At 69.3% G+C, this 174,623-nt stretch carries 168 protein-coding genes, 2 tRNA genes, 1 other RNA gene, 9 pseudogenes and 1 other annotated feature (1 of these 181 running past the window's edge); of the genes and pseudogenes, 118 read left to right on the top strand and 62 right to left on the bottom strand.

Features of this window, described 5'->3' with window-relative positions; genetic code table 11:
* The 3 genes and pseudogenes from LOK55_RS04440 to LOK55_RS04430 form a co-directional block, all read left to right on the top strand.
* Positions 1 to 416, top strand: a pseudogene (locus tag LOK55_RS04440) (hypothetical protein); the annotation flags it as partial.
* 99 nt (positions 417 to 515) lie between these two features.
* Complete coding sequence (locus tag LOK55_RS04435; protein ID WP_229934410.1) at positions 516 to 1,745, top strand: hypothetical protein; 1,230 nt, start codon at positions 516 to 518, stop codon at positions 1,743 to 1,745.
* 298 nt (positions 1,746 to 2,043) lie between these two features.
* Positions 2,044 to 2,847: a phosphoribosyltransferase family protein gene (locus tag LOK55_RS04430; protein ID WP_229934409.1), complete on the top strand. Its 804-nt coding sequence runs from the start codon at positions 2,044 to 2,046 to the stop codon at positions 2,845 to 2,847.
* Here LOK55_RS04430 and LOK55_RS04425 read toward each other — a convergent pair.
* The 5 genes from LOK55_RS04425 to recC all read right to left on the bottom strand — a co-directional run bounded on the left by LOK55_RS04425 (position 2,781) and on the right by recC (position 13,677).
* On the bottom strand, positions 2,781 to 4,163 hold the full coding sequence (locus LOK55_RS04425; protein ID WP_229934408.1) for an SIR2 family protein: 1,383 nt from the start codon (positions 4,161 to 4,163) through the stop codon (positions 2,781 to 2,783). The genes LOK55_RS04430 and LOK55_RS04425 overlap by 67 nt on opposite strands.
* Positions 4,164 to 4,183: 20 nt before the next feature.
* The gene (locus LOK55_RS04420) at positions 4,184 to 4,783 is read right to left on the bottom strand and encodes a hypothetical protein (RefSeq protein ID WP_229934407.1); all 600 of its coding nucleotides are present in this window, start codon (positions 4,781 to 4,783) and stop codon (positions 4,184 to 4,186) included.
* 331 nt (positions 4,784 to 5,114) lie between these two features.
* A complete protein-coding gene (gene recD, locus LOK55_RS04415) occupies positions 5,115 to 7,019 on the bottom strand; it encodes an exodeoxyribonuclease V subunit alpha (protein WP_229934406.1) in 1,905 nt (634 codons plus the stop codon).
* Positions 7,016 to 10,279 carry a UvrD-helicase domain-containing protein gene (locus LOK55_RS04410; RefSeq protein WP_229934405.1) on the bottom strand — a complete coding sequence of 1,088 codons (3,264 nt, stop codon included), beginning with the start codon at positions 10,277 to 10,279 and terminating at the stop codon, positions 7,016 to 7,018. Before LOK55_RS04410 ends, recD begins: the two co-directional genes overlap by 4 nt.
* Positions 10,276 to 13,677, bottom strand: coding sequence for an exodeoxyribonuclease V subunit gamma (gene recC, locus LOK55_RS04405; protein WP_229934404.1), 3,402 nt, complete (start codon positions 13,675 to 13,677; stop codon positions 10,276 to 10,278). Before recC ends, LOK55_RS04410 begins: the two co-directional genes overlap by 4 nt.
* A gap of 133 nt (positions 13,678 to 13,810) precedes the next feature.
* On the opposite strand from recC, the gene LOK55_RS04400 reads away from it, so the two are divergent.
* On the top strand, positions 13,811 to 14,932 hold the full coding sequence (locus LOK55_RS04400; protein ID WP_229934403.1) for a hypothetical protein: 1,122 nt from the start codon (positions 13,811 to 13,813) through the stop codon (positions 14,930 to 14,932).
* A gap of 39 nt (positions 14,933 to 14,971) precedes the next feature.
* On the opposite strand, the gene LOK55_RS04395 is transcribed toward LOK55_RS04400, so the two are convergent.
* A complete protein-coding gene (locus LOK55_RS04395; protein WP_229934402.1) occupies positions 14,972 to 15,418 on the bottom strand; it encodes a hypothetical protein in 447 nt (148 codons plus the stop codon).
* Between the two features lie 244 nt (positions 15,419 to 15,662).
* On the opposite strand from LOK55_RS04395, the gene LOK55_RS04390 reads away from it, so the two are divergent.
* The 3 genes from LOK55_RS04390 to dprA all read left to right on the top strand — a co-directional run bounded on the left by LOK55_RS04390 (position 15,663) and on the right by dprA (position 20,767).
* Positions 15,663 to 16,175: a hypothetical protein gene (locus tag LOK55_RS04390; protein ID WP_229934401.1), complete on the top strand. Its 513-nt coding sequence runs from the start codon at positions 15,663 to 15,665 to the stop codon at positions 16,173 to 16,175.
* Positions 16,176 to 16,944: 769 nt separating this feature from the next.
* Positions 16,945 to 19,299 carry a CHAT domain-containing protein gene (locus tag LOK55_RS04385; protein ID WP_229934400.1) on the top strand — a complete coding sequence of 785 codons (2,355 nt, stop codon included), beginning with the start codon at positions 16,945 to 16,947 and terminating at the stop codon, positions 19,297 to 19,299.
* Positions 19,300 to 19,771: 472 nt separating this feature from the next.
* Positions 19,772 to 20,767 carry a DNA-processing protein DprA gene (gene dprA, locus LOK55_RS04380; protein ID WP_229934399.1) on the top strand — a complete coding sequence of 332 codons (996 nt, stop codon included), beginning with the start codon at positions 19,772 to 19,774 and terminating at the stop codon, positions 20,765 to 20,767.
* Between the two features lie 23 nt (positions 20,768 to 20,790).
* On the opposite strand, the gene LOK55_RS04375 is transcribed toward dprA, so the two are convergent.
* Entirely contained in the window at positions 20,791 to 21,162 is a 372-nt protein-coding gene (locus tag LOK55_RS04375; protein ID WP_229934398.1) for a sulfate permease, read from the bottom strand.
* A gap of 264 nt (positions 21,163 to 21,426) precedes the next feature.
* Between LOK55_RS04375 and LOK55_RS04370 the strand changes: the two genes are divergently transcribed.
* From LOK55_RS04370 to LOK55_RS04355, 4 genes are all read left to right on the top strand, one after another.
* Complete coding sequence (locus tag LOK55_RS04370) at positions 21,427 to 22,668, top strand: integrase (RefSeq protein WP_229934397.1); 1,242 nt, start codon at positions 21,427 to 21,429, stop codon at positions 22,666 to 22,668.
* Positions 22,669 to 22,796: 128 nt separating this feature from the next.
* Positions 22,797 to 23,132: a hypothetical protein gene (locus tag LOK55_RS04365; RefSeq protein WP_229934396.1), complete on the top strand. Its 336-nt coding sequence runs from the start codon at positions 22,797 to 22,799 to the stop codon at positions 23,130 to 23,132.
* A gap of 105 nt (positions 23,133 to 23,237) precedes the next feature.
* Positions 23,238 to 23,585 carry a PASTA domain-containing protein gene (locus tag LOK55_RS04360; RefSeq protein WP_229934395.1) on the top strand — a complete coding sequence of 116 codons (348 nt, stop codon included), beginning with the start codon at positions 23,238 to 23,240 and terminating at the stop codon, positions 23,583 to 23,585.
* Positions 23,586 to 23,592: 7 nt separating this feature from the next.
* Positions 23,593 to 23,919, top strand: coding sequence for a hypothetical protein (locus tag LOK55_RS04355; protein ID WP_229934394.1), 327 nt, complete (start codon positions 23,593 to 23,595; stop codon positions 23,917 to 23,919).
* Between the two features lie 31 nt (positions 23,920 to 23,950).
* Here the strand turns inward: LOK55_RS04355 and mobF are convergent, their stop codons facing one another.
* Complete coding sequence (gene mobF, locus LOK55_RS04350; RefSeq protein ID WP_229934421.1) at positions 23,951 to 27,490, bottom strand: MobF family relaxase; 3,540 nt, start codon at positions 27,488 to 27,490, stop codon at positions 23,951 to 23,953.
* Between the two features lie 335 nt (positions 27,491 to 27,825).
* On the opposite strand from mobF, the pseudogene LOK55_RS04345 reads away from it, so the two are divergent.
* The 3 genes and pseudogenes from LOK55_RS04345 to LOK55_RS04335 form a co-directional block, all read left to right on the top strand.
* Positions 27,826 to 28,206 (top strand): annotated as a pseudogene (locus LOK55_RS04345) (DNA cytosine methyltransferase); the annotation flags it as partial.
* A gap of 46 nt (positions 28,207 to 28,252) precedes the next feature.
* Positions 28,253 to 28,744, top strand: a complete 492-nt coding sequence (locus tag LOK55_RS04340) for a hypothetical protein (RefSeq protein WP_229934423.1) — start codon at positions 28,253 to 28,255, stop codon at positions 28,742 to 28,744.
* 368 nt (positions 28,745 to 29,112) lie between these two features.
* Positions 29,113 to 30,186: a saccharopine dehydrogenase NADP-binding domain-containing protein gene (locus tag LOK55_RS04335; RefSeq protein WP_308066636.1), complete on the top strand. Its 1,074-nt coding sequence runs from the start codon at positions 29,113 to 29,115 to the stop codon at positions 30,184 to 30,186.
* Between the two features lie 12 nt (positions 30,187 to 30,198).
* Here LOK55_RS04335 and LOK55_RS04330 read toward each other — a convergent pair whose 3' ends face one another.
* The gene (locus tag LOK55_RS04330; RefSeq protein WP_229934392.1) at positions 30,199 to 30,816 is read right to left on the bottom strand and encodes a TetR/AcrR family transcriptional regulator; all 618 of its coding nucleotides are present in this window, start codon (positions 30,814 to 30,816) and stop codon (positions 30,199 to 30,201) included.
* A gap of 70 nt (positions 30,817 to 30,886) precedes the next feature.
* Positions 30,887 to 31,795, bottom strand: coding sequence for an AvrD family protein (locus LOK55_RS04325; protein WP_229934420.1), 909 nt, complete (start codon positions 31,793 to 31,795; stop codon positions 30,887 to 30,889).
* Positions 31,796 to 32,439: 644 nt separating this feature from the next.
* On the opposite strand from LOK55_RS04325, the gene LOK55_RS04320 reads away from it, so the two are divergent.
* From LOK55_RS04320 to LOK55_RS04305, 4 genes are read left to right on the top strand one after another with little or no spacing between them, the layout of a single operon-like run.
* Complete coding sequence (locus tag LOK55_RS04320; RefSeq protein ID WP_229934391.1) at positions 32,440 to 32,706, top strand: hypothetical protein; 267 nt, start codon at positions 32,440 to 32,442, stop codon at positions 32,704 to 32,706.
* A gap of 17 nt (positions 32,707 to 32,723) precedes the next feature.
* Positions 32,724 to 33,644 (top strand): serine hydrolase, encoded by a 921-nt coding sequence (locus tag LOK55_RS04315; protein WP_229934390.1) that lies wholly within the window; start codon positions 32,724 to 32,726, stop codon positions 33,642 to 33,644.
* Positions 33,617 to 34,480, top strand: coding sequence for a hypothetical protein (locus LOK55_RS04310; protein ID WP_229934389.1), 864 nt, complete (start codon positions 33,617 to 33,619; stop codon positions 34,478 to 34,480). The genes LOK55_RS04315 and LOK55_RS04310 overlap by 28 nt, the downstream gene beginning before the upstream one ends.
* A complete protein-coding gene (locus LOK55_RS04305) occupies positions 34,477 to 35,271 on the top strand; it encodes an alpha/beta fold hydrolase (RefSeq protein WP_229934388.1) in 795 nt (264 codons plus the stop codon). Before LOK55_RS04310 ends, LOK55_RS04305 begins: the two co-directional genes overlap by 4 nt.
* A gap of 167 nt (positions 35,272 to 35,438) precedes the next feature.
* On the opposite strand, the gene LOK55_RS04300 is transcribed toward LOK55_RS04305, so the two are convergent.
* A complete protein-coding gene (locus LOK55_RS04300; protein ID WP_229934387.1) occupies positions 35,439 to 35,735 on the bottom strand; it encodes a hypothetical protein in 297 nt (98 codons plus the stop codon).
* A gap of 74 nt (positions 35,736 to 35,809) precedes the next feature.
* Here LOK55_RS04300 and LOK55_RS04295 point away from each other — a divergent pair, with 74 nt between their 5' ends.
* Together LOK55_RS04295 and secA2 are read left to right on the top strand one after the other, a co-directional pair.
* Positions 35,810 to 36,532: a bifunctional 2-polyprenyl-6-hydroxyphenol methylase/3-demethylubiquinol 3-O-methyltransferase UbiG gene (locus LOK55_RS04295; protein ID WP_229934386.1), complete on the top strand. Its 723-nt coding sequence runs from the start codon at positions 35,810 to 35,812 to the stop codon at positions 36,530 to 36,532.
* Between the two features lie 61 nt (positions 36,533 to 36,593).
* Positions 36,594 to 38,885 (top strand): accessory Sec system translocase SecA2, encoded by a 2,292-nt coding sequence (secA2, locus tag LOK55_RS04290; RefSeq protein WP_229934385.1) that lies wholly within the window; start codon positions 36,594 to 36,596, stop codon positions 38,883 to 38,885.
* On the opposite strand, the gene LOK55_RS04285 is transcribed toward secA2, so the two are convergent.
* Positions 38,868 to 40,304 (bottom strand): phytoene desaturase family protein, encoded by a 1,437-nt coding sequence (locus LOK55_RS04285; protein WP_374107616.1) that lies wholly within the window; start codon positions 40,302 to 40,304, stop codon positions 38,868 to 38,870. The two genes, secA2 and LOK55_RS04285, sit on opposite strands and share 18 nt — an antisense overlap.
* 65 nt (positions 40,305 to 40,369) lie before the next feature.
* Complete coding sequence (locus tag LOK55_RS04275) at positions 40,370 to 41,161, bottom strand: class I SAM-dependent methyltransferase (RefSeq protein ID WP_229934384.1); 792 nt, start codon at positions 41,159 to 41,161, stop codon at positions 40,370 to 40,372.
* Positions 41,162 to 41,358: 197 nt separating this feature from the next.
* Here LOK55_RS04275 and LOK55_RS04270 point away from each other — a divergent pair, with 197 nt between their 5' ends.
* From LOK55_RS04270 to LOK55_RS04210, 13 genes and pseudogenes are all read left to right on the top strand, one after another.
* Complete coding sequence (locus tag LOK55_RS04270) at positions 41,359 to 42,255, top strand: ABC transporter ATP-binding protein (protein ID WP_229934383.1); 897 nt, start codon at positions 41,359 to 41,361, stop codon at positions 42,253 to 42,255.
* Positions 42,252 to 42,959 (top strand): ABC transporter permease, encoded by a 708-nt coding sequence (locus LOK55_RS04265; RefSeq protein ID WP_229934382.1) that lies wholly within the window; start codon positions 42,252 to 42,254, stop codon positions 42,957 to 42,959. The genes LOK55_RS04270 and LOK55_RS04265 overlap by 4 nt, the downstream gene beginning before the upstream one ends.
* A gap of 286 nt (positions 42,960 to 43,245) precedes the next feature.
* Positions 43,246 to 44,652, top strand: coding sequence for a S1 family peptidase (locus LOK55_RS04260; RefSeq protein ID WP_229934381.1), 1,407 nt, complete (start codon positions 43,246 to 43,248; stop codon positions 44,650 to 44,652).
* Positions 44,653 to 45,147: 495 nt separating this feature from the next.
* Positions 45,148 to 45,330 (top strand): hypothetical protein, encoded by a 183-nt coding sequence (locus tag LOK55_RS04255; RefSeq protein WP_229934380.1) that lies wholly within the window; start codon positions 45,148 to 45,150, stop codon positions 45,328 to 45,330.
* A gap of 7 nt (positions 45,331 to 45,337) precedes the next feature.
* On the top strand, positions 45,338 to 46,276 hold the full coding sequence (locus tag LOK55_RS04250) for a helix-turn-helix domain-containing protein (protein WP_229934379.1): 939 nt from the start codon (positions 45,338 to 45,340) through the stop codon (positions 46,274 to 46,276).
* Between the two features lie 209 nt (positions 46,277 to 46,485).
* Positions 46,486 to 47,607, top strand: a complete 1,122-nt coding sequence (locus LOK55_RS04245; RefSeq protein ID WP_229934378.1) for an ArdC family protein — start codon at positions 46,486 to 46,488, stop codon at positions 47,605 to 47,607.
* Positions 47,607 to 48,512: a bifunctional DNA primase/polymerase gene (locus LOK55_RS04240; RefSeq protein WP_229934377.1), complete on the top strand. Its 906-nt coding sequence runs from the start codon at positions 47,607 to 47,609 to the stop codon at positions 48,510 to 48,512. The genes LOK55_RS04245 and LOK55_RS04240 overlap by 1 nt, the downstream gene beginning before the upstream one ends.
* Before the next feature lie 59 nt (positions 48,513 to 48,571).
* Positions 48,572 to 49,276, top strand: a complete 705-nt coding sequence (locus LOK55_RS04235; RefSeq protein WP_229934376.1) for a DUF2637 domain-containing protein — start codon at positions 48,572 to 48,574, stop codon at positions 49,274 to 49,276.
* A gap of 580 nt (positions 49,277 to 49,856) precedes the next feature.
* Positions 49,857 to 50,756, top strand: coding sequence for a hypothetical protein (locus tag LOK55_RS04230; RefSeq protein WP_229934375.1), 900 nt, complete (start codon positions 49,857 to 49,859; stop codon positions 50,754 to 50,756).
* On the top strand, positions 50,753 to 51,844 hold the full coding sequence (locus tag LOK55_RS04225) for a ParB N-terminal domain-containing protein (protein WP_229934374.1): 1,092 nt from the start codon (positions 50,753 to 50,755) through the stop codon (positions 51,842 to 51,844). The genes LOK55_RS04230 and LOK55_RS04225 overlap by 4 nt, the downstream gene beginning before the upstream one ends.
* 88 nt (positions 51,845 to 51,932) lie before the next feature.
* On the top strand, positions 51,933 to 52,631 hold the full coding sequence (locus tag LOK55_RS04220; RefSeq protein ID WP_229934373.1) for a hypothetical protein: 699 nt from the start codon (positions 51,933 to 51,935) through the stop codon (positions 52,629 to 52,631).
* Positions 52,632 to 52,645: 14 nt separating this feature from the next.
* Positions 52,646 to 53,812, top strand: a pseudogene (locus LOK55_RS04215) (M23 family metallopeptidase); the annotation flags it as partial.
* Positions 53,813 to 53,817: 5 nt separating this feature from the next.
* Positions 53,818 to 54,084 (top strand): DUF6112 family protein, encoded by a 267-nt coding sequence (locus tag LOK55_RS04210; protein WP_229934419.1) that lies wholly within the window; start codon positions 53,818 to 53,820, stop codon positions 54,082 to 54,084.
* A 10-nt stretch (positions 54,085 to 54,094) separates the two neighbouring features.
* On the opposite strand, the gene LOK55_RS04205 is transcribed toward LOK55_RS04210, so the two are convergent.
* Positions 54,095 to 54,718, bottom strand: a complete 624-nt coding sequence (locus LOK55_RS04205) for a class I SAM-dependent methyltransferase (RefSeq protein ID WP_229934372.1) — start codon at positions 54,716 to 54,718, stop codon at positions 54,095 to 54,097.
* A gap of 98 nt (positions 54,719 to 54,816) precedes the next feature.
* Between LOK55_RS04205 and LOK55_RS04200 the strand changes: the two genes are divergently transcribed.
* The 9 genes from LOK55_RS04200 to LOK55_RS04160 all read left to right on the top strand — a co-directional run bounded on the left by LOK55_RS04200 (position 54,817) and on the right by LOK55_RS04160 (position 64,021).
* Positions 54,817 to 55,086, top strand: coding sequence for a DUF6112 family protein (locus LOK55_RS04200; RefSeq protein ID WP_229934371.1), 270 nt, complete (start codon positions 54,817 to 54,819; stop codon positions 55,084 to 55,086).
* 40 nt (positions 55,087 to 55,126) lie between these two features.
* Positions 55,127 to 56,602: a type IV secretion system protein gene (locus tag LOK55_RS04195; protein ID WP_229934370.1), complete on the top strand. Its 1,476-nt coding sequence runs from the start codon at positions 55,127 to 55,129 to the stop codon at positions 56,600 to 56,602.
* 4 nt (positions 56,603 to 56,606) lie between these two features.
* A complete protein-coding gene (locus LOK55_RS04190; RefSeq protein ID WP_229934369.1) occupies positions 56,607 to 58,067 on the top strand; it encodes an SCO6880 family protein in 1,461 nt (486 codons plus the stop codon).
* 71 nt (positions 58,068 to 58,138) lie between these two features.
* Entirely contained in the window at positions 58,139 to 58,954 is an 816-nt protein-coding gene (locus LOK55_RS04185; protein ID WP_229934368.1) for a hypothetical protein, read from the top strand.
* On the top strand, positions 58,951 to 60,507 hold the full coding sequence (locus LOK55_RS04180; protein WP_229934367.1) for an ATP-binding protein: 1,557 nt from the start codon (positions 58,951 to 58,953) through the stop codon (positions 60,505 to 60,507). Before LOK55_RS04185 ends, LOK55_RS04180 begins: the two co-directional genes overlap by 4 nt.
* A complete protein-coding gene (locus LOK55_RS04175; RefSeq protein WP_229934366.1) occupies positions 60,504 to 61,046 on the top strand; it encodes a hypothetical protein in 543 nt (180 codons plus the stop codon). Before LOK55_RS04180 ends, LOK55_RS04175 begins: the two co-directional genes overlap by 4 nt.
* Positions 61,043 to 62,824, top strand: coding sequence for a type IV secretory system conjugative DNA transfer family protein (locus LOK55_RS04170; RefSeq protein ID WP_229934365.1), 1,782 nt, complete (start codon positions 61,043 to 61,045; stop codon positions 62,822 to 62,824). The genes LOK55_RS04175 and LOK55_RS04170 overlap by 4 nt, the downstream gene beginning before the upstream one ends.
* 91 nt (positions 62,825 to 62,915) lie before the next feature.
* Entirely contained in the window at positions 62,916 to 63,377 is a 462-nt protein-coding gene (locus LOK55_RS04165) for a single-stranded DNA-binding protein (RefSeq protein WP_229934364.1), read from the top strand.
* A 14-nt stretch (positions 63,378 to 63,391) separates the two neighbouring features.
* Positions 63,392 to 64,021 carry a hypothetical protein gene (locus LOK55_RS04160; RefSeq protein WP_229934363.1) on the top strand — a complete coding sequence of 210 codons (630 nt, stop codon included), beginning with the start codon at positions 63,392 to 63,394 and terminating at the stop codon, positions 64,019 to 64,021.
* A gap of 274 nt (positions 64,022 to 64,295) precedes the next feature.
* Here LOK55_RS04160 and LOK55_RS04155 read toward each other — a convergent pair whose 3' ends face one another.
* Positions 64,296 to 65,807, bottom strand: coding sequence for a recombinase family protein (locus LOK55_RS04155; protein WP_229934362.1), 1,512 nt, complete (start codon positions 65,805 to 65,807; stop codon positions 64,296 to 64,298).
* 81 nt (positions 65,808 to 65,888) lie between these two features.
* Between LOK55_RS04155 and LOK55_RS04150 the strand changes: the two genes are divergently transcribed.
* From LOK55_RS04150 to LOK55_RS04120, 7 genes are read left to right on the top strand one after another with little or no spacing between them, the layout of a single operon-like run.
* Complete coding sequence (locus LOK55_RS04150) at positions 65,889 to 66,446, top strand: ATPase, T2SS/T4P/T4SS family (RefSeq protein ID WP_374107615.1); 558 nt, start codon at positions 65,889 to 65,891, stop codon at positions 66,444 to 66,446.
* Positions 66,443 to 67,300 (top strand): type II secretion system F family protein, encoded by an 858-nt coding sequence (locus LOK55_RS04145; RefSeq protein WP_229934361.1) that lies wholly within the window; start codon positions 66,443 to 66,445, stop codon positions 67,298 to 67,300. Before LOK55_RS04150 ends, LOK55_RS04145 begins: the two co-directional genes overlap by 4 nt.
* Complete coding sequence (locus LOK55_RS04140) at positions 67,297 to 68,223, top strand: type II secretion system F family protein (protein WP_229934360.1); 927 nt, start codon at positions 67,297 to 67,299, stop codon at positions 68,221 to 68,223. The genes LOK55_RS04145 and LOK55_RS04140 overlap by 4 nt, the downstream gene beginning before the upstream one ends.
* A 26-nt stretch (positions 68,224 to 68,249) precedes the next feature.
* Entirely contained in the window at positions 68,250 to 68,441 is a 192-nt protein-coding gene (locus tag LOK55_RS04135) for a hypothetical protein (RefSeq protein ID WP_196324372.1), read from the top strand.
* A gap of 6 nt (positions 68,442 to 68,447) precedes the next feature.
* Positions 68,448 to 68,864 carry a TadE/TadG family type IV pilus assembly protein gene (locus LOK55_RS04130; protein ID WP_141378982.1) on the top strand — a complete coding sequence of 139 codons (417 nt, stop codon included), beginning with the start codon at positions 68,448 to 68,450 and terminating at the stop codon, positions 68,862 to 68,864.
* On the top strand, positions 68,839 to 69,354 hold the full coding sequence (locus tag LOK55_RS04125; RefSeq protein WP_229661414.1) for a TadE family protein: 516 nt from the start codon (positions 68,839 to 68,841) through the stop codon (positions 69,352 to 69,354). Before LOK55_RS04130 ends, LOK55_RS04125 begins: the two co-directional genes overlap by 26 nt.
* The gene (locus tag LOK55_RS04120; RefSeq protein ID WP_229934359.1) at positions 69,351 to 69,794 is read left to right on the top strand and encodes a pilus assembly protein TadG-related protein; all 444 of its coding nucleotides are present in this window, start codon (positions 69,351 to 69,353) and stop codon (positions 69,792 to 69,794) included. The genes LOK55_RS04125 and LOK55_RS04120 overlap by 4 nt, the downstream gene beginning before the upstream one ends.
* A 28-nt stretch (positions 69,795 to 69,822) precedes the next feature.
* Here the strand turns inward: LOK55_RS04120 and LOK55_RS04115 are convergent, their stop codons facing one another.
* Positions 69,823 to 71,106, bottom strand: a complete 1,284-nt coding sequence (locus LOK55_RS04115; protein WP_229934418.1) for an MFS transporter — start codon at positions 71,104 to 71,106, stop codon at positions 69,823 to 69,825.
* Between the two features lie 61 nt (positions 71,107 to 71,167).
* Here LOK55_RS04115 and prfB point away from each other — a divergent pair, with 61 nt between their 5' ends.
* The 4 genes from prfB to smpB all read left to right on the top strand — a co-directional run bounded on the left by prfB (position 71,168) and on the right by smpB (position 74,955).
* Positions 71,168 to 72,280 carry a peptide chain release factor 2 gene (prfB, locus tag LOK55_RS04110; protein WP_229934358.1) on the top strand — a complete coding sequence of 371 codons (1,113 nt, stop codon included), beginning with the start codon at positions 71,168 to 71,170 and terminating at the stop codon, positions 72,278 to 72,280.
* A 73-nt stretch (positions 72,281 to 72,353) separates the two neighbouring features.
* A complete protein-coding gene (gene ftsE / locus LOK55_RS04105) occupies positions 72,354 to 73,505 on the top strand; it encodes a cell division ATP-binding protein FtsE (protein ID WP_229934357.1) in 1,152 nt (383 codons plus the stop codon).
* Entirely contained in the window at positions 73,502 to 74,416 is a 915-nt protein-coding gene (gene ftsX / locus LOK55_RS04100; protein ID WP_229934356.1) for a permease-like cell division protein FtsX, read from the top strand. The genes ftsE and ftsX overlap by 4 nt, the downstream gene beginning before the upstream one ends.
* A gap of 62 nt (positions 74,417 to 74,478) precedes the next feature.
* Entirely contained in the window at positions 74,479 to 74,955 is a 477-nt protein-coding gene (gene smpB / locus LOK55_RS04095) for an SsrA-binding protein SmpB (RefSeq protein WP_141378996.1), read from the top strand.
* Positions 74,956 to 75,000: 45 nt separating this feature from the next.
* On the opposite strand, the gene LOK55_RS04090 is transcribed toward smpB, so the two are convergent.
* On the bottom strand, positions 75,001 to 75,519 hold the full coding sequence (locus LOK55_RS04090; RefSeq protein ID WP_229934355.1) for an SIMPL domain-containing protein: 519 nt from the start codon (positions 75,517 to 75,519) through the stop codon (positions 75,001 to 75,003).
* Between the two features lie 102 nt (positions 75,520 to 75,621).
* Here LOK55_RS04090 and ssrA point away from each other — a divergent pair.
* Positions 75,622 to 75,991, top strand: a transfer-messenger RNA (tmRNA) gene (gene ssrA / locus LOK55_RS04085).
* Positions 75,992 to 76,094: 103 nt separating this feature from the next.
* Here ssrA and LOK55_RS04080 read toward each other — a convergent pair.
* Positions 76,095 to 76,691 (bottom strand): hypothetical protein, encoded by a 597-nt coding sequence (locus LOK55_RS04080; RefSeq protein WP_229934354.1) that lies wholly within the window; start codon positions 76,689 to 76,691, stop codon positions 76,095 to 76,097.
* Positions 76,688 to 77,563, bottom strand: a complete 876-nt coding sequence (locus LOK55_RS04075; protein WP_229934353.1) for an inositol monophosphatase family protein — start codon at positions 77,561 to 77,563, stop codon at positions 76,688 to 76,690. Before LOK55_RS04075 ends, LOK55_RS04080 begins: the two co-directional genes overlap by 4 nt.
* A gap of 114 nt (positions 77,564 to 77,677) precedes the next feature.
* On the opposite strand from LOK55_RS04075, the gene LOK55_RS04070 reads away from it, so the two are divergent.
* Positions 77,678 to 77,750: transfer RNA gene (locus tag LOK55_RS04070), tRNA-Lys, on the top strand.
* 228 nt (positions 77,751 to 77,978) lie between these two features.
* Here LOK55_RS04070 and LOK55_RS04065 read toward each other — a convergent pair.
* Both LOK55_RS04065 and LOK55_RS04060 read right to left on the bottom strand, forming a co-directional pair.
* Positions 77,979 to 78,635 carry a cation transporter gene (locus LOK55_RS04065; RefSeq protein WP_229934352.1) on the bottom strand — a complete coding sequence of 219 codons (657 nt, stop codon included), beginning with the start codon at positions 78,633 to 78,635 and terminating at the stop codon, positions 77,979 to 77,981.
* Positions 78,632 to 78,961, bottom strand: a complete 330-nt coding sequence (locus LOK55_RS04060) for a helix-turn-helix transcriptional regulator (protein WP_229934351.1) — start codon at positions 78,959 to 78,961, stop codon at positions 78,632 to 78,634. Before LOK55_RS04060 ends, LOK55_RS04065 begins: the two co-directional genes overlap by 4 nt.
* 53 nt (positions 78,962 to 79,014) lie before the next feature.
* Here LOK55_RS04060 and LOK55_RS04055 point away from each other — a divergent pair.
* A pseudogene (locus LOK55_RS04055) lies at positions 79,015 to 79,769 on the top strand (IS3 family transposase); the annotation flags it as partial.
* Positions 79,191 to 79,325 (top strand) — a sequence feature (AL1L pseudoknot). Its footprint overlaps the pseudogene before it by 135 nt.
* Positions 79,766 to 80,020 (top strand): annotated as a pseudogene (locus tag LOK55_RS04050) (transcriptional regulator); the annotation flags it as partial. The pseudogenes LOK55_RS04055 and LOK55_RS04050, both read left to right, overlap by 4 nt.
* A 33-nt stretch (positions 80,021 to 80,053) precedes the next feature.
* Here LOK55_RS04050 and LOK55_RS04045 read toward each other — a convergent pair.
* Together LOK55_RS04045 and LOK55_RS04040 are read right to left on the bottom strand one after the other, a co-directional pair.
* On the bottom strand, positions 80,054 to 81,289 hold the full coding sequence (locus LOK55_RS04045) for an MFS transporter (RefSeq protein ID WP_229934350.1): 1,236 nt from the start codon (positions 81,287 to 81,289) through the stop codon (positions 80,054 to 80,056).
* Positions 81,286 to 81,717: a MarR family winged helix-turn-helix transcriptional regulator gene (locus tag LOK55_RS04040; RefSeq protein WP_229934349.1), complete on the bottom strand. Its 432-nt coding sequence runs from the start codon at positions 81,715 to 81,717 to the stop codon at positions 81,286 to 81,288. Before LOK55_RS04040 ends, LOK55_RS04045 begins: the two co-directional genes overlap by 4 nt.
* 177 nt (positions 81,718 to 81,894) lie before the next feature.
* Between LOK55_RS04040 and LOK55_RS04035 the strand changes: the two genes are divergently transcribed.
* The 4 genes from LOK55_RS04035 to LOK55_RS04020 are packed head-to-tail and all read left to right on the top strand — an operon-like array spanning position 81,895 to position 84,742.
* The gene (locus LOK55_RS04035) at positions 81,895 to 82,281 is read left to right on the top strand and encodes a hypothetical protein (RefSeq protein WP_229934348.1); all 387 of its coding nucleotides are present in this window, start codon (positions 81,895 to 81,897) and stop codon (positions 82,279 to 82,281) included.
* On the top strand, positions 82,268 to 82,990 hold the full coding sequence (locus LOK55_RS04030; RefSeq protein ID WP_268252258.1) for a TetR/AcrR family transcriptional regulator: 723 nt from the start codon (positions 82,268 to 82,270) through the stop codon (positions 82,988 to 82,990). The genes LOK55_RS04035 and LOK55_RS04030 overlap by 14 nt, the downstream gene beginning before the upstream one ends.
* Positions 82,983 to 83,735: a 3-hydroxybutyrate dehydrogenase gene (locus tag LOK55_RS04025; protein WP_229934347.1), complete on the top strand. Its 753-nt coding sequence runs from the start codon at positions 82,983 to 82,985 to the stop codon at positions 83,733 to 83,735. Before LOK55_RS04030 ends, LOK55_RS04025 begins: the two co-directional genes overlap by 8 nt.
* Positions 83,720 to 84,742 (top strand): alpha/beta hydrolase, encoded by a 1,023-nt coding sequence (locus LOK55_RS04020; protein WP_229934346.1) that lies wholly within the window; start codon positions 83,720 to 83,722, stop codon positions 84,740 to 84,742. The genes LOK55_RS04025 and LOK55_RS04020 overlap by 16 nt, the downstream gene beginning before the upstream one ends.
* 7 nt (positions 84,743 to 84,749) lie before the next feature.
* On the opposite strand, the gene LOK55_RS04015 is transcribed toward LOK55_RS04020, so the two are convergent.
* Complete coding sequence (locus LOK55_RS04015) at positions 84,750 to 85,541, bottom strand: IclR family transcriptional regulator (protein WP_141379011.1); 792 nt, start codon at positions 85,539 to 85,541, stop codon at positions 84,750 to 84,752.
* Positions 85,542 to 85,645: 104 nt separating this feature from the next.
* On the opposite strand from LOK55_RS04015, the gene LOK55_RS04010 reads away from it, so the two are divergent.
* From LOK55_RS04010 to LOK55_RS03995, 4 genes are all read left to right on the top strand, one after another.
* Positions 85,646 to 86,464, top strand: a complete 819-nt coding sequence (locus LOK55_RS04010) for a CoA transferase subunit A (protein WP_229934345.1) — start codon at positions 85,646 to 85,648, stop codon at positions 86,462 to 86,464.
* 1 nt (position 86,465) lies between these two features.
* Positions 86,466 to 87,119, top strand: coding sequence for a CoA transferase subunit B (locus LOK55_RS04005; RefSeq protein WP_174799057.1), 654 nt, complete (start codon positions 86,466 to 86,468; stop codon positions 87,117 to 87,119).
* Entirely contained in the window at positions 87,116 to 88,312 is a 1,197-nt protein-coding gene (locus LOK55_RS04000; protein WP_229934344.1) for an acetyl-CoA C-acetyltransferase, read from the top strand. Before LOK55_RS04005 ends, LOK55_RS04000 begins: the two co-directional genes overlap by 4 nt.
* Before the next feature lie 96 nt (positions 88,313 to 88,408).
* Complete coding sequence (locus LOK55_RS03995) at positions 88,409 to 88,600, top strand: N-acetyltransferase (RefSeq protein WP_229934343.1); 192 nt, start codon at positions 88,409 to 88,411, stop codon at positions 88,598 to 88,600.
* Positions 88,601 to 88,768: 168 nt separating this feature from the next.
* Here the strand turns inward: LOK55_RS03995 and LOK55_RS03990 are convergent, their stop codons facing one another.
* A complete protein-coding gene (locus LOK55_RS03990) occupies positions 88,769 to 89,026 on the bottom strand; it encodes a hypothetical protein (RefSeq protein WP_196324528.1) in 258 nt (85 codons plus the stop codon).
* 43 nt (positions 89,027 to 89,069) lie between these two features.
* Here LOK55_RS03990 and LOK55_RS03985 point away from each other — a divergent pair, with 43 nt between their 5' ends.
* From LOK55_RS03985 to serA, 10 genes are all read left to right on the top strand, one after another.
* On the top strand, positions 89,070 to 90,545 hold the full coding sequence (locus LOK55_RS03985; protein WP_229934342.1) for a trehalose-6-phosphate synthase: 1,476 nt from the start codon (positions 89,070 to 89,072) through the stop codon (positions 90,543 to 90,545).
* A complete protein-coding gene (otsB, locus tag LOK55_RS03980) occupies positions 90,542 to 91,411 on the top strand; it encodes a trehalose-phosphatase (RefSeq protein ID WP_229934341.1) in 870 nt (289 codons plus the stop codon). The genes LOK55_RS03985 and otsB overlap by 4 nt, the downstream gene beginning before the upstream one ends.
* Positions 91,412 to 91,420: 9 nt before the next feature.
* Positions 91,421 to 93,127, top strand: a complete 1,707-nt coding sequence (gene ilvD / locus LOK55_RS03975) for a dihydroxy-acid dehydratase (protein WP_229934340.1) — start codon at positions 91,421 to 91,423, stop codon at positions 93,125 to 93,127.
* Between the two features lie 39 nt (positions 93,128 to 93,166).
* Positions 93,167 to 94,969 (top strand): acetolactate synthase large subunit, encoded by a 1,803-nt coding sequence (locus LOK55_RS03970; RefSeq protein WP_229934339.1) that lies wholly within the window; start codon positions 93,167 to 93,169, stop codon positions 94,967 to 94,969.
* A 3-nt stretch (positions 94,970 to 94,972) separates the two neighbouring features.
* Positions 94,973 to 95,482: an acetolactate synthase small subunit gene (gene ilvN / locus LOK55_RS03965; protein ID WP_141379028.1), complete on the top strand. Its 510-nt coding sequence runs from the start codon at positions 94,973 to 94,975 to the stop codon at positions 95,480 to 95,482.
* Positions 95,483 to 95,515: 33 nt separating this feature from the next.
* A complete protein-coding gene (ilvC, locus tag LOK55_RS03960; RefSeq protein WP_229934338.1) occupies positions 95,516 to 96,541 on the top strand; it encodes a ketol-acid reductoisomerase in 1,026 nt (341 codons plus the stop codon).
* A 226-nt stretch (positions 96,542 to 96,767) separates the two neighbouring features.
* Positions 96,768 to 97,208 (top strand): copper homeostasis protein CutC, encoded by a 441-nt coding sequence (locus tag LOK55_RS03955; protein WP_308066635.1) that lies wholly within the window; start codon positions 96,768 to 96,770, stop codon positions 97,206 to 97,208.
* Positions 97,209 to 97,229: 21 nt separating this feature from the next.
* The gene (locus LOK55_RS03950; RefSeq protein ID WP_229934336.1) at positions 97,230 to 97,805 is read left to right on the top strand and encodes a DNA polymerase III subunit gamma/tau; all 576 of its coding nucleotides are present in this window, start codon (positions 97,230 to 97,232) and stop codon (positions 97,803 to 97,805) included.
* A complete protein-coding gene (locus LOK55_RS03945; protein WP_229934335.1) occupies positions 97,802 to 98,188 on the top strand; it encodes a bacitracin resistance protein in 387 nt (128 codons plus the stop codon). Before LOK55_RS03950 ends, LOK55_RS03945 begins: the two co-directional genes overlap by 4 nt.
* A 125-nt stretch (positions 98,189 to 98,313) precedes the next feature.
* On the top strand, positions 98,314 to 99,918 hold the full coding sequence (gene serA / locus LOK55_RS03940; protein ID WP_229934334.1) for a phosphoglycerate dehydrogenase: 1,605 nt from the start codon (positions 98,314 to 98,316) through the stop codon (positions 99,916 to 99,918).
* Positions 99,919 to 100,057: 139 nt separating this feature from the next.
* Here the strand turns inward: serA and LOK55_RS03935 are convergent, their stop codons facing one another.
* Complete coding sequence (locus LOK55_RS03935) at positions 100,058 to 100,600, bottom strand: TetR/AcrR family transcriptional regulator (protein ID WP_229934333.1); 543 nt, start codon at positions 100,598 to 100,600, stop codon at positions 100,058 to 100,060.
* 93 nt (positions 100,601 to 100,693) lie between these two features.
* On the opposite strand from LOK55_RS03935, the gene LOK55_RS03930 reads away from it, so the two are divergent.
* The 5 genes from LOK55_RS03930 to LOK55_RS03910 are packed head-to-tail and all read left to right on the top strand — an operon-like array spanning position 100,694 to position 106,506.
* Positions 100,694 to 102,241: an MFS transporter gene (locus LOK55_RS03930; protein WP_229934332.1), complete on the top strand. Its 1,548-nt coding sequence runs from the start codon at positions 100,694 to 100,696 to the stop codon at positions 102,239 to 102,241.
* Between the two features lie 46 nt (positions 102,242 to 102,287).
* A complete protein-coding gene (locus LOK55_RS03925) occupies positions 102,288 to 103,340 on the top strand; it encodes a 3-isopropylmalate dehydrogenase (protein WP_229934331.1) in 1,053 nt (350 codons plus the stop codon).
* A gap of 52 nt (positions 103,341 to 103,392) precedes the next feature.
* Complete coding sequence (locus tag LOK55_RS03920) at positions 103,393 to 104,496, top strand: branched-chain amino acid aminotransferase (protein WP_229934330.1); 1,104 nt, start codon at positions 103,393 to 103,395, stop codon at positions 104,494 to 104,496.
* A gap of 1 nt (position 104,497) precedes the next feature.
* Positions 104,498 to 105,268 carry a fumarylacetoacetate hydrolase family protein gene (locus LOK55_RS03915; protein WP_229934329.1) on the top strand — a complete coding sequence of 257 codons (771 nt, stop codon included), beginning with the start codon at positions 104,498 to 104,500 and terminating at the stop codon, positions 105,266 to 105,268.
* Complete coding sequence (locus tag LOK55_RS03910; protein WP_374107614.1) at positions 105,265 to 106,506, top strand: MFS transporter; 1,242 nt, start codon at positions 105,265 to 105,267, stop codon at positions 106,504 to 106,506. The genes LOK55_RS03915 and LOK55_RS03910 overlap by 4 nt, the downstream gene beginning before the upstream one ends.
* Positions 106,507 to 106,547: 41 nt before the next feature.
* Here the strand turns inward: LOK55_RS03910 and LOK55_RS03905 are convergent, their stop codons facing one another.
* From LOK55_RS03905 to LOK55_RS03895, 3 genes are read right to left on the bottom strand one after another with little or no spacing between them, the layout of a single operon-like run.
* Positions 106,548 to 107,306, bottom strand: a complete 759-nt coding sequence (locus LOK55_RS03905; RefSeq protein ID WP_229934328.1) for a hypothetical protein — start codon at positions 107,304 to 107,306, stop codon at positions 106,548 to 106,550.
* 2 nt (positions 107,307 to 107,308) lie between these two features.
* The gene (locus LOK55_RS03900; RefSeq protein ID WP_229934327.1) at positions 107,309 to 107,512 is read right to left on the bottom strand and encodes an amidohydrolase family protein; all 204 of its coding nucleotides are present in this window, start codon (positions 107,510 to 107,512) and stop codon (positions 107,309 to 107,311) included.
* The gene (locus LOK55_RS03895; protein ID WP_211345043.1) at positions 107,485 to 107,649 is read right to left on the bottom strand and encodes a hypothetical protein; all 165 of its coding nucleotides are present in this window, start codon (positions 107,647 to 107,649) and stop codon (positions 107,485 to 107,487) included. The genes LOK55_RS03900 and LOK55_RS03895 overlap by 28 nt, the downstream gene beginning before the upstream one ends.
* Positions 107,650 to 107,797: 148 nt before the next feature.
* Here LOK55_RS03895 and LOK55_RS03890 point away from each other — a divergent pair, with 148 nt between their 5' ends.
* Positions 107,798 to 109,033, top strand: coding sequence for a MalY/PatB family protein (locus LOK55_RS03890; protein WP_229934326.1), 1,236 nt, complete (start codon positions 107,798 to 107,800; stop codon positions 109,031 to 109,033).
* A gap of 59 nt (positions 109,034 to 109,092) precedes the next feature.
* Positions 109,093 to 110,466 carry an MFS transporter gene (locus LOK55_RS03885; protein ID WP_308066634.1) on the top strand — a complete coding sequence of 458 codons (1,374 nt, stop codon included), beginning with the start codon at positions 109,093 to 109,095 and terminating at the stop codon, positions 110,464 to 110,466.
* Here the strand turns inward: LOK55_RS03885 and LOK55_RS03880 are convergent.
* The 6 genes and pseudogenes from LOK55_RS03880 to LOK55_RS03855 form a co-directional block, all read right to left on the bottom strand.
* Positions 110,463 to 111,320, bottom strand: a pseudogene (locus LOK55_RS03880) (siderophore-interacting protein); the annotation flags it as partial. The gene LOK55_RS03885 and the pseudogene LOK55_RS03880 overlap by 4 nt on opposite strands.
* 83 nt (positions 111,321 to 111,403) lie before the next feature.
* Positions 111,404 to 112,298 (bottom strand): annotated as a pseudogene (locus LOK55_RS03875) (ABC transporter ATP-binding protein).
* A complete protein-coding gene (locus LOK55_RS03870; protein WP_229934324.1) occupies positions 112,295 to 113,353 on the bottom strand; it encodes an iron chelate uptake ABC transporter family permease subunit in 1,059 nt (352 codons plus the stop codon). The pseudogene LOK55_RS03875 and the gene LOK55_RS03870 overlap by 4 nt, the downstream one beginning before the upstream one ends.
* On the bottom strand, positions 113,350 to 114,426 hold the full coding sequence (locus tag LOK55_RS03865; protein ID WP_229934323.1) for an iron ABC transporter permease: 1,077 nt from the start codon (positions 114,424 to 114,426) through the stop codon (positions 113,350 to 113,352). The genes LOK55_RS03870 and LOK55_RS03865 overlap by 4 nt, the downstream gene beginning before the upstream one ends.
* Positions 114,423 to 115,271: an iron-siderophore ABC transporter substrate-binding protein gene (locus LOK55_RS03860; protein WP_229934322.1), complete on the bottom strand. Its 849-nt coding sequence runs from the start codon at positions 115,269 to 115,271 to the stop codon at positions 114,423 to 114,425. Before LOK55_RS03860 ends, LOK55_RS03865 begins: the two co-directional genes overlap by 4 nt.
* 81 nt (positions 115,272 to 115,352) lie before the next feature.
* Positions 115,353 to 115,985: a biotin transporter BioY gene (locus LOK55_RS03855; protein WP_229934321.1), complete on the bottom strand. Its 633-nt coding sequence runs from the start codon at positions 115,983 to 115,985 to the stop codon at positions 115,353 to 115,355.
* A 247-nt stretch (positions 115,986 to 116,232) separates the two neighbouring features.
* On the opposite strand from LOK55_RS03855, the gene LOK55_RS03850 reads away from it, so the two are divergent.
* Together LOK55_RS03850 and LOK55_RS03845 are read left to right on the top strand one after the other, a co-directional pair.
* Entirely contained in the window at positions 116,233 to 116,490 is a 258-nt protein-coding gene (locus LOK55_RS03850; protein ID WP_229934320.1) for an N-acetyltransferase, read from the top strand.
* A 115-nt stretch (positions 116,491 to 116,605) separates the two neighbouring features.
* Complete coding sequence (locus tag LOK55_RS03845; protein WP_308066633.1) at positions 116,606 to 118,204, top strand: ABC-F family ATP-binding cassette domain-containing protein; 1,599 nt, start codon at positions 116,606 to 116,608, stop codon at positions 118,202 to 118,204.
* A 112-nt stretch (positions 118,205 to 118,316) separates the two neighbouring features.
* Here the strand turns inward: LOK55_RS03845 and LOK55_RS03840 are convergent, their stop codons facing one another.
* From LOK55_RS03840 to LOK55_RS14210, 4 genes are all read right to left on the bottom strand, one after another.
* Positions 118,317 to 119,228: an SURF1 family protein gene (locus LOK55_RS03840; protein ID WP_229934319.1), complete on the bottom strand. Its 912-nt coding sequence runs from the start codon at positions 119,226 to 119,228 to the stop codon at positions 118,317 to 118,319.
* Entirely contained in the window at positions 119,225 to 119,503 is a 279-nt protein-coding gene (locus LOK55_RS03835) for a hypothetical protein (RefSeq protein WP_229934318.1), read from the bottom strand. Before LOK55_RS03835 ends, LOK55_RS03840 begins: the two co-directional genes overlap by 4 nt.
* Complete coding sequence (locus LOK55_RS03830; protein ID WP_229934317.1) at positions 119,500 to 119,868, bottom strand: DUF3099 domain-containing protein; 369 nt, start codon at positions 119,866 to 119,868, stop codon at positions 119,500 to 119,502. The genes LOK55_RS03835 and LOK55_RS03830 overlap by 4 nt, the downstream gene beginning before the upstream one ends.
* 64 nt (positions 119,869 to 119,932) lie before the next feature.
* A complete protein-coding gene (locus LOK55_RS14210; RefSeq protein ID WP_229934316.1) occupies positions 119,933 to 120,619 on the bottom strand; it encodes a DUF4190 domain-containing protein in 687 nt (228 codons plus the stop codon).
* Positions 120,620 to 120,741: 122 nt separating this feature from the next.
* Between LOK55_RS14210 and LOK55_RS03820 the strand changes: the two genes are divergently transcribed.
* Positions 120,742 to 121,452 (top strand): beta-ketoacyl-ACP reductase, encoded by a 711-nt coding sequence (locus tag LOK55_RS03820; RefSeq protein WP_229934315.1) that lies wholly within the window; start codon positions 120,742 to 120,744, stop codon positions 121,450 to 121,452.
* 67 nt (positions 121,453 to 121,519) lie between these two features.
* Here the strand turns inward: LOK55_RS03820 and LOK55_RS03815 are convergent, their stop codons facing one another.
* From LOK55_RS03815 to glgC, 3 genes are all read right to left on the bottom strand, one after another.
* Positions 121,520 to 122,113 (bottom strand): alpha/beta fold hydrolase, encoded by a 594-nt coding sequence (locus LOK55_RS03815; RefSeq protein WP_229934314.1) that lies wholly within the window; start codon positions 122,111 to 122,113, stop codon positions 121,520 to 121,522.
* Between the two features lie 103 nt (positions 122,114 to 122,216).
* Positions 122,217 to 122,852, bottom strand: a complete 636-nt coding sequence (gene serB, locus LOK55_RS03810) for a phosphoserine phosphatase SerB (protein ID WP_229934313.1) — start codon at positions 122,850 to 122,852, stop codon at positions 122,217 to 122,219.
* Between the two features lie 44 nt (positions 122,853 to 122,896).
* On the bottom strand, positions 122,897 to 124,141 hold the full coding sequence (gene glgC / locus LOK55_RS03805) for a glucose-1-phosphate adenylyltransferase (protein WP_229934312.1): 1,245 nt from the start codon (positions 124,139 to 124,141) through the stop codon (positions 122,897 to 122,899).
* Between the two features lie 47 nt (positions 124,142 to 124,188).
* Between glgC and glgA the strand changes: the two genes are divergently transcribed.
* The 4 genes from glgA (at position 124,189) to LOK55_RS03785 (ending at position 127,284) form a co-directional block, all read left to right on the top strand.
* Positions 124,189 to 125,382: a glycogen synthase gene (gene glgA, locus LOK55_RS03800; protein WP_229934311.1), complete on the top strand. Its 1,194-nt coding sequence runs from the start codon at positions 124,189 to 124,191 to the stop codon at positions 125,380 to 125,382.
* A 9-nt stretch (positions 125,383 to 125,391) separates the two neighbouring features.
* Entirely contained in the window at positions 125,392 to 126,183 is a 792-nt protein-coding gene (locus LOK55_RS03795) for an ABC transporter ATP-binding protein (RefSeq protein ID WP_229934310.1), read from the top strand.
* Between the two features lie 118 nt (positions 126,184 to 126,301).
* Positions 126,302 to 126,553: a type B 50S ribosomal protein L31 gene (locus LOK55_RS03790; RefSeq protein WP_229934309.1), complete on the top strand. Its 252-nt coding sequence runs from the start codon at positions 126,302 to 126,304 to the stop codon at positions 126,551 to 126,553.
* Between the two features lie 179 nt (positions 126,554 to 126,732).
* Entirely contained in the window at positions 126,733 to 127,284 is a 552-nt protein-coding gene (locus LOK55_RS03785; protein WP_229934308.1) for a hypothetical protein, read from the top strand.
* Here LOK55_RS03785 and LOK55_RS03780 read toward each other — a convergent pair.
* Entirely contained in the window at positions 127,223 to 128,065 is an 843-nt protein-coding gene (locus tag LOK55_RS03780; protein WP_229934307.1) for an exonuclease domain-containing protein, read from the bottom strand. The two genes, LOK55_RS03785 and LOK55_RS03780, sit on opposite strands and share 62 nt — an antisense overlap.
* A gap of 66 nt (positions 128,066 to 128,131) precedes the next feature.
* Here LOK55_RS03780 and LOK55_RS03775 point away from each other — a divergent pair, with 66 nt between their 5' ends.
* Positions 128,132 to 129,031, top strand: coding sequence for an alpha/beta fold hydrolase (locus LOK55_RS03775; RefSeq protein ID WP_229934306.1), 900 nt, complete (start codon positions 128,132 to 128,134; stop codon positions 129,029 to 129,031).
* Here LOK55_RS03775 and LOK55_RS03770 read toward each other — a convergent pair.
* On the bottom strand, positions 128,991 to 129,551 hold the full coding sequence (locus LOK55_RS03770) for a CGNR zinc finger domain-containing protein (RefSeq protein ID WP_229934305.1): 561 nt from the start codon (positions 129,549 to 129,551) through the stop codon (positions 128,991 to 128,993). The two genes, LOK55_RS03775 and LOK55_RS03770, sit on opposite strands and share 41 nt — an antisense overlap.
* A 55-nt stretch (positions 129,552 to 129,606) precedes the next feature.
* On the opposite strand from LOK55_RS03770, the gene LOK55_RS03765 reads away from it, so the two are divergent.
* Positions 129,607 to 130,689, top strand: coding sequence for a DMT family transporter (locus LOK55_RS03765; protein ID WP_196323423.1), 1,083 nt, complete (start codon positions 129,607 to 129,609; stop codon positions 130,687 to 130,689).
* On the opposite strand, the gene LOK55_RS03760 is transcribed toward LOK55_RS03765, so the two are convergent.
* Positions 130,625 to 131,098 carry an Lrp/AsnC family transcriptional regulator gene (locus LOK55_RS03760; protein ID WP_141379090.1) on the bottom strand — a complete coding sequence of 158 codons (474 nt, stop codon included), beginning with the start codon at positions 131,096 to 131,098 and terminating at the stop codon, positions 130,625 to 130,627. The two genes, LOK55_RS03765 and LOK55_RS03760, sit on opposite strands and share 65 nt — an antisense overlap.
* A 176-nt stretch (positions 131,099 to 131,274) precedes the next feature.
* Between LOK55_RS03760 and pdhA the strand changes: the two genes are divergently transcribed.
* The 3 genes and pseudogenes from pdhA (at position 131,275) to LOK55_RS03745 (ending at position 134,897) form a co-directional block, all read left to right on the top strand.
* Positions 131,275 to 132,408 carry a pyruvate dehydrogenase (acetyl-transferring) E1 component subunit alpha gene (gene pdhA, locus LOK55_RS03755; protein WP_229934304.1) on the top strand — a complete coding sequence of 378 codons (1,134 nt, stop codon included), beginning with the start codon at positions 131,275 to 131,277 and terminating at the stop codon, positions 132,406 to 132,408.
* 1 nt (position 132,409) lies between these two features.
* Positions 132,410 to 133,447: an alpha-ketoacid dehydrogenase subunit beta gene (locus tag LOK55_RS03750; protein WP_141379094.1), complete on the top strand. Its 1,038-nt coding sequence runs from the start codon at positions 132,410 to 132,412 to the stop codon at positions 133,445 to 133,447.
* Positions 133,444 to 134,897, top strand: a pseudogene (locus tag LOK55_RS03745) (2-oxo acid dehydrogenase subunit E2). The gene LOK55_RS03750 and the pseudogene LOK55_RS03745 overlap by 4 nt, the downstream one beginning before the upstream one ends.
* Positions 134,898 to 135,001: 104 nt before the next feature.
* On the opposite strand, the gene LOK55_RS03740 reads toward LOK55_RS03745, so the two are convergent.
* Entirely contained in the window at positions 135,002 to 135,658 is a 657-nt protein-coding gene (locus tag LOK55_RS03740) for a TetR/AcrR family transcriptional regulator (RefSeq protein ID WP_229934303.1), read from the bottom strand.
* Positions 135,659 to 135,784: 126 nt separating this feature from the next.
* Between LOK55_RS03740 and LOK55_RS03735 the strand changes: the two genes are divergently transcribed.
* The 3 genes from LOK55_RS03735 to LOK55_RS03725 are packed head-to-tail and all read left to right on the top strand — an operon-like array spanning position 135,785 to position 138,394.
* Positions 135,785 to 136,960, top strand: coding sequence for an acyl-CoA dehydrogenase family protein (locus LOK55_RS03735; RefSeq protein WP_229934302.1), 1,176 nt, complete (start codon positions 135,785 to 135,787; stop codon positions 136,958 to 136,960).
* A 55-nt stretch (positions 136,961 to 137,015) separates the two neighbouring features.
* On the top strand, positions 137,016 to 137,594 hold the full coding sequence (locus LOK55_RS03730) for a MaoC family dehydratase (protein ID WP_229934413.1): 579 nt from the start codon (positions 137,016 to 137,018) through the stop codon (positions 137,592 to 137,594).
* A complete protein-coding gene (locus tag LOK55_RS03725; protein ID WP_229934301.1) occupies positions 137,591 to 138,394 on the top strand; it encodes a CoA ester lyase in 804 nt (267 codons plus the stop codon). Before LOK55_RS03730 ends, LOK55_RS03725 begins: the two co-directional genes overlap by 4 nt.
* Before the next feature lie 264 nt (positions 138,395 to 138,658).
* Here LOK55_RS03725 and LOK55_RS03720 read toward each other — a convergent pair whose 3' ends face one another.
* Entirely contained in the window at positions 138,659 to 139,264 is a 606-nt protein-coding gene (locus tag LOK55_RS03720) for a histidine phosphatase family protein (protein ID WP_196323430.1), read from the bottom strand.
* A 30-nt stretch (positions 139,265 to 139,294) separates the two neighbouring features.
* The gene (locus LOK55_RS03715; RefSeq protein WP_229934300.1) at positions 139,295 to 140,146 is read right to left on the bottom strand and encodes a Sir2 family NAD-dependent protein deacetylase; all 852 of its coding nucleotides are present in this window, start codon (positions 140,144 to 140,146) and stop codon (positions 139,295 to 139,297) included.
* 88 nt (positions 140,147 to 140,234) lie between these two features.
* Between LOK55_RS03715 and LOK55_RS03710 the strand changes: the two genes are divergently transcribed.
* From LOK55_RS03710 to LOK55_RS03700, 3 genes are all read left to right on the top strand, one after another.
* On the top strand, positions 140,235 to 141,107 hold the full coding sequence (locus tag LOK55_RS03710; RefSeq protein WP_229934299.1) for an RNA methyltransferase: 873 nt from the start codon (positions 140,235 to 140,237) through the stop codon (positions 141,105 to 141,107).
* 116 nt (positions 141,108 to 141,223) lie between these two features.
* Positions 141,224 to 141,802, top strand: coding sequence for a nucleotide-binding domain containing protein (locus LOK55_RS03705; RefSeq protein WP_229934298.1), 579 nt, complete (start codon positions 141,224 to 141,226; stop codon positions 141,800 to 141,802).
* Positions 141,799 to 142,680, top strand: coding sequence for an NAD(P)-dependent oxidoreductase (locus LOK55_RS03700; protein ID WP_229934297.1), 882 nt, complete (start codon positions 141,799 to 141,801; stop codon positions 142,678 to 142,680). The genes LOK55_RS03705 and LOK55_RS03700 overlap by 4 nt, the downstream gene beginning before the upstream one ends.
* A gap of 578 nt (positions 142,681 to 143,258) precedes the next feature.
* Here LOK55_RS03700 and LOK55_RS03695 read toward each other — a convergent pair.
* On the bottom strand, positions 143,259 to 144,203 hold the full coding sequence (locus tag LOK55_RS03695; RefSeq protein ID WP_229934296.1) for an alpha/beta fold hydrolase: 945 nt from the start codon (positions 144,201 to 144,203) through the stop codon (positions 143,259 to 143,261).
* Positions 144,204 to 144,825: 622 nt separating this feature from the next.
* On the opposite strand from LOK55_RS03695, the pseudogene LOK55_RS03690 reads away from it, so the two are divergent.
* Positions 144,826 to 145,284: pseudogene (locus LOK55_RS03690) on the top strand (TrmH family RNA methyltransferase); the annotation flags it as partial.
* Positions 145,285 to 145,385: 101 nt separating this feature from the next.
* On the opposite strand, the gene LOK55_RS03685 reads toward LOK55_RS03690, so the two are convergent.
* A complete protein-coding gene (locus LOK55_RS03685; RefSeq protein WP_229934295.1) occupies positions 145,386 to 146,258 on the bottom strand; it encodes an SGNH/GDSL hydrolase family protein in 873 nt (290 codons plus the stop codon).
* 93 nt (positions 146,259 to 146,351) lie between these two features.
* Here LOK55_RS03685 and LOK55_RS03680 point away from each other — a divergent pair, with 93 nt between their 5' ends.
* From LOK55_RS03680 to LOK55_RS03660, 5 genes are all read left to right on the top strand, one after another.
* Positions 146,352 to 148,235, top strand: a complete 1,884-nt coding sequence (locus tag LOK55_RS03680; protein WP_229934294.1) for a DEAD/DEAH box helicase — start codon at positions 146,352 to 146,354, stop codon at positions 148,233 to 148,235.
* A 155-nt stretch (positions 148,236 to 148,390) separates the two neighbouring features.
* Positions 148,391 to 149,482, top strand: coding sequence for a VIT1/CCC1 family protein (locus LOK55_RS03675; RefSeq protein ID WP_229934293.1), 1,092 nt, complete (start codon positions 148,391 to 148,393; stop codon positions 149,480 to 149,482).
* Positions 149,483 to 149,559: 77 nt separating this feature from the next.
* Positions 149,560 to 149,644 (top strand) — tRNA-Leu (locus LOK55_RS03670).
* A gap of 121 nt (positions 149,645 to 149,765) precedes the next feature.
* Positions 149,766 to 151,133: a M20/M25/M40 family metallo-hydrolase gene (locus tag LOK55_RS03665; protein ID WP_229934292.1), complete on the top strand. Its 1,368-nt coding sequence runs from the start codon at positions 149,766 to 149,768 to the stop codon at positions 151,131 to 151,133.
* A gap of 9 nt (positions 151,134 to 151,142) precedes the next feature.
* Positions 151,143 to 151,973 carry an undecaprenyl-diphosphate phosphatase gene (locus LOK55_RS03660; protein WP_229934291.1) on the top strand — a complete coding sequence of 277 codons (831 nt, stop codon included), beginning with the start codon at positions 151,143 to 151,145 and terminating at the stop codon, positions 151,971 to 151,973.
* Positions 151,974 to 152,013: 40 nt separating this feature from the next.
* On the opposite strand, the gene LOK55_RS03655 is transcribed toward LOK55_RS03660, so the two are convergent.
* The gene (locus tag LOK55_RS03655; RefSeq protein ID WP_141379765.1) at positions 152,014 to 152,889 is read right to left on the bottom strand and encodes a PAC2 family protein; all 876 of its coding nucleotides are present in this window, start codon (positions 152,887 to 152,889) and stop codon (positions 152,014 to 152,016) included.
* A gap of 175 nt (positions 152,890 to 153,064) precedes the next feature.
* On the opposite strand from LOK55_RS03655, the gene LOK55_RS03650 reads away from it, so the two are divergent.
* The 9 genes from LOK55_RS03650 (at position 153,065) to lnt (ending at position 163,151) form a co-directional block, all read left to right on the top strand.
* Positions 153,065 to 153,772 carry an HAD family hydrolase gene (locus tag LOK55_RS03650; protein ID WP_308066632.1) on the top strand — a complete coding sequence of 236 codons (708 nt, stop codon included), beginning with the start codon at positions 153,065 to 153,067 and terminating at the stop codon, positions 153,770 to 153,772.
* Positions 153,769 to 154,854, top strand: coding sequence for a tRNA (adenine-N1)-methyltransferase (locus LOK55_RS03645; protein WP_196323221.1), 1,086 nt, complete (start codon positions 153,769 to 153,771; stop codon positions 154,852 to 154,854). The genes LOK55_RS03650 and LOK55_RS03645 overlap by 4 nt, the downstream gene beginning before the upstream one ends.
* Positions 154,855 to 154,858: 4 nt before the next feature.
* Positions 154,859 to 155,779 carry an FKBP-type peptidyl-prolyl cis-trans isomerase gene (locus LOK55_RS03640; RefSeq protein WP_229934290.1) on the top strand — a complete coding sequence of 307 codons (921 nt, stop codon included), beginning with the start codon at positions 154,859 to 154,861 and terminating at the stop codon, positions 155,777 to 155,779.
* Between the two features lie 113 nt (positions 155,780 to 155,892).
* Complete coding sequence (locus LOK55_RS03635; protein WP_268252271.1) at positions 155,893 to 156,822, top strand: WYL domain-containing protein; 930 nt, start codon at positions 155,893 to 155,895, stop codon at positions 156,820 to 156,822.
* Positions 156,819 to 157,838 carry a YafY family protein gene (locus LOK55_RS03630; RefSeq protein WP_229934288.1) on the top strand — a complete coding sequence of 340 codons (1,020 nt, stop codon included), beginning with the start codon at positions 156,819 to 156,821 and terminating at the stop codon, positions 157,836 to 157,838. Before LOK55_RS03635 ends, LOK55_RS03630 begins: the two co-directional genes overlap by 4 nt.
* Positions 157,839 to 157,884: 46 nt before the next feature.
* Positions 157,885 to 158,166 carry a Sec-independent protein translocase subunit TatA gene (gene tatA / locus LOK55_RS03625; RefSeq protein WP_229934287.1) on the top strand — a complete coding sequence of 94 codons (282 nt, stop codon included), beginning with the start codon at positions 157,885 to 157,887 and terminating at the stop codon, positions 158,164 to 158,166.
* Between the two features lie 67 nt (positions 158,167 to 158,233).
* A complete protein-coding gene (tatC, locus tag LOK55_RS03620) occupies positions 158,234 to 158,989 on the top strand; it encodes a twin-arginine translocase subunit TatC (protein WP_229934412.1) in 756 nt (251 codons plus the stop codon).
* A complete protein-coding gene (locus LOK55_RS03615) occupies positions 158,986 to 161,478 on the top strand; it encodes an RNA helicase (protein WP_229934286.1) in 2,493 nt (830 codons plus the stop codon). Before tatC ends, LOK55_RS03615 begins: the two co-directional genes overlap by 4 nt.
* Positions 161,479 to 161,531: 53 nt before the next feature.
* On the top strand, positions 161,532 to 163,151 hold the full coding sequence (gene lnt, locus LOK55_RS03610) for an apolipoprotein N-acyltransferase (protein WP_268252269.1): 1,620 nt from the start codon (positions 161,532 to 161,534) through the stop codon (positions 163,149 to 163,151).
* Positions 163,152 to 163,325: 174 nt separating this feature from the next.
* On the opposite strand, the gene LOK55_RS03605 is transcribed toward lnt, so the two are convergent.
* The 4 genes from LOK55_RS03605 to LOK55_RS03590 all read right to left on the bottom strand — a co-directional run bounded on the left by LOK55_RS03605 (position 163,326) and on the right by LOK55_RS03590 (position 166,079).
* Entirely contained in the window at positions 163,326 to 163,703 is a 378-nt protein-coding gene (locus LOK55_RS03605; RefSeq protein WP_196323215.1) for an RNA polymerase-binding protein RbpA, read from the bottom strand.
* Between the two features lie 125 nt (positions 163,704 to 163,828).
* Positions 163,829 to 164,599 carry a glycerophosphodiester phosphodiesterase family protein gene (locus LOK55_RS03600; RefSeq protein WP_229934284.1) on the bottom strand — a complete coding sequence of 257 codons (771 nt, stop codon included), beginning with the start codon at positions 164,597 to 164,599 and terminating at the stop codon, positions 163,829 to 163,831.
* Positions 164,596 to 165,579 (bottom strand): SPFH domain-containing protein, encoded by a 984-nt coding sequence (locus tag LOK55_RS03595; RefSeq protein WP_141379757.1) that lies wholly within the window; start codon positions 165,577 to 165,579, stop codon positions 164,596 to 164,598. The genes LOK55_RS03600 and LOK55_RS03595 overlap by 4 nt, the downstream gene beginning before the upstream one ends.
* Entirely contained in the window at positions 165,579 to 166,079 is a 501-nt protein-coding gene (locus LOK55_RS03590; protein ID WP_141379756.1) for an NfeD family protein, read from the bottom strand. The genes LOK55_RS03595 and LOK55_RS03590 overlap by 1 nt, the downstream gene beginning before the upstream one ends.
* Before the next feature lie 123 nt (positions 166,080 to 166,202).
* Between LOK55_RS03590 and LOK55_RS03585 the strand changes: the two genes are divergently transcribed.
* Positions 166,203 to 166,961 carry an SDR family oxidoreductase gene (locus tag LOK55_RS03585; RefSeq protein ID WP_229934283.1) on the top strand — a complete coding sequence of 253 codons (759 nt, stop codon included), beginning with the start codon at positions 166,203 to 166,205 and terminating at the stop codon, positions 166,959 to 166,961.
* A gap of 68 nt (positions 166,962 to 167,029) precedes the next feature.
* On the opposite strand, the gene LOK55_RS03580 is transcribed toward LOK55_RS03585, so the two are convergent.
* On the bottom strand, positions 167,030 to 167,578 hold the full coding sequence (locus tag LOK55_RS03580) for an HdeD family acid-resistance protein (RefSeq protein WP_229934282.1): 549 nt from the start codon (positions 167,576 to 167,578) through the stop codon (positions 167,030 to 167,032).
* Positions 167,579 to 167,670: 92 nt separating this feature from the next.
* Positions 167,671 to 167,847, bottom strand: coding sequence for a hypothetical protein (locus LOK55_RS14385; protein WP_374107613.1), 177 nt, complete (start codon positions 167,845 to 167,847; stop codon positions 167,671 to 167,673).
* 375 nt (positions 167,848 to 168,222) lie between these two features.
* Between LOK55_RS14385 and LOK55_RS03570 the strand changes: the two genes are divergently transcribed.
* Positions 168,223 to 168,363: a hypothetical protein gene (locus LOK55_RS03570; RefSeq protein ID WP_229934281.1), complete on the top strand. Its 141-nt coding sequence runs from the start codon at positions 168,223 to 168,225 to the stop codon at positions 168,361 to 168,363.
* Between the two features lie 123 nt (positions 168,364 to 168,486).
* Positions 168,487 to 169,752, top strand: a complete 1,266-nt coding sequence (locus LOK55_RS03565) for a nitrate/nitrite transporter (RefSeq protein ID WP_196323227.1) — start codon at positions 168,487 to 168,489, stop codon at positions 169,750 to 169,752.
* Here the strand turns inward: LOK55_RS03565 and LOK55_RS03560 are convergent, their stop codons facing one another.
* The 5 genes from LOK55_RS03560 to LOK55_RS03540 form a co-directional block, all read right to left on the bottom strand.
* Positions 169,753 to 170,013, bottom strand: a complete 261-nt coding sequence (locus LOK55_RS03560) for a DUF6458 family protein (protein ID WP_196323205.1) — start codon at positions 170,011 to 170,013, stop codon at positions 169,753 to 169,755. It lies immediately after the preceding gene.
* Between the two features lie 100 nt (positions 170,014 to 170,113).
* Positions 170,114 to 170,884: an SGNH/GDSL hydrolase family protein gene (locus LOK55_RS03555; RefSeq protein WP_196323204.1), complete on the bottom strand. Its 771-nt coding sequence runs from the start codon at positions 170,882 to 170,884 to the stop codon at positions 170,114 to 170,116.
* A gap of 120 nt (positions 170,885 to 171,004) precedes the next feature.
* A complete protein-coding gene (locus tag LOK55_RS03550) occupies positions 171,005 to 172,387 on the bottom strand; it encodes an MFS transporter (RefSeq protein WP_229934280.1) in 1,383 nt (460 codons plus the stop codon).
* A 13-nt stretch (positions 172,388 to 172,400) separates the two neighbouring features.
* A complete protein-coding gene (locus LOK55_RS03545; RefSeq protein WP_229934279.1) occupies positions 172,401 to 173,435 on the bottom strand; it encodes an LLM class flavin-dependent oxidoreductase in 1,035 nt (344 codons plus the stop codon).
* A 382-nt stretch (positions 173,436 to 173,817) separates the two neighbouring features.
* Positions 173,818 to 174,623: the 3' end of a DUF885 domain-containing protein gene (locus LOK55_RS03540; protein WP_229934278.1), read on the bottom strand. Its footprint extends 877 nt past the window's final position; the window shows 806 of its 1,683 coding nt (coding positions 878–1,683); its start codon lies beyond the right edge, outside the window; the stop codon is at positions 173,818 to 173,820.

Below are 174,623 nucleotides of genomic sequence, written 5' to 3'. Positions count from 1 at the left end.
CTCGAACAGCTCGCCCTCGCCTACCCCGACCGCATCGAACCCCACCTGTAATCAAACCGACACCAAGCCGCTTACACAAAAGTCTTGACACGCCCGCAGCGAAGGCCGCCAACCAGGAGAAGCAGTTCGGCTTCTACGTGGACCTTGACTCCACCGGCGGAATCGTCACGCCGCAGGATCTGCCGACGGATCGGGTGGCAGAGGACCTCGAACGAGCCGCACGCGTCGTTGAGATGCTCCTCATTCGTGACCACACGAGAATGAAGCACGATGCCGTCACGGACTACGACAGCACCGGCGAGATGCAGTGGCGACTGATGCCGATCTCGCACCCCGAAGAGTTCGTGGGCTTCGTTCAGGCTGTACGGGATCGTGACGGCAACGACGAGGGTAAACCCTCGCCTCGCGACGACTGATCACGCGGCCCGCAGCAGGAAGCGCTGGATGGTTGTCGTCACCGTCAGGTCATGTTCGGCGCGGAGGATTGACGCATGGCGCGTATCCCTCTCAATGACTTGCAGCTGGAGATCCTCACCTGGATTCGTGACGGCACACCCGACGGTGTCTACGACGACTACCGGCCCCGCATCGTCGCCCGCGCCCTCCACAACCGCGGCCTCGTCGACGTGTCTGGCCACGGCAAGAACTGGCAGGCCACGCTCACGACAAACGGCGCTCACTACATTGAGCACGGCGACTATCCGCCCAGCGACGACAACGCGGGGGACACGTCACCGCCCCGTCCAAAACTGACAGTCAGGAAACCCGCTCCCGCATCGAAGGCAGACGCGGAGGCGAAGCCGCGAAAGCCGCCACGGGTCGGACCGACGGACGCGATGATGAACGCCCTCACCGCCGCGGAAGACCATCGGATCGAGATCGAGTACGACCAGGCGCAGCGCTACCGGCAGCTCGCGCTGACCGCGGATCGGTTCAAGAAGATCCCCGACGGCATGCAAGTCACCGTCAGCAGCGACTACCGCACCCGCACCGCCCACGTCACCCTCGGACCGCTCCCGGAATGGCGCACCCGCATCCTTGACCCCGTCCCGGTGCCGAGCGCTCTCCGCGATCCCTCCGACGTCATCAAGGCGCTCCGCACCCGCGACGACCTCGACATCCGAGCGGCGGAGAAGAACCGAGCTCTCCGTCTCATCGAAGCGCTCGTCGTGGAAACGCGACGTCGCGAGTACACCGTCGCGGCGATCCCGGCCCCGCGGAAGGACCACTGGGGGTACGTGCAGCGCACCGAGGAGAACACCGGGCACATCAAGATCATGCTCGGACCCGACGAGTACCGGCTTAGCATCTATCAGCTCACCGAGAAGGTCGAGCATGTGGCCACCAAGAGCGAACTTGCCCGCGCCGGTAGGGGATACGCGCTTCCGAAATGGGACTACGTCCCCACAGGCCGCCTCGGCATCCGCATCGACAGTAAGGGCGGCACCTTCTGGGGCGACTCTTGGACCGACCGCGACGACCGGACCCTCGATGACGCCGTCGCCCAGATCCTCCAGGAACTTGAACTCCGCCACGACGCTGCCGTAGATCGAAGGCTCGCAGAGGATCGCCAACGTCTCGAACGCAAACGCCAGTGGGAGGCCGCGCGTGAGAACGCCATCCAGCAACTCACGGACAACCACCGGGCAGACATCCTCAGAGACCAGGTCGCACGGGCGAGGGACGCTACCGCGATCCGCGATTACACCACGCAACTCCAACAACACGTCGAAAGCCATCTCTGAGGCGACACCCGCGCGGACGCCCTCGCCTGGGTGCGCTGGGCCCGGGAGTACGCCGACCGCATCGACCCCCTCCGCGATCAGGTGCGGATACCCGACCCACCCGAACCGACGCCATCGAACCTCGCTCCGTTCATGGGCCACTTGAGTCCATACGGTCCTGGCTAGTGATGCGAGAAGCTCGTGGGCACTGGACACTGCTTCCAGAAACGAAGTCGAGCGGTACGGACGAGGGCGCCTAACTGTCCGCTCGGCGATCGCGGCAACTGCCATCGTGCGTGGACCGCGATAGCCTCAGCTTGTGGAACCGAACAGCGTTGATCTGACCCTGGTTGAGGTCGAACGCGCTCTGGTTATGCCTTTCGTCCTCGACACGCCATTCGTATGCGTGATCTGCCGGGCCGTCATTCATGAGCCTGACGGATCGTCCGACATGTGTGAGAACTGTATGGAGAATGCACGCGCCCTCGACGGAGAAATTACTCCTGTTCTGCCTATCACTCTCTACACTCGTGAGTCAGTCATGCGAACTTGGCTCACGCACTACAAGCCCGATATCGATGGCGAGCATGGCGAGGTAACTTCCGCCGCGGATGTGTGTGTCGCCGCAATCACGCTTGTCCTGTCTAGTTTCTTCGACGCGAACGACTGGCTTCTGAAGGACGTGGACGATGTTCTGGTAGTTCCATCGACACGCCGACCTCCGCCCCATCCCCTTGAGGAGGTCGTCTTGCGAACGGCGGCCGGGAGATTTCTCGTCACGGGTCAGCTGACCCGTACGAGGAACCAGCTAGAGCACAGGTCTGCAAGCTCTATTGCCTACGAAGGATCAGAAGCACTTCGAGGACGACGAGTGCTGCTCGTTGACGACGTCTACGCCTCAGGTGCCCGGTTGCAGAGCGCAGCAGCCGCGACGAGAAGGGCAGGCGGGACTGTCACGAGAGCCGTTGTCGTCGCTCGTCGTATAAACCCGGGGTATCACCCCGCCATTGAGGAACGCTGGAACGCGGCCGTCGAACTCCCGTTCAGGTGGTCCCGTCAAGAGGACGGCAGCACCATCTCGAGAAGCTCCTTCGCTGCTCCCGCAGCAATCGACGGTTCCTGATGCGACAGCAAGCCCCACGGGTGTTCGGCCTCATCGGACGCGAACCCGCACACGACACGACCACGTTCCCAAATCGCCTGTGCAGCTCCATTTGAACCGCCAAACGGAATCACTGGTATGCCCTTGCTCAATGCCAACTCTGCTTCTTCTTGGGTCCGGCCGCTGCCTCCGAGCAACAGCATCACTCGCACCCTCGAGAGCACATCAGATCGCATCTCTTCGAGGCTCTTCTCCGTGAAGACCGCTGTCCCAAATCTCGGCACAGTGATTGTGTCTTCGCCGGTGGGCGATTTCCGGTAGAAAGCGCGGATCCGCTCAGGACTGTATGCCTCGGGGCGGAGGGAGGTCTTGTAGGCGCTAGAGACAGCTCGGGACGCGGAACCGTCGAAGGAGAAGATCGCCAGATCCTCCGATAGCCCCGCCAGCATGACGCCGGTAGCGGTACAGGTCCGTTTTGCATCTGAGTCGTCGTCGACAGTGCCGGATACGAAAACGTTGGGTGGGAGGGCGCTTCGAGCCAGGCTGCGCAACAGCCCGGGAAGATCTTCGTAGTTCTCGATCTCTACAACATGCACGCCGGCAGCCGTGAGATCCCGACAGAAGAGCGCGAACTCGCGGCGTTCGTCGGTCTCGGAGGGAGGCTTCATAATGGCAAAATGCGGCAGCCTGCGAATCTTTGCGGGAAGGCTGCGAACGATGCGTAGGAGGGCCCCGACGTTCGGGTCAGCGAAACTGAATCCCAGGAATAAGAACGATGACGTCAGGAACTGCGCGCGCAGCATTGCCCACTTGAGTGGATGCTCGCGTTCAAACGACTCGAAGCTGCTGCGGGTGATGACGGGATGAGAACGCCAATTCGTGGTGCCGTCCGGCGCTTCGCCGAGGCTCCCGTGCAACTTTGTGAGGCGACGCGCGCGTAGCGGCGATGTGTTCTCGTAGTCGTCATCCTCAAGAACCAGATCGAGGTTAGGGTCTGCCGTCTCGAGTAATGTATCGAAGTTTGTCGTCCAGATTTCGGCGAAGTCGATGGAGAGGAGCTCTTCCACGACATCGTTCGACGAACTTTGGAACCCGTCAAGTTTGCTGAGAAGCAGTCTTTCGACTTCGTCCATCTTGAGTTCCTGAACGGCGTATTCGGCTGCAACAGTCGCGTCTCGCACGGTCGTGGGCACGTTTGCCGCATCTCTGAGGGGGCCAACGAGGTCATCCCAACTGGGGAACCCGCTGCTCATGGAGACACCGGCGCCAACGAACACAGCCGCACGGCGTCGACGGATCGCGTTACCGAACGTGCGCAGGAACTCGACTTGCTCCATGTTTGTCTCCTTTCTGTGCGTTACACGTGGGTGATTGCTCGGGGAACATCTCCCTGGCTGTTAGGGGAGACTCTGAGCGTGGCGGTGCGGGCCAGAAGCTGATGAGCGATCCACCGTTCATCGACAAGCGGGACCAGCAGAAGAGCACGGTAGAGAAATCGTGAGTAGTCTTCCCACGTTGCTAGGTTGTCGCCGATGAAGTGAAATGAACGACCTGAGGAGAGTATCGTTCCCGGCGTACCGAGCGCTCGAATAGCACCGACCGCGGACTGGGTCGCGCCGATCCACCGTTCTTTGACTGAGAAGTCCAGCATCAGAAAATGACGCTCGCCACGGTCGTGTTTCACTCTCGAGGTTGCTACGACGTAGTTCCCGTCAGGGCTTTCTACAATCAGCTGTTCGGCGCGTGCAACGAAATCACTGCCAGCGGTCACTGTCGCGTAGTGCTCTGTTGCTTGCCCATACAGTGCGGCGTTTAGGACTTGCTGACGGACACCGCCGGGCGTTCCGGCGCCGAGGCGGAAGACGGAATGCCAGAAGGGAATTCCGTCTTCATGTGATAAAGCACGAGCGCGATCGAACTCGTCGGCCGTTGCCTCAGAGCCGAGACGCTCCTGCAAGTTTGGGGCCGGGGGCACACGTCGAAGCTCAAGAGCTGCGGTGGGAGCGGACTCTCGGAGTATGCCATCAAGCACCTCAAGTCCCGTTTCTCCAGTCATTGCGGGTGTCCACCTCCGTTCCTTCCTTCGTGTCTCAACCCTACGGGAGCCCTCCGACATCACCGCGAATGGTCCCGCTAATCTGGGTCGTCTGTGGCAAGAAGGGTGATTGAGTCACGCATCGCAGCCTTCGTCAACACTTCTCAAACGACGGAGTGTGGTTGAACTGTGGTCGAAGCAGAACTCTCGTGGGGACGCCTTCGCGGACGTTCCCGCTGCGCGCAGACGTGGCTTAGGCGAAGCGGTCAGCGGCTAACCGTGCCTGCAGGCCCGTCGCTCGGGTGACGGGCGTGGTGACAGCTGTTGTGATCGATTCGATGGATCCGATCACTCGGACGTGGCTGACGGCGCGGGTGACCGCGGTGTACAGCGTCTCACGGGTCGCGAGGTTCGATGTTGCCTTCGGGTGGATCATGGTGACACGTCCGAACTGAGAGCCCTGAGTGCGGTGCACGGTCATCGCGTACGCGGGCTGTACTGCGCCAAGACGTACAAGTGGAACGGTGACCGGCTGTCCACTGTGGTCGAACCACGCCTGTGTGGCGGTAGATCGGGGATCGGGTGGTGCGGTGACGATGCCGGTGTCGCCGTTGAAGAGGCCGATCTCGTAGTCATTGGCGGTCACGAGGAGCGGCTCACCGGGATGGTGGGCGTCCAGGCTCGGAGAACGTGAGTCGGACGCGTCGGATGTCGCCCATCGTTTGGCGAGCGCGCCCCAGTAATGCACTCCGCGCGGGCCGCGGCGATGCGCGCACAGCAGCCGGTGACCCTCCAACGCCTGCAGTGCTGCGTGGTGGTCGCCGCTCAACGTCGCTGCGCGAAGCGCAGCGGCCCACCCTTCTATCTCAGCTTGGACGATGCCCAGTATCTCGCCGCTGAGTGGGGCGGTGTCGTCGAGCTCCACAAATTCGACGCCAGCGTCGCCGGCGCGCAGGATGCTGAGGGTGTCGTCGGTGTGCCCGGCACGGATTGCCGATGCCAGTGCGCTGATCGCGGAGGATGCGTGGAATCGGTGATTGGTGGTCAATAGGGCGATGCCGTCTCGAAGGCGATGCGCCGGAGTGGGCTCCGTCGGAGTGGATCCGTGGCTAAGGCTGACCGCATCGAGCGCGGCAAGGAACGGGGCGGTGCGTGGTCCCGGCGTGGTGTCGCCGACGATGTCGGCAAGCACGGCACCGGCTTCCACTGATGCGAGTTGATCGGGATCCCCGACGAGGATGAGTCGCGCGGCGGGGCGTAGGGCGTCCAGGAGCCGGTCCATCAAGGACAGTGACACCATGGAGGCTTCATCGATCACGACGATGTCATACGGGAGCCGGTTGGTGTGGTCATGCCGGAACCCGGAGTGCGGTCCGGGCCGCCAGCCGAGTAGCCGATGCAAGGTGGTGCTTTCGAGTCCGGATAGCCGGGCTTGGTCCGCGTCAGGGAGTGTTTCCAGAGATCGGGTGACAGCTTCGCCGAGCCGAGCTGCCGCTTTCCCGGTGGGGGCTGCCAGCGCGATCCGCCACTGTGGGCGCTGTTCGCGAAGAAGCGCGAGCAGCCGGGATACGGCGGTGGTCTTTCCGGTGCCGGGGCCACCGGCGAGCACCGAGACCCGGGGGAGGGCACAGATCGCCGCGGCGATGCCTTGGTCAGCATCGGCAGGATCAGGGAACAGCCGGTCCAGGCCAGTCCGCAACCGAGCGAGGTCGAGGTCGTCGGGCAGCGTTCGAGTCCTCGTGAGGAGCTGGTCGGCGACACGTTGTTCTTGCGCGTCATACTTGGCCAGCCACAGCAGCGTGCCCCGCTGGCGTAGAGGGGCTTCCGTCCCGCTCGTGAGAACACTGGCCTCGCAAGAGGCTGCCCATGCACCCGGTTCAGGCCAAGGGACGCCGGAATTATCTGATATCTCCGCGTCCTCGCTCGCGGAGGTCGCCTGCGCGATCGAGGACAGGTCAATGACGACCGACCCGTGACGGGCGGCGCGAACAGCGAGCGCAAGGGCGAGCACGACGCTTTCGTCGGCTTCATGGAGGAGCGTGGCGAGGCGAGACGCCACATGCACATCGGCCGGGGTGAGGATCCCGTGCTGGTTGAACGCGGCGAGCGCGCCGGTTGCCCGTTGCGCGATGTCCGCGGCCGGCAGTGGGGATGTCACTGGTCACCTCCAGCGAGCAGGTCGGAGAGCTCAGTGATCAGGCCTACGGGCGGCTTCCACGTGAACACGCCGGGGGTGAAGCCGGTGTGGTCGAGCGGGTTCGTTGCGCTGATGCCGCGGAGGAACAAGTAGAGGACACCGCCGAGGTGCCGTTCCGGGTCGTAGCCGGGGCGCCGCCACCGCAGGTAGCGGTGCAGGGCGACAGAGTACAGCACGGCCTGCAGCGGGTAGTGGGCGTCGATCATCGCTGTCTCCATGGCGGCGTGTCGGTAGTGCCAGGCGGTGAGCGGTTCGTCTCGGGGGGTGAGCCGGTTGGTCTTGTAGTCGACGACGACATACTGCTCGTCCGTGGCTGTGTCCGCCCGGGTGCGCAGGAGCGCGTCGATCGATCCGGTCAAGTAGCCGCGCAGCTTGTGCACCGCGTTCTCGGTGGCGAGTTGGGCGAGCGTGTCGGCGTACCCGGCCAGGACGCCATCAGGGACATGTTGACGCCAAAGGTCGACCAGCCCGGCGAGGGTAACGGCCGTGGTGCGGGGGATGTCACCTCCGGCGAGGGGAAGCTCGAATGCCACTTCTCGCATCAGGTCGTTTGGGCTGATCGCGGACCAGGAACTCTCCAAGAGCGGATGCAGCGGCGTGTCCAAGGCGTGTTGCAGTGCGTCCGTGAGCGTCGCGGTGTGCCTAAAGCCGGGGGAAACGGACGTGATCAGTTCGGCGAGGTCGCACTCCGGGTCGTATTGCTCGAGTACTCGGTGCACGAGGGTTCCGAATCCGCTTCCACTGGAGAGTGTTTCCCACGGGGACGGGAACTGGTGCAGGGCGGCGTCGGGGTCCTCGGTCGGCGCGGGCAGGAGCGACGTGTCGGCGGTGTTTTGCTCGTCGTTCTTGAGCGCGGTATCCACATCGTCAGCGAAGGGTCTCTCGGTGGCGTGCGCTTGGGCTGGATGTTGGGTGAGTGCCGTGTAGGACGTGCGACGCCACCCCCGATCGATGGGCCGGTCGAAAGACGCAAGACGAAGCTCCACCGCATCTGGGGCGGGCGCAACCCACTGGGGAGGCGCGCTCAGGGTCTGCGTTGCGATCGTGCTGACGTCGAGGGCACCGCGACTGCGGGCAGCGCGGACCGCTGCCTGGGTAAGGACGTCGCGGTCACTAGGCATCGGGATCGAGAACGGTGCGACGCGTGTCGGGTCGGTGTGCAGCAGGATCCGGGTCAGAGGACCGGATGAGCTGTTTTGAGTCGGGGCCCACCACGCGATCGCGAGGGCGGCCGCCCTGGTGAGCGTGACATACGCGAGACGCATCTCCTCGTTCGCGTCCTCCTCTTTGTTCGCTTGTACGTGCGCGGCGTTGTCGGGACCAGAGGGCCCGCCGATGTCTCGCAACCGTTCGCCACCATCGTGGTACCGCGGGTATGTCTGGGGCCGCGGCCGGTGGTCCCAGAGTGAGGGAGCCAGCACAACGGGGAACTCCAGCCCCTTACTCATATGGGAGGTGAGCACTTGCACGGCGGCGGCGTCGCTTTCGAGGCGGCGGCTGCGTTCAATGGCGGCGTCATCGTTGTTGCGTCGTCGTCGGCGCAGCCAGGAGGCGAGCCCGGCCAGGCCGAGGGCGTTGCGGGTCTGTTCCTCGTGCAGAACTTCTGCGAGGTGTCGAAGGTCTGTCAGGAGCCGCTCCCCGTCGGGCTGGCGGAGCAGCCGCTCCTGGACTCGCATGTCGGACTGGACCCGTTCGAACAGAGCGCCGACACCGTTGTTGACGATGACGGGTACCCACTGCCGCAAGTGCAGAGCGAGCGTGTCTACGTGCTCGAGCAACGTGGTGGCCGTCCATCCGACCAGCGAGCTGACCGCCAGACGCCGCACGCGAGCGGTGCTGTGGGGCTGTTCGAGTGCGTCCAGCAGGTGTTGCCAGGTGGCGGCGGCATCGGTGGTGAAAACGCTGGAACGTCCGGACACCACAGCGGGGACACCCGCGCGACGGAGACGGTCCCGGATCTGTTCCGCTTCCGCGTTGCTGCGGACGATTACGGCGATATCCCCGGGGGTGACCTCTCGTACGAGGCCGTCGCGTTGCCGTAGCGGGGCGCCGAGCACCTCAACGATCTGCCGGGCCACATCATCACGGATCGTCGTCCTGGCCGCGTCGGTCTTGATGTCGCCGGAGCCCGTCAGCGGGTGGCCGTCTCGAGGAACGATCCGCAACCGGACCGGAGGTCCGGTGTCGATCATGCGGCCTTCGACGGCTGCGGACACTGTGGGGACGGTGATGGCAGGGTCCCCCAGCGCGGCGCCGGCGAACAAGGCGGCCAGACCATCGAGCACGCCGGGATCACTGCGGTAGTTTGCGGGCAGGGTGGCGATGGTGGTCGCGACGCGACGAGCGTCGAGATATGCCTGGACATCGGCACCCCGGAAACCGTAGATCGCCTGCTTCGGGTCACCCACGAGGACCAGGGTGCAGTGGCCATGGAAGGCGGTGCGCAGGATGCGCCATTGCACAGGGTCGGTGTCCTGGAACTCGTCGACCAGCACGATCGAATAGCGTGCCCGCAGGCGACCGACTGCGACATCCGCGGTGTGCGTGTCGTGCAGCGCAGAGTCGAGGCGGGTGACCATGTCGGTGTAGGTGAGGAGGCGTCCGGCGCGCAACCGTCGGGCGACCTCCCCGCGAACCGCAGTGCCGATCCGCGCCCGCAGCTGCACGTCGGCGGGCACGTCTTCATCGGGAAGGGGCACCAAGGTGGTGACGGGATCCCGGGTGACCTGCTGCGTCAGTTCGCGGAAGTCTCCGGGAGTGAGAGTTGCGTTCTCGGCACCGGAAAACCCCCACTTGCGCACGTAGAGGTCGTCGGCGACATCCGCGGCGATCGCAGAGGGATCCTCGACCAGCAATGCGTCGGTGTCGTGGTCAACCGCCGTCCCTAGCTCACGGAGCATCGCATAGCAGAACCCATGCGTGGTCGTCACGGTCGCCCCGTCGAAATCGGTCAGTGCCTGCTCGAGCCGATCGCGCGCGACACCGATCGCCGCATCACGGTCCTGGACGAGCCGGCTTCGCACCCGGTCGCGCAGTTCCCGAGAACTTGCCTCACTGAACGACACGACCAACAGCTCGTCCATCCGAGCGTGCCCTTCGCTGATGTAGCGAGAAACCAGGCGAGCGATGGTGTACGTCTTCCCTGTTCCAGCGCTCGCCTCCAACACCGACGTCCCCGCGGGCAGCGGTCCTTCAACATCGAAGTGTGAGGGCGCGCTCATACGGTGTCCCGGGTTTCGTATCCCAGTAGCGGACCCCACAGGCGCCTGCTCAGCACGCCGAAACGGTCGCCTTCCTCGTCCCTGGGCCAACCTTGAAAGTAGTCCTCGGCACTTGCGGCTTCTCGCAGCAGCACCTCGAACGGCGCAGCAGCGCCGAACAGCAGCATGTGAGCATCGTCAGACTGTTCTCCGGGCACATTCCACGCGTCGTTCCACTGTCGTGCAGCTTCGGAGCGGGCAAGCTGCGGTGGCGTCCCACTAGAACGCCGCACAGCGTACGCCTCGGAACTGCGCGGGGAAACCGGGATGGGCGCCCGCAAGCCGTCCCGGTACAGGGCCACGTATTGGCGGATGAGCCGGCCGGCAACTTCGGCGCTGACAGGTCGCAGTGTGCTGCGGGCGCATTGCGTCCGGTCTCGGTCGAGCCCGAGCGTTACGGCCTGCCAGGTCTCATTCGGGAAGGTCACGGTCAAAGCGAGAAGCCGCAGCCACGCACTCAACCGGTGCCGGGGACTGAGGGATCCATACCCGATCCCGGTGAGGCAGGTACCACGGAGGCTGTTGACTGTGCCGAGCAGGCGGGTCCCGTCTCCCAGGTCGACGTCGACGTCGTAGGACTCCGCCTCTTCGAGGAGCAGCGGGTCGGTAGCGCGGGCGATCGCCTCCGCACGGGGCCCTACGACATTCAGTTCCCGGGTGCCGAGCGGACCAGGGGGGAGGGTACCTCGGGCGAGCTCACGCTCCCGTATCCGGGCGGTGTCACTCCCCATGAGTAGCTCCCGCAATACCCGATCCCCCAACGCCCACTGCTCAAGCGCGGTCAGCTCGAGCGGGAGAGAGTCTTCCGGTGCCTCATCGACTTCGGTGGTGCTGATCTGCAGTCGTTGACGCAGAAACCCCCGGGCAGGGTGGCTCAGCAGCGCCACGAGGTCTTCCAACGCCACATCGGAGGGCGTCAGTGTCGGCAATGGTGTATCTGCCAACAGGGGAGGGGCAGAACGATCCTGCGCGGCTGAGATCGCACCGGCATACGCGCGTGGATCGAAACTGAACGGGCGAGCTGTTGACATGGCCCCAGTGACGAATGCACGCGGATCGAATGGTTGGAGCGGATGGTGGGTGGTGACCGTTTCCCGCGCGGACCGGCCGTCGGCGCCAACCGCGGTGCGATCGAGGGCATCGAAGAGTTCACCCAGGGGAACAGCTGGGGGTACCGGGGTGCCGGTGCGTTGGTCGTGCCCGGTGTAGATGACGATGAGCTGTTCGCTGGCTGCGCCGATTGCATCCAGGAAGAGTTGGCGATCCTCGCTGCGCGGGTCGCGGTCGCCGATCCACGGATCGCGGGCGAGCAGATCATCTCCGTCTCGGACGCTCTGACGAGGAAACGCCCCGTCATCCATTCCCAGCAGAATCACGACACGATGGGGAACGGACCGCATCGGTACGAGCTCGCACACAGTGAGAGCGCCGGTACGGAACCCGGCCCGGGTCGGACGTCCTGCCAACGCCTCCCGCAGCGCCGGGCGGATCTCCTGCAACGTCAACACCAAGTGTGAGGCAGCCCCGCCAACGTTGTCGATGAGCACCTCCTGCAGCAGCTCGCGAAGCTGGAGCGCCTGCCACGGGGCATCCGGGTCCGGCAACGTCAGGTCAGTGGTCACCTCGAGAAGGATGTCCGCCCATTCCGTCGCGGTGTGCGGTTGTGTGAGCAGCCTCTGTGCGGCATCCACCCGGTCGAGGAACTCGGCGAACCGTCCCAGCAGATCCAGGTCAGCGGAGTCGATATCCTCCGCAGGGAGTAGCTGCGCCACGGGGCGTGTGTTGTCGTTGGCTGCATCGAATGCGGCGCCGAGCAGCAGCCTGTCTGCCCCGTGTCGCCAGGTGCCATCGGTGACCCGATTCAGCTGCCACTGACTCCTATCCGCATCGTTCAATCCCCACCGGACATTTGCTGCTCGCGTCCACGCGCGCAGCTGCTCGCGGGTTTGGTCATCCCAGCGGAAACGGCGCGCGACCGCAGGGAGCTCTGCGAACCCGAGCACTTCGTTGGCGGTATGCCGTGCCGTGCCGAACTCCAGGAGCGCGTCCAGAACGGCCAGCACCGGATTGGACTGGTGCAGGGCGCGATCGGCGATGTGCACGCGAACCTGCTCCGCGGGATGTGTCTCATGACCAGGGGGACGAGGCGCGAACACGGCTGATAGCAGCGGCGCGAACGTCTCGATGTCGGGACACATGACTAGGACGTCTCGGGGTTCCAGCGTGGGATCGTCCGCCAACAACCCGACGACGACATCGCGGAGTACTTCCACCTGCCGGGTGCGACCGTGACAGGCATGCACCTGGACACTGCGATCTGCAGTGACCAGGGCGGCAGGTGTTTCGGGGACCGTGTCGGTGGCGAGGTCGCTACGAACCTCCCTCAGCAGGCCGGTGTCCTCGCTCAGCACGGGGGAAACGTGGTGGACCGTCGTGTGGTCCGGCGCGTAGGTGCGCAGTAGCATCTGCAATTCACGGACGTCACGCGACAGGCTGCGAAGAAGCGGATTGGTGATCGATGTAACGTCCTCGGATCGGCGCACAGCGGCGGGGGAACGCGAGACGGACTCCCATAGAGCAGGGGAGCCGTGGTGCAGCCACAGGTGCACGTCCCGATGTTCAGCGAGAGCGTGAAGCATCTCGAGGTTCCGCCGAGTCATCCTGCTCGGCCCGAAAACGCTTAGACGGCGCGGCAGCGCCAACCGCTCGGGGTGAGTCCTCACCTCCTCCACAAGCCGCGAGTGCAGATCAACGGGCGAAGCACCTCCCACCCCGCCAAGCACACTCCGCCAGAGCCTGGGCTGCCACTGCTCGGGGGCAGCGATGGGCGAACCATCGGACAGGACGTACTCGCCGTTGGCCCACCGTGCCAGCATTTCGGGCCGAGAATGCGCGTACGAGTCGAACAGTCGCGCAACGCGCGCCGCGAAACCTAACCGACGATCCGACGCCTCATCGTCACCTGCGTCCTTCGGAAAGAGGTACTGACGCGGCAATCGACACCAGTCCTCGTCGAGGTTCGCGTCCAGAGCGGCAAGTACTAACCAGGTCAGACGCGGTGGCGCCCACATCGCTAATCGCTCCCCCAGATCGGGAGAGGTCTCGGCGACGGTATCCTCAAGCAGTTGCCGCGGCGAAGGAAAGACAACGTTCGCGCACACCCCGTCGTCGGATGCGACGCCATCGAGACGAGACGTCCCCAGGCCCAGTGAGAGGCGTTGCGTCAGCCAACGCTCCACCCCCTTCGCGGGTACCGCGACGATCTCGGGCACAAAGGGGTCCTCCAAAGGGTCGGCGAGCAGCCGCGACAGCTCGTCCGCGAGTACCGCCCCACTCTCTGCCCGATGGACGACAAACATGCCTCACCCCCCTCACTGCGAGAGTATCGGCTGACACGGACGCGCCCCCGGCGGGCACCAACGCGAGTCGCCACTCGTCCACGCTCGGAGTCGTGGCCCGTGGCGTGTCGGTATCTCCCACTACGGTGACGCCATGGACACAGCGACGACCACGACTGACCGGGCAGACGAATTGCTGCCGTCTCGCCCGGCGAAAGAGGCGATGTCGGAAATCGCGGGGATGAGCGTGTTCACCACCTTCGCCGCCTTCGTCCTTCTTGCCTTCCCGAGCGAGACCGCATTGCCTCACCTGGTCGAGGTAGCCCCGGTAGCCGGAGCGGAGGTCCTCACACACATCGGGTGGGGGTTCGGCGTGTACATCCCGGTGATGCTGGGGTTCTACGCGATCGTGATCGGGGGACAGTTGGTCGCGTCGCCGACGGTCGCGGCGCGGACCCGGCGGCGGCTCGGATTCGCCGCCGAGGCGATGGCCGGCGCTCTGACTCCCGCGCTGCTTCTCATCCTGGCGATGTGCGTCAAGGATCCGACGAAGGCGGGGTCGTTGTTCGTTGTCCTCCCCGCCGCGGGGGTCACTTTCTTCCTTGCAGTTCAGCTGGGAGGGTTCGTTGTGTTTGAGCCCGCGCTGCGGCTGGCCGAAGCGATCCGTTCCCGGGCATGGGCCGCGAGTCGGCTGCCCGCGTTACGGTCACGGTCTCGTCGACCGGCGTGGTTGGTGGCGACGGTAACCGCGGTCGTCGGCGGGATCCTCGGACTCGCGGTGACGGTCGCCATTGCGCCGCCGCCGGGTTCCGAACTGGTGCTCACCGTTGTGTACGCGATGTTCGCCGCAGGGCTGACATTGTTCAACCTGCACGGGCTCCACACCTTCCTCACCGCCCGGGACCGACTCACCAAGATCGCGGCGTGGCTGTTCCCGGTAAGCATCGCCCTGGCAGTGTTTGCAATCGCTGGCGGATTGATCGGCGACGGCGCCATCGCCGGGGGAGTGGGCGTGATGGCAGTCTTGGCGTTCTGCACGCTGTCGGCACTCTGGCCCCGAAGTATCCCGTGGGCGTTCGGACAGGACTGGAGTGTGCAGGGTGCGGGAGCGGCACTCGCAGCAAGAGCCGTGGCGCGAACGTACGGGACGTCCGTTCGAACCGTCAACGAAGTGAGCGCGACCCAGATGCCACCGCCTACCGGGGGACTCCGGGAGCGACTGTTGGCCGTTGTGTCGGCCTTGCGTGGAGAGGTGCTCGCGCCCGTAGCGGGATAGCGCGATCATCACCGGGCGCCTCAGCCGTATCAGGCGAGGTTACGGGCGGCGAACGATGAAGTTTCGACCCCAACAACTATCGCACTGACACATTGGCCAGCCGAACCTCGTCCAGAACGACATCGACTCAGACGTCGGGCCAATGTAGATCTCCTCATCGTCGAACTCGTCTACGAACTGTTCGACTATCCGGGTGCCGATGTGGTCCCCGCTGCAGCGCAAGTCTTCGCGTACCTCGAAGCTCCAGATCATGAGGGCAGGAGTTGGTTTATCCGTTAGGTGGCTGGAGAATCTGCGGGCGAGGAGCATGCGTGCAACCTCTTCGCCCCGCCAGGCGTACGAGCGCCACTGGTGCTCGGGCGGCCCGAAGTTCGCATTGCGCCGCCACCATGTCGGGTTGAACCGGTCGTCATCGGTGAAGAGCGGACCCCTCCCGTCACGCAAAGCCAGCATCCGCGGCTCCGTCCACGAGATTTCGCTATCCACGGGTTCAGTCTCCCAGACAGTCCGCCGCGCTCTTGGCAGGTGACGTGATGTGAGGGCGACGAGAAGCACCGCCTATCGTTGCTCCATGGGCAACAGATTCCCCGGCCAGACGTGCGTGTTCTGCCCCAACCCGAGCGTCGGGGTGGGGGAACATGTCTGGCCGAGTTGGTTCATCAGCGAGTTCCACGGGCAGGGGCCGTTCACAACGTCTCGCGCGGGCGATCCGTACACAAAGCGTGACAACGTGACCCCGATCACCTCAGATGCCCTCCTCGGGGTCCACGTCCCGGCGTGCGAGACATGCAACGCCGCCTTGGATACGACGATCGAGAAGCCAGCGAAACCCGTTGTCCGGCGGCTGCTCGCACACCGGGACTCTCCTGACGAGCTCATCCTGTCCACCGATGAGTGCGCCGCCCTCGCCAGGTGGCTGCTCAAGGTTGGGCTGCTATCGGCGCATCCCGCCGCCGACCATGATCATCCCGGACTGCAGCGCGACCAGGACCTACCGCAGCTACCTGCCGTCCGCCCGGAGTGGCTCGACTGGATGCTTACCGGAAGCGCACCACCGGCAGGGTTCTCCGTCTTCGTCACAAGGAGGGATCTTCGCGGCGAGGACGCGGCGCCCCCGCAAAAGCAGCACATCGTGCTACCGCGGCTGGTCGTGGACGGGGAAGACCGCAACTTCATGAGCCGGTCCTTTGGATTCGCCGGCGTAAACGCCACCATCGTGTGGCACCCCAGGGTGGCCGATTGAGCACGCGCAGGTAGATACCGGGCGCGCGGCACGCCTATGGCCAAACCCCGAAGAGGTCGACTACGGCGCGCTCCCGCAGGTAGATCCGAAGGAACTGGCGTTTTGGGATGCATCCATCGGCGTCATAGCCGTATCCGCTGAGCAGCTCGAAGTGCTCGCGAAGCACCCGCTGAGTGTGGACTCTGACCCGGTGACAGCATTGTTCGGGAACATCGACGCGTCATTCGAGTAAGTGCACCGGGCGCGTACAGCAATTGAGGCGATAGAGAGCCGCCTCGACTACCTCCGAGCTGACGGGGTTGGATCATGACCACCCATACGGTCGCCCAGCACTCTCCGCCCCGTCCACGGGCCGGTCCTCCAGCAAACGGCCGTTGGCGAGGCCATGCGTGTGAAAAGTCACCATTTGATGTCCTGAGAATCCATGGACCAAGGGCTGGAACGTCAAGTCCCGCCACGCATGGGCCGCGAAGGGCAGCCCCCCAAGGCGCTGAGGCATGTCACTGTGAACCGGTGAGCGCGCGCCATTTACGTGCGATGCTCGCCAATCGAGGCGCGGCGCCGCGCATCCGGGCGCGGACGGCGCGGGCGTGCTGCGGCGGTGTCCATGGACCCGTTGCGCACCACCTGGACGCGAGTCTTGATCGGATGGATGAGTGCCCTCTGCCATCCTGATTCTGAGCGCGGGGTTGCAAACGTGAGGAGCATTGTGACCGGTTCAACGTCCGAGGCGTTCGCGTCTGGAAGAAGACTGTGGTTGGACCACGTGGTGACCCTGATCCTGAACTCGACCACCTCTCGTATTTTCACCGACGATCTCTTGGCGCCAGTCGAACAGGCCATGCTCGTCGTGCATGTTGGCGTCGGACACCTGTACGGAGTTGCCGATGCAGACTCGTGTGTGGAGCGCTGGCTGTCACCGGACCAAGTCGAAGCGTTGATATCTCGCTACTGGCGGGACGGGAGGCTTGATCCGCATCTCGCCCGCTTTGTTCCGTTCTTGTGGACCAGCCTGTACCGCTTGGGGCGGGACACCGAGGCTATCCGTGAAGAGCTGTTGACGGAGCTTTTCCACTCTCAACTCGGGCGCCGTCTTCAGCCTGAGACAGACCATGACCTGACGCCCGAGTCGATCGACAGGCGGGTCCTCGACCACATCGAGGAACGACAACTCCAGCCGGCCCCAGAAGAAGTCGGCGTTCTTCCCCTTGATTGCGAGGGCAGTCACCTTCGTTTAATCGACGCGCTGCTTGAAGAGGGAGTGTCAGTTGCGATGGGGCTCGTGACGCTCCTGGAGATCCACGCGTGTCTCCTCGAGGACGACCGAGTCCGCACGGAGCTCGTCGCTCTTGAGGATGCGGGAAATCAACACGAGATCTTTCGGTCGATGCCGGGCGGATGGCCAGGCCCGGATCCGGGGGATGTGCCCGACTGGGTACGCGACGTTGTCCTGAACGTCGGTGCACGCATGTTCTACGCATCGACCGGGCACGTGCCCGGGTGGCTCATCGTTGCGGAGTCAGATGATGAGTTGCAGGCAATCCATCGCTGGAGCTACGAGCCGCGCTTTGGATTCGGGCGGGATGGATCCGGTAACCCAGTTCTGAGTATCCCACTGACGTTCCCGAGCGATCAGCAGACAGCCGAGGCATGGTGGCATTATCCCCTCGACGATTTGCGCAGCGTCACTCGCTTGCGCACTTTGATCGCTATCGGGATCGTCCGACTCGATGTCTACAGGATCTCATCCGCCTCGAGGCTGGAGTTCGTCTTCGCCTACGGCTGTCCTCTTCCGTTGCAGCTTCGAGAGGCGTGTCGAGATTTTCTGGAAGCGAGTTCTTTGCCTGCAGCAGATGTCCACCTCTTTCATCCCTCGACTCCGCTTGATGACTTGACAGGGATGACCCTGGCGGAGAGAAACATGTTTGACGGCCTAAGCCGCGGGGTGCAGGAGCTTCGCACTCACTCAACCTCGTCTCTGGCGATGGCATACCGCCGTCATCTCGAGACATTGGACACCACGACTGCGGCCGTGTTTGGAGGGATTGCCGGGGACGACTTCTATCAAGCGTCGCGCGAGAACTGGCGAATCGCTCTCGCTCAACAAGGCCAGTCGCCCAGGGAGCTCATCGACCTAACACCGCTCGGGGCTGGGCGTGGATTCGCCCAGTTTCAGGTCAAGCTTGATGAACCTATGCAGCTGGTCGCTCACGTAGCGTTCTTGAACGAGACTGGCGAGCTCACAACTTCAATGGTCGAGTTCGACGGCAGACTCAGCACAGGCTGGGATATCGAGCAACAAGCGGCAGCTTTGGCGGCAGGCCTAGCGGAGTTTGACCAGCTCCTCACCAATGGCGTGACAAGGCTCGTTGTGTGCCCCGCGCCGGCGGCGTACAACCTCCCGCTTCACGAGGCACTACTACGGCTGGGCTTCCAGGAAGTCAGCTACACCCATCGGGTCGGGACGTTGGCGGCCAGGGTGCGCGAGAGCGCCGCGGGCGCTGCGGTTGTCGGTTTCGCTGGCGAGGGTTCCCGCCACATCAGCGCGGTCGACACCGAACTCGAAATCATCTCGCATCTTTACGCCACCAGCCGCTCCCAGCATCTCGCCGGTTCGCTTCCCCAGATTGTGCATCTCGCTGGACATGGTCACGCCGGGAATCGAACGTATGAGACAGCGATGGAGATCAGTGCTACCGAACCCCCGCTGTCGTCGGCGCGGGTGCTGCTGGACTTCGATGCGTCTGACAGCGATCTCGTGTTTCTGTCCGCCTGTTCGTCAGGCGCGGGGGCCTATCTCCCGGATCAACTGGCTGAGGCGATTCCAATGGACATTGCGTTCATCGAGGCGGGCGCGAGGACGGTGGTGTCGACGTCAACTCCCGTCAATGACTACATCGCCGGCTTCTTCGCTGTGGTCTTCCATTCCGAAAGGCTGAGTGGAAGCTCTGTGTGGGAGGCGTTTGTGAAGGCTCGTGAGGCGGCACGAACGGGCACGTGGTCGAGCTTTCCCGAAGACATCGAACGACTTTGGCCAACGTGGTCTGTTGATGTCTCGGCAGCGATCTCAAGACACCCGCACGACTGGCTGAGCTACCGGCTGTCGGGGAGGCACTGGGGCTGAATTGACGGGCTCCTGATGCACGTGTAGCCGGGACTGTTCCGGTGAGTCAGCGAATCGGATGTTGTCTCGGTAGTCGTCTGAGGGATCGCGCTGACAGATGGGGAGGCTTCGGGCTGTCGCCCTACTGAAGGTCGGCGACTATGTAGCTCATCTTGGCGTGGGTCCCCGGAACGGCTAGCGGGCAGACCTGGGCTGGGATGCCGACTCCGCGCACGACGAAGGTTGCCTGAAAGGGCAGATCAAGAGTGGGTTTATGGCGGGGAAATGTAGGGGGTATTGCAGCGAATACCACATGGGAAATCTGACGCACAAGCATTCGCGGTTTGATCAGCGATTCTGAGGGTAGCTGCGAGTCTCCGGCTTATGCGTCCTCCGGCGTGATGATTGAGCCGTGCCCCGTTCTGAGAGCGGAGGCGGTGGCGCGGTAAGCCTGGTCGCACCTGTCCTGTGAGACATGGGAGGAGTCAGGGCGATGGTCGCGATTGAGTCGTTGGCATCGGATGAGCGGGGCGCAAGGATCGTGCTTGCGTCGGTGACTGAGCCGGACGATGCGTTCACGGGCCGGTTGGTGGCTCGCCGTGGTGCGGTGGAGACGTTGCGGCTGCTGGGTGGGGATGGTCCGATCCGGGGTGCGGATATCGCGGAGGCAATGCTGTGGCGGGAGCGGCTGGTGCCTCGGCTTGACGCTGACGCGATCAGCCGGGTGCTGGGTGCGTCCGAGCGTCTCGGGTTGCGGGTGCTTGTTCCGGGGGAGGCGGACTGGCCGAGCGCGCTCGGGGTGCTGGGCGAGCGGGCGCCGCTCGCGCTGTGGATCAAGGGCGATCCTGGCATCCTGCGTCAGACGCGACCGCGCGACGCTGTGACTTTCACAGGTGCACGGGCCGCGACCTCCTACGGTGAGCACGTCGCGCAGAGCCTCGCGAATGACATCGCCGGCCAAGGAGGCGTGATCGTCTCGGGTGGTGCGTACGGGATCGACGGTGCCGCGCACCGGGCCGCGCTGGCCTCCGGTGGCAGGACTGTTGCGGTGCTCGCTGGGGGTCTGGATCGTCCGTACCCTACGGGGCACCGGGAGCTGCTGGATCAGGTCGGGCGCGAGGGCGCGCTCGTCAGTGAGCTGCCGCCGGGGTCTACGCCGACGAGGTGGCGGTTCTTGGCTCGCAATCGTCTGCTGGCGGCGGTCTCGGCGGCGACGGTGGTGGTGGAAGCCGGGTATCGTTCCGGCTCGCTGCACGTCGCCGCGCAGGCTGCAGGGCTGGGCAGGCCGGTGGGCGCGGTGCCGGGGCCTGTCACGTCCGCGGCCTCGGCCGGTTGCCACCGGCTGCTGCGCGAGGGCACCGCCCGCGTGGTCACCGACATCGCTGATCTGTGCGCGCTCACCTCACCGTCGCCCGCCGCGGCCGGCGTGCAGTTCTCGCGGGAGACGCCGACCCGCGCCAGGCCGGGGCGTTCCGGTCTATCCCGCTGAGCGTTGATAGGCGCGGATGACGGTCAGGCATGCTGGGGTGCAGCGGCCTCGTACTCGTCCCAGCCGTAGCGGGCGGCGTCGAGGCGTGCTCGCCACTCCCGTAGCCGTGCGCCGATGAGCACGATGACGCTGATGGGTCCGAGGCAGATCAGTTTCAGGGCGTTCCAGATGCCCCACAACGCGACCAGGTGCAGCCAGCCGGGTCCGTCATTCTGTGCGAGGTGGGAGCAGGTGGCGGCGATGAGGAGATACGGGATCGCGAGGAGCATCGCGGGGATGCCCCACTTGTGCCAGCGGCGGCGGTAGCGGATCGCGTCGATCAGGATGTTGGTGGGCATGTAGCGGCGCAGGTAGTACCGGACGCGGACGCTGAGAGCCCAGATGAGTCGGAACATGGCGACAGTCCTCTCCACAGCTTCGGCGATATCAAGCGTGAAGTGGACCGGCCGCATCGGGCGGAAGGTCATGCCATCGCAAGCGATGGTGAGAGGGCGTCGCCTAGTTCTACTGTACGACGCCGCCCCGACACTTGGAACCCCTCGACGAGACTCATCTAATGTGCTCGCGTAATGGGGTGCGTGCCTCATTTGGGATTTGCTCGCGAAACGCTGGCCACGCTTCGGGCATTGGGGTGTGCTGGTGGGATGGGCTCGTTGTCGATGTTGACCAAGCGTGAGATCACGAAGAAGTACGCCCGCGAGTACGCGGCCGCGTCGAAGAAGGCGCGGGGGCGGATGCTGGATGAGCTGGTCGCGACGACGGGTTGGTCGCGGGCGAACGCCCGCCGGCAGGTGACCGCGGCGGGGAAACGGCGCGGCCCGCAGCGGGCGGCCAAGCGTGCGCTGCGTGCGCGGACATACGGGTATGACACGCTCAAGCTGCTGATCAGGGTCTGGATGCTCGCGGGGCAGCCTTCGGGGAAGTATCTGGCCGCGACGATGGGGATCTGGCTGCCCAAGCTCATCGAGCACGGCGAGTTCGGTGACGACGCGCACCGGCTCACCGAGCACACTCGGGCTCAGCTGCTGGCTGTGTCCGGGGCCACGATCGACCGGTTACTCAAACCCACCCGGGACGGGATGCGGCTGACGGGCATCTCGGGCACCAAGGCCGGCCCGCTGCTGCGGACCTCGATCACGGTCCGCAAGGCCGGCGACGAGCACGAGCAGACGCCCGGGTTCTGCGAGATCGACCTGGTGCTGCACTGCGGGCCGACGCTGAAGGGCGAGTTCTGCCGCTCGCTGACCGTCACCGACGTGCACACCGGATGGACCGAGAACATCGCGCTCAAGAACGGCGCGCACCGGTGGGTGCTCGAGGCGATGCCGATCATCGAGGCGCGGTTACCGTTCCGCCTGACCGGGATCGACAGCGACAACGGTGGGGAGTTCATCAACGAGGCCCTCATCGGCTGGGCGCAGGAGCGTGACCTGTTCTTCACCCGGGCGCGCCCCTACCACTCCAATGACAACGCCCACGTCGAGCAGAAGAACGGTGACGTGGTGCGTCGGCACGCGTTCCACTACCGCTACGACACCGCGGCCGAGCTACGGCTGCTCAACGAGCTCTACGCGCTCGTGCGGGTCAGGCTGAACCTGTTCACCGGGACCACGAAAGCGATCGGCTACCGCACCAACCGCAACGGCAAAAGCGTCCGCGTCTACGACAAGCCCCGCACCCCGCACCAGCGGCTCATCGACTCCGGCGTCCTCACCGCAGAGAAGACCGCCGAGCTGGCCGCGCTATTTCAGAGCACGAACCCCGCCGAACTGACCCGGCAGATCACCGCGATCCAGACCCGCCTGATCCACCTCGCCGCAGCCAAGACCGCGGCGATCAGCGCCGGCGTTTCGCGAGCAAAACCAGGCGAGGCACGCACCCACCTTTCGCGAGCATCTTGACATGAGTCACCACGCCCCTCACCCGGTTCCGTGGGCTCACGCGACGTTGCGGGGGGCTGACAACCGGGGCCGGGGACGGCTGTGTGGTCCTGTCCACGCAAGGCGCGCGGACAGGAAGGAGATTCATCGTGTCGAACACACGCCCTGGATGGCTGACCGATCCGTGCCCCGCATGGTGTCAGGAGGACCACGCGGATCAGTGGCACCCGGAGGATCGCGCCCACGCGAGCGAGCACGTGGTGGTGCCGGTGATCACCATCGACCGCGGTTTCGCCGGCGGCGGGGAGCTGGTGCGGGAGGTGGCGGCTACGGAGCTTGCGGTCGTGGTCTACCGGCAGGTCGGGGCGCGGGAGGTGTGGGTGACGGTCGCGAATGACCGGCAGCGCATCGAGGTCACCCGCGAGAGCGCGGCCCGGCTGCGCGACGCCCTGGACGCCGCGCTCGCGCGCACCGCCCGGGAGTAGCGGCCTAAGCGAGCGGCCGACCGTCCGCCCCAATGCTTCGACCGCGCACCCGGCTGTAAGCGCAGGCGAGTGCCGCTTCGCCACGAGCGGCGTAGATTGGTGAGCATGAGCGGTCGGATCGCGCGGCTCGTGACAGTCCCGGACGTGGTGGGACTCCCGTTCCATGTCGCCCGGGACGCCGCGAGCGAGGCGGGCGTCGCGTTGGCTAATCCGGACCCGGACGGGCCGCCGATTGGCGTGCTGGCTTGGCCGGGCTTGTTCTACGTCGTCCGGCAGGCCCCCGAACCTGGGGCTGTGCTGCACGAGTGGGATTCGGTTGCTGTTGAGGTCGTAAGACACGGCGACATGCCCGACAACCAGGCGACCAGAATCCTTCCGCTCCCTCCTGCGGATTCCGCCCAGGCTATGCCGGAGCGAATGGCTCGCGTCGATCTGACCGACTACGAGAGGTGAGGTGCGTATGTCTGCCCCCGAACTGGGAGAGGACGAGGTTGCTCGCTCCTTGGCGGCGAAGGCGTTTGCCGCGCAGATCGTCGCTGCGGACTTGGGCGAGTTCGATGAGCAGATCGCACGGGAGGCATTACTGGATCGGTGGGAGCGCGCTGGCAGTCCTCCAGGGGCTTTCCTGCGTGCGGCATCGATGGTGGTCGACCTTCCGGCACGTGTCTCGCAGAGCGATGCCTCTGAGCTGGAAGAGTTCTCGATCTCACGCGAAGACGAGATAGCGGCCGCCAAGCGCGCGACCTCGTTCCTAGAACGTCTCGCGTTCGACTTCGAGCAGTTGTAGCAGCAAGAAGGACGAAGAGCGCGTTGCGTGCTCACAGCGAGCGCTCGATCGTTCGTCGGGGTGCCTGCCGTGTGGTCCTGCTCGGCTCGGCTCGGCTGAGTTCGCGTGCTCGATCGGCAGCGGCGCGGGCGCGAGCGGCATCGACCCGTTGTACGGTGCTGTCCGATGTCGGGCCGAGCAGCGTGGGTGCGGTGATCGGGTATCGGTCTCGGTAGGCGGCGACGGTGCGGGCGTGCCGCCGCCACGCCGCTTTGCCCTTGGTGTCCCTGGGAGGGCCACCGAGGCTGGTAACCCACTTCTTGTTGCCTTCGAGCGCTCGGTCAAGGACGGCGTCCGCGCGAGCCTCAATCAGCTCCCGTCGCTCCGTCAGGGCTTGGCGCATGTCGGGGGTCATGGTGCCGGTCGCTTCGGGGACGAGCCCGGCGATCAGCCTCGGTGCCTTCCTCGCCCGGCCGGACCCTGCGGGGCGAGTGGTGGCTCGGGCGAGCCGGTCGTGCAGGACCGCGGCCACGTCGTCGGCGTCCGCGAACCCGCGCGCGGCAACCAGCCGCGGCAGCAGCGTGTCGACCGCGTGGTGGTTGGCTTCCGCGCGGCGCAGCTCGGCGGTGAGGGCGCCGAAGGCGGGTGAGGCGATCGCGTCCTCCGCCTCCGACGCGGCGAGCCCAGAGGCGCGGATGAGGGCCGCCCACCGGTCGTGTTGCGCGGCCTGGGCGATGGTGTCGTACTCCGCGGCGAGCTGGCCGATCGACGCCCAGCGTTCCTGCTCGGCGGTGATGGCCTCGTGGGCGGAGGGCTCGGCGCCGACATGTTGAAGAACCCCGTACAGCACGCTCCGCGCAGTCGCCTCGGGATTGTCGCCCGGGTGCGCCTGGGCGTGGGTGTCGTCGGGCTTGTCGGTCGCGACGTACACGACGTTCTCCTCACGGCCGCGGGTGAGCGCAACATACAGGTTCTCCCGCGTCGTGGACGCATCCGCCAGGACGTGCGCGGTGTCCGTGGTGACACCCTGTGCCCTATGCGCCGTCACCGCATAAGCCAGGTCCAGATGATCGGCGACGTAGCCGGCGGGCAGCACCACCGCGCCCTGCTTGACGCCGGCGCGACGGAGGGTGATCGACCCGTCGCGGCGGATGTCGGTGACCTGCCACCTGTCACCGTTGCGCACCCAGGAGCGGCCGGTGCGCAGGCGCCGGTCGTTACGGCGCGTGATCACGGTATCCCCGACGCTCGCGGCGGTCCCGTCCCGTAGCGCGACCTCGCGGGTCGGGGTGATCGTGCCGTCCAGGATCAGATCGGCACGCGCACGGGCGTTGAGCGCGGTGACGGTCTCGTTGCTGTCGGCGATCAGCACGGTGGCTTTGCCTGCGAGGGTGTCGTGGCGCCAGGCGGTGTAGGCGGCGTCCATCATGGCTTCGGTGTCGCCGCCGTGGATGCGGTCGTGGTCTGCGTAGGTGTCGATGATCTCGACTCGTCCGTGGCGTAGGTCGAGGGAGGCGGTCTTCTCCCACTCGTTTACGAACCGGTGCACGTCGACCAGTTCGGGGGCGTCGTCGCGATCATGGACGAGGAGATCGAAGGCGCCGCCGGCGTCGACGGATTGGAGTTGGGCGTAGTCGCCGACCAGCAGCACCTTCGCCCCCGCGTGCTCGGCTAGAGCGGTGATGCGGTCCAGGGAGAGGGTGCCGGCCAGTGATGCCTCGTCGATGATGACGAGTTGGCCCTTGCGGAACGTCTCACCACGGGTGAGGTGGTTCTGCCACCACTTCGCCGTGTTCTCCGTGACGATGCCGAGGTCATCGGCGAGGACCTGCGCGGCCACCGCTGACGGTGCGAGGCCGACGACGGAGCCGGGGCCGTGCTCGGCCTCCCAGGCCCGCCGCAACCTGGACATCGCCGTTGTCTTCCCGGCCCCGGCCGGCCCGACGAGGATGTCCACGACCCGGCCGGACACGGCGACAGCAGCGAGGGCGGCAGCTTGGTCGGGGCCGAGGGTGCGGCCCTGCCGGTCGGGACGGTTGGTGATCTTCTCCGCCGTCACCAACGACACCACCGGCCCGGTCGTGGTCCGGGAGCGTTCGAGGAGGTGATCTTCGGCGGCAAGCAGCAGTTCGGAGGAGAACACCGTCGAGCCGCGTGGACGGAATCGGGACGTGCCGTCGGCCCGTTGGAACAGCACCGGACTCGACGCCAGCTCCGGCGGCGTCAGCCGGAGCGACGCGGCCTCAGCGGCGTCGGTGACCAGCCCCATAACCGCTTCCCGATCGTGCGTGGTGGCGAACCGCCAGCCCATGAGCTGCCGGGAGGCCTCGGCGTGCAGGTTCCACCGCCGCCACGTCGACCGCCGCTCACCCACCACGCCCACGACAGACCGGCCGAGGTCGGCGATCAGGTCGAGGGGCACGTCGTCGGCGCGCAACACCACCTGCCGCTCCGCCATCGTCGTCAGTCGCCGCGCCCACGAGGTTGCGTCCTCACCCAGCACCTGGCCGGCACGGTGCCGCCATGCGGCGGTCAGCTCCGCCAGGGACTTCACCTCCTTGTCCGGGCGGGTGGTGAGGGTGGCTTGGGCGCGCAGCCGGATCACCGACCGCGGCGAGGGCTGCCGACCGTGCTTCGCGACGTACTCCGCGATCAGACGCTCCTTCTCGGCCTCGATGTCGCGGGTCCGGGAAGAGAACTCACCGATCAACTCCTCACCGACCCCAGTGAGCTCCCATGCGGTGTTCCGGTCGCGTCCGCGCTCGCGGGCGTCCCATCCGATGCCGAGGGTGCGGGTGAGGTGATCGGCGAGGACAGCGTTGTAGTGCTCGGACACGGCGACGACGGCGGCGTGTATGGGGCGGCCAGCGAGGGAGCGCCAGATGCCGTCTTGGGCGGTGCGGACCTTGTTGCTGATCACGACGTGCGTGTGCAACTGCGGGTCACCCGCCCGGGAGTCGTAGTGATCGAACGCCGTGGCGATGAGCCCGGTGACATCGACGTGGGCGACGGTGCCCTCGGGACCGTTTGCGCCGATCCGGGTGGATGCAACCTCCCGCTCCATGAACGCAACCACCTCCGCAACCGCCGCATGGTGCGCATCCGCGATCAGTGCTTGCGTGCCCGCATCCGCAACACCCCACAGCACCGACACCGACTTCGGCACCGAGAAGGTGAAGTCATACCCCGCGACCGCGCGGCGCGTCCCACGCTGGCTCTCTTCGGCCTCGATCACCGCGACCGCCTCCGCACGCTCCATCACCGGCAGATCGGCGGGAAGGTTGGCGGTGCGCTTCGCGATCCGCTCCTCCACGGACGCGAATCGGTGATAGGCGTGGCCGAGTGGGTCGCCGGTCACCGGATCACGACCCATCCCCATCAACAGCTCGAGCTGCGCCTCGGACACCCGGTCACCGGCCTCGATGACGCCGCCGCTGAGGGTCGGGAGGCCAGCGCCGAGCCAGAACCCCGGCGGGCTGCCCGCCTCAACGTAGTAGCGAGTCAGCGGGGTCGAGAGCGACCTGTCGCCGTCACCGGCGGCGACCGTGCGCAGCAGGTACTTGTACCCATCGCCCGCCGACATCACCCGCATCGAGACCGTCACCGCCGTCACCTCCCGAACAGCAGGTGAGCGGCCAGCACCAAGCTCAGCGGTTCGTCGCCTACGGCGGAATCACACTGTCAACATACGTTGACAAACCTCACTAGAAAGACGTGTGGGACCTCAGAAGGGCATCGGGGAGGTGAGGCCGATGGAGACGAGCGGCGGAGCGGCCTGGGCAGGAGGTCAGCGAGGCGTCGCGTCGGTGGACGGGAGATGGCGACGGGAGGCGGCAGTGACCGAGGCGTGCACCTGCCAGGTGACCAGCCCGGTCAGGAGTCCAGGAGGGGACGACAGCCGGGGATCACCGACCGGCCGGAGTCCTCATGCCCGAAGCGAGTGCCGAGAGCACAGCACCTAGACTGCGGGTCGGCAGTCTCTTCTCTGGGTACGGCGGACTTGACCTCGCCGTGGAGGAGGTCTTCGACGCCGAGACCATCTGGTTCTCCGAACTTAACGAACCCGTCGCCCGCGTCTTCGCCCACCATTGGCCCGACGCACCGAATCTCGGTGACATCACGACTATCGACTGGAGCACGGTGCAGCCAGTGGACATCGTCTGTGGTGGGTTCCCGTGTCAGGACGTCTCCACGGTTGGGAAGATGGCCGGCCTAGTGCCCGGCACCCGCTCCGGTCTCTGGGTGCACATGGCCACCGCGATCCACGCGCTGCAGCCCGAGTGGGTCGTGATCGAGAACGTCCGCGGCCTGCTCTCCGCACCCGCTATCCGCCTGACCCCGGAAGGAGACCCCGATGAGCAACGCAACCCCGGACCCGCAACGAGTGCCGCTGCAACCCCTAGCGACGTGGAACCCGACCTGTGGGGTCTGGGAGACAGCGCAGCTCGACCTCTCACAGCGGCGGCAGCCGTGGTCGGGGACCTGGTGGACCTCGGGTGTGACGCGCAATGGCTCGGTCTACCCGCTTCCGCGATCGGCGCACCGCATCCCCGGTTCCGTGTCTTCATCCTCGCCCACCGCACTGTTCCGAACCCCGCTCGCCTCGGACGCGGCCCGGGGCGGGGAGAGCTTGCAGCAGGTCAAGGCCAGACGTGGCACGATCGCGCTATCCCACCAGATCATCGATCTTGCCCTCCACGGCCCGGAGGGCCACCCCAGAGCCGAGGAGCTGGAAAGCCTGTGGGGGCTGATCACGGAGGTGCTCGACGCTGGGGACGCTACACAGACGCCATCGCCCGATGGGAACACGTCACTGGACGGCCAGCCCCGCCGCCCGCTCTCCTGAACGACAATGCCAGCCCACGCCCCGCACCCAGCTTCGTGGAGTGGCTGATGGGATTACCTGAAGGATGGATCACCGATCCCAAGTGCGGCCTAACCGACGCGCAGCAGCTATTCGCTCTCGGCAACGGTGTTCTACCTGGGCAAGCAACAGCTGCATTGAGAGTGCTGATGTCAGCCGCTGACGATTGATGTGCCGCAGCGCGTGTTTCTGCTTCATAGAGGTCGACGTCAAGGCGATGCGTTCAATCTTCCGGAACGGCCGCAGGCGGTTTGAACCGCGGAGCCCCTCCACGGAGGTCTGTCCCATCGTTCGCGTCGACCCACCCGGTATTGTGATCGGACCTTCAGCTTCTCCACGAAGGGCTGCGGGTGTGTGGCAAAGAGGATGAGGCGCGAGTGACAGAGACGTTGCCCTGGCTGGTCTATGGCGCGGGCACAGTTGGAAGAGCAGTCGTCGAGTTGCTCGTTGGCCTGGGCAAACCGGTTCTTCTCGCGGGGCGAGGGGAGGGCCGGGTACGAGGGCTCGCGGGGGCTGCAGGAGTCCCCTACCAAGTCGGCGATGTGAGCTATCCGGACCGTTTGTTGAAGGGAGTATCCGGCGTGATCAACACGGCCGGTCCGTTCAAAGATGCGGGACCGCAGTTGATGAGCGCGTGCATCCGGACTGGGGTGCATTATGTCGACGTATCGAATGAGGCGGGGTCTCACATTGATGCGTGGTCGCGGGCTTCTGAGGCTCGCGTGCGAGGCATCGGGATGATCGTCGGAGCGGGGATGGGTACGTGGTTCAGTGAGCGGCTGGTGCACGCTCTCGCAGCCGAACTGGACGACCCCGTCTCAGCCCACTTGTTCATGGTGCCCTCTGGAGGGGTGGCGAAGTCCCCGGGCGTCACTGCTAGTCAGAACGTGGTGTTGTCCGATCCGGCGTTGGCAATCGTGGACGGACAGATGAAAGCGCTCCGACGCCGGGTGCGGGCCCTTCCTGCCGGGGCAGGTCAGGGCGCGGCCCTGGCAGTGGGGACGGGTGACGTGATCGCCCTCGAGAAGTCGACAGGATTTCGGACGGTGACGGTATCGGCTGGCGTTAGAGTCACTCCACGGGTTCTTGGACTCGTGTTGCCTCTCCTCACAGTGAAGGCGCGGTGGTCCGCTGCCCATCCCGCACGCCACTCGGCCCAGAGTCATGATTCGCACCTGGCGGTCTCGCTTGACGATCGTCGGCCTCGTCTATTCGCCGAGGTCACGGGTGCGGATGGTGTGCGAGTGCAGGGATGGCTGTCCTCGCGCTCTGGGTCTACGGTCGCCGCGCATACCGCGGTGGCTGCGATGCAACTACTCGCACTTGGCGGCCTCGCGGGTACGCACACGCCTTATCAGGTTCTCGGTCACCATGCTCTGGGCAGCGGGCTTGATCCGGTGATCGAGATTTATGATCGCGCGTGAGTCCCGGAGTTGTCAGGGGCGGCGGCGAGGGGTGAAATCATCGATGGCAAGGGAACGAAGCACGAACGACTCGACATCGTGGAGGGCGTTAGGCAGATCTGTCCAGGCGTCGTTGACGAAGGAACTGACTTGGGCGCCGGTGAAAAGGTAGACGATGGAGCGTGCTGCCTGGGGGATCTCCACGCCGTCACGAAGGTTTCCCTCACCACTCGCGCGGTGAAGGAATCCACTGATCGCTTCTAGCCAGGCAGGGTCTGGTAGCTGCGCAGTTCCGGGGAACGTCGTCGACGATTGTGTGACGAGCCTGATCCCAGCTTGCGCGACAGGGTCTGAGCGCAACGACTCGCCGAGCGCGTCGGAGAGTGCGAGGATACCGGAGAGCCCGTCGAGGTCAGAGCGCGCGAGCTTGTCTCGAAGCTGGATGAACTGCTCGTCTTGGCGCCGGATTAGGACTTCCGCGATCTGCCTCTTCCCTTCAGGGAAATGAAAGTAGAACGCGCCCTGCGTAACGGTGGACTCCTCAAGGATGTCGGCAACGCGAGCAGTCTCGTAGTGTAGGCGCGCAAACACCTTCCCTGCTGCGGTGATTAGGGCTTCGCGAGTTGCGATCGCCCTTTCCTGCTTCGCCAATCAGGCTCCTCGTGCGGTAGGCGTTCGTTCGTATCAGTACCGCCGTCCATGTTTGCACGACTTGCTGCGGCTAGCGGGGCGGCACGCGGAACCCGAACGATGCCTCTGCGCGTGCTCCGTAGCTTGCCTCGGCCATCAGGGTGAGATCGACGACTTCCTCGCCACCGATGAGTAGCACGCGATCTCGTGTGAGAGTAGTTCGCGATTCGAAGGTGCGCAGCCGCGGGTCGACTGAACGGTCCAGGGTGAGTCTGCGCAGCCAGAGATTCGGCACGGATCGCCGATCCAGTTGCTTCGCGGCGTACACGGCGATCTGGCTGAGTTGCCCGAATATCGCTAGCTCTTCCACGCATGTGAGAGCGGCCGGCGGTATGCCAAGTTCATGAACCGCATGTAGGTCACCCGTAGTTGCGTGCAGCACCTTGCCCGTAGACAGGGCCTCGCGTTGGCCTCTGTCGTGAAGTTGCAGGTCGATCGGGCGGCCCCCATGACGCGTCCTCTCAGCGACGATGTCAACTACGAATCCCTCCACGCGGGAGCTGACACGCACGGTGCCGGCGGCGAGCGGGTCGATGCATTGCACAGTGACGTTGATGTGTGCCGTATCCGAGATCGTCTGCGCCGGAGCCTTGACCTGAACTCGGCGAACACTCCCGACAAGCAATGCTCGTACCTTGTCATTGAACGCGGTAGCGGCACGCAGTACCGCAGAGGTCAGCGCGATGGCATCGAAGCTGCTGAGATGAACGGGTCGAGGCCGGCCTGAGGCATCAAAAGACCAATCCTCCGGATACCGTGCGCTTCCCACTCCCTGCATGGCGATCGCTTCGTGGGCATCGTTCACGCTCACTATCTCGATGGCATGTGAGACCCGACGGAATCCCTCTCCGAAGTACCGGGCACTAGCGGGTCCAAGTATGTTCTCGAACCGTTGACCAGCGAACGCGCCAAGCGCCGGCGAGTCCCCCTTGTGCTGCATCTCACGGCTCCTGTCTGGAGTAAAAACCGTTACCAACGAAGGATATGCGTTGCCGGTGCCGTAGGCCATCGCTACATCGCACGCCGGAACTGTCTGAACAAGGGTGGGTACGGTCCGACCTGATCCGAAACGAGACGGCTGTAACTGTCACGACCGAGTCGTTACATGGCGCGATGATCCCGCGACGAGAGCGGTCACCGGTCAGAACGCCATCACCGAACGGTTGCAGGCGTAGGGCAGAGCGTGACCCTGCGGTGGGCACTAGAGGGATCTGAACCAGCTCATGGAGAACGTCCTAGAGACCGCGCCGAACGCCGAGCTGACCGAGGGCCTCGGTCACGAGCACGTCGCAACTGAGGCTCATGAGCCGCTCGGTCTGGTTACGCTCGACGCCCCAGCCCTGGAAATGAAGAGCAAAGCGGCTTGGCGGGGCGCCATCCGTCAGGCCGCGCAGGCGGATGGGTAACGCGGGCTCAGCTGTTGCAGGGTATGGAGCCAGTGCCCGTATGATCCCGACCCACCTTCGGCCCGCAGGGTCTTGTAAACAAACCTTCGCGTGGCTATGTTTAGCTCCGTGGCCAGGTTCTCGCCACCGGGGCGAGTCTCAACTTTGCTGTGGCCACGCGGCAGAAAGGATGAGCAACATGAGCACTACGATTACGGAGCTGCTGGAAGAGAGGGCGAACTCCATGGATGTTTCGCCGAGCGGCTTCCAGAAGCTCGGACAGGACCGGACGCTCGTGATGGGCACGCCGGGCTTCACGGTGACGATCGCGACCTACGCGCTCATCTCGTCGATCTTCATCACGACGACCCAGACCGGCGGACCGGAGCGGAGCCTGCCCCAGGAGAAGCTCGACGGGGTGGACGGTGCCTCGATGTCCGACCTGCTGAAGCTCCACGAGAGCTGACAAGCCAGGCAACCCGATTGGCGAAGAAGCCGGGTGACATGGTGTCCGGGGCGTCTGCTCTTGACTGGTTCGATGAGCACCCGGGTCAGTTCTCCATCTTCGGATCGTCGAAAGGGCAATCCTGGCAGGTAGAAGCCGACACCCCTCGGGTGTTGGCTTCTGCTCAGAAAATTCATGTGTTTGCCGCCTTGCTAGAGCTCGCGCGGCTTGACCCAGAGCTCTTCCAGACGACGGTGAGGATTGAGGAGCTCCGCCGGCATCATCTTCCCGGAACAGATACAGGAGCATACGAGCGCGCACTGCTCGCAGGTGGGATAAGCCTGGAGGCGGACGGTACGCGCAGCGTGACGGTGAGCCAGCTCGCCACCCAGATGCTGTATTACAGCTCTAATGCTGCAGCGGACGCACTGGCCGATCTCATTCAACGGCGCGACCTTGAGCTGATGCTCACTAGCAGTCTGCCGCCACGAATGCGCCAGCAGTTTCTTGTCGCTTTCGATGCCCGGCCCGACGGCCCGCGCGCCCTGGCTTCTGCAGAGAGGAGAGGAATGCTGACGTACCAGAACACGACCCGGTATCTCTCCGAACTCATGACGAGAGTCCTGGTGATGCGGGAATACTCCCCAGGCAAGGACGCTGTCCGCTTCCTGCCGTATCTCGCAGGGCAGGGCGAACGCGGTATACGCGGGAAGCGCGGCCAGCTTCCCGGGTTCAGAGCGGGAGTTCTCGTGAGGAGAACGACGGACGGGGCGCCGGTAGTAGGCGCTTACGCGATCACAGACGAGTCATTCGGAGTGGTCGGGGATCGAACGTCACGTGCGGTTGAAGCCGCTGCGATGGGGCTCGCCGCTGGCCTAATCGACAGCCCGGTCCTTCAGCGTGGCGCAGTGCTGGAAGGTGAGGTGGGCGCGTGGCAAAGGGAGATCGACAAAGCATAACTGCGGCTCTTCGCACATCGGACCTGTTCACACAGATCACCACAATCACAGGAGCGCTTGAAGACCTCGCTCCAACAGGGATCAAGAGACGCTCGTCCTATCTGAGCTATCGAATAGCGCGCCTCCGCTACCCTCGCATATTGCGCGGGCCTGTGTCTGATGCGGTCTTCTCGCCCCGTGTCGAGAAAGCAGTGAGCGTTGGGAAACTTGCGGCATCGGTGGTCCTGCTCGTGGTCGATGCAAAGTCGCCGACCGCTCGGGCGATGAGGATCGTTCAGATGGTCGGGCACATATACGGTCACGTGCGAGTTGGAGGGTACGGGCAGGACGGATCCGACCACGCACTTTCGATCTTGCACGCCTCACAGATGGTGGCGTCCTTCTCCAAGCCAGGCAGTGCGGCCGAACGAGCAGCGTTCGAGTTCGTGGCCGCCCAAGGCATCCTGTCGTATTTCGCGTCCGGGATCGTCAAGCTAATCTCTCCTGTCTGGAGAGCGGGGGCAGCTATGCAGGGCATAACCCGATCAACATCGTACGGCGACGAGAGGCTGCACATCTTTATGCAGAGGTACCCGACGGTCGCAAAGCTTGTTGCATGGGGGACGATCATCGGAGAAACTGTTTCACCTCTCGTGCTCATCATGCCCTCTCCTTTGCGGGCTGCGTGGCAGGGTTCGATGGTATCCATGCATGCCGGAATCGCACGATTCATGGGATTAAATAGATTCTTCTGGGCCTTCACGGCATTCCATCCAGTGATCGCCCTAACGGCAGCTCGGTCCTTTGAGCGCCTTCGGCGCGGAAATCACCGCAAGCGATCGGATCGTGCCTCATGAGCGAAGAACCTGTCATGATCATCTTCGAGCACGGGATTCTCTCTGGGGGATTCGCGTGGGAGTGGGTGGTTTCGAGGCTCCCGGATCGCGCAGTTCCGATCGTGCACGATCGTCAAGGCACTAGCACCTTCGACATCGCGTTCCGACGAACCGATTACCATGCAGTGAAATCACGACTGGACCACCTCCTCCCTCTTGAACTCAAGCGCTCAGCCAGAGTGGTTCTAGTTGGACATTCGATCGGAGGTCTACTGGTACGCGCACACGCACATGCTCTGGGGGCGCGGTTAGCAGGCATAGTCTATGTCGACCCTTCGCCGCCTGAACAGTTCGAACCAGCAACCGACACCGATTATCAATTCTTGCGACTGCAGCAGCTTCTCTTGAAGCACGCTGCAAGATCCACAGTCAACAAGACGCCGAACGCCTCGGACGTGGAGGTGATCAACCTCCTCCCCAGCCGCGTACGGGAGGGCGCGATCCATCGGCTGACCGACCATCGATTCTGGCTCAACGCCTACAGGGAAGCACGATCGGCCGGTAACCGATGGCTGGATGCCGCGATCTTCCCCGAGTTCGACAACTGCCCGACAGTCGTCGTGTCATCTTCTGTATCGGCTCGTCCTGATTCGCTCCAGAACCAATTCGAGGAGCGCCTCCTGAGTGCAGCTAATCCGAGCATGAGGATCCTTGCCCGTGAAGCTAGCCATGAAACGGTCGTATACGACGAACGCGAATCTACCGCAGTCAATCGTGGCATCGACTGGGTTCTCAAGGAGGTCGAAGCATGATATCTCGGCTGCCCATAATCGCTCTATATACCGTCTTTGGTGGATGGTTCGCCCTGACAGTCGCCCACCAGTTCACACCGCTGCGCAGATTCACCCGGCAATTCGATTTCCAGGGGATGCTCCTTCCGATATGGACGTTCTTCGCCCCGTTCCCTGGGACCCAGGACTCAGAGATCCTGGTTCGCTACTTCGATGAACGCGGCGAAGCCGAGGAATGGAAGCACGTTAAGATCTACGAGCCCAGAAGAGCTTCGCATGCCTTGTTCCATTTCAACAGGAGGCTCGAGAAGACCGTGTTTGACGCGGTCGGTGAAATCCGGCAACTGCTTGGGCAGGACATTAGTAAAGAAGTTGTCATGTCGTCTGCACCGTACATCGCGCTGCTTGGCGTCGTACTTGCGGTCGCGCCGGTGCCTCCACATGCAAGGAAGCTCCAGTTCATGCTGGTGCAGAGTGCGGGGCACGATCGAGATCCTCGGGGCGTACAACCAATAATCGTGTCAGGTCGCCATTCCGTCGACCAAGGAGGTGCCTAGGGATGGAGCTCACGTACTACGGCGACGCAATCAGCAAATTCTATGATGAGATGTACCCGCCGAACGATGCGCCCGATTTCGTCGCGTACGTACAGAGAATTCTCCCTCCGTCCTCAACAGTCGTGGACTTTGGAGTCGGCACGGGACGGACGGCCATCCCACTCGCACACAGCGGATATCGTGTGCACGGCATAGACGTGTCTGAGGCGATGCTCGACGTCCTGGCTCAAAAGGATCCTGAGGAGTTGGTCTCGACTAGCCGGATGGACTTTATCGAGGCTGAGAGGGGTGACTACGACCTTTGCGTGATCCTGAACAGCACAATTTATATGGCAGACGGTTCCGATCGCCGGGGGGCGGTGTTCGCGGCGGCGGCGCGTCAACTCCGTCCGGGTGGCGTGCTCCTGGTCGAGTCATACTCGCCACTTCTATATCTCAGGGATGGAGACACGCAGCACTCGTTCGCACCGCTGGGCGCCGCGGGGGCGTACTTCGACAAGGTGCTCGTCGACGGCTACGCGCAGCGGCTGGTGATATTCCGGACATTCGTCACGCCGCAAGGAGTCTCGACCATGGTGGAAGAATCGAATTTCGCGTTGCTGGGCGAGCTTGATCTCCAAGCAACGACCGCCGGGTTTGAGTTGATATCTCGCACATCAGACTGGAGAGGCGCTCCGGCAAGCGCCCAGTCCCCCTCCTTCATCTCGCAGTACCGTAAGTCGTGAGTCGGGTCAGGCTGCTAGAAACCTGTTGCCGCGCCGCTTCCGTGACCGAAAGGGCTTCCTGATGACGGCGAGGATCAAAAGCGCTCTCAGGCGAGTGCTGGCGTTACCGGGCTCGATGTCGTTCCGGCGCTTCGATGCTCAAGTCGACCAGGCGATGGAGCTGAGTAAGCTGCTGGTCGCGCTTGGTGACGGTGAACTGAGGGCTGCTGCAGCACCAGAGCCTCGGCGGGAGAGGAGTATCAGCGCACCGGCTCTTGCCGCGATCGCCGAGGCAAGTCGAAGGGTCTTGGGGCTTTCTCCACACCGCGAGCAACTCGTGGGCGCTTGTGCTCTCATCTCCGGCCACGCTGTTGAGATGGACACGGGGGAGGGGAAGACACTTGTCGGCGCCATCGCGAGCGCCTATCTGGCGTTGACCGGGCGCAAGATCCACGTGATCTCCATCAATGACTATCTTGCGGAGCGCGACGCCGACTGGATGAGGCCGCTCTATGACGCCTTGGACGTTTCGGTCGGTCCGGTTACCTCGGCGATGCCCGCAGACGCCCGACGTCTGGCCTACCGAAGGCAGGTGGTCTATGCGTCCATTAGCGAGATCGGGTACGACGTCCTGAGGGATCGTTTCATCACGAGACCCGACGAACGTGTGGCTCCTGCATTCGACGTCGCGATTGTCGATGAAGCCGACGCCGTGATGATTGACGAAGCGATGTCGCCACTGGTGCTCGCCGGGGAAGACGACAGCTGGGACAGCGACATCCTCCGCGCAACCGATGTAGTGGCGGATTTGATTTCCGAGCGTGATTACACCATAGATGAGGACGGGGCGACTGTCTCGTTCACCGAGTCAGGGTTGGATGTCGTCGAGGATCGGCTCGGCGGGATCGATCTCTATTCGGGCATGAACACTCGATGGCTAACCCTCGTGAACCTTGCGTTGCACGCCCGTGTCTTGGTTCATCGAGATGTCGACTACATCCTGCGAGATGGCTCGATCAAATTGGTCAGCGCAAGCCGCGGCCGAGTCGCGGCGTTGCAGAGGTGGCCTGATGGGCTGCATGCGGCGGTCGAGGCGAAGGAAGGACTCACGGTGAGCGGCCAGGGCGTCATTCTCGACACCCTGACGATTCAGGATCTGCTCCTCAGGTATGAGGCCTTGGCCGGGATGAGCGGAACGGTACTGGACGTATCCGAGGAGCTGATGGAGTTCTACCGCCTAGCATCGGGAAGAGTCGAGCCTCACAAGCCCTCTATCCGATCCGATGCTGCCGATGTGGTCTTTCACACACGGAGCGAGATGCGCGCCGCTGTGCTCAGGGAGATTCAGAAGCTGCATCTGTCGGGACAGCCGATCCTTGTCGGCACGCAAAGCGTCGCCGAATCAGAAGAGCTTGGCCAAGCTCTCGACCAGGTCGGGCTGGAGGTGCGAGTACTGAATGCGAAGAACGACGCCAGGGAGGCATCGGTCATCGCGCGGGCCGGCGAGCTCGACGCGATCACGATCTCAACTCAGATGTCGGGGCGCGGCACCGACATCGTGCTAGGCGGCACCGATGGCGCTGACCGTGATCGCGTCGTCGCGATAGGGGGCCTGGCCGTACTTGCGGTCGGACACTACCCGTCTAGGCGTCTCGACGCGCAGCTGCGGGGAAGAAGCGGCAGGCAAGGCGATCCGGGGATGTCGGCGACATTCAGCAGCCTCGAAGATGAGTTGGTTGCGGTCAACGCCCCCGACATGCTGCGCACTGCAGACAGTCGGCAGCGCCAGCGGTTCACACTCCGGCAGAGACGAGCCCTGGTCGCGTCCGCGCAAAGAATCGCCGAGGGAGGGCGCCTTGATCGTCACCGCTCAACTTGGGCGCTCAACCGCGCGATTGCTCGTCAACGAGAATTCGTCCTGGACGTGAGGGAACGTGTCCTTCGCGCAGGAGCCCCGTTGGATGAACTGCGGGCTTTGGCGCCGGAGGCCGTCTTGAGCTTGGGAAAGAATCTCCCAAGAGATCGCGTGGCAGAGCTACTGAGAGAAGTCTTATTGCTCGTCATGGATGACCATTGGTCCTCGCACCTGGCGTTCCTGCAGGAGATCCGAGACGGTATCCACCTGCGTGTTCTCGCCGGTGAGGACCCGACCGACGCATTTCATATGATCGCTCTGGAAGAGTTTGACGGCTGGATGGCTCGTGTCTACCAAGCCGTGATCTCCGAGATCGAGAAGTTCGGGCTGAGCGACGGGCACTCCCAGTCGGAGCTTCGGAGGCCATCCGCGACGTGGACGTATATGCTCTCCGATAATCCGTTGGGCGATGCCATGCATAGAGCCTTGCGGCACCGACGTTCAGAACGTCGCAACTGAAGAGCTCGGATCAGTCGGTAGGGAGAAAATGTGGGTCAGCGCATGCTGCGCCGCCCCGTAACCGCCCATTCCGTGAACTCCCGGTCCTGGCGCCGCTGCGGTGGAGCACAGATAGAGGCCGTTGCCAGCCAGCCACGGGACGGGGCTGAGCCTCGGACGCTTCAGTAGTTGCCGGGTCGAAAGCGCGCCAGAAGCGAAGTCTCCGCCCACCATGGTCGGGTTGCGCTGCCCGATCTGCGAAGCGGTGGTCGCCCGAGTATCTACCACGGTGTCGCGAAACCCAGGGGCGAAACGTTCGATGGACCGGACGACGGCTTCTGTCTGTGGGGTATTGGAACCCGCCGGGACATGGGCATAGGCCCATATCATTTGAAGCCCGCCTGGTGCCCTCGATGGGTCGAAGAGTGAGGGCTGCGAGAGGATGATCATTGGCCGTTCGGAGTGCCTACCTCTCGCCACGTCATCCTCGGCCCGTCGAATGTCTTGCAGATCGCCGCAGAGATGGACAGTGCCGGCGAACGAGACATCCCTTGTTAGCCAGGGGATGGGCTCAGTGACGACAATATCGACCTTGCTGACGGCATTGCCGCGCACCATCCTATCGACGGCACGCCGGTATCTGCTGTGCACTCTGGAGCCGCAGATCTCGACTAGGTCGCGCGCAGAAGTGTCGAAGAAGTATGCGCGGGCGGCGGGCAGCTGGTCCATTGCGTTGATCTCATGTCCCAAGTGAAAGCTGGCGCCGAATCGAACGAGATCGGCATGGAGAAGATCGGTGATGGCCTGAGACCCGCCTGCTGGAATGGGCCAGCCGCAGCTATGTGCCAACATGGCGAGAACGGCTCCGGCAGCGGAGGTGCCGAGCTGAGGCTGTCTGCCGATGGAGTGGGCGACGACGCCGCCGAGGAGCGCCCTTCCGGCGGAGGTATGTAGCCCCGCGCCGAGCCGAGTGAGCAGGCCAGCTGCCGCAAGTCTTGCTCCGGCACGTGGTCGCTTGGCTAGTGATGGCACCGGTGAGAGTGCCGCCTTGATGATTTCGTCGGAGGCGACGATCAGCGGAGTCAAGAGCCGCTTCCATGCGGCGCCGTCGCGAATCCCGAGTTCCGAGGCTGTTCGCTCAAGAGATCTCCAAGCGAGTGCGACACCAGTCTCCAGCGGATGGGCGTATGAGATCTCCGGAGTAAGGAATCGAAGCCTGTTGGCTATATCCACCTTACGCAGGAACGGAGATGCGGCTGCCATCGGGTGCACAGCGGACCCCCAGTCGGAACGATAGCCACTGCCCCACTCATCGGTGCGGCATCCGCCTCCAAGGACACGGTCCCGCTCGAAGACAGCGACGTGTAGCCCCGCAGCAGCAAGGGTCCATGCCGCGGCGAGCCCATTTGGCCCGCCGCCGACAACGACTGCATCAAACATTGAGGTTGTCTTCCGCGCTCGGAGGGGAGGGCGTAACAGGCTGGCTAGGGATCATCTATGTGCGATCAGCCGCGCAAGTTCGACGCTTCGTTGTCAAGTCGATAGACGCCGGTAATCATCGCTGAATTCTCGTGGATCGGCGCGCCGGTCAAGCCGTCATAATGACCCATCACCGAAAATCCCGCCGCCGACGCATAGGTATCCAGCTCCGTTAGCGTTGTGAGGCGACTCGTCTCGCTCGCGAACGTCGCCGCATCTCTGGCCACCCAGCAGTGATCAACGCGCCACACGGGTGGCTCGAGCTCTGCGAACGTCACAAGAACGTGATCGCCACCGTGATACGGGACGGCAAGGGTGATCCGTCGCTGATTGCCGTGCATCCGTTGCACGAGATCTGGGTTGTGAATCTCCACCACCAGAGTTCCGCCCGGGCGCAGAACTTCCGCGGCGTTCCGTAGCGTCTGACGCTGAGCCTCCGCGTCCGCCACCATCGAGATCGTGCCGCAGATGCACAAAACCACGTCCGCGCCGGCAACCGGCGCACCCTCAACCATGTCCGCGGTCAGCGTGGTGATGCTGTTGTCGGGGTTCTTCTTCCGCAGGGCCTCCAACATCTCCTCCGAGACATCGACCCCGACGTAGTCGACGGGGCCGTGCTGCCTCAAAGCGTCATAGAGCGGAAGCGCGATCCGTCCTGTGCCGACTCCGAACTCGACAACATGAGGATGAGAGAGGCCTCCCGCCAGTGCTGCAAGCCAATCGATCTGGCCTGGGGTCACGTTCTCGCGCGGGAAGAGATCGTCGTAGATGCCGGCGAACTGCCGTCCGTAGTCGGAGTGGTCAGGCACGTTGGTCACACTCCCCTCGTTAAGATGAGGAGACGATAACATACCTACATTCACCTATGTTATTGGCGGCGGTGAGAGGCGTGTAGACAGGTGACTCCGGCCACAGGCACGCATCAACGCTCGCCCCAGCGGCGCCAACCCCTGCCGGGCGCTCCGCTCTTTGCGCCGGCTTGCACCGGCATCGTTCAACCGAGAGGCAGCTCAGGATGACCACTCCCGTAGTCGAAGTACAGAACCTCACCAGCCGGTACGGCGCCTTCACGGCCGTCGAAGACCTCAGCTTCCACGTCCGTCCCGGCGAGCTCTACGCGCTCCTCGGAACAAACGGCGCGGGCAAGACCACCACCTTGGAGACCATCGAAGGTCACCGGACCCCAAGCTCAGGAAGCGTGCGTGTGTTCGGGAACGAGCCGTTCGACAAGAAGACCGTGCGACCCCGTGTTGGCATGATGCTGCAGGAATCCGGGTTCGCCGGCGACCTTACTGTCCAAGAAACAGTGAATCTCATCGGGACACTCTCGGGGCGAGACGCCGACACCCCAGCGCTCCTCGAACGTGTCGATCTCGCACACAAGAGAACTGTTCGCGTGGGTCAACTCTCCGGCGGCGAGAAACGACGTCTCGACTTCGCCACCGCGATCTACGGCAACCCCGAACTGGTGTTCCTGGACGAGCCTACGAACGCGCTTGACCCTACCGCGCGCGACGCACTTTGGGCAGTGGTCAACGAGTTGCGAATGTCTGGCACCACAATCCTGCTCACCACCCATTACCTCGAAGAGGCTGAGACTCACGCCGACAGGATCGGCTTGATGCACCGCGGGCGACTCGCGCACGAAGGCAACCTGAAGGATCTCGTCGCACAGTTCCCCGCCCGCATCTCGTTCGACTCGGATCTCCTCAGCCCAGACATGCCCGTGCGTGTATCGAAGGTCGCCGGCGAGCACGTCGTCGTCGAGACCTCAGACCTCCAACGTGATCTCTACCTACTCCTTGGATGGGCCGATGAGAACGCCATCCAACTCCGAGGCTTGAAGGCGAGCTCCTCAAGCCTTGCCGATGTCTTCCGCACTCTTGCCGACGATCAGGAGGGAAACCAGTGATCGCCATCGCCCGCGCCGAAACGCGGATGCTGCTGCGCAACAGGCTCGTTGCGGCCACCGCTATTCTCGTCCCCGTTGTCTTCGCCGCGACCTTGATCCTCACCCAAGATAACTTCGGCGGGTCCAGCATCGTCGCAGCCCTTCTCACTATCGTCATTGCTGCTCTTGGCGTCTACATCACCGCCACGACGACTCTCGCCGCTCGCCGCCAGACGCTGTTCCTCAAGCGCCTGCGCAGCACGACAGTCACGGATGCCAGCATCCTCACCGGACTGCTCACGCCGATCGTGCTCATCAACCTCATCCAGCTCACCATCATCCTCACTGTGCTCGCCTTCACCGGTAGCGCGCCCCAGAACATCCCCATGCTGATCGCCGGCGTCCTAGCCGTTGAAGGGCTGTTCATCGGCCTCGCGCTTTGCACTGCAGGCGTCACCAACTCACCCGAACATGCACAGGTCACCACCCTGCCAGTGTTCTTCCTCGCCTTCGGTGTCGCGTTCTGGATCGCGCTCACCGGCACCGAAGAATTCGCACTCATCAAGCGACTCCTCCCTGGTGGCGCCGCCGCCGAACTCCTCATCGACGCATGGAATGGCACCGACACCGGTGCCGCGATCATTACGCTGCTCCCCACCCTTGCGTGGGTGCTTGTCACCTTCGTCGTATCCACCCAAATCTTCAGGTGGGAACCTCGGCGGTAGCGAGCCTTGAGGCGGCTCGGGATCAGTCAATCACCCTCGTTCGAGGCGTCCATGTAGCGAATGCCACGTCGTACGGCCGGGGTCAGAGCCGTGAAGGTCGACGACCACCTCGGTGCGCTTATCCATGCTCTGAGGTGCAGCTCGCAGACAGGCGCCTGGGGACCTCCGCTAACGCCCCCACGGTCACGAATGTGTATCGGTTCCCGTTACATACCGAGATGACTGTTTCAATATGACCAGGGCGTAGATCCACGGGCAACTGGACCGTTCAAAGGAGATGACACAGGTGAACAGGAAGCTCCGAGTCTTGGGCAGGGGGGCCTGCGTAGTCGCCGTCACCGTCGCGATGGTGATCCCTGTCTCCTCGGCACACGCGACAAAGCTCGGCGACGTGGCTCAGATTCCCCGTGCAGCGCAGGTGTCATCTGAGGAGGCTGACGCCATCATTGATGAGTTCAATCGCACCGGTCTCGTCGAGGGAAGCGAAGCGCCCACGGTGCGCAACAACTTTGAGAACGAAGCGCCCGACGAGGTGTTCGAACTGGCGGACGCGCTCTACGAGTCTTACGGCCAGACGGAGGGATATGGACCTGTCGAGTGGGACCGGGAAGCGCAGACAGTCCGCGTGTGGTGGCACGGCGACGTGCCGGCTGATGTCATCGAGGAGGCGGAGCGCCTCAGCAGTGTCACGCGGCTTGCGACGACGGTGGAGGTAATGACGTACTCGTCGCAGGATCTGGCGGTCGCGGCGAATCAGATCCTCGATGCGAACGCCGACACCGTGGAGTCGGTGACCGCCTTGTATGACGGTTCTGGTCTTGAAGTCGCAGTATCGTCCGCCACCAAGTCCCGGGTCGGTGACCCGACGAGGAGTGACGAGCTGGGAGCTGACGAGGCTTTCCCGGTCAGTATCGTGGAGAGCGGAGAGGTCGCCCCCGCCAATGACCGCCAGAGCGGGCAGGTGACGCCCTACGCCGGCGGGGCGAGAATCTACGCCGCGTACGTCAACGCTGGATGCACGAGCGCGTTCGGCGTCATGATCACCCAGCCGGCCCTCGATCGGGATAAGCCCCGCGGGATGATCACCGCCCATCATTGCGGTAACTACGGACCCGGCAACTGGGGCACCCCCGGAGGCTACTTCTACGGCTACAAGACCAGCGAGTACGCGAGCCCCCATCGGGACGCGGCTGTCATGGTCAACAGCCCCGGCCAGTCCGGCGTGAGCGACAGCTATCCGCTCTACTACCCGATGATGTACGTGGGAGCGTGGAACGCCGGCTCTCGATACATCGTCGTCAACGGACAGACTCCCGTCGTCGGAGCCGATTGGTGCGTCTCCGGCTCGTACAGCGGGACGTTCTGCTACAACGAGATCACTCAGACCAATGTCTATGTCAACTACGGTGGTCCGACCAACGTGGGGCCGCTCGTGGAGACGGTCAACTACAACAACCTCTATCCGGTGGGGCAGGGTGACAGCGGCGGCCCCGCATACCGCTACGTCAGCGCGACAGGGAACGGGGTGTTCGCGACGGGAATCATCTCCGGTATCCGGAACGCGGGAACGACGTGCAGCGGCTATCAGTACACCGGGCGGCTCTGCTCGAACACCGCCCTGATCTCCGCCATCTACCCCGCGATGACCGCGATGGGTGGGGGGCTGACACTGATGACGAACACGAACTACTGATCGCTCAGGGGCAGACCGGCGTCTCCCATGGACCCGTGTCTGGCTGCACGCACTGGAGCACGTCACCCCCGGGAACAACGAAAAGCACCCAATAGAGGACGGCGACGATCGCCACGCCAACGGCAACGGCTACTGCGATCGTCACCGTCCTCTTCATGACTACCAGACTATCCGGACGGCTCGATGCCGACCCTCGCGCAGTGTCAGCAGGGCTGTCTGTCCCCACGTTCGATATCCGCTGCTGGGCCCACTACTAGCTCTCCCATGCGGTCCAGAAGACCCAGACCGGGACCAGCCGCGACGCGACGCGACGTACTACGCCTGCGAACACGACTGGCTCTGACAACAGCGAGAAGGCGAGACGATGAACCTCTTCGAGCTGACACTCCAGATCGTTCAGCAGACCCACCCGACGGCGAGACAACGAAGCGCTCCGAAACGCGAATCGAGGCTGGCTTCGAACTCGTCGTCGCTGGCTCTGGTCTGATCGCGTTCATGGTCTCGCTCTACGTCGTCCGCTCCGAAGAGTCGATGACCCACGAGCCGTCGATGTGGGTGATCGTGATTGTCGCACTCTATTTCGCGATCATCTTCATCGGCGAGCCGTTGAATCGAACGTCGCCGCGCTATCGGACAGCAACGTCGTGCCAAGTGCCGGATCGTTCAGGGCCACCGTGAGTAACGTATGGCGCTTCCCGCAGGCCATCGGTTGCAGCATTTCGCCCCGCTGATCGCACGTACCCAAACAACTCACCAAGCTGTCGATCCCGTCGCTTACGACTGCGTGAAGGTGATCATCGTCCGGGCCGGCGGCGCGCTGTTGTTCAGCGAGTTCGGGGCTCGGCACGTCAATGTCGGCGATGCCGTCGTGCTCGCGGCGAACACGCTGTGCGGCGCTGAGCCCGAAGGTTGGGTGACGACGACGACGCTGTATCTGGACCGTGACTATGTGATCGATCAGGTCTTCTGGCAATTCGCCGAGCAGTTCACCGACCGTCTCGACGCCAAGCACTTCCTCGACACACATTATGCCGAGCCGGCGCAGGTGCTTCGGCTCGGAGAGGACCGCGCCGGCCTGCTGATGCGCTGGCTCGATGAACTTGCCGCGCTCAGCATCGACGGCCCTGCGCCTGAGAGGTTTTACCGTGCACAGGCGTTGTTGTTCTCCATCCTCGACGTGATCGTTCCGCACCTGTCGGTGACGGAGGTCCGGGTGACGGCTACACAGCGCGCGACGACGTGCCCTTCCTTGCCGCGTCATCGCCGGTTCTCGGCGCTGCGGGAGGAGGCCCGGCAGGCAGAACGGCTTCTTCGCGAGGACTACCGGCGGCGATGGACGCTTCGCGAACTGGCCGCTGCGGTGCATCTGTCTCCGTCCGGGTTGGGCAGGGTATTCGTGGAGGCCTTCGGAAAGCCACCGATCGCGTACTTGGCCATGCTGCGCGCGGAGCGGATGGCGTGTCTTCTGCGCACCACGGATGCCGCGATCTCGGTGATCGCCCGCGAGGTGGGGTGGAGCGACGCCGACTTCGCGGCCCGCCAGTTCCGCCGCGCCATCGGAGTCACTCCACGCCGCTACCGAGCGATGATCCGGCACGCGGCTGGCGGTCCCGTTTCCGGGTGATATCTGCGGCGATCCCGACGATATCAGCGGGATGAGGCGCCCCGTCCCCGTTCGCGTGCGGAGGCGGGTAGGCCGGTAGGGACTCGTCGGGTTCATCGGAGAATCTGATGGTCGCTCTGTTCGTTCCGTCGTCCGTCTCGTTGTCCTGATCCTCCCGGCGTACCTCATGGTCGCAGGACCTCACTGGGGTCTACGGGAGGAGGCCGAGCATGGCGACAGCCGAGGAAGCGCGGGCGGCGCGAGACGCGAAGCTCGACGCGCTGCACGAACAGCTCACTGACGCGGTGGATCGGCTCGTGTCCGGGGACGATTGGCGACGGGCGATCGAGTTCGCGGCGAAGTTCAGGACCAGGAGCTTCTCCAACAGCCTTCTGATCGCGCGGCAGCACTTCGCGGCGTTCGAGGCGGGCCGGGTGCCCGACCCCGAGCCGACCTATGTCGCCGGGTACAAGCAGTGGCAGACCCTCGGCCGGCAAGTGTTGAAGGGTCAGCCGGGGTACATGATCCTCGCCCCAGTCACCGGGCGCTTCGCCACCACCACGCCGTCGGATGCGGATTCGTGGCGCAGGTTGGAGAAGTTCGAGAAGCCGCGGGCGGGTGAGGTGGTCCGCTCTCGCATGGTCGGGGTCCGCCCTGCCTACGTTTGGGATGTCTCCAGCACCAACGGCGACGCCCCGGTACCCGAACTGTCGCGCCCGGTGCTGCTGGAGGGCCAGGCACCGGAAGGACTGTGGGCCGGGCTGGCGACAGTGATCGCTGAGCGCGGTTTCGCCGTCTGCACCGTGCCCGATGCTGCCGCGATCGGTGGGGCGAACGGGGTGACGAACTTCACCGACCGCACCGTGTCCGTGTGGGCCGACATGGACGACCTCCAAAAGGTCAAAACACTCAGCCACGAGCTGGCGCACATCGACCTCGGACATGAGGCCCGGATGGGCGGGGACGGGTGGCATCGCGGGATCGGGGAGGTTGAAGCCGAGTCCGTCGCGGCGATGATCGGCGCCGCCCACGGAGTCGATACCAGCATCTACACCCTGCCGTACGTGTCCGGGTGGGCGTCGAGCGTGAAGGACAAGACCGCCGTGGAAGTCGTGCAGGCCACCGGGGAGCGGGTGCGGAAGAGCGCCTCGGCAATCCTCGATGCTCTCCCCACCGTGCAGCTTGGTGGCGGTGACCCGCCGGGCCTGTCCCGCGAGCCCCGCGCGACCGAACGTGCCGCCAGGCGCGATGCCGAGCGGGCCACCACCCGGGCGACGGTCGCAGCCGACGCATTCGCTGCGGAGCCGGCGCGACGCTCGCCGGGACGCGAGTCCGTGGTGAGGAGTCTGTGATGGATATCGCGGCTCTGTTCGCTGAGGTCGCCGGGCTATCACCCGCACGAGCGGCTGCACGGTTCGCCGCTGTTGGTGTGCCGGTGTTCCCGTGTGTGTCCGGTCAGAAGCGGCCGCTGACCTCACGGGGGTTCCACGACGCGACGACCGACCCCCTACAGGTGGCGGCGTGGTGGCGGCGGTGGCCGGCCGCGAACCTCGGGATGCCCACGGGGGCGGTGTCGGGGGTGGAGGTCGTCGATGTGGACCGCAAGCCCGCGGGGTCGGGGTTCGCGGGGTTCGGTCGTGCGCGCGCCGCGGGGCTCGTGCCCGGTTGGCTGGCGCTGGTGCGCACCACCTCGGGCGGGATGCATGCCTACTTCCCGACCGACCCGGACCGCTCCCAGCCGTCGTGGCAGGCTGCCCGAGCGCACGTCGACTTCCGCGGGGAGGGCGGCTACGTCGTCATCCCGCCCTCCACCGCCCAGACCGGCAGCGGGGTGGACGGCTCGTACACGCTGCGAGCGGGGGGCGTGCTGCTGGCGGAGCCCGTGGATGCCGCCGCATTGCGGGATTTCCTCGACCCCCGCCCCCAACCGTGCGCCTGGCAGGGTGGGACGCCGAGGGCACTCGATGCGAGGCGGTTGGCGGGGTGGGTTGCCGCTCTCGGCGAAGGCGAACGCAATCGCGGCCTGTTCTGGGCCGCCTGCCGGCTCGCCGAGGCGGGCGTCGCCCCCGCCGACACGTGGGCGGTCCTTGCGCCGGCGGCGGAGCACGCCGGTCTCGGGGCGCGGGAGACCTCCGCGACGATCCGCTCCGCTTACCGCACCACCCAGCCGATGTCCTCTCCTGAACGTTCGCCGGGGTTCGGACAGCACGAGCCGCCGCGGCGGCCGCGGTCGGTCACCAGGCAGGTGCTCTCATGAACCCCCGCACACCTGTCGCCCATCTTCCTGCGGCGCGTCGTGGGGTCCGGCTGGCGGTGATGACCGCGGTAGCAGGGACAGTGCTGATCGCCCTGGGTGCATTCTGGCTCAGCTTCACCGCCCTGGCAGACCTTGCCCAGCGGTCGGGGATCGTGGCGGGGCAGGCGTGGGCGTGGCCGTTGATCGTGGACGGCATCATCGTCGTCGCCACCGTCGCCGTCGTCGCCCTCGCCGGTCACCGCTCCGCGTGGTATCCGTGGATGCTGCTGGTCGCCGGCGCTGTCGTGTCCGTGACGGGGAACGCGATCCACGCCGTCGTTGCCGCTGACGCCGATGTGCCCGCAGTCCTGGCCGGGGCGGTGGCGGCGGTGCCGCCGGTGGTGCTGCTGGCGATCACCCATCTCACCGTCATCCTCACCCGCCCCGCCCCCGCACCGACAGACCCGGTTGGCGTGGTGACGACGACGGCGGAGACAGCTGACGCGTCAGAGGCGGGCCTTGCCACCGAGCCCGAAGCGGATGCGCTTTCGGAGCTGGCCAGGCGGAGCGTGCCGGTGGTGTCGGCAGCCAAGAGCGCGGCGGGCGCGAATCGGCGGGTGGTCGCCGCTCAGCTGCGTCAGGCGGGTTGGTCGAACAAGGCGATCGCCCGCCGGCTCGGGGTGCACCCCTCCACGGTGGGCCGCTGGTTCCCGCACCTCCCTGTCGGCGGCGGGGCGGGTGCACCTGCCGAGCACACCACCACAGAGGAAGGAGACCCGTCATGAGCACTACCACGACCAGCGGTCAGGAGCGGCGGCGAGAGGAACACGATCGTGGGCGGGGACAGCGTCACCGGCGAGAGGAGAGCGTGCGAAGTGTCGCCGGACGGGACCGCGGTGTCGAGGAAGGCGAAGCGTCGGCGTTGGCGAGGCACCGCGACCCCTCCGCACGCCGGACCCGCCCAGGAGCGCGCGCCGCGGGCGCGAAGCGGCCGGGGCGGGGCGTGGAGTGGGTGCGGCCCTCGGATCTGATGACCCACGCGGGCGGTCGTCTCGCGGGTGCCGGTATCTCCTTCGAGGCAGAGCTTGCCCGCCGCCTCCGTCGGGCGCCGGTGACCGCGGTCACTGTCTCCCGCCGCACCATCCGGGCACGCCAGGCCGGGCGCGAACGCGCCGGGCGGGATACGGCGCGGGAGCGAGCGGATCGTCTTCCGCCGCTGTCGGCGTTCGGGCAGTCCCGGCACCGCCCGTACTCGTGGGTGACCCGCTCGGGGATCGGGCTGGGCTGACCCATGACCCCGAGCGTGATCGCGATGAGGTGCCTCCAGGTCGGGGCGTGTACCTGCTCATCAGGAGGTAGCTCGTCATGACCGATCACACGTACGACGACCGGCGTCGCTTAGGCCGCACGTATCCAAGGCCGGACCGGGAGAACGCGAGGCACGGGTTCGAGGATGCGGAAGGGCTGCGGGCTCTGCTGAACCGGCTCCACGACGCCGGGAGCGGGGCGTGGCAGGACGACCCGGAGGTCGCCGCGCTGATGCGGCACGCCGCGACCAAATACGCCGCCCTCGCGAGGAAGCACGGGTTGGACCCGTGGGAGGCGGCGACGGCGGCGTTCCACGCGATGCGGAAACCGAACGCCAGGGCGGCGGACGATCCGTGGGCGATCGTGACCACCGCGGTGCGGGTCACGTGCATCGCGGAGGAACGCGGGACCGGGCTGTTGTGCTCGGTCGACCGTGCACGCCGACCCGAGTACTCGGTCTTCCACGACGCCGAACGTTTCTCCGATCGGGAGAACCCACTGCCGGAGTACCACTCCGCATTCCACATCGACCCGTTCGGCGACGACGACCCCGCCGCCCCGAGCACCCCGCCGGATGGTCAGACCGGGGTGGGCTCGGCAGTGGAGGACGCGATCGCGTTGCTGTGCCTGCACGGGTGGGACCCGCAAACCGCCAGATCGGTGACCGAGTGCGTATGCGCAAGGCTGGCGGTCTCGTCGTCGCGGGCGGGAGCGTTCGAGTCGCTGCGGCGCGACAAGCACGCGCGCGCCCTCCTCGACCTTCCCCTCGCGTCCTGGACGGGTGTCCTGCGGGTGCTGCTGGGAAACCCCGACCCGCACCTTGCGCACACCCGCGCCGGCCGCGGGGTGCTGCTGCGCCTGCTGGTGGATGAGCCGCTGCACGCGCTGGATGGCGACGAGACCCTGACCGCCGCGGTGGCCCTTGCCGCACCCCGCAAAGGCACAGGCCCCCGATGAGCAACAACAGCGGCGAGGGGCACGTCGAGCTGGAGCGCGCGACGGACTCGATCTGGGCGGGCCGCCGCCACCGGCAGGACATGGGCGACATGAACGCACTGGTCGCGTCGATCGAACGTGACGGGATGTTGCAGCCGATCACAATCGCGCCGAACGGGATGCTGATCTGCGGTGCCCGCCGCCTCCTCGCCGTCCGCACCCTCGGGTGGAAGACCGTCAAAGTCTGGGTCCGCTCAGGGATTTCCACCCGTCTCGGCGAGCTCCTCGCGGAGCAGGACGACAACCTCCTGCACAAGCCCCTCACTTCGACCGAGGAGCTGGCGCTGTACCGGGAACTGAAGGAGCTCATGGGCGAGGACGCTGCCCGCCGGCAGGAAGCGAGCCGGTTCACCACGAAAAGCGAAAACCCCAGGTCACACGGTGGGGCCGAATCGGCACCACCGTCCGGCGAAACGGCTGGTCGCACCCGGGCACAGGCCGCGCAGATGGTCACCGGCCGCGCCTCCTACACACGGTTGGAGGAGTTCGGCCGCATCCACGACACTGCCGCCGACCCCACCCAGCCCGCGCAAGTGCGTGCCCGCGCGCAAGCAGAGGTCGACGCGATCACCGCCGGCGCACCGGTGCACCCGGCACTGGGACGGGTCAACGCCGCCGCACACCTGGCGACCCTCGACGCCCTCGCAGACGATGACACCCAGCCGGCCGGGGTGAGGGAAGCCGCCGCGGCCGGCGCCGCGCGGGTGCGGGAGCTGGAAGCCGCCGCCCGCGCCGACGAGCTGGAACGCATCGCCGCGCAAGCGGTCCAGCGCGCACGGGCGGCGACCAAGCGCCGCCGCCCCACCACACCACGCTCAGGTACCGGCACCGAGAGGGAGGCGGGTGGGATGGTGCTGTTGCCGGTGCGGTCCTTCGTCTACCTCTGGGACGACCTGGACTCCTGGTGGGACCGGTACGACCCCGCCATGATCGGCCCGGCCCTCGCCCCGGCGCAGTGGGCGCAATTCGAACGCATCCTCGCGGGCACCCTCACGTTCGCCGACGCCGCACGGGCTGCTCGCGACGCGCAGGAACGCAAGACCGCCTGAGGCGACCGCAGACCCCTCGCGCCGGGAGCGCCGAGGGCCGGAGTGTGCACCTTCCCTGCGACACCGCCCCGTGGGAAGGACACCGCTCATGGACTCCGCCGTACCGGAGGATCGCCGTCGCCGCCGCCTGCTCATCGCAGCCACTGCCACTGGCCTCGCCCTGCTGCTCCCGGCCGGCGTCGGCATCTACGGGCTGCTGCGTGGCCCCGCCACCACCACCGACCTCGCGCCGAGCGATCCCTCGCCCCGGACGCCGACCAACGGGCCAGACCCGGTACCGACCGCCGGCCCGGACCCGATCCCGCAGAACCTCGGCCCGGAAGTGTTCGCGCGCGCTATCGCCGAGGCGCTGTTCACCTGGGACACGACCTCCGGGCACGACCCTTCGGACTACGCCCAGGCGCTGGCAGAGGTCGCCGCTGAGGCCGAGGCGAACGCCTTGGCCTCCGACGTGCGCGCCTACCTGCCAGCGAACGACGCCTGGGCGCAGTTGCGTTCTTACGCGACCACGCAGTCCCTGACCATCGACGAGGTGTTCGTCCCCGCCGCCTGGGAGACCGCAACCGCCCAGGCCGCGCCGGGGCAGATCCCGGACGGGACGATCGCGTACACCGTCGAAGGCACCCGGCACCGCGAAGGCATCTGGGGCACCGAACCGATCAAGGCGTCCCGCCCGGTGACGTTCACCGTCTTCCTCGTCTGCACCCCCGAGGCATCCGCTCGCGGTACCGACGCCGGGTGGTGCGAGGTGCTGCGCCTCTCGCAGCTCGACAACCCGTTGCGCTGACCGGGGGTGTCTCGATGAAGAAGCTCGCCCTCCTCGCCCTCGTCCTGCTGTTCCTCGCCCCACAGGCCGTGCTGCTCGGCGTCGCCACCCTCGGAGGCACCTCCGCGACCGGGGCCTGCACGCCGGGGTCGTTGCACGTCGGCCCGATCCCGGACTCTCTGACAGCGACGACCCGGAACGGGGAGACGGTCACGCTGAACCGGAGCCAGCTCACCCACGCCGCGACGATCATCACCGTGGGAGGCCAGACCGCCGGCGTCGGCCGGCCCGGGGTGCTCATCCCGCTGATGGCCGCGCTGACCGAATCTTCGCTGCGGATGCTCGCTAACACCGGCGCCTACCCGGAGTCCGGCGATTACCCGAACGACGGCAATGGCTCCGATCACGACAGCCTCGGGCTGTTCCAGATGCGCCCCGCGAGCGGGTGGGGCACCGTCGCCGAACTGATGGACCCGGACTACCAGGCCAGGGCGTTCTACGGCGGGGAGGCCGGCCCGAACTACCCAAGCCCCCGCGGGCTGCTCGACATTCCCGGCTGGCAGCAGATGGACCCCGGCGAGGCCGCCCAAGCCGTCGAAGTCTCGGCGTATCCCGACAGATATCAGAACTACCAGCCCGTCGCCGAGGCGATCCTTACCGCCCTCACCCGCCCCGCACCCACAGGCGGTGGAGAACAGGAGCCGGTGGTGCCGGAAACGACCCGGATCGTGTTCCCGCTCCCCGAAGGCACCTGGGTGATGACCAGCCCGTTCGGGTGGCGGGTGCATCCGATCAGCGGGGAACGCGCATTTCACACCGGGACCGACTACGCCGCAGCCGACGGCACCCCTCTCTACGCCGTCGCCGACGGCGTTGTCACCGTCGCAGGGTCCTCCGGCGGATACGGTGGTCTCGTCGTCATCGAACACGCCGTGACAGGCGAGCGGGTCGCGTCCGCCTACGCGCACATGTGGGAGCACGGCATCCACGTTGCTGTGGGCGACACCGTGACCGCCGGACAGCACATCGGCGACGTCGGCTCCTCCGGCAGGTCGACAGGGCCGCACCTGCATTTCGAGATTCGCCCCGGCGGCACGGGCGGCACGGCGATCGACCCGGATGCCTGGCTGAGCGAACACGGCGCCGAAGACATCACCGGCGGAGAGACCACCCCGGCCACCTGCACCACGACAGGGGGTGGGCCGTGATGGACGTGTTCCCCGACTTCGGCAGCGTCGGCGGCGCCGACGACCTCCGCGCCATCGTCGGCGCACTGCTCATGTTCGTCCTCGTCACCGCCGCGCTCATGCTGATCATCTGCGCCATCATCTGGGCCATCGCGTCCGCCAACGGCAACTACCAGGCCGCGACCAAGGCACGAGTCGGCCTGTTCGTCTCCATCGGTGCCGCCGCCCTCGCCGGAGCCGGCGTCGCCTGGATCAACTTCCTCCTCGACATCGGCACACAGCTCTGACTGGTGCGATTCAGCGCGGCTGGATGCGCCCGGTCGGCTGCCTCCGGGCAACGATCGCTGCGTGGGGCCTTGCGCCCGGGTCGGTCCGCGAATGGCGGGCCGTCACGGTGAACCCGGCGTCCTCGATCCGTTGCGTGAGTGCCGCGATCGGCCAGAAGTACGCGGTGGTCACCTGGTGGTTGAACGGAGTGAGGTCGGGTCCGTCGAAGAACCCGACCGCGAGCGACCCGCCGGGGGCGAGCACGCGGGCGAACTCGCCGAGTACCGCCGGGATGTCGGCCGGAGGAGTGTGAATGAGCGAGTACCACGCCAGGATGCCGCCCACACTGTCGTCTGCGACATCCAGATGCTCCGCCCGTCCTACCCGGAACGACACGCGCGGGTAGGCGGCACGGGCGTGGTCGATGAACGCCGCGACGGGATCGATCCCTTCGGCATCTCTGCCCTGGTCTTGAAGCCAGGCCGTCCAGTGCCCTGGGCCGCAGCCGACGTCGAGGACCAGGCCGTCCACCCCACCGGCCCAGGCGCCGATCATCGCCCGGTCTTGCTCGGCGGTGCACTCGATCCGGCCGAGCGCATCGATGTAGTCCGCGGCGCGTCCTGCGTACGCAGCGCTCACCTGACCCACCGGCACCCCTCCACGATAGGGCGCCCCGCCCGCACGGGCGGGGGAGGTGGGTCGTGTGCACCTGACTCGCGAGAACCCTCCCGCGAACCGTCAAGGAGCACACCGTGATCGACATCGACCCGAACTCATCCGGCCTTCCCGGCATCGATCAGCTTCGCATCATCGTCGGCGCCGTCATGACCGTCGGCCTCATCCTCTCCGTCTTGGCCCTCATTATCAGCGCGATCGTGTGGGGCTTCGGCGCCAACAGCTCCAACCCCCACCTCGCCAGCCGCGGCAAGGTCGGTGTCCTCGTCTCTTGCGGCGCGGCGATCATCTGCGGCGCCGCGGTGACGCTCATCAACTTCTTCTGGGGCGTCGGGCAGGCCGTCTGATGACCGCTCGACACGATTCCCGGCCGCGGGGGTGGTTGCGGTGAGCGTCTGCGATGTCCCGGTCATCTCCTCCGTGTGCGACGCCGTGGGCGAGGGCACCGCCTCCCTGATCGCGGCTCCATTCGACTGGCTCGCCCAGGCGATGGCCGGCGCCGCGGCGTGGTTGTTCGAGGCGGTCTGGTGGGTGTTCGACACCACGACCCTCGTGGACGTCACCAGCCCGGACTACGTCGGCGTTTACAACGTCCTGTTCGGCGTCGCTGTGTTCATCATGCTGATCTTCTTCTGCCTCCAGCTCATCACCGGCCTTATCCACCGCGACCCCACCGCCCTGTCCCGAGCTGCGCTCGGCCTCGCCAAGTCCGTCCTCGGCAGCTTCCTCGTGATCACGCTCACGGCACTGCTGCTGGAAGTGACCGACCAGCTCGCGGTGGGGATCGTGCAGGCCACCGGGAACACGATGGAAGGGATGGGAACCCAGATCGGGCTCCTCGCCGCCGGGCTCGCGACCATCAACATCACCGCCCCCGGCGTCGGCGCGATCCTGACGATCTTCCTCGCCGGCCTCGCGATCACCGCGGCCGCGATCGTGTGGTTCTCCCTCCTGATCCGCAAGGCGCTGCTGCTGGTCGCGATCGTGTTCGGCCCGGTCGCACTCGCCGGGGCGACCTGGGATGCGACCAAGGGGTGGTTCGCGAAGTGGGCGACGTTCGTGATCGCGCTGATCTTCTCCAAGCTCGTCCTCGTCGTGATCTTCCTGGTGGCCATCGGGCAGGTGTCGGCACCGATCGAGGCCGACCTGGCATCCATCAGCGACCCCATCGCGGGCGTCGTCCTCATGTTCATCGCGGCGTTCGCCCCCTACATCACCTATAAATTCCTGTCCTTCGTGGGGTTCGACATGTACCACGCGATGAGCTCCGAGCAGGAGGCGAAGCAGGCGCTCAACCGCCCTGTCCCGATCCCTGCCGCACCCTCCGGCGACACCGCCAAGAAGGTGCTGGACGGCGGCAACGACAGCGGCGGCAAACCCTCCGGCAACGGTGGCGGCGATGTCCAGCCCACTGGTGACGGCGATGTCAAGCCAACGGGTGGCGATGGCGGTGGCCCGACACCGGCACCGCCTGCCGGCCCAGGAACTACAGGCCCCGCGGCAGAAGGTGCCGCCGCCCCTGCCGTGGGCGGGGCAGGAGCTGAAGCAGGTGCTGGTGCCGGTGCGGCTGCTGGTCCGGTCGGGCTCGCCGCTGTGGCTGGAGCCGCGGTCGTGGAAGGTGCGGCGACCGCCGGCCCGAAGCTCGGCGGCACAGTCGGCGGTGCCGCGGAGGGTCACGCAGGAGCCGCGTCCGAGCAGGCCGCCCAGCCGCCGTCGCAGACGCCGCCCCCGGCATCGCCGACGCCACCGCCCTCGAGTTCCACGCCGCCCGCGCCGGCATCGGACGCTCCGAGCACATCGGGATCGCGGCGGTCCGACCCGCCGCCTCCGCCGTCGTCCAAGCCGTCCTCGGGGAAGGAGTAACCCCATGTCCGCGAACGCGCACCGTGAGTATCCGCTGTCGCCGGTGCAGTTCTCCCGGCTGACCAAGCGCGGGATCATGCTCGGCCTGTCCCTTCCGCAGCTCATCGTTCTCGGCATCGCCGTGCTCACCCTCGTCGCATCCCTCTACACCGGCGGCGGCATGGGGCTGGCGTGGACCTCGCCGGTGTGGGGCGGGGCCGCGCTGCTCGCGGTGATCCCCGCGGGTGGGCGGAAGGTGATCGAGTGGGTGCCGATCCTCGCCCGCTGGGTGTCGCGCACGTATCTCGGGCAGCTCATCTACCGGCGCCGGATCATCAAGCCGCGCCCGGCCGGGACCCTCGCCCTGCCTGGTGATGCCGCGCCGTTGCGGGAGTGGGAGGACCCCGAGAGCGGGGCGGCGATGATCCACGACCCGCACGCGCAGACGCTGACGGCGATCCTGGGCGTCTCCCATCCGGCGTTCGTGCTCCTCGACCCGGGTGAGCAGCAGCGTCGCGTCTCCGGCTGGGGGCGGGTGCTGGCTGCGGCGTGCCGGTCGGGGCGGATCGCTCGCATCCAGGTCTCCGAGCGCACCCTGCCCGACTCCGGGACGGGCTTGGCGGAGTGGTGGGCGACGCATGGCAGCAACGACGGCTCCTGGGCCGCGACCACCTACGCGGAGCTGATCGACCGGGCAGGGCCTGCCGGGGAACGCCATGCGACCACCATCAGTCTCGCGCTGGATATGCGCGCCGCCGCGCGCCAGATTCGCACGTCCGGCGGTGGGATGCGTGGGGCCGCTGCGGTCCTGCGGCAGGAGATGACGACGCTGACGACGGCGCTGCGGGCCGCGGAGCTGTCCAGCAGCGGGTGGCTGACAGCCGGGGAGGTCGCGGTGATCCTCCGCGGCGCGTACGACCCGGCCGCCGCACCGGCGCTGGAACGCCACGGAACCCTGGGGCGTGACCTGGCCACGGCGGGGCCGGTCGCGGTGACCGAGACCTGGGACCGGCTGCGCTCGGACAGCGCGCATCACGCGGTGCTGTGGATCAGCGAATGGCCCCGCTCCCAGGTCTACCCCGGGTTCCTCGCCCCGGTAGTGCTGTCCTCGGGCATCCTGCGCACCCTCGCCCTGCACCACACCCCCGTGCGGGCGGACCAGGCCGCGCGGGACCTGCGGAAGAAGAAGACGGAACTCATCTCCGATGTTGCCCAGCGCCGCAAGATCGGTCAGATCGAAGACGCCGCATCTTCCGCCGAACTCGATGACGTGCTGCAACAGGAAGCCGACCTGACAGCAGGACACGGCGTGCTGCGGGTCTCCGGCCTCATCAGCATCTCCGCGCCGACCCTGGATCAGCTCGACGGCGCCGTCGCCGCGGTCGAGCAGGCCGCGATCCAGGCGAGTTGTGAGACCCGCCGACTGGTCGGCCAGCAGGCGCAGGCGTTCACGGCCGCCGCGCTGCCGTTGTGCCGTCCCGTCTGAGGAGCGAAGGACGAACCCGCGCACCTGTCCTGCGACCCGTGTCCTGCTGACCCTTTAAGGAGCCCCCGATCATGCCGACCTTCGATGACCCGACCACTGATGCCACCGAGGCGTCCGAGGCGCTGCGGGGCCTCGCCCACGCCTCCCGCACGTTCACCGATCCCGCCGACACCTACCGGGTACTCGGCGATGTTCTGTACGGGGTGCGGTCGCTGCGGCAGGTGCTCGACCAGCTCGCCACCACCCACCTGACCTACCGTGTCCGGGCGCACGACGACGCGGGCGATCAGGCCGCCGGTGCCACCTCCGCGCTGGCTGCCGCGGACGAGTTGCATCAGGCCGCGACCATCCTGGACGGCGTGCACGACCGCGTGGACGCCGCGATGTCGCATTCCGGGCGGATCGCCTGGTACGACGCCCCGGAGCAGGCCGCCCCGGAGCGTGCGCCGTCGCGGTGGATCAGTGTCGTGTTCCTCGAAGGCGAGGAGGCAGATCGGGTGCTCGACGTGATCGCCCGCCGCGGCACCGACGCGGCGATCGAGCATCTGGCCGGGCACGACTACGGCGAGGACACCACCCGGGACGCGCTGGAGAACGGGTACGTGTACGACACGGTGCCCGAAGGCGCCCTGGACCGCACCGCCACCAGAGACGTGTACACCCTCACCTACAGTCCTTTCCTCGGGCATGTGAATCTGCTGCGCGAGTACGACGCCGTGCCTGACCCGGCGCTCCTTGGCATCGACACCTCTGAGCCCGTGACCCGTCACGCTGAGCGGGCGCCGGTCACGCGCGCGTCCCGCCGTGAGGCGGCGCAGACGGAGCCAGACTGGTTCGCCGGTTCCCGCCGCACCACCCCAGGCGCGGGGCGGGGGTTGTCCCGATGACCCGCGAGGAGGAGAGCCGGCTGCACACGGCGGTGCTCGTCGGCCCCGAGGGGGAACTCCGCAAGCACCGCAAGGCCCGCCATCACGCCGCCGACCAGGTACGGGCAGACGCGCGCCAGCAGCGCCGTGCCGAGGCGAAGGCGAAGTATGAGGCGGAACAGGCGCAGAAGCGCGCGACGAGATACCTGCCCGCCGCGGGTGAGCCGGGGTCTGCGGCGCTCAGATCGCCGGGGCGGTTCCGGCTCCCGAAGCACCAGGACACCTCCGCGACCCTCGCCGGGCAGTACCCGTTCCTCGCCGAAGGCGGCCTCGGGTCCGCCGGGGTGTTCGTCGGCCAAGACCTCTACAGCGGGGGAAGCTTCGTCTACGACCCGTGGGTGCTGTATGCCCGTGGGGTCATCACCGCCCCCAACGTAGTCCTGGCCGGGATCGTGGGCTCGGGTAAGTCCAGTCTCGCGAAGTCCCTCTACACCCGCTCCCTTCCGTTCGGACGGCGCGTGTATGTGCCCGGCGACCCGAAGGGCGAGCACACCGCGGTCGCCGAAGCGGTCGGCGGGAAGGCGATCATCCTCGGCCACGGCCTGTCCAACCGGCTCAACCCGCTCGATGAAGGCCACCGGCCCACGGCCGTGTCGGACACAGAGTGGGCGGTCCAGGTCGCGTCCCGCCGCCGCGACCTCATCGGCGCCCTCGCGGAAACGGTGTTGGATCGGCCGCTGTCGCCGCTGGAGCACACCGCGATCGACCTCGCCCTGAGGGACGCCGTGAGGTCGGCTCCGGTGCCGATCCTGCCGATGGTCGTCGACCGCATCCTGTCCCCCAACCCCGCCGACGACCCCGACGGGCGCCTCGCCGAAGACGGCCGCCTCGCAGGTCACGCGCTGCGTCGCCTGGTCGCCGGAGACCTGCAAGGGCTCTTCGATGGGCCTTCGACGGTGCGGTTCGATCCGTCGCTGCCGATGGTGTCGCTGGACCTGTCGCGAGTCGCGGAGAACTCCACCCTCATCTCCGTGCTGATGACCTGCTCCAGCGCGTGGATGGAGTCGGCGCTGTCGGACCCGGATGGCGGGCAGAGGTGGGTGATCTACGACGAAGCCTGGCGACTCATGCAATACCCCGCGCTGCTTCGCCGGATGGATGCGCAGTGGCGGCTGGCGAGGCATTTCGGGATCGCGAACATGCTCATCTTCCACAAGCTCACCGATCTCGACAACGTCGGCGATCAGGGGTCCGCGATGCGCGCGCTGGCCTCATCGCTGCTCGCGAATGCGGAGACGAGGATCATCTACCGGCAAGAACCCGACCAGCTCGGCGCGACCGCCACCGCGCTCGGCCTGACCGGCACCGAACAGAAACTCCTCCCCGGCCTGGGCACCGGGCAGGGGCTATGGCGGATCAAGGAGCGCAGCTTCATTTGCCAACATCAACTACACCCCGCCGAATACTCCCTCTTCGACACGTCTCAGCGTGCCGCCGGTCTGGCCCGGAAGCTCACCCAGAGTGACGGTTCGTCACCCACGATGACCGCCGCCGAGAGCGGGGAGTCTCGATGAGCCGCCCTCGCTACAAACGCACTTCCCCCAATCCCGCGGATGCGGTCGCGGGGGTGCCGGTGGTGCTCCCGCACGTCGTGATGACGATCGCCGAGGACGGCACCATGACCGTCACCCTCGACGGCACCGCGCGCGAGCCGGAAGCGTTCGCGCCGCCGTGGCGGCGAGAGGACTTCGCCGCAGTGCTCGACCAGCTCACCGCCCAACACCATTCCCCGGTGCGCGTCGAGGTGCGCGAGGCGGACGGGAGCGTGTTCACCGACATCCTCACCCCCGGCAAGCGCCGCCCGCACCCCGCACCAGACCCGGAGCCGGTCACCGCGACTGCCGCGCCGCAGGAGCTGGTGGTGCTGCACGGTGAGAGGTTCGTCCCCGGTGAGGACGTGGCGATCGCCGTCGTGATCGGCCACTCCGACGCCGCCCCGGACGGCACCGCCCGCGCCCTCCTCACCGCAGGCCAGCTCGCCGCGAGTCCCACCCGGGAGATCATTCTGCTCGGGCGCGTCTCTGGCGCCCTCACCACCGGGCACCCGCAATGAGCACCCCACGCCAAGCAGGGTCTCTCGGGGACGAGCTGAGCAACCTCGGCATCAGCCTCCTCATCGGAGCCGCCCTCCTCGCCGGCATCCTCCGCGGAGCCGGGTCGGTCGCCGCGTGGATCACCGGCACCGATCAGCCCACCGGAGGCATCGACGCCGGGCTCGGCGTGCTCCTGAACCCTGGCGACCCCGCGATCGCGCTGGGCGCGCCGGGCCTGAACGCCGTGCCCTATTGGATCACCGCCGCAGCCCTGATCCTCGCCACGGGCGGGCTGGGCTGGTGGGTGTGGCGGGCGTTCCGCGAACACGGCCGGCAAGCCAAGGCCGACCCGTACCGGATCGCCGGGATCGCCACCCGCACCGACGTCACCAAAGCCGCGTCCGAGACCGCGTTGCTGCGCCGCGCCGGGGACTTGCGGCCGTCCCTCGACAAGCCCACCGCCGCTGAGGTCGGCTACCGAATCGGTGTCTCCCGCGGCAAGAGCGTTTGGGCGAGTGTGGAGGACTCGCTCCTTCTCATCGGACCGCCGAGAAGCGGGAAGGGCGCCCACATCGTCATCAACGCAATCCTCGACGCCCCCGGAGCGGTCATCACCACCAGCACGAGACCGGACAACCTCACCGCCACCCTCCAAGCGCGGGCGAGGGATGCCGGGCCGGTGGCGGTGTTCGACCCGCAGCACCTCGCCGAGGGCATCCCCGCCGGCCTCCGCTGGTCGCCGATCCGTGGGTGTGAGGAACCGTTGACGGCGATGATCCGCGCCACCGGTCTCGCGTCGGCCACCGGGATGTCCCGTGGCGGGGTCGAGGACGGCGGGTTCTGGGAAGGCAAAGCCCGCGTCGTCCTCCAAGGTCTCCTGCACGCCGCGGCCCTCGACCACCGCACGCCCGCCGAACTGTTCCGTTGGACCCTTGACCCCTCCGCTGCGGCCGAGGCCGTCGCGATCCTCACCAGTACGCCGAATGCCGCCCCTGGATGGGCAGAATCGCTCGGCGCGGTCATCGAGTCCGACCCAAAGACCCGCGACTCCATCTGGCAAGGCGTCTCCCTCGCCCTCGCCGCGCTCGCCGATCCCCGCGTCCTTGATGCCGTGTCGCCGGGACCGGACGAACGGTTCGACCCCGAGAGCTTCATCCGTGACCGCGGCACTCTTTATCTGCTCGCCACCGGCGCCGGCGCGAACAACTCCGCCGCGTTGGTGGCCGCGTTCATCGAAGACCTCGTAGAGACCGCACGCCGCATTGCCGCCATCTCGCCGGGAGCCCGCCTGGACCCGCCGGTGCTGCTTGCGCTCGATGAAGTCGGGAACCTCGCGCCCTTGCCGTCGCTTCCGACGCTCATGGCCGAGGGTGGGGGTACCGGGATCACGACCATGCCTGTGCTCCAGTCCTTGGCGCAGGCGCGGGAGAAGTGGTCGGAGAACGCCGCCGGCGCGATCTGGGACGCCTCGATCGTGAAGATCGTCCTCGGCGGGGCGTCGAACTCCAAAGACCTCCACGATCTCACCACGCTCATCGGCGAGCGGGACGAGGTGACCGATTCGACCACCATCGGCGATCACGGCTCCCGCTCCGCGCAACGCTCCATTCGCCGGGTGCCGATCCTCCCACCCGACGCGATCAGGACCCTCCCTTTCGGCACCGCCCTGGTCCTGTTGCGCTCCGCACCACCGATCGTGACGCGGATGCGGACGTGGACCCAGCGTCCCGACGCCGCACGGCTTCGCGCCGACCGCGGCGAGGTCGAGAAGCGGCTGCAGCATCCCCCCTCGTCATAAGGGCGCGGTGTCGTAAGGGTTGGCGGTGTACCTGCCTGGCAAGAGCGACCCCGCGGAAAGGGGGCGCGTGAGAGGTCAGGAGGAGCGTCTGATGGCGATCCAGACGAAAGAGTCGGTGTCGGGATTCATCGCCACCGACCCGCAGCATTCGGTGACGGAGACCGGTAAGACTAGGTTCTACGCCCGGCTCGGGCAGCAGCGCTTCCGGCGTGAGGACGACGGGTCGTTCACGGAGCTGGAACCGACGTACGACAACCTCGCCGCATATGGCCCAACTGCCGAACGCGCCCTGGCCAGATTGCGCAAGGGCGATAGCTTCGTCGCCGAAGGGTATGTCCGCAAGTACACGACGCAGCGTGACGGGCAGGACGTCGAACGCCAGGAGTTCGTCGCCACCAAGATCGGCCATGACCTTGCCCGCACCAGCTACGAGGTGGATCGCACCCGCCGTAGTGGCAGGACGCCCGAACGCGATGTTCCGGCATTCCCCGGTCCCGCTGATCCCGCTCGCCGCCGAGAGGCACCCAGCCGCACGTCCGTGCTGGGCCGCTGACCGGAGGTATGACGATGACTGACGACAGCCGCGAGCCCAGCATCAGTACTGGCGCCGACGACCACGACAGCCCCGACGAATACGAGGAGCCCGACGAGGGCTACCCCGATGACACTGAGCCGCACCCGGGCGAGTACGAGCAGGACGAGGTGGCCGAGCCGCCCCATCCGGTGAACTGGAACCTGCTGACCGCCGAGCAGGCCGAGACCGAATGGCTGGAGTTGAACAGATGGGTGCACTGGCTGCGTCGCACCTACGGCCTTGCCGCCTCGGTGGTGCCCCCGTTCTGGCACCACCATCCCGAACTCGTCTGGGAGCTGTCGGCGCTACACCTGCACTGGCTGTGCGCGTACGACCCTGAGCAGAACGGGTCCGCCCCGCACGGCTGGCACCGGGACTTCGCCGAGGCTCGCGAACGCCTGCGCGAATGGACCGCGACCTGCGGCACCCGCTTGGACCGCGACCGGCCCACCCGGCAGACCGTCTGGCCCGGCGAAGACGCCGCTCCACCGGTCGAGGACGTCGTGATCGAGAACCGCGAAGAAGAGTTCGTTCAGTTCGTCCTCGACGATGTCGCTGACCGCCAGGACGAAGAAGACGCCTTCTACGCCGGCTACGATCCCGACACCGGAGAAGTGCGATGAGCTCCCTGCCCCCCTCCGGCCGCCGGGACCGCCACAGCGCGGACTCGCTGACCGCAACAGAGGGTGAGGTCGATTCGCTCCTGCCGGATGGGTTCGATGTGACCGAGTGGACTCGCGCGGCGTGTGAGAACTCTGGGGTCCCGTTCGCCGTCGCCGATCCGGTCACACTCCGCAAACTCACCAAACTCATCCGACATCCCACCTGAGCACCCCCTGGTCTGAGCACGACAGGACGGGCCGCGAGGAAGCGCGGCCCGTCCTGTCGTGCGGTGGTTCAGGCTTTGAACGTCAACTGGACCCGGTCCGGACGGAACGTGTTGGAAGGCCTGGTAAGCGGGTTGACCACGAGGGTGTCGATCAGCGCGGTGAGGACCGCGCGTTTCTGCGCGATCGACCACTCCGCCCACGCCACCCGCAACGCTGCCTCATCGCCGACCGGAACACCGGCCAGAGCCGCACCCCGGTTGACTTTCCCAAGCAGCAGCTCGGCGTCGCGGACGGCGTTCTGCGCCGCGACCCGCCCGGCGTGGTACTCACTGCGGGTCAGCAGCCCTGCTCCGTAGTCGCGCGCCATGTCCTCCATCCGTGCCCGTGCCGCGGTGATCCTCCCCATCGCCTCACTCACGACACCGCCCGCACCGTCATCCGCACTGGGCAGGTCGGTCGCCGCCAGACGGGCGATCACCGCATCACGCACCAGCTCGTCCAATGCCGCACCCGACACGGTGAGACCTCCTCGCTCCGGGTAGGCGGGGACGGCCATGCACCGGTAATAGAACCGCTTGCCCGGCCCCAGGCCGCCCTTGCCCTCCTTGTGGCGCCCCGCGACCAGACCGGCACCGCACTTACCGCATGTCGCAATCGCTGACAGCAGGTTGATCGAGGTCGCCCCGACGCGCCGGTCCGGATTAGCGAACACGGCCCTGATCCGGGCCGTCTCCTCCGGGGTGATGATCGCCTCCCACGATCCCGCCCCCAGAATCTCCCGGCCCTCTGGCGGGTCCGCCTCACCAGGCCGCACGCCCGGATCGTAGGCACGCTGCCCGGAGATACGCGCCGAGCACAGTATCGACTTCACCGTCGTCGCATGCCACACACCCAAAGTGCCAGTCCCTGCCCTGGGGGATGGCATACCGGACTCCTCGTTCAACCACTTCGTGATCGCCCGCAACGACTGCCCGGCGAGGAACCGGTCGGCCATCTCCCGCACCACCGCTGCCTGCTCCGGGATGAGCACCCCGCCACGGCCGTACCCGAAGCGGGGCGGGCCGTGCCAGTCACCGCGCTCGGCCTTCGCGCGGTTCGCCCGTCGGATGCGGTCAGCCTTGTGCCCGGACTCATACGACGCGATCGCAACGAGCTGACGCGCCATCAACCTCCCCTCGTGCGTGTTCAGATCGAACCCACCGCCCATCACCGACTCAATGCGGATCGGATGCGACTCCACCAGATCGATCAAGTCCTCCAGCTCCCGCGGACGACGGTAGAGACGATCCACATGCCACACCACTACCCGCGACCGCCCCGCCTTGACCCGCTCCAGCAGCCGCTCGAAGCCGGGACGCTTCTTGTTTAGATACGCAGACACATCGTTGTCCATGAACACATCGCCCTTAGCTACTGGCAGCCCGAGCCGGTGACAAAGGGCAAGGCAGTCTTCCCGCTGGCGGTCCACGCCAGCTTCCTCGCCGGTGCGGTCCTCACTGATCCGGAGATACACCAGCACCTGCTCGACCGCCGCAACCGACGGTGCAACGTCTGGGCGATCCACCACCGTGCCGCTCACCGCGAGTCACCTCCCGACGCCCCGACCCGAATAACAAACCTGATCAACACAGCAATCACCTCCACACGACAGGTGCGTCACATGCACCAAGTGGAGAAGACGACGTTCCTCGCGGCGCTCATCGGCGCCTGCCCGCCCGAGCACCGCGTCGTCACCGTCGAGGAGACCTTCGAACTCGCCATCACCGCGCCCGACGCCGTGGCCCTGCAAGGGCGCCAGCCGAGCCTCGAGGGCACCGGCGCGGTGAGCCTGCGGCGCCTCGTGAAGGAGGCGCTCCGCATGCGCCCCGACCGCCTCGTGGTCGGCGAGGTGCGCGACGCCGAGGCGCTGGACCTGCTGCTGGCGCTCAACACGGGCGTGCCCGGCGCCGCGACGATCCACGCGAACTCCGCCGACGACGCGCTGCGCCGCCTCGCTGCACTACCGCTGCTGGCGGGCCGCAACATCGACGCGGGCTTCGTCGTGCCCGCGATCGCGACCGGCGTCGACCTCGTGGTGCACTGCCGGCGAGACGCCGACGGGCACCGCTACGTCGAAGAGATCGTGGAGACGACCGGCCGCACCGACGATCAGGTCGTCGAGACGCGCCCGGTCTACCGGGCGGGCCTCAGGGCAGGGCGGGAGCGGGTGGCGTCGTGACGATCGTCTGGGGTGCGGTGTTCGCCGCGGGGCTGCTGCTCACGATCTCGCCGTGGCTCTGGCCCGCGAGCGAGCAGCCGAAGGCCACTCCCGTCGACGGCCGTCTGTCGCGGCTGCTGCAGGAGGCGGGCTTCGCGCACACCCCCACCGCTCGACCGGGCGTGATCGCCGTCGTACTGGGCGCTGTGTGCGCCTCCGTCGCCTGGCTCGTCACCGGGCTTCCGGCCGTCGCATTCGTCGCCGGCGCCGCCGGGGCTGCGGCACCGTTCTCCTGGCTGAAGGCACGGGCGCGGCGCCTGCGCCGGTCTCGCCGCGCGCTGTGGTCGGATGTGTGCGACCTGCTCGTGTCGGCGGTGCGCGCGGGGTTGTCCCTGCCCGACGCCGTCGCGGCGCTCGCGGCGAGCGGACCGCCCGCGCTGCGCGGCGCGTTCGCCCGCTTCGCGGCCGACATGGCGGCATCCGGTCACTTCGACTCCAGCGCCCTGCGGCTGAAGGCGTGCCTCGCCGACCCCGTCGCCGACCGCATCATCGAGACCCTGCGCATGGCGCGTCACGTCGGCGGCACCGAGCTCACCGGAGTGCTGCGCGCCCTGTCGTCGTCGGTGCGGGCGGATGCCACGCTGCGCGCCGAGGTCGAGGCGCGCCAGTCGTGGGTGCGCGGCGCCGCGATCGTCGGTGTCGTCGCGCCGTGGATCGTGCTGGCGCTGCTCGCGATCCGCCCCGAAGGGGCGGCGGCCTACGCGACGCCGGCCGGAGTGGTCGTCGTGATCGCCGGTGCGGTGCTCTCCCTCGTCGCGTATCGGTTGACGATCCGCCTCGGCCGGCTCCCCGAGCCGCAGCGGTGGTTCGGATGAGTGCGGTCAGCGCTGCGGCGTGCGCGGTGATCCTCGGCGCGGCGTTCGCCGCGGGGGCGCTGCTGATCGCGCAGCGGATTCCGCGCTGGGCGGCGCCGAACCTCACGCGCCGGATCGCCCCGTATCTGCGCGACGTCGCCGACCCGGTGGGACTCACGCCGCTCCAGCCGGCGGTGGCGTGGCGCGGGTGGCGCAGCGCGCGCGACCGGCTCGCCGCCGGCTGGGGCGGCGGTGCGAGCGGCGACGCCCTCGCGCAGCGGCTCCGTCAGGCCGGACTCGCTCCCGACGTCGTGGCCTTCCGGGCCACCCAGCTGGGCTGGGCGGTCGCCGGTCTCGCGATCGGCGGCGTGCTCGCCGTCGTGCTGACCATGAGCGGGCGCGGGGGACTGATCGCCGTGCTCCTGCCGCCGCTGCTGGCGGTGATCGCGATCGTGCTCTGCGAGCAGCGCCTCACGGCGCGCGCCCGGCGCCGCGTCGCCCGACTCGAAGAGGAGCTGCCGACGGTGCTCGAGTTCCTCGCGCTGTGCCTCGCGGCCGGTGAGGGCTTGCGCGACGCGCTGCGGCGCGTCGGCGACGTGGGGTCGGGCGTGCTGACCGAAGAGCTCCGCGCCGCCGTGCTCGCCAGCGGCACGGGCTCGAACCTCTCCGACGCCCTGCTCGCCCTCGGCAAGAACGCGGACTCGCCCGCGCTTTCCCGGGCGATCGAACACCTCGTCGCCGCGATGGACCGCGGCGCCCCGCTCGCCCAGGTGCTGCAGGAGCAGGCCGTCGACGCCCGCGAAGACGCCAAACGTGCGCTCATCGAGTCGGCCGGACGCAAGGAGATCTTGATGCTCCTCCCGCTCGTCTTCCTGATCCTCCCGCTGTCGGTGCTGTTCGCCGTCTTCCCGGGGATCGTCATGCTCAAGCTCGGAATCTCATGACCGGCGACGGTCGGAAGGAGGCGGACATGATCCGCACGGTATGGGGACGGCTCCGCGCCTCCCTCACGAACACGATCGACGACGACCGCGGCGACGTGCCCGGCTGGGTTCTCGTGACGCTGATGACCGCAGGCTTGGTCGTCGCGATCTGGAGCCTCGCCGGGCCGGCTCTCGCCGACCTGTTCGAGCAGGCGCTCAGCCGCGTCTCGGGGCTCTGACCCGCGATGCGGGATGCCGAGCGGGCGCGCGGCGGCGGCTTCGGCGAGGGCGATGACACCGGCTCCGCGCCGGTGGAGTTCGTGCTCGTCGGGCTGCTGCTGACCGTGCTCACGCTCGGCGTGCTGCAACTCGCCTTCGCCGTCTACGTGCGGAACGTCGTGCACGACGCCGCGGTGGAGGGCGCCTACCACGGCGCCCTCGCCGACACCGAGCCCGCCGACGGCGCGGCGCGCACCGCGCGGCTCATCGACACCGCGGTGGGCGGAGCCCTGGATGCCGAGGTCAGCGCCGCGGCCGTCGAGGGCGGCGCCGGGCCGGAGGTGCAGGTCACCGTCGTCGCGACGCTCCCGCTCGTCGGCCTGCTCGGCGTGCCGGCCGGGATGGAGGTGACCGCCCATGCTCCGCGCGAGAGCTTCGACTGACCTGCGGAGCGCGGTGTGCCCGCACCGCGATCGGGACCGTTCCGACGCGGCCACGCCCGGAGACGAAGGGTCCGCCGCACTCGAGTTCATCCTCGTCGGGCTCGTGCTGCTCGTGCCGCTCGTCTACCTCATCGTCGCGCTCGGCTCGATCCAGGGGCAGTCGCTCGGGGTGGAGACCGGCGCCCGCCAGCTCGCCCGCACGATCGCCGAGTCGCCCGACGCGGTGACCGCCGACGCGCGCGGCGCCCGGGTGCTCGACGCGATCGTCGCCGAATACGGCCTCGACCCCGCCGCGGTGGACGTCTCGATCGACTGCGACCGGTCGGCGCCCGAATGCCCCGCGCCGGGCGCGCTGCTGTCGGTCACGGTCCGCACGTCGGTGCCGCTGCCGCTCGTCCCCGCCGTCCTCGGACTCGATCAGCTCGCCCGCGTGCCCGTCGAGGCCGCCTCGGTGCAGCGCGTGTCACGGTTCTGGGGAACGGCGCCGTGACCGCCCACACGCTGCGCCCGCGGGTGCGAGGCGACGGGCGGGACGACGACGAGGGCTCGGTGCTCCTGCTGACCCTCGGCTACGCCCTGCTCGCCATCGCGCTCGTGCTCGTGTGCGTCGACGCGACGAGCCTCTACCTGACCCAGAAGCGCGCGGATGCCGCGGCCGACGCCGCCGCGCTGGCAGGCGCCGACGGTTTCACCCTCACCGTGTCGGGCGCGGGCGCCACGGCACGCCTCACCGACGACGGGGTGTACGCCCAGGCATCCGACATCATCGACGCGCTCGGCACCGCGCAGCTCGTCGAAGCGGGCACACCCGACGGCGTCTCCGCCCGGGTACGGGTCGCGACCGTGTGGCATCCGCCGGTGCTGAGCGTGTTCGTGCCCGACGGCTGGACGATCGAGGCGACCGCGACGAGCCGCACCGCGCTGCGCTGACGCGCCCGCTCAGCGCTCGGCGCGCGCCTCACAGCCCGCGCCGCTCAGCCCGCGTCGCCGCCGGCGGCCCGGGCACGAACCGCGGCACCCATTTCACGAACGCCGCCGCACCGAGCAGGCCCACGACGCCGATCGCCCCGGTCGCAACAGACAGCGAGAAGGCGGCCGACAGGCCCGAGAACAGCAGAGGTGCGATCGCACCGCCGGCATCAGTGAGGGTGCGCCACGATCCGAGGAACGGCGCGGGGTCGTCCTGAGGTGCGACGTCGGCGCCGAGGGTGAGCAGGATGCCACTGGACAGGCCGTTCCCGACGCCGAGCACGGCGGCGAAGAGGGCGTACCACATCGCCGCCTGCGGCAGATCGTGCGTGAACGACAGCGCAAGGAAGCCGACCCCCATCAGGATCATCGCGGGAAGCGCCGCCCAGAGGCGCCCGAACCGGTCCATCACCTGGCCGCTGGCGTAGAAGAGCGCGAAATCGATGGCTCCCGACACGCCGACGACGAGCGCGATCGTCTGCGCGTCGAGCCCGATCGACACGCCCCACAGCGGCAGCACGACCTGGCGGGCCGAACGCACGGCCGACAGCGACGCCGCGGCGACGCCGAGCCGGGCGAGCACGCCGCGGTGGCGCCACATCGTTCGGAACACGCCCGCGCGCTCGGGCGTGGGGATCGCCCCGGTGACGGGCTCGCCGGAGTCTTCGGCGAGGTGCGCGTCGCTCCGCGGTGCGGGGGAGGTGCGCGGCACGGCTACCTGCAGCTCCGGGTCGGGCCCGAGCATCACGAGCAGCACCGCCGCGATCAGGCAGACCGCGAAGAACCACACCGTCGCATGCTCGTCGCCGAAGATCCCGATGAGCAGCGCCGCGACGAACGGACCGACGAACATGCCGAGTCGGAAGGTGCCGCCGAGAAGGGACAGCGCCCGTGCTCGGAAGACGAGCGGGACCCGCGTCGTCATGAACGAGTGCCGAGCCAGTCCGAACGCGGCGGCGCTGAGGCCGATCACGAAGACGGAGATCGCCAGCACGAGGAGGTTCGGCGCGAGCGCGAGCCCGGCGACGCCGAGGAGGGCGACGGCGCCGCCGATCGCCATCGTGATCCGCTCGCCGATGCGGGCGACGGCCCAGCCGGCGGGGATGTTGCCGCACAGCTGCCCGACGACGAGCGCCGAGGCCACGAGGGCCGCCGTCGGCACGTCGGCGCCGAGGTGCGCGGCGAAGATCGGCAGCAGGGGGATGACCGCCCCCTCGCCCAGCGCGAACAGCACCGTGGGGCCGTAGATCACCGGGGCGAGGCGGCGGATCATCCTCCGGATCGACTCGGGGGTGGAGGCATCCGTCACCCCATCCACGTTAGTCTGGACTGTCATGCTTGAATTCGATCCCTCCGCCGACATCCAGGCCCTGCGCGCCACGTTCTCCGACATCGCGGCGGTGGTCGATGTGACCGCGCTGCGCGCGGAGATCGAGCGCCTGTCCGAAGAGGCGGGTGCGCCCGATCTCTGGGACGACGTCGAGAAGGCCCAGAAGGTGACGAGCGCGCTCAGCCACCGCCAGGCCGACCTCAAGCGGGTCACCGACGTCGAGCAGCGCCTCGACGACCTCGACGTGCTTGTCGAGCTCGCGCAGGAGATGGACGACGACGACACCGCCGCCGAGGCGCTCCGCGAGATCGTCGACCTGCAGGAGGTGATCGGCCAGCTCGAGGTGCAGACGCTCCTCGACGGCGAGTACGACGATCGCCCCGCGGTCGTGACGATCCGCTCGGGCGCGGGCGGCGACGACGCGACCGACTTCGCCGAGATGCTCCTGCGCATGTACCTGCGCTGGGCCGAGCGGCACAAGTATTCCGTCAAGGTCATGGACACGTCCTACGCGGAGGGCGCGGGCATCAAGTCCGCGACGTTCGAGGTGGATGCCCCGTATGCCTACGGCACCCTGTCGGTTGAGGCCGGCACGCACCGGCTCGCGCGCATCAGCCCGTTCGGCGGCGCCGACAAGCGTCAGACCTCCTTCGCCGCGGTCGAGGTGATCCCCGCGCTCGAAGAGGCCGTCGAGGTCGACGTGCCCGAGAGCGACATCCGCGTCGACGTGTTCCGCTCGTCGGGCCCCGGCGGTCAGTCGGTCAACACGACCGACTCGGCGGTGCGCATCACGCACCTTCCGACCGGTCTCGTCGTCTCGATGCAGAACGAGAAGAGCCAGATCCAGAACCGCGCCGCCGCGATGCGTGTGCTGCAGACGCGACTGCTCCTCCTCAAGCGCGAGGAGGAGGCGGCGAAGAAGAAAGAACTCGCCGGCACGATCACGGCGAGCTGGGGCGACCAGATGCGCTCCTACTTCCTCTACGGCCAGCAGCTCGTGAAGGATCTCCGCACCGGCTACGAGGTCGGAAACCCCGCCGTCGTCTTCGACGGCGACCTCGACGGGCTCATCGCCGCGGGCATCCGCTGGCGCAAGCGCAAAGACGACGACGACTGACCCGTCGCGGGAACCGCGACGCGCGGGCGCGTCGCCCGGCATCCCGCGCCCGCCCGCTTAGGCTCGTCGGGTCATGATCCGGTTCGAGCACGTCACCAAGAAGTACCGCGGGACGAACAAGCCGGCGCTGAGCGACGTCGACTTCGAAGTGCAGCGCGGGGAGTTCGTCTTCCTCGTGGGCGCGTCGGGATCGGGCAAGTCGTCGTGCCTGCGCCTCATCCTCCGCGAGGACACCCCCAGCGAGGGACGCGTGGTCGTGCTCGGGCGCGACTTGCACACCCTGTCGACCCGCAAGGTGCCGTACTTCCGCCGGCACATCGGATCGGTGTTCCAGGACTTCCGGCTGCTGCCGAACAAGACCGTCTTCCAGAACGTGGCGTTCACGCTGCAGGTGATCGGATCGTCGCGGGCCTACATCCAGCAGGCGGTCACCGAGGCGCTCACCCTCGTCGGCCTCGACGGCAAGCAGAAGCGCCTGCCGCACGAGCTCTCCGGCGGTGAGCAACAGCGCGTCGCGATCGCCCGCGCCATCGTCAACCGTCCGCAGATCCTCCTCGCCGACGAGCCGACCGGAAACCTCGATCCCGCCACGTCGATCGACATCATGCAGCTGCTCGCGCGCATCAACGAGGGCGGCACCACGGTCGTGATGGCGACTCACGAGGCCGGCTTCGTCGACCAGATGAAGCGCCGCGTGATCGAACTGCAGTCGGGCGTCATGGTGCGCGACGACCGCCACGGCGGATACGGCGACCGCTCGTCGCTGCCGACCCTCGCGCCGCAGGAGGAGAAGGGCGCGGCCGCCACCGCCGCGCTCACCGCGGTGCTCGAGCTGCAGCGCGAGATCGCCGCGTCGACCGTCGAGGGCGTGGCCCCGGCGGCCGCCGCCGCCGTCTCCGAGGCCGCATCCGACGCGGTCGCCGCGTCGGCCGTCGCCGCGGCGGTCGCCGTGACCCCCGAACTCGTCACCTCTGAGCTCGCCGACCGCGAGACGGCGCCCGCCGTGACCCGCGAGCCCGCGGCACCCCCGGTGACCCGCGAACGGCCGGCGCCCGTCGAGGCCCAGCCCGCGGACGGGGCCACCGCCGAGCCCGCCCCGCACACGCGACCGATCCGTATCGACGCACCCGCCGTCGACCTCGACGGCCTCGACCTCGACGGTCCCGGCGTCGCCGACCGGCTCGGCCTGGCATCCGACGACGACGAAGTGGGGCCGACCTCGTGAGAGTGCGCCTGATCCTCGCCGAGGCGCTTTCGGGCCTGCGGCGCAACGCCTCCATGGTGATCTCGGTCATCCTCGTGACCTTCGTGTCGCTCACCTTCGTCGGTGCCGCGATGCTGATGCAGATGCAGGTCGGCAAGATGCGCGCCTATTGGGTGGAGCGCGCCCAGGTGTCGATCGTGATGTGCCGCGACGATTCCACGGCGACCACGTGCGTCGACGGTGCGGCCAACGACGAGCAGCTGAAGACCGTCGCGGATCGGCTTGCGAGCCCCGCCCTCGCCGACATCGTGCGCGACGTGCGCTTCGAATCGGCGGACGAGGCCTACCAGAACCTCATCGCGCTCTACGGCGACGAGTACGCCGACTACGTCACGCCCGCGCAGCTCGGCGACACCTACTGGGTGGGTCTCGTCGATCCCGGGAAGTCCGACGTCATCACCGAGGCGTTCACGGGGACGCAGGGCGTCGAGGCGGTGAAGAACCAGATGCAGTACCTCGAGCCGCTCTTCTCCGCCCTGACGATCGCGACCTACATCGCCGTCGGCATCGCGGTGCTCATGCTCATCGCCGCCGTGCTGCTGATCGCGACGACCATCCGACTCTCCGCCTACGCGCGAAGACGCGAGGTCGGCATCATGCGCCTCGTGGGAGCGTCGAACCGGTTCATCCAGACCCCGTTCATCCTGGAGGGTGTCTTCGCCGCGTTCATCGGTTCGGTGCTCGCCGGCGCCGCGATCGTCGCCGGGGTGCATTTCGGCGTCAACGGCTACCTGAAAGACCGGGTCACGTTCATCACCGACTGGGTGGACATGGCGGATGCCGCGATCGTCATCCCCATCATCATCGCGATCGGTCTCGTGCTCGCCGCGCTGTCGGCCGGCTTCGCGATCCGCCGCTGGCTGCGCGCCTGACGCTCCCGCTGGGGTAAGCTGACAGGCTGCCGTGTCCACGGCATCCGGAACGAGGAGTCACCATGCCCAGGGAACGCGGGGAGAAGGTCGTCGCGACCAACCGTCGCGCGCGCCACGAGTACGCCATCGAGAAGACCTACGAGGCGGGGCTCGTGCTCACCGGCACCGAGGTGAAGTCCCTCCGCGAAGGCCGTGCGAACCTCAGCGACGGCTACGCCTACATCGACGGGGGAGAGGCCTACCTCGACGCCGTGCACATTCCGGAGTACTCGCAGGGGCATTGGACGAACCACTCGTCCAAGCGCACCCGCAAGCTGCTGCTGCACAAGCAGGAGATCATCAAGCTCTCGCACGCGATCAGCGCCGGTGGGTACACGCTGATCCCGTTGAAGCTGTACTTCGCCGACGGGCGCGCGAAGGTCGAGATCGCGGTCGCGAAGGGCAAGCGCGAGTACGAGAAGCGCCAGACGATCCGCGAGCGCGAAGACAAGCGCGAGGCCGAGCGCGCCATGCGCTCGCGCAACCGCCTCGGCGACTGAGCGCAGGCGCCGCGGCCGCCCCCGGCTGTGCGCACCCTCGGACCGTCAGTCGAAGGCGCGGGCCGTCTGCAGCGGCTCGACCGCAGACCGGTCGATCGCGCCCGCGTACGCGCGTGCCCGGGCGACGGCGACGGCGACGGCATCGGTGGCGACCTCGCGTTCGACGTGTGCGCGGGTCTCCGGGGTCAGCTGCCACTCGACGGTGCCGAGCTGCAGGCCGTCGGTGGCGGCGATCTCGTTGAGCCAGCCCGACAGGGCGAGCACGTCGGTGAATGTCGCGGTGAGTTCGACGGAGGCGTGGTGCACGAGGTCGAGCTGGCGCCCCTCGTTGTTCCAGGGGCGGTCGGCCCAGACGCTCACGCGCTGGCTCGACCAGTCGGCGATCCGGCCGGCGCTCTTGCGTGCGTCGAGGTCGGTGCGCACGGGCTCCGCCAGCGCGGCGATGCGCTCGACGACCGCGCCGCGCTCGGGCCCGTCGGCGGTCGCCGTCACGTGCGCGACGGCCCGTTCGGGAGCGACGCGTCGCTCGCTTTCGCCACGGACAGTGATGATGACCTCGTTCATGGTGTAGACTGTAACGCTCGGATGCCTCGGCATCCGAGCATCCAACTCCACAGTGTGACAGTGGCTCACCCTGCCGCGAGACCGAGAGGTCTGAGGCTTCCAGGGGCTGATCGGTTTCGACAGCGCCTGTGATGCTGCGGGAAGCGGGCCGAGGATGCAGGGTTATCTCGTAAACGATCTCTGCGAACCAATAGTTGCCGATGCAAAGCGCAACGACTTCGCCCTCGCTGCCTAAGCGAGTCCGATAGTCCGTCAGACCGTAGGCGATCCCGCTACGGACCCTGGCGTCATCTAGGGATCTAGCTGTGTGACGGGGTCTCGACGTCACATGGGACTCTTCTGAGACTGGGCTCGTCGACTTAGGTGTCTGTGACAAAGGTCGGAGCCGAGCAGAACGTCTCTACAGACTGCGCCCGGAGAAGACGCAGTAATGCAGCGTTGGACGGGGGTTCGATTCCCCCCAGCTCCACGACGTCACTGTCACACGGAACGTGGATGTCACGAAGGCCGAGCCCCGCCCGGGGCTCGGCCTTCGTGCTGTCTGTGGTGCGGTGCGTCGCCGGGAGGTCTGCGGCCTAGCCCTGCGGGCGCTGGATCAGCAGCAGGCTCTGCTTCACGTCGGCGACCGTCACCCAGCCGTCACCGAACTCGTAGGTCATGCCGTAGCCGTTCTCATCGGTGGTCGGCGCCTGCGTCGGGTCCTCGGTGATGTAGACGGTGTCCCCGTCCTCCTCGCGCCGCCATCCCTTCGCGCCGAGGCCGCGCTGCATCGCGTCGGCCTGGTCGACGGTGATTGGCGCCCAGCCGAAGATCATCAGGTTGCCGGACGGCACGGTGTAGTCGGCCCAGGTGCACTGCAGGCCCTTGTCAAGCGTCACGCCGCCGGCGGCGAACGGCGTCTCCTTCGCGGTCCAGCCCTTCTGCCGGAACTCGGCGAGGAGGTCTTCCTGCACGAGGCTCTCGCATGTGACATCGACCGCCGAGGCCGACGGTGACGCCGAGGGGTCGACGGCGGAATCGTCGGTTGGGGGCGGCGTCGTTGGGGCATCCGTGCCGATCGTCTCGGTGGGGGCCGGTGCGGAGCTCGTGGAGCAGCCGGCGAGCAGCAGTGCGGCGATGCCGAGTGCGGCGAGGGCCGACGCGGTGCGGGTGCGGATCGAGGGGAGGGTCATCGTGTCTGTCCGGTCGAGGTGGGGGAGGTGAGGAGGGTCAGGAAGTCGTCGTGCAGGGCGCCGTTGGTCGCCAGCGACGAACGCGACGAGATGCTGTCGGCGCCGTCGATGTCGGTGAAGCGGCCGCCGGCCTCGGTCACGATCGGCACGAGCGCGGCGATGTCGTACTCCTTGACGTCGAACTCGGCGACGAACTCGAGGCGGCCTTCGGCGAGCAGCATGTACGGCCAGGTGTCGCCGTAGCCGCGGTCGCGCCAGACCGCGCGGCTGAGGCGCAGGAGGTCGTCGGCGCGGCCGACCTCGTCCCACTGGGCGATCGACTGGAAGCTGACGCTCGCCTCGGCGACGTTCGTCACGCCCGAGACGGCGAGGCGGGCTGGTTCGCCTGAGGGGGTGTTCGTCCAGGCGCCGAGGCCGGTCGCCGCCCACCAGCGCCGCCCGAGCGCGGGCTGGCTGGCGACCCCGACGCGCGGCACGCCGTCGATTGCGAGGGCGATGAGGGTCGTCCACATCGGGATGCCCTTGAGGTAGTTGGCGGTGCCGTCGATCGGGTCGATGATCCACTGGCGCGTCCCGCCGGACGGCTGCGTGCCGGAGGCGACTCCGGCGTCCTCGCCGAACTCCTCGCCGAGGATCCCGTCGTTCGGACGCTCGTGAGAGAGGATGCCTCGGATCGCGCGCTCCGTGGCGAGGTCAGCCTCGGTGACGTGGGTGGCATCCGCCTTCACCTGCACGTCGAGGTCGGCGGCGTCGAACCGGGCCATCGTCACCGCGTCGGCCGCATCGGCCAGGCGCAGGGCGAGCGCGAGCTCGTCGGTCAGGTCGGCGTCGAAGGGCGCGCTCCAGGAAGGCGATGCGGCGGGGCAGGTCACCCCACCAGAATACGGGGCGTGGCATGCTCGATTGGCGATGAACGGCATCGTGATGGTAACGTTGACCCTCGGTTCGCCCCGTGGATTTCATCCCGATCGGCGGACCGACGGAACGCACCTCTAGCTCAATCGGCAGAGCAACTGACTCTTAATCAGTGGGTTCTGGGTTCGAGTCCCAGGGGGTGCACCCTAGAAAAGTCCCGGTCAGAAGTGATATTCAGACCGGGACTTTTCGCATGTCGGATCGGCCATGTCAATCTGGGGTCAATCTGGAGACGGAACGAGGCCCCTGCGAGGTCCTCCAACCGGCTGGGGCTCGGCCTCCGAATCCGTCGGGATTTCTAGTATCCGCCGCGAGATCCCAGCGACGCGGAACGCCCCCGAGTCGAGGACCGGGGGCGTTTGCGTTTTGGGGTCAGTCGTTGTCCCGCTGGTCGCGCAGGTCGCCAAGGATCTCGAACGGCGATTCGACGTCGCCGCGCCACGCCTCCACGCCCTCCCGCACCGCGAGAGCGGCTACGAACAGGGCGGCGACGGCATCCGCCCACCACCAGCCAAAGAGGCTGTTGAGAATCAAGCCGACGAACACGGCCCCGGACAGGTAGACGCACAGGATGAGCTGTCTCGCGTCTGCGAGAACGCTCTTGGATTCCAACTCACGACCAGTCCGAGTCTCGAACCAGGCCAGCGCGGGCATGACGATCAGGCTCAGTGCCGTGATGCCGATGCCGAACGGGCTGTGATCTGGCCCCTCCTGGCTGATCAGGCTCAGCACCGCGTCAACGCTTACGTATGCGGCCAGCGCGAAGAACGCGATACCAATCGCACGCACGGTCGCTTTCTCCCAGCGCTCAGGATCTTTGCGCGTGAACTGCCATGCGATGGCGAGTGCCGAGAGCACTTCGACAACCGAGTCGAGACCGAAGCCGATGAGCGCGGCTGAGGATGCCGCCACGCCTGCCCAGATGGCGACTATGGCCTCAATAACGTTGTACGTGATGGTGAATGCGACGATGAATCGGACGCGACGGTGCAAGCGCTCCCGGCGCTCGGCGGTCAGCGATGCGCTCATGCGGTTGCTCCCGCTCCACAACAGCCGGGGACCGCGCACGACGAGTCAATGCACGGCGCGTTCTCATCGACGGCCAGCGTCACGTCAACGAGCGCCGTGAGCGCCGCCGCGAGGTGAGGGTCGGCGATCTCGTAGCGGGTCTGACGTCCCTCATGCTCAGCCACGACGATCCCGCAATCGCGCAGGCAGGTGAGGTGATTGGAGACGTTCGAGCGGCTCAGGTCCAGCGACCGCGACAGTACAGCGGGATAGCTCGGGCCGCTGAGAAGCGTCATGAGAACTCGGGACCGTGTGGGATCGGCCATGGCGCGGCCAAGGCGATTCATCACATCGAGGCGGGGAGCAATAGTCAGAACATAGTGACTATACAGTCTGCGCTGAGCGCGTCGCGACGCAACTCGGCTACGGGGTCGAGTCCGTGCGGACGTGGGTGAGGCAGGCCGACGTCGATGACGGTGTCGCCCCCGGCGTGAGCAGCGCCGAGGCGCAGCGGGTGCGAGAGCTCGAGCAAGAGAATCGGGAGCTTCGCCGGGCCAACGAGGTGCCCAAGCGAGCCGCGTCTTTCTTCGGGGCGGAGCTCGACCGCCACTACCGGAAGTAGTCGCGTTCATCGACGCGAACAAAGACGACGTCGTGGACTGCCGTCGCCTCGGAGTCGAGCTCATCTGCAGACTGTTGCAGGTGGCTCCGAGCAGCTACTACGCCGCCAAGATCCGCGCCCCCTCGGCTCGTGCCCTGCGGGACGAGGAGTTGGTGCCGCAGCTGGTCGAGATCTGGGAAGCCAACTATCGCGTTTACGGGGTCCGCAAACTCTGGAAAGCCGCCCGACGTGCGGGGATCACGATCGGCCGGGACCAGACCGCCAGGTTGATGCGGATCGCGGGGATCGAAGGCGCGAGGCGGTCGAAGCGGATCAAGACGACCAGGCCGGATCCTTCGTCGGCGCGGCACCCGGACCTCGTGAAACGGGAGTTCACCGCGACCGCGCCGAATCGGCTCTGGGTCACGGATCTGACATTCGTGCCGACCTAGGCCGGCGTCGCGTATGTGTGCTTCATCGTCGACGCGTTCTCCCGCATGATCGTGGGGTGGCGGGTCACGCCGCACATGCGCACCGAGATGGTCCTCGACGCGGACCGCGCTCGCGCGCCGCGCAGCTCGTCGAGCGGCTGTTGCGGGAGAGCGCCGAGTTCCGCGCTCTCTGGGAGCTGCAGGAGGTCGGCCTGCGCCCGGCGACGGTGAAGCACTTCGTGCATCCCGAGGTCGGGCCCCTCGAGCTCGAATGCCAGACGCTGCTCGAACCGGAGCAGTCGCACCTCCTGCTCGTCTACACGGCCGTGCCGGGCAGCGAGAGCTACGAGAAGCTGCAGCTGCTGTCCGTCATCCGTCACGCAATCGCCTCGGGGGGCCGGGCTGCATCAGGCGGCGTCGCCCACCAGCACGGCGGCGGCTTCTTCCGTGGCATCCGCTTCGTGCACGTCGATCCGGCGCAGGGCGGGGCGTCCGAAGAGGATGACCGCGGCCGAGATCAGCACCGACACCGCGGCGAAGTAGAACGGCACCGAGGCGTTGAAGGCGTGCCAGAGCGCCGCCGCGATGGGCGGGGCGGCGGCGCCGCCGAGGAAGCGCACGGCCGAGTACGACGAGGATGCCACCGAGCGCGGCAGGTCCGTCGCCTCCATCACCGACTCGGTGAGGATCGTGTTCATGAGGCCGAGGAGGAGGCCGCCGGCGATGATGCACGCGACGAGCGCGGGCGCCGAACCGACGACGAGCGCCGCGACGATCAGGTCGATGGCCAGCAGCGGCAGCACGATCAGCATCGCGGTGCTGCGCTTCATCGTGCGGAGCAGGATCGGCGCGATCCACACGCTCGTGATGGCGAGCGCGACACCCCAGCCGAAGAAGGTCAGGCCGATGCCCATCGCGCCGAAGCCGAGGGGGAACGGCGAGAACGCCAGCAGCACGAAGAAGCCGATGTTGTAGAACAGCGCCGCGATCGCGAGCACGGCGAGCGCCGGCTGGCGAAGTGCCCGGAACGGGGCCGACAGCGGGACGGGCGTGCGCTTCTCACCCGCGCTGCGGACGAGCACGAGCACCGCGATGAAGCCGATCGCCATGAGCGCCACGACACCGAAGAACGGTCCGCGCCAGCTCACCTCGCCGAGAATGCCGCCGACGAGCGGGCCGATCGCGATGCCGAGACCGAGCGCGGCCTCGTAGAGGATGATGGCGGCCGACGAGCCGCCCGACGCCGCCCCGACGATCGTCGCCAGCGCGGTGGAGATGAACAGGGCGTTGCCGAGACCCCAGCCGGCGCGGAAGCCGATGATGGCGTCGACGCTGCCCGACAGGGCGCACAGCAGCGCGAACACGACGATGAGCCCGAGGCCGATCAGCAGCGTCGCCTTCGTGCCGATACGCGAGGAGATCCAGCTCGTGAAGAGCATCGCGACACCGGTGACGACGAGGTAGCTCGTGAAGAGCATCTCGGTCTCGACCGGCGTCGCCTGCAGAGACTCGGCGATCGCGGGGAGGATGGGGTCGACCAGGCCGATGCCCATGAACGCGATGACGCAGGCGAACGCGACCGCCCACACCTGGGCGGGCTGCCGCCACACGCTGACCTTCGCGGTCTTCGTGCCGGCGCTCATCGGGAGACCTCCGCGGTGCGGGTGCGGGCGTCGACGACGTCGGCGGCCCGGCGGATCGCGGCCCAGTCGTCGGCGTCGAGGTCGCTGAAGCGGGGAGCGAGGGCGGCGCCGAGCACCTGGATCCACTCGTCGAGCGCGGCGAGACCGGCGGGAGTGACCGTGACGACCGTCGCGCGCGAGTCGTGCTCGTCGTGACCCCGCTCGAGCAGCCCGGCGTCGGCCATCTGCGCGACCAGCCGGGTCATGCCGGGCTGTGTGACCCGGCTGAGGGCCGCGAGGTCGCCGATGCGCTGAGGACCGTGTTCGCGCAGCAGGCTGAGCGTGCGCCACTGTGCGGCGGGCGCTTCGTTTCGGGTCTCGAGCGAGGCGACACGCGTGAGCGCGTTGGCGCCGAGCACGAGACGCAGGAGGTCGTCATCGTTTTGCATACCAGAAGTATATACCCAGGGTATGCAATGCGGATCGGAGCGCGCAGCGCCCCCAAGGGTTACCCGATGGTGATGGATGCCTCGCGCGCGCCATTTGACAACGGATGCCAACCTGAACAGACTCTCAGTACCTGAATCAGATCTCAGGTATCCCTTCCAATGGTGAAAGGCACGCACATGCGGGTTACGAAGAAGCTGCTCCCCGGGGTCGTGATGGCGATGGCCGCCACGGCCGCCCTGGCCCTGTCGGCGTGCGCGCCGACCACGGCCGCCCCCGACGCCTCCGGCTCGGGCGAGGCGGGCACCGCCGAGATCACGGTCGGCGTCATCACGAGCGAGACCGGACCCCTCGCCGGCTACGGCAAGCAGTACCTCGAGGGCGCCGCGCTCGGCGAGGACGAGCTCCTCGCGTACGCGCGCACCGAGCTCGCGGGCTTCAAAGTGCCCGTTCGCATCGCGTTCGTCGACGCGCTGCCCCGCTCGACGATCGAGAAGCTCGCCCGTTCCCGGCTGCGTGAGCAAGCCACCGCCCTGATCAAGGAGACCCCGCATGAGCACCACTGACGCCTTCGCTGCGGGAGTCGGCTTCGAACCGAGCGAACCGCCGGCGCCCACGGCGGCCCTGTCGGCGACCGGCAAGCCGCTCACCAAGCGCGGTGAGGCGACCCGCCGGAAGCTCCTCGAAGCGGCCGAGGAGGTGTTCGCGAGCCTCGGGTATCACGAGGCATCCATCGTGAAGATCACCGAGCGCGCCGGCATCGGTCTCGGCACCTTCTACCTCTACTTCGACAGCAAGCAGCAGATCTTCGAAGAGCTCGTGGTCGACCTGAACCGGCGCGTGCGCCACTCGATGGCCGAGGCGATGGCGGGAGCGTACAACCGCATCGACGCCGAGCGGGCGGGCTTCGAGGGGTTCTTCCGGTTCACGGCCGCCCACCCGGCGCTCTACCGGATCGTCCGTGAGGCCGAGTTCGTCTCGCCCGACATGCTGCGCCTGCACTACACGCGCATCGTCGAAGGCTACGAGGCGGGCCTGCGCGCAGCCCAGCGGGACGGCGACGTCGACGCGGCGCTCGACCCCGAGGTGACCGCCTGGGCGCTCATGGGCGCGGGCGAGCTCATCGGCATGCGCTTCCTGCTCTGGGAGCGCGACGGCGCGGGGCGGCCGCCCGAGGCGATGCCCGACGAGATCATCGACCACATGATGCGGTTCATCCGCAACGCCCTCGCCGTGCGCGGCGCGGGCGCGACAGAGGGGAACACGGATGCCTGAGCAGGACCTCCAGGGCAAGCGCGCGCTGGTCACGGGCGGCGCGAGCGGGATCGGGCTCGCGTGCGTGCGCGAGTTCGCCGGGCGCGGGGCGACGGTGATCGTCGCCGACTTCAACGCCGACGCCGCGCAGACGGTCGCGGCCGAGGTCGGGGGAGAGGCCTGGGTCGTCGACCTCGCCGACACCGCCGCGCAGGAGGATCTCGCGCTCGACGTCGACATCCTGGTGAACAACGCCGGCATCCAGACGGTCGCGCCCATCCACGAGTTCGATCCCGAGCGCTGGCGCTTCATGCACCGGCTCATGGTCGAGTCGCCCTTCCTTCTCCTTCGCGCCGCGCTGCCGGCCATGTACGAGCGCGGCTGGGGGCGCATCGTCAACATCTCGAGCGCGCACGGCCTGCGCGCGAGCGCCTACAAGTCGGCGTACGTCGCCGCCAAGCACGCCCTCGAAGGTCTGTCGAAGGTCACCGCGCTCGAGGGCGGCCCGCACGGCGTGACGAGCAACTGCATCAACCCCGCTTACGTGCGCACGCCGCTCGTCGAGAAGCAGATCGCCGACCAGGCGGTCGTGCACGGCATCGCCGAGAGCGAGGTCGTCGAGAAGATCATGCTCACGGAGTCGGTCATCAAGCGGCTCATCGAGGCCGAGGAGGTCGCCTCGCTCGCCGGCTGGCTCGTCTCCGACCGCGCCGGCATGGTGACCGGCGGCAGCTACACGATGGACGGCGGGTGGACGTCGCGATGAATCGGCCCGTGCGCGCCGTCGCCGTGCCGGTCCCCGGCGGCGATCTGCAGGTGGGTGTGTGGGATGCCCGTGACGCGGGCGGCGGCCAGGACGCCGTCGACGAGCGGGGGAGGCAGGACCGCGGAAGGCAGGGGCAGGCGGCGCACGAGGACGCGGCGCCGACGATCCTCGCGATCCACGGTGTCACGTCGTCGCACCTCGCGTGGGAACTGCTGGCCGACGAACTGCCGGACGTGCGGATCGTCGCCCCGGATCTCCGCGGCCGCGGCCGCAGCAACGAGCTGGTCGGGCCCGCCGGGATGGCGCGGCACGCCGACGATCTCGCCGCCGTGTCGGCCGCGCTCGGGCTCGGCCCGGTCGTCGTCGTCGCGCACTCGATGGGCGCGTTCGTCGCGATGGCCTTCGCGGCGCGGCATCCCGAGCTCGTGTCGCGGCTCGTGCTCGTCGACGGGGGACTGCCCCTCGACGCGCCCGCCGGGCTGAACGCCGACGCGCTCGTCGCGGCGATCCTTGGGCCGACCGCCGCGCGGCTCACGCTGCGCTTCGACTCGACCGAGGACTACCTCGACTTCTGGCGCTCGCACCCCGCGTTCCAGGACGACTGGTCGCCCGCGCTCGAGCGCTACCTCGCGTACGACCTCGTGCCGGAGGCGGCCGAGGGTGCGGCGGCGGGCTCCGCCGAGCCGCCGCGGCTGCGTCCGGCGACGTCCTACGCCACGACGGTCGAGGACACGATCGATATGAACACGACCACGACGGTCGTCGACGCGGTCGCCGCTCTCGATCGCCCCGCCACGCTCGTGACCGTGCCGCGGGGCCTGCAGAACGAGGAACCCGGCCTCTACGCCGAGCCGTACCTCGAGGGGCTGCTCGCCGCGCATCCGGCGATCGCACACGAGCGCTGGCCGGAGTTCAACCACTACACCGTGGTGCTGAGCGTCGCCGGCGCCGAGCGGCTCGCCGGGCTCGTGCGGGCGGAGCTGGCGGTCACCGCGGCGGCCGGCTGATCGGCTCTCAGCGCGCACCCGCGGCGACGCGGGTCGAGAGCTGGTGCGCGTGGCCGAGCAGCAGGCGGCCGAGTTCGGCGATGCGCTCGGGCGTGAAGCGGAACTGCACCCCGGTGAGGCTCAGCGCCCACTGCGGATGGCCCGAGCGGCTGAACACCGCGGCGCCGAGACCGTAGCTGCCCTCGACGATGAGCCCGGGGTTCAGCGCGAACCCGCGCTCCTGCGTCTCACGCAGCCGAGCGCGCAGTCGCGGTTCGGCGTGCGCGCCCCCGTAGCGCTCGGCGAGTTCGGGATGCCGTTCGAAGTACGCGTCCACATCGTGGGACGGCAGGAACGCGAGGATGGCGAGCCCCGCCGAGGCGACGCCGAGCGGGAAGCGCACGCCCTCCGACAGGACGAACGAGCGGATCGGAAAGCTCCCGTCCTCGCGGATCAGGCACACCGTCTCGTCGCCGCGGCGCACCGAGAGGAACGCGCTCTCCTCGGTGCGCACCGCGAGCGAGCGCACGATGTCGCGCGCGATGTTCGTGATGTCGTAGCGGGATGCCGCGACGGTGCCCATCAGGTAGAGCTCGGGCCCCGGCATCCACCGCCCCGTCTGTTCGTCCTGGTCGACGAGTCCCTCGTGCCGCAGCGCGGCCAGCAGGCGGTGCGTCGTCGGGCGGGTGAGGTCGGCGCGGCGGGCGAGCTCGGCGACGGTGATGCCGTCGTCGCCCGCACCGGTGACGAGGCGCAGGAGCGCCGCCGCGCGGGCCACCGCCTGCGCGCCGGGCACGGTACGGGTGGCGGCGCTGTCCATGATGTGGACACTACGCGCCCGATCGCCCACATCGCAAACGACCGCGTGCGCGGGTGCGCGCCGGGGGCGCACGATGGAGGTGCGACACGAACGAAGGAGTACACGTGATCGACAAGACCTACGCCTCGGCAGCCGAGGCGGTCGCCGACATCCCCGACGGGGCGTCCCTCGCCGTCGGCGGGTTCGGGCTCTCCGGCAATCCCATCGCCCTCATCGAGGCGCTCCTCGCGCAGGGCACGCGCGAGCTGTCGATCGTCTCGAACAACTGCGGCGTCGACGACTGGGGGCTCGGGGTGCTTCTGAACGCCCAGCGCATCCGCAAGATGACCTCGTCGTACGTCGGTGAGAACAAGGAGTTCGAGCGGCAGTTCCTTTCCGGCGAGCTCGAGCTCGAGCTCACACCGCAGGGCACCCTCGCGGAGAAGCTGCGTGCCGGGGGAGCGGGCATCGCCGCGTTCTACACGCAGACCGGCGTCGGCACCCAGGTCGCGGAGGGCGGTCTGCCGCGGCGTTACGACGGCGTCGGCGGGGTGGCCGTGGCATCCCCGCAGAAGCACGTCCGCACCTTCGCACCCGGCGGCGCCGAGGGCGAGTACGTGCTCGAAGAGGCGATCGTCACGGACTACGCGCTCGTGCACGCGGCGCGCGGCGACGTGCACGGCAACCTCGTGTTCAACAAGGCGGCTCGCAACTTCAACCCGCTCGCCGCGATGGCCGGCCGGGTCTGCATCGCGCAGGTCGAGGAGCTCGTGCCGGCGGGGGAGCTCGACCCCGACAGCATCCACCTGCCCGGCATCTACGTGCACCGCATCGTGGAGGTGGGCACCGACATCGAGAAGCTCATCGAACGCCGCACCGTCACCGTCGCCGACGCGCTGACGAACCCCGACGGCACGCCGCGCGAGATTCCCGAAGGAGCCTGACATGGCACTCACCCGCAACGAGATGGCCGCGCGCGCCGCGGCGGAGCTCTCCGACGGCTCGTACGTGAACCTCGGCATCGGCCTGCCGACCCTCGTGCCGAACTACGTGCCTGACGGCGTCACCGTCGTGCTGCAGTCGGAGAACGGCATCCTGGGTGTCGGTCCGTACCCGACCGAGGAGAACGTCGACCCCGACCTCATCAACGCCGGCAAGGAGACCGTGACGGTGCTCCCGGGCGCCTCGTACTTCGACTCGGCGACGAGCTTCGGCATGATCCGCGGCGGCAAGATCGACGCGGCGATCCTCGGCGCGATGCAGGTGTCGGCCACCGGCGACCTCGCCAACTGGATGATCCCCGGGAAGATGGTCAAGGGTCCGGGCGGGGCGATGGATCTCGTCCACGGCGCCGGGCGGGTCATCGTGCTCATGGAGCACGTCGCCCGCGACGGCTCCGCGAAGATCGTCGACGCGTGCTCGCTGCCCCTCACCGGGCGCGGCGTGGTCGATCGGATCATCACCGACCTCGCCGTCATCGATGTGACCGATGATGGACTCGTGCTCGTCGAGACCGCGCCGGGCGTCACCGTCGACGAGGTCGTCGCGGCCACCGAGCCCGCCCTCCGCATCGCCGACTCGCTGAAGGAGATCGCATGACCGACCGCACCGCCACCGACGACATCGTGATCGTCGCCGCCGCTCGCACGCCGCAGGGCCGCCTGAAGGGGCAGCTCGCCTCGTTCACGGCGCCGCAGCTCGGCGGGTTCGCGATCGCCGGTGCCCTCGCCCAGGGCGGCATCGACCCCGCCGACGTCGACGCCGTGATCCTCGGCCAGGTGCTGCCCGCCGGGTCGGGCCAGAACCCGGCCCGTCAGGCGGCCCTCGCCGGTGGACTCGGGTGGGACGTTCCCGCGTCGGGCGTCAACAAGGTGTGCCTGTCGGGCCTCACCGCGATCATCGACGCGAAGCGCATGATCGCCACCGGCGACGCTCGCGTCGTCGTCGCGGGCGGCATGGAGTCGATGACCCGCGCCCCGCACCTGCTGATGGGTTCGCGCGACGGCTGGTCGTACGGCTCCGTCGAGGTGCTCGACCACATGGCGTACGACGGGCTGACGGATGCCTACGACCGAGAGTCGATGGGCGCCTCCACCGAGCGACTGAACCCGACGTTCGAGATCACGCGCGCCGCTCAAGACGAGGTCGCGGCCCTCTCGCACCAGCGCGCCGCCGCGGCGCAGGCGGACGGCCTGTTCGACGCCGAGATCGTCGCGGTGGAGGTCCCGCAGCGGAAGGGCGTCGCGATCACGGTGACGACCGACGAGGGCATCCGCCCGGTCACGACCGTCGAGACGCTCGCGGCGCTCCGGCCTGCATTCGCCGCCGACGGCACGATCACGGCGGGGAACGCCTCGCAGATCTCCGACGGCGCGGCCGCCGTCGTGCTGACGACCCGCGCGCACGCCGACGAGCGCGGCTGGACGGTGCTCGCGGTGGTCGGTGCGGCCGGTCAGGTCGCGGGTCCCGACAACTCGCTGCACGCCCAGCCCGCCCGGGCGATCGAGCAGGCCCTCGAGCGCCAGCACCTGCAGGCGAGCGACCTCGATCTCGTCGAGATCAACGAGGCGTTCGGCGCCGTGGTCGTGCACTCCGAGGCGGAGCTCGGGCTCTCGTCCGACGTCGTGAACGTGCACGGCGGGGGAATCGCGCTCGGGCATCCGATCGGCGCCTCGGGCGCACGACTGGTCGTGCACGCCGTGCACGAGCTGGTGCGTCGCGGCGGCGGCACCGCCGCGGTGGGCCTGTGCGGGGGCGGTGGCCAGGGCGAGGCGCTGATCCTCACCCGCTGATCGTCATCGGCTTCGCGCCGGCGACGGGGAACCTCGCCGGCGTTAGGCTCGAAACGTGACCACGATCTCGCCCCTGCGCGCGTCGGACCGCTCCGAGTGGGGCGAGCTCTGGCGCCGGACGTCCGAGGCGTCGGCTCGGCGCTCATCGCGCAGGTGCGGACGGCGGCGACGGATGCCGGTGCCCACAAGGTCTACTGGCTCACCCAGTCGGGCAACGCCACCGCGCGTCGCCTGTACGATTCGCTCGCGACCGATACCGGTTTCGTGCACTACCAGATGGAGTTGTGACATGTGCTACCCCGTGAGCTGCGACACCTGCGGCAAGACCACTTGGGCCGGCTGCGGCGAGCACGTCGACGCCGCCCTCGCCGGCGTCGCGGCGGACGCCCGCTGCACCTGCCCGCGCTGATCACGGGTTGACCCCGCGCGCGGTCCGCGCGAGTCAGGCCCGGCCCGTCAGCGGTCGAGGTGCTTCTTCAGCAGCGCGTGCTGCTCGCTGCTCGAGACGGGGGAGTCGCCGGCGACGAGCTTGCCCTTCGACGCGCGGTAGGTGTCGACGATGTTGCCGATCGACAGGGCCAGCGTGATGCCCCAGCTGAGCCAGGCGAGCGCCTGCCGCCAGGTGAACGGCACATCGCCGCGCGCGCCGCGCAGGAGCGACATCCCGCTCGTCACGGCGGAGATGATCCCGGTTCCGAACAGGTACTTTCGCATGACTCCACGTTAGCCTGGAAGAACGCCTGCCGAGAGGAACCGTGTGAGCGCGCACGCCGCAGAACCGCCCGTGGGGGCCGACTTCGTCGTCGTCTCCAACCGCCTTCCCGTCGATCGGTCGACCGATGACGACGGCTGGCGCCGCTCACCCGGCGGCCTCGTCGCGGCGCTCGAGCCGATGATCCAGTCCACCGGCGGCGCTTGGGTGGGCTGGCCCGGCCAGCCCGACATCGAGGTCGATCCGTTCTCGTTCGACGGGATGGAGCTCGTGCCGGTCTCCCTCTCCACCGACGACGTGGAGCTCTTCTACGAGGGCTTCTCCAACGACACCATCTGGCCGCTCTACCACGACGTGATCTCGCCGCCGGCCTACCACCGCGAGTGGTGGGAGGCGTACGTGCGCGTCAACGAGCGGTTCGCGAAGGCGGCCGCGTCGGTCGCCGCACCGGATGCCACGGTGTGGGTTCACGACTATCAGCTGCAGCTCGTGCCCCGCATGCTGCGCGAGCTCCGCCCCGACGTCGTGATCGGCTACTTCCACCACATCCCGTTCCCCGCCTACGGCATCTACGCCCAGTTGCCGTGGCGCACGCAGGTGATCGAGGGACTCCTCGGCGCCGACGTGATCGGCTTCCAGCGGGTCGCCGACGCCGGCAACTTCGCGCGCGCGGTGCGGCGCCGGCTCGGCTACGAGACGAAGGCCGGATCGATCCGGGTGCCGACGCCGGACGGCGGGGTGCGCACCGCAGTCGCGAAGGCCTACCCGATCTCGATCGACGCCGCGGCGTACGACGAGCTCGCCCGGCGCCCGGAGGTGCAGGAGCGGGCGAGGGAGATCCGCGCGAGCCTCGGCGACCCGGCGGTGGTGCTCTTCGGCGTCGACCGGCTCGACTACACGAAGGGCATCGGCCACCGGCTGAAGGCCTACGGCGAGCTCCTCGCCGAGCACCGCCTCGACGTCGAGGACGTCACCCTCGTGCAGGTCGCGAGCCCCAGCCGCGAGCGGGTCGCCGCCTACATGCAGCTGCGCGACGAGATCGAGCTGACCGTCGGTCGCATCAACGGCGATCACGACACGGTCGGCCACACGGCCATCCGCTACCTGCACCACGCCTACCCGCGGGAGGAGATGGTCGCCCTCTACCTCGCGGCGGACGTCATGCTCGTGACGGCCCTGCGGGATGGCATGAACCTCGTCGCGAAGGAGTACGTCGCGAGCCGTGTGGACGGTCGCGGCGTGCTCGTTCTGAGCGAGTTCACCGGCGCCGCCGACGAGCTCACCCAGGCCGTCCGGGTGAACCCGCACGACATCGACGGGCTGAAGGACGCGATTGTGACCGCGATCGAGATGCCCGAGCACGAGCAGCGGCGCCGCATGCGCGCGCTTCGCCGGCGCGTGCGCGATCACGACGTCGCGGCCTGGTCGCGCGCGTTCCTGCGCGACCTCGCGACCGTGCGCGGCGCACGGGACGCGGATGCCACGCCGCCGGCCGCGACCGAGGGGAAGGACCGCGGATGACTCCCGCCGACGCCGCCGAACCCACAGCCGGCCCCGCCGACCTCGCCGCCTCGGCCGACCCCGCCGCAGCGCTCCACGCCCTCGCGACGACGCCCCGGCTGCTCGTCGCGCTCGACTTCGACGGCACGCTCTCGCCGCTCGTCGACGACCCGATGTCGGCGCGGATGCTGCCGGCCGCCCGCGCGGCAGTCGACGCGCTCGTCGCCACACCGGAGACGACGGTCGCGTTCGTCTCGGGACGGAGCCTGCCCGATCTCCGGATCATCGCCGAGCACGACGACGACGCACGGGTGCTCCTGGTCGGATCGCACGGCGCCGAGCACTGGGTGCCCGGCGAAGGCGTGCTGCCGACCGCCGAGGACGCCGACGCGGTCGCTCTCCGGGATCGCCTTCGCGCCGAGGCCGAGAACCTCGTCGCCGGCATCCCGGGCGCCTGGATCGAGCCGAAGACGTTCGGCTTCGCCGTGCCCACCCGCACGGTCGCGCCCGCGGAGCGGGCCGGCGTCGAGGCATCCGTCGACGCGCTCATCGCGGCCGAAGCCCCGCACTGGCGTCGCCGCACCGGCCACCACATCGTCGAGTACGCGTTCCGCGACGAGGGCAAGGATGCGGGCGTCGCGTGGCTCCGCGACCGCACGGATGCCACGGCGGTGCTGTTCGCCGGCGACGACGTCACCGACGAAGACGCCCTCCGCTCCCTCGTGCCGGGCGACGTCGGCGTGCGGGTCGGGGCGGGGGAGACCGCCGCGATCGTCCGCGTCGCGGGCATCCCCGAGCTCGCCGACCTGCTCGCGCGACTCGCGCAGGACCGCACCGACACGCACGACCGCACGCTCGCGTACGAGCGCGGTGCGGCACGGGAATAGACTGCGGGAATGCCCGAGAACGACCCGACCATCGACATCAAGCCCCGCAGCCGAGCCGTCACCGACGGCATCGAGGCGACGACGAGCCGGGGCATGCTCCGCGCCGTCGGCATGGGCGATGAGGACTGGGACAAGCCCCAGATCGGCATCGCGTCCAGCTGGAACGAGATCACGCCGTGCAACCTCAGCCTCGACAGGCTCGCGCAGGGCGCGAAGGAGGGCGTGCACGCCGGCGGCGGCTACCCGCTGCAGTTCGGCACGATCTCGGTCTCGGACGGCATCTCGATGGGCCACGAGGGCATGCACTTCTCGCTCGTCAGCCGCGAGGTCATCGCCGACTCCGTCGAGACCGTCGTCATGGCGGAGCGCCTCGACGGCACCGTGCTCCTCGCCGGCTGCGATAAGTCGATCCCGGGCATGCTCATGGCCTCGGCGCGCCTCGACCTGTCGAGCGTGTTCCTCTACGCCGGCTCCATCGCGCCGGGCTGGGTGAAGCTCTCCGACGGCACCGAGAAGGACGTCACGATCATCGACTCGTTCGAGGCGGTCGGCGCATGCCTCGCGGGCAAGATGAGCCAGGAGGACCTCAAGCGCATCGAGTGCGCGATCGCCCCGGGGGAGGGCGCGTGCGGCGGCATGTACACCGCGAACACGATGGCCTCGGTCGCCGAGGCGCTCGGCCTCTCGCTGCCGGGCTCGGCCGCCCCGCCGTCGGCCGACCGCCGCCGCGATTACTTCGCGCACCGCTCGGGTGAGGCCGTCGTGAACCTCCTCCGCCAGGGGATCACGACCCGCGACATCCTGACGCCGGATGCCTTCGAGAACGCGATCGCGCTGGCGATGGCCCTCGGCGGCTCGACCAACGTCGTGCTGCACCTGCTGGCGATCGCCCGCGAGGCCGACGTCGACCTGAGCCTCAAGGACTTCAACCGGATCGGCGACAAGGTCCCGCACGTGGCCGACATGAAGCCGTTCGGCAAGTTCGTGATGAACGACGTCGACCGGCACGGCGGCATCCCGGTCATCATGAAGGCGATGCTCGACGAGGGTCTGCTGCACGGTGACGCGCTCACCGTCACCGGCAAGACGCTCGCCGAGAACCTCCAGGACCTCAACCCCGACCCCGTCGACGGCACGGTCATCCACACGTTCGACAATCCGATCCACAAGACCGGCGGCCTGACGATCCTGCACGGCTCGCTCGCCCCCGAGGGCGCGGTCGTGAAGACGGCCGGCTTCGATGCGTCGGTGTTCGAGGGACCGGCCCGGGTGTTCGAGCGCGAGCGCGCCGCGATGGACGCGCTCGAGGCGGGCGCCATCGACGCGGGCGACGTCATCGTGATCCGCTACGAAGGCCCCAAGGGCGGCCCCGGCATGCGCGAGATGCTCGCGATCACCGCCGCCATCAAGGGTGCGGGGCTCGGAAAAGATGTACTACTGTTGACGGACGGACGATTCTCAGGCGGCACAACCGGCCTGTGCATCGGCCACATAGCACCCGAAGCGGTGGACGCTGGTCCCATCGCCTTCGTGCGCGATGGTGATCTGATACGGGTCGATATCGCGGCTCGCACCCTCGACCTACTCGTCGACGAGGCAGAGCTGAGCTCCCGCCGGGACGGCTGGGAGCCCCTTCCTCCGCGCTATACCCGTGGCGTTCTGGCCAAGTACTCGAAGCTCGTGCACTCCGCTGCGGAGGGCGCGATCACGGGCTAGGCCCCGCTTTCCCGCCATCGATCACCCGAGGTCTCCTTCATGTCTGTCGACACTGCTGCGGCCGTTCCCCGGCCGCCCGCCCGCGCTGCCTCCGCTCCGGTGCTCTCCGGAGCCGCGGCCGTCGTCCGTTCGCTCGAATTGCTGGGGGTGACCGACGTGTTCGGCCTGCCCGGCGGCGCGATCCTCCCGGTCTACGACCCGCTCATGGACTCGACGGCGCTCCGCCACATCCTCGTCCGCCACGAGCAGGGCGCCGGTCACGCCGCCGAGGGTTACGCCTCGGCATCCGGCAAGGTCGGCGTCGCGATCGCGACCTCCGGACCGGGCGCCACGAACCTCGTGACGGCGATCGCCGACGCCTACATGGACTCCGTGCCCCTCCTCGCCATCACCGGCCAGGTCTTCTCGACGCTGATGGGCACGGACGCCTTCCAGGAGGCCGACATCGTCGGCATCACCATGCCGATCACGAAGCACTCCTTCCTCGTGACGGATGCCTCGGAGATCCCCGGCGCGATCGCCGCGGCCTACGAGATCGCCTCGACCGGCCGCCCCGGCCCCGTGCTCGTGGACATCACGAAGGACGCGCAGCAGGCCGAGGTGCCCTTCGTCTGGCCGCCGCGCTACGACCTGCCCGGATACCGCCCGGTCACGAAGGCGCACGGCAAGCAGATCCAGGCGGCGGCGCAGCTGCTGCAGTCCGCGAAGAAGCCGGTGCTCTACGTCGGCGGCGGCGTCGTGCGCGCGGGCGCCGCGGACGAGCTGCTCACCCTCGCCGAGACGACCGGCGCTCCCGTCGTCACGACGCTGATGGCCCGCGGCGCGTTCCCCGACTCGCACCCGCAGCACCTCGGTATGCCCGGCATGCACGGCACGGTGCCGGCGGTGCTCGCGCTGCAGGAGGCCGATCTGCTCGTGGCCCTCGGCGCGCGCTTCGACGACCGCGTGACCGGCAAGGCGGCGCTGTTCGCCCCGAACGCGCAGGTCGTGCACGTCGACATCGACCCGGCGGAGATCTCCAAGATCCGCACAGCCGACGTCCCGATCGTCGGCGACCTGAAGGAGGTGCTCGTCGACCTCGAGGCCGCCTACCGCGGCGCGGCGGAGGGCGCCGAGCCCGACACCGCCGAGTGGTGGTCGTACCTCGACGGCCTGCGCGACGAGTTCCCGCTCGGGTACACGCAGCCCACCGACGGTCTCATGTCGCCGCAGTACGTGATCTCGCGCATCGGCGAGCTCACCGGGCCCGAGGGCGTCTACGCCGCGGGCGTCGGTCAGCATCAGATGTGGGCGGCGCAGTTCATCAAGTACGAGCGCCCGAACGCGTGGCTCAACTCCGGTGGCGCCGGCACGATGGGCTACTCGGTGCCCGCCGCGATGGGCGCGAAGGTCGCCGAGCCCGAGCGCACCGTGTGGGCGATCGACGGCGACGGCTGCTTCCAGATGACCAACCAGGAGCTCGCGACCTGCGTCATCAACAACATCCCGATCAAGGTCGCGATCATCAACAACTCCTCGCTCGGCATGGTCCGGCAGTGGCAGGCGCTGTTCTACGACGGTCGCTTCTCGAACACCGACCTCCACACCGGTCACGACACCGTGCGGGTGCCCGACTTCGTGAAGCTCGCCGAGGCTTACGGATGCCTCGCGATGCGCGTCGAGAAGGAGGAGGACGTGGATGCCGCGATCCAGACCGCCCTCGCGACCAACGACCGGCCCGTCGTCATCGACTTCGTCGTGTCGGCCGACGCGATGGTGTGGCCGATGGTGCCGCAGGGCGTCAGCAACAGCTACGTCCAGTACGCGCGCGACCACGCGCCGACGTTCGATCAGGAAGCGTGACCGATGACCAAGCACGTGCTGAGCCTCCTCGTCGAAGACAAGCCGGGCCTGCTGACGCGCGTCGCGGGGCTCTTCGCCCGCCGCGGGTTCAACATCGATTCGCTCGCCGTGGGCGTCACCGAGGTGCCGGGCCTGTCCCGCATCACGGTCGTCGTCGACGTCGAGGGTCTGCCGCTCGAGCAGGTGACCAAGCAGCTGAACAAGCTCGTGAACGTCATCAAGATCGTGGAGCTCGAGCAGTCGGCATCCGTCCAGCGCGAGCACATGCTCATCAAGGTGCGCGCCGACAACCAGACCCGATCGAACGTGATCGAGGTCGTGAACCTCTTCCGCGCCTCGATCGTCGACTACGCCACCGACGCCCTCGTCATCGAGGTGACCGGCGACCGCGGCAAGGTCGATGCGCTCCTGCGCGCCCTCGAGCCCTTCGGTATCAAGGAGCTCGCGCAATCCGGCATGGTCGCCATCGGCCGTGGCGGCAAGTCCATCACCGAGCGGGTCCTCCGCAGCTGACTTTCGCACCAACACCAAGGAGAAACACACACCATGGCTGAGATCTTCTACGACTCCGACGCCGACCTGTCCGTCATCCAGGGAAAGAAGGTCGCGATCGTCGGCTACGGCTCGCAGGGCCACGCCCACGCGCAGAACCTTCGCGACTCGGGCGTCGAGGTCGTCATCGCCCTGAAGGAGGGCTCGAAGTCGGCTCCGAATGCCCAGGAGGACGGGTTCGAGGTGCTCTCGGTCGCCGACGCCACCGCGTGGGCCGACCTCATCATGATCCTCGCGCCCGACCAGCATCAGCGCGGCATCTACAACGACGAGATCAAGCCGAACCTCACGCCCGGCAAGACGCTCGCCTTCGCGCACGGCTTCAACATCCGCTTCGGCTACATCGACGCGCCCGAGGGCGTCGACGTCATCCTCGTCGCGCCGAAGGCCCCGGGCCACACGGTGCGTCGCGAGTTCGTCGCCGGCCGTGGCATCCCCGACATCATCGCGGTGGAGAAGGATGCCTCGGGCCACGCCTGGGAGACCGCGCTCGCCTACGCGAAGGCGATCGGCGGCACCCGTGCCGGCGTTATCAAGACGACCTTCACCGAGGAGACCGAGACCGACCTGTTCGGCGAGCAGGCGGTGCTCTGCGGCGGCGTGTCGCAGCTCGTGCAGTACGGCTTCGAGACCCTGACCGAGGCGGGCTACCAGCCGCAGATCGCCTACTTCGAGGTGCTGCACGAGCTGAAGCTCATCGTCGACCTCATGTGGGAGGGCGGCATCGCCAAGCAACGCTGGTCGGTCTCCGACACCGCCGAGTACGGCGACTACGTGTCGGGCCCGCGCGTGATCGACGAGCACGTCAAGGAGAACATGCAGGGCGTGCTCGCCGACATCCAGTCGGGAGCGTTCGCCGAGCGGTTCATCGCCGATCAGGATGCCGGTGCGCCCGAGTTCCTCGCCCTGCGCGAGAAGGCCGCCGGGCACCCGATCGAGCAGGTCGGCAAGGAGCTGCGTGCCCTCTTCGCCTGGAAGCAGCAGGACGAGGGCTACACCGAAGGCTCCGCCGCGCGCTGATCCTCGGCACCGGATCCCCTTGACCCTCGGCTCACCCGCCGAGTCTGTCGCTCATCGACGGGCGTCCGCGCCCTCTCGAGATGATCGTCACACGGCCCGGCCCTCCCACAAGGGGGTCGGGCCGTCGGCGTTGCGGTGGGGCCCGCCCTCCGCCGTTCGCTAACGTGGAGGAGATCGAGCTCGTCGCCGCCGACTCGAGGCGGCCGTCCGCGCCGGGGCCGGGGGAGTGGTGATCGGCGCGCTGACGCCCGCCGGGGAGGCCGACCATGCCGCGGTGGCGCGCTGGCGGTCGGCCGCGGGTGCGGCGACGCTCGTCTTCCACCGCGCGATCGACGCGACCCCCGACCCTCTCGCCGTGCTCGCTGAGCTCGGTGCGGAGGGCGTCGACCGCGTGCTGACCTCCGGCGGCGCCGTGCGGTCGATCGACGACGTCGACATCCTCGCACGGATGGTCGCCACCCGCGGCGACGTCGAGATCATGGCGAGCGGAGGCATCCGCACCGAAGACATCCCGGCGATCCTCGCGACCGGCGTGCAGGCCGTGCACCTGTCTGCGCGCGGGCAGGCGGGCCTCGACGCGCCGGCGGGCCCTGGCGGCGGCACCGCCGGGCACGACATCACCGACCCGGCGCTCGTCGTCGCGGCGGTGACCGCGACGCGGGGCTGATCGGCCGCTACGCTGAACCACGTGAACACGGGACGCGACGAAGACGCCCTCCGCTGGGACGGTGACGACGACCCGACGCTCGACGTCGGCACGCGCGCCGCGGCCCGCGAGGCCGGCGCCGGCTCGAATCGCGCCGTCGACCCGGCGGCCGCGGACGACCCGGCGGCGGAGGCCGACGACCCGGCGCAGCCGCTCGCGCTGCCGGACGGCTTCCAGGCGGTCGGCAAGGACAGCGCGAAGGTCGGACACATCGAGAAGGACGGCACCGTTGTCATGCCCGGTGACACCGCGCCGATGTCGAGCCCGATGCTCATCACCCTCGGCATCCTCGCCGGCGTCTACCTGCTCTTCGCGATCGGCTGGATCATCGGCGGCCTGCGCCTGCAGGGCACCGCGCAGTTCCTGGTGAGCCCGATCGGCTACCAGGTCGCGCTGTGGCTCGCCGTCGCCGCCCCGGCGCTCTGGTTCGTGACCGCGTACGTGCTCACCCGGGCGTCGAAGAGCTGGGTGCGGATCGTGTGGCTCATCGCGGGCCTCGTCGTGCTCTTGCCGTGGCCGTTCATCATGGTCGGCGCGGTGGGGACGGTGGCGCGATGAACGCGCGCGCAGCGACGTCGGCCGCGACCGAGGCGCACCGCGAGGTCGCGAAGACGCCGAAGCCCCGCATCATGCCGACGTGGGCGATCGTCACGATCTCGGTGATCTTCGGGCTGTTCTACGCCTACTTCGTCTGGAACGCCGTCGACTTCCTCATCACCCTCGCCTCCGGCACGCTGCCGCTGAACGGCTACGGCTGGTTCGTGCTGCTGTTCGCCGTGGTCTTCCCCCTCATCGCCTTCGGCATCGCCTTCGCGATCGGCTGGCGCCGCGTGTGGTGGGAGTTCGCTCTGGTGCTCCTCGCCGGGCTCGGCGTGGTCTCCGTCTTCTGGCTCGACGTGATCGCCTACAGCGCCACGAACGGCGCCTCGATGCTCGGCTGAGGGCCCGTCACACGGTCATCCGGCCCTCACCGGGGCCGCTAGGCTGGGCGTGTCTCGCCCCCGATGGCGTGCGGCGAGCGGTCCCACCCGTGCGCATCCGCGCGAAGCACCGAAGGTCTGCCGCCGTGTCCAAACCTGTCGTCCTCCTCGCCGAAGAACTCTCTCCCGCCACGATCGACGCGCTCGGTCCCGACTTCGAGATCCGCACCGTCGACGGCACCGACCGTCCCGCTCTCCTCGCCGCGATCTCCGACGCCGACGCGATCCTCGTGCGCTCGGCGACGAAAGTGGATGCCGAGGCCATCGCCGCGGCATCCCGCCTCAAGGTCGTCGCGCGCGCCGGCGTCGGGCTCGACAACGTCGACATCAAGGCGGCGACCGAGGCGGGCGTCATGGTCGTCAACGCCCCGACCTCGAACATCATCTCGGCCGCGGAGCTCACCGTCGGCCACATCCTGAGCCTCGCCCGGCACATCCCCGCCGCGCACGCGTCGCTGTCCGCCGGCGCGTGGAAGCGCAGCTCGTTCACCGGCACGGAGCTCTTCGAGAAGACCGTCGGCATCATCGGCCTCGGCCGCATCGGCGCGCTGATCGCCGCGCGCCTCCAGGGCTTCGGGGTCACCGTCGTCGCCTACGACCCGTACGTGACGCCCGCGCGGGCGCAGCAGCTGGGGGTCACGCTGCTCGGCCTCGACGAGCTGCTCGCCCAGAGCGACTTCGTCACGATCCACATGCCCAAGACCACCGAGACGACCGGGATGATCGGCGCCGAGCAGTTCGCGCTCATGAAGCCGACCGCCTACGTCGTCAACGTCGCCCGCGGCGGCCTCATCGACGAGCAAGCGCTCTACACCGCGCTCACGACGGGCGAGATCGCCGGCGCCGGCCTCGACGTCTTCACGTCGGAGCCTCCGAAGGAGGACGGCACCGCGTTCCCGCTGCTGTCGCTGCCGAACGTCGTCGTGACGCCGCACCTCGGGGCATCCACCGATGAGGCCCAGGAGAAGGCGGGCATCTCCGTCGCGCGCTCGGTCAAGCTCGCCCTCGAGGGCGACCTCGTGCCCGACGCCGTCAACGTCGCCGGCGGTGTCATCGACCCGTTCGTCCGCCCCGGTATCGCGCTCGTCGAGCAGCTCGGGCAGGTCTTCTCGGGGCTCGCCGCGAGCGCGCTCACGAGCCTCGACATCGAGGTGCGCGGCGAGCTCGCCGCCTACGACGTAAGCGTGTACCGACTGGCCGCACTCAAGGGCATCCTGTCGAAGATCGTCAGCGAGAACGTCTCGTACGTCAACGCGCCGCTGTTCGCCGAGCAGCGGGGGATCGAGACGCGCATGATCGTCGAGGCCGACAGCCCGCTGTACCGCAACATCACGATCCTGCGCGGCACGCTCTCCGACGGGTCGGTGCTGACCGTCGCGGGCACTCTCGCGGGGACGCGGATGGTACCGAAGATCGTCGGGATCAACGGCTACGAGATCGAGGTGCCGATCGAGCAGCACCACGTCGTCATGCGCTACGCCGACCGCCCGGGCATCGTCGCGATCTACGGGCAGAAGCTCGGGGAGGCCGGCATCAACATCGCCGGGCTCTTCGTCGCGCAGCCGGATGCGTCGGGCCGCGCCCTGTCGGTGCTCACGGTCGACCAGCCCGTGCCCGAGGAGATCCTCGAGTCGATGCGCGCTGCCGTCGGCGCCGACCTCTTCCGCCAGATCGAGATCACCGAGGCCTGACCCGCGCCCTCCCTCTTCCTCCCTCCCGCGAGCCGCTACGAACTGGTCGAGCCGCTACGTTTCGGCCCGCCGGATCGTAGCGGCTCGGCTGAAACGTAGCGGCTCGCGAAAGAGGGAGGGGGAGAAGCGAGGGGCGGGGTCAGCGGGTGGCGCGCTCGACGAGGGCGACGAGAGCGTCGAGGCCGGCGCCGCGGGGGACGGGGCCGGCGGCAGACGCGCTCGTGAGGGCGTTGTTGTAGTACAGGCCGTCGCTCACGAGCAGCACCAGGTCGAGCGCCGCCGCGTCGCGCACGTGCGGGCGCAACGCCTCGGCCCATCTGGCCCGCACGACGCGGAGGGTCTCGGTCGCCTCGGCGCTGCCGCGCTGCGCCAGTCGCGACGTCGCGATCAGGGCGCGGTCGAGCGCGTCGTCGTCCATCACCGAGGTGCGCAGAAAGAATGCGACCGGTCCCTCGGGTGAACTCGCCATCTCGGCGAGATCGGCGTCGACCAGGGTGACCAGCCTCTCGAGCAGGGCGTGCTCGAGCGCGTCTTTCGAGGCGAAGTGATAGAGCAGACCTCCCTTCGAGACCCCCGCGGCGCGCGCCGTGGCATCCATCGTCGCGGCGCGCTCACCGTCGTCGACGAGCAGCTGCTCGAACGCGTCGAGCACGCTCTCGCGTGCACGGGGTGGTCGAGACATGCAGCGATCCTCTCTCGCGTTCGGCCGATTCTGATACTATACCGGCTGGACGGTATCGAAACGAACCGCCCGCAGAGACGATGGAGCACGGAAGTGACGTTGACCGAAGAGATCGCCCTGGCAGACGCGCGCGGGAAGCGTGTGGGCTGGCGCGGCTGGGCCGCGCTGGCGGTGCTCATGCTGCCCGTGCTGCTCGTCTCGGTCGACAACACGGTGCTGAGCTTCGCCCTGCCTGACATCGCACTCGCGCTCGGCCCCTCCAGCGCTCAGCAGCTGTGGATCATCGACGCCTATCCGCTCGTGCTCGCGGGCCTCCTCGTCACGATGGGCACCCTCGGCGACCGGTTCGGACGGCGACGGATGCTGCTGATCGGCGCGACCGGGTTCGCCGCCGTGTCGGTGCTCGCCGCCTTCGCGCCCTCGGCCGCCTGGCTCATCGCCGCCCGCGCCGGGATGGGCGTGTTCGGCGCGATGCTCATGCCCTCGACGCTGTCGCTGCTGCGCTCGATCTTCACCGACCGCGACCAGCGCCGCCTCGCGATCGCCGTCTGGGCGACGATGTTCTCCGCCGGCGCCGCGCTCGGCCCGATCGTGGGCGGCTTCCTGCTCGAGCACTTCTCCTGGGGATCGGTCTTCCTCATGTCGGTGCCGGTGCTGCTGCCCCTCCTCGTCTTCGCGCCGCTGCTGGTGCCCGAGAGCCGCGACCCGCACCCGGGACGCATCGACCCGCTCAGCATCGCGCTGTCGATGCTGACGATGGTGCCGATCGTCTCTGCGATCAAGGAGGTCGCGGTGCACGGCTTCGGCCCGCTGCCGGTCGTGCTCGCGGTCGCGGGCATCGGGTTCGGCGTGCTCTTCGTTCGCCGTCAGCTCGCCGCGCGCACCCCGATGCTCGACATGCGGCTGTTCTCGCGCGGCACGTTCAGCGGTGCGCTGCTCGTGAACCTCCTGAGCGTGCTCTCGCTCGTCGGATTCCTCTACTTCGTCGCGCAGCACCTGCAGCTGATCGTCGGCCTCTCGCCCATGGAGGCGGGCTTCGCGCTCGTGCCCGGCATGCTCGCCATGATCATCGCGGGCCTCGTGGTCGTGCCGATCGCACGCCGCGTGTCGCCGCGCATCGTCGTGCCGGTCGCGCTGTCGTTCTCGGTCGTGGCGTACCTGCTGGTCCCCGGGGCCGTCGGGGACGGCGCGCTCGCTCTCCTCATCGCCGCGTTCACCCTCCTCGGCATCGGTATCGGCGCGGCCGAGACGGTCTCCAACGACCTCATCCTCTCCAGCGCCCCGCCGGAGAAGGCGGGCGCCGCCAGCGCCGTGTCGGAGACCGCCTACGAGGTCGGCGCCGTGCTCGGCACCGCCATCCTCGGAGGCATCCTCACCGCCGCCTACCGCGCTGGGATCGTGCTGCCCGCCGGGGTCACGGGCGCCGCCGCCGATGCCGCGCGGGAGACGCTCGCCGGCGCGATGCGCGTCGCCGAGACCCTCGACGCCGCGACCGGCGACGCCCTGCGCCTCGCCGCGGCGCACGCGTTCGACGCGGGCGTGACGACCACCGCCCTCATCGGCGCCGTGCTCGTCACGATCGCCGCCGTCATCGCGGCCACTACGCTGAAGGGGTCCCGCACCGCGCACGTCGAGCACTGACCGCCAGCGCCGGCGGCGCGGTCCCCGCTCTACCCGCAGGAGATCCATGTCGCGCGTCATCAGGTTGGCCGTCATCCCCGGTGACGGCATCGGCCCCGAGGTCATCGCCGAGGCGGAGAAGGTGCTGGATGCCGCGACCGCGAGTTCCGACGTCGAGATCGAGAAGATCCGGTTCTCGCTCGGCGCCGCGCGCTACCTCGAGACCGGCGACACGCTCTCGGACGACGACCTCACGGCGATCGCCGGCACCGACGCGATCCTCCTCGGCGCCGTCGGGGGAGTCCCCGGCGACCCGCGCCTGAAGGACGCGAACATCGAGCGCGGCCTGCTGCTGAAGCTGCGCTTCGCGCTCGACCACTACGTGAACCTGCGGCCCGCGAAGCTCTACGCGGGCGTTCCGGGCCCGCTCGCCGACCCGGGCGAGATCGACTTCGTCGTGGTCCGGGAAGGCACCGAGGGGCCGTACGTCGGCAACGGCGGATCGATCCGCACCGGCACGGTGCACGAGGTGGCGAACGAGACCTCCGTCAACACGGCGTACGGCGTGGAGCGGGTCGTGCGCTACGCGTTCGCCCTCGCCGAGCGGCGCCGGAACAAGCTGACCCTCGTGCACAAGACGAACGTGCTCGTGCACGCCGGCGGCATGTGGAAACGGATCGTGGATGCCGTGGCGCGCGAACACCCGAACGTGGTCGTAGACTATGCGCACGTCGATGCGGCCACCATCTATCTGGTCACGAACCCGGGCCGATTCGACGTGATCGTCACCGACAACCTCTTCGGCGACATCCTCACCGACCTGGCCGGCGCCGTCACCGGAGGTATCGGCCTCGCCGCATCGGGGAACATCAACCCCGACGGCGCGTTCCCCTCGATGTTCGAGCCCGTGCACGGCTCGGCGCCCGACATCGCGGGCCAGCAGCTGGCCGACCCCACGGCTGCGATCCTCTCGGTCGCCCTCCTGCTCGATCACCTCGGGCTGCGGGCCGAGGCCGAGCGCGTGACCCGTGCCGTCGAGAACGACATCGCGACCCGGGGCACCGCCCCCCGCACGACCGCCGAGGTCGGCGACGCCATCGCCCGAGCCCTCGAGGCGTAGCCTCGACACAGGCATCCGACACCCGAGAACTCACCGAACACCAGGGAACACCATGAGCCTCACCTCCGCACCCGAATCCGGACTCGCCCCGCTCGAGTTCGCCGTCTCGAGAAACCTCCACACCAAGAGCGACGCCGAGCGCGCGGAACTCCTCGTCGACCCGCAGTTCGGCACGACGTTCACCGACCACATGATCGACGTCTGCTGGTCGGTGGGCGGCGGCTGGCACCGTCCCCGCGTGCAGCCCTACGGCCCGCTCGCCCTCGACCCGGCCGCCGCGGTGCTGCACTACGGCCAGGAGATCTTCGAGGGCATCAAGGCCTACCGGCACGCCGACGGCTCGATCTGGACCTTCCGCCCCGACGCGAACGGCCGGCGCCTCCAGCGCAGCGCCCGGCGCCTGGCCCTGCCCGAGCTGCCGGTGGAGTACTTCATCCAGTCGTTGCGCGAACTGATCGCCGTCGACGGTGCGTGGGTGCCGAGCGGCGCCGACCAGAGCCTGTACTTCCGCCCGTTCATGTTCGCCAAAGAGGCGTTCCTGGGCGTGCGTCCCGCCAACAAGGTCGGCTACTACGTCATCGCCTCGCCGGTCGGCGCGTACTTCAAGGGCGGCGCGAAGCCCGTCTCGATCTGGCTCAGCGAGCAGTACGCGCGCGCCGGCAAGGGCGGCACGGGAGCGGCCAAGACGGGCGGAAACTACGCCGCGAGCCTGCTGCCGCAGGCCGAGGCGTACGAGCAGGGCTGCGACCAGGTCGTGTTCCTCGATCAGGACCGTAACGTCGAAGAACTCGGCGGCATGAACATCGTGTTCGTCTACAAAGACGGCACGCTCGTCACGCCGCAGTCGCCGTCGATCCTCGAGGGCATCACGCGCGACTCGATCCTGCAGCTCGCCGTCGACCGCGGGCACAAGGTCGAAGGCCGGTCGGTCTCGATCGACGAGTGGCGCGAGGGCGTGGCATCCGGCGACATCGTCGAGGTGTTCGCGTGCGGCACTGCCGCGGTCGTCGCACCGATCGGCGTGCTCAAGGGCACCGACTTCGTCGACGAGCAGCCTCTCGGCGAACTCGCGCTGTCGCTGCGCGAAGAGCTCACCGACATCCAGTACGGCCGCCGCGAAGACACGCACGGCTGGCTCGTGCGCCTGGACGGCTGACATGCGGATCGCGCGGTTCAGCCACGACGACGCCATCCGGTTCGGGATCGTCGACGGCACCGACCTCGTGGTGCTCGCCGGCGATCCGCTGTTCGCCGGGTTCGAGACGACGGGGGATCGGGTGCCGCTCGGCGAGGCGGCGCTGCTCGCCCCCGTCATCCCGCGCTCGAAGGTCATCGGCATCGCCCGCAACTACCGCGACCACGCCGCCGAGCTCGGCAACGAGGTGCCGGCGGAGCCGATGATGTTCCTGAAGCCCAACACGTCGGTCATCGGACCGGGCGACGCCATCGTGCGCCCGCCGCAGTCGGAGCGCACCGATTACGAGGGCGAGCTCGCCGCGGTGATCGGACGCGTCGCGAAGAACGTGTCGACCGAGGATGCCTTGGACCACGTCTTCGGCTACACGATCGGCAACGACGTGACCGCCCGCGATCTGCAGAAGACCGACGGGCAGTGGGCGCGGGCGAAGGGCTTCGATACGTTCTGCCCGCTGGGGCCGGCGATCGAGACGGAGTTCGTGCCGTCGGGCGACGTGCGGATCATCACGCGCGTCAACGGCGAGGTGCGCCAGGACGGCACACTCGGCGAGATGGTGCACTCGGTCGCCGAGTTCATCTCGTACGCGTCGCACGCGTTCACGCTGCTGCCCGGCGACGTGATCCTTGCCGGCACGCCGGCGGGCGTCGGACCGTTCGTCGCCGGGGACACCGTCGAAGTGGAGATCACGGGGCTCGGGGTCCTCCGGAACCCGGTCCGCGACGCCGGATGATGCCCGCGGCCTCGCCGGTCACCGGCGAAGCCGCCGAGATCGCCCGCGTCCAGCGGCGCACGGTGCGCGTGCTGGCCGCCGGTCAGGTGCTCGGCGGCATCGCGTTCGGTGCGACGGTGTCGCTCGGCGCGCTGCTGGCGGCGGACCTGTCGGGTCAGGAGGCGCTGTCGGGCCTCGCCACGGCCTCCGTCACGCTCGGCGCGTCACTGTGCGCGATCCCGCTCGCCCGTCTCGCCGCCCGGCGCGGCCGGCGCGTCGCGCTCACGCTCGGCAACCTGTTCGCCCTCGTCGGCATCGCGGTGGTCATCACGGCCGCGTCGCTGCGGCTGTTCCCCCTGCTGATCGTCGGGGTCATCCTGATCGGTGCGGGCAACGCCGGCAATCTGCAGTCGCGGTTCGCCGCGACCGACCTCGCCGACACAGGTCGTCGCGGGCGCGACCTCGGCACGGTGGTCTGGGCGACGACGGTCGGCGCCGTCGCCGGGCCGCTCCTGCTCACCCCCGGTGAGGCCGTCGGAGAGCTGCTCGGCATGCCGCCGCTGACCGGTTCGTACGCATTCTCGATCGTCGCGCAGATCGCCGCGTTCGTGCTGTACCTCACTGCGCTCCGGCCCGATCCGCTCCTCACGGCGCAGCGGCTCGCGCAGAGCGGCGAGGCACGCCGCGAGCACATCGTCGAGACCGACCGGCCCGTCGCGGCGCGCTACGCGATCTTCGCCGTCGCAGGGTCGCACGTGGTCATGGCCTCCATCATGGCGATGACGCCGATCCACCTCGCGCACCTCGCGCCCGATCACGTGACGCTCGTGGTCGGCACGACGATCGCGCTGCACGTCTTCGGGATGTACGGGCTCTCGCCGGTCTTGGGCGTGCTCGCCGACCGCGTCGGACGGATCGCGACGATCATGCTCGGCCAGGCGCTGCTCGCCGCGTCGCTCGTGCTCGCGGCCGTCGCACCGGACGCCCAGGTCGCGGTCGTCGTCGCGCTGTTCCTGCTCGGGGCGGGATGGAGCGCCGCGACCGTCGCGGGCGCGGCATTGCTCACCGAGAGCACGCTCACGGCGCTCCGCCCGCGGCGCCAGGGCATCAGCGACACCGTCATGACCTTCAGCGCGGCGGTCGGGGCGGTGCTGGCGGGGCTCGTGCTCGCGTGGATCGGCTACGGCGGGCTCGCGCTCGTCGCTCTCGTCATCGTCGTCGCGGTGACGGTGCTCGCCCCGTACGCCCGGCGCGGCTGACCCTGCCGGCGCCGGGCGGGCCCGGGGTCAGCACTGCGCGTTCAGAACCGGGTCTCGATGAGCCCGACGATCAGCGGGTCGGCGTCGTCGAGATCCGCGACCACGGGGAGGAGCCGCCCCTTGTCGAACATCGTGCACGGGTGCGACAGACCGAGCAGCACCCGGTCACCGAGGGCGACGGGGACGGCCGGGTCGGTGCGCAGGAAGGCGTGCTGGTCGTTGACCGCGTCGATCCGCGCGTCGGTGGTCGACGTGCCGAGCGGATGCCTCGTGCCGTCGGCGTCGAGGCGGGCGAGCGGCACCGGCAGGTCGAGGTCGTACGGCACGTCGCGCTTACCGGCGTCGAGCAGGGCGAGGCCCGGCTCAGGCGTCGAGACCACTCGTGCGATCGCGCGGGCCGCGGGCCGGAGGCCCGCGCCGTCGAAGGGCGACAGCGACCGGTAGTAACCCTCGTCGTGGATGAGCGACGCGCCGGAGCGGATCACGAAGCGGCCGGGGAGGCGCGCCGCCTCCTCGGCCAGCACGTCGGCGACGACATCGGGGAAGGCGCTGCCGCCGGCGGTGACGATCGCTGCGGCCGGATCGTCGTACCGGGGGAGCAGCGTCTCGTGCAGGGCGACGAGATCGGCGACGAACGCCCCCGCATCGTGCAGCGCGTCGCCCGACCGGCCGTGCGCGACCGCTCCCTCGTACCCGGCGACGCCGGCGAACGCCGTGGCATCCATGCCCGCCGCCCAGGCGGGGAGCGCCTTGTCGTCGGCGCGCAGCATGCGGTCTGCGGGCACCCGCTGCCAGGTCATGCTCAGCCCTGGGCGGGGGAGCCCGGAGCGGCGGGGAGCTGCGCGACGCCGGGGGCGTAGGAGACGCCGTCCTGCCCGGCGATGACGGTCGTGACGCCCTGGCGGAGGAGCGCGCGCTGCACATCACTCCGGAAGACGGCGCCGTCAGCGTGGGAGTGCGCATCGACGAGGCCCGGCATCACGAGACGGCCGGTGGCGTCGAGCACCCGCGCACCGCGCGGCGCGCTGACCTCGCGACCGCGGCGATCACGCCGTGCTCGACGAGCACGTCGGCCCGGCGCGGCGGCGTGCCGGTGCCGTCGACGACCTCGCCGCCACGGACGAGCAGTCGGTGTGGACTCACGGGGATCCTGTCGATCGGGGTGTCTCGAGTCTATCGATCCGGAGCGCGTCGCCCCGGATCGCGCCGCCGCGATCGACGCCGCCCGCGGTGCCGCTCGCGCTGTCTCCGGCGGCGTCCCCGTGTCCGCCGCCCCCGATAGGCTCGCAGGGTGAGCCACGCCCCCCTGGAAGCACTGCCTCTGGAGATCCTGCGCCGCCGCTCGAGCACCAAGTGGCGCACCTATCCCGCCGACGTGCTGCCGATGTTCGTGGCCGAGACCGACTACCCCCTCGCGCCCGCGATCACGGCGGTGCTCGCCGAGGCCGTCGCGATCGGCGACACCGGGTACACGCCCCCCGACCCGGGCCTCGCCCGCGCGTTCGTCGGCTACGCGGAGCGCCGCTTCGGGTGGAGGGTCGACCCGGCGCGCGTGCGCTGGACCGCCGACGTCATGATGGGCGTCGTCGAGCTGCTGCGCGCCACGAGCCGGCCGGGTGACCGCGTCGTCATCACGCCGCCGGTGTACCCGCCGTTCGCGATGTGCGTGGAAGAGGCCGGATGCCAGGTCGCCGCGGTGCCCCTGCTGGCGCCGAGCGACGGCGACCCGGGCGGCGAGGGCGCCCCGGACAGTGCGGGCGACGGTGGCGACGCCGGCGGCTGGCGGCTCGATCTTCCGGGCATCGACCGCGCGCTCGCGGACGGCGCCCGTGCCGTGCTGCTGTGCAATCCGCACAATCCCACCGGAACGGTGCACCCGGCGGGCGACCTCGTCGAGCTCGCCGAGATCGCCGCGCGTCACGACGCGGTGGTCATCAGCGACGAGATCCACGGGCCGCTCGTGCGCGACGGCCTCGACTACACGCCGTTCCTCACCGCGTCTCCGGTCGCGGCGCAGGTCGGATTCGCCGTCACCAGCGCCTCCAAGGCGTACAACCTCGCCGGCCTGAAATGCGCGCTGATGGTGACTGCCGACGACCGCACGACCGCCGTCGTGCAGGGGCTCGTCGCCGAGGTCGAGTGGCGCACGGGACTGTTCGGCGCCCTCGCCGCCGTCGCGGCCTTCGACGCCGTCTCCGACGACTGGCTCGACGCCGAACGCGCCGCCATCGCCCGCAACGGCGCGCTCCTCGGCGATCTGCTGCGCGAGCAGCTGCCGCTCGCGCGCTATCGCCGACCCGACGCCGGCTACCTCGCCTGGATCGACGTGTCGGCCTACGACTGGGGCGACGACCCCGCGGTGCACCTGCGCCGCGCGGCGAAGGTCGCGCTGCACCACGGTCCGCTGTTCGGGCCGCAGGGCGTCGGCCACGTGCGCCTGAACTTCGGCTGCGCACCCGAGGTGCTCACCGAGGCCGTCGCGCGCATCGCCGCGGTGCCCGCCGGCCTCACGCCCGCGAGCCCGTAAGCGGGGCGGAGAGGGCGCCCCGCGCAGACACCGACCTCGCGGCTTCCGGCGCGGGCGGCGTGTGGCAGGCGCGGTACTTCTGGGTGGCCCTGGGCGCGGTGGCGATGATCTTCCTCACCGCGACCCAGGCGCTGGCGGTGACGACGGTCATGCCGCTCGTCGCCACAGATCTCGGCGGCGACGCGCTGTACGCCGTCGCGTTCTCCGGTACCCTCGCCACGAGCGTCATCGGCATGGTCGCGGTCGGCGCGTGGTGCGACCGGCGTGACGCGGTGCTGCCGCTCGCGACGTCAGTGGCGCTGTTCGTCGCGGGGCTCGTCATCGCCGGGTCGGCCCCGTCGATGGAGGTGCTGGTGCTGGGTCGTCTGCTGCAGGGTCTCGGCACCGGCGGGCAGACGGTCGCGCTCTACGTCGTCGTCGCGCGGGTATACCCGCCGGCCCTCCACGGCCGCGTGTTCGCGGCCTTCTCGGCGGCGTGGGTGATCCCCTCGATCGTCGGGCCGCTCCTCGCCGGCTTCGTCGCCGAGCAGCTGCACTGGCGGTGGGTGTTCTTCGGCGTGGCGGTCCTGACGCTCGTCGCCTTCACCATGGTCTACCTGCGGCTGCGCGGGCTGACGCTGCGGATCGACGATCCCGGGCACGCCCCGGTCGCGCGGCGTCTCGCACTCGCCAGCGTCGTCGCGGCCGGAGCCCTCGCCCTGAGCCTCGCCGGCGAAGCGGGCGCGTGGACGGGCGTCGTGGTCGTCGTGGCGCTGATCGCGATCGCGCTCGCGATACGGCCGCTGCTTCCCCCCGGCACGCTCCGCGCACGACGCGGCCTGCCGAGCGTCGTGCTCATGCGCGCCCTCATCGCCGGCGCCCTGTTCGGTGCCGAGATCTACGTGCCCTACCTGCTGATCGACGAGTACGGCTTCTCGGCGACCGCGGCTGGCTTCGGGCTGACCGCGGCGGCGCTCCTCTGGGCCGCCGGCGCCGAGGTGCAGGGACGGTTCGGCGACCGGCTCGGCAATGCGCGCATCACCCTGATCGGCGCGAGCCTGCTCGCCGCCGCGGCCCTCGTCGCCGCGGCGACCGCCGCGTGGCACCTGCCGGCGTGGACGATCATCGCCGGGTGGTCGCTCGCCGGCGCCGGCATGGGCCTCATGTACCCGCGTCTGACGGTGCTCACGCTCGCGTACTCCACCCCGCAGAACCAGGGGTTCAACTCGTCGGCGCTGTCGATCTCGGATTCGATCGGCGCCGCCGCATCCATCGCGGTCATGGGATTGACGTTCGTGGCGCTGAAGGCGACGGATGCCTCGTTCCCGGCCGTGTTCCTGATCGCCGCCGCCCTCGCGGTGCTCGCCGTCGTGCCCGGACTGCGGATGGGCCGCGTTGCCGAGGCGGGGCCTGCGGACGGGGCCGTGACGGGGCCGGCGACCGTCGCCGACTAGACCTCGGCGCGGCCGAGCCGCCAGTAGCCCATGAACGCCACGGCGCGACGGTCGACGCCGCGCTCGGTGACGAGGTGGCGGCGGAGCGTCTTGATGGCGCCGGCCTCACCGGCGAGCCACGCATAGAGCGCGGCGCTCTTCAGCGCCGCGCCGCCCTTGGCGGTGCGCGGCACCTCCCACAGGATGTCGGCGTCGATGTCGATCTCCTCGACCTCGCTGCCGCGTCCCGCCGGGGCGAGCGTCGCGGCGGCCTCGGTGACGGCGGCGATGAGGTGTCGGTGCCGATCGGCGTCGTCGCGGCGAGCTGCCACGCGGTAGACGAAGCCGGGGTGCTCGGGGAGGTACGCCGCGTCGGCCGGGTCGGGCGTCTCGAGCACGACGACACCCCGCGCGGTGCGGGGGAGCTGCTCGAGGATCACGGCGATCGCGGGGGCCGCGGTCTCGTCGCCGGCGAGGAGGACGTCGTCGGTGCGGGCGGGCGGCACGAAGTCGATGCCGTAGCTCACCGCGGCGTGCGCAGTGGTGGGCGCGAAGATCAGCACCTCGTCGCCGACCTCGGCGCGCGCGATCCACTCCGACGCCGGGCCGAGCACGTCGTGCGCGACCATGTCGACGTCGACCTCGCACGCCGCGCGGCGCACCGCGCGGGTGGTGTAGGTGCGGAACGGGGGGCGTTCCGCATCGTCGAGCGCGCGCCAGCGGTCCCACCAGTCGTCTGCCGTCGGCATGTCGTCGATCGAGATGTCGGAGGTCGGGAAGACGATCTTGATGCGCTGGTCGAAGCCGGGGTCGCCGTAGTCGGCCAGATCTTCGCCGCCGAAGGTGAACCGGCGGAAGCTCGGGGTGAGGTCGGTGATCGCCGTCACCCGCGCGCGGAAGAAGCGGCTCTGCGGGCGGTCGGCGGTCGTCGGCTCGGTGGCCGTCGCTTGTTCGGTCGTCATCGGCTCTCTCCAGTCGTCGAGGGGACGGGCCCGGGGGCGGGCGACGCGGCGGCGGAGCTGTCGGCAGCCGGAGCCGCGTCGGTTCCGGCTTGACGCACACGGTGGCGCCCGCGGGGGAGCACGAGCGGTGTGCCGGAGACGGGGTCGTCGATCACCAGCGCATCCAGATCGAACACCTCGCGCACGAGCGCCGCTCGTCACGACGTCGCGCGGCGCGCCGGAGGCGACCAGCCGTCCGGCACGGAGCGCGAACAGGTGGTCGGCGTAGCGCGCCGCGAGGTTGATGTCGTGCAGGACCATCACGATCGTCGTGCCGCGCTGCGCGTTCAGATCGGTGAGCAGATCGAGCACCTCGATCTGGTGCGAGACGTCGAGGAACGTCGTCGGCTCGTCGAGCAGCAGGATGTCGGTCTGCTGGGCGAGCGCCATCGCGATCCACACCCGCTGCCGCTGGCCGCCGGAGAGCTCGTCGACGGCGCGATCGGCGAGGTCGAGCACGCCCGTCGCCGCGAGCGCCTCGGTGACGGCGCGGTCGTCGTCGGCGCTCCAGCTGCGGAACATCTTCTGATGCGGGTGACGGCCGCGACCGACGAGATCGGCCACGGCGATGCCCTCCGGCGCGACGGGCTGCTGCGGCAGCAGCCCCAGCGTGCGCGCGAGGTCTTTCGTCGGCAGACGGTCGATGGCCTGGCCGTCGAGCAGCACCGCGCCCGACTGGGTCGGCAGCAGCCGCGCGATGGTCTTCAGCAGCGTCGACTTGCCGCAGGCGTTGGCGCCGACGATCACGCTGACCTTGCCGGTCGGGATCTGCAGGTCGACGCCGTCCACGATCGTGGTGCGGCCATAGCCCGAGACGAGCCCCTCGGTGCGCAGGGTGTGCGCTGGGGTCATGAGGATCCTCCGCGTCTGGCGGTACGGGTGAGCAGGTAGATGAGGTAGGGCGCGCCGAGGATGCCGGTGATGACGCCGACCGGGAACTTCATGTCGAACGCGAACTGACCGATGAGGTCGGCGGCCATCACCAGGCAGGCTCCGGTGAGCGCCGCCGGCGCGATGACCGGGACGCCGGGGCCGACGATCCGCGCGGCGATCGGGCCGGCGAGGAACGCGACGAACGCGATCGGCCCCGTCGTCGCCGTCGCCACGCAGACGAGCGCCACGGCCGCCACGACGAGCACCATGCGCGTGCGGTCGACCCGGACGCCCAGCGCGGTCGCCGAGGCGTCGCCCAGCTCGAGGGCGCCAAGATTCCGCTGCAGCACGAGCACGATCGGGACGAGCGCGATGACCGCGACGGCGAGGGCGGGGATGTCGGCCATCCGCGAGCCGTTCAGGCTCCCGGTCATCCACCGCGCGGCGACCGACAGGTCGTAGACGGCGGCGCGCACGAGCAGGAACGCCACGACCGCGTCGAGCATCGCGCCCACGCCGATGCCGATGAGGATCAGCCGTCCGCCGGTGGAGTCCCCGGCGCGTGCGGCGAGGTAGATGATCAGTGCGGTCAGGATGCCGGCGGCGAGAGCGAGCCCCATCGTGGCGGTGCTGCCCCAGTGGAGGATGACGATCGAGAGGATCGCGGCCGCGCTCGCGCCAGAGCTGATGCCGATGACATCGGGGCTCGCCAGCGGGTTGCGCAGCAGCGTCTGGAAGGTCGCGCCCGCGACGCCGAATGCGAGGCCGGCGAGCACCGCGGTAAGGGCGCGGGGGAGCCGCAGCGTGCCGACCGTGAACGAGGCGCCGGTGACCTGGTCGCCGGTGAGCACCGCGATCACGTCGGAGGCCGGATAGATCGTCCGCCCGAGCATGAGCATCGCGCCGAAGAGCACCACGATGAGCACCGCCATCACGGCCATGGCGATGCGGCGCCGACGCACGCGGCGCTGGCGGCCGGTGCGCACGAGGTCGACGGAGGCGGGAGCGGGGAGAGTGAGGGCCGTCACGGTCACAGGGCCTTCATCCGCGTGCGCCGGGCGATAGCGATGAGCACGGGCGCACCGAGGAACGCGGTGATGATGCCCGCCTCCACCTCGCCGGGAGAGCCGATCACGCGCCCGATCGTGTCGGCGAGGGTGAGCAGCACCGCTCCGCCGAGCGCCGAGAGGGGGAGCAGCCAGCGCAGATCGGGCCCGGAGATCAGGCGCACGGCGTGCGGAACCATGAGGCCGACGAAGCCGATCGGCCCGGCCAGCGCGGTCACCGCGGCGCAGAGGGCGACGCCGGCGACCGCCGACACGACACGGATGCGGCCGACGTGCACCCCGAGACCGACGGCGACGTCGTCGCCGAGGGCGAGCGCGTTCAGCGACGATGCGGCGACGAGCGCGATCACGCCGGCGATCACGAGCACCGGCACGATGACGCCCATCGTTTCCCAGTCCGCTCGGGCGACGTTGCCCACCTGCCAGTAGCGGAACTCGTCCATCACGGCCTGGCGGGGGAGTAGGATCGCCGCGACGAGCGACGAGAGCGCGGCGGTGGTCGCCGCCCCCGCGAGGGCCAGCTTGATCGGCGTCGTGCCGCCGGGGCCGATCGACCCGACGACGTAGACGAAGAAGGCGGTGAGGAACGCGCCGACCAGGGCGAGGCCGAGATAGCCGAACGCACTCGAGACGCCGAGGAACGCGATGCCGATGACGACCGCGAGTGCGGCGCCCGTGTTCACCCCGAGGATGCCGGGGTCGGCGAGGGGGTTCCGGGTGATCGCCTGCATGAGGGCGCCGGAGAGCGCGAGCGCTGCGCCGGCGAGGACGGCCAGCACGGTGCGCGGGATGCGGCTCTGCACCGCGAGGGCGCCGATGTCGGTGGGCGTCTGACCGCGGAACCACATCGAGATGCCCTCGACGACCTGCGCCGCCCCCACCGGGCGCGACCCGAACGAGAGCGAGACGACGATCGTCACCGCGACCGCCACCACGGCGACCGTGACGACGACGCCGCGGCGTCGCCCCTGCGCCGGAGCGGCGGAGGGGCGACGCGCGGCGGAACCGGCGGAGGCCGTCGTGGTCGGTACGGAGGTCACTGGACCTTCGCTGCCGCTTCCTGGAGCTTCGCGACGTAGTCCTTCAGCACCCACGGGATCGAGAGGGCGGTCGGGGTGACGGCCGCGCTGAAGGCGTCGCCCTCGCCGACGGCGACCACGGCGCCGTTCTTCACGGCGGGAAGCGTGCTCCACAGCGGGTCGGCCTGCATCGCGGCGAGCAGCGTGTCGTCGCCGTAGCTCACGATCACGTCGACGTCCTGCAGCTGGTCGGCGTTCTCGGCGCTGAAGTCGAGGTAGAACGAGCCGGCGTCCGCAGCGTCGACGGCGACCTTCGGCAGATCGAACCCGAGGTCGTGCAGGAACGCCGTGCGCGAGTCGCCGCCGGTGTACAGCGACACCTTCGACAGGTCGGTCGGGTCGGCGAAGAAGAAGGCGGCGGTCTTCCCCTCGAGGTCGGCGTCGGCGGTGGCATCCGCGATCTGCTTCTCGAGGTCGGAGATCAGCTCATCGCCTTCGGCGGAAAGACCCAGCGCCATCGCGTCGAGCGCGATCTGGTCGCGCCACGGTGTGAACCACGGGATGCCGGGGTAGGCGACGACGGGGGCGATCTCGCTGAGCGTGCCGTAGTCCTCCTCGGTGAGGCCCGACTGGGCGGCGAGGATCACATCGGGCGACGTGTCGGCGATCGCTTCGAAGTCGAGACCGTCGGTGACGTCGAACAGGGGCGGCATCTCGCCGCCGAGCTCGGCGATCCTATCGCTCGTCCACTCGTAGACGCCCGGCTTGGCCGCACCGCTCCACGCCCACACCTGCGCATCCATGCCGACCGGCAGCACGCCGAGGGCGAGGGCCACGTCCTGGTTGCCCCACGAGATGGTCGCCACACGCTCGGGCTTCGCCTCGATGGTCGTCTCGCCCAGGATGCGGGTACAGGGCCGAGGGCGCGGACGGCGTAGTGGTGGATCTCAGCGACGCGTCGAGCGGTCGGCGGCGCGCACGCCCGCCCAGGCGGCCGGGATCAGCACGGCGGCGATCGCGGCCTTCACGATGCCGCCGATGACGAAGGGCCACAGGCCGAACGCGAGGATCTCGCCGAGCCCGAACGTGCCGCCACCGACGACGTTGAGGATGAACGCCATGTAGGGGATGCCGAAGACGAACGGGATCGCGCTGGCGAGGACGAAGCCGGCGAAGGCGAGGAGGGGACGACGGTCCCACGCGCGCTGCGCGAACCATCCCGCGACGGCGGCGGCGAAGACGAAGCCGATGATGAAGCCGAAACTCGGCTTCGCGACCGCGGCGATCGAGCCGGTGAAGCCCGCGAACACCGGGAGGCCCGCGAGCCCCGCGACGAGATAGGTGAGGAGGGCGGCGGCACCGCGGCGTGCGCCGAGCGCGGCGCCGACCACGACGACACCGAGCGTCTGACCCGTGATCGGCACGGGCCACAGCGGCACCTCGACCTGGGCCAGCGCGGCGACGAACCCCGCGCCGACCACGACGAGGGCGGCATCCAGAGCGAATGCGCGGGCGCGGTTCGAGGGGCGGGCGATGAGGTCCGCGAGCACCGGGCGGCGGACGGGGGCGGCGAGAGACATGAGGCTCCTCGAGGGTGGGCGGCCGGTCGACGGGCCGGGGCGTCGGGATCAGCCTAGGGGCACGCCACCGCGACTTCTTGGACGACGTCCACCAAGGTTCCCGCACGGCGCTGTCGGGCAACGACAGTGACAGCGCCGGCGACACCGGGCTCGGCGGCGCCGGCGAAGGAGTCCGCGTGCCTTCCCGCGCCGGGCGTCGCGGGATACGCGCGCCGCCGATCCGTACGAGGAGGATGCCTCGGTCGAGGTGAACCTCACGGTGCTCTACGTGCTGACAGCCCACCACGGCACAGGACTCGGCTCGGCGCTGCTCGAGGCGGTCGTCCGCCCGCAGAGCACGGCCTCGCTCTGGGTCGCCGACCCGAACCCCCGCGCACAGGCCTTCTACCGCAAGCACCGCTTCGACTTCGACGGCGCCGGCCGGGTCGAGTCGGGGGTGCGCGAGCTGCGGGTGGCGCGCACGCCCGCCCCCGCGGAGGGCGTCGGCGTCTCCGCAGCCGAGTAGACTGGGAGGCTGGCCCGCGCGCGGGCCGCCGTTTGCGACACTGCGCAGGCGAACGGAATGCGCGCCCCGGCCGGCAACCCCACCCCCGAACACCACCGAAGAACGGACGTCTGCTGTGCTCGCCGTGCACGACCTCGAGATCCGCGTGGGCGCCCGCACGCTCATGTCGGAGGTGTCGTTCCGCGTCTCGGACGGCGACAAGATCGGCCTCGTCGGGCGCAACGGCGCCGGCAAGACGACGCTGACGAAGGTGCTCGCCGGCGACCTCCCGCCCGCCGACGGCAAGGTCGAGCGCTCCGGCGAACTCGGCTACCTGCCGCAGGACCCCCGTTCGGGCGACCCGGAGATGCTCGCGCGTACCCGTATCCTCGACGCCCGCGGGCTCGGCACTCTCGCCCTCCAGATGCACGAGGCGTCGATCGAGATGGGCGACGCCGACGAGAAGGTCGCCGCGAAGGCGATGCGCCGCTACGGCAACCTCACCGAGCGGTTCGAGGCGCTCGGCGGCTACGCGGCCGAGGCGGAGGCGGCATCCATCGCGCACAACCTCTCGCTGCCCGACCGCATCCTCGATCAGCCGCTGAAGACGCTCTCCGGTGGTCAGCGCCGGCGCATCGAGCTCGCGCGCATCCTGTTCTCGGACGCGCAGACGATGATCCTCGACGAGCCCACGAACCACCTCGACGCCGACAGCGTCGTGTGGCTGCGCGAGTTCCTGAAGAACTACAAGGGCGGGCTGATCGTCATCAGCCACGACGTCGAGCTCGTCGGCGAGACCGTCAACCGCGTCTTCTACCTCGACGCGATGCGCCAAGTGATCGACGTCTACAACATGAACTGGAAGAACTACCTGCGCCAGCGGGTGGCCGACGAGGAGCGACGCAAGAAGGAGCGCGCCAACATCGAGAAGAAGGCCACAGCGCTGCAGCTGCAGGCTGCGCGCTTCGGCGCCAAGGCCTCGAAGGCCGCCGCCGCGCACCAGATGGTCGCGCGCGCGGAGAAGATGCTCTCGGGCCTCGAGGAGGTGCGCCAGGAGGATCGCGTCGCGAAGCTGCGGTTCCCCAAGCCCGCACCCTGCGGCAAGACGCCGCTCATGGCCAAGAACCTGTCGAAGTCGTACGGGTCGCTCGAGATCTTCACCGACGTCGACCTCGCGATCGACCGCGGTTCGAAGGTCGTCGTGCTGGGCCTCAACGGTGCCGGAAAGACGACGCTCCTGCGGATCCTCGCCGGCGTCGACCAGCCCGACACCGGAGAGCTCGAACCGGGCCACGGCCTGAAGATCGGCTACTACGCGCAGGAGCACGAGAACCTCGACGTGAACCGGTCGGTGCTCGAGAACATGATGTCGGCGGCCCCCGACATCACGGCGACCGAGGCGCGCAAAGTGCTCGGGTCCTTCCTGTTCACCGGCGACGACGTGCTGAAGCCCGCCGGTGTGCTCTCCGGCGGTGAGAAGACCCGCCTGTCGCTCGCGACGCTCGTCGTCTCGAGCGCCAACATGCTGCTGCTCGATGAGCCGACCAACAACCTCGACCCCGCGTCGCGCGAGGAGATCCTCGGCGCCCTCGCGCACTACGAGGGCGCCGTCGTGCTCGTCTCGCACGACTCGGGTGCCGTGCAGGCGCTGAACCCCGAGCGCGTGCTGATCCTGCCCGACGGCGTCGAGGACATCTGGGGGCGCGACTACGTCGACCTGATCGAGCTCGCCTGAGCCCCGGCTTCTCACCTCACGAACGCAGGACATCTCACCGAGGCAGGACGAAACGCGGGGGATCGGTCCTGCCTTCGTGAGATCTCCTGCGTCGGTGACGCGATTCCGCGGCTCAGCGCGGCGTGAGCTCGTCGAGGAGGGCGTCCTCCTCGGTCATGTCGCGATCCTTCGGGCGCGGCTCACCGCGCCGGCGTCGCCGGGTCGTGGATGCCACGGGGGATGCGTCCGGGGGAGTGGATGCCTCGCCGACGGCGGTGCCCCGCGCCGCCGCCTCGGCCGCCGCGTCCTCGGCGTCTTCGCGGCGATGCTTGAGCTCGGTGCGGATCATGTACCAGATGAAGACGAACCCCATGACGGCGAAGAGGATCCACTGGATCGCATACGACAGGTGCGGCCCGGGGTCTTCGGACGGCGGCTCGAGCGCGGTCGGTGCGCTCGCGGGCGCAGGATCCTCCGACACCATGAGGCCGTAGGCTCCTTCGATCACGCCGTCGACGTGCGTGGTGTCGGCGATGAGCGGCAGGTTGATCGTCGGCACCTGGCCGGACGGCGCGGACTGGGTGGCGTTGCGCAGCGGTTCGCCGGGCATGAGCCGCGCGATCACCGTGACGGTGCCGCTCGGGGGATCGGGCACGGCGAGTGCTCCCGATCCGGACTCGGCCGGGGGCACCCATCCGCGGTCGATGACGAGAACGTCGCCCGCCGAGGTGCGGAACGGCACGAGCACCTCGAAGGCCGCGGTTCCGCCGTGCGCGCGGTTGCGCGCGAGGAGCGTGTCCGACGTGAGGTACTCGCCCGTCAGCCGCACGGGGCGCCACTGGTCGTCGGGGTCGAACGACCCGTCCGGTGCGACCAGATCGGTGAGCTCCGCCGGGGCCGCGTCGTAGTTCGCGGCGATCAGCGCCAGCTGCCGCTCGCGCGACTCGTTCCGGGTGAACTGCCAGTTCGACAGGTACGCGCACGCGATCGCGAAGACGATCGCGAACGCGATGTAGCCGCCCCAGCGCAGGGCCGTACGGTTCACGAGTCCGCCTTCACTGTGGCATCCGGCAGGGCATTCGCACTGTCGTCCGGCGCGGCATCCGGCATGGCGACGACCTCGACCGGGAACGCCCTCGAAGCGAGGTATTCGCGGAGGTAATCGACGTGCTCGGCGCAGGCGGCCCAGATCTTGCGGCGGGAGGCGTCGTGGATGCGCGGGTTGCGCCACACGACCTGCCAGAGCGCCTCGGCGCGGCATCCCGCACGGGAGCACACGGCGACGCCGCCGCGCGCGTCGACGCCCGTCGCAGCGCTCATGCCGCGTCCTCCGGACGACGCGGGGCTTCGTGGATGCGGACGACGGTGGGGGTGTCCGAGGTCGTCGGGGTCTGCGCGGCGCGGGGTGCCGCGCTCGGGGGCGCCTCGATCGCCCGCTCCGGGGGCGCCGCCCGCGCGGCCGGCGCCGCGGCGACGTTCGCGATGACCACGGCGAAGTACGGCAGCAGGACCGCGCCGATCGCGAACAGCCACGTGTACCAGCCGTACGGCTGGATCGCGACCATCAGCACGAAGCAGACGACGCGGATCGCCATCATCGAGAAGTACTTGCCCATGCGGGTGTGGGCGTCGTCGCGCGGAGCGCGCGGGAGCGACGTCGCAGACTGAGCGGAAGTGTGCTTCACGGTGCCTCAAGCCTACGCCGCCGACACCCGTGCGGAGGCCGCCCGAGCGACGCCGCGCCACGGATCAGGAGTACTGGGACGAGCCCGACGAGACGGCGACGACGAAGAACAGGAACAGCACACCGAGCAGGAGCAGCGCGACGCCCGCCCAGCCGATGATGACGCCGGCGAGGGCCATGCCGCGGCCGCCCTCGCCCGTGCGCTTGATCTGACCGAGTGCGATGTGGCCCATGATCGCCCCGGCGACCGAGCCGACGAGCGGGAGGATCCAGAGGAAGCCGACGATCGAGAGCACCAACGAGGCGACGGCCAGACCGTTAGTCTTGCGCGTCGGGTAGGCGCCGTAGCCGTAGGGCGCCACCGGCGGAGCGCCCGGGGTCGTCTGCACGGGGTAGCCGCCGTACGCGCCCTCCGGCGTCGCGCCGTACGCGGGTGCTGCCCCGTAGGCGGGCGGGGCGCCGTAGGCGGGCGGGGCATAGGTCGGGGGTGCGTAGGCCGGAACCTCGCTCGACGGCGCGACCGGCGGATACGGCGTGGTGTCGTACGCGGGTGCCGCGGGAGCGACGTAGGATGCGGCGTCGTACGCCGGCGGAGGCGGCGTGAGCGGGGCGGTCGGGTACGCGGCGGGGTCGCCGTACGGGGTCGGATCGCCCTGCTGCGCCGCCGCGGTGTCGGATGCCGTTTCGGGCGCCGTCTCGGGGTGTGCGGGCTGCGCGGGCTGCTCCGATTGGGGGCCGGTGGGATCGGTCACGATGGGCTCCTCTCGCCTGCCGTCAGCCTACCGGGCCGGGGCACCGGCAGTAGGCTGGTGCGGTCTTCGCCGCGGCTGTGCCGTCGCGAGGGCATCCCCGCGTCCCGAACCTCAGGAGCAGCATGTCCACTGGCAGAGTCGTCCTCGTCACCGGCGGAAACCGCGGCATCGGCCGCGCGATCGCCGAGCGTTTCGTCGCCGAGGGCTACCGCACCGCGGTGACCGCACGTTCGGGCGAAGGCCCCGAGGGCACGATGACCGTGCGCGCGGACGTGACCGATGCGGCGTCGCTCGACGCCGCATTCACCGAGGTCGAGCGGGCGTGGGGGTCGGTCGAGATCGTCGTCGCGAACGCGGGCATCACGAAGGACACGCTCCTGCTGCGGATGACCGAGGATGACTTCGACTCGGTCGTCTCGACGAACCTGGGCGGCACGTTCCGCGTGGTCAAGCGCGCCTCGAGGGGCATGCTGCGCGCCCGCTGGGGCCGCGTCATCCTCATCTCCAGTGTCGTCGGGCTCTACGGGTCGGCCGGGCAGATCAACTACTCCTCGTCGAAGGCGGCACTCGTCGGGTTCGCCCGGTCGCTGACCCGCGAGCTCGGCGGTCGCGGCATCACCGCGAATGTCGTCGCCCCCGGGTTCATCGAGACCGACATGACGGCGGAGCTGCCGGAGGAGACCCAGGCCGAGTACAAGCGCAGCATCCCCGCCGGTCGCTTCGCGACGCCCGACGAGGTCGCCGGCGTGGTCGCATGGCTCGCGTCGGACGACGCCGCCTACGTCTCCGGCGCGGTCATCCCCGTCGACGGCGGCCTCGGCATGGGTCACTGACCGCTGCCTCCCCGGAAACCGCTTCCGCGGGAGCGTCCTCCTCGGATGCCTCCTCCTCGGGAGCACTTCAGGCCGGGGCATCCTCCCGCGGAGCGTCCTCCGCGAATGCCTCGACGAGTGCGCGAGCGAGGGCGGCGGGCGCGCTGAACTGCGGCCAGTGACCGGTGCCGAGGCGCACGACCGTGGCGTCGTCGATCGCCGCGAACTCCTCCGCATACGGACCCCACCGGGCGAGCTCGGCGCGGAGCGCCGCCTCGTCGAGCGACCCCATGAGGAGCGTCACCGGCACGCCGAATCGCCGGTCGTCGTCGAGGGTGACCGGCGAGGTCGGCGCCTGGGCCGGAATGCTCCGCGTTAGCGGCACGGTGTCGACGAACACGACGCGCGCGACGCGGTCGGGGCGCGCCGCCGCAGCGCCCCAGACGACGTTGCCCCCGCCGCTGTGGCCGACGAGACCCACGGGACCCTCGTGCCGGTCGATCTCCGCGGCCACCGCCGCGACCCAGTCATCCATGGTGATGTCGGCCGTCTCGGCGGCGGTTCCGCCGACGCCGGGAAGGGTGAGCGGGACGGGCGTATGGCCCGCCTCGCGGAGCGCGGGGAGCACGGGATCCCACGACGACGCCGTCAGCCAGAGCCCGGGAACGAGAATGACTTCCATGGCCCGACGGTAGTGCGTGCCCCCGACACCGAGAAGACCCCCGTCACTGGGGAGCCCCCGGGCACAGAGACCCCCACCATGAGGGCCGGTGGCAGCGACCCGGTCAGGGCAGCAGGGGGATGAGCTGACGCAGATCGACGGGGCCGACGACGAGGTCGGCCTGCGCGCGCACGGCGGGCTTGGCGTTGAACGCGATGCCGAGCCCGGCGACGGCCATCATGCGCAGGTCGTTCGCGCCGTCGCCGACGGCGATCGTGCGCTCGAGTCCGATGCCCTCGGCCGCCGCCCAGTCCTGCAGCGCGGCGGCCTTCGCCGCGGCATCCACGATGCCGCCGTCCACCGTTCCGGTGAGCGCTCCGCCGGCCGACGCGAGCCGGTTGGCGCGCCACCGGTCGACGCCGAGCGCGGGCGCGACGGTGTCGAGCACCTCGTGGAACCCGCCCGAGACGACGGCGGCCCGACCGCCGCGTCGGTGGATCTCGGCGATCAGCTCCGCGGCGCCGGGAGTCGGCTCGACGCGGGCGAGCACACGCTCGAACGCGGCGAGCGGCACTCCCGCGAGGGCCTGCACGCGCGAGCGCAGGCTGGTGGCGAAGTCGACCTCGCCGCGCATCGCGGCCTCGGTGGCGGCGGCGACCTCGGCCCCGCGCCCCGCCTCGTCGGCGATCAGCTCGATGACCTCGTTGCGGAGCAGGGTCGAATCAGCGTCGAACACGACGAGGAACCGGGCGTCAGGCACCCGACCAACCTACCGGGCGGCGCGCGTCGTCTCCGCGCGCCGCGTCACCGTGCGACGCGCGCGTTCTTCCCGACCACCGTGATGCCGCTGTCGGTCACCGTGAACCCGCGCGACAGGTCGAGCGCCCGATCGACGCCGACCGTCGCACCCGGCTCGAGCACGACGTTCTTGTCGAGGATTGCGCGGTGCACGCGCGCGCCCGCGCCGACGTCGACGTGATCGAACAGCACCGAATCGGTGATCGTCGATCCGCCCGCCGCGAGCGTCCAGGGACCGACGACCGACCGCTCCAGATGCGTGCCCGACAGCACCGATCCGAGCGAGACGATCGAGTCGATCGCGTTGCCGATGCGCCCCACCCCGTCGCGCACGAACTTCGCCGGCGGTGAGTTGACGGCCTGCGAGTGGATCGGCCAGTCGGTGTTGTACAGGTTGAAGATCGGCAGCGTGGAGATGAGATCCATGTGCGCGTCGAAGAACGAGTCGAGCGTGCCCACGTCGCGCCAGTAGTCGCGATCGCGATCGGTCGAGCCGGGCACGTCGTTGCGCTTGAAGTCGTAGACCGCGGCCTCGTCGCGTCCGACGAAGTAGGGGATGATGTCGCCACCCATGTCGTGGTCGGAGGTGGGCAGTTCGCCGTCCGCCTCGACGGCGGCGATCAGGGCATCCGCGTCGAAGATGTAGTTGCCCATCGACGCGAGCACCTCGTCCGGGCTCTCGACGAGTCCGTCGGGGTTCTGCGGCTTCTCCAAGAAGTCGCGGATCGTCACCCCGTCGGCCGGGTCGACGTCGATGACCCCGAACTGGTTCGCGAGCGAGATGGGCTGCCGGATGCCCGCGACCGTCGCCTTCGCGCCCGACTCGATGTGCGCCGCGAGCATCTGCTGGAAGTCCATCCGGTAGACGTGGTCGGCACCGATCACCATGACGATGTCGGGCTTCTCGTCCTGCACGAGGTTCAGGGACTGCAGGATGGCGTCGGCCGACCCCGAGAACCAGCGCTTTCCGAGGCGCTGCTGGGCGGGCACGGATGCCACGTACGAGTTCAGCAGCGCCGACATGCGCCAGGTCTGCGAGATGTGCCGGTCGAGCGAGTGCGACTTGTACTGGGTCAGCACGACGATCTGGCGGAGGCCGGAGTTGATGAGATTCGAGATCGCGAAGTCGATGAGGCGGTACTGCCCGCCGAAGGGCACCGCGGGCTTGGCGCGGTCTTCCGTGAGGGGCATGAGACGTTTGCCCTCGCCGCCGGCGAGGATGATTCCGAAGACCTTCGGCGCTGCTGGCATGGCCCCACACTATGCCCCCCGCGCGGCGTTGTACTAGCGTTCGGGACATGCGCGTCGACATCGTCACGAAGGAGTATCCGCCGGAGATCTACGGGGGTGCGGGAGTGCACGTGACCGAGCTCGTCACGGCATTGCGCGCGAGCATCGAGGTGCGCGTGCACGCCTTCGGTGAGGAGCGCGACGAGCCCGACACGAGCTCTTATACGGTGCCGGTGGAGCTTCAGGAGGCCAATCCGGCGATCCAGACGCTCGGCGTCGACCTCGAGATCGTCGGCGACGTCGCGGGGGCCGATGTGGTGCACTCGCACACCTGGTACGCGAACTTCGCCGGTCACCTCGCTTCGCTCCTGCACGGCATCCCGCACGTCGTCACCGCGCACTCGCTCGAACCGCTCCGGCCGTGGAAGGCCGAGCAGCTGGGCGGCGGCTACGCCGTGTCGAGCTACATCGAGCAGACCGCCTACGAGCACGCCGCCGCCGTCGTCGCGGTGAGCGAGGGCATGCGCCGCGACATCCTGCGCAGCTACCCGGCGCTCGACCCCGCCAAGGTGCGCGTGATCTACAACGGGATCGATGTGGATGCCTGGCATCCGCGTTCCGACCCGGCGCTGCTGGAGCGGTTCGGCATCGACCCGGACCGATCCTCCGTGGTCTTCGTCGGGCGCATCACGCGGCAGAAGGGTCTGCCGTACTTCCTCCGCGCCGCCGCGCTCCTCCCGCCGGAGGTGCAGGTCGTCCTCTGCGCCGGGGCCCCCGACACGCCGCAGATCCTGGCCGAGGTCGAGGGCCTCGTGCGCGATCTGCAGCAGACGCGCGACGGCGTCGTGTGGATCGACGAGTTCCTGCCGCGACCCGACCTCTGCGCGATCCTCACGTCGGCCACGACCTTCGTCTGCCCGTCGATCTACGAGCCGCTCGGCATCGTGAACCTCGAGGCGATGGCGTGCGGGGCCGCGGTCGTCGGGACCGCCACCGGCGGCATCCCCGAAGTCGTCGTCGATGGCGTCACCGGTCGTCTCGTGCCCATCGACCAGGTGCAGGACGGCACCGGCACGCCGACCGACCCCGACCGCTTCGTCGCCGACCTCGCATCGACCCTCACGGAGGTCGTCTCCGACCCCGAGCGGGCGCGCGCGTACGGTCAGGCCGGTCGGGAGCGCGCCGCGACCGAGTTCAGCTGGCAGGCGATCGCCGACGCCACGGAGGCGCTCTACCGGGAGGTGGCGCAGGCCTCCCGATAGGCTGGGAGCATGCCCCAGGTCCTCGAGTTCGCCGACGTCGTCGTGCGCCGGAACGCCCGCAACATCGTCGATCACGTCGATTGGACGGTCACCGACGACCAGCGCTGGGTGGTGCTCGGCCCGAACGGGGCCGGCAAGACCACGATCCTGCAGCTGGCCGCGACGCTTCTGCACCCGACGTCGGGCGAGGTGACGATCCTCGACGAGCGCCTCGGACGCACGGATGTCTTCGAGCTGCGCCCGCGCATCGGTTTCGCCTCGTCGGCGATGGCCAGGCGCGTGCCGCCGGAGGAGACGGTGCTCGACGTCGTGCTGACGGCGGCGTTCTCGGTGCTCGGTCGCTGGAACGAGGAGTACGAGACGATCGACGAGCGCCGTGCGCGGCGCGTGCTGGGGGAGTGGAAGCTCGACCACCTGGCCGACCGCACGTTCGGCACGCTGTCGGACGGCGAGCAGAAGCGCGTGCAGATCGCCCGGGCGGTCATGACCGACCCCGAGCTGCTCCTGCTCGACGAGCCGACTGCGAGCCTCGACCTCGGCGCCCGGGAGGAGCTGCTCGGCCTCCTCGGCGGCTACGCGCAGGCGCCGACCACGCCCGCCATGGTGATGGTCACCCACCACGTCGAGGAGATCCCGGTCGGTTTCACGCACGTGCTGCTGCTGCGCGACGGCGCCGTCGTGGCGGCGGGGCCGGTCGAGGAGACCCTCACCGCGCAGAACCTCTCCGACACCTTCGGCATGCCGATCGCCCTGAGCGTCGAAGACGGCCGGTACGCGGCCCGCGCGATCTCCGGCGCCTGACACGCTCTACGACCGGTTCTCGATTCCGTCCGCGGACTGGTAGAATCGATCCTTGGTGCATCCGCACCGCAGACTTCCCGCGCTCTGGCAAAATCCAGGGCACCACGTAAGGAACCTCATGAAGACTGACATCCACCCCGAGTACCAGCCGGTCGTGTTCCGCGACCTCAGCTCCGGCGACACGTTCCTGACCCGTTCGACGGTCACGAGCGACAAGACGATCGAGCTCGACGGCGTCACGTACCCCGTCATCGACGTCGAGATCTCGTCGTCCTCGCACCCGTTCTACACGGGCAAGCAGCGCATCATGGACTCGGCCGGTCGCGTCGAGAAGTTCAACCAGCGCTTCAAGAACTTCGGCAGCAAGTAAGCCGCCCCGCGAAAGCCCCGCTTCGCCGGGGCTTTCGTCGTTCCGCGGACCTGGAATGCTGAGTCCATGGCCACTCCCGCGCCCGACGAGCTCGCCGCCCTGCGCGCCCGCGCCTACGGCCGCGGCGGCCAGGCGCTGTCCGCCGAAGAGCGCGCCCGCCTCGCCGCCCTCGAGGCCGGGTGGCGCGCCGCGGGGGACGACGGGGAGGCGGATCCCGCCGCCGTGCGTCCAACGCGCTTCCCGCCGCCGCGGCGCAGCCGTTCCTGCCGCTCGGCATCGATACGGAGCGCATCGAGGCCTCCCGCGGCGTCGTCCTCGCCCAGAGCACCTGGGACGAGCTGCATCTGCTCGGAGGTGCCGGCGACCTGTTGGTGTGGTGGGGCACGAGCGGCGCGCAGACCTGCATCGCGATCGAAGCGCGCGACCTGTCCTTCGCGCGGGCGTGCGGCGACACCGCGGAGGTGCGCAGCGACGGTCTCGCCGCCGCGGTCGGCTACCAGAGCGACGGTGCGCTCACACAGGTGACGGTCCGGGCGAACCCCTATGCGGGCGTGCTCGTCATCACGCGCGACAACGCCGCGTCGGCTGATCACGCACCGGCCACACCGGCCGATCACGCCTGCCGGCGCCGGCCGGTGATGCCGTCTGGCGATCCCCCCAGCGGACGGATCAGCGGATCGGCCAGCTGCCGTCGACGGCGTCGGTCGGGTCGAGTCGGCCGACCCGGATGAAGTACTCCGTCAGGCTCTCCGCCTGCGTGCGCGCCCAGCCGATCTGCTGGGTGTGCAGCTCGTGCACCCGCGCCGCGAGCCCGAACCGGCGCGCGAGCGCCTGCGCGACGCGGCCCGCGGCGATGGCATCCGCCGCCGCATCGTGCGCTCCGACGAGCGGAACGGCGTAGTGCGCGGCGACCACCTCGAGCGTGCGCTTGCCCTTCCGGTAGCGATCGTGCGCCTTGTCGAGCACGAGCGGATCGATCACCGGCGTGGGGTCGAGGATCGGCGCGACGCCGTGCCGGAGCGCCTCGTACTTGAGCAGCGAGAAGTCGTACGGCGCGTTGTAGGCCACCACCGGCACGCCGGCGGCGAAGAGTTCGCGGAGCGCGCCGACGACCTCCGCGACGACCTCGGCGGCGGGGCGGCCGTGCCGCCGTGCGTGCTCGGTCGTGATGCCGTGCACCGCCGTGGCACCCTCGGGGATCTCGACGCCCGGATCGCTCAGCCACGAGCGTGCAGACCGGGCCGACCCGTCGGGTCCGAGCAGGCCGACGTGCGCCGTCACGATGCGGTCGGACGTGACGTCGACGCCGGTCGTCTCCAGGTCGAACACGCCGACGGCGTCGGTCCAGTGCGCGGCGCGCGCCGAGGGCTGAGCGACGGATGCCTGAGCGACGGATGCCTCGGCGACGGACGCCTCGGCGGGGTGTGTCTCATCGAGCGCGCGGCGCGGGGGGACGCCCGCCGGCTCGTCCGCCGCGTCATCCCAGAGCGGCAGCTGCTCCCCATGGTTCATGCCTTCGACGGTATGCCCGACCTCCGACAGCGCGGCGACGCCACGCGGCGCTCGTAGACTCGAAGGATGACCGTGCCCTCCCCGTACGCCGAGCGGCTGGCCGCGATTCCCGTCGAACGCCGCGAGATCGCGGTGCTCGGGGGAACCACGGCGTACTGGGTGTACGGCGACGCGGACGCAGAGACGACGCTCCTCGCGGTGCACGGCTACCGCGGCGACCACCACGGGCTCGAGCCCGTCGTCGCGCACCTCGACGGGGTGCGGGTGATCTCGCCCGATCTCCCCGGCTTCGGCGACACCGATCCGCTGCCCGGTCGCACCCACGACCTCGACACCTATGCCGCGTGGCTCACGGCGTTCGCGGCGCAGGTCGCCCCCGGCGCCTCGGTGCTCGGACACTCGTTCGGCTCGCTCGTCGTCGCCGCGGCGGTCGCGGGCGGACTCGACACCCCCCAGGTGATCCTCGTCAACCCGATCGGCGCGCCCGCGCTCGAGGGGCCCCGAGGCATCCTCACCCGCCTCGCCGTCTTCTACTACTGGGCGGGCGCGAAGTTGCCGCGGCGGCTCGGCGACGCGCTGCTGCGGAACGGCGTCATCGTGCGCGTCATGAGCCTGTCGATGGCGAAGACGCGCGACAAGGCGCTGCTCGCCTTCATCCACGACCAGCACGACACCTACTTCTCGAAATTCAGCGACCGCGACGTGCTGCACGAGGGGTTCGTCGCGTCGGTCTCGAACGACGTGCGCCGCTTCGCGCCGCAGATCGCCCAGCCGACGCTCCTCATCGCCGCTGATAAGGACGACATCACGCCGATCGAGGCGGAGCGGCATCTGCAGACGCTCTTCCCCGACGCCGAGCTCGTCGAGATCGCCGACGTCGGGCACCTGATCCACTACGAGACGCCGCAGGTCGCGGCATCCGCGGTCAGGCGCTTTCTTCGGCCTTCCGGCGCCGGTACGCGATGACATTCATGCGGTTGCCGCAGTTGCCGGTGTCGCAGTAGCGCTTCGACCCGTTCTTGGAGAAGTCGACGTAGACCGACTCGCAGTCGTCCGCCGCGCAGACGCGCACACGATCCCACTGGTCGGAGCGGATGACGTCGACGAACGCGAGCGCCGACTCGACGAGCATGCGCACCGACAGCGGCGCCTCGGACTCGGTGGCGTGGATGTGCCAGTCGAACTCGTCGTGGCGGACGAGCTGGGGGAGTGCCTGCCCATCGCGGAGCATGGCGTTCACGAGGGGCACCGCCTCGTCGCGGCCGACGCTCCACAGCTCGAACAGCCGCGGGCGATTGTCGCGCACCGCCTCCAGCTCCTCGTCGTCGCGGTGGAAGGTGCCGGTGTAGGCGTATTCGTCGAGATAGGCGTCGAGGTCGGCCTGGGTGACGAGTCGGTCCATGCCGTCGGAATCGGTTTCGGGCAGCGTGTTCACGAGGGCCGCCGCGGCCCGCAGCGACATCTCCGTGTCATGGATGAAAACCATATTGACTCCTGACATTCATCGGCAGTACTGTCACCAGTGTACGCACGGTTCACTCATGACATCCCAGGCAGGACCGCCGGTGACCCAGACCGCCCCCATCGAGATCATCGCCTCGACCTCGCCCGCGCTGCCGCTACCGGTGAACGCGCCGGGCACCCGTCCGATCGCGCGACACCGCACGGGCGGCATCGTCATCGCCGTCGTCTCGGCCCTCGCGTTCTCGTCGAGCGGGCCGCTCGTCAAACCGCTGCTCGAGGCGGGCTGGTCGCTGTCGGCGGCGCTCCTCGTGCGGATGGGGCTCGCCGGCCTGATCCTCTCGCCGGCGCTGATCGCCGCGGTGCGGCGCGAGCGCTCGTTCCTGCGGCGGCACGGGCGTTCGCTCCTCGCCTTCGGCCTGATCCCGGTCGCGGGCTGCCAGCTCCTGTTCTTCTCTGCCATGCAGCGCATGCCGGTCGCGGTGGCCCTGCTCATCCAGTACCTCGCCCCGGTGCTGCTCGTCGGGTTCGTCTGGCTGCGCACCCGACGCGCACCCTCGCGGCTCGTGCTGATCGGATCGGTCGTGGCCGTCGTCGGCCTCGTGCTGGTGGTGGATGTCTCCGGCGCGCGCTTCGACCTCCTCGGCACGCTCCTCGCGCTCGGGGCCGCGGTGACGGTGTGCGTCTACTTCACGATGAGCGAGCGCACCGGCGACGACCTGCCGCCGCTCGCCCTCGCCGCCGGCGGGCTGATCATCGGAGCGCTCACGATGGCGGTGGTGGCCGCGGTCGGGGCGATCCCGTTCGCCGCCCCGGCCGTGACGGTGACCTTCCGCGGGATCGACGTCCCGGGCATCCTGCCGATCCTCTGGGTGGGCGCGGTCGCCACTACCCTCGGCTACGCGCTCGGGGTGATGGCGGTGCCGCGCGTGGGGTCGCGTCTCGCGTCGTTCATCGGACTCAGCGAGGTGCTCTTCGCCCTCGGCTTCGCGTGGCTGCTGCTCGGCGAGACCCCGGCCCCGATCCAGTTCGTCGGCGGCGTCGTGCTGCTCGCCGGCGTCGTGCTGGTGCGATTGGATGCCGCGGAGGCGGACGCCCTCACTGCTCGCGGCGCACCGACTCCAGAATCGGCCGGATCCGGTAGCCGATCACCTCGCCCATGACGAGGGAGGTCTCGGTGCGCTCGACGCCCTCGATCGACAGGATGCGCGCGTCGACGTCGAACAGGTGCTGGGTGTCGCGCGCCGCGACGCGCACCATGAGATCGATCTGACCGCTGAGGCCGTGCGCCTGGATGACCTCCGGGATCTCGGCGATCTCCGCGGTGATGCGGGGGATGTCCGCCTGGCGCACGATGACGCTGACCATCGCCTCGATCGGCAGCCCGAGCGCCGCCGGCGACATGGCGCGCTCGAACGACTGGAAGACCCCCGAGCGCTCCAGGCGCGCCATCCGCGCCTGCACGGTGTTGCGGGAGAGGCCGAGCCGGTCGGCGAGAGCGACGACGGTCGCCCGGTGGTCATCGGCGAGTGCCTTCAGCAGGTCGAGGTCGACGCGGTCCAGGGATCCCATAGTGCACAACGGTATCAGGACCGACACCCGTCCACTGCACAACATGCTCAAGTGTGGGTCGGATGCTTGAGCGACGTGCGGGGCGGACGTAGCCTCGGGATCAGCCGGCGACGATGCCGGCGTCCGGAAGCGCCGGGTCCACGAGACCCTCGCGCCCCGCCGAAGGAGTGACGACGATGCACACCCTGACCACCGATCCGATGCACGCGGCCGACACCGATTCCGTCGCGCAACTGCTCACCCCGACCGGCGACCGCATCGCCGATCCGCGGCTGGATGCCTGGGTGGACGGCACCGGCGCCGCACCGGCACTCGACGCGCCGGCCCTTCGCGCCCTCTACCGCGACATGGCGATCACGCGGCGCCTTGACGGCGAGGGCGTCGCCCTCCAGCGTCAAGGCCACCTCGGTCTGTGGGCGCCCGCGCAGGGGCAGGAGGCGATCCAGGTCGCGAGCGCCCGGGCCTGCCGCGGCGACGACTTCCTCTTCCCGAGCTACCGCGAGCTCGGCGTGCTCGTCACGCGCGGGGCGAGCGCCGCCGAGCTCGTGCTCGGCTGGCGCGGTGAGGTGCACGGCACGTTCGACCCGTACGCCCTGCACGTCGCGACGCCGCAGATCATCATCGGCGCCCAGTCGCTGCACGCGGTCGGCTACGCCATGGGCATCCAGCGGGACGGTGCCGACCAGGTCGCGGTCGCCTACTTCGGTGACGGCGCGACGAGCCAGGGCGACGTCAACGAGGCGATGGTGTTCGCCTCCTCGTTCCGCGCGCCGGTGGTCTTCGTCTGCTCGAACAACCAGTGGGCGATCTCCGAGCCGGTGTCCGTGCAGTCGCGCTTCCCGATCGCGGGGAGGGCGCCCGCCTTCGGCATCCCGAGCATGCGCGTCGACGGCAACGACGCGATCGCCTGCACCGCCGCGATGCGGTGGGCGCTCGACCGGGCCCGCTCGGGTGAGGGTCCCGCGTTCATCGAGGCGGTGACCTACCGGATGGGTCCGCACACGACCTCCGACGACCCGACCCGCTACCGCGAGGCATCCGAACTGGAGCTGTGGCGCAGCCGCGACCCGCTCACGCGGCTCGAGGCGCACCTCCGCCGCACCTCGGCGTGGGACGACGCCTTCGCCGACGAGGTGGCGGCCGCCGGAGACGCTCTCGCGGCGGGCATGCGCGAGGCGGCGCTCACGGCGCAGTCGCGCCCCGCGATCGAGGTGTTCGACGACGTGTACGCCGAGCCGCACGTCGGCCTCGGGCGGCAGCGCGAGCGGTTCGCGGCCTACCTCGACGGCTTCGCCGACGAGGAGGTGTGAGATGACCGAGCAGCACACCGCCGCCGGACCCGCGACCCTCACGATGGGGAAGGCGCTCACCGCGGGCCTCCGCTCCGCCATGACCGGCGACGACCGAGTGGTCGTCATGGGGGAGGACATCGGCCGTCTCGGCGGCGTCTTCCGGATCACCGACGGACTCCTCGACGAGTTCGGCGCGGGTCGGGTCATCGACACCCCGCTCGCCGAGTCGGGCATCGTCGGCACCGCCGTCGGTCTCGCGTATCGCGGGTTCCGCCCGGTCGTCGAGATCCAGTTCGACGGGTTCGTCTACCCGGCATTCGATCAGATCGTGTGCCAGGTGGCGAAGCTCCACTACCGCACCCGCGGACAGGTGAACATGCCGATCACGATCCGCATCCCGTGGGCGGGCGGCGTGGGCGCGGCCGAGCACCACTCCGAATCGCCCGAGGCCTACTTCGTGCACACCGCGGGCCTCCGGGTCGTGGCCGTCTCGAACCCGCAGGACGCGTACACGATGCTGCAGCAGGCGATCGCGTGCGACGACCCGGTCGTCTTCTTCGAGCCGAAGCGGCTCTATCACACCAAGGGTGCCGTCGACCTCGGCGCCGACATCGCCGACGCGGCCCCGATGGGGCTCGCGCGCGTGGTGCGCGAGGGGTCGGACGTCACGCTCGTCGCGTACGGTGCGCAGGTCACGACGGCGATGGATGCCGCGACGGCGGCCGAAGACGACGGTGTGTCGATCGAGGTCGTCGACCTGCGCTCGCTGTCGCCCGTCGACTACCGCACGCTGTCGGCGTCGGTGCGGAAGACCGGTCGGATGGTCGTCACGCACGAGGCGGGCGGCGAGGCGGGCGTCGGCGCGGAGCTCATCGCGAGCATCACCGAGCAGTGTTTCCACCACCTCGAAGCGGCGCCCGTGCGCGTCACCGGGCACGACATCCCGTATCCGCCGGCGAAGCTCGAGAAGCACCACCTTCCCGATCTCGACCGCATCCTCGACGCGGTCGACCGGGTGCTCGACCGCCCCAACAGCCTCTCGGAGGTGGCCCTGTGAACGCGGAGTTCCGGCTGCCCGATCTCGGCGAGGGACTGCCCGAGGCCGAGATCGTGCAGTGGCTGGTCGCCGAAGGCGACGAGGTCACCCTCAACCAGCCGATCGCGGAGGTCGAGACCGCGAAGGCGATCGTCGAGCTGCCCTCGCCGTTCGCCGGCACCGTGCAGACGCTGCACGCCGCGGCCGGTGACGTCGTCGCGGTCGGCAGAGCCCGCTGATCGTCATCGGTGTGCCGGGGGAGGAGCCTGGGGAGGCAGCGTCCGCGCCGGTGCAGCCCGAGGCGGAGGCACCCGCATCGACGGAGCCCGAGGCGTCGGCCGAACCGGCTTCGGCCGAGTCGGAGGCCGCAGAACCCGAGAAGGCCGTGCCGAACCTCGTCGGATACGGCGCCGCTCCGCGGGCGCAGGGACGCCCGCAGCGGCGAGCGGTGCGGCGAGGCGCCGGTGCTGCGCTCGGCGAGCACGGCCGGTCCGGGGCATCCGACACCGCCGTGCTCGCCGCGGCGCCGCACGACATCGTCGACAGCGCGCCGCCGCTCGACGTGCGCCACGAGCGCCCCCGGTCGACACCGCCGGTCCGCCAACTCGCGAAGCAGCTCGGCGTCGACCTCGCCCTCGTCGAGGCATCCGGAGTCACCGCCGTCATCCGCCGTGAGGACGTCGAGCGTTTCGCCACGCGGATGCCCGCGGCCCCGCAGCCTGCGCAGCCGCAGGTTCCGGACGCGCCGCGCGGCACATCGCATGACGGCGCCCGCGAGACGCGCACGCCGATCCGGGGCGTGCGCAAGGCCACCGCCGCGGCGATGGTGCGGAGCGCCTTCACCGCCCCGCACGTCACGTGCTTCCTCGAGGTCGACGTGACCGAGACGACGCGGTTCATCGCGGGTCTGCGCGCCGACCCCCGGTTCGCCGAGCAGCGCATCGGCCTGCTCGCCGTCGCGGCGAAGGCGGCGTGTCTCGCGCTCCGCGCGGAGCCGACGCTCGGATCGAGCTGGGACGAAGAGGCCGGCGAGATCGTCACCCACCATTACGTGAACCTCGGAATCGCCGCGGCGACCGAGCGGGGGCTCATCGTGCCGAACATCCCCGATGCCGATCGGCTGACGCTGCCGCAGCTCGCCGAGGCAATCCGAGACCTGGCCGCGACCGCACGCGCCGGGCGCGCGACGCCCGCGTCGCTCAGCGGGGGCACGTTCTCGATCACGAACTTCGGCGTGTTCGGAGTGGATGCCGGCACGCCGATCCTCAACCCGCCGGAGGTGGGGATCCTCGGGCTCGGCACGGTGCGGCGGCGCCCGTGGGAGTTCGAGGGCGAGATCGCCCTCCGCGACGTGCTGACCCTCAGCCTGTCGTTCGATCACCGGCTCGTCGGCGGCGAGCAGGGAGCGCGCTTCCTCGCCGCCGTCGGCGACGTGCTGCGCGAACCCGGGCGAGCGATGCTGCTGAGCTGAACCGCGCGCGACGGGCCGGTCGGTGCGCATGCCGCCCGGCCCGTCGAGCGCCGCGGCGGCGCCGTCGGCGGTCGGCCCGCGTCTCATCCGCGCTCGGTCCGCGCTCAGTCCGCGCTGAGCGCGGCAAAGGCCATGTCGGCGAGGATGTCGTGCACGTCGGCCTCGGACGGCGCGTCGCGCAGCGCCCGCACCGAGTACGGCGTCGAGTTGATGAGTCCGAAGCCCGCGTGCGCGCGCAGGCGCAGGTCGCGGGCGGGGCGGGTCGGATGCAGGCGCGCGAGCACGCTCGTCCAGACATCCACGTACTCGCGCTGCAGCCGCCGCACGCGGTGCCGGTCGTCGTCGTCGAGGCGCGCGAGGTCGCGATCGTGCACCCGGATGACGTCGGCGCTCGACACGGCGAAGTCGACGTGGAAGTCGATGAGATCGCGCAGCTGATCCGAGGCATCCACCCCGTCCTCGACGACCCGAAGCCCGCCACTCAGCAGTTCTTCGCTCGTCCGCACGAGGATCGCGCCGAGGAGTGCGCGCTTGCTCGCGAAGTGCCGGTAGACCGCGGGGCCGCTGATGCCGACCGCCGCGCCGAGGTCTTCGAGGCTCACCCCGTCGAAACCCTGGGCGGCGAACAGCCGGGCCGCTTCGCGGAGCAGAGCATCCTGACGCTTCGCCTTCGCGAGACCGCGACCGGTCGTCGCTTCGGAGGGCGTGGTGGATGCCTCGGGGGGTGTCTCGCGGGGCGTCTCGACGGGGTGCATTGCCATATCAGTTAATCCTCGCTAACCTGGCGATACTCGGTTAGTGAACACTAACCCGAGTCGCGACGTCCGGCACAGCGCCCGCTGCGGCCCGTGATCGGATCGTGACCGCCCCGCATCGAAGGAGATGACATGGCTGTGCTCGACCTATCCGCCTACGGCCTCACGGAGGAGCAGCGCGAGCTCGCGGCGATGGTCCGCACGTTCGCCGACGAGGTGGTCGCGCCGCAGGCGTATGAGGCCGATCGCACGAAGACGCTCTCCATGGACGTCGTCCGCGGCATGGGAGAGCTGGGACTGTTCGGTCTGCCGTTCCCCGAGGAGGTCGGCGGGCAGGGCGGCGACAGCGTCGCCCTCGGTCTCGCGATCGAAGGGCTCGGACGGGTAGACCAGTCGGTCGCGATCACACTCGAAGCGGGCGTGTGTCTCGGCGCGATGCCGGTGTTCCGGTTCGGCACCGACGCGCAGCGCGAGGCGCTGCTGCCCGACCTCCTCGCCGGGCGCGCCCTGGCCGGATTCGGTCTCACGGAGCCCGAGGCGGGATCGGATGCCGGCGGCACCCGCACCACGGCGCGGCTCGAGGGCGACGAGTGGGTGATCGACGGGTCGAAGCAGTTCATCACCAACAGCGGCACGCCCCTCACCCGCTTCGTGACGGTCACCGCGGTGACCGCTCCGGCCCCGAACGGTGGTCGGGGCGAGATCTCCACGATCATCGTGCCGAACGGAACCCCGGGATTCACGGTCGGTCCGGCCTACGACAAGGTGGGCTGGCACGCCTCCGACACCCACCCGCTCACGTTCGACGGGGCGCGCGTGCCCGCCGAGAACCTGCTCGGGGAGCGGGGACGCGGGTTCGCGAACTTCCTCAGCATCCTCGACGAGGGACGCGTCGCGATCGCCGCGTTGTCGACGGGTGCGGCCGAAGGATGCCTCGAAGCGGCCCTCGACTATGCCGGGAGCCGACAGGTGTTCGGTCAGGCGCTCGGCTCGCGCCAGGCGATCCAGTTCATGCTCGCGCGCATGCAGCTGCGCGTGCACAACGCACGCCTGGCGTGGCTGCACGCCGCGCGGCTGCGCGACGCGGGGCGGCCGTTCCGCGCCGAGGCGGCGATCGCGAAGCTCACCGCGTCGGATGCCGCGATGGACAACGCACGCGACGCGACGCAGATCTTCGGCGGCAACGGCTTCATGAACGAGTACCCGGTGGCCAGGCACTATCGGGACTCGAAGATCCTCGAGATCGGCGAAGGCACGACCGAGGTGCAGCTGCTGCTGATCGCCCGCGCGCTGGGCCTCGGCCGGTGACCCCGGGTAGCGTGGCATCGTGAGCGATTCCCGCACCGAACCGGCCACTGCAGCAGTGGCGCCGGCCGCCGACGCAGCGAAACACGCGGCCGACGGCCTGGTTCGGCACGTGCAGCACGGTCTCTACGTCGAGGAGTTCGAGGTGGGCGCGGTGTACCTCCACCGCCCCGGGCGCACCGCGACCGAAGCCGACAACGTGCTCTTCTCCTCGCTGACCATGAACACGCAGGCGCTGCACCTCGACGCGGCTTTCTCCGCCACGCAGCCGTTCGGCCAGCGCCTCATGAACTCGATGTGGACTCTGGCGACGATGGTCGGCGCCTCGGTCGGCCAATTGACCCAGGGCACCCTCGTCGCGCAGCTGGGGCTCGGCGACGTGAGCTTCCCGCATCCGCTCTTCGCCGGCGACACCCTGTACACCGAGACCGAGATCACCGAGGTGCGGCTCTCTCGGTCGCGGCCCGGGCAGGGGATCGTCACGATGGCCCACACCGGGCGCAATCAGGACGGTGAGATCGTCGCCCGCGCGACGCGCACCGCACTGATGTGGTGCCGGCCGGATGCCTCGGATTCGGCGCCGGCGGAGACCGAGGCATCCACCCCGACCGCACATTCTTCGACGGAGGACGCATGAGTTTCGCCCTGGGACCGGCACTGTTGTTCTGCCCGGCCGACCGGCCGGAGCGGTTCGCGAAGGCGGCGGAGCGCGCCGACGCCGTGATCATCGACCTGGAGGATGCCGTGGCGCCCGCGGCGAAGACCGCCGCGCGCGGCGCACTGATCGACGCGCACCTCGATCCGGCGAAGGTGATCGTGCGGGTGAACGCCCTCGGCACGGCGGATTTCGACGTCGACATGGCGACGCTGTCGCAGACCGATTTCCGGCTCATCATGCTGCCGAAGGCCGAGTCGGCGAAGAAGATCGTGCGGATCGATACGCGATTCGAGGTGATCGCACTGTGCGAGACCGCGCGGGGGATCGTCGCCGCGGAGAAGCTGGCCGCCGCGCCGAACGTCGTGGGGCTGATGTGGGGCGCCGAAGACCTCGTCGCCTCGCTCGGCGGCACCGGCAGCCGCAAGAAGGGCGGCGGGTATTGCGACGTCGCGCGCTACGCCCGGTCGCGTGTGCTGATGGCGGCGGGGGCCGAGCGGATCGCCGCGATCGACGCGGTGCACGTCGACATCGGCGACGAGCGAGGCCTCCGCCGTGAGGCGCGCGATGCGGCCGCGAGTGGGTTCCAGGCATCCGCGTGCATCCATCCCGGTCAGGTGGAGACGATCCGCGCGGCCTACCGCCCCGACGCCGAGACGCTGGCGTGGGCGCACGGCGTGCTCGCTGCCGCCGAGGGGGAGCGGGGCGTGTTCCGCTACGAGGGCCGCATGGTCGACGAGCCCGTGCTGCGCCACGCCCGCTCGGTGCTCGCCCGCGCCTGAGGTCGGGGCGGCGGGGGCCGGGCATCACCCGCGCAACCGCGGAGATCTGCAGATCCGCGGATGCCTCGCGCCCAGGCATCCGCAGTTGTGCAGGTATCCGCGGTTGCGCACGGCGCGCCGGGAGCCAGCGCGCGGAGATCTAGGGTGCGGCGAAGTCAGGCGTCGCCTGCACAACAGCGGACATCTGCAGATCCGCGGATGCCTCGCGCCCGGGCATCCGCAATTATGCAGATCTCCGCGATCGCGCGGCACCCCGCGCGCGACTCAGTCGATGGGGACGGCGGCGTAGGAGAGCACGCCGAGGCGGTCGCGCTCGACGAGGAACGTGTGCGTCGACGCGTTGGCGAGCCGCTCCCCGGCGAGGGGCAGGGTGTCGCCGCTCGCGTGTCGGATGAGCTGCCCGATCAGCGCGCCGTGCGCCACCGCGATGACGGGCACGTCCTGCGGCGCATGATGGCGGCGGGCATCGCGCACGACGCGGCGCGCCGCCGAGACGGCGCGGGCGCGCAGGTGCGGGGTCGTCTCGGCCTCGGGCACGTTCTCGCGGTCGAAGGCCCCGAACTTCTCGAGGTACTCCTCGATCGTCATTCCCTCGGCGACGCCGTACGACCGCTCCCGCAGCTGCGGGTAGAGGTGCGGCCCGGGCACGCCGAGCGCCTCGGCGATGATCTCGGCGGTCTCCCGCGCGCGGGCCAGATCGCTCGACACGACGACCGGCGACTGTCCCGCGAACTGCGCGGCGAGCGACGCCGCGGTCGCCCGGGCCTGCTCACGTCCGGTGTCGTTGAGCGGGATGTCGGTGGAGCCCTGGATGCGTCGCGCCGCGTTCCAGTCGGTCTCGCCGTGGCGCACGAGAAGGAGAGTCGTCACTCTACGAGCCTACGACGCGGCCGGCGCGGCTCAGCGCGCCGCCGGCAGCGCCGCGGCGAGCGCCTGCAGCACCTCGGTCGTGCCGGCGTCGATCTTCACGGTCGCGCGTGCGTCACCCAGGGTCTCGCCGCGATTGACGATCACGACCGGCAGCTTCCGCCGCCGCGCGCGATCGAGCAGGCGGATGCCGGAGTTGACGACGAGCGACGAGCCCGCCACGAGGAGCGCATCGCTCGCCGCGAGCAGCTGCTCCGCCTCCTGGAAGCGCGTGGGCGGGATGTACTCGCCGAAGAAGACGACCTCGGGCTTCAGCATGCCGTCGCAGACGCTGCACGTCGGCACGACGAAGCCGTCGGTCGAGGCGGGGAGCACGTCGCCGTCGGGCCCGAGTTCGACGGCGTCGGGCACTGTGATCCAGGGGTTGTCGGCCTCGACGCGGGACGCGAGATCGCGGCGGTCGAAGACCTGACCGCAGTGCAGGCACAGCACCCGGCGCATCGTGCCGTGCAGCTCGACCACGCGGCGTGAGCCGGCGCGCAGGTGCAGGCCGTCGACGTTCTGCGTGATCACTCCGGTCGCGATGCCCTCGTTCTCGAGCGCGGCGAGCGCCTCGTGCCCGGCGTTCGGCCGGGCGGCGGCGAAGGTGCGCCAGCCGAGATGGCTGCCGACCCAGTACCGTCGCCGCGACGCCTCGTCGGCGAGGAACTGCTGCACGGTCATCGGCGTCCGCGTGGGCGCCCCCTTGCCGCGGTAGTCGGGGATGCCCGAATCGGTGGAGACCCCCGCACCGGTGAGCACCGCGACGCGCCGACCGGCGAGCGCCGCGACCGCGCGTCCGAGCGAGGCGGCGGTCTGCGCGTCGAACTCCAGCACCGTGGTCATGGCACCCCCTCGCCCCGAGCGTACGCCCCTCCCGTTTCGGGAATGTTGCGGTGCGGGGATGTTGCGTACGCCGTGACACGATGTCGGTATGCCCGTTGTGAGGATCGATGATCCGTCCGATCCGCGCCTGGCCGACTACCGCGACCTCACCGACGTGGCCCTGCGCCGGCGCACCGAACCGGCGGAGGGGCTGTACATCGCCGAGTCGGCGAAGGTGATCGGTCGCGCGGTGGCCGCTGGGCACCGTCCGCGCTCGGTGCTCGTGCAGGAGAAGTGGCTGGCGGATGCCGAGGCGCTCGCCCCGGACGCGCCGATCTACCTGGTCGCCGACGACGTCGCCGAGGAGCTCACCGGCTACGCCGTGCATCGCGGCGCCCTGGCATCCATGCAGCGCCCGGCGCTGCCGCCGGTGGCCGACATCGTGCAGGGCGCGCGGCTGGTGCTCATCCTCGAAGACATCGTCGACCACACGAACGTCGAGTGTTCCAAAACACCCGTGCCGAAACCCCGGCGACGGAGGATCGCGGTTCTCGAGAACTTGGTCGACCATGCCAATGTCGGCAGCGCCTTCCGCAACGCTGCGGCGCTGGGGATCGACGGAGTGCTCATCACTCCAGCCTGCGCCGACCCACTCTATCGTCGGGCCATCAAGACGAGCATGGGCAACGTCTTCAACGTGCCATGGACACGAGGTCCGAAGATGCCGGAGATGCTCGAGACGCTCAAGGCGCACGGGTACACGACGGTGGCCTTCACGCTCTCGGATGACTCGATCACGCTCGACGAGCTGGTCCAGCGTGACCTCCCTGCGATCGCGATGATCTTCGGCACCGAGGGCGCTGGCGTGGATCCGCGCACGGCGAGGCAGGTCGACCTGCGGGTCAAGATCCCGATGGAGGAGGGCGTCGACTCGCTGAACGTCGCAGCGGCCACGGCGGTAGCGTTCTACGCGACGCGCTGAGTGCGGTCAGACCTCGAACTGGATTGACTCCACCAGTGTCGGAGGTCGTCGCTAGCCTCAGACAACGAGCTCCGAAGCGATCAGCCCCCGGACGCAGCCGGCACGGCCTCGTCGTCGTGGGATCCCACGTCGGCCTCACCAGCCGTCAGTTGGCGGCCCTCCAGGAACGCGCCCGCAGCGGCGATGCCGACCTCGGTGAATTCCGAGACATCGAGCTCGACGTGGAGCGACTCCTCGACGCGGACTCGCGCGAGAGCTACCTCGCCGAGAAGAGCGCCGAGGTCCGCGCCGCCCTCGCCGACGCGCACGTCATCCTCGCCACCAGCCGCACCCTCATCAAGACCGACTCCAAGGACGAGTCCCTCGCCATCGCCCGGTCCGTCTCGGACGCCGTGGTCGCCGTGGTCCGCGAGGCACGGGCCGCGCGCCCCGCCTGGGTCGTGGCCAGGGGCGGCATCACCTCGCACGAGGTCACCGCGAACGGACTCGGCATCCGCCGGGCCACCGTGGCCGGACAGTCCTACCCCGGCCAGATCAGCATGTTCACCGCCACCAACGCACCCGCCGACGTGCTGGGCGTGCCGTACGTGGTCTTCCCCGGCAACGTCGGCGGCCCGGACGCCCTCGCCGACGTCGTCGCCCGCATCATCACCGCCCAGGCCGCCGCGCCCGCCGCTCAGGAGAACCGCTCATGACCACACACCCCACCGTCGCCTGGATCGGCCTCGGCGCCATGGGCGCCCCCATGGCCCTCACCACCGCACGAGCCGGCATGACCGTCACCGCCTTCGACGTCTCCCCGGCATCCCTCGACGCCGTCTCCGAGCACATCACCGCGGCGGCCTCGGCCCAGGACGCGGCCCGCGGCGCCGACGTCGTCGCCGTCATGGTCGCCACCGGCGCCCAACTCGACTCCGTGCTCTTCGGTGAGGGCGGCATCGGCGAGGTCCTCACCCCGGACTCCGTGGTGCTCGTCATGGCCACCGTCGGCCCCGCAGCCAGCGAGGACGCGGTGCGCCGCCTCGAACCCCTCGGGGTCAGGGTCGTCGACGCCCCCGTCTCCGGCGGCGTCGCCCGCGCCGGCACCGGCGACCTGCTCATGATGGTGTCCGGTGTCCCCGAGGCCGTCGCCGCAGTTCAGCCCCTCCTCGACGCCATGGCCTCCAACGCGCCGGTCGTCGGCGACGCACCCGGCGACGGGCAGCGCTTCAAGATCGTCAACCAGCTCCTGTGCGGCGTCCACATCGCCGCCGCCGGTGAAGCCCTCGCGCTCGCCGACTCCATGGGCCTCGACCGGGCCCAGGTCCACGAGGTCCTCGGCACCGGCGCGGCGGCGTCGTTCATGTTCGGCGACCGCGGTGGACGCATGGTGGCCGAGGCCTTCGACGACGTCCGCAGCGCCCTCGACATCTTCGTCAAGGACATGGGGCTCGTCGGCGAGGCCGCACGCACCGTCCACCAGGAGACCCCCCTCGCCTCCACCGCCGAACAGCTGTACCTCCGCGGCCACCGCGCCGGCCTCAGCCGCAAGGACGACTCCGTCGTCTACCGCATCCTCCGCGCCGACGCGTAAGGGCCGCGGCGGGGCGTGAGCCACCGACGCCCGAGCGATCGGCCCGACCTGCCGGGGGAGAACGCCTCAGCGGAGACCTGAGTGCTGGGGCGGCGGGGAGGACGCACCAAGCCATGCGCAGCGGAGCCTCGTCCGTGACGAGCCGCGGTGAGACAACGTGGACGGATCCCACCGCACGTCGGTGAGATGCGTCCACGTTGTCTGGTCCCCCGAACAATGTGGACGTCGGGCACCGAATTTCGGTGCGATACGTCCACGATCCTTCGGGCACGGCACGGCCGGAGTGTCACCCCTGATCCCATGGGACGTCCGGCCGCAACGGTGAGATCCCGTGCTCTCGGCATCCTCGCCTTCACTTCGGCGAGGTCACCCGTGGCCAGGCCTCTCGCCCTCGCTGCGCCACCGGCGACATCCTCCGCTTCGCGAGGTCACCATGGACGAGCCCCTCGCTGGGCGACGCGTGCGTCCCGTCATGGCCTGAGACCTCACATCACCGACGGGGCCCTGCCGAGAGACGATCCTCACGGCAGGGCCCCGTCACGGTGCTTGGGCGCGAGCGGCCGGGTGCGCCTCGGGGGTCAGGCGTCGTCCCGCCCGGCGGCGCGGTGGACGAACTCGATGAGGGAGTTCTCCATCTCGGCGCGGGTCTCGGGCTCGTTGTGAACCTCGTGGCGGACGTCGGGGTAGATGTGGAGTTCGACGTCGTGGCCCTTCTCCTCCAGGCGCCGGGCGACCTCGCGCGCACCCTCGCCGTAGTTGGTCACCGGGTCCTCCGCGCCCGCGAAGATCGCGACGGGAACCTGCGGAAGGCGGTCGAAGAAGTCGTCGCCGTTGGCCTGGTCGTACACGTCGACGAAGCCCTGCAGGAACCGGTTGCTCAAGGGGGCGCCGAAGTTGTTGAAGGGGTCACGGCCGTGATCACGGACGACGTCCGCGTTGCGCGCCACCCAGTCCGTCGGGCCGAAGTCCGGGCCGAGGCGGTCGTAGAAGCCGTCGAACAGCTGGCCCACCAACGCATCCGCAGCGGGGGCGGAACCGTCGGCCGCCACGGCAGCCTTCAGGGCCTCGCGATCCAGCGTCGACTCGACACCTCGCATGCCCACGGCGATACCGCCCAGCGCGAGCCCGTCGACCTCGACACCTGGCTGCAGCACCAGCGCCCGCGCGATCATCGACCCCAGGCTGTGGCCGAACACCATGTACGGCAGGTCGGGGAACAGCTCCTTGGCCTTCCGGTACAGCGTCACCTCGTCCTGCACGATGACCGTCGCCGACTCGTCACCGGCGTCACCCCACGTCCCCGACTGCATCGCCGTCCGACCGTGACCCGCGTGATCGTCCGCGACCACGACGAACCCCGCATCCACCAGCGCGGCCGTCATGTGCAGGTACCGGCGGGAGTGCTCGCCGAGACCGTGGATGAGCTGGACCACCGCCACCGGCGTGACCGCCGGTTCGTACACCCAGCCCTGGATGGTGTCGGTGCCGTTGTGCGACGTGAACTCGAGTTCGCGCAGAGCCATCCTGACCTCCTCGTCATGTCCCTCGGGCGGGGAGCTCGACGGTATGACCCTACCGGACCTGACGACAACGGGATGTCCGGCCCCCGACCTCCGTCGCCAACTCGCGGAACTCCCTGTCGCGGGCGCTGAGAGCGGCAGGTACGCGCCCAGCCCGTCCCGAGAGCCGCGTGACCGGGTCCGGACCCGGCGGCCCGGCAGGGTCACCCCCGGTGGGGGGCCGCGTCCCGCCCGGATCATGCCTGACAAGCACATCCTCGTCACCGAGGACCGCCAGGGCATCCAGGAGCCCAGGTCGGTTCGTGATGACGCGTCGACGCGACGCCGTCTCCTCGAAGATGCGCGTGCAGATCGGCTCGAGCGCCTCCCGTTGCGACCTCGCGTCCCCAGGATCTGAGCCGAGCCGGACGAGTCCGATGAGCGCCATCAACCCGCGCGCAGACCTTTGCCGCACCGTCCAAGCGGGCAGGGACATGGGAGAACAAGTCGCATAAGGTTTATTGAACACGCTCGGTCCCCGGACCTTGGCGATGGAGCAGCTGTATTGGCCCCATGACCTGCAGAAACATGGCGGCTATCTGACCGGCGTCCCGACTGACAGGGACAGAGGTCGCGGGCCGAAGATGTTCTAGAGAACTTCGTGACCGCTTCCAACGTGGGTGCCGCGTTCCGCGCGGCCGCGGGACTCGGGGCGGATGCGGTGCTCGTGACGCCGCGCTGCGCCGACCCGCTGTACCGGCGGAGTGTGCGCGTCAGCATGGGGACGGTCTTCCAGGTGCCGTGGACGCGGCTGCCCGTGGACGCCGAGGGCGGCTGGCGGTCGGCACGCGAGGCGTTGCGCGAGGCGGGGGTGCACGTCGCCGCGCTCACCCTCGCCGGCGGCGCGGTTCCCCTGGATGCCTTCGCCGCGGCCCGTCCCGAGCAGGTCGCGCTCGTGCTGGGGTCGGAGGGCGACGGCCTGTCGCGGAACGCGCTCGCGTCGGCCGACACGATCGTCACGATCCCGATGGCCGGGGGAGTGGACTCGCTCAACGTGGCGTCCGCCGCCGCCGTCGCCCTGTGGGCCCTCCGCCCCGGGGCGTGAGCCGGGCACTCGCGCCGAGTACTGGGCAGTTGTGACGGGGTCGCGGCCGCGAGGCAGCAACGACTGCCAACACGTTCCCCCGCGACGGCGCCCGGCGCGGGTCAGACGGGCTGGCCGGGACCGGCGGTGCGGTCGCGGGCGGGCGCCTGGGTCGTCACGGGCAGGGCGTCGGGGCGCTTCGCCGAGATGTTGTCGCCCGAGCTCTGGTGCCGCAGCCGCCGCAGCACCCAGGGCACGAGGTGCGCGCGCGCCCACACGAGGTCGTTCGTGCGCGCCTCGCGCCACGTCAGCGTCGGCAACGGATCGGGCTGCATGGGCTGCAGCTCGTTCGGCACGTTGAGCGCGCGCAGCACCATCCGCGCGATCTCGTGGTGGCCGAGCGCGTTGTAGTGCAGGCGGTCGTCGTCGAAGAAGCGCATGTCCTGCACCTCTTTGAGCGCCCACTGGTCGGCGACGATCGCGTCGTAGCGGTCGGCGATGGCGCGGATGTTCTCGTTGTAGATCGCGACACGACCACGGATGCCTCGGAAGACGGGCGTGAACTCGGTGTCGACGCCCGTGAACACGACGACCGTCGCGCCCTGCGACGACAGGCGCGCCACCGCGTCTTCGAACTGCTGCGCGACGGCGTCGGGGTCGCCGCCCGGACGGATCACGTCGTTGCCGCCCGCCGAGAACGTGACGAGATCGGGGGTCAGCGCGAGCGCGGGCTCGATCTGATCGGCGACGATCTGCCCGATCAGCTTGCCGCGCACGGCGAGGTTCGCGTAGGCGAAGTCGTCGACCTGCGCGCCGAGCACCTCGGCGACGCGGTCGGCCCAGCCGCGGTGGTCGTCGGAGGTGCCGGGGATCGGATCGCCGATGCCCTCGGTGAACGAATCGCCGATCGCGACCATGCGACGCCACGGGTGCGCGCTCTCGTTCGGCACGTACGGCGACCGGTGTTCGTCGGGGGTGGGTTCGTTCCGGCTCATGGCTCTCCTGACTCGGGCTCCACCACGAGGCTACCCGCGTCGGCGTACGGATGCGGAGCCCGACGTCGGCGACCTCGTTTAGGGTGGTCACTCGTGACGGCGGACGACGAGCGGCAGGAAGAGAGCGGCCCGTCGTCCCAGTTCGGCAACTTCGCCGCCGAGCACCTGTCGCCCGCGTTCCCGCAGCGCGCCCCCTGGGGAACCGCGCAGAACCTGCGCGCCTGGCAGGCCGAAGCCCTCGAGGAGTACTTCACCCTCGACGGACCGCACGGCCCCGGCAAGGGTCCCCGCGACTTCCTCGCTGCGGCCACGCCCGGCGCCGGCAAGACGACCTTCGCCCTCCGTCTCGCCTCGGAGCTCCTGCGCCGCCGCGTGGTCGAGCGCATCGTCGTCGTCGCGCCGACCGAGCACCTCAAGACCCAGTGGGCCGACGCCGCCGCCCGGGTCGGCATCCGCCTCGACCCGCGGTTCAGCAACCGCCAGCACACCCACGCGCGGCACTACCACGGGGTCGCGGTCACCTACGCGCAGGTCGCGGTCAATGCATCCGTGCACCGCCGCCTCGTCGACGAGAAGCCGACGCTCGTCATCCTCGACGAGGTGCACCACGGCGGCGACGCGCTCAGCTGGGGCGACGCGCTGCGCGAGGCGTACGGGCGGGCGACCCGCCGGCTGCTGCTGAGCGGCACGCCGTTCCGGAGCGACACCGCGCCGATCCCGTTCGTGGAGTACCACCCGAACGAGAAGGGCATCCGCCTCTCCCGCACCGACTACAACTACGGCTACGGTCGCGCTCTCGCCGACGGCGTCGTCCGCCCGGTGCTGTTCCTCGTCTACTCCGGCAAGATGCGCTGGCGCACGAAGGCGGGCGACGAGCTCGAGGCGCACCTCGGCCAGGACAACACCAAAGACGTGACGTCGCAGGCCTGGCGGACGGCGCTCGATCCCGAGGGCGACTGGATCCCCGCGGTGCTGCGCAGCGCCGATCGGCGGCTCTCCGAGGTGCGGCAGGACGTGCCGGATGCCGGGGGCCTCGTCATCGCGACGGATCAGACCGCCGCGCGCGCCTACGCCTCGATCCTCCAGGGGATCACGGGCGAGGCGCCGACCGTGGTGCTCTCGGACGACAAGGCCGCGTCGGGACGGATCGAGACCTTCGCGAATGCGACGACCCGGTGGATGGTCGCCGTGCGGATGGTGTCGGAGGGCGTCGACGTGCCCCGGCTCGCGGTCGGCGTGTACGCCACGAGCGCGTCGACGCCGCTCTTCTTCGCGCAGGCGATCGGCCGCTTCGTGCGCGCCCGGCGTCGCGGCGAGGCTGCGTCGGTGTTCCTGCCGAACGTTCCCGTGCTCCTCGGGCTGGCCGGCGAGATGGAGCGCGAGCGCGACCACGCGCTCGACCGCGAGGCGGGAGACGACGACGGGCTCGAAGACACCCTGCTCGCGGAGGCGGAGCGCGAGGAAAAGGCATCCGACGACCTCGAGCAGGAGTTCTCCTATCAGGCGCTCGGCTCCGTCGCGCACTTCGATCGGGTGCTCTACGACGGCAAGGAGTTCGGCCAGCTCGCCGTGCCGGGCACGCCCGAGGAGGAGGAGTTCCTGGGGCTTCCGGGCCTCCTCGAACCCGAGCACGTGCACGAGCTGCTCATGCAGCGCCAGGCGCGCCAGGGTCGGCACCGGCGGGTGCGCGAGGGCGGCGGCGCGACGGGCGCGAACGGCGCGGGCGAGGCGGCGTCGGATGCCTCCGCCGCGGGCGGTCTCGACGCGGGCCTGCCCCCGGCGCTGCACCGCACGCTGCGCGAACAGCGTCAGCTGCTCAACAGCATGGTCGGGCTCTACGCCCGGCAGAGCGGCGAGCCGCACGGCGCCGTGCACGCGGAACTCCGGCGGTTGTGCGGCGGGCCCGAGGTGGCCCGTGCGACCGTCGCGCAGCTGCAGGCGCGCATCGACGTGCTGCGCCGCCGCGTGCATTCCTGATCGCGCCGCCGGCCGGAGGCGCTCGCGCCAGGGACCGGTCGCGTCCAGGGGCCGGTCTCGCCGTGCTTCGGATCCCCGAAATGCTGGCAATCGGGGCCCTTCGACCGGCGCGCCCGGCCGCCGTCGGTAGCGTGGGACCGACCCGAGGAGAGCCCGTGACCGCGACCCCGCCCGAACCCACCAAGGCCGACCGCCGCAGGTGGGCGCGTTACCTCGCCGAAGAGCGTGCCGAGGCGCAGGTCTACCGCGACCTCGCCCGCCGGCGTGAGGGGGAGGAGCGCGAGATCCTGCTCGCCCTCGCCGAGGCCGAGGGCCGCCACGAGCAGCACTGGCTCGACCTGCTCGGCGGCGAGCCGCAGCGCCTCCCCGCCCCGAGCGTCGGCGCTCGCACGCTCGGCTGGATGGCACGCCGGTTCGGTTCGATCTTCGTTCTCGCCCTGGCGCAGAACGCCGAAGGACGCTCGCCCTACGACAGCGAGCCGTACGCCTCGGCGCAGATGGCCGCCGACGAGAAGGTGCACCGCGAGGTCGTCCGCGGGCTCGCCGCGCGCGGGCGCCGCCGGCTCTCCGGCACCTTCCGCGCAGCCGTCTTCGGCGCCAACGACGGACTCGTCTCGAACCTCGCGCTCGTGATGGGCATCGGCGCGACGGGCGTCTCGGCGCAGTTCGTTCTCTTCAGCGGCATCGCGGGCCTCCTCGCCGGCGCCCTGTCGATGGGTGCGGGGGAGTACGTGTCGGTGCGCTCGCAGCGCGAGATGCTGGAGGCCACCCAGCCGAGCGACTACGCCGATGCCGCCCTCCCCGATCTCGATCTCGACGCGAACGAGCTGGCCCTGGTGTACCGCACCCGCGGGATGCCGGAGGCGGAGGCGGAAGCCCGCGCGCGGCGCGTGCTCGAGGCGGCGCGCACCCTCGACGGGTCGAGTCCCGCCACCGATGCGCTGACGCTGCCGGGCGACCACGAGGTCGTCGGGAGCGCGTTCGGCGCCGCGGCATCCAGCTTCCTGTTCTTCGCGTCGGGGGCGATCATCCCGGTGCTGCCGTGGATCTTCGGCCTCAGCGGCACGGCGGCAGTCGTGCTCGCCCTGGTGCTCGTCGGGATCGCGCTGCTCGCCACGGGCGCCATGGTGGGACTTCTCTCCGGCGCCCCGCCGCTCAAGCGCGGTCTTCGTCAGCTCGCGATCGGCTACGGCGCTGCGGCGGTGACGTACGTGCTGGGACTGGCGTTCGGGGTCTCGGCCGGGTGATCGGCGGCCGCGGTTTTCGACGACCGTTCAGACGTGGTAATGTCGATCCTCGGTTGCGAAAGCACCGAAACCACCTTGCGCGGGTGGCGGAATAGGTAGACGCGCTAGCTTGAGGTGCTAGTGCCCGTATAGGGCGTGGGGGTTCAAGTCCCCCCTCGCGCACAGAGTGTGAATCAGTGAAAAGGGCCCCGGATGGGGCCCTTTTCTTGTTCCGGCGCACGTCACCGTTTCGGTGCGCGTCGGCCGTCTCGGCGCGCGCCACGGTGCCCGGTAGCGTGAGGGCATGAGCGCAGCCGAGCCGTCCGCACCGTCCACCGCGCCTCTCCCGGGTGGCGACGGCGACGATCTGCCCGAGGTCGCGCGGATCGCGCGCGACCTCATCCGGTTCGACACGACGAACTACGGCGAGGGCCGCGCGAACGGCGAGCGCGAGGCGGCCGAGTACGTCGGCACGTTCCTCGCCTCGCTCGGGCTGGAGCCGGAGTACTACGAGCCGATCCCGCGGCGCACGAACGTCGCGGCGCGGGTGAAGGGACGCAGCTCCGACAAGCCCGCGCTGGTGCTGCACGGACACCTCGATGTCGTCCCCGCCGTCGCGGGCGACTGGAGCGTCGACCCGTTCGCGGGGGTCGTGCGCGACGGCCTGCTGTGGGGCCGAGGGGCCGTCGACATGAAGGACATGGATGCCATGATCCTGGCATCCGTCGCCGAGCTCCTCCGGGCGGGGGAGCAGCCCGAACGCGACCTCGTGCTCGTGTTCTTCGCCGACGAAGAGAACGGCGGCGTCGAGGGCTCGCAGCTGGTCGTGCGGGACCGGCCGGAGTGGTTCGCCGGTGCCACCGAGGCGATCAGCGAGGTCGGCGGCTACTCGATCCCCGTCGGCGACCGCCGCGCGTACCTCCTGCAGGTGGGGGAGAAGGCCCTCGTCTGGCTGCGGCTGCGCGCCCGCGGCACCGCGGGCCACGGCAGCCGTGTGCACCCCGACAACGCCGTCACACGGCTCGCCGAGGCCGTCGCGACGCTCGGCCGCACCGACTGGCCGATCGAGCTCACCGACACCACCCGCCAGACCGTCGACGCCCTCGCGGCGCTGTGCGGCGCGGCGTCCGACTCCGCCGACGACGGCGGGGCACCCGACCCCGACGCGGTCGCCGCGGCGACCGGGCCGGCGGCCGGGTTCCTCCGCTCCACGTTCCGCACGACGACGAATCCGACCGGTCTCGAGGCCGGCTACAAGCACAACGTGATCCCGGATGCCGCGTCGGCGGCGATCGACGTGCGCACCCTGCCCGGGCAGGAGGATCTCGTGCTCGCCGAGATCCAGCGGATCGTCGGCAACGACATCGTCATCGACATCGCCCACCGGGACATCGGGCTCGAGGTGCCGTTCTCCGGCGACCTCGTCGAGGCGATGGTCGCCGCCCTCGGCCGGCACGATCCGGGGGTGCCGGTGGTGCCGTATCTCATGGGGGGCGGCACCGACAACAAGGCCCTCGCCGAACTCGGCATCGCCGGGTATGGATTCGCCCCGCTGCGCCTTGCCGACGACCTCGATTTCACGGGTATGTTCCATGGGGTGGATGAACGCGTCCCGATCGACGCGCTCGTGTTCGGCCAGCGGGTGCTGACCGACCTCCTCCGCACGTACTGAAAGGCCGGCATGCTGTTCGACGCGATCATCCTCGGGATCGTGCAGGGGCTCACCGAGTTCCTGCCCATCTCCTCGAGCGCGCACCTGCGCATCATCGGCGAGTTCCTCCCCTCCGCGGAGGACCCGGGGGCGACCTTCACCGCGATCACCCAGATCGGCACCGAGCTCGCCGTGCTGGTGTATTTCTGGAAGCGCATCGTCCGCATCGTCGGGCAGTGGTTCCGCTCCCTCACCGGCGCGGTGCCGCGCAACGACCCCGACGCCCGGATGGGCTGGATCGTCATCATCGGCACCATCCCGATCGGCGTGCTCGGCTTCCTCTTCCAGGACGTCATCCGCGACACCTTCCGGAACCTCTGGCTCGTCGCGATCGTGCTGATCGTGTTCGGCCTGCTGCTCGGCGCCGCCGACGCGCTCGGCCGCCGCACGCGCGAGGAGAGCGACCTCACCTACCGCGACGGCCTGCTGCTGGGTCTCGCGCAGTCACTCGCGCTGATTCCCGGCGTCTCGCGCTCGGGCGCGACCACGACGATGGGTCTCGCCCTGGGCTTCACGCGCACCGCGGCCGCCGAAGTCGCCTTCCTCCTCGCCGTGCCGGCGGTGTTCGGCAGCGGCCTGTACGAGCTGATCCACGCCATCCGGGAGCCCGGATCGGCCGTGTTCACGGGCGTCGAGACCGCCGTCGCGACCGGCATCGCGTTCGTCGTCGGCCTCGCGGTGATCGCGTTCCTGATGCAGTACCTGAAGCGCGGCAGCTTCCTGCCGTTCGTGATCTACCGGGTCGTCCTCGGGATCGTGCTCATCATCCTGCTGAGCCTCGGCGTGCTGCAGGCGTACTGAGGCCAGCGCGACGGTCAGCGCCCGGAGTCCGGCGGGGCGATCAGCGGCCGGAGCCCGGGCCGCCGAGACCCTTGGGTCCCTGGCCGGGGCCGTCGCCGCCGCGGCGGAGGTACCGCTCGAACTCCTGCGCGATCGCGTCACCGGAGGCCTCCGGCGAATCCCACGTGTCGCGGGTCTGCTCGAGCTGGTGGATGTACTCGGTCATCTCCTCGTCGTCCGACGCGGCCGCGTCGATCGACGCCTCCCACGCGAGCGACTCGGCGGGCAGCTCGCCGCGGGGCACGACGGCGCCGGTGAGGTCGGTGAGGCGGTCGAGCAGGGCGAGGGTCGCCTTCGGCGACGGGGTGTGTCCGGCGACGTAGTGCGGCACGCTCGCCCAGAGGGCGGCGCACGGGATGCCCGCCGCTTCGGCGGCGGTCGCGAGCACCGTGAGGATGCCCGCCGGACCTTCGTACGTCGGCTTCTCGAGCCCGAACTCCGCGCGCAGCGCCTCGTTATCGCTGCCCGCGAAGATGGAGATGGGGCGCGTGTGCGGGACATCCGACATCATCGAGCCGAGCGCGACGATGCCGGTGATGTCCTCGCGCAGCGCCGCGTCGATCAGCTCGGCGACGAAGGCCTGCCACGCCCGCGCGGGCTCGAAGCCCGACAGCAGCCAGAGGCGCGTGCCGTCGGCGGGATGCAGGGGCCGCCACAGCGTGGCGTCGGGCCAGACGAGCGAACGCGAGCCGTCGGCATCCAGCCGCACCTGCGGCCGCGTGTACTGGTAGTCGAAGTACAGCTCGGGGTCGACCGCGAAGACCTCGCGATACGCGCCCGACTCGCGGATGTGGCGCACCGCGGCCGAGGCGGCTTCGCCGGCGTCGTTCCATCCGTCGAACGCGACCACGAGAACCCGCTGACCCAGTTCGTCCACGCCGCTCCTCGTCTCTCGCGAACAGTTGCCCTCCAGGATACGCGCGGCCAGGCGCACGCGGGCGTGCCGCGCGGAACGCCCGCAGACCGACGGGCATGGCGCGAACCTGGGGCGGGCGCGGCAGGAACCCCGAGGCGGACCCGGCACGCCCGGGTCGACCGCCTAACATGGAGCGGTGAGCTCCGCCCCCCTCGCCCCTGCCCTCCCGGATGCCGTGCTGTGGGACATGGACGGCACCCTCGTCGACACCGAGAAGTACTGGATGGCCGCCGAGGGCGCGCTCGTCGAGCGCTTCGGGGGCACGTGGACGCACGAGCAGGCGATGACCCTCGTGGGTCAGGGGCTCGAGACCTCCGCCGGGATCCTGCAGGAGGCCGGCGTGCGGATGCCCGCGCACGAGATCGTCGACCACCTGACCGCCGAGGTCATGACGGCGCTCGAGGAGCTCGGTCCGCCGCCGCGCCCGGGCGCCCTCGAACTGCTCGGCGCCCTGCGCGACGCGGGTGTGCGCTGCGCCCTCGTGACGATGTCGCTGCGGCGCATGGCCGAACTCGTCGTCGGCGGCCTGCCGGAGGGGCTGTTCGAGCTGATCGTCTCGGGCGACGACGCGACCCGCCCCAAGCCGTTCCCCGACGCCTACCTGCAGGCGTGCGCCGCGCTCGGCGTCGACCCCGCCCGCGCGGTGGCGATCGAGGACTCGCCCACGGGCGTGCGCGCCGCCGTCGCCGCCGGCGTCCCCACGGTCGGCGTGCCGCTCATGGTCTCCCTCGTGGGCGCCGGCGCCCACGAACTGTGGCCGACGCTCGAGAACCGCACCCCCCACGACCTCGCCGACGTCTCGTCGGCACACGCCGCCGCGGCGGCGCGGAAAGGCCACGCATGACCACCGACCAGCAGCCCGCCGACTCCCAGCCGGCCGACGACCTCCGCCCGAGCGGGCCGTTCCGCCTCGGCGACCGCGTGCAGCTGACCGGCCCCAAGGGTCGGATGCACACCGTCACCCTCCGCGAGAACGGCGAGCTGCACACCCATCACGGCGTGCTGAAGCACGAGAACATCGTCGGCCAGCCCGACGGATCGGTCGTCACGAACTCGGGCGGGCACGAGTACCTCGCCCTCCGTCCGCTGCTGCGCGACTTCGTGATGTCCATGCCGCGCGGCGCCGCGATCGTCTACCCGAAGGATGCCGCGCAGATCCTCGCTCAGGCCGACATCTTCCCGGGGGCGACGGTCGTCGAGGCCGGTGTCGGCTCGGGCGCCCTGTCGCTGTGGCTGCTGCGCGCCATCGGCCCGGCGGGACGGCTCGTCTCCTTCGAGCGGCGCGAAGAGTTCGCGCAGGTCGCCGAGGCGAACGTCGAGACCTTCTTCGGCGAGTATCCGACGACCTGGTCGGTCGTCGTCGGCGACCTCGTCGCCGAGCTGCCGACTGCGCTCGCCCCGGCGTCCGTCGACCGTGTCGTGCTCGACATGCTCGCCCCGTGGGAGTGCCTCGACGTCGTCGCCGACGCGCTCACCCCCGGCGGGGTCGTGATCTGCTACGTCGCCACCGCGACGCAGCTGAGCCGCGTCGCGGAGTACCTGCGCGGCACGGGCCTGTACACCGAGCCCGAGGCGAGCGAGACGATGGTGCGCGGCTGGCACGTCGAGGGTCTCGCCGTGCGCCCCGACCACCGCATGGTCGCGCACACCGGATTCCTCATCACCGCGCGCCGCCTCGCGCCGGGCGCGGTGCCGCCCGACGTCCGCAAGCGCGCGCTGAAGAAGCCGAGCTACGCCGACGACGACGTCGAGGCGTGGACCCCCGGCGCCGTCGGTGACCGGCAGATCACCGACAAGAACCTGCGCAAGCGCGTGCGGGAGGCCCAGCGCGCCGTCGACGGGGCGCGGATCGCCTCGCGCGCCGCGACCGACGACGCTGACGACGCCGCCGGCGAGCAGGCCGGCTCGGGCGGCGTCGTAGACTGATCCGGTGCTCCGGATCCCTGCCGCCCTCGCCGTTCTCGGCCTCTCCGCTCTGACCCTCGCGGCATGCGCGTCGTCGCCCGCCGCCTCCGGTTCGACGTCGTGCGAGCGCAACGATTCGGATGCCTCGGTGCTCGACTTCGCACAGGCATCCGGCACGTTCGGCACCCCCGCCCTGACGCTCAAGGCGCCCGTCTACGTGGACCACACGACCTACACCGACACCGAGGTCGGCACGGGGCGGCAGATCACGAGCGACGCGCAGGACGTCGTGTTCAGCATCGCGATCGCGAACGGCGCCACCGGTCAGTCGCTCGTGCAGGCGGCGCCGCCCGTGCAGCCGCTGTCGAGCTGGCACTCGAGCTACGAGGGTCTCGTGACAGCGATGATGTGCGCCACGGAGGGCACGCGCGTCGTCGCCGCGATCCCGGCGAGGGAGCTGTCCGCGGCCGGCGCGCAGGACCTCGGCGTCACGGACGACCAGTCGATCGCCGTGGCGATCGACATCAAGAAGGTCTACCTCGCCGCCGCCGACGGCACCCCGCAGTACAACGACCGCCGCGGCATGCCCTCGGTCGTGCTCGCCCCGGGCGGACGCCCCGGCGTGATCGTGCCCGACGCGGCCGCTCCGTCGGACCGCGTGGTCGAGGTGCTGAAGAAGGGTGACGGCCCGCAGGTCGGCTCGGGCGACACGGTGCGCGTGCAGTACACCGGCGTCGACTGGAACACCCGCAAGGTCACGAACTCCACGTGGGAGAACGGCGCGTCGATCGCGGTGGCACCCAACAGCGACCTCGCCTTCGCGTCCGACCTCTCGGGTATGACGGTCGGCTCGCAGCTGCTCGTGGTCGCCCCTTCGTCGGACGGCGACGCCACGATCTACGTCGTCGATCTGCTCGGCATCGACGACCCCGCCGCGACGCGCTGACACGCGCCGCCGCGCGCCCGGTGGTTCCGGGGCCGCCCTAGGATGGGCGGGTGGCATCCGAGACGACCCGTACCGCTCCCGAGGAGCGTCTCGTCAACCTCGTCGTGGCCCTCATGGCCACCGAGCAGGGGCTGACGAAGGAGACGATCCTGTCGTCGGTCGCGGGCTACCGCGAGCAGGTGGGGGCGGGGGCGTCGAAGGACGCGCTGGAGAAGATGTTCGAGCGTGACAAGCAGACGCTGCGTGGGCTCTCGATCCAGGTCGAGACGATCGGCGACTACGCCGATCCCGACGATCTCCGCGAGGCGCGCTACCGCATTCCGACGGCGGAATACGAGCTGCCCGCCGACATCGCGTTCACGCCCGCCGAGCTCGCCGTCCTGAACCTCGCCGGCGGCGTCTGGAGCGAGAACTCGATGTCGGCGGACGCACGATCGGGCCTGCGCAAGATCCGTGCTCTCGGCATCGAGGTCGACGCGCCGATCATCGGCTACTCGCCGCGGCTGAGCCTGCGCGAGCCGTCCTTCGTGCCGCTGCAGCGAGCGATCGAGCAGGGGCGGGTCGTCGCGTTCGACTACGTGAAGCCCGGCGAGGACGCCCCGCGCCGTCGCCGCATCCGCCCTCTCGCGCTCGTCGAGTACGAGGCGCGCTGGCATGTCTACGGGTTCGATCTCGAGCAGCAGGACGACCGCACGTTCCTGCTCGCCCGGATCAGCTCCGACGTCGAGATCACGCGGACGACGTTCGACCTCGCGGCGCGCGAGGGTGCGGGGGAGCGCGCGCTCGCGGGCCTCGCAGAGCTCGCCGCACGTCAGCAGGCGCTCGTCGAGATCGACCCCGGCACCGAGGCGGCACTGCGGCTGAACCGCCGCGCGACGCCGGTCGAGCAGGGGTTCCGCGTGCCGTACGTCGACGCGCACATCTTCGCGGACGAGCTCGCCTCGTACGGCCCCGAGGTGCGCGTGGTCGAGCCGGCGGCGCTGCGCGACCAGGTGATCGCTCGGCTGCAGCGCGTGTACGACCTGCACGGGGGTGCGGCGTGAGCGCGGTGCGGCCGCTCGTCGGCGCGGACCGCGCGGCGCTGATCCTGCAGCTCGTGCCGTACCTCATCGGCAAGGGAGAGGTGTCGCTGCGCGAAGCGGCCGACGACTTCGACGTCACCCCCGCGCAGATGCGGACGATGGTCGAGAAGCTGACCGTGATCGGCCTGCCGGGAGACGGCGGGTTCTGGCAGATGGCGAACGATCTGTTCGACATCGACTGGGACCTCCTCGATCAGCGCGACCTCATCGTCATCACGAACGCGGTCGGCCTGGAGCGCACACCGCGCCTGAGCGCCCGCGAGGCCGCGGCCCTCCTCGCCGGGCTGCAGCTGGCCGCCTCGCTTCCCGGCGTCGGCGACAGCGGGGTCGTGCAGGGGCTGCTCGCCAAGCTCGCCCGCGGGTCTTCGAGCGTCCCGGCCGACGTGCTGGTCGTGCCGCCGGCCGTGGACGACGTGCGCATCGCGGTCGCCGAGGCCCTGCAGCGGGGCGTCGCGCTGTCGTTCGACTATCAGGCGCCGGATGCCCCGGTCACGACCCGCACCGTCGACCCCGTCAAGGTGCACATCTCGGGCGGCGAGTGGTATCTGCAGGGGTGGTGCCACCTGCGCCGCGCGATGCGGACGTTCCACCTCGATCGTGTCTCGCACGTCGTGCTCACGGACATCGCGATCACCCACGGCGCCGACGCTCTACCCGACCTGTTCGAACCCTCGCAGGCCGACGTCGAGGTGCAGGTGCGGTACCGCGACACGATCACGCCGCTCCTGACCGACTTCGTGCTCGCCGTGCACGAGAGCAGCCCGACGCGCGGCGCGGCCGGCGACAGCCCGCCGGTGCGCGAGGCGGGCATCCGCGTCGGCGACGCGCGCAGCCTCAAGCGCCTCGCCGCGCGCTTCGGAGGCGACCTCGAGGTGCTGGGGCCCCCGGAGGTCCGCGCGGCGACCGCGGCATGGGCGCACGCCGGACTCGAGCAGTACCGCTCACCGGACACCCGGCCCGCGCAGGCCGCACGCTAAGGCACGGCGGGTACACTGGGGCGCACGCTTCGACAAAGGGGACACAATGCCCAGCAACCTGTTCGCCGGTCCGCACCTGTGGATCCTGCTCATCGTGATCCTGCTGCTGTTCGGTGCCGCCAAGCTGCCGGCGCTCGCGAAGAGCATGGGTCAGTCGGCCCGCATCTTCAAGGGCGAGATGAAGGCCATGAAGGACGACGACAAGACGGCGGGCGCCGCCGAGGCATCCACCGTCGACAACGCCGCGGCCACTCCAGCGCCCGCGCAGACCCCCGCGTCCTCGACCCCGGCGGATCCCGCCCCGGGCGCACCCGACGCCAAGTCCTGACCGTTCCGTGGCCACGGCCGAACACCCGTCACTGAACGCGGAAGACGCCCCGCGGCGCGACAAGCGCATGTCGCTCGGGCAGCACCTCGTCGAGCTGCGCAAGCGCGTCGTCGTCGCACTCGCGGCGCTCGTCGTCGGCATGGGCGTCGCCTACTTCCTCACCGACTGGATCATCTGGGCGATGACCGAGCCCATCCGTATCGTCGCCGAGCAGCGCGGTGAGAGCGCGGCGGTGAGCCTCATGTACTCGACGATCACGGGCCCCTTCGACCTGCGGCTGCGCATCTCGTTCGTCGTCGGCATCATCCTCTCCGCTCCCGTCTGGCTGTGGCAGTTGTGGGCGTTCCTCATGCCCGGCCTCACGCGCAAAGAGATCCGCTACACGATCGGCTTCGTCTCGGCGGCGGTGCCGCTCTTCTTCGCCGGCTGCTTCGTCGGCTGGTGGGTCATGCCGCACATCGTCGAGCTGATGGCCGCGTTCTCCGCGCAGGGCGCCGCGAACCTCTACGAGGCCAAGTACTACTACGACTTCGTCTTCAAGCTCATCATCGTCGTCGGGGTCTCGTTCGTCGTGCCGGTGTTCCTCGTGGCACTGAATCTCGCCGGCATCATGAGCGGCAAGGCGATCCTGAAGTCGTGGCGGGTGGCGGTGCTCATCGCCGTCGCGTTCGCCGGCCTCGCGACCCCAGCCGCCGACATCGTGAGCATGCTGATGCTCGCCGGCATCCTCGTCGTGCTCTTCTTCGCCGCGGCGGGGCTGTCGATGCTCTTCGACCGGCGGCGCGCCAAGCGCGCGCGGGCCGCACTCGGGCCGCTCGCGTGAGCGACCCCGCCGCGCGCTACGCGCGCGCCGCCAGCGCCCGCGCACACCCTCTCACGACGGCGTTCGCCGCCGCGCAGCGGTTCGAGCTCGACCCCTTCCAGATCGCCGGATGCCACGCCCTCGAAGAGGGCCGCAGCACCCTGGTGGCGGCTCCCACCGGGGCCGGCAAGACGATCGTCGGCGAGTTCGCGATCCACCTCGCGATGCTCACGGCGGGGGAGAAGGCGTTCTACACGACCCCCATGAAGGCGCTGTCGAACCAGAAGTTCCGCGAGCTGCAGGAGGTGTACGGCGAGAGCGAGGTGGGCCTGCTCACTGGCGACACCAACATCAACGGCAACGCGCGCGTGGTCGTCATGACCACCGAGGTGCTGCGGAACATGCTCTACGCCGACTCGGCGGCGCTCCGCGGACTCCGCTACGTCGTGATGGATGAGGTGCACTACCTCGCCGACCGCTTCCGCGGCGCGGTGTGGGAGGAGGTCATCATCCACCTCCCGCTCGAGGTACGGCTGATCGCCCTGTCGGCGACGGTGTCGAACGCGGAGGAGTTCGGTGACTGGCTCGACACCGTGCGCGGCGGCGGCGCCGACGAACCCGCCGTCGAGGTGATCGTCTCGGAGACCCGGCCGGTGCCGCTCGAGCAGCACGTGCTCGTGCGCGGCGACCTGCTGCCGCTGTTCGACGACCGCGCCGGCATCGCGACCGCACAGGTCAACCAGGAGCTCATGCGCATCCGCGGCGGCAGCGGCGCCCGCTACGAGAACAACCGCCAGGCGCAGCAGTTCCGCTCGCAGGGCGGGTACGACGCGGTGCGCAAGCGACCGCCCCGCGGCGGACGGCGACCGGTGCGGTCGTCGAACATGCAGCGCATCGAACGCCTCGACCGCCCGCAGGTGGTGCAGCTGCTCGAACGGGCCAACCTGCTTCCGGCGATCTTCTTCATCTTCAGCCGCGCCGGCTGCGATGGCGCCGTGCAGCAGGTGCGCCGTTCGGGGCTGCGGCTGACGACCCGCGAGGAGCGCGACGAGATCCGCCGGGTCATCGACGAGCGCACCCGCACCCTGCACGACGACGACCTCGAAGTGCTCGGCTACTGGGAATGGCGCGACAACCTCGAGCGGGGCGTCGCCGCCCACCACGCGGGCCTCCTGCCCGCCTTCAAAGAGGTCGTCGAGGAGCTCTTCCGCCGCAAGCTCGTGAAGGTCGTGTTCGCCACGGAGACCCTCGCGCTCGGCATCAACATGCCCGCGCGCACCGTCGTGCTGGAGAAGCTCGAGAAGTTCAACGGCGAGGCGCGGGTCGCGATCACGTCGGGGGAGTACACGCAGCTCACCGGCCGCGCCGGGCGCCGCGGCATCGACGTCGAGGGCCACGCCGTCGTGCAGTGGACCGAAGCGCTCGACCCGCAGGCGGTCGCGGCACTGGCATCCCGCCGCACCTACCCGCTGAACTCGAGCTTCCGGCCGACGTACAACATGGCCGTGAACCTCATCGACCAGTTCGGGCGGCGGCGCGCGCGCGAGATCCTCGAATCGTCGTTCGCACAGTTCCAGGCCGACCGGGCCGTCGTGGGGCTCGCGCGCGAGGTGAAGGATGCCGAAGAGTCGCTCGTCGGCTACGCGAAGGCGATGACCTGCGACCGCGGCGACTTTGTCGAGTACGCCGGGATGCGGCGGGAGCTCAGCGACCTCGAGAAGCTGAACCGCGCCGACCGCACCGCGCCGGCGCGCATCCGCGACCAGCGTCAGCGGGAGATCCAGGACCTCCGCCGGCGGTTGCAGCGCCACCCGTGCCACACGTGCCCCGACCGTGAGGCGCACGCCCGCTGGGGTGAGCGCTATGCCAAGCTGCAGCGCCGGGTCGAGAAGATCCGCCGCCAGATCGAGGCGCGCACCGGCACCGTCGCGCGTGTGTTCGACCGCGTCGTCGACGTGCTCGTCGCCGTCGACTACGTGCACCTCGAAGACGGCGGCGAGGCGACGCTGACGCCCGCCGGCGCGACGATGAAGCGCATCTACGGCGAACGCGACCTGCTCGTCGCCGAGGCGCTGCGACGAGGACTGTGGACCTCGCTGGATGCCCCGGGGCTCGCCGCCCTCGCCTGCTGCCTCGTCTACGAGCCGCGCCGCGACGAGGCCGGGCCCGGCGAGCACGGTCTGCCGCGCGGACCCTTCCGGCAGGCCCTGTCCGCCACGCAGGAGCTCTGGGCCCGCCTCGACGACCTGGAGCAGGACCACCACCTGCCGGGCACCGAGCCGGTCGCCACCGGCCTCGCCACCGCGATGCACTCGTGGGCGCGCGGAGCCTCGCTCGACCGGGTGCTCCAGGAGGCCGACCTCGCAGCGGGCGACTTCGTGCGGTGGGCGAAGCAGACGATCGACCTGCTCGACCAGCTCTCGCTCGTCGCCGCGCCGCCGGTCGCCGCGACCGCACGCGCGGCGCTCGACGCGGTGCGCCGGGGCATCGTCGTGTACGGGTCGCTGTGAGCCGCGACACCGCTCCGGCACCGACGGCCGGGGCCGACCGAGCCCTCCGCCTCCTGCTGCGCCCGCTCCTCCCGCTCTGGGCGGCGGTCGTCGTCGCCGCGGTCGCGGGCCTCGTGCTCACGCTCGCGTTCCCGGCGCTGTCGTGGTGGCCGGTCGTGTTCGTCTCGGTGCCGCTCGCGCTCGTCGCGCTCATCGGCCGAAGCGCCTGGGGGGCGCTGCTCGTCGGGTTCGTCTTCGGAGCGGCCCTGTTCTTCGTGAACCTCTCGTTCACGGAGCGCTACCTCGGCCCGGTGCCGTGGATCGCGCTGTCGACCCTCGAGGCCGCCCTCACCGCCGTGATGGCGGTGCCGATCACGTGGGCGTACCGCTGGCTGCCACGGCTCGCGCGGGGTGCCACGCGCGACTCCAGCGCCTCGAGCAGCTCGGGCAGTTCGGGCGGCTGGGTTCGGCTCGTGGCGCTTCCGGCGCTCGTGGCGGGGCTCTGGGTCTCGCGGGAGGAGCTTCTCGGCACGTTCCCCTACGGCGGCTTCCCGTGGGCGCGACTGGGCGTCACCCAGGCATCCTCGCCGCTGGCCGATGTCGCGTCGTGGATGGGGATGACCGGGCTGTCGTTCCTCATCGCCTTCGCGTGCGCGGCGGCCGTGGAGTGCGTGCGGCTTCAGCCCTGGCGGGACTGGCGCCGGGCGGCCACGACCATCTCGGGCGACAGACGGCCCCGGTGGCGGGCCGCACTGACGGCGCTTCCCACCGTCGCCGTGGTCGTCGTCATGGTGCTGCTGCCGCAGTTCCCGACGACGGAGGCCGGCGCGATGCGCGTCGGCGCGGTGCAGGGCAACGGCCCGGCCGGCTACTTCGACCAGCGGCAGCCCTACGACGTGTTCCGCGCCCAGTTGGCGGCGACGAAGCCGATCGAGGACGGGCGGCTCGACGTACTGTTGTGGCCCGAGGGCGGCGTCGACGCCGATCCCACGCAGAACGCGCCCGTCGCCCGCGAGCTCGACGCGCTCGCGGAGCGCGTGCAGGCGCCGCTGCTGATCGGCGCGATCACCCAGCGCGGGGATCAGTACTTCAACTCGTCACTCGTCTGGGAGGCGGGCGCGGACAACCCCGTGGGAACGTACGACAAGAGGCATCCGGTGCCGTTCGGCGAGTACGTGCCCGACCGGTGGTTCTACCGCCTGTTCGCCTCCGACCTGATCGACCTCATCCAGCGCGAGTACACGCCGGGCACGGCCACGCCCGCGCTCGAAGTGGGCGGCGTGACCGTCGGTCTCGCGATCTGCTTCGACGTGATCTACGACGACGTCATCAGAGACGGCGCGCAGTCCGGCGCCGAGGTGTTCATGTTCCAGACGAACAACGCCGACTTCCGCGGCACCGACGAGAACCTGCAGCAGCTCGCGTTCGCCCGCATGCGCGCGATCGAGTCGGGTCGCGCCGTGGTGAACCTCTCGACCGTCGGGACGAGCCAGGTGATCGCCCCCGACGGCGCCACGATCGACGCGCTGCCCGAGGGCGAGCCGGGCGCGATGGTCACCGACGTGCCGCTGCGCACCGGCATGACGCCGGCGATGGTGATCGGCGAGGGCCTGCAGACGCTGCTCGGCTGGGGGAGCATCGTGGCGCTCGTGATCGTCGGACTGCTCTCGCGACGCCGGACGCGGCGGGCGTAGCCCGGGCGCGGCAGGCACGGCGGGCCCAGCTGACACGGCGGGCGCTGGGGGGGGCGTCCTCCGCGGCGGCCACCGCCGAGCACGCCGAGCACCCGCGGGTACGACGAAGACGTCGGCCTCCGGTTCAGGCGGAGGCCGACGTCCGGGGGATCGTCGACGCGGTGTGCTGCGGACTCAGGCCGTGAGGCGGGTGGTGTCTCCGCCGGCGCCGCGACGTGCGCGCAGGAGCGCGAGGCGCTCTTCGAGCAGCTCTTCGAGCTCGGGCACGGTGCGACGCTCCATCAGCATGTCCCAGTGGGTGCGGGCGACCTTGTCGCCCGAATGGTCGACCTCGACGACGGTGTCGCCGACGCGTCGGACGGCCTCGGCGCCGCACGTGCGGCACTCCCAAGCTTCAGGAAGCTCGGCATCTGCCGCGAACGTCATGACGGTCTCACGTCCGCACTGCGTGCAGACGTACGTGTGGTTGGCGCGCTCATGAAACACGACGCCTTCCTCGCTCTGTAGGCTGGAAGCGCCGAGTCGGATGCCGCGCAGGCTACGGTCTGCCATTGTGTGGTCCTCTCGTCCGTACAGGTATAACGTGCTCACCTGTGCGCATCATCCGAACGGACAGGGCGCATCGGCCTTTCACAGCGGATGCTCAGCGCTTGAGGGACTGCCCGCCTCGTGGGGGATCAGCGCCGCGCCGCCATTGCCGCGAGGGCGAGATCGGTGCGATCGGTGACGATGCCGTCGACGCCGAGCTCGAGCAGCCGCATCATCGTGGGGGTGTCGTTGATCGTCCAGACGTGGACCTCACAGCCCGCATCGTGGGCGGCGCGGACGAAGCCGGTGGTCACGAGCCGGAACCAGCCGAACCGCTCGGGAACCTGCAGGGCGTCGATGCGCTTCAGCACGCGCCGTACGAGCTTCTTGGACCCCGTCGCGCGGGCCAGCAGCATCCGGATGACCGTCCCCTGCCCGGCGGAGGTCGCGGGGATGGCGCCGCGCTCGATCGCGGCCGTGAGCGCGGCCCGCCGGCGGCGGTCGGAGAAGCTCGTGATGAGCACCCGGTCGGCGTAGGGCGGGATGAGCCGGCCCAGCCGGGTCGCCCCGTCGGACTTGACATCGAGGTTGAAACGCAGCGTCGGGAACGCCTCGAGCGCCTCGACCGCCGTGAGCAGACCACCACGGTCGGCCATGATGGCGGCGAGTTCGGCATGGCGCACGTCGGCGATGCGGCGCGGGTCACCCGTTACGCGCGCCAGGTTGTCGTCGTGGAAGAGGACGACGACTCCGTCGGAGGTCACGTGGCAGTCCGACTCCACATACGTTGCGCCGGCCGCGTGGGCCGCCGCGAACGCCGCAAGGGTGTTCTCGACGAAGCCCTCGGAGTCGGGAGGGACGAAACCGCGATGTGCGAGGACGCGCGGTGTGCCTGTCGCGTGGAACCAGGGATGCGTCACGGGGTCGGAGCGGGGCCGGGGTCGGTGGACGGCGGCGTGGGCGGAGCCTGCGTCGCGCGCGCGGCCGTGGAGACCGCACCGGCGCCCGACGTGAAGGCCGACCCGAGCCCGCGCATGGCCTCGGTGAACTCGCTCGGGATGATCCACATCTTGTTGGCGGTGCCCTCGCTGATCTTCGGCAGGGTCTGCAGGTACTGGTAAGCGAGGAGCTTGTCGTCCGGACGTCCAGCGTGGATCGCGTCGAAGACGTTCTGGATCGCCGCAGCCTCACCCTCCGCGCGCAGGATCGAGGCCTGCTTCTCACCCTCGGCGTTGAGGATCGCCGCCTGTCGGCGGCCCTCCGCCTCGAGGATCTGCGACTGCTTCGAACCCTCGGCCGTGAGGATCGCGGCGCGCCGGTCGCGCTCGGCGCGCATCTGCTTCTCCATCGAGTCCTGGATGGAGTGCGGCGGGTCGATCGCCTTCAGCTCGACGCGGGACACGCGCAGGCCCCACTTGCCGGTCGCTTCGTCGAGGACGACCCGCAGCTGGCCGTTGATGTTGTCACGGCTCGTGAGGGCCTCTTCGAGGTTCAGACCCCCGACGACGTTGCGGAGGGTCGTCGTGGTGAGCTGCTCGACGGCGGACAGGTAGTTCGCGATCTCGTAGGTCGCGGCACGCGCATCCGTCACCTGGAAGTAGACGACGGTGTCGATCGAGACGACGAGGTTGTCCTCGGTGATGACGGGCTGCGGCGGGAACGACACGACCTGCTCGCGCATGTCGACGAGCGGGCGCAGACGGTCGATGAACGGCACCAGGATGTTGAGGCCGGGGGAGAGGGTCCGCTGATAGCGTCCGAGACGCTCCACGACACCCGAGTAGGCCTGCGGGATGATCCGGATCGACCGGAAGATCACGACGACCACGAAGATCGCGATGACGATCAGCAGGACGATGATGAAGAGCTGTCCCACGAACGCTCCGATGTCTACCGGCATCAGTCTGTGCTCCTGTCGGTGTGGGGGAGGGGGGCCACGGTGGTGTTCGCCGGGGCGATCTCGACCATAGCGCCCCGCACCGCCGTGACGATGACACGATCGCCGACGGCGATGTTCGCGCTGTCGTCGGACGCCGTGACCGACCACAGCTCGCCGTTGTCGAGACGGACCGAGGCGACGTCGCCGGTGAACGGGGCGATGAGGCGCCCGCCGAGGCCGTAGATCGCGTCGACGTTCGTGGGCTGCAGCGCGCTCGAACGATGCAGTGCCCGCAGCAGCAGTGGGCGGATCGTGAACAGCAGCAGGGCCGAGATCGCGGCCGCGGCGAGGATCTGCAGCCACCAGACGCCGCCGAGGAGGTTCACGCCGAGCCCGCCGATGAGCGTGCCGGCCGCGAGCATCAGGAAGGTGAACTCGAGCGTGAGAAGCTCGACGATCACGAACAGGATCGCGAGCACGAGCCAGGCGATCCACATGTACTGTGTCAGATCCGGCAACATCCGCTGCTCCTTCGCCCCTTTCGTGCACCCTAACATTCCCCGGTGGCCGCGGCTCCGTTGGTAGTGTCGAGAGGTCGTGCGAGACCATCCGACGACGCCACGAAACGCACTGCAGGAGTCACCATGACACAGCCCATCCCCGCCGGCTCTCTCAGCGGAAAGACAGCCCTCGTGACCGGATCGTCGCGCGGTATCGGCGCCGACACCGCCACTTATTTCGCGCAGGCGGGCGCCAACGTCGTGATCAACTTCCGCAACAAGGCGCCGCGCGCCGAGAAGCTCGCCACGCAGTTGCGTGAGCTCGGCGTCGAGGTGCTCGTCGTCGGCGCGGATCTGACCGACCCGGCATCTGTCTCGGACATGATGAGCCAGGTCAGCGATGCCTTCGGGGGCTTGGATCTGCTGGTGCTCAACGCCTCGGGCGGCATGGAAAGCGGCATGGGCGAGGACTACGCGCTCGTGCTGAACCGCGACGCGCAGCTGAATGTGCTGGATGCCGCGGTGCCGCTGATGGGTGACGGCTCGCGCGTCGTGTTCGTGACGAGCCACCAGGCCCACTTCATCCGCACGACCCCGACGATGCCGGAGTACGAGCCGGTTGCGCTGTCCAAGCGTGCCGGTGAGGATGCGCTGCGCGAGCGGATCCCGGGCCTTGCCGAGCAGGGTATCGACTTCGTCGTGGTCTCGGGCGACATGATCGAGGGCACGATCACCGCGACGTTGCTCGAGCGTGCGAATCCGGGGGCGATCGCGGACCGTCGCGAGTCGGCCGGAAAGCTCTACAACGTGTCGGAGTTCGCGGCAGAGGTGGCTCTCGCGGCTGTCGAGCCCATTCCGAGCGACAACACGCGACTTGTGGGAGATGTGAGCTCGTTCGGCTGAGCGGCATCCCCTCATCGACGAAGCGCCCCGAGCCGACCGGCCCGGGGCGCTTCGTCGTGAAAGAGGTGCTACTTGCCGAACGTGAACGCGCGGAAGACCTGGATCACACCCATGACGACCGCCGCGACGCCTAGCAGCCACCACAGCACAACCGCTCCCCACAGGGGCGAGAAGAGCAGGGTGATGCCGGCGAGGATCGAGATGATCGCGAAGAAGACGGTCCAGCCCTTCGACGGCGCCACGCTCAGGGTCGACAGCGCCACGACGCCCTCGACGATCCACATGATGCCGACAAGGATGCCGAGGAAGATCGCGAGCCACGCGGTCGTCGCACCGAGGTTCATGAACGCGACGATGCCGGAGATGACGAACAGGACGCCGAGGAGGATGTGGCCGATGCGCGACCAGCCGTCCTTACCGGCGCTGAAGATTCCGAGGCCCGCGTACACGAGGCCCGCGGCGATCGCGTAGATCGCGATGATCGCGGTGACGACCATCATCGTCTTGCCGGGCCAGACGAGGATCAGGGTACCGAGGATGATCGAGAGGACACCGCTGATACCGAGGGCGGTCCGAATGCCGTTGGTGGCGGTCTTTGCGATCGAGGGTTCTGTCATGACAAGCCCTTTCTGAAAGTCTCCTTCGAGGGAGGTGTTTTCAGGCTAGCGCTCACAGGGGGCGATGTGGGGGATTGTCGTCACAAGAAGCGTCACTCGAGTTCGGAGATCAGCGCCTCGACGCGGCGCCGGATCTCGTCGCGGATGGCTCGCACGCGGTCGAGGCTCTGACCCGCGGGGTCGTCGAGGAGCGAGCACCCGCACGCGATCGCCGGCCAGCTGCTGCAGTCGCGGGACGGGCATTTCTCTGCACTCCGACGACGCGCCATAGTCTGCTGGCTATGGTGATCACGATCCGTCCAGCTCGACCGGATGACGCCCCGGGCGTGCGTTATGTCGGCACCGTGAGCTGGCCGGCTACATACGGATCCGACAAGGGCGCCGCTTACGTGATGTCGGGGTTGGAACGGGTTCGAGGCTTCTACCTTCGCGAGGGGTTCGAGGCGACTGCTTCGTTGTGGCCCGTGAGCGACGCACGCTGGCTCCGGTGGACTGGAGTCGCAGACCAGTAGATCGGTTGATGATCAGTCCACTCAGCGATTCAGGACTCACGCCGATAATGTACATTATGTCAGCTTGAACGAGCGAAGCGCTGCTCGCCTCTCCGGATGCCCCCTCGAGTGCCACTCCCGCAACGACCTCTTGTGACGCTTCTGTGCATCGCTCTCGTCTTCGACTTCCGGAAGCGGCTTCGAATCAGCTGGAGCACCGTGGCCATGGTGATCATCTGCGCGGTCGTGCTGGCGGGCCTGCTCTACTTCTTCACCTGGGTCCTCGCCCTCTGACGCGGTCCGGAGCGGCGCCCGCGTGCGAGTAGCGTAGACGGGGTGACCCTGCACCGCCCGCCCGCCGCCACCGGGCCGGGATGGCGCGGCTGGTTCATCTGGGGTGTCGGGGTCGCGGCGTACATGCTCGCCGTCGTCAACCGCAGCTCCCTCTCCGCGGTCGGTGTCGACACCGCGGAACGGTTCGGTGCGGATGCCTCGACGCTGTCGATGTTCGCCGTCGTGCAGCTCGCCGTGTACGGCGGCATGCAGATCCCGATCGGGCTGCTCCTCGACCGCTACGGAGCACGCCCGATCATGACGATCGGCATGCTGCTGATGGCGGTCGGCCAGCTGACCCTCGCCTTCTCCCCCAGCGTCGGCGTGGCGATCTTCGCCCGGATGCTCCTCGGCGCCGGCGACGCCGCCGTCTTCCCCGGCGTGCTGCGCCTCATCGCGACGTGGTTCCCGGCGCAGCGCGGCCCGCTCATGAGCCAGCTCACCGGTCTCGTCGGGCAGGCCGGTCAGCTCCTGGCCCTCGCTCCCCTGGCATCCCTGCTCCACGCCACGAGCTGGGAGATCGCGTTCGGCGGCATCGCCGGCCTGTGCGTGATGTTCGCGATCCTCGTGGTCGTCTTCATCCGCAATCATCCGCCGGAGATCGGCGCGGACGTCACGGTCGACACCGACACCGGCGCCATCAAGGTCGTCCGCTCGTCGATGGACACGGGCGTCGGCATCCGCGCCGCCTGGGCGCATCCCGGCACGCGTCTCGCGTTCTGGTCGCACTTCACGACACCGTTCGCCGGCACCGCCTTCGTGCTGCTCTGGGGCATGCCGTTCCTCACGGCCGGCGAAGGTCTGCCGAAACCCCAGGCCGCGGCGGTCCTGTCGACATATGTCGTACTCGGCATGGCTCTCGGACCGGTGATGGGCGAGCTGTCCCGCCGCATCCCCCACCTGCGTTCGCGCGCGCTCGTCCTGCCGGCGATCGCTGTGCAGGCGCTCGCCTGGCTCGTCGTCATCGCGTGGCCAGGCGCCGCGCCGGTGTGGCTGCTCTACGTGCTCGCGTTCGCTCTCGCGATGGGCGGGCCCGCGTCGATGATCGCCTTCGACCACGCGCGCACACACAATCCCGCGCATCGGCTCAGCACCGCCACCGGCATCACGAACGTCGGCGGGTTCCTCGCCGCGCTGATCGCGATCTTCATGATCGGCCTGGCGCTCGACCTCCAGGGCGCCGGGACGCCGGACACCTACCGGTTGGATGCCTTCCGGCTCGCGTTCCTCACGCAGGTGCCGCTCTGGGTCATCGGCTGGATGTTCATCGTGATCGAACGCCGGAAGACCCGCGTGCTGCTCGGGCTCGACGAACCGCGCCGCGGCCGCCCAGCCCGAGCACGCGACTAATCAGACGACGCCGTCGCCCGAGCTGCTGGCCTCGGTGCGGGTGACCCGCTCCCCCGCGACCGGGTCGACCGTGCGCGTCACCTGTTCGGTCGACCGGCGACGGAACACGAACACGAGCCCGATGAGGAAGACGACGACCCCCGCTCCCATCAGGATGTAGCCGACGAGGTCGAGGTCGATGAACTGACTCGTGTCGACGTTGATGGCGAAAACGAGGATCGCTCCGATGACGAACAGGGCGATGCCGGCTCCGATACTCACGATGATGCTCCTGACGGTGGGTGTTCCGGGGTGGACCGCACAATCATCGTGGATGCCACGAGATCGTGCGTCCCCCTTGACAGCGTCCCCCTCCGCATGCTCACAACGTGGATCGCGGCGCGACCTCGATCCACTCGCCGCCGAACTTCGCCGCGCGCCCATCGCCGGACGACGTGCCGGTGAGGCGCCGCTTGACCCACGGCCCGAGGTGCTCGCGGAAGTAGTCGCCCCGCGCGAGCCGTACCGTATCGTCCCGTTCGGGCAGCTCCCACCAGCCCTCCGGCACGGTCTCCCCCAGCGCGTCGAGCACCCGAGCGGCGACACGGTGGTGGCCACGGCTGTTCATGTGCAGCCGATCCTCCGACCAGAACGAGGGGCTCGACAGCGCGGCATCCGGCCAGTTCAGCGCCTGCACGACGTCGGACCGCCCGCCCATCCGCGCGACGACCGCCTCCGACATGAGGTCGCCGCGGCGCTGGATCAGCCGGCTGAGCGGCAGCTGCGCCGACGGGTTCGCGCCGGACAGCAGGATCAGCTGCACGCCCTCCTCATCGCAACGGCGCAGCACCTGGCTGAACGCGTCGGCGATGTGGGAGATGGAGGTGCGCGGGCGGAGCATGTCGTTGCCGCCGCCGTTGAACGACAGGTGCGTGGGCTTCAGGGCGAGCGCGGGCTCGAGCTGCTGGGCGACGATCGGCCACACGAGCTTGCCGCGGATCGCGAGGTTGGCGTATTCGATGCTGTCGCCGCGCGAATCGGCCCAGCCCTGCGCGGTGAGATCGGCCCACCCCCGCACGGTGCCATCGGGGAGCTCATCGCCCACGCCTTCGGTGAACGAGTCGCCGATGGCGACGAAGCGAACGGATGCCACCCGACGAGCCTACGCGCGCAGCAGCGTCACCCCGCGCACGCCTCCCACCCCGCTCGGCGACCGCCGCGCCCGGCGACGGTGTCGCCGGGCGGGATGCTGTCGAGGTCCGGGGCGCCGCGCTCAGCGATCGTCGAGCGCGGCGCCGCGCCGGTCGGCGAGCCCCCAGGCCGCCGCGGCGGCGATCACGAAGAAGGCGCCGAACACGGTGAACAGGAGCGGCGCGCCGCCGAGGCCGAGAAGCACCGGCACCGTCAGCGGTGCGACGATCGACGCGATGCGGCCGACCCCCGCGGCCCACCCCGATCCCGTCGCGCGGAGCGACGTCGGGTAGTTCTCGGGCGTCACGGCGTAGAGCGCGCCCCACGCGCCGAGGTTGAAGAAGGACAGCGCCATGCCGGTCGCGATGATCGCCCCCTCCCCCGTCGCCGTGCCGAACAGCACCGCGGCGATCGCCGAGCCGACGAGGAACACCGACAGTGTCGTGCGCCGGCCCCACACCTCGATGAGCCAGGCGGCCACGGCGTACCCGGGAAGCTGGGCCAGGGTGATCAGCAGGGTGAACCCGAACGACTTGACGAGGTCGTAGCCCTGCGCGAACAGGATCGACGGGATCCAGATGAACGCGCCGTAGTAGGCGAAGTTGACGCAGAACCAGACGATCCAGAGCGCTGCGGTGCGCACGCGGAACTCCGGCGCCCAGAGCGTCCGCAACCGCTCGCCGGCCGACAGCCGGACCGGCGTGGCGGCCCGCGCGGCTTGGGCCACCGGCTCCACAGACCGCTGCGGCCGGCGACGCCGCGACGTGCCGAGCGGCGCCGCCGTCTCGAACCGCTCCACGACCGCTTCCGCCTCGTCGTGCCGACCCTGGCGCTCGAGCCAGCGCGCCGACTCGGGCAGGCCCCAGCGCACCACCAGCGCGTAGGCCGCGGGGAGCGCCCCGAGCGCGAACGCCCACCGCCAGCCGTCGGCGAGGTTCGGGATCACGAGGTATCCGATGAGCGCGGCCGCCGTCCACCCCACCGCCCAGAACGCCTCGAGGATGACGATCAGCCGGCCGCGCATCCGTGCCGGCGCGAACTCGCTGACGTACGTGCTCGCCACCGGCAGTTCGGCTCCGAGGCCGAGCCCCACGATCACGCGCAGTGCGATGAGGGCGGCGAGCCCGCCGACGAGGGCGCTCGCGCCGGTCGCGAGTCCGTAGATGAGCAGCGTCACCGCGAACACCGATCGTCTCCCGAACCGGTCGGCGAGCAATCCACCGAGAGTCGCACCGATCGCCATGCCGACGAACCCGGCCGACGCGATCCACGACGCCTGCTCCCCCGTCAGCGACCACTCGGCGATGAGCGCCGCGAGCACGAACGAGACCAGGCCGACGTCCATGGCATCCAGCGCCCAGCCGAGCCCGGAGCCGGTCAGCACCTTCAGGTGCGCCCGCGTGAAGGGCAGTGCGTCGAGGCGCCCGGCGACCGTCGGCGTGGTGCGGGGGGAGGCATCCGTCATGGATGCATGCTACTCAGCCGCGCGCGAGCAGATCGTGCACCATCGGGGCCACGACCTCGCCGTACAGCTCGATGGAGTGCAGCAGCTTGCCGTGATCGAGCGTGCCGTTGGCGTACTTCAGGTCGAAGCGGTCGGCGCCGAGCGTCTTGACCGTCGCGGCGATCTTGCGGGCGACCGTCTCCGGCGACCCGGCGTACAGGGCGCCCTCGGGGCCGATGTCGTGCTGGAACTGCAGCCGGCTGTACGGCGGCCAGCCGCGCCCGGCGCCGATCGCGTTGCGGTTCGCCTCCATCGCTGGGTAGAGCTCCTCCCACGCCTGCGCGTCGGTGTCGGCGATGTGCCCGGGCGAATGGATGCCGATGGGCAGGCGATCCCGCCCAAACGAGTCGAGCGAGCGGTGGTACAGGTCGACATACGGCCGGAAGCGCTCGGCGGAGCCGCCGATGATCGCGAGCATGAGTCCGTACCCGTATCGGGCGGTGCGCACGACCGACTCGGGCGATCCGCCGACCCCGACCCACGCGGTGATGCCGTTCGCGGTCTTCGGGTAGACGTCGGCGTTCTCGAGCGCGGCGCGCGTGGCGCCCTGCCAGGTGACGGGCTTCTCGTCGCGGAGGCGTGAGAAGAGGTCGAGCTTCTCCTCGAAGAGCACCTCGTAGTCGGCGAGGTCGTAGCCGAACAGCGGGAACGACTCGATGAACGAGCCGCGCCCGAGGATCACCTCGGCGCGCCCGTCAGAGATCGCGTCGAGGGTCGCGAACCGCTCGTACACGCGCACGGGGTCGTCGCTCGAGAGCACCGTCACGGCGGTGCCGAGGTGGATCTTCTCGGTCCGCGCGGCGGCGGCCGCGAGCACGAGCTCCGGGCTCGACACCGCGAACTCGTGACGGTGGTGCTCCCCCACCCCGAAGAACGACAGTCCGACCTCGTCGGCGCGCACCGCCTCGTCGACGATGTCGCGGATCGTCTGCGCGTCAGTGGAACGCGTGCCGTCGGGGCGGATCGTGATGTCGCCGAACGTGTCGAGACCGAGTGCTACTTCATGCATGTGAATGTGAACCACGAGAGCGGATGCCGCATTCCCGGCGGCCGTGATGCGGGCGAGCGGCGACCGACGCGGAGCGCTCGTCGCGGTCGCGGCTCGGGCCTCCTCATGACCCAGCGAGTGACGCGCCATCATCTCTGTCACGAGGAACGTCGCACAAACCGCGAGAGTCGCCAACGCCGGTGGGTGGCCTCGGTGGAGCCGCTTCGGAATGACCCGCTGGCCAGACGAGGGGTCTTGACGGAGCTGGCGTGCACCTCGCACACAGGAGGATGAGACCTCTGCGGTCGGACGGCGACGGAGAACCCGTCAACGTCCGACCGCACGTGTGCACCTCCGCACGATCGCACCGGACGCAGATGACCGGCCCGCGTGCTGAGCCGATTCAGTTCGCGAGCGCGAGGCGGAGGGTGTCGAGTCCGACGCCGCCCAGACGCAGGGCGCGCATGTGGAACCGCTTGATGTCGAAGTCGTCGCCCTCGCGTTCGGCGGTCTCGTCGCGGATCTGCTCCCAGATGCGCTGGCCGACCTTGTACGAGGGAGCCTGGCCCGGCCAGCCGAGGTAGCGGTTCACCTCGAACTGGATGAACTCGTCGGGCATGTTGACGTTCCGGCGCATGAACTCGTGCGCGTAGTCGGCATCCCACACCCCTTCGCCGTCGAGGCGCGGCTTGCCGAGGTGCACGCCGATGTCGAGCACGACGCGGGCGGCGCGCATGCGCTGACCGTCGAGCATGCCGAGCCGGTCGGCCGGGTCGTCGAGGTAGCCGAGCTGCTCCATCAGCCGCTCGGCGTAGAGCGCCCAGCCCTCGGCGTGCCCGCTCGATCCGGCGAGCAGCCGCCGCCACGAGTTGAGCTCGGCGCGGTTGTAGACCGCCTGCGCGATCTGCAGGTGATGGCCCGGCACGCCCTCGTGGTAGACCGTGGTCAGTTCGCGCCACGTGTCGAACGAGTCGACGCCCTCGGGCACCGACCACCACATCCGGCCCGGGCGGGAGAAGTCGTCGGTGGGGCCTGTGTAGTAGATGCCACCCTCGTTGGTCGGCGCGATCATGCACTCGAGGGTGCGGATCGGCTCGGGGATGTCGAAGTGGCTCTCACCGAGCTCGGCGACGGCCCGGTCGCTGGTCTCCTGCATCCACTTCTGCAGCGCGTCGGTGCCGTGGAGCTTGCGCTCCGGGTCCTGCTCGA

It is taken from the genome of Microbacterium sp. F2E (assembly GCF_020905435.1).
In the GTDB taxonomy this organism is placed as follows: domain Bacteria; phylum Actinomycetota; class Actinomycetes; order Actinomycetales; family Microbacteriaceae; genus Microbacterium; species Microbacterium lacticum.
The sequence above is the reverse complement of the archived record's forward strand: the minus strand, read 5'-3'. Positions and strand labels throughout refer to the sequence as shown.

What these genes read in the sequence shown, in the direction of transcription:
- LOK55_RS04425 (WP_229934408.1), bottom strand. Translation starts at nt 4,163, where the DNA reads ATGGAGCAAGTCGAGTTCCTGCGCACGTTCGGTAACGCGATCCGTCGA.
- LOK55_RS04410 (WP_229934405.1), bottom strand. Translation starts at nt 10,279, where the DNA reads ATGAGCGCGCCCTCACACTTCGATGTTGAAGGACCGCTGCCCGCGGGG.
- recC (WP_229934404.1), bottom strand. Translation starts at nt 13,677, where the DNA reads ATGTTTGTCGTCCATCGGGCAGAGAGTGGGGCGGTACTCGCGGACGAG.
- LOK55_RS04400 (WP_229934403.1), top strand. Translation starts at nt 13,811, where the DNA reads ATGGACACAGCGACGACCACGACTGACCGGGCAGACGAATTGCTGCCG.
- dprA (WP_229934399.1), top strand. Translation starts at nt 19,772, where the DNA reads ATGGTCGCGATTGAGTCGTTGGCATCGGATGAGCGGGGCGCAAGGATC.
- LOK55_RS04375 (WP_229934398.1), bottom strand. Translation starts at nt 21,162, where the DNA reads ATGTTCCGACTCATCTGGGCTCTCAGCGTCCGCGTCCGGTACTACCTG.
- LOK55_RS04370 (WP_229934397.1), top strand. Translation starts at nt 21,427, where the DNA reads ATGTTGACCAAGCGTGAGATCACGAAGAAGTACGCCCGCGAGTACGCG.
- LOK55_RS04360 (WP_229934395.1), top strand. Translation starts at nt 23,238, where the DNA reads ATGAGCGGTCGGATCGCGCGGCTCGTGACAGTCCCGGACGTGGTGGGA.
- LOK55_RS04355 (WP_229934394.1), top strand. Translation starts at nt 23,593, where the DNA reads ATGTCTGCCCCCGAACTGGGAGAGGACGAGGTTGCTCGCTCCTTGGCG.
- mobF (WP_229934421.1), bottom strand. Translation starts at nt 27,490, where the DNA reads ATGCGGGTGATGTCGGCGGGCGATGGGTACAAGTACCTGCTGCGCACG.
- LOK55_RS04340 (WP_229934423.1), top strand. Translation starts at nt 28,253, where the DNA reads ATGAGCAACGCAACCCCGGACCCGCAACGAGTGCCGCTGCAACCCCTA.
- LOK55_RS04325 (WP_229934420.1), bottom strand. Translation starts at nt 31,795, where the DNA reads ATGCAGCACAAGGGGGACTCGCCGGCGCTTGGCGCGTTCGCTGGTCAA.
- LOK55_RS04320 (WP_229934391.1), top strand. Translation starts at nt 32,440, where the DNA reads ATGAGCACTACGATTACGGAGCTGCTGGAAGAGAGGGCGAACTCCATG.
- LOK55_RS04305 (WP_229934388.1), top strand. Translation starts at nt 34,477, where the DNA reads ATGAGCGAAGAACCTGTCATGATCATCTTCGAGCACGGGATTCTCTCT.
- LOK55_RS04295 (WP_229934386.1), top strand. Translation starts at nt 35,810, where the DNA reads ATGGAGCTCACGTACTACGGCGACGCAATCAGCAAATTCTATGATGAG.
- secA2 (WP_229934385.1), top strand. Translation starts at nt 36,594, where the DNA reads ATGACGGCGAGGATCAAAAGCGCTCTCAGGCGAGTGCTGGCGTTACCG.
- LOK55_RS04285 (WP_374107616.1), bottom strand. Translation starts at nt 40,304, where the DNA reads ATGTTTGATGCAGTCGTTGTCGGCGGCGGGCCAAATGGGCTCGCCGCG.
- LOK55_RS04270 (WP_229934383.1), top strand. Translation starts at nt 41,359, where the DNA reads ATGACCACTCCCGTAGTCGAAGTACAGAACCTCACCAGCCGGTACGGC.
- LOK55_RS04255 (WP_229934380.1), top strand. Translation starts at nt 45,148, where the DNA reads ATGGTCTCGCTCTACGTCGTCCGCTCCGAAGAGTCGATGACCCACGAG.
- LOK55_RS04250 (WP_229934379.1), top strand. Translation starts at nt 45,338, where the DNA reads ATGGCGCTTCCCGCAGGCCATCGGTTGCAGCATTTCGCCCCGCTGATC.
- LOK55_RS04245 (WP_229934378.1), top strand. Translation starts at nt 46,486, where the DNA reads ATGGCGACAGCCGAGGAAGCGCGGGCGGCGCGAGACGCGAAGCTCGAC.
- LOK55_RS04240 (WP_229934377.1), top strand. Translation starts at nt 47,607, where the DNA reads ATGGATATCGCGGCTCTGTTCGCTGAGGTCGCCGGGCTATCACCCGCA.
- LOK55_RS04235 (WP_229934376.1), top strand. Translation starts at nt 48,572, where the DNA reads ATGACCGCGGTAGCAGGGACAGTGCTGATCGCCCTGGGTGCATTCTGG.
- LOK55_RS04230 (WP_229934375.1), top strand. Translation starts at nt 49,857, where the DNA reads ATGACCGATCACACGTACGACGACCGGCGTCGCTTAGGCCGCACGTAT.
- LOK55_RS04225 (WP_229934374.1), top strand. Translation starts at nt 50,753, where the DNA reads ATGAGCAACAACAGCGGCGAGGGGCACGTCGAGCTGGAGCGCGCGACG.
- LOK55_RS04220 (WP_229934373.1), top strand. Translation starts at nt 51,933, where the DNA reads ATGGACTCCGCCGTACCGGAGGATCGCCGTCGCCGCCGCCTGCTCATC.
- LOK55_RS04210 (WP_229934419.1), top strand. Translation starts at nt 53,818, where the DNA reads ATGGACGTGTTCCCCGACTTCGGCAGCGTCGGCGGCGCCGACGACCTC.
- LOK55_RS04190 (WP_229934369.1), top strand. Translation starts at nt 56,607, where the DNA reads ATGTCCGCGAACGCGCACCGTGAGTATCCGCTGTCGCCGGTGCAGTTC.
- LOK55_RS04185 (WP_229934368.1), top strand. Translation starts at nt 58,139, where the DNA reads ATGCCGACCTTCGATGACCCGACCACTGATGCCACCGAGGCGTCCGAG.
- LOK55_RS04180 (WP_229934367.1), top strand. Translation starts at nt 58,951, where the DNA reads ATGACCCGCGAGGAGGAGAGCCGGCTGCACACGGCGGTGCTCGTCGGC.
- LOK55_RS04175 (WP_229934366.1), top strand. Translation starts at nt 60,504, where the DNA reads ATGAGCCGCCCTCGCTACAAACGCACTTCCCCCAATCCCGCGGATGCG.
- LOK55_RS04170 (WP_229934365.1), top strand. Translation starts at nt 61,043, where the DNA reads ATGAGCACCCCACGCCAAGCAGGGTCTCTCGGGGACGAGCTGAGCAAC.
- LOK55_RS04165 (WP_229934364.1), top strand. Translation starts at nt 62,916, where the DNA reads ATGGCGATCCAGACGAAAGAGTCGGTGTCGGGATTCATCGCCACCGAC.
- LOK55_RS04160 (WP_229934363.1), top strand. Translation starts at nt 63,392, where the DNA reads ATGACTGACGACAGCCGCGAGCCCAGCATCAGTACTGGCGCCGACGAC.
- LOK55_RS04150 (WP_374107615.1), top strand. Translation starts at nt 65,889, where the DNA reads ATGCACCAAGTGGAGAAGACGACGTTCCTCGCGGCGCTCATCGGCGCC.
- LOK55_RS04140 (WP_229934360.1), top strand. Translation starts at nt 67,297, where the DNA reads ATGAGTGCGGTCAGCGCTGCGGCGTGCGCGGTGATCCTCGGCGCGGCG.
- LOK55_RS04135 (WP_196324372.1), top strand. Translation starts at nt 68,250, where the DNA reads ATGATCCGCACGGTATGGGGACGGCTCCGCGCCTCCCTCACGAACACG.
- LOK55_RS04130 (WP_141378982.1), top strand. Translation starts at nt 68,448, where the DNA reads ATGCGGGATGCCGAGCGGGCGCGCGGCGGCGGCTTCGGCGAGGGCGAT.
- LOK55_RS04125 (WP_229661414.1), top strand. Translation starts at nt 68,839, where the DNA reads ATGCTCCGCGCGAGAGCTTCGACTGACCTGCGGAGCGCGGTGTGCCCG.
- LOK55_RS04115 (WP_229934418.1), bottom strand. Translation starts at nt 71,106, where the DNA reads ATGATCCGCCGCCTCGCCCCGGTGATCTACGGCCCCACGGTGCTGTTC.
- prfB (WP_229934358.1), top strand. Translation starts at nt 71,168, where the DNA reads ATGCTTGAATTCGATCCCTCCGCCGACATCCAGGCCCTGCGCGCCACG.
- ftsE (WP_229934357.1), top strand. Translation starts at nt 72,354, where the DNA reads ATGATCCGGTTCGAGCACGTCACCAAGAAGTACCGCGGGACGAACAAG.
- smpB (WP_141378996.1), top strand. Translation starts at nt 74,479, where the DNA reads ATGCCCAGGGAACGCGGGGAGAAGGTCGTCGCGACCAACCGTCGCGCG.
- LOK55_RS04090 (WP_229934355.1), bottom strand. Translation starts at nt 75,519, where the DNA reads ATGAACGAGGTCATCATCACTGTCCGTGGCGAAAGCGAGCGACGCGTC.
- LOK55_RS04080 (WP_229934354.1), bottom strand. Translation starts at nt 76,691, where the DNA reads ATGACCCTCCCCTCGATCCGCACCCGCACCGCGTCGGCCCTCGCCGCA.
- LOK55_RS04065 (WP_229934352.1), bottom strand. Translation starts at nt 78,635, where the DNA reads ATGAGCGCATCGCTGACCGCCGAGCGCCGGGAGCGCTTGCACCGTCGC.
- LOK55_RS04060 (WP_229934351.1), bottom strand. Translation starts at nt 78,961, where the DNA reads ATGAATCGCCTTGGCCGCGCCATGGCCGATCCCACACGGTCCCGAGTT.
- LOK55_RS04045 (WP_229934350.1), bottom strand. Translation starts at nt 81,289, where the DNA reads ATGAGCGCCGGCACGAAGACCGCGAAGGTCAGCGTGTGGCGGCAGCCC.
- LOK55_RS04040 (WP_229934349.1), bottom strand. Translation starts at nt 81,717, where the DNA reads ATGCAAAACGATGACGACCTCCTGCGTCTCGTGCTCGGCGCCAACGCG.
- LOK55_RS04035 (WP_229934348.1), top strand. Translation starts at nt 81,895, where the DNA reads ATGCGGGTTACGAAGAAGCTGCTCCCCGGGGTCGTGATGGCGATGGCC.
- LOK55_RS04030 (WP_268252258.1), top strand. Translation starts at nt 82,268, where the DNA reads ATGAGCACCACTGACGCCTTCGCTGCGGGAGTCGGCTTCGAACCGAGC.
- LOK55_RS04025 (WP_229934347.1), top strand. Translation starts at nt 82,983, where the DNA reads ATGCCTGAGCAGGACCTCCAGGGCAAGCGCGCGCTGGTCACGGGCGGC.
- LOK55_RS04015 (WP_141379011.1), bottom strand. Translation starts at nt 85,541, where the DNA reads ATGGACAGCGCCGCCACCCGTACCGTGCCCGGCGCGCAGGCGGTGGCC.
- LOK55_RS04005 (WP_174799057.1), top strand. Translation starts at nt 86,466, where the DNA reads ATGGCACTCACCCGCAACGAGATGGCCGCGCGCGCCGCGGCGGAGCTC.
- LOK55_RS04000 (WP_229934344.1), top strand. Translation starts at nt 87,116, where the DNA reads ATGACCGACCGCACCGCCACCGACGACATCGTGATCGTCGCCGCCGCT.
- LOK55_RS03990 (WP_196324528.1), bottom strand. Translation starts at nt 89,026, where the DNA reads ATGCGAAAGTACCTGTTCGGAACCGGGATCATCTCCGCCGTGACGAGC.
- otsB (WP_229934341.1), top strand. Translation starts at nt 90,542, where the DNA reads ATGACTCCCGCCGACGCCGCCGAACCCACAGCCGGCCCCGCCGACCTC.
- ilvD (WP_229934340.1), top strand. Translation starts at nt 91,421, where the DNA reads ATGCCCGAGAACGACCCGACCATCGACATCAAGCCCCGCAGCCGAGCC.
- LOK55_RS03970 (WP_229934339.1), top strand. Translation starts at nt 93,167, where the DNA reads ATGTCTGTCGACACTGCTGCGGCCGTTCCCCGGCCGCCCGCCCGCGCT.
- ilvN (WP_141379028.1), top strand. Translation starts at nt 94,973, where the DNA reads ATGACCAAGCACGTGCTGAGCCTCCTCGTCGAAGACAAGCCGGGCCTG.
- ilvC (WP_229934338.1), top strand. Translation starts at nt 95,516, where the DNA reads ATGGCTGAGATCTTCTACGACTCCGACGCCGACCTGTCCGTCATCCAG.
- LOK55_RS03945 (WP_229934335.1), top strand. Translation starts at nt 97,802, where the DNA reads ATGAACGCGCGCGCAGCGACGTCGGCCGCGACCGAGGCGCACCGCGAG.
- LOK55_RS03935 (WP_229934333.1), bottom strand. Translation starts at nt 100,600, where the DNA reads ATGTCTCGACCACCCCGTGCACGCGAGAGCGTGCTCGACGCGTTCGAG.
- LOK55_RS03925 (WP_229934331.1), top strand. Translation starts at nt 102,288, where the DNA reads ATGTCGCGCGTCATCAGGTTGGCCGTCATCCCCGGTGACGGCATCGGC.
- LOK55_RS03920 (WP_229934330.1), top strand. Translation starts at nt 103,393, where the DNA reads ATGAGCCTCACCTCCGCACCCGAATCCGGACTCGCCCCGCTCGAGTTC.
- LOK55_RS03915 (WP_229934329.1), top strand. Translation starts at nt 104,498, where the DNA reads ATGCGGATCGCGCGGTTCAGCCACGACGACGCCATCCGGTTCGGGATC.
- LOK55_RS03910 (WP_374107614.1), top strand. Translation starts at nt 105,265, where the DNA reads ATGATGCCCGCGGCCTCGCCGGTCACCGGCGAAGCCGCCGAGATCGCC.
- LOK55_RS03905 (WP_229934328.1), bottom strand. Translation starts at nt 107,306, where the DNA reads ATGACCTGGCAGCGGGTGCCCGCAGACCGCATGCTGCGCGCCGACGAC.
- LOK55_RS03855 (WP_229934321.1), bottom strand. Translation starts at nt 115,985, where the DNA reads ATGTCTCTCGCCGCCCCCGTCCGCCGCCCGGTGCTCGCGGACCTCATC.
- LOK55_RS03835 (WP_229934318.1), bottom strand. Translation starts at nt 119,503, where the DNA reads ATGAGCGCTGCGACGGGCGTCGACGCGCGCGGCGGCGTCGCCGTGTGC.
- LOK55_RS03820 (WP_229934315.1), top strand. Translation starts at nt 120,742, where the DNA reads ATGTCCACTGGCAGAGTCGTCCTCGTCACCGGCGGAAACCGCGGCATC.
- LOK55_RS03815 (WP_229934314.1), bottom strand. Translation starts at nt 122,113, where the DNA reads ATGGAAGTCATTCTCGTTCCCGGGCTCTGGCTGACGGCGTCGTCGTGG.
- glgC (WP_229934312.1), bottom strand. Translation starts at nt 124,141, where the DNA reads ATGCCAGCAGCGCCGAAGGTCTTCGGAATCATCCTCGCCGGCGGCGAG.
- glgA (WP_229934311.1), top strand. Translation starts at nt 124,189, where the DNA reads ATGCGCGTCGACATCGTCACGAAGGAGTATCCGCCGGAGATCTACGGG.
- LOK55_RS03795 (WP_229934310.1), top strand. Translation starts at nt 125,392, where the DNA reads ATGCCCCAGGTCCTCGAGTTCGCCGACGTCGTCGTGCGCCGGAACGCC.
- LOK55_RS03790 (WP_229934309.1), top strand. Translation starts at nt 126,302, where the DNA reads ATGAAGACTGACATCCACCCCGAGTACCAGCCGGTCGTGTTCCGCGAC.
- LOK55_RS03780 (WP_229934307.1), bottom strand. Translation starts at nt 128,065, where the DNA reads ATGAACCATGGGGAGCAGCTGCCGCTCTGGGATGACGCGGCGGACGAG.
- LOK55_RS03775 (WP_229934306.1), top strand. Translation starts at nt 128,132, where the DNA reads ATGACCGTGCCCTCCCCGTACGCCGAGCGGCTGGCCGCGATTCCCGTC.
- LOK55_RS03770 (WP_229934305.1), bottom strand. Translation starts at nt 129,551, where the DNA reads ATGGTTTTCATCCATGACACGGAGATGTCGCTGCGGGCCGCGGCGGCC.
- LOK55_RS03765 (WP_196323423.1), top strand. Translation starts at nt 129,607, where the DNA reads ATGACATCCCAGGCAGGACCGCCGGTGACCCAGACCGCCCCCATCGAG.
- LOK55_RS03760 (WP_141379090.1), bottom strand. Translation starts at nt 131,098, where the DNA reads ATGGGATCCCTGGACCGCGTCGACCTCGACCTGCTGAAGGCACTCGCC.
- pdhA (WP_229934304.1), top strand. Translation starts at nt 131,275, where the DNA reads ATGCACACCCTGACCACCGATCCGATGCACGCGGCCGACACCGATTCC.
- LOK55_RS03750 (WP_141379094.1), top strand. Translation starts at nt 132,410, where the DNA reads ATGACCGAGCAGCACACCGCCGCCGGACCCGCGACCCTCACGATGGGG.
- LOK55_RS03740 (WP_229934303.1), bottom strand. Translation starts at nt 135,658, where the DNA reads ATGGCAATGCACCCCGTCGAGACGCCCCGCGAGACACCCCCCGAGGCA.
- LOK55_RS03735 (WP_229934302.1), top strand. Translation starts at nt 135,785, where the DNA reads ATGGCTGTGCTCGACCTATCCGCCTACGGCCTCACGGAGGAGCAGCGC.
- LOK55_RS03725 (WP_229934301.1), top strand. Translation starts at nt 137,591, where the DNA reads ATGAGTTTCGCCCTGGGACCGGCACTGTTGTTCTGCCCGGCCGACCGG.
- LOK55_RS03715 (WP_229934300.1), bottom strand. Translation starts at nt 140,146, where the DNA reads ATGACCACGGTGCTGGAGTTCGACGCGCAGACCGCCGCCTCGCTCGGA.
- LOK55_RS03710 (WP_229934299.1), top strand. Translation starts at nt 140,235, where the DNA reads ATGCCCGTTGTGAGGATCGATGATCCGTCCGATCCGCGCCTGGCCGAC.
- LOK55_RS03700 (WP_229934297.1), top strand. Translation starts at nt 141,799, where the DNA reads ATGACCACACACCCCACCGTCGCCTGGATCGGCCTCGGCGCCATGGGC.
- LOK55_RS03695 (WP_229934296.1), bottom strand. Translation starts at nt 144,203, where the DNA reads ATGGCTCTGCGCGAACTCGAGTTCACGTCGCACAACGGCACCGACACC.
- LOK55_RS03685 (WP_229934295.1), bottom strand. Translation starts at nt 146,258, where the DNA reads ATGAGCCGGAACGAACCCACCCCCGACGAACACCGGTCGCCGTACGTG.
- LOK55_RS03665 (WP_229934292.1), top strand. Translation starts at nt 149,766, where the DNA reads ATGAGCGCAGCCGAGCCGTCCGCACCGTCCACCGCGCCTCTCCCGGGT.
- LOK55_RS03660 (WP_229934291.1), top strand. Translation starts at nt 151,143, where the DNA reads ATGCTGTTCGACGCGATCATCCTCGGGATCGTGCAGGGGCTCACCGAG.
- LOK55_RS03645 (WP_196323221.1), top strand. Translation starts at nt 153,769, where the DNA reads ATGACCACCGACCAGCAGCCCGCCGACTCCCAGCCGGCCGACGACCTC.
- LOK55_RS03635 (WP_268252271.1), top strand. Translation starts at nt 155,893, where the DNA reads ATGGCCACCGAGCAGGGGCTGACGAAGGAGACGATCCTGTCGTCGGTC.
- tatA (WP_229934287.1), top strand. Translation starts at nt 157,885, where the DNA reads ATGCCCAGCAACCTGTTCGCCGGTCCGCACCTGTGGATCCTGCTCATC.
- tatC (WP_229934412.1), top strand. Translation starts at nt 158,234, where the DNA reads ATGTCGCTCGGGCAGCACCTCGTCGAGCTGCGCAAGCGCGTCGTCGTC.
- LOK55_RS03605 (WP_196323215.1), bottom strand. Translation starts at nt 163,703, where the DNA reads ATGGCAGACCGTAGCCTGCGCGGCATCCGACTCGGCGCTTCCAGCCTA.
- LOK55_RS03595 (WP_141379757.1), bottom strand. Translation starts at nt 165,579, where the DNA reads ATGCCGGTAGACATCGGAGCGTTCGTGGGACAGCTCTTCATCATCGTC.
- LOK55_RS03590 (WP_141379756.1), bottom strand. Translation starts at nt 166,079, where the DNA reads ATGTTGCCGGATCTGACACAGTACATGTGGATCGCCTGGCTCGTGCTC.
- LOK55_RS03585 (WP_229934283.1), top strand. Translation starts at nt 166,203, where the DNA reads ATGACACAGCCCATCCCCGCCGGCTCTCTCAGCGGAAAGACAGCCCTC.
- LOK55_RS03580 (WP_229934282.1), bottom strand. Translation starts at nt 167,578, where the DNA reads ATGACAGAACCCTCGATCGCAAAGACCGCCACCAACGGCATTCGGACC.
- LOK55_RS14385 (WP_374107613.1), bottom strand. Translation starts at nt 167,847, where the DNA reads ATGGCGCGTCGTCGGAGTGCAGAGAAATGCCCGTCCCGCGACTGCAGC.
- LOK55_RS03565 (WP_196323227.1), top strand. Translation starts at nt 168,487, where the DNA reads ATGCTCGCCGTCGTCAACCGCAGCTCCCTCTCCGCGGTCGGTGTCGAC.
- LOK55_RS03550 (WP_229934280.1), bottom strand. Translation starts at nt 172,387, where the DNA reads ATGACGGATGCCTCCCCCCGCACCACGCCGACGGTCGCCGGGCGCCTC.
- LOK55_RS03545 (WP_229934279.1), bottom strand. Translation starts at nt 173,435, where the DNA reads ATGCATGAAGTAGCACTCGGTCTCGACACGTTCGGCGACATCACGATC.